Below are 226145 nucleotides of genomic sequence, written 5' to 3' on the forward strand. Positions count from 1 at the left end.
GTCGTTGCGGCGTTACCGGTCTCGCCTTGCGCGGGATGTTCGACCAGCATGACGATCGCAGTGCCGAGCAGCATCAACAGTTCGGTCGCATGCAGCCGCAGCGCCTGGGTTTCGCCGACCTGCGAGGCCATCACCATGCTGGCGAAGCTGATCACGCTGCCGATGGCAAGCGCCATCGCGAGCGCTTCGTCGCTGCTGCCGGTCTTGCGGATCGCGGCGCGGACGAGGAAGGCCAGAAACAGCATGAAGAACGCGACCACGGTGAGCTTGCCCAGGGCCAGCAGCCAGGCGACGCGGACGGTGGCAATCCCCGTCAATTGCAGATGATCGCTGATGAACAATGCGACCGCGATGTTCGGCCGCTCATAGAGCGCATGGATCGGCGACACCATGATTCGAAAGGCGACGATGGTCCACGTCGGAATGAAATAGGCGGCGAGCAGCGCGCCGTTGAATGAGCTGATCCGCCAGTTGGTCGACATCGCCGCTTCCCGCTTTTGTCCCGTGGGCTCCCAGGAGGGCCACGTCCTTGCCGGCGAGGTAACGCGCTTAAACTGCGGCGGGCAATTTAAACCCTTTGTTTACCTTAATTGGCGGGAGGGCCGTTGCCGGGGGTGCGTAGCCGAAAATAGGGACGACCACACGGGAGAGTCCCGCCTTGCGGCGGGACCTTGTTCTCGCTCGAGCGTGGGAACCGGACTACCGGCCACCCTTGCCCTGCTGACCGGGGTTCTGGCCCTGACGGTTCGGATCCTGCTGCTGTTGCCCGGGCTTCTGGCCGCCGCCCTGCTGCTGGCCGGGCTTCTGACCCGGGTTCTGGTTCTGCTGGCCCGGGTTCTGATTTTGGTTGGTCATCGGGATCTCCATTGTTGAACACAGTTGGAGTTAACCGGGGAACCCGCGGTTAGTTGCAAAGGCATTTGGGTTCCGGCGCGCTCGTTCCGTGGCGAGGCGTTGTTGCGACTGTGGCGGCCGGAACCGGCAGGTAAATCCAGCTCTGTACAAACCGTTCAAGCCGCACCCGGCGCTGTTGCCGCGCGGAGTTCCCGCTGTTAGAAAATGAAACCACGCGTCGTTCGGGCTGTCGGGGCCATCGCCGCGGAATAGTTGAAGCGGGCATTTTCCTCACGGCAACGGGGACCACTTTGCCGAAAAATGCTCCAAACCACGGCAGCGCATGGATTATTTCGCCCAGCAATTGATCAACGGCCTCGTTCTTGGCTCGATCTACGGCCTCATCGCCATCGGCTACACCATGGTCTACGGCATCGTCGGCATGATCAACTTTGCCCATGGCGACATCTTCATGATCGGCGGCTTCATCGCGCTGATCACATTCCTGATCCTGGTCTCGATCGGCCTGACCGTGGTTCCGGTGATCCTGCTGATCGTTCTCCTGGTATCGATGGCGATCACCGCGCTTTATGGCTGGACGGTGGAACGCATCGCCTATCGGCCGCTGCGGCACTCGTTCCGGCTGGCGCCGATGCTCTCGGCCATCGGAATGTCGTTCGTCCTGACCAATTACTCGCAGATCGCACAAGGCGCGAGGGTCAAACCGGTGCCGCCGATCATCACCGGTGGCTACACCCTGCTGGAGAAGAACGGCTTCGTGGTGCGGCTGTCCAATGTGCAGATCGTTGTCGTCATTACCACCATCGTTCTGCTGGCGATCTTTACCTGGCTGGTGGCGCGCACCCGCCTCGGGCGCGACATGCGCGCCTGCGAGCAGGACCAGACCATGGCGGCGCTGCTCGGGGTCGATGTCGACCGCACCATCTCCATGACCTTCGTCATCGGCGCCGCGCTCGCCGCCGTCGCCGGCATGATGTACCTGCTCTATTACGGGCTGGTGGATTTCTTCATGGGCTTCGTCGCCGGCATCAAGGCGTTCACCGCCGCCGTGCTCGGCGGTATCGGCTCGCTGCCGGGCGCAATGCTCGGCGGGCTTGCGATCGGCCTGATCGAAACGATGTGGTCGGCCTATTTCTCGGTAGAATACAAGGACGTCGCCGCCTTCTCGATCCTGATCGTGGTGCTGATCTTCATGCCGACCGGCCTGCTCGGCCGGCCCGAAGTTGAAAAAGTTTGACGGGCAAACGCGTGACAGCACCCGCGTTCGAATCGAGGCTTGCGCCGCGCGCGGTCGCCGCCTTCATCTTCAAGAAAGCCCTGATCAGCGCGCTGGTGGCGCTGGTGCTGTTCTCGCTGATGATCGGCATTCGTACCGAAGCGGGTCCTACCGGGCAATTGACCTACTGGACGCGGTTTCCGGACCTCGCAGCCATGGTCGCCGCCGTGTTCTTCGGCAGCATCGCGATGGAATTGCTGCGGCTGTGGTGGGGCCCGGTCGGCACTGTCGTGATCGTTCCGCCGAAGGTGCAGAGCGCGCTCGCCGTGGCGCGACGCGCCATCGCGCCGCTGCTCCTGATCTTCACCTTCCTGGTGCCGGTGATCTTCTATCAGCAGCGCTACATCCTCGATCTCGGCATTCTCGTGCTGACCTATGTGATGCTGGGTTGGGGACTGAACGTGGTGGTCGGGCTCGCCGGCCTGCTCGATCTCGGCTACGTCGCCTTCTATGCGGTCGGCGCCTATTCCTATGCGCTGCTGGCGACCAATTTCGGGCTGTCGTTCTGGATCTGCCTGCCGCTCGCGGGCATCCTCGCCGCTCTTTGGGGCGTGATGCTGGGCTTTCCGGTGCTGCGGCTGCGCGGCGACTATCTCGCCATCGTCACCCTGGCGTTCGGCGAAATCATCCGGCTCGTGATCATCAACTGGCAGAGCCTGACCGGCGGTCCGAACGGCGTCTCAGGAATTCCGCGGCCCAGTTTGTTCGGGATTCCACTCACCCCGGGCGACGACGGCCTTGCGGCGAAACTGGGCATCGAGTTCTCGCCCACCCATCGCATCGTGTTCCTGTTCTACCTGATCCTGGCGTTGGCGCTGTTGACCAACTGGGTGACGATAAGGCTGCGGCGCCTGCCGATCGGCCGCGCCTGGGAAGCGCTGCGCGAGGACGAGGTCGCCTGCCGCGCGCTCGGCATCAACATCACCACCACGAAACTGACGGCATTTGCGACCGGCGCCATGTTCGGCGGCTTCGCAGGCGCGTTCTTCGCGACCCGGCAGGGTTTCATCAGTCCGGAGTCCTTTACCTTCCAGGAATCGGCGTTGGTGCTGGCGATCGTCGTGCTCGGCGGCATGGGTTCACAGCTCGGCGTCGCGCTGGCCGCGCTGGCCATGATCGGCGGCTTCGAACTGTTCCGCGGCCTCGATCAATATCGCATGCTGGTGTTCGGCCTCGCCATGGTGCTGTTGATGATCTGGCGCCCGCGCGGGCTGATCGGCCACCGCGCCCCGACGGTTTATCTCGAGCACAACCAAGCCATCTCGTCCGACCTCGTCAAGGAGGGCCACGGATGAGTGGCGACTGCATTCTTTCGGTCGATCGTCTGGCCATGCGGTTCGGCGGCATCGTCGCTGTCAATGATCTGTCGTTCGCCGCCGAGCGGCGCAAGATCACCGCCCTGATCGGACCGAACGGCGCCGGCAAGACCACCGTGTTCAACTGCATCACCGGCTTCTACAAACCGTCCGGCGGCACGATGCGGCTGACCCATGACGACGGCCGCAACATCCAGCTCGAACGGCTGAACGATTTCCGCATTTCAAAACATGCCAAGGTCGCGCGCACCTTCCAGAATATCCGGCTGTTTCCGGGCATGACCGCGCTGGAAAACCTGATGGTAGCGCAGCACAACACGCTGATGCGGGCGTCGGGCCTGACATTCCTCGGGCTGATCGGCGTGCCGTCCTGGCGCACGGCGGAAAAGCGCGCGATCGATCTGGCCACGCTGTGGCTCGAGCGCATCGGGCTGCTCGAACGCGCCGACGATGCCGCCGGCAATCTGCCCTATGGCGATCAGCGCCGTCTCGAGATCGCGCGCGCGATGTGCACGGAGCCGGCGCTGCTGTGCCTCGACGAGCCCGCCGCCGGCCTGAACGCGCGCGAAAGCGCGGGTTTGAGTGAATTGCTGCTTTCGATCCGCGAGGAGCACGGCGCCTCCATCCTGTTGATCGAGCACGACATGAGTGTGGTGATGGAAATTTCCGACCACGTCGTGGTGATGGATTACGGCGTCAAGATCGCCGAAGGTACGCCCAGGGACGTCCGCGACGATCCCAAGGTGATAGCCGCCTATCTCGGCGCCGACGAAGAGGAAGCGATCGCCGTGATGGAGAGCGGAACGTGACCGCGCCCTCCGCCGCGCCCCTGCTCGCGATCCGCAACCTTCGCGCCGCCTACGGCAAGATCGAGGCGCTGAAGGGCGTCGATCTCGAGATCAAACCGGGCGAGATCGTCGCCCTGATCGGCGCCAACGGAGCCGGCAAGTCGACGCTGATGATGACGATTTTCGGCAGGCCGCGCGCCCGCTCCGGCAAGATCCTGTTCGACGGCCGCGACATCACCGAAGTGCCGACCCACGAGATCGCGCGGCTGCGCATCGCGCAAGCGCCGGAAGGGCGCCGGATTTTCCCGCGCATGAGCGTGGCGGAAAATCTGCAGATGGGCGCCGACGCCACCGAGTGCAGCGAGGTCGAGCGCGAAACCGGACTTGAGCGCGTGTTCGCGCTGTTTCCCCGGCTCAAGGAGCGCATGACCCAGCGCGGCGGGACCTTGTCCGGCGGCGAGCAGCAGATGCTGGCGATCGGACGCGCGCTGATGAGCCGCCCTCGCCTGTTGATGCTGGACGAGCCCTCGCTGGGGCTCGCCCCCCTGATCGCGCGCCAGATTTTCGACGCAATCCGCACCCTGAACCGACAGGACGGCCTCACCGTGCTGATCGTCGAGCAGAACGCCAATCACGCGCTGCGGCTGGCCCATCGCGGCTATGTCATGGTCAACGGCCTGATTACGCTGGAAGGAACCGGCGCCGAACTGTTGCAGCGCCCGGAAATCCGCGCCGCCTATCTGGAGGGCGGCCGGCGGGGGTAGGCCCCGGCGGCGAAGTGGCACACTGCCCGAAAATTGTCGATGACTTCGCCGTAAATTCAGCCGACAATGGATGCGGTTTTCGACCCCGGCTTGCCCGGTTTTTCCCGTAGCGATCTACCCGCGAGGACTCCCCCATGAAATCATTGAAACTGATCGGTCTGGCGTTCGGCGCTTCGTTGGCGCTGTCGACCGCGGCCTTTGCGCAGGACATCACCATCGCCGTGGCGGGCCCGATGACGGGCGGCGAATCCGCGTTCGGCCGCCAGATGAAGAACGGCGCCGACCAGGCGATAGCAGATTTCAACGCCGCCGGCGGTGTGCTCGGCAAGAAGCTGGCGCTGGATGTCGAGGACGACGCCTGCGATCCCAAGCAGGCGCGTTCGGTGGCTGAAAAGATCGCCAGTGCGAAGATCCCGTTCGTCGCCGGCCATTATTGCTCGTCGTCGTCGATCCCGGCGTCGGAAGCCTATGCCGACGGCAACGTGTTGCAGATTACGCCGGCCTCCACCAACCCGCTCTACACCGAGCGCAAGCTCTGGAACGTGGCGCGCGTCTGCGGCCGCGACGATCAGCAAGGCCTGGTCGCCGCCCAATACATCGCCAAGAACTACAAGGGCAAGAACATCGCCATCCTCAACGACAAGACCACCTACGGCAAGGGTCTCGCCGACGAGACCAAGAAGGCGCTCAACAAGGCCGGCATCACCGAAAAGTTGTACGAGTCCTACAACAAGGGCGACAAGGATTTTAATGCCATCGTGTCGCGCCTGAAGCTCGAAAAGATCGATCTGGTCTATGTCGGCGGCTATCATCAGGAATCCGGTCTGATCCTGCGCCAGATGCGCGATCAGGGCCTGCAGACGGTGCTGATGGCCGGCGATGCGCTAGCCGACAAGGAGTTCGCCTCGATCACCGGCCCCGCCGGTGCAGGCACGCTGTTCACCTTCGGTCCCGATCCGCGCAACAAGCCGACCGCCAAGGCCATCGTCGAGAAGTTCAAGGCCAAGAACATCGATCCCGAAGGCTACACGCTCTACACCTACGCCGCGATGCAGGTCTGGTCGCAGGCGGTGAAGAAGGCCGGCACAACCGATCCGAAGAAAGTCATGGACACAATCAAGGGCGGCGCCTGGGATACGGTGATCGGCAAGCTCGAGTTCGACGCCAAGGGCGACATCAAGCAGCTCGACTATGTCGTCTACAAATGGGACGACAAGGGCAACTATACCGAGATCAATCCGAAGGGCTCATAAGCCCTGACCATTTGAAGACCCCGACATCGAACGCCCCGGCTCGCCGGGGCGTTTTTTGGTACCCCCGAAAGCCGCCGCGGTCTTCCGGCCGCGACCCGGATTGTGTTTTCCTCGGCGATGGAAGGTGCCGGCCTAAATCCCGCACGAATTTGTGATGCTCACACTCGAACGCCGTCTGAGTGCACGAGTTTCTTGCTCAAAACAGCCGCGAGCGACCCGAATCCGATCGGTGATCCGTAGTCCTTGCTCTTGCTTTTGCCTCGGTGCCCAATTATTAGATCCGAAGGGGAACATGCAGTCTCCCCTTGAGACCACGGTCCAAGAACTGCGCGACGCTCGACTTGTCGAGGAGGTTTGCGCATGGACGACCGTAAACATTCCATTTCACCCGATACCCTTTATGCACGACTCGGCTCCGAAGCGGCGCCGATCATCGTCGATGTGCGGCGCGATGCGGATTTTACCACCGCCGCCACCCTTGTGGCCGACGCGTTTCATCGCTCTCCGGACAATGTAGAACTATGGCAAACCGATTTGCCCGATGGCCGCCAAGTCGTCACCTACTGCCTTCATGGACGCGAGGTTAGCCAGGGCGTCGCCGCTGCATTGCGCCTTATGGGGGTGGAGGCGAACTTCCTGGAAGGCGGCATTGCCAATTGGACTGAGCATGGACTGCCGACGCACCGCAACATCGGGGCAACTCCAGGGAAGTGGGTGACCCGCGAACACCCGAAGATCGATCGTATTGCCTGTCCCTGGCTGATTCGGCGCTTCATCGATCCCAATGCGGAATTCATCTATGTCCCGAAGGACCAGGTACTAGCTGTCGCTAAACAGTTGGGTGGGATCCCTTACGACATCGACGGCGTGGAATTCACGCATGAGGGCGAACGCTGCTCGTTCGATACCATCCAGCGCATCTACGACATCAGGGATCCTGCACTCGATCATCTCGCGACAATCGTCAGGGGCGCCGATACGTCGCGGCACGATCTGAGTCCTCAATGCGGCGGCCTGTTCGCCATTTCCCTTGGTCTGTCGGCGATTTTTCCGGACGACCACGAAATGCTGAAGCACGGCATGGTGATGTATGACGCGCTCTACACTTGGTGTCGCTCTCTGCAAGCCGAGACGCACAATTGGCCCGCTCGGGCGGTGGGCGCCTGAAGATGTCGTCGAGAGCTACCCGGCGGCGTTCGATCTGCAGCGGACAACATCACGCGATCCAACCAAATCAAGGTCGTGCCGCTGCAATGAGTCCGTAATGAAGCTGCCATAGGCCAAGTTCATCTATCGGGGCTTCCAATAAAAGGAGAAAGCCAATGACCATAACAACCGAACGCCGAACTTTCATTCAGGGAGCGGGACTCGTTGCCGCCGCCGCATCGACAGCGGCGCTGGCGGCAAGCCCTGCATTTGCCCAAAGCAACCAGCCAAGCGGAGCCAAGACGATGCCGTACCAAGCAAAGCCCATGTCACTCGACCCGAAGTCGATCAAGGGCATTTCGGAAAAGGTTCTCGTGAGCCATTATGAGAATAACTATGTTGGCGCCGTAAAGCGCCTCAACGCGATCGGCGTGCAGCTGGCCGAACTCGATTTTGCCAAAGCGCCGAATTTCATGGTCAACGGCCTGAAGCGTGAAGAACTGATCGCTGCGAACTCGATGATCCTGCACGAGATATATTTCGATGGGCTCGGCGGTGGCGCCGGCGCGAGCGGCCCGCTGGCGGAGGCAATCAGCCGCGATTTCGGCAGCTTCGACCGTTGGCGCACCGAATTTGTCGCGATGGGCAAGGCGGAAGGCGGCGGCTCCGGCTGGGTCATCCTTTCCTACTCGCCCCGCGACAAACGCCTCGTCAATCAATGGGCGGCGGACCACACCACGACACTCGCCGGCGGCCGGCCGGTGCTCGTGCTCGATATGTACGAGCACGCCTATCATATGGACTACGGTGCAGCCGCCGCACGCTATGTCGACATCTACATGGAGGCAATCCGCTGGGAGAACGCAGCGAAGCTGTACGATCAGTACAGCCGCGAAAGCTAGCGTCTGCCGCCTGTAAAGGCCGATCGACAGTTCGCGCGGACGTAAAGACAACAGGGAAATGAGAGGAATTCGTGCCATGAGAAGCTTGGCGATGGTGATGCTCGTGCTGATCGGCTCTTGTGGGTTCGATGCAGCAGCGCAGGCTCAAGCAAGTTGCAAAATGTGCAGCGACCAGCAACGCGCCTGCATGAAGAACTATGCTGGCCCAACGTGCAAGTCCGAGTACCAGATGTGCATGAAATCGTGTGGGAAGAAATCGTGAAGCCCCACCCGGCAAGATTGGACGCCGCCATCTGTGAATTGATGGCAATGAAGTTTGGCTGGTATCGTGTCGCAACGCTGGGACTGGGGAACGATCCACTTGAACGCTGAGACCGCGCTGACCCGCGAGCATCGTGCGGACGTGTTTCTTGACAGCATTATCGAGGGACCGTCAAACTGGTCGGTGCGACCCGTTGCGGAGTTTTTTTATGAAAAGGAATTTGGCCAATCCGAGACGATATCCGGTTTGATCGGGCTCATTTGGCGGGTTCGTGATAACCTGAGCTTCGACATCGGGCTGCGTCATGCTCTCAAGAACGGCCATCCGGTCAACGAAGTGCGCGCAGGACTGACGTTCGGCTTTCCTCTGGGGCAGTTCGGTGGTCGCTCCGCTCAATCCAGATAATCCTAATATTTGAGATTCGCCGCCGGTTGACCCGGACGCGGCGCTGCGGTCAGCTACGCCTCGCAGGAAAACATACGATGAAAAATCTCCTCACCGATATATCGGGCGTCCGCGTCGGCCATGCCGAGGATGCGGCACTGGCCTCCGGCGTCACCGCCGTGATTTTCGATTCCCCCGCGGTGGCGGCGATCGACGTGCGCGGCGGCGGGCCCGGCACCCGCGAGGGCGCGCTGCTCGACCTCGCCAACACCGTGGAACGGATCGACGCCATCGCGCTTTCCGGCGGTTCGGCGTTCGGGCTGGAGGCCGGCGGTGGGGTGCAGGCCTGGCTTGCCGAACAGGGCCGCGGCTTTGCGGTACGCGACGCGGTGATCCCGATCGTGCCCGGCGCGATCATGTTCGACCTTCTCAACGGCGGCGACAAGGCCTGGGGCCGCTTCCCGCCCTACCGCGATCTCGGCTATGCCGCGGCGGCCGCGGCGGCGGAGACTTTCGCGCTCGGCAGCGCCGGCGCCGGCCTCGGCGCGACGACCGCGAATTTCAAAGGCGGACTCGGCTCGGCGTCGGCGGCGACGCCGGGCGGCGTCCGGGTCGCCGCCCTCGCGGTGGTGAACGCGGTCGGCAGCGTCACCGTGGGGGATGGGCCATGGTTCTGGGCGGCGCCGTTTGAAATCGGCGGTGAATTGGGCGGCCGCGGATTGCCGCCGGCTTTCACGCCGGACATGCTGGCGATGCGCATCAAGGGCGGGGCGGCCGCAACCTCAGTGGAGAACACCACGCTCGCGGTGGTCGTCACCGACGCCATCCTGAGCAAACCCCAGGCCAAGCGGCTTGCGATGATCGCCCAGACCGGATTTGCCCGCGCGATCTATCCGGTGCACGCCCCGCTCGACGGCGACGTGCTGTTCGCTGCCGCAACGTGCGAAAAGCCGATCGATCCCCTTGCCGGCCTCACCGAACTCGGCATGGTCGCCGCCAATGTGGTCGCCCGGGCGATTGCGCGCGGCGTCCACGATGCGACCGCGCTGCCCTTCCTGGGCGCGCTGCCGGCGTGGCAGGACCGGTTCGGATAATCCCGCCACGTGCGGGTTGCCGGACCTGCTCAGACGTTCATGGAAAGCGACGCGGAGGCTCCGGACGAAATCGCCTGCGCCTCGCGCTGAATCATCTGCTCGATCATATTGTAGGAAGACGTCGCGCTGGAGGACGACGTCCCGCTGGAAGAGGTCGTCGATGCAGCCGGCGAGGTCATCGTCACCTTCGATCCGTCGGCATAGGTCACCGACGTCGTGGTCGAGCCGTCGCTGTTGGTCACCGCGGTGGAGGAAGCGCCGCTCAGCGCCTGCAGCAAGGCATCGGAGCTAGATCCGCCGGCGCTTGAGCCGGTGGTGCCGGAAGTCGATCCGGTGGAATCGCCGTTGCTGTCGGCGACATGGTGATGGTGGTGGCCGCCCTTGCCGCCTGCCCCCTGCAATGCTTTCTGCATCTCGTCGAGGCTGACCGACCCGTCGCCATTGGCGTCGAGCTTGTTGAAGACGTCGTCGGCCTGCGCGAGGTTGGTGCCGCCGGCGCCGAGCGCGCTTTCGAATTCCGTCTTGCTGATCTGGCCATCGCCGTTGGTATCGATCTGCGAGAACAGGTCCTGCAGCGCGCTGGAGGGATCGGTGGATGCCGATGTGGTGGATGCCGATGTGGTCGATGCCGTCGATGTGGATGCTGCCGTCGAGGACTGGCTTTGCGCCGCCAGCAGCGCGCTCATCGTCTCCGGCGAGATCTGGGTGAATGCACTGCCGCCGGTAACCGGGGGCGGACTTCCTGTCTGCGCCTGGCTGCTGGTGGTATCGAACGGAGTGGTCGAACTCTGGGTAAAGCCGGTGGTCTGCGGCGACGTCGACTTCGACGAGGTCAGCGATTGCAGCGCGTCGATTGCGGACGCAGCGGCGCCAAGGGCAAGCAGCATGACAGAACTCCGACAAATGCCGCGATCACGCGGCCTCTAGTTTCTCACAGCGTCAGGATCAGCAAACGCCGTGCCAGCTCGAAAAACCTAATAAAACAGGGGTTTTCCGCAGCAGACAGGGCCCTTTGCCCCCGGCAATTGATGCCGCCGCGGCAGAATTTTCCGCCCCCTCCCCTGCTGATTTGCCCGCATTGCCCGCAGGCCTGGCGCGTGTTACGCGGAAGCCCTCAGCATGTCCAAAAGCAATTTTCGGGAAAACGCACATGTCCGCCCAATTTGCGTCACGCCCCCTCGTCATCGCGCCGTCGATCCTGGCTTCGGATTTTTCCAGGCTTGGCGAAGAGGTCCGCGCCGTCGATGCGGCCGGCGCCGACTGGATCCACCTCGACGTCATGGACGGGCATTTCGTGCCCAACATTTCCTACGGCGCCGACGTCATCAAGGCGATGCGCCCGCACACCAAAAAAATCTTCGACGCGCACCTGATGATCTCGCCGGCCGATCCCTATCTGGAAGCCTTCGCCAAGGCCGGCTGCGATCACATCACGGTGCATGCGGAAGCAGGTCCCCATCTGCATCGCTCGCTGCAGGCGATCCGCGGCCTCGGCAAGAAGGCCGGCGTCTCGCTCAATCCGGGCACGCCGATCTCGGCGATCGAATATGTCATCGACATGATCGATCTGGTGCTGGTGATGTCGGTCAATCCCGGTTTCGGCGGCCAGGCTTTCATCCCCTCCGCGCTCGGCAAGATCAGGGATCTGCGCGCGATGACGGCGGGACGGCCGATCGATATCGAGGTCGATGGCGGCGTCGGTCCGGATGTCTCCGGCCAGCTGGCCGCCGCCGGCGCCAACGCCTTCGTCGCGGGCTCCGCGGTGTTCAAGGGCGGTACCATGGAGAGCTACAAGGCCAACATCTCGGCGATCCGAAACGCGGCGGCGGCCGCGCGTGGAGAAGCGATCTAGAATCCCGAGGGAAACAAAGATGCGGCGTTTATTTCAGACCGCGATCATCATCTTTTTCGCCTTGACGCTATCTTCCCTTGCGGATTCGTCTGCTCGCGTTCAGGATCCGGGAAAGTTTTGCGATGATCTGTTCGCAGATATTTCTCCGTTCAGATCAGCCGAGATAGCAGAAAAGGTAGCGGCGGCAATCGGAAAACCGGAGGCCGCCGAAGCTCTGACAAACGGGTTGAAACTTCTTGAGGGCAGAAAAATCGATTTCTCGAGAAAGGTCATCGACAAGGACTTCAGCAACGCCCTGCGTCAAATTGTTTACTATGCGTATGTGGAAAATATCGGCTTCGTTTATTTTCGAGTTAATTTCAAAATGACCAGCACCGGCTGGATATTGGCGAACTTTAATTTTAAGAGTGAAACTATCGAGCTGTTCCCCAAGGATTTCGTTGAACCCTGAGAGCGCACTGCACGGGACGCTCTCTAGAGCTTTGCTTCGTCGAATTTCGCGTTTACGCTCCCCTCCTCCTGCAGCAAGGCCAATCTCGGCGGCCGCACCACGGTCACCGTGCAGGCCGCCTCCGCCGCGACCTTGGCCGAGACGCTGCCGAGCAGCGTGCGCCGCAGCGAACTCTGACGCGCGCCGATCACGATATGATCGACGTTGTTGGCCTCGGCGAATTCCAGGATCGCCGCCGCGGGATCGACGGCTTCGAGCACGTGCACGGTCAGCCGGTTTTCATCGAGCTTCAATGGCTGTGCCCAATGCCGCAGCGCCACCAGCCGGTCGACATGCTTGTTGTTGCCCTCCTCGTCCAGCGTCCGGTCGATGGTGACGCGGCCGAGTTTCAGCACATTCATGCAGGCAAGGCGCGCCGAAGGCAGCGTCGCCAGGATTCGTTCGGCGGTGATACGCAGCGCCTCGTTGAGTTCGCGCGATCCCTCCGATATGTCGAGCGCGATCGCCACTATCGGCCCCGAAGCGAGCTGCGCGGCGACATCGGCTTTGCCGCGCGCCTGCGTCAGATTGCCATTGAAGCGACGGCGCCAGACGGTGGAGATGGGATCGCGGTTCAGCCGCTCCGCCCGCCCGGTCAGTTTGATCTGGTCGGGATGGGCGAGTTCGAAGGCAAGTTGCGAAGCCGTGGGGTAGCGCCAGACCGGATCGATCTCCAGACAACGCAGCACGATTTCCTGCAGCCAGGGCGGATAATCGGGCCGCAGTTTGCGCGGCGAATAGGGATCGCGCCACAGCCGCCGCCGCATGCCGCGCAGGGTTTCACTCTCGCCGAACGGCCGCACCCCGGTGGTGAAGAAGTACAAGAGTACACCCAGCGAAAACAGATCGCTGCGCGGATCGTCGCGCACTTCCAGCAGACGTTCAGGCGCCATATAGGGCGCGGTGCCGTAGGGAATGCGAAACTCCTCCTGCAGCAGATCCGGCAACTGGTTGTGATGCGACAGACCGTAATCGATCAGCACGGCTTCGCCGGAGGGGCGAAACATGATGCTGCTCGGCTTGATGTCGTGATGGATCACGTTCTGCCGGTGCAAATCGGCGAGCGCCGTTGCGATTTTCCCGGCGATGGCGCTGGCCTCCAGGTAACCCAGCGGTAATTCGCCGAGCCGTCTGTACAGCGTGGTGCCCGGGATGACCTCGATCACGACATAGGCCTGCCGGGCGAAATCGCCGGCGGCAAAACAGTGCGGCACGTGCGGCCCCGACAAACGCGGCAGGATCATCTGCTCCATTTCGAAACTGACGATGGCGGCGGGATCCTCGCCCTCGGACACCCTCGGGACCTTCATCAGCAGCGGGACTGCGATATCGGGGCGCGTCACCCTCCACAGCGTCGCCATGCCGCCGCTGTGGACGCACTCCCCGATGGTGAAGCCGTCGATGACGGCGCCGGGCTGCACCGAAAGCTTGGCCATCGCCTACCTCCCGACCGACAGGCGATCGGCCAGCCAGTGCGGCAGGCCGTTTTCGCGAATCCGCGTCGCGGCCGCCTCGATATCATATGGCACCCGGCAATAGGTGAGCTGCTGGCTATCGGTGTCGAACAGCGCGAACGCAGCGGCCGGATCGCCGTCGCGCGGCTGGCCCACCGAGCCGAGCACGGCGAGCCACTGCCGCCCGGCCAGGAGTTGCACCGAAACATCGGCGGTCGGGACGAAGCTCGTCATCTTCGCGGTGGAAGACATCGAATACAGCGCCGGCCGGTGGATGTGGCCGCAGAAGGTGACGTGCACTTCCGTCGCAATGATGCTGCGTGCGGCATCGGTCGCATTCTGGACGTAGCGCCATTTCGCGGGATTGCTGGCCTCGGAATGGACATAGAGCCGGTCTTCGTCCCACTGCTCGAAGGGCAATTCCGCCAGAAAATGCCGCTGCGCCGCCGAGAGCCTGCCGCGGGTCCACTCGATTGCGGCCTGAGCCTCGGCATTCATGGATTCCGACGGGATGCTGACGGCGTTGTCGTGGTTGCCGCGGACCGCGAGCGCGCCGTTTTCGACAAGGCCCATCACCGTCTCGACGGTCCATTCGGGATCGGCGCCATAGCCGACATAGTCGCCGAGGCAAATGAACTGCTCGGCGCCGCGCCCGCGCGCATAATCGAGGCACGCGGCAAACGCCTGCCGGTTGGCATGGATATCCGCAAAAACTGCCAGCAGCACGACTTCCTCCGCGCCGATCCTATTCCCGCGGGCCTGTGCCCGATTTGAGGAATATCAAACAACGGCAGGAGGCTGGCGCGCAATCGCGCGAAAGGGAAAGTTCGAGGCGGGCTTACGGAACCTGGCGGCCGGTGCGGGGAAGAGCCGGAAAGGACGATCAGCGCTTACGCGGCGCCTCGAGCCCCCTGAGCAGCAACGCCACCACCGCGTCGACCCGCGCCGCATGGTCCGGGTCGCTCCACTCGTCGGAATGGGCGGGATGATGGAATCGGCTGGTCGCGTCGAAAAGCGCGCGCGCCGTGGCCTTGGCATCGGTCACCTGGAACACGCCCTGTTTCACGCCATCATCGAGAATATGCGCGATCTGATCGACCAGGCGATCCTTGTGCGCCTTCACGACCTTGCACGCCTCCTGGGCCAGCGCCAGATAGGTCGCGAACATCTCGGGATCATCGCAGACCTTCTTGTACTTGATCCCGATCATGGTGCGCAGCCAGCGCTCCAGCCTGGCCGTCGCCGGTCCGGTACTTTCGGTGATCTCCTGGAGCGGCGCATTGGCCCGGTCGAGCCAGCGCTTCGCGACGGCCTCCCGCAGCGAAGCCTTGCTCGGGAAATGGCGGTAGACGCTGCCGTGGCTGACATCGAGCGCACGGGCAACGTCCACTACTGTAGCCTTCGCCAGACCGAAACGGCGCAGCACGTCCTCGGTGACCTCCAGAATTCGCTCAGGGGTCAGAACAACGTTCTCGTTCATGCGCGCACCGTCTGTTTTCGCAAAGCGATCTGGCGGATTGTCATTGATGTACCTTTAGCGGGCAAGCCTTTCGGCCTGCTCGGCAAGATGACGGGCCACGCGGGCGTTGAGCCAGCGCTGGATTTGGGCGGTAAGATGTAAAATTTCGATCGTCATGGCGGAGTCCTCTGCAAGTCCCCAAGTTACCGGCTTGGCCGGCGCACCCGGGTGACGCCCAAGCATTGGCGTCAAAGGCAATATAGGGCATCTCGCTGACAGATTACAATATCTGTTAGTCAATAATCCGTGATTGGAGGGATCCGGCCCTCCGGCCGGGTCCGGTCGCCGGTCCGTTCGGCCCCCCCCCGGACGGGCGTTTGTCTCACCGTTACCGCTCTGCTAAAGCGCGGCGTAATCCCTTTAGCCCCACGAGTCGTCGATGATTTCCCGCTACACCCGCCCGGAAATGGCCGCCATCTGGGAGGCGCAGACGCGCTTCAAGATCTGGTTCGAGATCGAGGCGCATGCCGCTGATGCGCTGGCCGAATTAGGCGTCATCCCGAAGGAAGCGGCCAAAACGGTATGGGCCAAGGCCCGCGACGTCATTTTCGACGTGGCCCGGATCGACGAGATCGAGCGCGAAACCAAGCACGACGTCATTGCCTTCCTGACCCATCTGGCGGAAATCGTCGGCCCCGAGGCGCGCTTCGTGCACCAGGGCATGACCTCCTCCGACGTGCTCGACACCTGCCTCAACGTGCAGCTGACCCGCGCCGCCGACCTCTTGATCGACGACGTCGACAAGGTGCTCAAGGCGCTCAAGAAGCGCGCCTTCGAGCACAAGATGACGCCGACCATCGGCCGCTCTCACGGCATCCATGCCGAGCCGGTGACCTTCGGACTGAAGCTCGCTTACGCCTACGCCGAATTCACCCGCGCCCGCGAGCGCCTGGTCGCCGCCCGCAAGGAAATCGCAACCTGCGCGATCTCGGGCGCCGTCGGCACCTTCGCGCAGATCGATCCGCGTGTCGAAGAACATGTCGCAAAAGCGATGGGGCTGGTGCCGGAGCCGATCTCCACACAGGTGATCCCGCGCGACCGCCATGCGATGTATTTCGCAACGCTCGGCGTTACCGCCTCTTCGGTCGAGCGGCTCGCTACCGAGATCCGGCATTTGCAGCGCACCGAGGTGCTGGAAGCGGAAGAATTCTTCTCCGAGGGCCAGAAGGGTTCCTCGGCGATGCCGCACAAGCGCAACCCGGTGCTGTCGGAAAACCTCACCGGCCTCTCCCGCATGGTCCGCGCCTATGTCACGCCGGCGATGGAGAACGTCGTGCTGTGGCACGAGCGCGACATCTCGCACTCCTCGGCCGAGCGCATGATCGCACCCGATGCCACGGTGACGCTGGATTTCGCGCTCAACCGCCTCGCCGGCCTGATCGACAAATTGCTGATCTATCCCGAGAACATGATGAAGAACCTCGACCGGCTCGGCGGCCTCATTCACTCACAGCGCCTTCTGATCGCTCTGACCCAGAAGGGCGCCAGCCGCGAGGACGCCTACAGACTGGTGCAGCGCAACGCGATGCCGGTATGGCGCGGCGAAGGCGACTTCCAGACGCTGCTGAAGAAGGACGCCGAGGTGAAGAAATATCTCTCGGACGCCGAGATCTCCGAACAATTCGATCTCGGCTATCACCTCAAGCACGTCGATACGATTTTCAAGCGCGTGTTCGGAGAAGCGTGAGGCGGCGGGCGGGTCGTGCACGCCTCGTGATGGCGCACGATAGCAACTGAATAGCAATCCGGGATCGGTTAGGGTCGCTTCCGTGAGAACACTTCCGACGATTCTCGTGTTCGATTCCGGCCTTGGCGGCCTCACGGTCTTGCGTGAAGTCGTCAAGAGCCGGCCCGACGCGCATTATGTCTACGTCGCCGACGACGCGTTCTTTCCCTATGGCCATCATGGCGAGGACGAGATCATCGCGCGCGTGGTGCCGCTGATCGGCGAGCTGATCGCCGCCCATGCGCCCGCTCTGGTGGTGATCGCCTGCAACACTGCCTCAACGCTGGTGATGTCGCACTTGCGCGAAAGCTACAGGGTGCCGTTCGTCGGCACGGTGCCGGCGATCAAGCCGGCCTGCGCCAAATCAACGACAAAACGCGTCTCGGTGCTCGGCACCAGGGGCACCGTCAAGCGCGAATACACGAGGGCGCTGATCCGCGATTTCGCGCAAGGCTGCGACGTGACGCTGGTGGGCTCGGGTGAACTCGCATCCCTCGCGGAGACCGCATTGAGCGGCATCGAGGTCAGCGACGCCGCGATCGCGGCGGAACTTGCGCCGTGTTTTGTCGGAGACCGCGAAAATCCGTCAGCCCGCACCGACACCGTGGTGCTGGCCTGCACCCATTATCCGCTGCTGATGGACCGCCTGGTGGCGCTCGCGCCATGGAAGGTCGACTGGATCGATCCGGCGCCCGCGATTGCCCGGCGTGTGGTGGATCTGCTCGGGCCCTCCGGCATCGAGGCCGATTTGGCCGGCGCCGAAATGATCTTCACGTCGGGCCGGCCGCATAGGCTGAGCCGCGCCTTGATGCCGTTTTTCGGCGGCCGCGTTCCGGCGTGACCGCGGTTGTCTTACTTATGGGGTGCAGTCGAGTGCCCTAGGGCGTGGACTCATTGGCGCGCAGCCAAATTGAGGGCCGTTGGGCCAACAAGTGCGGCCGAGCGCCGAACACGCTGTCCCTGCCTATCATCGCAACCTCGGTTGTTTCGCCATCGGCAAGCCGAACGACTAACGAGACAAATAGTCCGCTTTGGGAAAATTCCTCTCGGGGCCCAGACGACCGCTTTTGGCATTTTGCGACATGCCGACTGCATTCGGCGATGACCGCTTTCAGGGGTAACCCGGAGACATTTGCTCAGATTGAGTTCTTCCGCGTTTGGACCCAGATCGGACATGGGCGCCCCCCGCAGATATTTCACTCGTCCGCCGAAAATGCATAGCCGCGAAATGAAGGTGCATTACGGTATCCTTATTACGCGTGCAGCGCACCGTCAAAAACGGCCGTTATAGGAGGACGTCGTGATTAGAATTGCGAGTTTCCTATCATCAACAAGCGTTCTTCTGTGTCTCTCGCTTGTGCCAGACGTATCGGCCCAGCAAATCACGGGCACGCCAGGTTCGCCCAGCGCCACGACCACAATCGAGGGCAAGCAGCTTCCACCCGAGCCCCCCAAGTTTGGCGGTGTGATCAACGAGGATGCCAAGCAATCCACGCCTTATTGGCAACCGTCTGTGGTACCGCCCAAAGGCGCGCCGAACGTGTTGCTGATCATGACCGATGACCAGGGCTATGGCGTGTCCGGCACCTTCGGCGGTGTCATCCCGACCCCGAGCATGGATCGCATCGCCAACGCGGGATTGCGCTATACCCAGTTTCACTCTACGGCGCTTTGCTCGCCGACGCGGGCAGCGCTGATCACCGGCCGCAACCACCATTCGGTAGGGTTCGGCGTGATCGGCGAAATGTCCACCGGCTATCCGGGCTATGATTCCGTCATCGGCCCCGAGAGCGCGACGACCGGAACTATTCTCCGCGATAACGGATACGCCACGTCATGGTTTGGCAAGAACCATAACACTCCCACCTATCTGTACAGCGCGGCCGGACCATTCGACCAATGGCCGGTCGGCATGGGCTTCCAGTACTTCTATGGGTTCATGGGCGGCGAGACCGACCAGTGGACGCCCTACCTGTTTCGCAACACGAGCCAGGTATTTCCATGGGTCGGCAAGCCCGGGTACAACCTCATCACCGACATGGCGGACGATGCCATCAACTATATGAACGGATTAAACGCGGCGGCGCCCGACAAGCCGTTCTTCCTGTATTACGTACCCGGTGGCACTCATTCGCCGCATCAACCGAAGAAAGAATGGATCGATAAGTTCAAAGGCAAGTTCGACATGGGCTGGGAGAAGATGCGCGAGCAGATCTTCGCCAACCAGAAGCGGCTTGGGGTTATCCCGGCGAATACGGCGCTCACGCCTTGGCCGGATACCTTGCCGAAGTGGGACTCGCTTTCATTTTTGCAAAAGAAATTATACGCCCGGGAGGCGGAGGTGTTTGCCGCCTACGCAGCCTATACCGACAATGAGATCGGCCGCGTCATACAGGCGGTCGACGACATGGGTAAACTCGACAACACGCTGATCATCTACATCAGCGGTGACAACGGCACCAGCGCCGAAGGAACCCTTGAGGGCACTCCGAACCAGATGACTGCCTACAACGGCATTCTGAAACTCCCTGAGGCCGAGCTGATGCTGCATTACGAGAATTGGGGTTCCGACAAAACCTACCCGCACATGTCGGTGGCGTGGTCGTGGGCCTTCGATACCCCGTTCAAATGGACCAAGCAGGTGGCGTCGCACTTCGGCGGCACCCGGCAAGGCATGGTCATCTCATGGCCCGGCCACATCACGGACGCCGGCGGCATCCGCACCCAATTCCATCATATGATCGACATCGTACCGACCATCCTCGAAGCCGCAGGCATCCAGGCTCCGGCCATGGTCAATGGCATCGCGCAAAAGCCCATCGAAGGCGTGAGCATGGCCTATACATTCGACAAGGCGAATGCCAACGCGCCCTCGAAGCGTGACACCCAGTATTTCGAAATGTTCGCCAATCGCGGAATCTATCACGATGGCTGGTACGCGTGCACGACGCCGCCGGTGCCGCCTTGGCTCATGGGAACGGAAAAGCTTCCCGAGATCAACGACTACAAGTGGGAACTCTACAACATCGCTGACGACTACTCGCAAAATAACGACCTCGCCGCCAGCAATCCCGACAAGTTGCGCGAGTTGCAGGCGCTGTTCCTGACGGAGGCGGCGAAATACCAAGTCTTGCCGCTGGATAATTCGATCCTGCCCCGCTTGGTGACGCCGCGTCCGAGCGCGACCGCCGGGCGAACTGTCTTCACCTATTTTGGTGAGAACGCCGGCATCCCGCTCGGCAATGCACCGAGCATTCTGGACAAGGATTACACGATCACGGCCGAAGTGACGGTACCGACAGGGGGCGCCGAGGGGATGATCGTGACGCTGGGCGGCCGCTTTGGCGGATACGCTCTCTACCTGCTCAAAGGCAAGCCGGTGTTCGTCTATAACTTGCTCGATCTAGAACGATACCGCTGGGAAGGCGGCGTGGGAGGTCGCGACTTGTTTAGCGATGCCCTCAAGCCCGGCAAGCACACGATCGTATTCGACTTCAAATATAACGGCCCCGGCCCGGGCAAGGGTGGCACCGGTGTACTGACGGTTGATGGTAAGCTGGTGGCCGCAAAGACGATCCCCCACACAATTCCGATACTGATGACCATCGATGAAACGTTTGACATTGGGAGCGACACGCGCACGACGGTGGACGACAGTTACAAACTGCCTTTCCGCTTCACCGGCAAGATCGACAAGCTCACGTACAAACTTGGTCCTGAACAGATGACGAATGACGAACAAAAGCTCATTCGACACGCGCTCGAAAGAGCACGAGATTAAGGAAGGCAATGCCAGAACTGCATGTAGGGGGCGCCGAACGCGCTCCCGACCAGATCGCCATCGGCAAGCCGAACGACTAACGAGACAAGTAGTCCGCTTTGGGAAAATTCCTCTCCGGGCCCCCGACGACCGTTTCTGGCACTTTTACGACATGCCGACTGCATTCGGCGATGTCCGCGTTCAGGGGCAACCCGGAAGACATTTACTCAGATTGAGTTCTTCCGCGTTTGACCCCAAAGACGACATCGCATGCCTGCGGCCGTTCCTACGCGACTCGCTTGATGCCGGGCGGCTGCCAGGTGCCTTCACCCGCCGGCAGGATCGAGGGTGGTTCGGTCTTCGGCCAATAGAGCCGCAACACCAGATAGATCGGGCCGTCCGGCGCAGGCAGCCAGTTGGCCTCCTTGTCGGCGCCCGGAGATTTGTTCTGGATATAAAGGGCCAGCGACCCGTCCGCATTTGTTTTCATGGTCGGCAGCATCGGAGAGTTGATCAGGTAGCGATTGATCGGGTTTTCGATCAGCAACTGCGACTTGCCGTCGTACATGGTCAGCGACCAGAAGGCATTCACCGGCGGCAACTGCCCCGCTGGGAATGTCAGCGTGTAATTGTGTTGGCTGCCGTCGAGGGTCTGACCATCGCTGTCGGTGCGCCTGGCGGGATACATCGCCTCCGCTGCGTCGTTGCCGTATATGCCTCCCTTCGCGCCAGCAGCGCGTTTCAACCAGTCGCCGTTGAAAAAAGCACTATCGCCGAAAAGCGAGCTGACTCGCCAGCCATTGATCGCCTTGCCGGCATTGGCGACGGCCTCATCGACCTTCTTCTCACCTTCCTTCATGCCCAAGCCGACTTCGAGCTTTTGCTCCAGCGGCAGCTCCTTGAAGTTGAAGGTTTTGCCGGGTCCGACGCCGATACTGGCGAGTTGCGCGCGTATCTCCTTCTCGTTCTCCTGCGCGGGAGCAAATTGCAGTGCGAAGTCGAGGTAGTCGAAAAAGTTCGTCTTCGCGAGTTCCTTGTCGATTTTAGGAAAATCGATCTTTGCTGCGGCCGTCGTAGCCGGTTGGTTCAGATAGGCCGAAAGCGTCTGCACCTTGTAGCCGGCCTGGACCTTCTTGACGTTGTCGAGATCGTCGGAGCTGAAGAGTTGGGTGCGATATATCGCTATCGAGAACTGGGTGCTCGACCGGAACACCTTTTTAATTCCGGGCGGAGTTGCGCCCTTCCAGTCCGGGGCGACTACCATGTAGTCGCCGGCTTCGCTTCCCGTGGCACGGGTCCCGATATAGCCGTAGTTGTAGGTATTGCCGTCGCACAGCATGACCGAGTAGTAGCGCTTCGGGTCCACCGGCGGGACCGAAAGCACGAGCGGCTCCGCCCGCAAGTCCATCCATACGACTGAATAAGGCGTGTCGCTGTTCGGTGTGACAACGGCTGTGTCTTTGTAGGTGAATACATTGGCAGCGTTCGCGATCTGATTGAACGGCGCCTTGAACTGCCCGGAATTGCGATCCACCGCAAACTCGTACATGACGCCGTAGCCCATCACAATGGGCAGGCCATAGATGAAGCCCGCCTCGGCAATGTCTTTTGCCTTGAGGAAGCCTGGGCGGTCGGCGCTCGTCTGCGCGAGCACCGGGACGGACTTCGTCGTCGACGCGGTGATTGCGGCCAAGGCGGCGGAACGAAGAAGATCGCGTTTTGTCAACATTTCCGACATTCCTTCCACTTTAGAGTTTGTGCTCAAGCGCGTGGGCGCCGCTCGCAGACCGATTTGGCTTCGAAAAGTTTAGCGCCTTCCCCGATGGCTGACTATGCAAAATCGGCCACCCTAAGCCCGGCCGGATGTCCGTTGTTGGCGTGCGCCGTGAAAGGCGGTGCTTTCCAGTGGGTGCAACCCGGCAACCGCTCCAGCCGGAAGCAATCGGAGCAGGAAGACCGGAAGTGAGCGGCGCGCGGTCAGAGTGACGCGATTGGACGGCAAAGCGGACGCTCGAGTTCCCCGCCGTTTTTGCATAGTGACCAGCAAAATGTTGCTGTAGCCTAGAGTCCATTCGGTGCGGGCCGGTGCGTGGGCTAATGAGATTGCGAGCGAAATATCCGCACGGCAGAGACAGTCGCCGACGTCCATTCCGAGGGAACGTCTCATGAAAAGCGACCCGCACACAGAGTCTCATTGCTGGCGCGCTCATTGGCGCACCGATGGCGCTCGCCGGGACGGTCTTCGCCCGGCGATGGTCGAATCATTGTCGAACCCCAACGCCTAAGTTCCGCCTCCTGACGTTGTCGCAGTACTCAACGCGACGGCCAGCAAACAGGGTCTCTCAGGCCTCGCTTGGATCGCGATGATTGTGGAAAACGCGCTTCAGTTGCCATAACGTGGACCGTAGTACTCGCGTATCAAACTAGGGTTTGCCGCGCGACGACTTTTCGGTTCTTCATTGAGGGATGGCCCGACAATTTAGGTAGCGACAAGATGGACTCCTCATTTGGTGCGCTGGACGCTTTCGCTTTTTTCGTGTTCGCGGTCCTGATTCTTGTCGGAGTAATCATTGTCGTCAGCTTGGGCAAACTGCCAGGCCAACTGGCGCAAAAATGGCAGCATCCGCAAGCTGGCGCCATCAATGCAATGAGCTGGGTCGGGATCGCGACAGGTGGCTTGCTTTGGCCGATTGCGTTCATTTGGGCGTTTACCACGCCGTTTGGGAGCAAACCCGCAGCGACCAGAGACGACCGGCAGCCGGGTGGCGCTGAACCCGATGCCGCCTCAACAAGTGTGACTGCGTTGCGCAAACCTTCGGACAAGGAGACGCGCACGTGATCGCATTTCTGATCATCATCTATGTTGCCGTCGCGCTCGTGTTGTTCAAGGTACTGCACCTGAAGCCAACGGCCTATCTAATCGCGACGATGATCGTCGTCGGCGTTTTCATGATCGGCGGGGTAGTGGTGGTCTGGACGCAGTCGGCGCCCATCACGGACAAAATGGTGACGAGCCAATATGTCGTGCAGCTCGTCCCTTACGTAAAGGGACAGGTCAAGACGATTTACGCCCAAGCACTTCAACCAATGAAGAAAGGCGAATTGCTGCTGGAGATTGACCCGGCGCCGTATCAGTACACGGTGAGCCAGGTCGAGGCACAGTTGGCGGCCTCGAAGGCCAACGTCAAGCAGGCCGAAGCTGGCCTTGCGACCGCAAATGCCGCCGTACCGAATGCGCAGGCCAATCTGGCCAAGGCGAAGGCAGCGGACGAGCTGGCCAAAACCCAGGAGCAGATCGCCCTCAACATTCAACGCGCGGACAAGGCGGCGATCAGCGTGCTGAACGTGGCCAAGGCGACACAGGAACGCCAGGAGGCGGATGCCGCCGTTCAACAGGCCGAAGCTGGGCTCGCACAAGCGCAGGCTTCTGCGCAGCAGGCTGCCGCCGCAGTGCAAACAGCCCAGAGCAACGTCCCTGTCGTCGAAGCTCAATTGGAGGACGCGCAATTCAACCTCGCCCAGTGCAAGATGCTCGCGCCCAGCGACGGCTATGTGGTGAACTGGCAAGTGCAGGTCGGAACCATGCTGGGACCCGCGCCGCTTGCCGCAGCCGGAACTTTCGTCAATGTGTCTGATACCGCCGTCGCCGCGGTATTCCCGCAAAACTGGCTCTCGAATGTCGAACCTGGCAATGACGTGGAAATGGTCCTCAACCCATACCCCGGCCGCCTATTCCTGGGAAAAGTGGACTATGTGATTTCCGCATCAGGCGGCGGACAGTTTACGACCAGCGGTACCATCCCCAATGCCGCCAGGATCGGATCCGACGGGCTTTACGCCGTGCGTATCAATTTCAGCGACGATGCCGTCGCCCGGAAGCTTTCTCTCGGTTCGGGTGGATCAGCCGTAATCTACACGAACAAGGGCAAGGCCACGCACGTCATTTCGAAGGTCGCGATCCGGATGAAGAAGTGGCTGTTGTATGTCATGCCTTCGGTGGAAAAGCCGTCGTAGGGAGCAAGATCGGAATGACGCAACACACGAGTTAGGTCAAATTCGACGTACGCGGTGGGGGAACGAAGTTCGTGGTCAGGCAATATCAAACGCTGGTTGGCCGGCCGCGCCCTGTCTCTACTGCGTCCGGCGCAGCAATTTACTGGATATTTGTGGCGGCGCTTCTTGTGTCGGTGACGGCATGCACTATCGGGCCGGACTTCACGGCGCCTGTTGCCCCGCTCGCCGAGAAATTTCGTGACGTAGACAATCGCTCCGCCAGATCCGGTCCCCTTGAGTACCAGAATTGGTGGGAAGGCTTTCGGGATCCGACCCTCAATAAACTGATCCAGATTGCATATAATCAGAATCTGACCTTGCTGAGCGCGGGGACCCGCGTGCTGCAGGCGCGTGCGGTGCTGGGAATCGCTATTGGCATATCTTACCCCCAAGTACAGCAAGGAGCGGGCTCGGTTATCTACAACAGGACCAGCGCGGCCACACCACTGTCGGCACCGAATGCGACGCCCTCGTATTTCTGGACCGATGCCGTTGCTGCGCAAGCGGCCTGGGAGCTGGATTTCTGGGGCAAGTTTCGCCGAGGGGTCGAATCCGCCGATGGCGCTTATCTCGCGTCGATCGCGTCCTATGACAACGTGCTGGTGTCGCTGCTTGGCGACGTTACCGCGACTTACATCGGCATTCGCACGACAGAGCAGCTGATCGGTATTGCGCGCGACAATGTTCGCAGGCAGGAGCAGGCGCTCAGTATCGCGAACGCAAAATTCAAGGGCGGCGGCACCTCGGAGCTTGACGTCTTCCAGGCAACGAACGTCCTCGAACAGACCCGGGCGGCAATACCGCAACTCACAATACAGTTGCAGCAAGGAGAAAACGCGCTCTGCGTGCTGCTCGGCGTTCCCCCACAGTCGTTGGGAATGTTGCTTTCCCGTTCGGTGGGCCGGATACCTTCGCCGCCGCGAACCGTCGTTGTCGGTATCCCCGCGGATCTGCTGCGCCGCAGACCGGATGTTCGCGCCGCCGAGCTTGCTGCCCTGGCGCAAAGCGCACAGATCGGCGTCGCCCTGACGCAACTCTATCCGGCAATCAGCATCACCGGCGCTTTCGGCGGCTCGGCCAGCACCGCCAATGGCCACACCCTTGGCGACGTCGTCAGCTGGAAGGGGGTGACCTATGCCGCCGGTCCGTCATTCCAATGGAATCTCCTGAACTACGGGCAGATCACCAACAATGTTCGATTGCAGGATGCGAGGCTTCAACAACTATTGGTCGACTATCAGAACACCGTGCTGAGTGCCCAGCAGGAAGTAGACAACGGTCTGGTGACCTATCAGCAGTCGCGCAACCAGGCTGAATTTCTGCGTCGCAGCGTCGTGGCGGCAAATGGCGCCCTGAGAATTGCGCTGGAGCAGTACGAGCAAGGCGCGACGTCTTTTACCACCGTGCTGACCGCGGAGCAGAACCTCTTTCAGGCCCAGAACAGCCTGGCCGGTGCCTTGGCCAGCGTTCCGCTTGGCCTCACTGCGGTGTTTCGGGCACTTGGCGGCGGATGGCAGATACGGGTGGACGGTAACTTCGTGACCGCGGCAACAGTCGACCAGATGCGTGCGCGTACGGATTGGGGCATCCTGCTTCCGCCCACCAGCGCGCCGCAACCGCCAGCCCCAGGCCTTCCGGGCCCCGAGGATATAGGACCCACGGTTCGACCGCCCGAATGGTAAGTTCCGCGACTACCTGTCAACACGAAACAGTGGGGCTTCAGTAGTTAGCTTGGTTTCGTGAGTGCCAACGGCGTGATTGAATATGTCTCGCGATTTCCGTGTTTGGCACTTGGCGTCGTTTCGCTGCGGACGTCGCGTATTTTACGAAAGCGCTTCCGCCGCGTGCAATTTCGCGCCTTCCGATGCATTTGCCTGCTAGCATCGTACCGTCTGATCACTACGGAGGCGGCTCATGAAACGGCGTGATTTCATCGCCCTGGTCGGGACCTTAGTAATAGCGCCGCGTGTGGCCATCGCGCAGACGCCTGGCAAGGTCTATCGCCTCGCGCTCGTCAGCCCCGGCGGACTTTTGCCGGAATCTGCTCTTTACGCGAAGCTTTTGCTCGGCGGACTTGCGAAGCTTGGTTATGCGCCCGGACAAAATCTGGCCTTCGAGCGACCGCGTGGGGCGGTTGGGCAGCCCGTCCAGCTTCCGCATCTGATGGAGGAATTGAAGGCAGCCAAGGTCGATGTCATCGTAATCCTTGGCTATCCGACGGCCGTCGCGGCCAAAGCGGCCGGGATACCCACGGTCGTGGCGTTCGGCATCGGCGATCCGGTTGCGACCGGCCTCGTCGTCAACCTCGCGCAGCCGGAAGGCAATATCACCGGTATCTCGGACGTGGCGACGACACTCAGCACCAAACGGCTGGGTTTGCTCAAGGAGCTGTTGCCGAAACTTCATCGCGTCGCGATGCTGTGGAACAAGGACGACCTAGGGATGTCGCTGCGCTACGACGCATCGGCAAAGGCGGCCGCAGCGATGGGGGTCGATGTGGAGGCGGTGGGTGTGCGTGAACCTGACGATTTCAACGAAGCGTTCGCGGTGATGGATCGTGAGCCGCCGGACGCCATTCTGATGGTTTCCGACTCGCTCACCGTGCTCAACCGCAAGCGCGTGTTCGACTATGCCGCCGCACACCGGCTGCCGGCGATCTACGAGTACGACCCGCTGGTTCGCGAGGGCGGCTTGATGTCCTATGGGCCGGACTTGCGAGAATCTTTCGAACGCGCCGCCTCCATGGTGGATCGTCTCTTCAAGGGAGCGAAGCCCGCCGATCTTCCGTTCGAACAGCCGACGCGCTATTTGTTTGTGCTCAACCTCAAGACTGCGAAATCGATCAGTCTCGAAATTCCACCGACGGTGCTGGCGCTGGCCGACGAGGTGATCGAATGAGGCGAGCCACTTCCGTTCATGGCACCTTTGAGACATGCCGACCGGCCTTGAGAATGTCCGCTAATCGGGGAGTATCGGAAGTGGTCGGTCGACCGTCAAACCAACGCGATTGACCCCCATAACGGACATGTCCAGATTCGCTGGTGGCTCGACCCGGTCGCGATTGACCCAATGTATGGTCCGGCCGTTCGGTGCAAGAGGTTTCGTGGATCTGGCAAATGCGGTCTTGCATCAATGTATGTGGGACGCGAAATACGATCAAAGGCTCCAAACCGAAGGAGACCCTCAATGCGCGCGCTTCAAATCTCCGCCTATGGTGACCCGCTCAAGGTCTTGGAACTCGTTGATGTCCCCGAGCCGGGTGTGCCGGGAGCGGGCGAGGTCCTAATCGACGTCGAACTGGCGCCCCTGAATAAGCATGACCTCCTGTTCATACGCGGCTTCTTCGGGGGCCCGCCGACGCCAACTGTCGTTGGAAACGAGGGGTTCGGTCGGGTTGCAGCGGTAGGTCCTGGTGTTGCCAACGTTAAGGTCGGCGAGCACGTGCTAGCGCCAGTTTTCGGGCTGACCTGGAGGGAGCGCCTGATCGCTCCGGCCGAGGGGCTCTTCCCGCTACCTGACGGTGATCGGCTGCAGTTCGCGCAGCTCGGCAGCAACCCACCCACGGCAGCGCTGATCCTCAGCGAATATACGGACCTCAAGCCCGGCGATTGGGTCGTTCAAAATGGAGGAAATTCCGGCGTCGGCCGGTCTTTGATCGCGATTGCGAAGCTGCGTGGCATTCGAACGATCAGCCTCGTGCGGCGGCGCGAACTGATCGACGAACTCAAGGGTGCGGGATCAGACTTGGTGCTCGTGGACGAACCGGCCGCAGTCGAGGAGGCAGCGCGCGTTATCGGCAAAGGTTCGGTTCGGTTGGCGGTTGATACAGTGGGCGGTGATGCGACGGCAACGCTCATTCAGATGCTGTCGGACCGCGGTGTGCTCGTCACCTACTCAGCGGCAAGCGGCCAGCCGCTTGCGATCAACGCGCTTCTCCTCATTGGCAAGCACCTGACAGTCAAAGGCTTCTTCCTGGGCGACTTCGATCATATGTCGAAGATCCTCCCAGCGCAGATCGAAGCCGCGCCTCTCGTCGCCGCCGGGGCGCTGCGCGTTCCCGTCGCTGCGGTTTATCCGATGTCGAAAATCAAGGAAGCCGTCGCCCATCTGCTCAAGGGCGGCAAGATCCTGATCGACGTCGCCAGCGCATCCAATGGGTAGCATTACCCACGACCGCGCGAGCCTCGCGGTCGCGCGGCTATCTGGACGGACAAGGCTGTGTGCTCATAGACTCAGCCGGCGCATCGAAATTGATGCCCGCTTTGCCTAAAACGACGCGATTGCTGCAGGCAGAAAAATGACGCTATGGTCGGGAAGGATCACCCGCGCCGCTGCGATGAGACCTTGCTACGAGCTTGTCTTTGCTAAGTCTCATGAGTCCGAAATTGGCACTTTCGGTCATGCCGGGGTCCGTGCGCGGTGGAAGACCGGAAGTGGTGTTTCGGGGCTGTCAGGACCGCTTTTGACCCCAAAGCGGGCATCAGCCACAACGCCAGCATCGCGCGCTTGTATCTCGGCCTCCTATTCAGTTCCGCGGCAGAACAGGAGTCCTTGCAGCAGCTTGATAGTCCCCGCAATCGCAACGTCGTGTCGAACGTTGCTAAGGAGGAGGAAATGCGGTACCGGCAAACGTTGCGAGCGCTGACGTAGCAAGTTAGGCAAGAGCGCGCTATGACACAGTGCAGTGCCGCCGCACCGCGAAATAGCTCACCGGGGCATAAAGGGCATGGGAAAACGGAGCTTATGGCCCGTTATCGTGCAACCCCGCCCAACGGCGGCATGAGTGTTGTTGTGAAATGGCGCAGGCGCCGCCGCGCGGCACGCAGGTTGGCAGTCGTGCGGCTTTCAACAAACCACAGAACTTTAGCAACCTCGGCAAACGCCTTTGATCTTTCGATCGACATTCGCGTCCTCCTGATCGATGCTCTGCTGAGACGGAGATATCGATGCGGGAATATCGACCGCACGTGGCTGGCGATGGCCGAGCGGTGCCGACCAGGGTCTGGTTGTGGTTTCGTTTGACGCGTAAGCGCGCGGCACTTGGACCATCGCTTGTGCGAGTACGGGGGTTGCCATTGCCGCTGACAGAATTATAGCCAAACCAAGTAGTCTAAAATTGATCACCGACGCCTCCGTGCAGTATCTGCCGCGCTTGATTGCGCTTCTGATGGACAGACTCTCTTCGGGGCTGGGATATTCCCAAGTTGTGCGTTTTTGCTCGGAGGTCGATTTGATCGCCCTTGCGACTTGGCTGAGCAATCGCCGGCGTATGCGGGCGCCACACCGTGGTCAACGTTGGGCTTCTGGCGGGAATTCTAACGTCCGGGGCTGGCGCTGGATTCAGCCATGTCGGAATACCTTCGAACGGAATAGCGACTACAAATCAGTCTGACAGTTTCAGCATCGTGCTCGCTGCGGATCGCGGCCTCAAGCGCGACGCGGGCAAGGCTCTGGCTGACGAGGCGCTCACGCTTCGGTGATTGCGCGTGATGAAATAATTCCGAACGTTCACCGCACTTGGTCCTAGGAGCCGAGCTTGGCTTTTATCACCATGTGGAGAAAACCAATGACCAAATTGACCTTCGTGGCGGCTGCGCTGGTTGCGGCAGCCGCATACACTCAAGCCTCAGCCGCCCGCAACAATGTCGCGTCACGGCACGCCCAGGCCACCACGACGACCAGTACCGTCGTCAATTGTGTGCGGGCTCCGAACGTTGGCGCGTTCGCTTCAGCTCCTTATTCTTCACCGCCTTGCATGCCGGGCACAGCTAACTGACGGTGCGAACGGTCGGGTTGGCGGACTTTTTGGCCAGCTCGATCATCGTCGCCTGTACGGATCGAGGGATGACCGTAATGGCCGATACGCAAGGTGACGCCCTCGCCAACGCGAGCAGTAACGCGGCCCGAAAATCGAAACCTGCTCGTCTGGTCGCGTAACCGTGATCCCGTATTCGAAAATAAGCTGACGTGTTGCGGAATGCCGGGCGTCGAAGGCAAGTCTGGTTATCAGATAATCCCCATAACGGGTCAGCCAGGTAGGAGCAAGAAATGACTAGATTCAAAGTTCTTCACGCGTTCGCAATACTCTCAATTCTGATCGCTACAGAGGCCCAGGCGCACGGGATCGGCGGCCGCGAGGTCGCCGCCCCGCCCTGGAGCGCCGCATGCATGACCGATCAAGGCCCAAGCGTGTGCGGCGAACCCATGTGGATCTATGGCACCATTGGCGATCGCGCCGGAACTGCGTTGTCGCCTGAACCCAATGTGCCGCATAGAAATGAGGGATACAAACCGCACATTGATTGGCCGGCCAATATGATCCTCGGGTAACTCCCGATCACGCGTTGAAGTCGAAGCGTGTTACCCTGCGGACATTGCCGGGGAGATCCGCAAGCCGTTTTGGCAGGAAGTGAAGGGGAGTTGGCCGTGAGCAAGGAGATATTTAGCCCGGCGTCTCGGTCGCAACACGGAGATGATCATGTCGAAGCCGTCGAAGGAATTCATTAACCCGAAGACCCTGATAGCGCCGGCCGCGGCCGTGTATTCGCACATCGCCAAGGTCAATCGCGGAACGATCGTCTATATTTCCGGCCAGGTCTCGAGCGACGCGTCCGGCAAGATCATTGGCGAGGGCGATTTCGAGGCACAGGTTGAGCAGGTCTTCGCCAATCTCAAGATTGCAGTCGAAGCCGCCGGCGGCGTGATGGACGATATCGTCAAGCTGAATTACTTTCTCGCCGCCGAGGTCGATCAGGCCGACGTGCCGAAAATGCGCCCGATACGCGACCGCTATCTCAATGTTGACAAGCCGCCGGCCAGTACGTTTGTTGTCGTGAGCCGCCTGATGCGGCCGGGGTGGCTGATCGAGATCGAGGCGGTTGCTGCAATCGACGACTAATCGAACCGCTGGTCGGCGGCCGCGACCTTCGAGGGCGAGTTTTCCAATGTGACACGCTCATAAAGGGGCAAGGGTGTGGTCCGGTACTTTTGGTGACGTCGCCGAGCAGATCATATTGCGCTGCATGAGTCCGGAAGTGGCACTTAGCGTCGTTTCGCTGCGATGCGGAATTTGGTCTGCTATCCGCGGGGCTAAAGCAGACGTAAGCTGGTTACCCCGGAATTTCGCCTTTTGATCCTTATCGGAAGTCGGCCCTAGCCCGAGAGGGGTCCGCCGTGCTTTGGTATGTCGGGCTGAAGTGGGCGATCTAAGGGGCGTCATTTGACCAGTGAGCGGCTCGAACGGCGATTGGCGGCTGTATTGGCGGCTGATGTGGCCGGGTATAGCCGGCTCATGGGCATCGACGAGGAAGGTACGCTGGCTCGGCTGAAAGCGTTCAGAAAGACCCTTGTCGACCCCACAATCGCCGCCCATCGCGGACGCATCGTTAAGACCACGGGCGACGGCATGCTGGTCGAATTTGCCAGCGCCGTCGATGCCGTGCGAAGTGCAGTTGAAGTCCAGCGCGGTGTGGCAGAGCAGAATGCGACCGTGGCGAAGGATCAACGGATCGAATTCCGCATCGGCATTCACGTCGGTGATATCATTTTCGACGAAAATGATATTTTCGGCGAGGGCGTTAATATTGCTGCCCGCCTTGAAGGCATCGCCGAACCGGGCGGGGTCTGCGTTTCCAATGACGCCTACCGGCAAGTGCGCGGCAAGGTCGAAATTGTCTTTGATGACATGGGACCGCAGCTTCTCAAGAATATTGCTGAGCCTATGCAGTCGTGGCGGGTTAGGCTGAGTGGTCAGACCTCATCCGCAGTAAAGTCAGGTTCCGTCGTAAGCCATCCTCAGCCTCTCAGCCTTCCCGACAAACCGTCCATCGCGGTGTTGCCATTTCAGAACATGAGCGGCGATCCCGAGCAGGAATATTTTGCCGACGGGATGGTCGAGGACATCATCACCGCGCTCTCTCGTTTTAAGTCCCTGTTCGTAATCGCGCGCAATTCGAGCTTTTGCTACAAAGGTAAGACGGTCGATATCAAACAGGTCGGTCGCGAACTCGGAGTACGATACGTACTTGAGGGAAGCGTTCGAAAATCCGGCAATCGGGTCCGCATCACTGGCCAGCTTATCGATGCACCAACGGGGGGGCATTTATGGGCAGATCGTTTTGATGGAGGATTGAAAGATATTTTCGACCTTCAGGACCAAGTTACAACGCGGGTCGTTGGCATAATCGAGCCTACTGTTGAACAAGCCGAGGTGAGGCGAGCGACGAGAAAGTCGACCATTAATTTGGACGCCTATGATTATTTCATTCGAGGAATGGCACGCATCTACACGTCGACAAAAGAAGGTATCGAAGACGCAATCCAAGATTACTCAAAGGCCATCGAGATTGATCCTAATTTCGCCGCACCCTATGGCTGGTCAACGATAGCCTACACCAGACGTAAGCAGGGCTTATGGATGTCGGACCCCTCCGCCGAGATCAGTGAGGGAATTCGTCTCGCACGCAAAGCGATAGAGTTGGGAAGGGATGATGCGTTTGCACTCGGCGCGGGTGGTTTTGGGCTCGCATTCCTCGCCGGTGAGCTTGACGCTGCTTTAGCGTTAACGGACCGGGCGCTCGTTCTCAATCCCAACCTTGCAAACGGTTGGCACGCGAGTGGCTGGATTAGAAGTTACATCGGCGATCCGGACACGGCCATTGAGCACCTGGCTAAGGCGATGCGGCTTAGTCCATTAGATTTTCAAATGCCGCAGTTTTGGATGGCGACTGCATTGGCCACACGCTGTGCGGGCCGGTTTGAAGAGTCGGCATCATGGGCTGCGAAGGTTTTGCAGGAGGCTCCGGATTTTGTCGCGGGGCTCACAAATTACGCGGTAAGTAGCGCTCTCGCAGATCGAATTGAGGAGGCCCAAGCAGCCATGTCCCGGGCTCTTCGAATTGACCCGAAAATCCGTCTGTCGAGCATGCCGATCCTAACGGTCCTACGTAGAGCCGAAGACCGAAATAACTATTGTCAGGGAGCCCGATTGGCCGGGATGCCGGAATGAGTACTATTACCATTCCGAGTAAGGGATCGCGGCTATTCGATCCGTGTAAGCCGTATGAATGTAAACTTCTCGGGTACACAATCACGAAGTCTCGGCATTAGTGCCGCTAGATGGTCAGCACTAAGGTGCGCTTGAACGGCTGCTTGATCCGCCCAGCGTTCGACCAATATGTAGGTTTGCGGGGCGTCGGCCCGATACCACTCGTACCGCAAACACCCGCTGTCTCGGGAAAGCGTGTTTGCAGTCAGTTCCCTTGTAAGCACCTCGAACGCCTCTTCCATACCGGCATTCACGCGCTGTGTTGCTATGATGTCTATCATCCTCGCCCTCCGCTGTTTGAGCCGCATGATAGTATGCTAGGGCAACAATAAACAGCCGGTTGAGCGCAATTGATTTCCGGTATTGGCACAAAGCAGACGTGCGAAGGCCAGCCCGGATGTCCGCTTCCGGAGGGGCATATCGGACATCGAGTAGCAATCAAGCTCGATCTATGGGAACGCGCCCCAGTTGAAGCGACCGGAAGGCTGTCGATGGGTGCACGGTAATCCGAGCAACTGGCCGAACGCTTTACCTCGAAACAGGCGGCGCTTGCCTTGCTCCGTCGCGCAACTCCATCTGACACTCCTTCCATAGATGTACATATTCGGAGGAGGTTCAGCGTGCTCGATTGATGTGAGCATTTTCGCGGACCCGATGTTCGCTTGGCCGCCGCCGTCTGCTTCGTAATGCTATCCAGATGATGCCTTTAGGCTCATCTTGCGAAACGTGAACTGCGTCGCCTTGCGCAAGCACAATCTTGCGACCCGGCTGCGACAAAACAACCCGCCGGGCAAATCACTTAAAAACCTGTCCAGCCCTGCTGCGAAAAATATTCCGCTTTCGCCGTCGGGCAAATCAGTGATTTGAATCCGCGCGTCTCACCCGATGAGAGGGGCGGGTCGCGATCGTCACGAACGCGCGGTGGGATCGAGCGAGTGCGACTCTGGGTGATTTCTTTGGGGCCTTATCCATCGCTCGCACTTTTTGCTGTGCCAGTCATCATCCTTGAGCCGGCAAAGCCCTTGGCTGGGTATTTGTTGGGAACCGGTCATTTCTTCGCTGGCGCCGTCACCTTCATCACGGCTGAAGTTTTGAAGCTTACACTCGTCGAGCAGCTGTTTCAGCTTAACCGAGAGAAGCTCCTGTCGATTCCGGCCTTCGCTTGGGGATATCAATATTGGCGTCACATGATGGACGTGGTCGAATCGATGGAAGTTTGGAAGGCTTCACGAAGACTGGCGGCCGATGCCGCACGGATGTTTCGTGCCCGATGGATTCAATATAAGCGCGTCCATCGATCCTCCCGACTTCACTATCATCCGTAGCACGACTGGCAAGGTTCGGCGGACGTGCCGCGCGAGCCCTGCCACTTCCGATTTTGACCCATGTGAGACATTCAAGCGCGTGGACCTGTGCACAAGAGTGCTTACGCAAGTACCGCGTCGGTTGATGCCTCCCAAAAGTGTAGACTTTGACCCGCCCCTACCGAGCGGGTGCTGTGTCCATACCGCGCGGGGAACTATCCAAGCCGCATAACGTTTTGCTTAGAGTGGAGCTCCCTCATGAGTAACGAGCGGAATAGCCACCGTACCGCCGTCATACTTTTCGCCGTCGCGATGATAATCGCAATGCTCGCGGCATTTGTCACCACGCTTGAGCGAGTCGACACAAGGACGGCTAACAACGAGACCCCACCCGGTACGACGGGCCTCGCTAAGCCACGCCCGCCACTGGACCGCGCACCAGGCCAGCCGGTGTTAGGCAACTGAGCCGCCACATATCCTGCCGGCCGGTGAACCCCGGGGTAAAATCCCCCAAGGGGCACATCCGAGGAGCAACAACATGACCCCAGACATCCCCAAGGAACTTTCCACTAGGTTGATCGACCGGCGTCCCTTCGTGATCATGGGCAACACGATGCCGCCCCGAGATCCTGATGAAGACGAAGAGGACGAGGACGAAGAGGGAGACGACGAAGAGGAGGACCGCGCCGACGAATCGCCGGTCGTGCGCGAGCCGGACGAGGAGTAAGCAGGATGCTTCCAGACTAGGATTGGCATAGCCTGAGTTTCGGAGAGTGTGATCCGCAGCGGACGTCCGGCGCGCTAGCGTGTCCGGTGGCTTCCAAGGTCCCTTCGAAATGCCGGGAGCACCGGCCAGACAGTCGAATGGATGGCGGTTCGCGGCGGGAGCAACCTCTCCGCGTTCACTGGTGCAGGAGACGAGCATGACACTCATATGGCTTGGTGTGCTCCTTGTTTTCGGCGGCGTGCTCCAGATGACATATCAGCCGATCGGGCGAGGCCGACTAAGTGGTGGAAGGCGGCTTCGCCCCCGGCGACCCAGTTACACCTTGGAACCTGAAAGACCGGCTAGCGGCTTTGGGATCAAATCGAATTGGCCTGGACTTGCGATGTTCGCGCTTGGCGCTGCGTTCTTGCTGACCTGGGCTGCCATCTGAGTTTGAAGCTAACTTCGTTGACGCTCTCGGGCGTTGCAATGCTACAAGATCGTCAGCGGAACAGGTCGCTCGTGACGTCGACTTTTCACGGCTGGCTCGAATTGAATAGCGCCCATCCTTTTATAGGCGGGAAATTGGATGTTAGCGATCGATCACTACATGGCGCTCGCGGTCTTCGCGATTTCTCTCGATAATTGCGATCATCTCTGGGGCTTCCGATTCTCCTTCTTTGATCACGGCAGTTCTTTCCGTATCGTGAGGATTGTCCAGGCATCTTCTTACCGTGACGCCGTTGTCCACCCAACGAGCACTTACTGCAAGGCCAACTTCCTCTGAACTGGCTTCGGTAGCTCCCAATATAGTGGCAGCTACGATCAAGCTCAAAACGTAGCTCATGATCCGCTCCAACTTATTGCTGTTATTCTAACAGGATGCCTAGGCAGAGGTTCCGGCTTGTCTTCCAAGCGGTATGGCCCCTTGGTTTCTCCCAATTGAGGTTCGGCCTAGTATCCGAGGCAAGTTGGTTAGAGCGCCGTAAGATGCTGCGTTCGATCCGGGAGTTGGCCGGCGACACCCCGGTCGCGTCTTCTCTCCCCGCCGATCGCCAAGCAAGACGCCCAGCTTCTCCAGGCCCTGGTCGGTTAGATCGGGGAGAACGCTGAGATCAATATGGTTCTCTGCGAAATGCTCCGCGTATTCGGACATGCCGAGATTCTTGAGCCAGTCGACAATCTGCTGCACGGAACGCGCGTAATCTCTCCCCGATCTCTTGAACGATTACTCGGCTGTGTTTATGGATGGGGGAAACAATTGGAGCGCCGAGCCGATGCATTGAGGAACTTGCCGCGCGGAATATCGGGTCATTGGACCTCAAGTTCGGAAGCTTTTGTCCCGGCGGCTAAGGTCAAGCAGCGCTCTGGAACCATTTCAGAGAGTGCCGGTTAGTCTGTGGGGCCGATGGAGGAACCATCGCCATGAGGATCGAATATCTTGCTGCAATTGCGATAGCTGCCTTTGCCGCTGGTTCTGGACTAGCGGTCTATTCTGTCGGCTCGCTGCCGCCCGAAAAGCAGTCCACGCCTGCCCTCACCCAATTGGCAACCCTGCTAGCTGAGTCCGTGGATCCGTTTTTGCATCGGTCCGGTGGCTAACGGCCGGCGCATCTCAAAACGCATTGGCGACGCTGCCTGCTTCTGCCTATGCCACCACGTGGCGTGCTCCCGAGATTGGCACCAAACGGACCTCAGGCGGCGTCTGCAATTCAGTCGCTAACCGGGGTAAACCGGACATGATGCGGACAGCCCAATTCAGTCGAAATTGACCGATATCGGGCATTTGACGCCACGCGTTTGGAGCTGAGTTCGCTAACTAGCTGGGCTGCTGATCGACAGATTCGCAGAGATTGTTCGCCCATTTTTTAATGCGAAAAAGGAAGGCCGCAGATTTCTCTACGGCCTCTCTTTAATTGTCAGCGGTCGCGGGCTTACCAGCGCGGACCGGCTCCGAAGCCAATTCCTACGCCACCCGGCCCAACGCCGATGCCGACGCTCGGCCCGCTATTGTAGTAGCCGCCATCATAATATCCGCGCTGTTCGATGTAACGTTCGCGCGGCTCGTAGTTGTACGAGTCCTGAATGATAACGCGGCGCGAACCCCGATCCCGCCAGCAGCGTCCGTATTGGTCACAGACCATGCGGACGTTTTCGATGCCGTTGTCTGGCACAACCGCGATGCCATTTGCGAGCGGAGCCGCTGACGCAGCAGTGGCGAACAGTGCGGAAGCACCGAGTGCAAGCGAGATAATAGCTTTATTCATACTGAACTCCTGTGAGATTCTAAGGAACCAATGGTTGAAACGACCAATTGTTCCTCAAATTCGGCCCTCGATTAGTTCCCAGCGGATGGAACTGACTCCTCAGCGCCTCAATCAATATCCGATAAGAACGAACCTTTTAATCAGCCTGACGTTGGGGCTGGGCAACCCACACAATGGAGACGAGGGACATGAAGAAAACTTTGATAATTGCAGCCGCTGTGATGCTGATTGGATCATCGGGCCTCAGCTTTGCTGGTTCATCGGGCACTAAGGGTGCTTCGGGTTCAGCGCCGGGCACTCAGATGAACAATTCGGGTGCTTCGACTTCGCGGGGCGCTTCTGAGCTTTCGCCGGGCGACAGAATGAAGGACTCTCGAACGACGGGCATGTCCAGAGGCGCTGCCAAAGGTGCCTCGGAATTTACGCCGGGCGACAAAATGAACGACGCTCGCAAAAAGTAAACTGTAGAAAGTCAACGAAAATCACGAAAGCCCCGGACACAATGCCGGGGCTTTTCGCTTCTTGAGGTTTGCTTTTGGCACATTTGAGACATGCCGACGGTCGCTGAGAATGTCCGGAGTTGGGAGCGGACCGGAAGTGACAGGCTTCCGCTTTTCGCAAATTCCATGATCGGCGCGTGAACTCTGACCTTAGAGCTTTGACGCATTAGCGAACCGCCGAAAATCGCCTGTGACCTCAGCGCGAGAGAGCGCTGAGGTCGGCAGGTACCTGTCGGAGTTGCAGGTGCCGGCCATGCGTGGTGGGCAACGCATCGCCGAACTACATGGCAACTGCCGTGGTCTTAGTACGCATTGCTGTAGGTGTACGGGTAATAGCTACACCCATTTCCATACGAGTACCCATATCCATACGGGTAACAGTAGGCGTAGTCGTCATACGGGTAGCCGAATCCGAAGCGGCGGCGCCCGAAGTCGCGATCACGGAATCCACGACCACGAAATTCGCCGCGGCCACGAAATTCACCGCCATGGAATTCGCCGGCCATCCGGCCGCCACGGAATCCGCCACCGCGGAAGCCGCCGGCCATGCCGCCATGGAAGCCACCGCCGCCAAAGCCGCCGCCATGGAAACCGCCACCACCGAAGCCACCGCCAAAGCCGCCGCCATGGCCTCCGCCCATGCCACCTCCGCCACCGCCGTGGCCTCCGCCGCCTCCGCCGCCACCACCGCCGCCGCGAGCCAACGCCATCGTCGGCGCAGCCAGGCCAACAGATGCAACGGCCAATAACGCGATCGCTGTCTTACGCAACATGATCATCCTCCTTGAGGAACTATCGCTCCCAACCTCGACACTCATCGCAGGTGGCAATCGCTCGAGAGAGACGCTACTGGCTTCGACATCACTGTTGCTCAACTCCGCGCGAGCGCCTGATTAAATTCAAACTCAGAAAGTAAATTCAAATTCAGAAAGTAAATTCAAATTCAGAAAGCGCGTTGCGCGGTTCAAGCTATTCCACTGTTGCAGATGTAACTTGATCCTGGAATTGCGTAACAAAAAACTGCTACCAAGTGGCGCCACCGACGTGACTTCGATCTCGCGCTCATCCGTTCTGCCGCCGGAGTATTTGCAAGCATTGTCGAGCGAGCATGTGCAGGCGGTCATCGTGCTTGTAGACGGCATGTTCTTCCAGGAGAGGAAACGCGTCGCCCAACTCGCAGCGAGTCGGCTGCTGGCAGCCGTGTATGGCTTTCGCGAACACGTCGATGCTGGCGGTCTAATCAGCTATGGCGTCAATCTCGCTGATAATTTTCGTCGCGCGGCTACCTGCGTCGTGAAGATCCTCAAAGGTGCCAAGCCGGGTGACCTGGCGGTCGAATTTCCGAACAAACTTGAGTTGATCATCAATCTCAAGACTTCGAAGGCACTCGGGGGTCGACCTTTCACCGATACTGGCTTACGCGGACGGACGAGGTGATCAATACAGATTGCGGTTTGCTGCGGCGCAAGAGTCTGTTGTTGGCACGAAACGGACATGCCGACTGCATCGCGCGATGTCCGCTCTCAGGGGCAAAGCAGAAGACATTTGCTCGCATTGAGCTTTTCCGTTTTTGAACCCACAGAGGACATCGTTGATAACTCCCAGATCGACATAATTGGATGTGGTAGTAAGATCGCTATTGGCAAAAAACGCACGGCACAACAGATGCAAGAAATTTCGCTAGTTAGTTTCAGTGGGGTATTTGCTTTGCGGGACGGCGTCAGTGAAAAAGAGTTCTTGCCGAGATTGGACGCATTCCTCCAGCATTTCATAGATACGGGGTTTGCCACGAGCTATCGCGTCATGCGCCGCGAGGCACTAGACGGTTTTGGCAAAACGCTACCGGCCTTTACGTATCGCGGTGAACCTGTCTTTCCAGACTTGGAGCGGGAGCATGCCGCGTACGAATACGTCAAACAACATGGCGAGCAAGTAACCTCGCTGCATGTAGCGATGAACTCAATGGTCAAACCCGACGCAGATTTCTTTTTTAGAGACGCGCATCGCATAGCGCACGAATGTCTGCCTCTGGCACTTTTTGAGACATGCCGACGGACAGTGACGATGTCCGTTCCCGAGGGAAGACCGGAAGTGGTCTGCCGACGGCCAAAATGACGCGATTGACCCATCGCGTCATTTAGCTGCTGCGCAGCAACGCATCGCTTTATCCTCAACAATGGAAGTCGGCTGGGCGCTGGGTCACGTCGGTGACGTGCCCAAATGCAGAATGGGCCAACATAACACTGAGCTAACCCTACCAACTGATCTTCCCAATCGATACAGTGGCGGTGCGCCCGGCAACGAGAAGAAGGTCCGGCGGCACATTGTCGAGCTTGATGCGCACAGGAATGCGCTGCGCCAGGCGCACCCAGCTGAAGGTCGGATTGACGAACGCCAACAGGTCGCTGCTGGTGCTGCGGTTCTGGTCCTCGATGCCGTAAGCGATGCTCTCGACGTGCCCTGATAGCACGCGCGTATCGCCGATCAGTTTTACAGTCGCATCTTCGCCGATACGGATGCGCCGCAGCTTGGTTTCCTCGAAATAACCCTCGACGCGAAACGTGTCGGAATCGATCAGCGCAAAGACAGCTGCGCCGGCATTGACGTAGCGCCCGGGCAGGAGATCGAAATTGGTGACTATGCCGTTGACTGGCGCCACGACCGTCGAGCGCTCGAGATTGAGCCTCGCGACTTCAAGCGCCGCGTTCGCCGCGTCGAGTTGAGCTTGATCGACGTCGACCGCTTGCTGCCTCTGCTCGACCTGCTGGACGGTAATCGCGGCGCTGGTTAGACTCTTGCCGCGCTCGAGATCGCGCTTGGACTGGTCGAGCGTAGCCTGTCGGCTCGCGACATCAGCTTTCGCCTGATCGAGCGCATATTGAAAGCGCCGCTGATCGATACGGAACAGCTGCCGGCCTTTGCTCACCTTTTCGTTGTCGTGAACAAAGACGTCGCTGATCAGGCCGGAAACGTCGGCGGCGACCGCGACCACGTCGGCGCGCACACGGCCGTCGCGCGTCCACGGCTCGAGCATGTAATAGCTCCAGAGCTGCCAGGCGACGGCAATTGCTACCACCACTACAACGAGCGTGAGTAGCACGCGGCCGGCAGAGGCGAAAAAGTCTTTCATTGCACCATCACCCGAGATTTTACGTTCACGATCTTATGCCAGCGGCAGGATGCTTGCGCCCGCCGCCGTGACAACGCCAAACAGAATGACGTAGATCGCGAGATCAAACAGTGCGCGATGCCAGACCAAACGATAGAAACCACAGGCATCCAAGAGCCGCTTGATCACGACCTGAAACAAAAAAGCGATTGCGGCAAAGACCGCGAAAGCCGGAAAGTACACGCCATAGATATCGAACTCGCCAATCACGATACGCTCCCATCATGTAACGCTGGCGGCTTCGCTCTGCCCGGGTAGCGCTGTATCAGCCTGCTCAATTTGCCTCGGCCGATACGGCGGCGCATCAGGATAGAGCGACTGCCGCAGGCCGACAATCGCGGCGACGCAAGCATGCGTGGCTGCGGTGCAGGCCGTCACTTCGCTGATCGCAATGTCGATCTTTTGCAACAAATCGTCGCCAAGCTGCGCCACACGGCCACGCGCCAAGGCACGGAAATGCGCGGCCAGGCTCGGGAACATCGCCGCCAGAGCGTCTTGCGCTGGCTTCGACATGGTGGGCGCGATCGATTGCGTCTCGATTATATTGACGCCGAGCCGCAGATCTTCGAGCGCATCGGCGAATTCATGCTGCGGCCGCGGCTCGAGGCGCGGCTGCCGGTACAGCAACAGCGCGACGCGATCCAACATGCGGCTGGTCCATTGGTCGCGGGTCGGATGCGAGCGCCCAGCGGCAAGGTCGGCAAGGTTGCGATAAGTTGCCCGAATCAGGCGCCGCGCGCTGGCCTGCGTGCCGATAACGCGCAACAGCCGAGTCACGACCAGCGCCGCGACGCCGCCGAGCACAAAAGCGCTGTTGGAATTGACGATGGCCGCAAGATCGGCGGTATAGCTCGTCTGCAGGCTCAGTTCGACATTGAAACCCAAGGCGAGCGCCAGACCGATCGCTGCATAGGCCGGGATCGCCATCAATATGCCGGCCGGAATCAGCACAAAAGCCAGCACGGCGCAAAGCAAGACGAACCCGCCGATCGCCGGCAACACAAAGAATTGGTAGACGAATACAATCGGAATGCACAACGCCAAGAGGAGCGTAATGTTGCGAATGGTCGGCGTCGGATCGTCCAGAGAGGCAAATAAGGTGCAGGCCACGGCGGCAAAGGCAATGGCGCTGGCGCCTTCCGGCCATGCGGTCGCGATCCAAAAGAACGCACATATGCCCATAGCGACGGCGGCCGCCAGTGCTGATAACAGCGCGATGCCCGGATCCGTATGCATCGGTTTGGGCCCGATTTGCGCGGCGGCTGCGCGAATGTCGGCGCTCGGCGTCTGCCTCGGATCGGCCAGATGAGCAGCAAAGCTGAGACAAGCCTGCCAGCAGTCGATCAGCTCGATCAATCGCACGGTGAGATTGACCGTCACGAGATCCGCCCAGCTCGATTGCGGGCCGACAGTAGGCGTCGCCGCGACGCAGGCTTCCTTAAGTTCTGCCGCGCGCAGTCGGTCGCCCGGCGCTTTCGACTTCAGCCAATCGCAGACGCCGGCCAGCGCTCGCGTCAGCTTTGCGTCCAGCGGCCCAATACGCCGAAGCAGCGTCAGACGATCCTCGATGGCACTCACTAGCGGCAACAGGGCCACGATCTTGCGGTCGAAGGCGCGAATGGTGCTGATATCCGGTCGATGGGGCGAGGTGTCGAAGCGTAAGCTCGTGCCGAGCAAATAAAGCTCGCTGATATCGGCAGCGATCCGGCGCCGCTCCATCTCGGCTTCCGGAGTCGCTTTCTGGGTCAAGCCATCGGCAAGCCAACCGCGCGTATCCGCAATGGCACTTCTCAACTTTTGCTCAAAGGCGGAAAACGCGCTTTTGGGAAAGATGAGACTGTGAACGATGGCGGCGCAGACGACGCCGAGCGTGATCTCCTCGACGCGCGACACGGCGGTGTCGAACACCGTGCCAGGCGCAAGCACGCTTGGAAAGCCGATCAAGGCCGCGGTATAGCCCGACAGCACGAACATATACGACCGCGGCGTGCGGTCGAGCAGCGAAACGAAAACGCAGAGCGCCACCCAAAGTATGATCGCAAGCGTCGTCAGCTCGGGCGCGTCCACCAGATTGGGAACGATGGCGACCATGGCGGCGCCGCCGACGAACGTGCCGATGGCGCGATAAACGGCCTTGGCCCGCATCACGCCGGACAGCGGCTGGCTGGTCAGATAGACCGTGGTCATGGCCCAGCCCGGACTCTTCAAATCCAGGCTGAAGGCGATGAACATCGTGAGGATGGTCGCGATATAGCAGTTGACGGAGAATATGATCGGCCGAATGCCAATGTCCCTGATCATGTCATGTCCACTTCGTCGCGCCGACAGTTAATGAGCCGAACGCCAGCGGGACCGTGCCGCGTGCCGCGTCAGAAGCCGGGAACCATCAGAAAGGTCCATTCGTCGAGCGACTCCTGCATCACATATGAGAGATCTAAAAGGATGTTCCCTGACGCTCATCTACGAGACCCACGACCAGATGAGATTTCAAGCCGGAACTGAAGTGCACCGACGATCGACCTGGCTCCAATCCGCTCACGATGGTTTTCTCAAAACCGTACTTCACCCGTGAAGGCTGCAGTCAAGCCGATATCGTGAAGTAACGCCGATGCAGCAATGAGTTCAGCATCATGCTTAAGTTGCTCCGCCTGGGCAAGGGCTGCAGCGAACAGCCAAGAACCCAAGACGTGGTGCGGGAGGGTCAGTCGGGGAACCGCTCGCCGAACATCGGCAGACGGCTGACGGATTGGGCCTTGGTCGCCTCGTCCTGAGGCACGTCCCAGTGCTCGGCGAGCTTGCCGTCTTCGATGCGAACGATGTCTGCGGCGACCCAGGCGGCGGGTAGGCCATTGCCGGAGAAGGGCCCGTGCGCGGCCCTGAGCGCTGGAAGATGCGGTTCCTCCACCGCGCAATTGCTGCGATGCATGAGTCCGGAAGTAGCACTTAGCGTCGTTTCGCTGCGATGCGGAATTTGGCTGCTATCCGCGGCATATCGGACATCGAGTAGCAATCAAGCTCGATCTATGGGAACGCGCCCCAGTTGAAGCGACCGGAAGGCTGTCGATGGGTGCACGGTAATCCGAGCAACTGGCCGAACGCTTTACCTCGAAACAGGCGGCGCTTGCCTTGCTCCGTCGCGCAACTCCATCTGACACTCCTTCCATAGATGTACATATTCGGAGGAGGTTCAGCGTGCTCGATTGATGTGAGCATTTTCGCGGACCCGATGTTCGCTTGGCCGCCGCCGTCTGCTTCGTAATGCTATCCAGATGATGCCTTTAGGCTCATCTTGCGAAACGTGAACTGCGTCGCCTTGCGCAAGCACAATCTTGCGACCCGGCTGCGACAAAACAACCCGCCGGGCAAATCACTTAAAAACCTGTCCAGCCCTGCTGCGAAAAATATTCCGCTTTCGCCGTCGGGCAAATCAGTGATTTGAATCCGCGCGTCTCACCCGATGAGAGGGGCGGGTCGCGATCGTCACGAACGCGCGGTGGGATGCAGTGGACGCGAAAGCTTGCGCAAGACGAACGCGAGCCGACGCGGACGGCGAAGCCGTGTGGTCCTGACGCCCCGACGCTGGCGCCAAGTTCTTGAGAAGCAAGCTTCTCAGGGGCGACGGTGGCAAGAAAGCCCGGTCACCGAGGAGAGCACGAAATAAGCCGTAAACCGCTGCGCAGGGAAAGCCGGATTGCCTCCGCTGGACCTGTATGCTCGTGTGCGTTTTCTTGTTTCCATTTGCACACGGGACCGCGGGTGCAGCGCGCATCCGGCTTTCCCTGCGCCCTCTTGTTGTTTTCGGGGGGTGGCAATCGACGCAAAGCTCGGACGCATTGCGCCGCGAGATCGAGGATTTACGTCTGTAATGAGAGCGATTATTGCGAGGACAGATCGGTGCGCGTAGACATCCGGTACAAACCCAGTCAGGCCAACGGGTGCCAGCAACGCCGTCATATCCAGTCGAGCCACCCGTGCCGACCCAGCCGAACGGAGTTTTGCAATTGACCTCTGCAAGCCCCCCGCCCCTCAACCGCCTGCGTCAGCAATGGCGCGAGAAGCGCCCGACCTTTGGCGCGATCGCGACCATCCCCAGTATCCAGACCGTGCAGATCATGGCGCGTTCCGGGCTCGACTGGATCATCGTCGATCTCGAGCATGGCCCGATCGATCTTACGTCCGCGCATGCGATGATCACGGCGACATCGGGCACGCCCTGCGTCCCGCTGGCGCGGATCGCCGCCAACGAGCCGTGGCTGGCGAAGGCGCCGATGGATATCGGCGCGCTCGGCATCAATTTTCCGATGATCTGCAGCCGGCAGGACGCCGAAAAAGCCGTGCGCAGCGTGCGCTATCCGCCGCGCGGCGATCGGCTCTGGGGCCCGTTCCACGCGCCGTTCCGCTGGGGCGTCTCGATGGCCGATTATATGGCGACCGCCGACGACGACATGATCTGCATGGTCACCATCGAGCATGTCGAGGCGGTCAACCGCATCGACGAGATCATGGCGACCCCCGGCATCGACGTCGCCGTGATCGGACCCGGCGACCTCGCGACCTCCATCAACAAGCGCGGCCTCACCGACGACCCCGAGGTCCAGGCGCTGATGGCGCGCGCCGAAGCCGGCATCCTCAAAAGCGGCGTGCCGATCGGCGGCGTGGCGCGCAGCGCCGAGCAGGCCAACCGCATGATCGACCGCGGCTATCTGGCGCTGGCGCTCGGCTTCGACTGGTCGCTGTTCCAGCGCGGCATCGCCGCCAGCTTTGAGGGCATCAAGCGCTGATTCGGGTTCCGGCCACGCGGAGACATGACACGAATTCTGATCGTCAACCTATTGAAGTCACTGGAATTTATGCGCGAGCAAAACCAGACCGGTCGCCACCTCCGCGCCATAAACAAGAACCATCTGGCCTCAAACCGGTTGGTTCGTGCTAGAGGAGGCCTTGGCGGGCTGGTCGGCTCGCCGGCTTTTCGTTGCGGGAACCTGAGTGGATCGATGCGCGGAACGGTTCGAAAAATCTCAATTCCGCGCCGGCATATCATCGACCTGATGCGCGCCTCGATCGGTGTGCCCTTTATCTCGCTGACGCGGCCGCTGAACGTCCGTCCGCTGCTGGAAGCGCGCGCGCTTGCCGCGCAGCCGCCGGGCTGGGCCGCGATTTTCGTCAAGGCGTTTTCGCTGGTGGCGAGGGATCAGCCGGAGCTGCGCACGCTCTACGCCAAATGGCCGTGGCCGAGCTTTTACGAACTGCCGAAGAATATCGCGATGGTCGCCATCGCGCGGATCGAGGACGGTCAGGACTGCGTACTGACGCAAAAGGTCCCGTCCGCCGATGAAATGCCGTTGGCCGAGGTCGACGCAATGATCCGGCATGCCAGGGATGCGCCGATCGACGAGGTGCCGGCCTTTCGCAAGATCCTGCGGGTCACCCGGCTGCCCCTGCCCTTGCGCCGGCTGTTCTGGTCGGTCGGCCTCAATTTCGGCCGGCAGCGCGCCAACTGGTTCGGCAATTTCGCCGTGACCTCGGTCGCCGCCTACGGCGCCGGCGAACTGCACGCGCTAAGCCCGGGGCCCTATATCGTCAGCTATGGCGTGGTGGCGCCGGACCAGACCATCGACGTCGTGATCCGCTGGGACCACCGCATTGCCGACGCCGCCCTGGTCGCGAAGGTCCTGACCCGCCTGGAACAGGTGCTGAACACCGAAATCGCCGCCGAATTGCGGGCCAGCCGGCAGCAGGCCGAGCCAAAGGCGGTCCGCGCGGTCGCGACCTGAGGGTTCAAACCGCCATTCCGGGGCGATGCGAAGCATCGAGCCCGGAATCTCGAGATTCCGGGTTCGTCGCTGTCACGACGCCCCGGAATGACACCATAAAACCCAGCCCTTTACATTGACACAACAGCGGTTTCTGGCCTAGAACCCGCCTGCTCGCGGGCCGGTTTCGGCCCGCGATGCGTTTCGCGACCCGTGGTCGGCCCCTTCAAGCTTGAGGGGCGGACCTGTCGGCTCCGGGAAATTCCCGGCGCACAGGAGGGCGCGTCTCCTCAATATTCAAACTTTGCAAAGAGGACGCGATGACAAAGCGCAGTGAGGCGAAATACAAGATCGATCGCCGTATGGGCCAGAACATCTGGGGCCGCCCAAAGAGCCCCGTGAACCGCAGGGAATACGGCCCCGGCCAGCACGGCCAGCGCCGCAAGGGCAAACTCTCCGACTTCGGCGTGCAGCTGCGCGCCAAGCAGAAGCTGAAGGGTTATTACGCCAACATTTCCGAGCGCCAGTTCCACGGCATCTATGTCGAGGCCGGCCGGATGAAGGGCGACACCGGCGAGAACCTGATCGGCCTTTTGGAGCGCCGCCTCGACACCGTGGTCTATCGCGCCAAGTTCGTCGCTACCATGTTCGCCGCGCGCCAGTTCATCAATCACGGCCACATCAAGGTGAACGGCCGCCGCGTCAACATTTCGAGCTACAAGGTCAAGCCGGGCGATGTGGTCGAGATCAAGGAATCCTCCAGGCAGCTCACCCCGGTTCTGGAAGCAAGCCAGCTCGGCGAGCGCGACGTGCCCGATTTCCTCGAGGTCGATCACTCCAAGATGACGGCGAAGTTCACCCGCATCCCGGCGCTGTCCGACGTGCCGTTCGCGGTGCAGATGGAGCCGCATCTGATCGTCGAATTCTATTCGCGCTGATCGGCCGGCGGTCTTGATTTGCCTCGTCATGCCCGGCCTTGTGCCGGGCATTCACGTCTCTATGGTTGTCTCTGGCAAAGAAGGCTTGGATAGCCGGGCCAAGCCCGGCCATGGCCCGTGGCAGACGAAGAGATACCGATGACCTACACCCCTCCCCTGCGCGACCCCAAGGCGGCACCGGTCCGCATCAATCTGTTGTCGGATACGCAAACCCGCCCCACCCCCGCGATGCGCGAGGCGATTGCGCGCGCCGAGGTCGGCGACGAGCAGATCGGCGACGATCCGTCGGTCAATCTCTTGTGCGAGCGGGTCGCCGATCTGCTCGGCAAGGAGGCCGCGGTGTTCATGCCGTCGGGCACCATGTGCAACGTCGCGGCGACGCTGGTGCATTGCCGGCGCGGCGATGAGATCCTGGCGCATGAGACCGCCCACATCATCGCCCGCGAAGGCGGCGCGCATGCCGCGCTGGGCGGATTCCAGATCACGCCGCTGCAAGGCGCCGACGGACAATTTTCGCCCGACGCGTTTCGCGCGGCACTTCACCCGCGCAGCCGCTATCAGCCGCCGCAGACGGTGGTCAGCGTCGAACAGACCGCCAATATCGGCGGTGGAACGATCTGGAAAAAAGCAGCGCTCGACCAGGTCGTGCACATCGCCAGGGCCAACGGGCTTGCCACCCACATGGACGGCGCGCGGCTGCTCAATGCTTGTGTCGCCACCGGGATAGCCGCGCGCGACATGGCAGCGGGGTGGGATTCCGCCTGGATCGACTTTTCAAAAGGCCTGGGCGCGCCGGTCGGCGCGGCAATCGCCGGCAGCAGGGATTTCATCGACGAGGTCTGGCGCTGGAAGCAGCGGCTGGGCGGCTCGATGCGCCAGGCCGGAATCTGTGCCGCCGCCTGCACCTACGCCCTCGACCACCACGTCGATCGCCTCGCGGAGGACCACGCCAACGCACGCGCGCTGGCGCGGGGGCTTTCGCAGATCAGGGGAGTGGAGGTGCAGGAGCCCGAAACCAACCTCGTATTCTTCAAGCCCGATGGCGCCGGCGTCAGCGGCGATGACATGGTGAAGGCCCTGCGCGAGCGTGGCGTGCTGCTGGCGATGATGGACGGCCGGATCAGGGCCTGCACCCATCTCGACGTGGCGGCCGCCATGATCGAGGAGACGGTCGGACTGGTGCGGGAGATCGTGCGGGGGACGTAGAGGTTGCCGGGCCGCACTCAATCCTTCTCCAGCGCCTGATAGATCAGCGTCTTCAATGCAAGCTGGATACGACCGCGCTGCGACGGCGTCTGCACCATGAAGATCGCGAACATGTCGTCCTTCGGGTCGATGAAGAAGAACGTGCCGCCGACGCCGTCCCAGCGGTATTCGCCCAGCGGCCATGAGGTGTTCGGCGGTACCGATGTCCGCACCGCGAAGCCGAGGCCGAAACCGCTGGTCGCGCCGGGGTAATAGGCATAGTCGCGCCCGATTCCTGTTTCGGGCCCGATATGGTCCGACGCCATCAGCGCGACGGTCTCGGGCTTGAGGTAGCGCCGGCCCTCGAAGATGCCCCCATTGAGCAGCATCTGTGCGAAGCGCGCGTAGTCGCCGACTGTTCCGACCAGCCCTGATCCACCGGGCTCCGCTCTTCGCGGCTGGAGCGGATCGCGGAGCGCGGTGGTCGGACTGATCATGCGATCGTCCGGCATCGGCTCGGCGATGCGCGGTCGTTTTGCCTCGTCACTGACGTAGAATTCGGTCTCGCCCATTCCAAGCGGATCGAGCAGCCGTTCCTTCTCGAACTGGAACAAGGTTTTTCCCGACACCACCTCGATCACGCGTCCGAGCACGTCGGTCGAATGGCCGTAATCCCACTGCGTGCCCGGCTGCTCGGCCAACGGCAGCGCTGCAATTCGCTCCGCAAATTCGGCATTGGTCAGATCCCCACTGAAGAGGTCAGCCTCGGCATAAAACTTGCGCACGAGATTGCCGCCATTGAAGCCGTAAGTAAGACCCGATGTATGGCGCAGCAGATCCTCGATCGTGATCGGACGGCGGAGCGGCTCCTGCACCAGCGTCGGTCTGCCGTCGTCGCCGCGTTTCTCGACGCCGACTTTTGTTTCCGCAAAGGCCGGGATGAATTTCGAAACGGGATCGTCGAGTTTCAGCTTGCCGTCCTCGACCAGCATCATGGCGGCAACCGAGGTGATCGGCTTCGACATCGAATAGAGGCGAAAGATCGTATCCGCGCTCATCGGCAGTTTGGTCGCAACATCGCGGACGCCGAAATTCTCCGAATACACCGGCTTGCCGTGCTGCTGGATCAGAAGGATCGCGCCGGGGATTTTCCCGGTCGCGATCTCGTTGCGGATATAATCCGAGACGCGATCGAGGCCTTCGCGCGAAAAACTCCCCGCGATCGGCGCCGCGGATTCGGCAAGCACCGGAAGCGGCCAGCCGGTGGCAGCAGCAACCGCCAGCGCGGCAACAAGGCCGCCGACCGCGCGAGCGTCAGTTCTCCAGCGCTTCATAGATCAGCTGCTTGAGGGTGCGCTGGATGCGCTGCCGTTCGCTCGGCGTCTGCTCCAGCAGCACGAAGAACATATCCTGCTTGCGGTCGACCACGAAATAGCAGCCCGACGCGCCGTCCCATTTCAGTTCGCCGAGGTCACCCGGCGGTGGCGGCTTGGCGTTGCCGGGATCGGTACGCACCGCAAGACCAAGCCCGAAGCCGAAGCCGTCGCCGGGGAAATAGTAATAATCCCGCGCCACGCCGGAGCCCTTGCCGACCTGGTCCGTCGTCATCAGCTCGAAGGTCTTGGGACTGAGATAGGTCCTGCCCTCGAACTTGCCGCCATCGAGCAGCATCTGCACAAAGCGCGCATAGTCCGCCATGGTCGAGTACATGCCGCCGCTCGCCGATTCCCATTTCTTGACGACCCTCGGATCGTTGATGCGGCCGACCCGGAAATCGCTGTCGTTCGGCATCGGCTGTGCCATCAGTTTCTGCTTTTCCGGATCGGTAATGAAGAAGCCTGTATCCTTCATGCCGAGTGGATCGAGCAGCTTTTCCTTCTCGATCGCAAAGAGAGATTTCCCCGATGCAACCTCCATCACCCGTGCCAGGATGTCGGTAGAATGACCGTATTGCCATAGCGATCCCGGCTGGTCATGCAGCGGCAGCTTGGCTATCCGCTCGGCGAATTCGGCAAGGTCGAAATCGCCCGCATAGAGATTTGCGGCCGCGTAAGCCTTGCGTACCAGACTGTCGCCATAGAAGCCGTAGGTAATGCCGGAGGTATGACGCATTAGGTCGAGAACGGTCATCGGCCGGTTCGGCGGCACCAGTTCGAGCGTCTTGGTGCCGTCCTCGGCCTTCCTTTCCACACCAACTTTCGCGTTGGCGAAGGAGGGAATGTATTTCGAGACGGGATCGTCGAGCTTGATCGTGCCGTCCTCGACCAGCATCATCGACACAACTGCAGTGATCGCCTTGGTCATCGAAAACAGGCGGAAGATGGTCTGGTCAGTGATCGGCTGCTTGGAGACAACGTCCTGCACGCCGAAGGATTCATGATAGACCGGCTTGCGGTGCTGCTCGATCAGGACGATCGCACCGGGAATTTTGCCGGTCGCGATCTCGTTCCTGAAGAACTCGCCGACCTTGGCAAGCTTGTCCTGGTTGAAATGGGCGCCGGCGGGAATCTCGAAAGTGCCTTCGGCGCGGGCCGCCGGCATTGCCCCCAGCATCAGCGCACCGCATGCCAGCGCACGAAGTAATTGACGCAAATTCATCAGATCCCTCCCCGGAATTCGGCGGAATTGTAGCGGTCGCGCATCAGTCGGCACAAGGGCGGTCGGAGGCGGCCAGCGCCACTTCGTGCAGTCGGGCGCTCTCGCCGGAAAAGCAGCAGAAGATGACATGGCCGATCGCGGGCGCCGCCTGCAGCGCCTCGATCACGGCCGAGACCGCGATTCGCGCCGCGCGATCGGCGGGAAAACGGTAAATGCCAGTGGAGATGGCGGGAAAGGCAACCGATGCGAGGCCGTTGGACCGGCACAGTTCGATCGCACTGCGGTAACACGACGCCAGCGCCTGGTCTTCGCCCTCATTGCCGTCATGCCAGACCGGGCCGACCGCGTGAATCACATGCCGCGCCGGCAATCGGTAGCCCAAAGTGATCTTGGCGCCGCCGGTCTCGCAGCCATGGAGCGTGCGACACTCGGCGGCAAGCTCCGGCCCGGCCGCGCGATGGATCGCGCCGTCCACGCCGCCCCCGCCGAGCAGGGAAGAATTCGCGGCGTTGACGATGGCGTCAACGCGCAGTGTCGTGATGTCGGCGACGACCACTTCCAGCCGCGCCGAACCGATCTGGCGCCCCGCCAAATTCAGGCAGCGGGAGCGCTGACCGTAACGCCCTTGTCGGCGAACAGCTGCTGCAATTCGCCGGCCTGAAACATTTCGCGGATGATGTCGCAGCCGCCGACGAACTCGCCCTTGACGTAGAGCTGCGGAATGGTCGGCCAGTTGGAGTAGGTCTTGATGCCGTTGCGCAGATCCGCGGACTCCAGAACGTTCAGGCCCTTATAGCCGACCCCGACGTGATCGAGGATCTGCACCACCTGCCCGGAGAAACCGCACTGCGGAAACTGCGGCGTGCCCTTCATGAAAAGCACGACGTCGTTGGACTTCACTTCATTGTCAATAAATTGCTCGATGCTCATATTTGCTTCCTCTGGGGCTCTGCCCCCTGCAGCATGGCCTTTTCGGGCCGGCGTCAGCCGATCAATCCCGGTACTGCCATATATGTATCCCAAACCGTTGTGCATCCAAAGTAAAATGGCGAGGAGCTGCCATGCGGGGCCTTTTCCGGCCGGATATCCCAGGACTTTCCCCAAGGCCAGCCATTGCCTGATGACCCCCATATCATCGCCGGGGAGAGGCTTTTATCCCGGACGGGAGCCCCTATCTAGGACAGACTGATCTTGGGGAACCCGTCGGCCAGAGCAACGTTCTCTCCCCAACCGGAGATACCAGTGACGAAACCAGCATCCGCTGCGGCCGTTCCAGCCGCCCCCTGCCCGTCATTATTCTCCGAGTCCGGCAGCCTCGCCCAGGATTTGGTGGAAGCGTACCTTACGGTGCGAAACGAGACTGAGCGCCGGGCCGCCCCGCTGACCCCGGAAGATCAGCTGATTCAGTCGATGCCGGACGCCAGCCCGGCGAAATGGCACCGTGCCCATACCACCTGGTTCTTCGAGCAATTCCTGCTCGGCGAGTATGGCAAGGGCTACAAGCCGTTCCACCCCGATTACGCCTATCTGTTCAATTCCTATTATGTCAGCGCGGGCCCGCGCCACGCCCGGCACCAGCGTGGCCACCTCACCCGTCCCGGCGCGGACGAGATCACGGCCTACCGCCGGCATGTCGACGCCGCCGTGGTGAAATTCTTTCACGAGGCCAGCGAGGACGCGCTCGCCCCCCTGGTGCCTTTGGTCGAAGTCGGCCTCAATCACGAGCAGCAGCACCAGGAACTGATGTTGACCGACATCCTGCATGCGTTTGCGCAAAACCCGATTCCGCCGGCCTACGATGCGGCGTGGAAATTCCCGGCTTCGACCCGCGGCGGCGACGAATGGGTCAGCCTCAATGAGGGTATCCATACCGTCGGGCACCCTGACGACAGCTTTCATTTTGACAATGAAAAACCGGCGCACCGCGCGCTGGTCGGTCCGGTGAAACTCGCACGCAACCTCGTCACCAACGCCGAATGGCTCGCCTTCATGAAGGACGGCGGCTACGACACCGCGACGCTCTGGCTGATGGACGGTTTTGCCACCGTCAGCAATGAAGGCTGGCGCGCGCCCGGACATTGGCGCGAGATCGACGGCCAATGGCACGTCATGACATTGGCCGGATTGCAGCCGGTCGACGCTGCAGCGCCGGTCTGCCATGTCAGTTACTACGAGGCGGACGCGTTCGCGCGCTGGAGCGGCAAGCATTTGCCGACCGAGACGGAATGGGAAGTCGCCGCACGGGCCGGCCAGCTCAACGACGCCTTCGGTATCGTCTGGCAATGGACCCGCAGCGCCTATTCACCCTACCCGGGCTACCGGGCAATCGAGGGGGCGCTCGGCGAATACAACGGCAAGTTCATGGTCAATCAGCTGGTGCTGCGGGGCTCTTCGCTTGCAACCCCGGGCGGACACAGCCGTATCACCTACCGCAACTTCTTTTATCCGCATCATCGCTGGCAATTCACGGGACTACGCCTCGCCGACTACGCCACCTGATCATTTGAATTCAATCGCGCCGGAGCGCGCGTTCTGGAGAGTATCATGAATGTGCACGCCCCCGCTTTGGCCGAAGCGCAGCGCTTCGACCAGCAGACCTCGCCATTTGCCGACGATGTGCTGGACGGCCTGTCGCAACACCCGAAACGGTTGTCGCCGAAATATTTCTATGACGCCGCCGGCTCGGAACTGTTCGAACAGATCACGCTGTTGCCGGAATATTATCCGACCCGCACCGAGCTTTCGATCCTGCACGACCGCGGCGGCGCGATATCGGCGATCCTTCCCAAGGGCGCGGCGCTGGTCGAGTTCGGCGCCGGCGCGACGACAAAAGTGCGGCTGCTGCTGAACCAATGCGCGCTCGGCGCCTACGTGCCCGTAGACATCTCGGGCGATTTCCTCAAAGCACAGGCCGACGCCCTGCGGCAGGATCTTCCCGACCTCGCCATTCATCCGGTCGCGGCGGATTTTACCGCCCCGTTCGCCTTGCCCGAAGCGGTCGCCGGGATGCCGAAGGTCGGCTTTTTCCCGGGGTCGACGCTTGGCAATTTCGAGCCGCATGAAGCCTGCAGCTTCCTGCGGAGCGCCCGCGAGATTCTCGGGCACGGCGCGCAAATGGTAATCGGCGTCGATCTCGAAAAGGACGAGCGCGTGCTGTACGACGCCTATAACGACAAGGCCGGCGTCACCGCGCGCTTTAACCTCAATGTGCTGCATCGCATCAACCGCGAGCTTGGCGGCAATTTCGACCTCAGCGCCTTCACCCATCGCGCGATCTACAACCGCGACCGCCACCGCATCGAGATGCATCTGATCGGCCGCAAGGCGCAGACGGTGCGCGTGCTGGGGCGAAGCTTTTCGTTCCGTGCCGGCGAAAGCATCCACACCGAAAGCAGCTACAAATACAGCCTCGAGCGCTTCGCGGCGCTGGCGCGCGGCTCGGGCTGGACGCCGCGGGCCACCTGGACCGATGCCGCCGGCATGTTCTCTGTTCACGCGCTGGTGGCGTCGGACTGAGCGGCTTCAGACTTCGGCTCGGCGGCACCCGATCGCAGCGAGACCGACTCCCACACCGCGACCACGACCATGATCGCGGACGTTACTATCGACAGCATCAAAGGCGACAAGCTGCCTGCAAACCAGGCGAGGATCGCAAGTGCAATGATACCGGCGCCATGGGAAAGCTGCAGAAAGCCCCGAAAGGTATGCTTGAACAGGATGGTCCCGACCAGAAACAACAAGGGGCCACCGACCGCGCTCAGCACCGTCCTGGAATCGGAATGCTCCGCCGGGTGGGTCAGCACGAGATCGTCGGCGACCGCCGAGAGAATGATGCCGGCCACGATGGGCATATGCAGGTAGGTATAGGCGAGCCGCGCCAGCCGCCCGGGCTCGCTCGACTTTGAAATCTGCTCGGAGCCGGCTTCCGCGCCCTTGTGGAAATAGATCCACCACATCGCGATCGCGCCGATGAAGGCCGAGGCAAACGCACTGACGGTTGCGAGGGTCCAGCGCAGATCGGCAAAGGTCGCACCGGTAACGACGATGGATTCGCCGAGCGCGATGATGATGAAGCCGGCGCAGCGTTCGGCCATGTGGCCGCCCTCGACCACCCAGTCCGCCATCGCGGAGGCGCCGTATTTCGGAATCCAGAACCGCACCGCCGGCGAGATGTATTCGATTGTCAGCGCCACCGCCCAAAACACTAGCCGCGAATACCCTTCGGCAAAACCGCCCGCGATCCAGAACACCGCCGACACCGAAAGCCAGGCCGTGATCCGGACCGCATTCATCCGCGTCAGGGCTCGGCCAGGCGGCGTCGAGAGCCACAGAAAGACCGTCTTGCCGACTTGCATCGCGGCGTAGGCGATGGCGAACCAGAGGCCTCGCGATTCAAAGGCCTTTGGAATCGAGGTCGAGAGCACGAGCCCGCCGAGCATCAGCAGGAACAGCAGTATCCGGACCGGCGTCGTTTCGGGATTGAGCCAGTTGGTGATCCAGGAGGTGTAGACCCACACCCACCAGACGGCCAGGAACAGCATGGTTGTCTGCAAGGCGCCGAGCGGGGTGAAGCGGCCGAGCAAGGTGTGGGAGATCTGCGTGACCGCGAATACGAACACCAGATCAAAGAACAACTCGGCGTAGGTGACGCGGCTATGCTGGTTCGGCACGATCGGGCGAAACAGCGCGCCGCGTTCATTGTCCCCCGCCATGACGCCCCCTGTCCCCGCCGGGCTGAATCAACCCTCCGGAACGCCGGGGCCGCCAGGTACCCCGGTCTGCAGCGCCAGGGCATGCAGCACGCCGCCCATCTGGCCCTGCAGCGACCGGTAGACGATCTGGTGCTGCTGGACCCGGGACTTGCCGCGGAACGACTCCGAGATCACGGTCGCCGCATAATGGTCACCGTCACCGGCGAGATCCCGGATCGTCACCTCGGCGTCGGGAATTGCCGCCTTGATCATCGATTCGATATCGCGGGCATCCATCGGCATCCCAGTCAGTCTCCATTCCCTCGGTTCGAATCGCGGCCGCTGACGGTCGCTGGCGTACCGGAACTTAGCGCGGCCGCCCTTCTACGTCACGCTCCCATGCACTATATTCCCGATCCAATGATTGCAAAGCCGCCCGGATCGCCCCCCGATCACAACGGGCTGACCAAAAAAGGGCTGACCATGAAACTCCCCGGTCCCGACCACCCGATCACGATTACGGCAAACCCCAAGCGCGTCCGCATCTCCGCCGGCGGCGTGGTGATCGCCGACACCAGCCACGCCTTGACGCTGAAGGAAGCAAGCTACCCGGCGGTGCAATATGTGCCGCGCCAGGACGCCAATATGGAGCTATTGGCGCGTACCGAGCGGGTAACGCACTGCCCCTACAAGGGAGATGCGAGCTATTTCAGCATCAAGGCCGACGGCAAGACGCTGGAGAATGCGATCTGGACCTATGAGACGCCCTTCCCGGCGATGACCGAAATCGCCGGGCATCTGGCGTTCTATCCCGACAAGGTCAAGATCGAGGAAGTGGCGTAATTTTACGCCTGTCATTCCGTGGTGATGCGAAGCATCGAACCTTGGATGTGCAATTGCGCATCTGAGGTCTGGTGCTGGCGCACCATCCCGGAATGACCGAAGCTCTATTCCTCATCCAGGACTCTGCCATCGGGCGTGCATTCGTGCGATCCGTGGCTCCTCACAGTCTTGAGAGAGTGTGTGTCTTGAGAGAGTGTGTGTCTGTTAGCCCTCCTAAACCCTGAAGATCGTGAGCCCCAGGATCAAGAGCACCAGGAAGATCACGACGAAGACGTAAAACAGGAAGCGCGCGACATCTGCCGATGCCGCGGATATCCCGGTGAAGCCAAGGATGCCGGCGACAATCGATATCAGGAAAAAGATCAGCGCCCATTTCAGAATTGTCATGGCACATCCCTTCACCCTGCGCTCCACCGAAGCGGAGGGCGCCTCTTGAAATGCCTGATCTAACTTCGGACCATGAAACTGGTTCCCTTGGAGCAGCGGACGACGGGAGCCGTCCCGCCGGACTCAAGGCGTGATAATTGACCTTGCTGAATCGAGTTCCCGGCGGCAACATCGCCCGAAAAGGATACCCTGCCGGGGACGCGCTCATGACGACCCTCTCCCACTCAGCGGCCGTTGCGGACGCTCAGGCGGCGCCAACGGCCCGCACGCGCAACTTCGCGCTCGATCGCGCGCGCACCTTCCTGACGCTGGTGGTGCTGATCCACCATGCCGTCATTCCCTACACCTATTTCGGCCATACCGATCCCAAGTCCTGGATCGGTTTCGATGGCGTGGTGCTGGCCACCGACAGCTTCTTCATGGCGATGTTCTTTTTTCTGTCGGGGTTGTTCGTATGGCCGAGTCTCCGCCACAAGGCGCCACATGTCTTTGTTCGCGATCGCCTGCTTCGGCTCGGCCTGCCCTTCGCGATCTGCGCCCTCACGGTCATACCGGTCGCCTACTACGCCCTTTCGCTGCGTCTGGATCCCGAGATCAGTTTTTCAGATTTCTGGTGGAAGACCATCACGGTCGGCCCGTGGCCGAGCGGCCCGATCTGGTTCGTCTGGGTGTTGCTGGCCTTCGACCTGACCGCAAGCCTGTTGTACCGGCTCTCGCCCGGGCTGGTCGATCCGATCAACCGGCTGTCACTGCGCGCTCACGAGCGGCCGCTCGATTTCTTTTTGTTCATGCTGGCGGTCACCGCCGTCGTCTATATCCCGGCACGGGTCTATTACACGCCGAACCACTGGTTCGAATTCGGACCGTTCTCGGTGCAGTCGAGCCGCGTGCTGCTCTACGCCGCCTACTTCTTCATCGGAGCCGGCGTCGGCGCGGCGAATTTTGACCGCGGCCTGTTGGGCGCGGACGGGAGGCTGGCCAAGAGCGGCTGGGGCTGGGCAATCGCAACCCTGGTTCCCTATTGCCTGCTGTGGGGGCTGATCGCCATCAAGCGCGAAATACTGGGCAATCCCGGCACCTTGCCGCATTGGTACGAGGCGGTCTACAGCCTGTTCTTCGTGGCCTTTAGCGCCGCCATCCTGTTCGCGATCCTGGCTTATTTCCTGAGGTTCAAGCGATCGGGCTTCAGCATCCTCGATCCGATGCAGCCGGATGCCTACGGCATGTTCCTGGTGCACTACCCGATCGTGCTCTGGCTGCAATACTGGCTGTTCGATTTCGACCTGCCCGCAATCGTCAAGGCGGTGGTGGCGTTCGTGCTGACGGTCGTATTGAGCTGGGCGGCCACCGCGGCGTTGCGAAGAATCCCGGGCGTGACGCGGGTGCTCTAGCTAGCCGTCGTAGTTAAAACTGCTTTGGTTTCCCTGCCCGGTTGAGTACAGCGCAGTCGCATTCGGCCAATCTGCGAGATGCGCCGGTTTCCACCAGGAAAGTGAGGACGGTTCCGGGGTTTCGGTCTCAGGCGCTTCTTGCATGCGACAGGGAAACGTCGTCGCTCACGTCTGAACTGATATCCGCGTCCGTAAAGCGACGGAAGCTGCTGATCGCAGCCGGTCGTCCTAACAGATATCCCTGCACCTCGTCGCAAAGTTCCTCCCGCAGGAATTGTAATTCAGCATCGGTCTCGACGCCCTCGGCGAGCACGGGCAAGCCAAGGCCCCGGCCAAGCCCCAATACTGCCCGTACAATGGTTGCGGCCTGTCCGTTGGAATTAACCGACTTGATAAATGAGCCATCGATCTTGATCTTGTCGAACGGAAAAGCGCGCAAATTCGATAGCGAGGAATAGCCGGTGCCGAAATCGTCCATGGCGATGCGAATACCGAGCGCCTTGATTTGCCGCAATGTAGTCAGCGCCCGGTTGAAATCACGAACCAGCGCGGTCTCGGTGATCTCGATCTCCAAACGACGTGGCGGAAGGCCCGTTTCGAGCAGGATTTGGTGCAATTCTGCGACAAAACTGTCGTTGTAAAGTTGCGCTACCGAAACGTTGACGGCTATCATCAACGGTCGCGTCCATGTCGCGGCTTCGCGGCAAGCCGTCTTCAATACCCAATCCCCGATCTCCATGATCGCGCCGCTTTCCTCGGCAATCGGGATGAAAACGACGGGAGAAACATCACCGCGTGTCGGGTGCTTCCAGCGCAGGAGGGCTTCGAACCCGATAGTGGTCCCGCTCCGAATTTCCTTCTGGGGTTGGTACACCAGCCGCAACTCGTCGCGCGCTATCGCGTGTCGCAGATCATGTTCGAGCATCCGGCGTTCGCGAACTTCGGCCCCCATCTCTGCCTCGAAGAAACGATAGGTATTGCGGCCCTCGCTTTTGGCCCGATAAAGAGCCGTATCCGCGTGCGTGAGAAGTGACTGACTATCCGTCGCATCGTCAGGATAAAGGGCTATGCCGATGCTCGTCGAGATGCTGTTGGCTTCCGGCGTTTTGCTTGTCGCGCGCAGCGCCTCAAGGATACTTTCGGCAAGCCGGCCTGCGGCGCCCGGATTGGTTATTCCGGGCATCAGAACGGCGAATTCGTCGCCGCCCAGGCGCGCCATCATCTGACGCCCGCTGAGCAGTGCCTTAACGCGCGAAGCCACCGTCTGCAATACAACGTCGCCTGCGGCGTGGCCGAATAGATCGTTGACTTCCTTGAACCGGTCGAGGTCGAGGCACAGCACAGCGAAACTATTTCCATTGGTCAGGGCAAGTTCCTGGTCGAGCCTCGCGTTAAAATGACTGCGATTAGGAAGCGAGGTCAGTGCGTCGTGATGTGCGAGATAGCGTATGTGTTTCTCGGCCTCCTTTCGTGATTGCAGATCGCGAACAGCGACAACATGGTGAGGCCGTCCAGCAAAAATGATCGGCCGGAGGATCAACTCGACTGGCGTCATCAAGCCATCGAGATGGCGCAGTTCCGTTTCGACGGGTTCGCTGGATCCCGACAGCAGTTCAGCGCGAGCAACCGGGTTCGGAAAACAGCGCTCGAGCTTTGCCCCGACAAGGTTGGCAGCCGATAAGCCAGCCAGAGATGCAAAACTTGTGTTGATAGAGACGATCACCTCTCCGTCGCAGACCAGGAGCCCCTCGACGGATGCATTCGCGAGATCGCGCATCCGCTCGACTTCCAGTTCCGAGCGCCGATGATCGCGGATGTCGAGTACTACACCTGCAAACGCCAATCCGAGAATAGCGAGGCTCGCGATCGCAACTCCCGCCGCAAGCCATCCGGCTGGCAGCGCCGATGGCGAAACCTCGATGGCAGGATCGGGAATGATCGAAACGGCGCCCATCGCGGTGAAGTGGTGGCTGCAGATTGCGAGCGTCAGCAACAGGGCTCCGCCGATCCTCCATTTAAGCTTCTTGCCATGAAGACCGACAGGAAGGGCCACCGCGCCGATTACCGCACCCAGCGCGATCGATGCCGTAACGAGCACAGGGTCCCACAAGATGATGCCCGCGATTTCAAACGCAGCCATTCCTGTGTAGTGCATCGCCGCAATGCCGCCGGCAACGATGGCGCCGCCGACCCACGGCCCATGGCGCCAGTTCGGAGTGAGCGATACGGCGAGCCCGGCGCCGGTTAGCAGGATCGCCGCGATTAAGGACAAGACGGTTAATAGAATATTGTAACCACTGGGAATTCCTGGTGTGAACGCAAGCATGGCGATGAAGTGCGTCGCCCAAATACCGAAACCGGTGGATATGGCGGATACGGTTAGCCACACGTTTCGCATGTGACCGCGAAATTTGCGGGCGTGGCGAAGCAAATTGATCGCTGCAAATGAGGCCAGGACGCACACCAGCGCCGCGAGACCGACAAGCCTCAAATCGTGCGCGGTGGCAATGCAAGTATAAATCTTCAGCATTTGATAACCCGACAATGGCGGAAATACCGCGATTGCGGGCAACGGTACGGAAAACTCCGTAAGAACGGGTAAATGCAAGGATTCGAGCCAACAAGGCGGCTGGCGAAGGGACGTCTCAGCCCACGCTGCGGTTCATGTAGGCCGGAAACCAGCCCTCGAAGCCGGCTTTCAGCGATGCGATCGAGACCGGCGCTTCGCCTGGTATCGCGATCGTATCGCCGCCGGTGGTGCCGATCCGCACGCACGGCACTTCGCAGCCTTTCATCTTCGCCAGCACGAGGCCGGCGTCTTCCGCGCGCACCGTGACGATGTAGCGTGCCTGGTCCTCGCCGAACCACCAGGCATGCGGCACGATGGAGGCCGGCGCCGCCAACAGCTGCGCGCCGATGCCGCTTGCTATTCCCATCTCGGCCAGCGCGATCAGAAGTCCGCCGTCGGAGAGATCATGCACCGCGGTCGCGGTGCCGGCATGGATCATCCCGCGCACCACGTCGCCATTGCGCTTCTCGGCGGCCAGATCGACCGGCGGCGGCGCGCCCTCTTCGCGGCCGCAGACGTCACGCAGGTAAACCGATTGGCCGAGCCAGCCATGGGTTTCGCCGATCAGAAGGATCGCCTCACCCTCCGACTTGAAGGCCAGCGTCGCGGATTTGGTAAAATCGTCGAGCAGGCCGACGCCGCCGATCGAGGGCGTCGGCAGGATGCCGCGACCATTGGTCTCGTTGTAGAGCGAGACGTTGCCGGACACGACGGGGAAGTCGAGCGCGCGGCAGGCTTCCGAAATGCCCTTCAGGCAGCCGACGAACTGGCCCATGATTTCGGGACGTTCCGGATTGCCGAAATTGAGATTGTCGGTGATGGCGAGCGGCCGGCCGCCGACGGCGGTGATGTTGCGCCAGGCCTCCGCCACCGCCTGCATGCCGCCCTGATACGGATCGGCCTCGCAATAACGCGGGGTCACGTCGACCGTCAGCGCCAGCCCCTTCGGCCCCTCCTGCACCCGCACCACGGCGGCGTCGCCGCCCGGACGCTGCACGGTATTGCCGAGAATGACGTGGTCGTATTGCTCCCACACCCAGCGTTTCGAGCACAGTTCGGGCGTGGCGATCAGTTCTTCCAGCGCCGCCGAAACAGTCATTGGCGCCGCGACGTCGCGCGCGTGGATCACCGGTAGCGGCGGCGAGGCCACATGCGGCCGGTCGTAGAGCGGCGCTTCGTCGCCCAATTCCTTGATCGGCAGGTCGGCCATCACGTCGCCGCCATGCTTGACCACGAAGCGTTTGCTCGGCGTGGTGTAGCCGACGACCGCGAAATCCAGCCCCCATTTGCGGAAGATTGCTTCCGCCTCTTTTTCCTTCTCGGGTTTGAGCACCATGAGCATGCGCTCCTGGCTTTCCGAGAGCATCATCTCATAGGCGCTCATGCCGGTTTCGCGGGTCGGCACCGCGTCGAGATCGAGATCGACGCCGAGATCGCCTTTGGCGCCCATCTCGACCGCCGAACAGGTGAGGCCCGCCGCGCCCATGTCCTGGATCGCGATCACGCAATCGGCTTCCATGATTTCGAGGCAGGCCTCTAACAGCAGTTTTTCCGCGAAGGGATCCCCGACCTGCACGGTCGGGCGCTTCTCGGCCGAATCGTCGTCGAACTCCGCCGAGGCCATCGAGGCGCCGTGAATGCCGTCACGGCCGGTCTTGGAGCCGAGATAGACGATCGGCATGTTCACGCCGGAGGCGGCTGCGTAGAAAATCTTGGTGGTTTCGGCGAGGCCGACCGCCATCGCGTTGACCAGGATGTTGCCGTCATAGCGGGTGTGGAAACGCACCTGCCCGCCCACCGTGGGCACGCCGAACGAATTGCCGTAGCCGCCGACGCCGGCGACCACGCCGGAGACCAGATGCCTCGTCTTGGGATGTTCCGGCGCGCCGAAGGAGAGCGCGTTGAGGCAGGCGATCGGCCGCGCGCCCATCGTGAACACATCGCGCAAAATGCCGCCGACCCCGGTGGTCGCGCCCTGATAGGGCTCGATGTAGCTCGGATGGTTGTGACTCTCCATCTTGAACACCACCGCCTGGCCGTCGCCGATGTCGATGACCCCGGCATTCTCGCCCGGCCCCTGGATCACCCAGGGCGCCTTGGTCGGCAGCCCCTTGAGATGCAGCCGCGACGACTTGTACGAGCAGTGCTCGTTCCACATCGCCGAGAAAATCCCGAGTTCGGTGAAGCTCGGCACCCGGCCGATCAGCTTCAGGATGCGCTCATATTCATCCGGCTTCAGGCCGTGGCTGGCGACGAGTTCGGGGGTGATCTGCGGCTGGTTCATGAGGCCTTATTAGGGAGATCGGGAGGGGTGGAAAAGGCCTTTTATGGCGCAATTCCACCCTGTCCAGAGCTTTGCGGGCGCGCCATGCGGCCGTGAGGGTTTGCACATCGGGTGTGGATCGGATTTAAGACTTCAATTGCTGAAATAAAGGGGCCAATCGCTTGGACGACCTGACCAAAACCGCATTCCACCGCCGCCCCGATCTGCACGTCGAAACATCAGGCGAATTCGCCGGCTGGCGCACCTGGAGCCGGGACAATTTCGAGACCCATAACGGTCCGTTCTACCACCGCATGGAGGAAGACGGCCAAATCCGCTGCGCCTTCCGAGTCGAAAAGAAACATCTCAACGGCGCCAGCAACGTCCATGGCGGCGCCTTCATGTCGTTTGCGGATTACTGCCTGTTCGCGATCGCAGGCCCAGTGCTGCAGGGACCGGCGGTGACGGTCTCCTTCGGCTGCGAATTCCTCGACGCCGCGCGCGAGGGCGAGCTGGTCGAAGGCACAGGCGAAATCACCCGCGCGGGAAGTTCGATGATCTTTTTGCGCGGGATGCTGAAATCCGCTGAACGCCCGCTGTTCACGTTTTCCGGCACTATCAAGCGGGTGCAGCGGCGCTCGCTGCCGGTCCCGAGCAACGACGCCAGATAGGGCCTCGACCTCACTTCCGGGCCCCAAGGTGGCCGCTCCGCCCATCGCAGAGGCTGGAAACCGTCTCGTAGCTCCCATCGCCACCCTTCGTTGCAAATCCGGCCACGACCCATGTAGAGTTTCCAATCCGTTTCGGACTTGGAACTCGAGGGGGGTCCCATGCGCGTGCAACAACCCGTCCGTGATCGTAACATGTCGTTGTGGCAATCGGCGGTTCGGCAGACGCTCATCAACCGTGGCGATCTTTCGGATAGCGACAAGAACCAGGCCGAATACGGCGTGTCCCTGCACGCGCAATCCGAGCAAACCGGCAAGCCCCCTGTCGTAACAGCAGCGCTGCCGCAAGGCGCTGGCCAGTCGAAGGTGGGCCCGCCCGCCAAGATCGCCGAAGCTTCCAAGGGCACGTTTGATGCGCTTCAAGCGCATCAGAAAAACGACGCGGCTGCTCCCGGGCTGTTCTCGGAGCTGCATGATTTCGTGATGAAATACAGCAGCTGGGATATCCAAGGCTGGGTTCAGTGCGGCTGGTATTACATGAAGTATTACGTACTCGCGCACCTGCCCCCGAGCTACAACGACTGGCAGGCGCATGCGCCGGCGGACATCAATTTCGGCGTCATCGACTATCTTCTGCCGAAGAACAGCCGCGTCCTGATGATCGGCGATTGGGGCACGCATATGCCCGATAATGCCGCGCTGCTCCGCCAGGCGCTCAAGCAATTCAAGCCCGACGTCATCATTCATCTCGGCGACGTCTACTATTCCGGCACGGTGGAGGAGTGCACCGCGAATGTCCTGGATGTGCTGGACGCGATCATGGCTGATGTGAAGCCGGAAAAGCGGCCGGCGTTCTTCACCATTCCCGGAAACCACGATTATTACTCGGGAGGCGCTGGCTTCTATCGCACGATCGGCAAAGTCAATTCCGGCATTGCCGGCTGTACCCAGCAGGCCAGCTATTTCTGCCTGCGTACTGAAGACGATAGATGGCAATTCCTCGGCATGGACACCGGCTATGGCGATCGCAATCCGGTCGAACAACAGGCGCCGATACTTCAGGTCCATGAAGGCGCCTGGCATCGCGACAAGCTGGAAACATTCAAGGGAACGACAATTTTGCTGTCACACCACCAGCTCATCTCGGCGAAGGAAAAACTGAACGGCGGTCAGCGGCCCTATCTCAACGAGAATCTCTACGCGACGTTCAAACAATATTTCGATCGCATCGCGGCCTGGTACTGGGGACACGAACACAATTTTATTTTATTTCAAAACGACCTGGCGATTCAGAAGGGCGACCCGCCACTCAAGAAAGGTCGGCTAATCGGCTGCAGCGCCTATGAGGAAACGCAAAGTGCAAATCCCTATGCGATCAACAATCCACCCGCAAAATTCATCAAGAATATGCCGCTCCTGAAGCTGTCGGACTACAAAACCGGCTTGCAGAGCTTCTATAATCATGCCTTCGCGGTTCTCGAGGTCGCGCCTGAAAAGATCAAGGCGAGCTATTACGAATATCCGAGCTGGGGAGTGACTGGCGGGCCGTCCGAGGAACCGGGGATCGGCGCACCCTTGTATCAGGAAGAGTTGAAGCCGATGCGCTGATGTCAAGCGCCGCAGAAGCTGTTCGACGGCTTACGCCGCGCGTTCCAGATGCGCCACGAGGCCGGCGAACAGGCCGCGACCGTCGGTGCAGCCCATGATGTCTTCGACATGGTTTTCCGGATGCGGCATCATGCCGAGCACGTTGCCGGTGCTGTTGACGATGCCGGCAATCGAATGCGCGGCGCCGTTGATGTTGGCGGCGGCGTCGACCACGCCGTCGGGCGAGCAGTAGCGGTAGAGCACCCTGCCGTCGCCTTCGAGCTGCTTCAGCGTCTCTTCGTCGGCCTCGTAATTGCCCTCGCCATGGGCGATCGGCACCCGAATGACCTGGCCGGCATTGTAGCCGCGCGTGAACGGCGTATCCGAGCGTTCGACCCGCAGATGCACGTCATGGCAGATGAATTTCAGCCGCGCATTGCGCATGAGCACACCGGGCAACAGCCCCGCCTCGCACAGGATTTGAAATCCGTTGCAGACGCCGAGCACGAGACCACCATCGGCCGCGAACGCCCGCACCGCGTCCATCACCGGCGCGCGGGCGGCGATCGCCCCGCAGCGCAAATAATCGCCGTAGGAAAATCCGCCGGGCACCACCACGAGGTCGGTACCCCTGGGCAGCGCGGTCTCGGCATGCCAGACCATCGCCGCTTCGTGGCCCGAGGCGAGCTTGAGCGCGCGCGCCATGTCGCGCTCGCGATTGATTCCGGGAAAGACAAGAATGGCTGATTTCATAAGGTGGGTGTGTCGCTCAGTTCAAGACGCCGCTCGATCCGGTCCAACTTCCCCTCATGCCGAACCAGCGTCGCGTGGATGCCTGAAATTTCCTGGAAGACGCTCGTGATTTCCTGCCGAAGGCCGTTCTGAGACGTCCGCGATGCCTGCATCTCCTGCCTGAGCTCGTCGAGCTTGCCATCGACCTGCGCCAGCCGCGCCTGGACCGATTTCAGCACCTCAGACATAAGATCCGCCGTCGAGTCGGCCATCTTCGTCCGTCCTTAAGCTTTCACCTCAATAGCATAATTCTCGATCACTGTGTTCGCCAGCAGCTTGTCGGCGGCGGCTTTCAGCGCCGCCTCCGCCTTGGCCTTGTCGGAGCCCGAAAGCTCGATGTCGAACACCTTGCCCTGGCGGACGCTGGCGACGCCATCGACCCCGAGCGATTTCAGCGCGCCCTCGATGGCCTTGCCCTGCGGATCGAGAATGCCCGACTTCAGTGTAACGGTAACGCGCGCTTTCACGTCCTGCCTCAGCTCTTGACCAGCACCGGGCCGGAGCCCGCCGGCCGTTCGTTCTCCATCAGGATGCCCAACCGCTTTGCGACCTCGGTATAGGCCTCCAGGAGGCCCCCTAGATCCCTGCGGAAACGGTCCTTGTCGAGCTTCTCGTTCGACTTGATGTCCCACAGCCGGCAGGAATCGGGGGATATCTCGTCGGCGACGATGATTCGCATCATCTCGTTCTCGAACAGGCGCCCGCATTCCATCTTGAAATCGACCAGGCGAATGCCGATGCCCAAAAACAAACCAGTGAGGAAGTCGTTGACGCGAATCGCCAGCGCCATGATGTCGTCGATTTCCTGCGGCGTCGCCCAGCCGAAGGCGGTGATGTGCTCTTCCGACACCATGGGATCGTTGAGCTGATCGTTTTTGTAATAGAATTCGATGATCGAACGCGGAAGTTGGGTGCCTTCCTCGATCCCCAGGCGCTGCGACAGCGAGCCCGCCGCCACGTTCCGCACCACCACCTCCAGCGGCACGATCTCGACCTCGCGAATCAGCTGTTCGCGCATGTTGAGCCGGCGGATGAAATGGGTGGGCACCCCGATATCGTTGAGGTGCTGAAACAGGTACTCCGAAATCCGGTTGTTGAGGACGCCCTTGCCCTCGATCACCTGGTGTTTCTTGGCATTGAACGCGGTCGCATCGTCCTTGAAGTGCTGAATTAGTGTACCAGGCTCCGGACCTTCATAGAGGACCTTGGCCTTGCCTTCATAAATGCGGCGCCGACGGCTCATTGGGATGTACCGTGTGTTGTTGAAATCCATGAATTTGGGTGCTCCGGATGACCTAGGGATTGCGACCCACGACGGAGCTGCCGTGAAGGCCTGGGACAGGAAACAGAACGAGAACCGAGCCTGGAATCCAACCTATCTGATTGGTCTACCCAGCACAATCGATCCGGTCCTCCTCGAGCTGAGTTTTACCGTGCTGCCTGCGGCTTCGAGGCCGTTGTTTTAACCATTTCATCCCGTTATCTAAGCGCCCAGGCAGGCTGCCGCAACGAGGCGGTCATCACCATTTTCGGCTCTAGGGATCGGAACCCAGGAAATGACCACATTCGACAAGCGCGAGGAAGGTTTCGAGAGGAAGTTCGCCCTCGACGAGGAGCAGAAGTTCAAGGCCGAAGCCCGCCGCAACAAGCTCCTCGGCCTGTGGGTGGCGGAGAAGCTGGGCCTGTCAGGGGAAGCCGCCAATACCTATGCCAAGGACGTGATCGCCGCCGAGTTCCAGGAAGCCGGCGACGCCAACGTGGTCGGCAAGGTCATGAGCGACCTCAAAGCCAAGGGCATCACCATCGCCGAGCGCGAACTGCAGGCGAAGATGGAGCAACTGACCGCGCAGGCCGTCGCCGAGGTGAAGGCGGGGAAGTAAGGGGCGAATAGTGGGTGGCGAATGGCGAATAGGGAAAACTCCATTCGCCACTCGCGTCTTGGTCCTCACCCCTCCTTGAAGCCGTATTCCGGCACGTTGCCGCTGGCGCCGTAATATTTGTACGGCAGGAATTTGCCCGACATCGTGATCTTGACGCGGTCACCCTTCGGATTGGGCAAGCGCTCCATCACCATGTCGAAATCGATTGCCGACATGATGCCGTCGCCATATTCCTCCTCGATCAGCGCCTTCCAGGCAGGACCATTGACCATCACCAGTTCGTAGAAGCGGTAAATCAGGGGGTCGGTCGGCGGCATCGGCATGCCGCGCATCGGCACCTCGTTGAGCATCGCGGTCTCGGATTTTGACAGCCCGAACAGCTCGCCGGCGTTCGCGGCCTGCGGCTTGGTCAGCTTCATCTGGCCGAGGATGGCGCCGACGATCAGCACCTCCGAATAGCCGCCGATCTTTTCGCAGATATGCTTCCAGCTCCAGCCCTTCTCGCGCTTGATATCGAGCAGCTTTTCGGTGAGGTCGGATCGCTTCATGTGTGGTCTCCCTTGCATTCGTCGTGCCCGGGCTTGTCCCGGGCATCCCATGTCTTGATCGTCAGTCTAGGAAGACGTGGATGGCCGGGACCTGTCCACGCCAGAGGCTTCGACGGGCTTCGACTGCTTGTCCGCCGAAGCTTTCGCGTAGGCGGGCAGGCCCGGCCGTGACGTCTGTTTTGTTTCCTCGGAACCCGAGGCAATGACCAGTTCCGGCTTGCCGATCCGCACCATCGGCACATGGCGCGGATCGTGGCCGGGCATTTCGGTCGCAAAATTCCTGCTGCGGCTGACCAGGAAATCGACGATGTGGTTGCGTAGCGCGTAGTACAGCGGGTGCCGGTGCAGATCGCTGCGGCCGCGATCCTTCGGCAGCGGATTTTCCACGATTTCGGCCAGCACCGCGCCGGGGCCGTTGGTCATCAGGAAGATCCTGTCGGCGAGATAGATCGCCTCGTCGACGTCATGGGTGATCATGAACGCGGTCTGCCCGGTTTCGAGGCAAATGCGCCGGACCTCGTCCTGCAGCGTGCCGCGCGTCAACGCGTCCAGCGCCGAGAACGGCTCGTCCATCAGCATGATTTTCGGCGTGATCGAGAGCGCGCGCGCAATGCCGACGCGCTGTTTCATGCCGCCGGACAATTCCGACGGACGCTTGTGCTCGGCACCGGTGAGGCCCACGAGATCGATGAAGGTCTGCGCGTGCGCCTTGACCTTGGCGCGGTCCCAGTTGCGCCATTTCGAGGTCACGGCGTAGGCGACGTTGCCGAGCACGGTGCGCCACGGCAGCAGCGCATGGCTCTGGAAGATCACGGCGCGGTCGAGGCTCGTGCCCTCGATCGCCTGCCCGTCCACGATCACCGTGCCTTCGCTTGGCTGGTCGAGGCCGGCGAGAATGTTCAGCACCGTGGTCTTGCCGCAGCCCGAGTGGCCGATCACGCAGCCGAACTCGCCGCGCGGCATCGACAGCCAGAGATTTTCGAACACGGCGATCTCGCCACCAGCCGCGCCCGGATAGCGCTTTGCGATGCCCTCGATGGAGATGAATTTGTCGGTCATCCCATCACTCCGGGAACGTGACCATGCGTGTGAACCGCGCGAGGATCTGGTCCAGCAGCATGCCGACGAGGCCGATCAGGAAGATGGCGATGATGACGTTGGTGATCGAGAGGTTGTTCCACTCATTCCAGACGAAATAGCCGATGCCGGTGCCGCCTACCAGCATCTCGGCGGCGACGATCACGAGCCAGGCGATGCCGATCGAGATCCGCATGCCCGTCAGGATCGTCGGAGCTGCCGCCGGCAGGATCACGGTGAAAGCGCGCCTGATGGTGCCGACCTCGAGGGTACGGGCGACGTTGATCCATTCCTTGCGCACGGCGGCTACGCCGAACGCGGTGTTGAGCAGCATCGGCCATACCGAGCAGATGAAAATGACAAAGATCGCCGACAGGCCGGAATCCTTGATGGTGTAGAGCGCCAGCGGCATCCAGGCGAGCGGCGAGATCGGCTTCAGAATCTGGATAAACGGATCGAGCGCCTTGTTGATCAAGGGCGACATCCCGATCAGGAAGCCGAGCGGGATCGCGACCAGCACGGCGAGCAGATAGCCCACGCCCACGCGCGCGATGGAATAGCCGAGCTGGATGCCGAGGCCCTTGTCGTTCGGCCCGTTGTCGTAGAACGGCCGCTTGAGGTGCTCCCACAATTTGGCGCCGACATCGAGCGGGCCCGGCATCACCGACTTGCCTTGCGTCGCGGTCAGCCCCATCAGCCTGGCATATTCCGGGCTCATAACGGCGGTGGCGCCGGTGCCGCGCGTGGCAAGATGCCAGACGCCGATGAAGGCCAAAAACAGCGCGACCGAAACGATCGCCGCACGAAAGCGCAGCGAGGCGGTCATGAGATGCGGCCCCTCAGCGAGTCGTCCCGGCGAAAGCCGGGACCCATACGCCGTGAAGTTTCGTTCGGCAAAGTGGGAGAGACCTTCTTCATCAAACAATGCCGGTTGTCATGGGTCGCGGCTTTCGCCGGGACGACGGGTGTACATGTGGCGCCGCCTCACCCCTCACGATGCCTTCCTGATCTTGAAGCTGTTGACGTAGTCCTCGGGCTTCGCCGGGTCGAAGATCTTGCCCATTACCGAGAACGACTTGTAGGCCGTCGCCGGTGGCGCCAGCCCCATCTCCGCCATCACCTTGGCGGTGTCGGTGGCGAGATAGACCTGTTCGGCGACGCCCTTGTAATCGACATCGCCCTTGATCTGGCCCCAGCGCTTCATCTGCGTGAGCATCCAGACCGCGAAGGACTGCCAGGGGAATGGATCGAAGTCGACGCGCTTGGCGTCGGTCTTCACGCCGCCGAGACCGTCGGCATAGGTGCCGGTCAGCACCTGTTCCAGCACGGTGACCGGCGCGTTGATATAGTTCGCGGGCGCGATGGCTTCCGCGATCTCCTTGCGATGCTCGGCTTTCGAGGCGTAGGCGGTGGCGTCGACGATCGCCCTGGTCAGCGCGGCAAAGCTCTTCGGCGAGGTCGTGATGAATTCCCGGCTCGCGGCAAAGCTGCAGCAGGGATGGCCGTCCCAGATTTCCTTCGACAGCATGTGCATGAAGCCGACGCCGTCATAGATCGCGCGCTGGCAGATATTGTCGGGCGCGAGGAAACCATCGATGTTCTCGGCGCGAAGGTTGGCGACCATTTCCGGCGGCGGCACCGATCGCAGCTGCACATCGGTGTCGGGATCAAGGCCGTTTTCCGCGAGATAATAGCGCAGCAAGTAATTGTGCATCGAGTAGTCGAAGGGAATGGCGAACTTCATGCCCTTCCAGTCCTTCGGGTCGCGCTTGTCCTTGTGCTTGATCGCGAGCGTGATGCCCTGCCCGTTGATGTTCTCGATCGCAGGCACCGTGAACGGGACCGCATTCGCGCCGAGACCGAGCGAAATCGCCAGCGGCATCGGCGCCAGCATGTGCGCCGCGTCGTATTCTTTGTTCAGCGTCTTGTCGCGGATCACCGCCCAGCCGGCGGTCTTCACCACCTCGACGTTGAGGCCGTACTTGCTGTAGAAGCCGAGCGGTGCGGCCATGATGATCGGCGTCGCGCAGGTGATCGGAATGAAGCCGACTTTTAAGTCTTTCTTCTCCGGCGTGCCCGCGTCGGCAAAGGCCTCGGTCGCGGTCTTGATCGGGAAGAACTGCGAAATGGCAGCGAGTGCGGTCGAAGCACCGACTGATTTCAGGAACGCCCGGCGGGCGACATCCTGCGGAAACATCGCGCGCATCACCGCGGATGCCACCACGCCCTCGTAACGCTCTTCCTCCGAGGGCGCCGGCTCGCAGCGCATTTGCGGCGCCGCGCGGTCATGTTCTTCTGCAGAGCGATGCCGGCCGCAAGCGCAGCCCGCTCGCGACAGCCCGCGGTCGGCGTCAAAGGGATCGTCGAAGGTGGACATGCCCCAGTCCTTATATGTGCGCCGAAACAGGCTTCAGCGGATCACCGCCCGGCCGCACGAGCGCGGCCAGGCGGTGAAAAAACATGCACTTTCTATGCCGCTTTTTCGGTCAGCCTGACGTCCGTGGGCAGGCCTTCCTCGATCGGCAACGACGGATCGCGCGACCACTCGTTCCAGGATCCGAAATACATCCGCACATCCTTCACGCCGGCGTTCTTGAGGGCGAGGAAGGTGTTGGATGCCCGCGCGCCCTTGAAGCAATAGAGATAGACCGGGGTGTTCTCGGTAATGCCGACGGTGGCGCATTCCGCCAAAATCTCGTCCTTCGACTTGAAGCGCGGCCCTTCGCCGGTCGGCTTCATCATGCGGTACCATTCCAGCCAGACGGCGCCGGGGATGCGGCCCTTGCGCGGGCAGAAATCCTTGCCGTAGGGCGAAGAGCTTTCGCCGATCCACTCATCGACGTCGCGCACGTCGAGCAGCGCGATGCCGGGCTTTCCGACTGCCGCCAGCATGGTCTTGGCGTCGATCAGGATGTCGCCGGCTTCGGGGATGATCGCAAACGACGCCGGCGCCGGTTTCGGCACGTCGGTTGTGACCGGCAGGCCCGCGGCGGCCCAGGCATCGAAGCCGCCATGCAGCACCTTGACCTTGGGATAGCCGAGCATGGCCAGGAGATAATAGCCGCGGCAGGACTGGCCGAAGCCGGAATTCATCGACTGCTCGTAAATGACGGCGGTCTCGTTGCCCGACAGCCCGGCCTTGCCGAACGCGTCGGCGAATTTCGTCTTCAGCTCCTGCATGCCCTCCGGCGTCGAGGTGGCGAGATAGGTGAAGATCTCGTGCACATTGACCGCATTCGGGAGATGCCCGGCGGCATAGGCATCGGGATTTCGCGTGTCGATGATCACGCAGGGTTCTTTCGACTTGAGTTCGGCGAGTTCGCCGGCAGAAATCAGAACGTCCGTCATGTCAGGCCTCTCCTGTTGTGGTTGAAGGTTAGGGTGGATCCGGGGTCCGTCTAAAACTCACATATCTGCCAGCATCTTCCGAAGCTGCTTGGTCGCCGGCGTGACGATCGCGACGAAATAGGCCTCGCGCAGTCTTCTCTGCGCGCGATGGCTCATCAGATAGCCGCGCGCGCCGCAATGAAGCATCGCCGCGTGCGCGGCTGCGACGCTGGCATCTCCGGCCTGCAGGCGAAGCGCGACGACCGCGCGCCAATAGCCATCGTCCGCGTTGAAGGGATCGCGCGCCAGCTGCATGGTCTCGCCTTCGAGATCGGAAAGCACCTCGAGGAAGTCGGTCGGCTGTTGCGGCAGGAAGCGGTTGACGTGGCCAAGCGAGCCGCCGACTTCCTTCATGATCGCGATGCAATCTCGGATCAGGCCGATCGCCATGCCGGCCTGCAGCAGGATAAAACCGGCGCGGATCTTCTTCACGAACGAACCGGCGGCTTCCGCCAGGATCAGAGCGCGGGGAACGAACACATCGCGGAACTGCACGCCATAGGTGCCGGTGCCATCCATCGCCAGGAACGGCTTGCACGGCTGCAGCGTAATGCCGGGATCGGAACAATCGGCGAGAAACATCACGATCTCGCCGGGCTTGTCCTCGACCTCGAAAATGGTGCCGAAGAAATGGTCGGGACCGAGGTTCGATACCCAGGGCAGCGCGCCGCGCACGACGTAGCCGCCGTCGACCTTGCGGCCCCTGAGTTTCAGCTTCTCGATGCCGAAGAAGCTCTTCATTGGGTTGGAAAGCCCGGTGCCGCCGAGAGTTTTCCCCGCCACGACGTCGTCCGTGAACCGCGCGAGCGCCGGATTGTCGGAATTGAAAGCGTACCAGGCGAGCGTATCCTGGCACCACGCCATGAAGGCGGTGGCGCCGCAGACCTCGCCGATCGCCGCCATCGACTGGATGGCGCAGCGCAGATCGGCCGCGCCAATATTGTTCGGCCGGTGGCTGCCCCAGGCGCCGGCATCGCCGAAACGCCGCAGCAATTCGGCCGGATAAATCTTGCCGCTGTCGATGTCGGCCGCCAGCGGCGCAAGGTCCTTGCGCGCGACGGCAGCGACCGCATCGGCAACCGATGTCGACGAAACATGGCGATCTTCGTCGACCAATACACGCGATGCGGCCACTGGGTTCATCACACTCTCCGAACGATGCGTTTTTTGAGAAGCAACACTCGCGGGCGGTTACGCGCTGACCTCGAGATTGACCGGCCGCGTGAAGGTGTTGGCGACCGGCGACCACTTCTTGACGTGGGCCACCAGCGCGTCGATGTCGGCCTTCGGAACGCCCTCGCATTCCATGTCGACCTTGACGCGCACATCGGTGAAGCCGACCGGCTTCTCGCTGACGTCGCCGGTGCCCCACACCGCCGTGATGTTGAGGTCGCCTTCGAGCTCGAGTTCGAGCTTGTTGACAGTCCAGCCGCGATGCACGGCATTGGCGTGCAGTCCCACGGCGAGGCAGGAACCAAGCGCGGCGAGCGAGGCCTCCGACGGATTGGGCGCGGTGTCGTCACCCAGAAGCCCCGGCGGCTCGTCGACGATGTAGGGCGGAAGGTTGCGGATGTAGTTGGCGTGGCGGAACTTGCCCTCGGCCACGGTCTTGCATTTCAAGGTCTTGATGACCTTCGGATTGGCTTTGCCGTTCTCGATGAGCTTCTCGAGGCCTTGCCTGTCGATCGGGGCAAGGCAGCCTGTAAGCACTGTTTTTTGAGCGACCGCGGTCATCTATTTTCTCCCTAGGGCAGAGGATACCGAACGGTCTGTTTCCTGCACGAAGCGTGCCAGAGGCGCCGGACGAGAAAAGGCGAAATCTTCAAACCGGTTAGCGTGCCCTGCCTGGGAATCGGTCAGCCGCGGACTGCTCAAACGCGATGCAATTGCCGGTGCGATGCGATTATTTTGCGCGCAAATCCGGGGGACGATGGACGAACGAAGATGTCACTTGATGATTGCCGGGCAGTTCGATTAACTTGGCCCGCATGGGCAAATCATCCACGAAGAAGGGTATCGTCGCGGAGACCATCGCCGGCGGCGACGAGGAAACCGCACGCGGGCGTTTGCTCAGTGCAGCGACGCGGCTGTTCTGCAAGAACGGCATCAACGCCACCGGCATCGATGCCATCATCAACGAAGCCGGCACCGCGAAGACCACGCTCTACAAACTGTTCGGATCGAAAACCAATCTCGTGCATGCGGTGCTGGAGAGCGAAGGCAAGCAGTGGCGCGAGTGGTTCATCGCGTCCGTCGAGGCCGGCGGCGGCAGCGCGCAGGCAAAACTGACACGGATTTTCCCGGCGCTAAAGGAATGGTTCCGCGAGGAACGCTTCTACGGCTGCCCTTTCATCAACGCGGTCGGTGAACACGACAAGGACCTGAAGCAGTTCCGCGCCATAGCGATGAAGCACAAGAAGGTCGTGCTGGCCTATATCGAGAAACTCGCCGGCGAAATGGGCGCGGCGGAGCCGGAGATGCTGGCGCACCAACTTGGCATCCTGATCGACGGCGCCATCGTTGCCGCCATGGTCTCGCGCGATCCCGGCGTCGCCGACACCGCGGGACTCGTCGCCTGCTCGCTGTTCCCGCCGGCAAGGGTGAAGAAGCTGAAGCGCGCGGCGGGTGCGCCGGTGGAGTTGGTGGCGGTTTAACGCTGCCTGTTGAAACCGTCATTGCGAGGAGCGAAGCGACGAAGCAATCCAGCTTTGCTTGCTGCACTGCCGGTATGGATTGCTTCGCGGAGCCGGTCATCGGGCGGCGCTTTGCGCCGACCCGTTGGCTCGCAATGACGAGCTAACTACCGCCGCTCCAGCACACCCGTTTCCAGCTGGTCGAGCTGCGCGGCCAGATTGGCCTCGACATCTTCGACCTTCATGCTGATGACGCGGTAGCCTCGCGCCTCCAACCATTCCTGCCGCATGGCGCGGTCCCTGGCGATCACTTCAGTCTCATCGGGATTGATCAGCTCGATCGCGATCCGGTGCACGAACGAGACGAAATCGGGAATATGGCGGCCGACCGGGGTCTGGCGCTTGAACTCGCCGGCGAAACGGCGATCCCGGGTCAGCGCCTGCCACAAAATGCGCTCGGCGTCGGTCGGGTTTCGCCGCAACAGCCGCGCCAGCCCGCGCACGGTGCCGCTCTCGGAAGGTAGCGCCCCCTGCCCGTGTTCGGCGAGCAGCGCGCGCAGCCTCGTCGCCTGGTCGCCGTCGAGCACGCCGCCCTTGGCCGGACCCTTGCGCCCCTCCGCGATCGCCATCACCACGCCGTGCAAGGTGTGCATATCCTGCTTGGTCGGGTCCATGCGGGCGAAGATATTGCGCAGATTGACCAGCATGGTCTCGCGCTTCTCCGCCGGGCGCAGGAACTCGACCCGGTCGAGCTCGCGCACCAGATTGTCGAAGAAGGCCTGCATCTGGTGCTGCGAGGCGGGCTCGGAACGCTCCGGCATCGCAAACGGCAACGCGCCCGCGGTCGACAGCTTGAACCACTCATAGCCGATCAGCAGCACCGCCTGCGCCAGATTGAGCGAGGCAAAGCCGGGATTGACCGGAAAGGTGACGATCCGGTTGGCGAGCGCCACCTCCTCGTTCTGCAGGCCGTAACGCTCGCGGCCAAAGAGGATGCCGACCGTGCCGCCGCTCTTGAACTCCCCGGCCATTTCCAGTGCGGCGGCTTCCGGCGCCACCACCGGTTTGGCCTGGTCATGGGCACGGGCTGTGGTGGCGAACAGCAGCGTGCAATCGGCGACCGCCTGCTCCACCGTATCGAACAGCTCGACGCGTTCCAGGATATGGTCGGCGCCGGAAGCCGCTCGCTGCGCGCTGATGTTCGGCCAGCCGTCGCGCGGCTTGACGAGGCGCAGCCGCGTCAGCGCAAAATTGCCCATCGCGCGCGCGGTCATGCCGATGTTTTCGCCGAGCTGCGGCTCGACCAGAATCACAACGGGTCCTGTCAGCTCAACGCCTGTCTTGGTCTTGTCGGTGCCCGAACCGGACATCTCACTTCACTTTCTGATTCAAGTCTCAAGGGCAGCCTGAACCAGATTCGGAAGAACCGGATTCAACGCCTTCGGCTGCGGCCCGCATTCGATTGCTGAGCCGGCAGCGTTTCTCAAGCAATATAATTGGCTTAGCAAGGCTTTCTGATTTCGGTTGAAAGCTCGACCCGGCCGTTTGCGCGCGTCCGGCTTTCGGATACGGTATCAATCACAAATAAAATGAAGCTGCAAATTCAACCCCAAAGGGCCGCTCAACGGCTCGGGGATGTGGGAGGCTAACATGCGCCGCAGATGGTCCCTGGCGATCGCCGGGGTGATCTTGATTCTCGCTGGCGGGATGCTGGCCTGGCTGACGCAGACCTCAGGCGGCATCCGGATCGAGGATATCCGCTTTAAGGGCGCCAAGGGCAACACCATGAGCGCCCTGCTCTATATCCCGCCGAATGCGACTGCGCAGACCCCCGCCCCCGGCATCCTCGCGGTGCACGGCTACATCAATTCGCGCGAGACCCAGGACGGCTTTGCGATCGAATTCGCCCGACGGGGTTACGTGGTGCTGGCGCTGGACCAGACCGGCCACGGCTACGGCGACCCGCCGGCCTTCGCCAACGGCTTTGGCGGTCCCGATGGGCTGGCGCATCTGCGCAGCCTCGACTTCGTCGACAAGAATAATATCGGCCTCGAAGGCCACTCGATGGGCGGCTGGACGGTGCTTGCCGCCGCGGCCGCGATGCCGAACGACTACAAGTCGATGGTGCTGGAGGGCTCCTCGACGGGCAAGCCGTTCGCCGCCGACGGCACCGCCAGTTGGCCGCGCAACGTCGCTCTGGTGTTCGCGCAATACGAGGAATTTTCCAATCTGATGTGGGGCGTGGAGCGCGCCCGCGACGTCACTCAAAGCCCGAAACTCTGGGCGATGTTCGGCACCCAAGGTCCGGTCGAGCCCGGCAAAGTCTATGGCGACATCGCGCAAGGCACGGCAAGGGTGCTCTATACGCCGGCGATCACCCACCCCGCCGAACACATTTCGCATGAGGCGATCGGCTACAGCCTTGACTGGTTCGCCAAGACGCTGCAGGGCGGGACGCCGCGCCCAGTGGACGACCAGATCTGGTTCCGCAAGGAAATCGGCACGCTGATCGCACTGATCGGCTTTGTCGCGCTGCTGATCGGGGTGTTCGACGGCCTGCTCGAGGCGCCGATGTTTTCGCACCTGCGCCTGCCCGAGATCGCCGACGGTACTGAGCCGGCTCCGACGGCGCCCGACAGCCGGCGCTGGACCGCGGCGTTCATCCTGACCGCCTTCATCCCCGCGCTGACCTATTACCCGGCCTTCGCGCTAGCCGGCACCTTTGTCACGGCGTCGGCCTGGCTGCCCCAGGGCATCACCAACCAGATCATGGTCTGGGCCATCATCAATGCGCTGATCACGCTGGCGCTGATGCCGTTCGCGCCGAAGCGCGCCTCGCGAAGCGGTATCATCGGGCCGTCGATCCTGATCGCGCTCCTGACAATCATTGTCGGCTATGCCGCGCTGTGGCTGGCAGACCTCGCCTTCAAGATCGATTTCCGGTTCTGGATCGTCGCGCTGAAGCTGATGAGCGCCAGGCAGTTCCTGATATTCCTGATCTATCTGCTGCCGTTCACGGCGTTCTTCGTGATCGCCCTGCACGTGCTGCACCGGAACTTCTCAACCATCGCGGCTCCCCGGGCAGCCCTCTATTTCACCAACGTCCTGGCCCTGACGCTCGGCTTCATCGTGCTGCTCGGCCTGCAATACGGCACGCTGTGGCTATCCGGCAAACTGTTCAACCCGCTGCCCGATCCCGGCTTCGTGCCGCTTTCCACCATCGTCGCCATCCAGTTCGTGCCCCTGCTTGGAATCTGCGCCATTATCGCGACCTTCACCTGGCGGCGGACCGGCTCCAGCCTGCCCGGCGCCCTGATCTGTGGGCTGTTCGCGACCTGGTATGTGGTGGCGGGCACGGCCACACAGGCGGCGTTCTAAAGTGCTTTTTAGCGAAGTGGGAGGCGAAGTCGGAGCTGTGGGCTGAAACTGCATAACGCCTTGGCTTTCGCCTTCGCGTCGGCGGTGCTATAGCCCGCATATCTCACCCCCTCCGTCCTCCGCGCTAATTCCAAAAAGGCCCGATCTCCATGGCAAAAATCAAGGTGACCAACCCCGTCGTCGAACTCGATGGCGACGAGATGACCCGGATCATCTGGCAGTACATCAAGGACAAGCTGATTACCCCGTTCCTCGATATCAACCTGATGTATTTCGACCTCGGGATGGAATACCGCGACAAGACCAACGACCAGGTCACCGTGGACGCCGCCAACGCCATCAAGAAGGTCGGCGTCGGCGTCAAGTGCGCCACCATCACCCCCGACGAGGCCCGGGTGAAGGAGTTCGGCCTGAAGGAGATGTGGAAGTCGCCGAACGGCACCATCCGCAACATCCTCGGCGGCGTGGTGTTCCGCGAGCCCATCATCTGCAAGAACGTGCCGCGGTTGGTGCCGGGCTGGACCAAGCCGATCATCATCGGCCGCCACGCCTTCGGCGACCAGTACCGCGCCACCGATTTCAAGTTTCCCGGCAAGGGCACCCTGACGATGAAATTCGTCGGCGAGGACGGCAAGGTGATCGAGCGCGACGTCTACAAGTCCCCGAGCGCCGGCGTCGCTCTCGCTATGTACAATCTCGACGATTCCATCGCCGATTTCGCGCGCGCCTCGCTCAACATGGGCCTTGCGAAAAACTATTCGGTCTACCTGTCGACCAAGAACACCATCCTCAAGGTCTATGACGGCCGCTTCAAGGACATCTTCCAGGACGTCTTCGACAAGGAATTCAAGACCCAATTCGACGCCAAGAAGATCACCTACGAACATCGCCTGATCGACGACATGGTCGCCGCCGCGATGAAGTGGTCAGGCGGCTACGTCTGGGCCTGCAAGAACTACGACGGCGACGTGCAGTCCGATACGGTGGCGCAGGGCTACGGCTCGCTCGGCCTGATGACCTCGGTGCTGATGACGCCGGACGGCAAGACGGTGGAAGCCGAGGCCGCCCACGGCACGGTCACGCGGCATTACCGCGAGCATCAGAAGGGCAAGGAGACCTCGACCAACTCGATCGCCTCGATCTTCGCCTGGACCCGCGGCCTGTCGCACCGCGCCAAGCTCGACAACAATGCCGAGCTGGAGAAGTTCGCAGCAACGCTGGAGAAGGTCTGCGTCGAGACCGTCGAGGCCGGCTTCATGACCAAGGATCTCGCGCTCCTGGTCGGCGCCGAACAGCGCTGGCTCTCCACCACCGGTTTCCTCGACAAGGTCGCGGAAAACCTGACCAAGGCGATCGCGGCGTAGACGGTCGGAAATGCTGTAGGTTGTTCCTGGAGGCCAACGTGGAAAGTTCGATCAAGCCGCTCCTAGGGAAAGCCGCTGTCGCGATCCTGTTGTTCGCGGGCTCGCTCGTGAACGCAACAGCCGCCGAAACATCCATCCCCGGCGCCATCGCGGCGCCAGGCGAGACGATTTTGCTCACCGCGCATGCCGAAGGCGCGCAGGTGTATGAATGCAAAGCGGGCGTCGACGGCAAGCCAGCCTGGACGTTCCGCGAACCGATCGCCACGCTGCTGGTCGATGGCAAGACCATCGGCCGCCACTATGCCGGACCGAACTGGGAGCATAACGACGGCAGCGCCGTGGTCGGCAAGGTCACAGGCAGTGCTCCGGGTGCAGCGGCGAGCGATATCGCCTGGCTGAAGCTCGAGGTGGTTTCCCGCCGCGGCAACGGCGTTCTCACTCCGGCGACGACCGTGCAGCGGATCAATACCAGCGGCGGCAAGCTCGATGGCGCATGCGACCGGCCCGGCGCGTCCCGCAGCGCGCCCTACTCCGCGGACTATGTGTTCCTGCGCAAGGGGTGAGCTTGCCCATGCTCTTCATGGTGATCGAGCGTTTCAAGGACCGGGATCCGATCCCGGTCTACAAGCGCGTGCGCGATGCGGGCATCAAATTTCCCGAAGGGCTGAAATATGTCGGCAGCTGGATCGAGTCCAATTTCGATCGCTGTTTTCAGCTGATGGAATGCGACGACGCCCGGCTGCTGCAGGAATGGATCCTGAACTGCCAGGGGCTCGGCATGACCTTCGAGGTCGTGCCGGTGGTGCCGAGCACAGAGACGCGCGAAGTGGTCGCGCCGTTTCTGGATTCGAACTAGCCTCCTGCCTGGCACCATCCGCAGGAGACCGCGATGACCGATCCGATCGAAACCCGGCGCCGGTTCTATGCGGAGGAACTTCGCTTCACCACCCACATGAGCTCCGCCCGGGTGCAAGGAGCCTTCGCAACGGTGCCGCGCGAGCGGTTCGTCGGCGACGGACCGTGGCGGGTCAAGAGCCTCTGGAACTTGGCCGACTATTGGACCACGGAGGATGCCGATCCCCAAAACGTCTATCACGACATCCTCATCGCGCTCGACGAGACGCTCGGCCTCAACAATGGCCAGCCCAGCCTCTGGGCCTTTCTGTTCGACAGGCTCGGCGTCGCCGCCGGCGAGCAAGTGCTGCATCTCGGCAGCGGTACCGGCTACTACACCGCGATCCTCGCCGAACTGGTCGGGAACGAAGGCAGCGTCACCGCGATCGAAATCGAGCCGTCGATGGCAGAGCGGGCAAGGCCGGCATTGGCGCCGTGGCCGCAAATTATCCTCGTCCACGGTGACGGCGCCAGCGGTCCGTTTTCGCCGGTCGATCTAATCGTCGCCAGCGCGGGCGCGACCCATCCGCTGCCGATCTGGATCGATGCACTGAAACCCGGCGGGCGGCTGTTGTTTCCGATGACGGTCACGCGTGGGCCCGGCGGCATGCTGCTGGTGAGGCGTCACGACGGCGACGAATTCAGCGCGCAATTCCTATGCGCAGCGGCCTTCTACGAATTCGCTGGCGCGCGCGATACCGATGTCGCCAGCCGTCTCGACCAAGCGCTCACGCGCGATCGCGGCGCGGGCGTCAACTCACTGCGCCGCGAGCCTCACCCGGAAGATGAAGGCTGCTGGCTGCACGGCGACGGCTGGTGCCTCTCCCGCCGCGAAATCACCGCAGTGCCGAAGGCCTCGTGACGCTGCCTTTCGCGAATATCAACAACCGCGGCAGATGTTCTTCAGCTTGGCGGTGGTCCGGGCATCTTCCTCGAGGAACGGGTCCTTGTATGCAGCTCGCGTTGTGTCGTTTTCAACAACCGCGGGCTTTGCTATTTTTGGAGGAGAAGCCGCGTCGTAACAGGCGAGCCGCCCGCTGGTGTTTTCGATGCCCCGGCATTCGGGCCCCTTGGCGAGCGCGCTTTGCGTGAATGCGCAGAGCGCCAATAGTGCGACAGTCGTTTTCATCTGATTTCCTTTGCGGGCGACATTACCCGACGCCACTCCGCGATCGAACCAGACCAAGTCCGGGTCAATCCGTTCCGATACCGATCGCACAGTGCCCGAGCCGCGGTGCCGACGGGCTCGAACCCAGTCGCTCGCCGGATACTGACGCCAGCTATTCCGCCGCTACTTCTTTTTGCCGGGGCTGAATGATGGCTGCCATCCCGCGGTCTTCTGGCTGGGGGCTGCGGCAATGGTCTTGATCTTCTCTTTTTTGGGCTTCTTGGTTTCCCGATTGCCCTTTTGTTCGCCCTTGGCCATGGATATCTCCTCACGTTTGGTGATGATGCGGCAATTGAACAGTGAATTTCACATTGACGCGTAGCGCGCCGCGCTTTTGATCGCGCCGTCGACCTCGTCTGCCAGCTCGGCTTCCCCGATTTCGTGAAGATTGGAGGCCATCGTCGATGCCTGGTCCGCGCTCATGGAGAGCGGCTCGCCCGTTTCGTAGCTGAATTTGATGCGCCAAACTCCGCCAGGGTTGCGGTGCGGCTCGATCAGCAACACCGGAAGATTGGGCAGCCCATTCTCAAGAAGCAGTGCGGATAGCGTCAGCATCACTGCACCAATTGGCTTCATCCGGCACCCGAAAGAACGACTTGAAGAGGCGCCCGGCGTAACATGACCCGCATTTGGATACTGTGCGCCCTTTGTCCGCGAATAGCCATGCCCAGGAGAGTCCATCCCGGTCTATTTCCGGCTTGGCCAGCGCCGACCATCGACCGTCCTTCTTGCGACGGCGGGGCTTTAATTCTCACCCGGGCGTCCCCACATAGTGATCATGGCACAATGGCAGGCATCGATCACGCGGGCACCCCCGAAGACCAAGGCGGAGCTGCGCCAAATGCTGACCGAGGCGGTTCGAAACACCCAGGCTGAAGCAGCCAACGGTGCAAAAAATCCGCCGAAGGCCAAAAAGGCTCACGGCTAGCTCGCGTCAGGTTTGTGATTAGCCTAGACCACCTCCTGGGTCGGCGAGGATTTTGCTCTGAGCGTGATCTAAATCAACGCCCGTGCGGTCGCGCCTGTCTTAAAATTACCAACAATGGATTGGAAGCCGTTTGATGAGGCCTCCGACGAAAAAGCCAGTCCCCGTCGTTGACGAGCCTAGGCCCGAGAAAATCGCACGAGCCGACAGGCCTCCTGCCGAGGGATTCGTGGTGGTTGTCGACGGCCACTTCAAGTCGGAGTTCGACACGGCCGAGGCTGCCGAAGCAGCGGGCCGAACACTCAAGTCGACTCATCCGATCCTCCAGATCGGGATCTATGACGCCGCAACAAAAGTCCGCACCCTCTTGACCTGACAAGCAATCAAAGGTGGCACATGAATGATCTGTCCAACGGATTCGAACTGTTGCTAGGTCACGCAACATTTAAGCTGTGGCCGGACTTGCCCCGTGACATGCAGGAAAAGCTCTTTGAGGCTGCCGTTCCCGACAACCCGCTCTTGAGATACAACTTCGCTGTATTTCTTCACGACCATCATCCGCGAACCGCACATCCGCCCAGGCCGTCCAGCCGGCGCGAGATGTGATACGATTCACGCGATGAGCCATCGTCCACTGTGAATATCGAATTTCACGACACCCTCGTCGCGCATCTTCAATAACAGGGCCTGGCACACCTCCTCATTGGCGACATTGGCGCGCTTCATGATCTCGCGGACCTTGAGCGCGTTCTGGCGAAGTGAGCTCAGGATGTTCTCTCGATCATTCAGCATGATTATTCCCCCGCAAGCCAGGTAACCCGGATTTTACTCTTGAATGAGCCATTTAGGCCATCACGAGCTTAATCTCGCCGTCTTCGATGGTTCCGGCCGCAAGCGCGTCACGCGCCATCTTTTCGATAATCAGCCAGTTTGTAAGAAGGTACTTCTGTGCCTCTGCTTTCGTAGGCAGCCTGGTTTGCAGCACGCAGCGCTGCCGCATGTTTCCGTTCGCGATCTGAAAAGAGACCGCTTGCGGTCCCTCGCGAATCTCCTGTTCGGTCGGCTTGGCAATTTTTCGCATGGGCTGTTCCTTAGTGAAGCTTTGATAGAGCCAATGCTATTGGGACGAAGCAGCCAATAGCCCACTGATGCGCCTTTACTAAGACGCCTGGCGCGAAGCGGTATCAAGCATGAATCACAGGTGAGAGGCACTTTTGATCTCGCCTCACTTAAACCGGTCCGGCATTTTCGCGGCCCTGCTGCATTTTTATGGTCGAGATCGGCCATTTCCCAACGTGCCCCCTGATGGAGATTCGCAAACCGTGCAGCTCGTCCAGCCAAACGCTCTCGACCGTGCCGGCTTTGCCGTCGGTGAGAACGACGGCTTTTCCAACGAGCTCGGATTGCACGTCCGCGAACGCGGTGAGGATCGTAGACGCGCAGAGCTTCACGGTCGTCATGGTGTTCCCCAAATAACGTGGGCGAGCGAGTCGGCGGCGTCGTGTTGCATTCGAAAGGTGCAGAAGTCGTGGCGGGCACAGGGCAACCGAGTGTCGGAAGGACTCCATGCGGGATCTTGAAATCATCCGATCGGCTGGTCTGTCATCGGTGATCGAATCGAAACGCCACGCGCGATCCGTTGCGACGCGATCAGCCACAAAGCGAAGGTCGCGACTCGCCCGATCGTCCGGGACTGCCATGGGCAATCACTTGCGCCATCGAATAGCGCGATGCATTGAACCCAGCATTTGCCTTAAAAATTCGCGGCAACCAGGTCATACGAACCTCTGCTTCCGCGAACATACATCCTCGCGGCAGCGGCACAGATCAAGTCCCGGTTGCAATCGAACGCATTCAAAAATCCCGACTCATCCGTGCGCGCATCTGGTTGAATTCGCCTCAATGCATCTTCCGCTATGAAGAATGACGCCTCTATCGCGCTGTCGTATCCCCAGAATCGCACGGCCCGCCGCGTCTGGTCATACGAGCGACTGTGATTGGGGAAATCAATCACGCGAGCGGCGCTGATCAAGTCGTCGCTGGTTCACGACTGTGCGTATCGGGATTGGGATCAGCGAGCCCCCACTGCCGAATGCGCGTTGCAGCGCGCGCTCTGCCGCTGCGGCAAGCTGGCGAAGAAAGCTCAACAGATATTTGCTGGTCATTAGGTCAACCTCACTGACACGCTCTCGCGTGGGTCTTTTGATAACATAGGCGCTAATTTCAATTTTACGAGCCGCGTCTCGGTCCAGCCGCGCGATTAGCGATAAACTGATTTGAAAGAGCGATAAACTGATTTGAAAGCGGAACTGATCGGTTCCCGACACATTGCCTCCTCGCCGCGATCACGCGGCGCCAAGGAGATACTAAATGAAACGTCTATTGCTGATCGGCGTCGCTACCTGCGCACTCGCTGCAATGTCGACTCTGTCAGCTTCGGCGTTGCCCCGCGCCACGGCAGGCACGCTGGTTGGCGATGCCGATAATTCGGTTATTCTCGTTCATGGAGGTCATGGACATTGGCACGGCCACATGGGTCATGGCAGTCGCGGTCATCATTATGGTTGGGGAAGAGGCCACCATCACGGTTGGTGATAAGGACAGACCGGACCATACCGCTCAAGGCCGCCTTAGCTGGCGGCCTCTTTGCGCACACAATTAGAAACTTGCATCGATTTCGCTGAACCCGCCCCTGATCTTCCGCTATTGTTAAAGCAATCGGGATCAAATGAGCGATGAGATACTTACCTCAACGTCCGCAGCCAATTCTCAGAGCTACGCCGCGGACTGATTTTCCCAGCTCGCCTTCGAAACGCCCGTCATGATGGTCCTGGATCACCCGCTTCCCCCCGCAGTCGTTCTCGTCGTCGAAGACGAAATGCTGCTACGGATGCGCGCGGTCGATATGGTGGAGGACGCCGGTTTTACCCCGCTTGAGGCCGTGGATGCCGACGAAGCTGTCGCCATTCTGGAATCCAGGTCCGACATCGCGCTGCTGCTCACGGACATCCAGATGCCCGGCACCATGGACGGCCTGGGACTTGCGCGCTCCGTGCGCGAACGTTGGCCGCCGATCAAGATCATCCTGGTCTCAGGCCAGTTGAGGCTGGCGGACATCGAAATTCCCGCCGACAGCCGGTTTTTCGGCAAGCCGCTCGAAGCCGGGGAAATGATTGCCGAGATGCAGAGCATGATCGGTCGCGCTTGAAGCCGTCATTATCCCGCTGAACCGCCGATAATCACGACATTCTGCCGGAACCAAGCCTCAAATGGTCCGTGCGGAAGCCGACATAGGGTGATAGTGTCAACAATGTTTGAAATCGACGACCATCAGGACGACCGCCGTTTGAGTACCGAGGCGCCGCTCCCACCGGAGTTTCTCGCGGCCGAGAATGTCAGCCTTCGGCTGCTGCTGGCGCAAGCCGAAATCGATGCGAGGGGCCTGCTTGCCCAGGCCGGCATCGACGCCAGGGAGCGCGAAGCGGCGGACAGGCTTCAGAAGCTGATCCTCGAAGAACTGCACCACCGCATCAAGAATACGCTGGCGACCGTCAGCGCCATCGCCTCCCAAAGCTTGCGCGGCGTGCCGGGCGCCGAACATGCGCAGGACGCCATCGCAGGCCGTCTGCTGGCGCTGGGGCGGGCTCACGACCTTTTATTGCAGGCAAGATGGACCAGCGCGGACCTCGGGAAGATCGTTCGCGGCGCCACCGAAGCGTTCGACAATCCGGATATGCCTAAATTCACGATTGCTGGACCCGATGTCCGGATGACGTCGGGAGCTGTGATCGCGATTGCGATGACCCTCAACGAACTCTGCACCAACACCACGAAGTTCGGCGCATTGTCGGTGGCAGCCGGCCGCGTCGACATCGGCTGGACGCTCGATCCGAGGTCGCAGCGTCTGCAACTGACATGGGCCGAGCGGAACGGCCCCGCGGTTCGCGCTCCGGAAAAGCGCAGTTTCGGCACACGCTTGATCGAGACGCTCGGCCGACAGCTAAAGGGCGACGTCCATCTGAGGTATGAACCCGGTGGCTTCACCTACGTCCTCGATGTGCCCTTGGCATCGCTGACGGCGATGACGTCCGAACAGCCCTCAGCCTGATCTCCGAGCTGCGTGCGCCGTCGAGAGGCGGCGACGCCGCTCCCCTTCAAACCGGCAACTTTTCCATTGCCTGCGCGACAACCGACACGGCAGCCGCAATCGCCGCCCATGCCGCCCAAGGCGCCTGGCGGCGCAATTGCGGAATAAACTGCTCGACATTGTCGCGAAGATCGCTTCCTGCGGCAGCGTACAGCCCGACACATGCCGAAGTCAGTGCGGCACCGATGGCGATCCAGGAAGCAGCATCCGTCATGAATCAACGCTTGCTCGCCCAGGCTGGACGGGCGCCGGTCCAGGCCGGAAGCGCATCCCATTCCGCACACCGCATCCGACGCTCTTCATCGCCGACCCTGATAAAGACAAAGGGAGCATCATCCTGGCCGGTTTTTGAACCGACGAACATTGCGGGAACTCCGTAGGCGTCCCGAACGGTTGCCGTGTTTGCCATTCCAGCTCTACCTTCCTTCAAGCCCCCGGGACGCTCGCCGTCTCCGTGCCGACAGCTGGACTACCGCTGAATGCAGCTACCGCTGAATAATCGCGGCCGCCGCGATCAGCAGCACAAAGAAGATCGGCATCAATACCGGAGGTATGAGCCACTCACGGAGATCGAACTTGCTTACGTCGGACATGTGACCGCCTTCACTGGTCGAGGCGGGAGCGCAACGCTCTCAGTCACCGATAACAGCCAGGGGGCGCGCGGTGATATCAGGGATGTAGCAGCCGACTGGCCAAATAGCGAGGTTAATCGCCGACGGCGGAAGCGACCGGCGCCGCCCGGCCGCTTCACACGATCTCGTCGGTCCACACTTTGAAGCTGACGAGCGTGTTCGGCCCAAAGGTTTGGGTGAGCGGAACGTCCGCGGCATCACGGCCCTGGGCAATCAGGACGCGACCGATTCGCGGAATGTTGTTGCGGGCATCGAAGGTATACCAGTGGCCGCCGAGATAGGCCTCGAACCAGCCGGCGAAATCTCCCACGCCGTAGGGTGGCGGCATCCCGATGTCGCCGAGATAGCCGGTGCAATATCGCGCCGGAATGTTCATGCAGCGGCAGAACGCGATGGCAAGGTGCGCGTAGTCGCGGCAGACTCCCCTGCCTTCGTTGAACACTTCCCACGCCGTCATGGTCGGCCGCGCGTGCTCATAGCCGAACGTGATGTGATGGTGCACGAAGTCGCAAATCGCCTGCACCCGCGCCCAGCCCGGCGGGGTCTTCTCAAACAGCCGCCATGCGATGTCGGAGAGCCGGTCGGTCTCGCAATAGCGGCTGCCGAGGAGATAGACGATCGCCTCCGCCGGAAGATCCTCGACCGCGTGTTGCGCGGCCGAAGGCACGATCACATCGGGAAGACCGCTGTCGCGTACCGTGCCGTCGGCAGCAAGCCGCATGCGGCCCGCCGGCGCGACGAGCCGGCTGCACCAGTTGCCGAAGCCATCCCGATAGGGCGTGATGGGGACCGAAGGGCCGGTGGTGAGGTAATCGGGCACGATGACGTCGGATGCCCGCGTGAAATGCATGCCCAGCACGGCAATCAACGGCGTCGGCTGCGGAAAGTCGTAGATCATCTCGTAGCCGACACGAAGTTTCATGCGAACACCTGACCCCAACGGTTTGCACCATTCCAAAATCGCGCCACCGCCCCCGGGCCGCAACGACATCGCTCACGGGCAGTCATTTAACCGGCGATGAAATCTATGGTCGCGGACACTGGCCAGGTCGTGCGACCCTTCCAGCTAGATAACTTGCAAAATTGTTTCCGGCGCACTGCGCAAATGGCTACGAATGCGGCCGAATACAAGGTAAGTCGGCGGTTATTCGGCCGATAGCGCCGTTTTCGCGAGAAAGCGATAGCTAATCGGGCCAAAAGAGCGCACGGTGAATCCATGCACAACACCAACGTCGGCGCCGACCGGTCCGCGAAGGACGGCGGGCTATGACCACGCGCTCGCGGCGGGAAGTGATCACCTTCCAGCACCCCTTCCAGATCAAGGGCATCGATCGCGTCCTGCCTCCGGGGGCTTACGACGTCATCACCGATGAGCAGATGATCGAAGGACTGTCGTTCGCTTCGTTCCGCCGTGTCGCCACCATGATCATGGTGCCGGCAGCACCGCCGCGCGGGGCGGCAATGGAGATGATTTCCATCGGCTCGGTCGACCTGTCCGACGCGCAGCGCATCGACGCGTGCGCCCCATGACCGACGAGCCGCTCGATCTCGACAGACACCGCGGTATCGCCGCGCAAAGGGCGACCGACATTCGTCGTGTTCTGGCGGATGTCGAGAACAATGCAAGGAAGTTGCGCGATTCTCAGGCGGCCGTCGAAAGCCAGCTCCTGTCGGCGCCGGCAGCCTCCTGGCCGGAAGCCGCCGCCAAGGCGCGCTACGTCCTGAATTCATACGCCGCCGGGCTGGCGGCGCACGACACCCATCATCGCGACCTGGTCACGGCCGTACTTGCGGACTTTGACCGGCTCTCGAACGAGAGTTGAGCGAATTGTTGTTCGAAACCGAACTTCACCCCGCGTTCGATGCGAGATCGAACGCCTATCCGAAAGCACAATCCATGCAAAATCTTTCACCGCGCCACGTCAAGGCAGAAGAGGCGCTTTGGCTCCATGTCGCATCAGGCTGGTACAGCACGAAGGTAAGCGGCACGTTTGTTTCCGGTCCCCACGATACCGAGGCCGATTGCCTTCGCAAAATCGCGGAGATCGACCCGCCGCCGGTAAAGCGCGCAAAGGTATCCGCCGCCGCGTAACGATCGAAACAACGACGGCGCCGACGCGCCGTCGTTCAATACATCGCACGAAGGCAGGAACGTCCTGCAGGAGGCAGTTAAAATGGCACTGACACGCGGCAACTTTGTCGGTTATGAGTTCGACCGGATGGTGGTCAGGTTTTCGATGGTCGACGGTCAACGGGAGATCAACTGTGCCGTCAGCACCTCCGCCATGGACGACCTGGAAAAGCCGGAGCGGACCAAGGCCGAGCAACGCGAAGCACAATTCCTGAGGCTGCGCGACCGGATCGAGGAGCAGGCTGCTCGCAAGTTCCTGGCTCAGGAGTTCGAGGGCACGCCACCCGGCATCATCCTGCGCAGCATCGATTTCCGGGTCAGCGCGTAGATGGTCCAGGAATCCCCGGCCCCGCTGAGCTCCGAAGAATTCGCCTCGTTGTTGGAAGTCAGCAAGGGCGACGCCCAGCACGATATTCCCCAGCTGCATTGGGAACGCCTGGTTGCCATGGGTTATGCCTTGAGGCGACTAGGGGTGCTTGGGCTGACCGACGCCGGGCTTCGCCGGCTTGCGGCGGGTGACGATCAAGCCCGTTCCCCGACCCCGACACTTGCGCAATAGGCACCTGCCAGGGCGGACTATTCTTTCGCCGGCTGGTCGTCGTGCTTGGCCTGGGCGACTTCAGCCGCGGCCAGATCGCCCTTCGCGGCTTCCGCGGTATCCGCTATCAGCCGCACGAAGCGCGAACCGACCGAATAGGGCAAATGATCGTGCTCGAGCAGTTCGTAAAGGCGATCCCTCAAATCAGGATCGTTCAGCCGCCTTTTGCGCGGAAGGATCGCCACTGCCGGTGTCCCGCTTTCCGGAGTTCGCCGATCTCTCGGGTGCCCCCTGATGCGAACGGTGGAAGCGGGGGACGCTCTATATAGCCGCTGGGGCGGCAAGGTATTTGATGTCCCTCAAGGCTTTGCCCACCGAACGACCTAGGCGCCGGCCATCGCCTTTTCGATAGCCGAAAGCGCGGCATCAGCCTTGGCGCCGTCGGGACCGCCCGCCTGCGCCATGTCGGGCCGCCCGCCACCGCCCTTGCCGCCGAGCACCACCGAGGCAACGCGCGCCAGATCGACCGCGTTATAGCGCGAGGTGAGATCGGAGGTGACGCCGACGACCACGCCGGCCTTGCCGTCTCCGCTGACGCCGACGATCGCGACCACGCCGGAGCCGAGCTGCTTCTTGCCGTCGTCGGCAAGGCTCTTGAGATCCTTCATCTCGATGCCCTCGACCGCGCGTGCCAACAGCTTGACGTCGCCGACATGGCGCACGCCGTTGGCGGCCGCCGCCGCTCCGTCGGAGACCGAAGCGCCGCCGCCCATCGCCAGCTTCTTGCGTGCCTCCGACAGGTCGCGCTCCAGTCGCTTGCGCTCTTCCATCAGCGAAGCGATCCGCGCCGGCACCTCGTCGACCGTGGTGCGCAGTTCCATGGCCGCGGTCTTGGCGAGTGCCATGGTGTCGTTGGCGTGCTTGCGGGCATGACGTCCGGTCAGCGCTTCGATACGGCGAACGCCCGAGGCGACCGCGCTTTCGCTGGTCACCGAGATCAGCCCGATGTCGCCGGTCCGCCTGACATGCGTGCCGCCGCACAATTCCACCGACCAGCCGAACGAGTTGGCGCCGTGTTCGCGGGCGGTTTTGCCCATCGACACCACGCGGACCTCGTCGCCATATTTCTCGCCGAACAGGGCCCGGGCGCCGGCCTCGCGGGCGTCGTCCACCGCCATCAGGCGCGTGGTGACCTCGTCATTCTCCAGCACCACATCGTTGGCGATATCCTCGATCCGGGAGAGCTCCTCCGGCGTGATCGGCTTCGGATGCACGAAGTCGAAGCGCAGGCGGTCCGGCGCCACCAGCGAGCCGCGCTGGGCGATGTGGTCGCCGAGCACCTGCCGCAAAGCCTCGTGCAGCAGATGCGTCGCCGAATGATTGGCGCGGATCGATGAGCGCCTCAAGTGATCGACATCGAGCTGCAGCGCGGTGCCGGGCTTCAAGGTGCCCTGCTCCACGGTGCCCAGATGCACGAAGAGATCGCCGGCCTTTTTCTGGGTCTCGGTGACGCGGATTCGCACGCCCTCTCCGGTCATCACGCCGGTGTCGCCGACCTGGCCGCCGGATTCGGCATAGAACGGCGTCTGGTTCAGGACGATCGCGCCGGCCTCGCCCGCCTTGAGGCTCTCGACCTCCTTGCCGTCTTTCACCAGCGCACCGACCACGCCCTCCGCGGTCTCGGTCTCGTAGCCCAAAAACTCGGTCGCGCCGAGCTTTTCGCGCAACGGAAACCAGACGTTCTCGGTGGCGGTATCGCCGGAGCCCGCCCAGGCCGCGCGCGCCTTTTCGCGCTGCCGGTCCATCGCGTCGGTGAAGGACGCGATATCGACGCCGATGCCGCGTGACTTCAGCGCGTCTTGCGTCAGATCGAGCGGAAAGCCGTAGGTGTCGTACAGCGTGAACGCGGTATCGCCGTCGAACATGTCGCCCTTCTTCAGGCCACTGCTCTTCTCGTCGAGGATCGACAGGCCCCGCTCCAACGTCTTGCGGAAGCGGGTCTCTTCCAGCCGCAGGGTTTCCTCGATCAGGTTTTCCGCGCGCACCAATTCGGGATAGGCCTGGCCCATCTCGCGCACCAGCGCCCACACCAGCCGGTGCATCAGCGGATCGCGCGCGCCGAGCAACTGCGCATGGCGCATCGCGCGCCGCATGATCCGGCGCAGCACATAGCCGCGGCCCTCGTTCGACGGCAATACGCCGTCGGCGATCAGGAAGGACGAGGCGCGCAGATGATCGGCAATCACGCGCAGCGAGGCCTTCTGCGGCCCTTGCGGATCGGCGCCGGTCAATTCGGAGATGGCGCGGATCAGGGCTACGAACAGGTCGATGTCGTAATTGTCATGCTTGCCCTGCAAGACCGCGGCGACGCGCTCCAGCCCCGCGCCGGTATCGATCGACGGCTTCGGCAAGGGATTGCGCACCCCGCCCTCGAGCTGTTCGAACTGCATGAACACGAGATTCCAGATCTCAATGAAGCGGTCGCCATCCTGCTCGGCCGAGCCCGGCGGGCCGCCCCAGATCTTGTCGCCATGGTCGTAGAAGATCTCCGAACACGGACCGCACGGACCGGTGTCGCCCATCTGCCAGAAATTGTCTGAACCGGCGATACGGATGATGCGCGACTCCGGCAGGCCTGCGATCTTCTTCCAGAGACCGAACGCCTCGTCGTCATCGATATAGACCGTTGCGGTCAGTTTATCCTTCGGCAGGCCGAATTCCTTGGTCACCAGATTCCAGGCGAGCTCGATGGCGCGGTCCTTGAAATAATCGCCGAACGAGAAATTGCCGAGCATCTCGAAAAAGGTGTGATGCCGGGCGGTATAGCCGACATTGTCGAGGTCGTTGTGTTTGCCGCCGGCGCGGACGCATTTCTGCGAGGTGGTGGCGCGCTGATAGGGCCGCTTTTCCACGCCGGTGAAGACGTTCTTGAACTGCACCATGCCGGCATTGGTGAACATCAGCGTCGGGTCGTTGCGCGGCACCAGCGGCGACGACGGCACGATCTCGTGGCCGTTATCGGCAAAGAATTTCAGAAAAGTCGACCTGATCTCGTTAACGCCGCTCATGTTGGTCCAATCGCAAAAACAACAGGGATTCGCCCGCAAAAGGCATGTGTCCCGCGACCCGCTTTTAGACAAGGGGGCTCATTGTGTCCAGAAAGTGTGCAGGAGATCAGGGGCTTGCCGCACAGCCGTTGATAGATGCTGCGACTGCGTTGACAGCCTTGGTGCTGGCGTGTTTTCTTCCTACCTGTACAAGACGTCACGTCGGGAGAGATCGGCTTAAGCGCCGGCGCCGAAGGAGCAACCGCCCCGGAAACTCTCAGGCAAACGGACCCTCGTGACTGGCTAGCATCTGGAAAGAGACACCTAAGGGCTTCGGTCCTGACGTGTCCGCCGACGGGATAATACTCTCAGGCACAGCGACAGATGGGGCTTCGACAGGTTTTCCGAGGGATTTTCCTTGGGAACCGCGAGGGCCCAGTGATGCTTGCGCGCGACGACAAATCTCCGTTGAAAACCACCCCTTTACACGCCCTGCACGTATCCAGCGGCGGCAAAATGGTGCCGTTCGCCGGTTACGACATGCCGGTGCAATTCGCATCAGGCGTGCTCCGGGAGCACCTGCATACCCGCGAGGCCGCAGGCCTGTTCGACGTCTCGCATATGGGCCAGATCGCGCTACGGCCGAAATCCGGCAAGCTGGAAGATGCGGCGCTAGCGCTGGAACGGCTGGTGCCGCAGGACATGCTCAGCGTTGCACCGGGACGACAGCGCTACGCCCAGTTCACCAATGACGCGGGCGGGATTCTCGACGACCTGATGGTCGCGAATTTCGGCAAGCTTTTGTTTCTGGTGGTCAACGCCGCCTGCAAGGCCGAGGACGAGGCCCATCTGCGGGCCGGCCTGTCGGATATCTGCGTGATCGAGCCGCTTCGCGGCCGCGCGCTGCTGGCGCTGCAGGGATCGAAGGCCGAATCGGTGCTGGCAAAACTTTGCGCGGAGGCGCCCGCGATGCGCTTCATGGATGCCGGTCCGCACCGTGTCGACGGCATCGACTGCTTCGTCTCGCGCTCCGGCTATACCGGAGAGGACGGTTTCGAGATTTCGGTTCCGGCCGAACAGGCGGAGCGGCTGGCGAAAACCCTGCTGGCGAACGGCGACGTGCTGCCGATTGGGCTCGGGGCCCGCGACAGCCTGCGGCTGGAGGCCGGGCTTTGCCTCTACGGCCACGACATCGACACCTCCACGACGCCGGTCGAGGGCGCGCTGGAATGGTCCATTCAAAAGAGCCGCCGCAAGGGCGGCGCGCGGGCCGGCGGATTTCCCGGCGCGGACCGGATTTTCGGCCAGTTCGAACAGGGCGCGCCACGCCGCCGCGTCGGGCTGCGGCCCGAGGGCCGCGCCCCCGTGCGGGAGGGCGCGCCGCTGTTTGCCGATGCCAGTTCGAGCGAACAGATCGGCGCGGTCACCTCGGGCGGATTTGGGCCGAGCCTGAACGCGCCGGTGGCGATGGGCTATCTGCCGACGCCGCGCGCCACGCTCGGCACCACCGTGTTCGCCGAATTGCGCGGCCAGCGCCTGCCGCTGCGGGTCGCGGCCATGCCCTTCGTTGCCAATACCTACAAACGCTAAGGAATCATCATGACCACGCTCTACACCTCCGATCACGAATGGCTCCGCATCGAGGGCGACGTCGCCACCATCGGCGTCACCGATTACGCCCAGTCGCAGCTCGGCGATGTCGTGTTCGTCGAACTGCCGAAGGTCGGCCGCAACCTGAAGAAGGCGGAAGCCGCCGCGGTGGTCGAATCCGTCAAGGCCGCCTCCGACGTCTACGCGCCAATTTCAGGCGAAGTGCTCGAAGTCAACGAGGCGCTCGCCAACGAGCCTGCGCTGGTGAATTCCGACGCCGCCGGCAAGGCGTGGTTTTTCAAGATCAAGATCGCAGACAAGAGCGAACTCGGCGGCCTGATGGATGAGGCCGCCTACAAGGCACATACGGCGTGAGATGATGAAGCCGACGAAAACAGCCGTCATGCCCTGCGAAGGCGGGGCATCCAGTAGCCACCGGCACCGACGATTGAACCGAGGAGCCACGGCGTACTGGATCGTCCGCGTTCGCGGACGATGACACCGAGTGTGAACATTCCAGCGAGGAACCCATGACCGCGCACCGCAAACCCGTTGACGAAGCCGCCACCAATTTCGTCCGCCGCCATATCGGCCCCTCGCCCCGCGACATGTCGGCGATGCTGGAAACGGTGGGCGCAGCGAGCCTCTCCGCGCTGATGGCGGAGACCCTGCCCGCCTCGATCCGCCAGCAGGCGCCGCTCGATCTCGGCACAGCCTTGAGCGAAACCGAAGCGCTCGCCCATACGCGCGAGCTGGCGTCGCAGAATGCGCTCTTCACTTCGCTGATCGGCCAAGGGTATTCCGGCACCATCCTGCCGGCGGTGATCCAGCGCAACATCCTGGAAAACCCCGCCTGGTACACGGCCTATACGCCGTATCAGCCGGAGATCAGCCAGGGCCGGCTGGAAGCCCTGTTCAACTTCCAGACCATGATCTCTGACCTCACCGGGCTCGACGTCGCCAACGCCTCGCTGCTGGATGAGGCGACCGCCGCGGCCGAAGCCATGGCGCTGGCCGAACGCGCCGCGCAGGCCAGGACAAAATCCTTTTTCGTCGATGCCGAGGTGCATCCGCAGACGCTGGCCGTGCTGCGCACCCGCGCCGAACCGCTCGGCTGGAACCTGATCGTCGGCGATCCCATGACCGATCTGGCCAGCGCGAACGTATTCGGCGCCCTGCTGCAATACCCGGGCACATCGGGCGCGGTGCGCGACTTCAGGCCCGCCATCGCGGCGCTGCACGCCAGGGGCGCGCTTGCGGTTGTCGCCGCCGATCTTCTGGCGCTGACGCTGCTGGCCTCGCCCGGCGACCTCGGTGCCGACATCGCCATCGGGTCGGCGCAGCGTTTTGGCGTGCCGATGGGCTATGGCGGGCCGCACGCCGCCTATATGGCGGTGCGCGATGCCCTGAAGCGCTCGCTGCCGGGGCGCATCGTCGGCCTGTCGATCGATTCGCGTGGAGAGCCCGCCTATCGCCTTGCGCTGCAGACCCGCGAGCAGCATATCCGCCGGGAAAAGGCGACCTCCAACATCTGCACCGCGCAGGTGCTTTTGGCCGTGATCGCGTCGATTTATGCGGTCTATCATGGCCCGGAGGGACTGACCCATATCGCGCGCACCATCCATCGCCGCACCGCCGTGCTGGCCGCCGGCTTGCGCAAGCTCGGCTTTGCGCCAGCGTCTGAGGCATTCTTCGATACACTGACGGTGGAAGCCGGCGGCAAGCAGGGCGAGATCATCACCCGCGCGCTGGCCGAGAAGATCAATCTGCGGATCGGCCAAGGGAAGCTACAGGGCAAGCTCGCCATCGCGCTCGACGAAACCACGACGCCCGAGATCGTCGAGGCGGTTTGGCGGGCGTTCGGCGGCAGACTGACCTACGCTGACATCGAGGCCGGCGCCCGCGATGCCCTGCCCGCCGAGTTGAAGCGCACAGCCACATTCCTGACCCATCCGGTGTTCCACGCCCACCGCTCCGAGACCGAACTGTTGCGCTACATGCGCAAGCTCAGCGACCGGGATCTTGCGCTCGACCGCGCCATGATCCCGCTCGGCTCCTGCACCATGAAGCTCAACGCCACCAGCGAGATGATCCCGCTGACCTGGCCCGAATTCGGCGCGCTCCACCCGTTTGCGCCGCGCGGCCAGGCAGAAGGCTATCACGTGCTGTTCGCCCGGCTGGAACAATGGCTGTGCGACATCACAGGCTATGACGCGATCTCGCTGCAGCCTAATTCCGGCGCGCAAGGCGAATATGCCGGGTTATTGGCGATCCGCGGCTATCACGCCGCCCGCGGCGAGCCGCGCCGCAAGGTGTGCCTGATTCCCTCCTCCGCGCACGGCACCAATCCGGCGTCGGCCCACATGGCCGGCATGAAGGTCGTGGTGGTGGCCTGCGACAGCAGAGGCGATGTCGATGTGACCGATCTGCGCGCCAAGGCCGACGCGCACGCGCTAGATCTCGCTGCCGTCATGATCACCTACCCCTCGACCCACGGCGTGTTCGAGGAGCACATCCGCGAGATCTGCGACATCGTCCACGGCCATGGCGGTCAGGTCTATCTCGACGGTGCCAATATGAACGCGCAGGTAGGACTGTCGCGGCCCGGCGATTACGGCGCCGATGTCAGCCATCTCAACCTCCACAAGACCTTCTGTATCCCACATGGCGGTGGCGGTCCCGGCATGGGCCCGATCGGCGTCAAGGCGCACCTTGCGCCATTCCTGCCCGGCCATCCCGCGGCCAATGGCAAAACGCCTGCCGCGATCGGGCCGGTATCGGCTGCGCCGTTCGGCTCGGCGTCGATCCTGACCATCTCCTACATCTACATTCTCATGATGGGCGGCGAAGGCCTTACGCGCGCTACGGAAATGGCGATCCTCAACGCCAACTACATCGCCACCAGGCTCGATCCGCATTTCCCGGTGCTGTACCGCAATGCCAAAGGGCGCGTCGCCCACGAATGCATCATCGACCCCAGAGCGCTGAAGACCTCGAGCGGCGTCACCGTCGACGACATCGCAAAAAGGCTGATCGATTACGGCTTCCACGCCCCGACCATGAGTTTTCCGGTGCCGGGCACGCTGATGATCGAGCCGACCGAATCGGAATCGAAGGCGGAACTGGATCGCTTTTGCGACGCCATGATCGCGATCCGGCGCGAGATCGCCGAGATCGAGAATGGCCGCTGGAAGGTCGAGGCCTCGCCGCTGCGCCATGCCCCCCACACCGTGCACGATATCGCCGACGATTCCTGGGCGCGTGCCTATAGCCGCGCCGAGGGCTGCTTCCCCGCCGGCACCTCGCGGTCGGACAAATACTGGTCACCGGTCGGACGGGTCGACAATGTCTATGGTGACCGCAACCTGGTGTGCTCGTGCCCGCCGATCGAGGACTACGCGCAGGCGGCGGAGTGAGACCTGCGTGTCCTGGACGGAGCGGCCTTGCCGAGCTTCGGCTGAGGCAGAACCTGCGCATCCATCAAAGAGGCGAACGAGACGGATGGCTTGTGGGCTCAGCCCGAAACGACGACAAAGATGGCCGCGATGGCTGAGGCGCAACGAGGGCCGGATTCCAGCGCCACAGACAATCATTGGTCAACCTGGTGCCGCCCCACCAGTGATCGATCGGATTGTAGTGGCTGAAATCCTCCTTGTGCGCGACAATCGCCCTGCCGAATTCGGTTAGCGACAACCGGCTTCGCCTGTACGCCGCGTCGCGGTCACGGTAGTTCTCCCTCCTGATCGTGCGCAGTTCGTCGTCAAGGCCCGCCACGGCTGGCGTCGGGCCGTGGGCCAGTCTCTCGAGCAGGAAACCGATTTCCCAGTCGCTGAAGACGCGCCGCTGGCCGAGCCCTCGAAGGTGAAACAGCGCATTTGTCAGCGAGTAGCCCCTTGCAATCAGCTCCAGCAGCCGCATTTCCGTCGCGCCAAGCCCGGTCAGCGCGGAGGGCAGCTCTTCGAGCAGGTTATACCAGCCTTCGGAAGGTCTGACTCTTTTTTGAAAAGCTGGCGCCGGCGTGATTCATTTATGACCGACTGGATTGATTCGGGAGGTCGGCGATGGGCGCGGCGGTCGGTCTACGGGAGGATTTCGAGGCGGATGAGCTGCGTCGGCTCGCGGCGAAGGTGAAGGATGCCGCGCAGGCGCGACGGCTGCTGGCGCTGGCGGCGATTTGCGACGGGATGAACCGCACCGAGGCGGCCCGGATCGGCGGCATGGACCGGCAGACGCTGCGGGACTGGGCGCACCGCTTCAACCAGTACGGGCCTGACGGTCTGATCGACATCAAGCCGACCGGGCGGCCGTCGAAGCTCTCCGACGAGCAGAAAGATGCATTGAAGCAGCTCGTCGAGACCGGCCCCGACCCGGAGAAGGATGGGGTCGTACGCTGGCGCTGCGTCGACCTGAAGCGTGTTCTCGGACAGCGTTTCGGTGTCGATCTGTCGGAGGTGAGCCTGGGGCGCGCGCTCAAGAAGCTCGGCTTCTCGCACATCAGCGCCCGGCCGCGCCATCCCGTGCAGGATCCGGAGACGATCGCGGCATTTAAAAAAACTTTCCTACGCAGGTCGCGGCGATCGTGACCAAACTCGCCCCGGAAACGCCGATTGAGGTCTGGTTCCAGGACGAGATGCGGGTCGGCCAGAAGAACAGCCTCGTCTACCAATGGGCCAAGAAGGGATCACGGCCGCGGCAGCCCAAGGATCAGCGCTACGAGAACGCCTATGTGTTCGGCGCCGTCTGTGCGAGCCGCGACACCGGCGTCGCCCTCATCATGCCGCAAGCCGACACCGAGGCCATGCAGGCGCATCTCGACGCCATCGGCAAGGCCGTCGCGCCCGGCGCGCATGCGCTGCTGATCCTCGACAAGGCCGGATGGCACACGACGCGCAAACTAAAGCCACCTGCCAATGTCACCCTCGTGCCGCTGCCACCCGCCTGTCCGGAGCTCAACGCAGCCAAGAACATCTGGCAGTATCTGCGACAGACCTATCTCGCCAACCGTGTGTTCGCGTCCTACACCGATATCCTCGACGCCTGCCAAAACGCCTGGCGAAAACTTCTCGCCGAAACCGGGCGCATCACCTCGATCGCGGCCCGCGACTGGGCCATCATCGGTCAGCCCTTCTGAAGGCTGGTATTAAGCCAGGCCGGCCTCAACAAGGGCAAAGCGCTCAAATCCCTCGCCAGCAGGTCGAAGCAGGCTTCGGGCGTCGCGGCCCGATACGCCTGCCAGGCCATGGCGGCCGTCTCGAGCTCATCCCTGGTGACGTTGACGGCCGGCACCAACCACCTGTCAAGCTCCTCGGGCGAAGCCCGGATCAGGTTGTAGTCAAGAAGGCGCAATTTCAGCCTGGCCACGAGCTCGGGATGAGAACAGAAAAAGTCCAGCAGCCAAACCAGTTGCAATTGGTCGTTCGGGCGCGGATCGAACCACAGCTCGACCGTCTCGTATGATTCGCAAAACTCGACCAAGGCGAGGTCTTTGCGCCCTTTGTTGGCTTGACGCCACCGGCCGGCATAGTCCGACCAGTGGGTCCCCGGGCCGTGTTTCTCCGAACGCGCGGCGACGTAGCTTGCAAGCTCGTCCGGAGACGGCAACGCTCCCCAAACAAAGCGAAAGGAGAAAGGGACCGCGAGGTCGGAGCGCTCCGAACGCATGAAAGTTACGCCGTGCTCGCCAGTCAGGATCAGACGCTTCATAGGCTCTCCGGCTCTATGCACAAAACAAAAACGGGCGCCGGATGGGTCGGGCAACCCAACATGCTCAATCCATTCTACAGACCGCGAGCTGCAGGTTCGCTCAAGGCGCGATCAAAGCGCGGTTCGTCGGATCCCAACGCCACAGGCGATCGTTGGTCAGTTTTGTGCCGCCCCACCAGCGATCGATCGGGTTGTGCCGGCTGAAATCGTCGGTCCCCGCCAGAACGGCCTCGCCGAATTCGGTGAGTTTCAGTTTGCTCCGCATATATCGCTCGCGCCGGTCACGGTTGCGATGCATAGCCTCGTTGAATGGCCCATCGTCGAGACCGGCGACGGCGGGTGCGGGACAGCGGGCGAGCCCGTCCAGCAAGGATCCAACTTCCCAGAACTCGAACACGCGCCGCTCGTTGCGCTTCAAGTGGCCGGGAAAGACGTCTAGCGGACCGGCATCGCCCTCCGCGATGAGTTCGAGCATCCGCATTTCCGTGGCACCAAGCCCGGTCGCGCGCTGCGGCAGCTCTTCGAGCAATTCCACAACGCACGCCCGCAGCTGCGGCAAGATGCTCAAGTCCTTGTTCAGCAGATCGAACCAAGCCTGGGGCGTCGGCGCGCGGTAAGCCCGCCAGGCGAAACCTGCGATTTCGAAATGATCGTTCGTGACGGCGATTGCGGCGGGTTTCCACCTGGCGAGCTGTCTCGGAGAATTTTCTCCAATGCGGGTCTCTGCCTGGACCAAGGTAAGCCTAGAAGCAATTTTCTCGTGACGACGCAAATAGCCGAGCAGCCAAATCAATGTCAGTTGCGCACTGGGCACCGGATCGATCCACAACTCGATGCTCTCGCACCGTTCGCAGAAGTCGATCAATCCTATTTCGTTGCGATCGATTTTTCCGAGGTACTTTCGATAGACGTTCCACAACCAGTGATCGGCAGCCTCATGCCGCGCCAGCAACATTACGAGTTCCGCCTCAGACGGCAATGGTCCCCAGACGAAGCGAGGCTCGAACGGAATTACGATCTCGGCGCGACGGGCCCCCTTGAGGCCGCCCGCACCGGACGCATCAGTGGTGAGGATCAAACGCGTCATGTTTCGTCACCGGCCATACACAAAACAAAAACAGGCACTGGGGACGTCAGCAACTCAACGTCCTCAGCGCCTGCCGATGCCGGGCCTTATGTCGTCAGACAGATCATGATCCGGTGCATCGGATCATGATCTCATCCGTCTATTGGCCCACGATCCCTCGGAAGAAGATTCCCGTTTCTTCCGCAACCACGCGGGCCCAAGACCCGAAGCAAGACCCGAAGAGAGGCCCGAGTCTCACTCCTCCGCCGGCTCCTCGCCGTCGGTATCGCGCTCGGGGGAGCCTGCCAGAATCTGTTCTGCGATCAGGCCGGAGTTCTGGCGAATCGCCGCCTCGATCTTGGCGGTCATGTCGGGATTGGCCTTGAGGAAGGCTTTCGAGTTCTCGCGGCCCTGGCCCAGCCTCTGGCTGTCATAGGAGAACCAGGCGCCGGACTTCTCGACGATGCCGGCCTTGACGCCGAGATCGAGGATTTCGCCCATCTTGGAGACGCCCTCGCCGTACATGATGTCGAATTCGACCTGCTTGAACGGCGGCGCCAGCTTGTTCTTCACCACCTTGACGCGGGTCTGGTTGCCGACCACCTCGTCGCGCTCCTTGATCGCGCCGATGCGGCGGATGTCGAGCCGGACGGAGGCGTAGAATTTCAGCGCGTTGCCGCCGGTGGTGGTTTCCGGCGAGCCGTACATCACCCCGATCTTCATCCGGATCTGGTTGATGAAGATCACCATGGTGTTGGACTTGTTGATGGAGGCAGTGAGCTTGCGCAGCGCCTGGCTCATCAAACGAGCCTGCAGGCCGGGCAGCGCGTCGCCCATCTCGCCCTCGAGTTCGGCCTTCGGCACCAGGGCCGCCACCGAATCGATCACCAGCACGTCGACCGCACCGGAGCGCACCAGCGTGTCGCAAATTTCCAGCGCCTGCTCGCCCGTGTCGGGCTGCGAGATCAGGAGTTCGTCGATATTGACGCCGAGCTTCCGGGCATAGACCGGGTCGAGCGCGTGTTCGGCATCGATGAAAGCGCAGATACCGCCCTTCTTCTGGGCCTCGGCGACGGTGTGCAGCGCCAGCGTGGTTTTACCCGACGATTCCGGCCCGTAGATCTCGACCACGCGTCCCTTCGGCAGGCCGCCAACGCCGAGCGCGATATCGAGCCCGAGCGAGCCCGAGGAAATGGTCTCGATGTCCATCGAACGGTCGTTCTTGCCCAGCTTCATCACCGAGCCCTTCCCGAACTGGCGCTCGATCTGGGAAAGCGCGGCGGACAGGGCCTTGGTCTTGTCCATGGAGGATCCTTCGACGATACGCAGGGCAGTGGCAGACATTGGTCGTGCTCCTTATGGCGGGGATTCGCTAGCGGGACAAACGGGTAAACGGGCGACGGTGATCGTAGGAACAGCGTACCCTATTTGTTCCATGTTCGCAATATGTTCTTTTTTCGAAACGGATACTGGCCTGTTTCCATGTGCAGTGGCCTAAGTTGAAAATATCACTGGCCTATTTTGAATATGTCGGGCGTACGACAGTTGGTTAACACACCCCTAAAATGTTCTCCGTAGTACTACGGAGATTTGTCCGGCCGTCCTGCGCAGTACGCTTTCGCGCCCATGGACAGGGACCGATGCCAGGTCACCGCGCCTATTTCATCGGATCGGATGACCGCATTGCGGGCTTCGAACCATTCGAAGCCGCCGACGATCAGGCCGCGATCGGGTTAGCCGAGGGTATCGAGGAGCCCCGCGAAATCGAACTTTAATGAAGCGCCGCTTCCTAATGAGGTTCCGGCCCGAGCCGGAGCAAGACATCCTGCTGGCGACCACTTTCATGCATGGCGCCCCCGACAATGGTTTCGGCCCGACTGCATCGAACTTATATGTCCTCTTCAAAACAACTGGAACGTCCCGATTTCCCGCAGCGGAAATCCGGTGGCGCGGTCCCCCCGCTTATGGCCTAATTTACCGATGTGGACCCGATGTAAAGTGTGCGACGCCTGCCAGACCGCTCCCGCGACGGTCGAGACCGAAGCGGGATTCTTCCTTTGCGATGATTGCGATGCGGTCGTGGACGTCGCGTTCCAGGAATTTGAACTTCCGTCTACTCGCCCATGAGCGATTGAAAATAAGCGCACCGTGGTCAAAAGAAACGGCTGCAGCGCAGGGGAAGTTGGGGCCGATGACCTCGGGGCATTCATATGCCAGGGCGGCCCGGCACGATTCTCCGAACTGGCCAGCCCCTCCAACAATTCGAGGCCAATCGTCCCAATCCGTCTTGCGCGGCGGCGACGCCGCATTTCGGGAAGATGCGGGGATCTGCACCGATCTCGCCAAGGAGACCACCCGCCGCCGTACAGTGACGGATACGGAACGGCGCCGCGGCCGGTCGCGGATTGCAGGGCGATTATCGCGTTGAATGCCGGAGCCTCGCTCGACACCGGTTCGCCGGTTTCGCTGGAGGAACTTCCCGAAAACGAGCAATATTGAACAGGCGCAACTTTCTGTCTGCGCTTAATTTGGCGTTTCGACTCGCGGCGGCGGGAGATTTCCAATGGTGCACAAAGGCATCGAATACGTGGTTGTCCCAACGGCAATCCCGGGGATCTGGAAATGGCAATTCCGGATCGGCGATCTGATCAAGACCGGCAGGACTGAAACCAGGATCAACCTGCTGGCAATGCGCCGCGTTCAACTGCGCATCGACCGCGAGCTGAAGAAATCCGAGCGGAAGCCAGCCCAGTAGCTCTACGGGTATCCCCGGTCTAGATTTGAGAATCGATTTACAACTACACGGTGAGGTCGCACGAGCCTTCCGCCAACCGATGCGCCGCTGTTTCGGATCCGGCTAGTGGCGGACCGCCGGCCATCCCGTTCGTGCTGGTCTATCTCGCTCGCCCGCTCGGCGAAGTCGCATGATTCCGGTCTTGAACTGACTCAATTCTGATCCGCTGCCGGTATTGATCTGACTCAGGGCGACTTCTGCCGACCGCCCTAGAATTCAACGCGTCATTGCCGAACTGACCACGGGGGAAGCTGCGACGTTGACATCGAGCCCCGGACTTTAGTCGGTTCGGGGCTCTTTCATGTGGCCGCCCCGTTGCGGCCACTTTCCTTTCGATGTTAGTGGCGAAAGGTCCCGGCACACCCAACCAGAGTCCAGGAATGACGGTTCACGCGCCAAAGCTTTTGACGCCGGAAGAGTTCGCCTCGCTGATCGAGGTCGCGGTCACGTCGCCGAATCCCACGATACCGGCGCCTCATCTGACCAAGCTGATCGCCCTCGGCTATGTGGTGGAGACCGCCAAGGGGACCGTCGTCACCGGCGACGGCCTGATCCGGATCACGGAAAGCGAGTGAGCGCCGGCGCGGCACCCACTCGAAACGAGCGGAGGATACCGTACTTAATCCCGTAAAATCCCGGAATTGATCTATCCTGGCTTTGGGAATCCACTCACTGACAGAACTCATGGGTTTATCCCGGGCCCGGAGCGGCCTTCGCATCGGTGCTGTGCCATGCCGCTCTATTTCTTTCGCATCGAGAACGGCCTCTATTCGGGGACGTCCGATCACGGCGCCGAACTTGCCGATCGCAATGCCGCCTGGGCGGAGCTGACCTCCGTTTGCGGCGACGTGGCCGGCAGCATTTCCCGCAAACTCCGGCAGAACTCCGAGTGGCAGATGGAGCTTCTGGACGAGTCAAAAAAGCCGCTGTTTCGCATCCGCATCGTCGCGGAATCGCTGGACTAACCTGTGGCGGGAAGCCGGCTTGCATATCCCGGCCGTCGCGGCTTTGACGGAGATCAAGAGGGAATACGCCGCAAGCCGCTATTAATTACCGATCTATGGGTGATGTCATCTTCAAATGTCCTAATACCGGCCTGAACGTGCAGCACTGGCTCGACGATGCCGAGCCGGAGAACCCGTCTTCGGCCTACGAAACCGTGGTCTGCCAGGCGTGTAACCGGCTTCATTTTATCAATCGCTTGAGCGGCCGCCTGCTCGGCCAGACTAGCTCGCCGCTTACGCCGCTGGGGCCCCTTCGTCGACATCGGCTGAAACACGCAGGCCACAATTTCGAACGCCTCGGGGGGCCAGTTTCATCGCCCGTGATTCGTAATTTTAGGGACAGCCGTCATGGCGTCTGATGACGCGAACGTTCCGTCGGAGACCGCGGAGCAGCATGATGTCTTGCGTCATTGCGAGAAATGCAGCGCCATCATGAAGCAGCTCGGCGAACTCCCCGCCCTGTCGATCCGGACCGCCATCAGGGTTTTCCGCTGTTACGCCTGCGATCACGTGGCCGCCGACCGCATTTGAACGTGCTGGACGCTTGAATGTGCTGGACGCGTTTCGCGACGCGAAAGTAGCCATGATGCGAAAATGCTGAACAGTTCTAATGTGTTGCAAAAAACTCCTCACCCAATAGGTTCCCTCGACGGAACATCAATCCGCGGTGGGCAACCGCCGCATGGTGAATTCGATGTCGCCGTCCGGCAATTCGCGCCAGCTTTCGACGGAGCTCATATAGGCCGCCTTGGGATAGCGGTTGAGGAAATCGCGCGCCTTGGTGCGCGCCTTGTCGCGGGGCAAGGTGAAGGTCTCGCGCAGATAGCCGTCGTCCGGCTTCCGCCTTCCGGCCATCCGGTCAGCCAGATCCCGCGGGCGAAAGGCCATGTCGCAACTCCGGTACACATAACGACACCCTCAATATAGCGCGCTGCGGAACCAATCCGAGTCCCCGGGAGCCGGGCCCCAAAGAATTGAGTCGTGTACCGAACATAAGATCGATAGACTGAGGGAGATTGCCGGCATAGAGCCTCGGATACCGGCGACTGAGAGCCCTGAGGGCGCGTGAGTCGAATGTCTCGGTCCCTCCAGCTTCGAGAACAAGCCGAGCGTTGCCGCCGCTTGGCCCGCGATTCCACTGATGACGGCGTGCGCGGACAGTCTTCTCACGCTCCCCGAGGAATACATCGCCTCGGGCCGCCGCGCTGGAAAACGTGCTGAGCCCGATCCAGAATGCCGGTTCGGACAATCGAGACATCTGACGGCGCGAACCAATCGCGTTCGATCTTTGCCTCACAACGGGATATAGTCGGTCATGCCGCAACGACGCACCAACCGGCTGCTCTCGCTCTTGTCGGATGACGATTACGAACATCTACGGCCGCATCTGTCTCTGATCGCTCTCGACTACAGAAAGATTCTGTACGAGGCGGCCCGCCCGATCGAGCATGTGTATTTCCCCGTCGACGGCGTCGCGTCGCTGGTGATCACCACGGCCGAAGGCGCCAGCGCCGAGGTCGGCACGATCGGCAGCGAGGGACTCGTGGGCCTGCCGATTTGCCTCGGCGAGCGCGAGGCGCCCTCCTCGGTCTACGTCCAGGTGCCGGGGACGGCGCTGGAGATGGACACCGACGCCTTCCGCCGCGCTCTTGAGGGTAGCCCGGCACTAAGTCTGACCATGCTGCGCTACGCCCACGCCTTCTTCAACCAGGTCGCGCAGTCGGCGGCCTGCGCCCATCTTCACCGGGTCGAGCAGCGCTGCTGCCGCTGGCTGTTGATGACGCGCGACCGTATGCCGTCGGGCGAATTCCTGCTCACCCATGAATTCCTGGGGATGATGCTGGGTGTGCGGCGAACCACGGTCACCGAGGTGATGGGAGGCTTGCAGAAGGCCGGGCTGGTCCGCTACCGTCGTGGTCACGTCAGCATCCTCGATCCCGATGCGCTGCGATCGCGCGCCTGCGAATGCTACGACATCTCGCGGCTGGAATTCGACCGGCTGCTCGGCGATACCCCGCTCGCGCCGCGAACGGACAAGAAGCACCGGCTGATCAGCGAGGTCGGATAAAAATCGGCCGGCGCTCCCGACCGTCCGATTTCCGACACAGAATTTCGGTGCCGCAATAGGTCCCATCCCCAGAATATTGGGGCGAACGGCCCGCCAGTGACGGGCCTATGACGGCTACCGGACCGACAACGCCCCTTGGCGATCCCTATAAACAAGCTTTCCGCGGTGCGCCTCTCGGAAGCGCCCACCTCCATCCCCTGCGGTAAATCGGCCCGACCGATCGGGCGGGATATCGCAGTGGCCGTAAACCTTCCTAACGCCGGTCTTCCCTTGGACAACAAGCTTCTGATCTCCCTTCCGCGCGGCGATTTCGACCGGCTGCTTCCGCATCTTTCGACCCACACCCTTGAGCAGGGCATCGTATTGATGGAAGCCGGTGACGAGGTCGACCAGATCTACTTTCCGCATTACGGCATGCTGTCGCTGCTCGCCGTGCTGCGCGACGGCAAGGCGATCGAGACCGCGACCGTCGGCCGTGAGGGCGTGGTCGGCGCGATGGCGGGGCTTGGCCTCTACAAATCGCTGGTGCGCGTCGTCGTGCAGATGCCGATGGCCTGCACCAAAATCGCCGCGACCCATTTCCGAACCGTGGCCACCGTCAGCGATTCCGTACGCAATCTCGCCATCCGCTACAACGAGGTACTGCTGTCTCAGGCCCGCGTCACCGCCGCCTGCAATGCGCTGCATTCGATCGAGGCGCGGTTCTGCCGCTGGCTGCTGCAATCCGCGGATCGGGCGGCGAGCGACACCATTCCGCTGACGCAGGAGTTTCTCGCGGAGATGCTGGGCGTGAGGCGCACCTCGGTGACCGAAGTCGCAAGCAAGATACAGGGCATTGGCGCGATCACCTATTCGCGCGGCGTGATCAAGATCCTGGACCGGGCCGTGCTGATGCGGATGTCCTGCGAGTGCTACGAAACGCTGGTAGATCAGTCGGCCACGCTGGCCTGATAACCGGACGGGCCGAGGCGGTTCCGCTAGATCAGCGGGTATCCGCCTTGGTTTGCGTGCTTCCGGTCTTGGTCTTCTTCGCCGGCGCCGGTGTCTTCGGCGTGTCTGTACTGCGCACATTACCCCAGGGATCGTTCGATGCCTTGGCGTCCGGGATTTTCTTCAGCGAATCCCTATAGGCCTTCTGCTGTTCGGCCTCCTGCTCCTTTTCCTCCGGAGTCATGGATTTTACCTCCGGCATCAAGTTGACATTGGGCATTTGGGCGTAGGCCGGTCCTGTCAACAGCGCGAAGACTGCCGCTATGCGGAAAACCTTCATGGAATGCTCCCTGGATTTTCCCGGTCATATACCATTGCGCCAACGGCTACGCCAAGGACCGCTGCCCGCGCGCTAGAAATGATCCGACTTGCAGGATTTCGGCGATTGCATCCAGTCGTCCCAAATTGGCCCGCATTTGGTGCAGCCGTTGAGAGCGAGACCCATGGCGACCACGCCTAAAATCAGCGCCAATCGCCTGAACATGGCCGACCTGTTCCCCATGGAGCTCATCATACGGCCTCGGGCCAGGCATTATCAAGCCATGGTGCATTCCCTTCCAAGTGTTCCCTTCCGCGAAATGCCCTCTAGAATGCGCTCAATAGCTGGGGGAACCATCGTTCATGCAGACCGACCAACAAACAACGGGATTCGATATCGAGGAGGCCCGGCGCACCCTTGGCGACGTGTTCGCACCCTGGGTGCAGGATCTCGGGCTGTCGATCAGCGCTATCGAATGCGCGCCGCCGCCGGGAGCGACCTCCGACTGGCAGCCGGGCGCGATCCTGCGCATGGCGTTTGCGGAGCGGCTGTGCCGGCACGGCGGCATCGTCTGCGGCCAGGCGCTGATGGCGCTTGCCGACACCGCGATGGTGATCGCCATTCTCGCGGCCAACCGCGGCTACCGGCCGATGACGACCGTCGATCAGACCACGCATTTCATGCGTGCGGTGACGCGGTCGGACGTGCTGGCGGACGCGCGGGTGGTTCGGCTCGGCCGCACCATGAGCTTCGGCCGCGTGACGCTGTCCAGCGCCATCGACAACAAGCCGGTGGCGATCGTCTCGAGCGCCTTTGCGATGCTGTGATGGCGCCTTCAGGCGCGTCGGAAGAGCCTTCGACATTGTCAGCGGCACTTCTGCAGCGTGCCCCGAATCCGGAACCTCGCGCTCGCCCGGCCCGAGGCCTTATCGTAAACGAAACCTGAACACGGAACCGAATACAGCGGATATTCGATTCAATTGCCCGTAATTTCTCCTCGCTAATTTGAAGCATCAACCGAACCAGGGAATTCGGACCCGCGGACGATGATCGAGAAAAGGGCAGCCCCCAGACACCGAGTGCTCAAGCGCGGCTCTCTCGCCTTCAGCGACGGTGGCGGGCTGGACTGCACCGTGCGCAACATCTCCCAGACCGGCGCGCGAATAGATATCGCGAGTCCGGTCGGCGTGCCCGAGGTATTCACCCTGGTCATCGAGGTCGATCACTTCATGCGCCGCTGCCACGCCGTCTGGAGCAATGAACGGCACATCGGCGTCGCGTTCGACTAGCTCGTCGTCGAGAGAAGCGCTGCGGGCCGTCGCCCGATGCGTGCCGCAAAGGCCGGGTCAACTCACGAAACTGTGGATTTGACCTGCCAGAACCTGAGCAGGCGGTTCGCGTCTTCAGCCGTCAGTTTGACAAATCGCCCTTTGGCAATGGCCAGCTCACGCGGCGCCATTGAGCCGGTGGCAAAGCGGCTCTCCAGCACGGCATGGACCGTCTCCCAGCGAAGCCCGGCTGCCTTGCAGGGAACGAGGACACCGTCATCGCGGAGGCTTTGCATCAGCGGCCGGACCACCTCGATGGTCGACCGCGACAACTCGGCGAGCGCAGCAACAGTCTCTCCATATTTTCGCTGCCTGGCGAAGCCAAACAACGCCGCTTCATTGAGTTCGCCCTTGGCGCTCAACGACAGCACCAGGCGCTTGGCCGCGGGAAGGTCGTGAGCCCCCGACATTTCGCGATCGACACCCGCCGAGACGGAGGCAATCGCATCTCGAATTTCCTCAAACAGATGGGGCGGCGCGCGCGACAATAGCCGCGATCGAACCGCCTCCGTCGCGTGCCTCAATAGTTCGCGACGAAGCTCCGACGGCAAATCGACCCGGATGCCGGTTTCGACGGCAAGTTCGGGATCGGACTCGGCCTGCGCGATCGCGACGGCAAAGCCGGCCGCGGAGACGCGCGCGCCGGGATTTTTGATGATCCTGCGGCTGACGCTCGGGTACCGGCGTGCCAACAATGCGTCGGTGACGATTTCCTTCAACCACCAGCGGCTGGAAATGGCCAGCAGGTGCGCCTCGCTTTTCGTTCCTGCGATTTCGACCAGGTCTTCGTCGCTCAAACGCGCGGACTCCGCCAGAACGGGAGCAGCGACACTTATCTCGTCGTTTCTTGCAAGGCGACGGATCACATTGCGCGGCGCCTGGGCAACCGGTGCCAGCTGAGCGCTCATTTCGGCGAGGGCTATGCGGGCGCTGATATCCGCGATCGCCCGAATCTCGATGGTCTTGATGAGGCGCTCGAGCACCTCGTCGAAAAGGTCGATCTGCTCGCTATTGAGACTGCCTGCGGACAACAGGAAAAGGTCAGTCACGCGCTTGACCGTGTCCAGGCGCTTTTCCGCGGAGCCGATTTTTATGGCGGCTTCGACTTCATCGACAATCGACAAACTTACATTCGGCATCGCTCATCCTGAGCGTTCTGGAGCACTGTTCTAAGCTCGTTAATGGTTTCTATAGGCAATACCTAAATGGTCCGTAAAATTGGAAATTAGAGCGTCTTCAAGCGAGGCGGAGACCGATTCGCGCTAAGAAAACGCGTCAAATCAGGAATAGAGCCCGCTTTCGATTCTATCGAAGCGGGATCTAGCGCAGGATCAAGTCACCCCGGACACGCCGCGTCGGGTCAATTTTACCCTGCGCCGCCAGCGCCATAGCGCCGCCGCCGTCAGCAGGCAGGCGAGCCCAAAGACGAGCGCCTTGCCCCAGAACCGCCCGCCGGGCCGGTCGATGGTGCGCGACCACAGCGAGGGAGCCTCGCCTGCCCGCGCCAGGCGAAACGCCACCAAGCTGTCGCCGATCGAGGTACCGGCCTCGGAATGGCCGCCGGCGGCGATGACGACGTATTGTTCGCCCTTCCACAGATAGGTCATGGGATTGGCGACGCCCGGCACCGGCAGCCGGCCCTGCCAGAGTTCTTGGCCGGATTTGGCGTCGAAGGCGCGCAGATAAGCGTCCATCGCGCCGGTGAAGAGAAGCCCGCCCGCGGTGATAGCCACACCATTGACCAGTGGCGTACCCCAGTTGAACGCCAGCCCCAGCAGCGCGCGATCCTCCGTGGTGCCGACGGTCGAGCGCCAGAGGACCTTGCCCGCCTTCAGGTCGACCGCGACCACCGCACCCCATGGCGGCTTGGTGCAAAGCAACCCCAATCGCGACATCGCAACCTCGCGCGTCAGCGCAAACGGCGCGCCGCGCTGCGGTGCGAATTCACGGCCCGGCACAGCTTTGACGGCTTCGGCCGCTGGTTGCGGAATCAGCTTGATGACATGGACGGCGTAGGTGGTATTGGCATAGAGGATCTGGTTGACCGGATCGAACGCCGCGCCGCCCCAATTGACGCCGCCGCCGGTAAACGGAAACTCCAGCGTGCCTTGCGTCGAGGGCGGCGTGTAGAGGCCCTCGTTGCGCAAGCCATCGAGCTTTTCCTCGCAGGACGAGCGCCCGATACCCGGAAATGGCTTGAACACGTCGTCGGTTGAAAAGCGTTGCGGCATCAGCGCCGGCACATGGCTGGGAAATGGCTGCGTCGGCGACAGCTGCTCGCCGTCCGCGCCGGCCTGGGGCACGGCGCGTTCCTCGACCGGCCATACCGGCTTGCCGGTGTCGCGGTCGAGCACGAACACAAATCCCTGCTTGGTCGGCTGGATCACGACATCGCGCATCCCCTCCCCGGTGTCGATGCGCGCCAGCGTCGGCTGCGCCGGGAGGTCGTAATCCCAGACATCGTGATGGGTGGTCTGGAAAGACCACACCAGTTCGCCGGTCTCGGCGCGCAGCGCGACCACGGAGTCCGAATGCTCGTTGTTGCCCGGCCGTTTGCCACCCCAGAAATCCGGGCTCGGTGACGATGTCGGCAGGAACACCAGCCCGCGCGCTTCATCCGAGGACATCGGCGCCCAGACATTAGCGTGTCCCGCGGTGATGCCGTCGTGAACCAGGGGGTCCCAAGCCCAGCGCGGATGCCCGGTGCGGGCATCGAAGGCCCGCACTGTGCCGAGCGGCGCATCGACGCGGACATTATCCGAGATCGAGGAGCCGACGACGACGACGCCGCGGCTCACTACCGGCGCGGAGGTGATCTGGAATTCGCCCGGCCAGACCAATGGCTTTCCGATATCGAGCGTGACCTCGCCATTGGTGCCGAATTCGGCGCAGGGAATCCCGGTCCTGGCGTCGAGCGCAATGACGCGAAAATCATTGGTGCCCATGAAAATCCGGCTGCGGCAGGCGGCGCCTTCGGCCGCCTGGTCGTCAACCCAGTGCGTGACGCCACGGCAGACATAGCGATTGCCCGGGCGCTGGGCGGTGCTGACCTTGGGATCGTAGCGCCACTTTTGCGCACCGGTCCCGGGATCGAGCGCGATGACCTCGTTGAACGGCGTACAGAAGATCAGACTATTCTCGACCAATATCGGGGTGGCCTCGAATTTCGTGCGTGCCATCAGCGCCGGGTCGCGGGCCTCCAGATCGCCGGTGCGAAATTCGAAGGCACGAACCAGATTGCCGACATTGGCCGGCGTGATCTGGTCCAGCCCCGAGAATCGCGTTCCGCCGCGATCGCCGCCCCAATGTTCCCAGGCAAACGCCGGTGCCGCGGCCGGCAGCGTGACGGCAAGCAACAGTGCCGGGATTCCGAACGCCCGGCGAAGCGCCAATGTGAAAGAGTTCCTTGTCATGCGGAGTCCCCTTGATCAAGGCGCTCATCCAACTGGTCGCTCAAAGCGCCGTCCAGCCGGCGCGGGATGGATGGTTTGGCCGGCGTGACGAACCGCGCCGCTCCGGGACAGGTGGCGGAATTTTGTCGACCGGCGGCGGGCGCAGAGCAATGCGGTTTCGAGGCGGCCGAGGCCCGGATCGGCGGTCGATCGGGAATCCCGTTCAGCCGGCGTCAGTATCCACCCCGCCGGCCGATGCCGACGCTGCCACGTTCAAAGCCGCCTCCGCCTTAGCCGCCGAGGCCGATGCCGATCGACGGTCCGGGTCCCGGCCCATAATAAACGGGCGGCGGACGGCGAACGATCACGACATCCTCGTCATCGGCGTCCCGCAGACGCCGTGGCGGCTGCGGGCTGGCGCGCTTTGGCGTATCCGGCTCGCCGCGCTTCTTGGGCGGCAGGTCGACCTTCTTCAACGGCAAGGACGGCACGCCGCCGCAGGGACATGTCGGAGCGGCCAGCGAGGCATTGGTCAGCGGGCTGGAGCCGGCCGCCGGTGCGCCGCCAGACGCGGCGTTCAGAGAAGTGGTGGTGACGGCGGCCATGCTGGCCGCGAAATCGGGACGGTTGCGCAGCCGTTGTTCCAGCTTGCGGGCGGTGGCGGTGAGATCGCTGTCGGGATATTCGGCAAGAAACGCCCGGTAGGCCGCCGCGGTGTTAACGATCACCGCATTGTTCCACGCCACCATCCGGCGATAGCGATCGAGCCATTGCCGCGCCTGCGGCCCGAACGGCGGCTGTGCATATAGCCCGACAAACGCCTCATAGGCTTCCCCGGTGCCGTCGGCCAGGATCATCTCATTGGCGGTCTCGACCGGCTTGCCCTGCAATTGGCGCCGCCATTCGTCGACGCTGCGTTTTGTCGCGGCCGGCTTCGCCCCGGCATTCGTAGAACCGAAAAAGGCAAACTCGTCGGTCAGCGACGAGGAGTCCCAGGGCGTCTGCCGTCCCTCCGTCGCCTTGTTCACGGATACCCTGACACGCTTGAACGTGTCTTCGATCGAAAGGCCGGGCTCCTTGGCCGCCTGCAGCAGCGCTGTCGTATAGGGGCTGTCGGCGCCGTTGCCGTCCTCGGCCTCCGCGCCGGGCGATTTCGAAAACGACATGAACGTGCCGGGCGCGCCGGTCCTGGCGTCGACGATCGCAAGCCCCCGGCCGGCGGTCGCGCTGATATTCGGGAACGGGTTGTTGCGGCAGGCATCGAGCAGCAGGATGCGCATCTTGCTCGGCACCGATGTCAGCGTGTTCAGGATGTCGTTCAACCGCACCGCCTGCAGCGGGATGTCGGCTTCGCGCTTCGGGTCGACGTCAACGGGCACGAGGAAATTCTCGCCGTCGATCTGCAGGCCATGACCGGCATAGAACACCAGCGCAACGGCGTCGGGACCCTTCGCCGCCACCTTGGCCGCGAACTCGCCGACCGTTTGGCGCATCTCGTTCTGCGACAGATCGGCCGCGCTGGTCACGTCGAACCCGGCGTCGCCGAGCAATTGCGCCATCGCCTTGGCGTCGTTGGCCGGATTGGGCAGCGCCGTCACCGCGCGGTAAGCCGACTGGCCGATGACGAGCGCGACACGGTTTTCGGCAAATGCCGCGTGCGAGCACAATAGAATCCCCGCCGCCAGCAGCGTCTTGTGAAGGGCATGACGAAACACGGCAGATACCTCGATCCGGGCTGACCAATAGGTCGAGCCCGCTGAAGGGGAGGTTCAAGCGTTCACATGAAGGAACTTGCTATTTCGTCTTCTTGGCCGGCTCCGCCGGCCGCGCGACGCCCCAGGGATCGTATTTTTCCTTGGGCTCCGGAATTCTTTGCAGCGCCGCCTTGTAGGCCGCGTCGTCAATCTTCGATTTCTTCTGATCCGTCTTCTTGTCGTCGTCGCCGCCGCGAGGCCGCTTGCCGCCCATCTGGGCGTGCGCGGGCATGGCGACCAACGCAAATATTACCGTCGCTATCGTGAAAATCCTCATGACCGCCGTCTCCCTGCCGCACCCAACCTACCTGAAGCAGGATCATGGCAACAAGGGTTCGGCGTCGCGGCACAGGACGGCCGGCGCCGCGGCTGGACTTCAGGATTTGTTGATGGCCCAAGGGCTCGCGAACGGACGTCGGCAGCGCCTAATATTGCAGGGTGTGGGACGAAGTTGGGTAAATGGGGCGGATCGTCGTTCATCTGGCGTTGATGGCGGGCGCAGCGCTTGTGCTGGCGGGCTGCGGCCTGGCCGACAGCCATGCCGTGCTGCCGGAGTTCCTGCGCACCAGGGCCATCGAACAGCCCCCGCCCGAGCCGCCACCCGACGTCCGGCAGCTGGTTCGAAAGAACCTGGAATCCGTGTTCGTCGCCGCGTCAAATCCGCAAAAGGTGCGGGTCTCGCCACCGCTGCACGAGGCTGGCGGGCCGGGCTGGACGGCATGCGTCACCGCCGAGCTCACCTCGGTGATGGGCCGGCCCTTGGGTTCGGAGACCTATCGCATCACCATCAACGACGGGGCGATCACGGACCGCCGGCGTGACGACAATTGCGCCTCGGAAAGCTTTGAGCCGATCTGAGAGCGGACTTCAGGCCGCAACGGTCAGCTGCTTCTCGAGCTGCTCGAACGCGGATATCGCGTCCGCCGCATACATCAGCGAGGGACAGACGGCCATGCCGATGACTTCCTCCACTTCCAGGCGGGTGGCACCGAGCTTGACCAGGGCCTCGGTGTGGAAACCAATGCAGCCGTCGCAACGGGTGGCGATGCCGATCGCGAGCGCAATCAGTTCCTTGGTCTTCCTGTCCAGCGCACCCTCGCGCGTCGCGGCCTGTGCCAAGGCCGAGAAGGCCTTCATGGTGTCGGGGATGTCCTGGCGCAGTTTCCGCAAATCGCCGGAAATGCGTTTGGTGATGTCGGAATAGTTCTTTTCCATGGGAGGAGGCTTCCCTTCTTGTTTTTGGCGATGCGGCTCTAGGTCGAATCCGCCGGTGTAGCGATGCGCGATAGCGCGGGGCGACCGGCAAGCCATCGCGCGAAGAGCATGCCAGCCAACATTGCAGCGACGAAAATAACCGCTGCAGGTGAACCGAAGCCGAGCGCCGTCAGCGCGGGACCCGGACAAAAACCCGCCAAGCCCCAGCCCACCCCGAAGATGGCGGGACCTGCGATGATCCGCAGATCCAGTTCCCGTCCGGCCGGTAGATGAAATCTCTCGCCGAGAAGCGGGCGAGGTCGCCGCAGCACCCATGCAAAACCAGCAAACGTCACGGCGACCGCCCCGGCCAACACAAAGCCGAGGCTGGGATCCCAGCTTCTCGAACCGATCCCCGCGAGATCGAGAAAGTTGAGAACCTTTGCCGGATCGGACATGCCCGAGATCAGCAGTCCGAGTCCGAAGATCAGGCCGATTGCAAATTGAAAGACGACGCCCATGACGCTCAACCCAGATGTCGCGCGACAAACACGGTCGCGATTCCCGTCGTCATGAATGTCAGGGTGGCGACAATCGAGCGCACCGAGAGCCGCGACAGCCCGCACACCCCGTGACCACTTGTACAGCCATTGCCCCATACCGAGCCGAAGCCAACCAGGAATCCGGCGAGCACGAGGATGCCTCCGCTGGCCTCGATCGTCTGAACGGGCAGTCTGCCGGTCGCGGCAAGTACGACAACCGGGGCGGCAATCAGCCCGGCGACAAAGGCAAGCCGGCCGGTGAATTCGCTGTCCTGGTAAGGCGGAAACAGACGGACGGCGATACCGCTAACTCCGGCGATCCGCCCGGTCAGCGCCATCAGCATCACGGCGGACAGGCCAATAAGGGCGCCTCCGACGAGGGAAGCGATTGGCGTGAAGGTGGTGGTGATCATCCAGCAGATTCCATTCCTGGCGCTACATCCTCATCCGGGAAAATACAGCTTGCCTCGAACCCAGGCCAGCGGCGCCGCTTTGAACCAGCACCATTCATACCACCGAGGTCACGGCAACGATTTGACCGGCATCAATTGTTTAGTACATTCGAATATACTAATATATAAATGACCCAGCGCAAGACCCCGGCAATCTCGTCTGCCTTTAGGTAACCGAAATTGCCGGGATGACGCCCTCATCCGTCGTTTGAGCCATCGCAAGGGTGGCTCTGGCGAGGGGTTATTGATCAACAGTCGCTCCCTTCGCACCTGCCGAGCGGGGCTCGCAGCAAGCGTGGGGCTGCAGGGGATGTCATGGACGATACCACCATCGTGGGCCCAGGATCAGACCCGCGAACTTCACCTGTCGGTGCAGGCAGCAAGCGCTGACTTGCCCGAGCGTCCGGCCAATATCGAGATCAGGGCCACCGATCTTGCTACCGGCCAAACCGCAGGCGCCGGGGATCATTTCGTTCCGCCGAACCGCTGACCCCATCCAATGGCGCCGGCTGGCTCCGCAGCTATTCCGGCTGCCCGATTCTCTATTGGCAAAGCGAAAATTGCGTTATACGCCCACTATGTCTGCCTTGCGGACATAGTAGGTTCCAAAGATCGGTTACTAAGTCGGGGATTTTGGCCGGAATTTTCAGCTAGCCGATGATCCATTTGATGTTACACGGTGCCTGTTCAATCCTATGTCCTGTCGATCGAGCCTGACGATGCGCCTTTACCGGTTTGCCTTCACCGCCGCCATTGTTCTCCTTGCAACCCCGTCGGTCGCCGAGCCGGCCGGGACCGTGATGGCCGTCGCGAACAACAGCAAGCCGCAGGAACCGGACACCGATATCTTTGCGTTGATGACCGGGAGGTGCAGCACCCTCAAAATCGCCGGTCGCGCGTTCGCCTGCAAGACCGTTGGCTTCTTCCATAACGAGGAAGGCCGGACGAATTTTACGGTCGCGGTCGACGATCCGGCCGACAACAGTCACGTGATCTCGTTCTCGGGTGAAAACGGTCGGCGTAATGAGGACAATCTCTACGATCTGCCGATCGACCGGATGCTGCTGAGCTCCAAGGAGCGGCCGAAGGCCGACGGCCTGCCGGTGCCGTCAGCGGAAGCTGCGACCGGCACGTGCCGGCAGGTCGGAAACTTCGCGCTGCTACAGGTTTCCAGCATCTCCTGCAGTGCGACGGACCGGAACGGCAAGACGTATGAGTTGCAGTTCGAATCAGACGGCTCGCCGATGATCATGCGCAGGGTCAGGCAATATTCGCTAGCCGCGAAAAAACCGCGCGCCAGACAGAGCGAGCAAATCGAATGCCGCTACAGGGCCGCGGTTGCGCGGGTTCTGCCCAGAGACCAGACCGACTACATTCTGCAATGCCTGGCGCAGCTTGGCGAGAAGTCCCCCGCCTCCGCACACCCCTGAGCAATCGCCCTCGGGCGGCGCTCAGCGCGTCCGAACGGTAAACGCCGGGTTAACATTACCGATCAAATTGCCCGCCGGTGCCAACGGTCCTTTCCAAGCTTTGCGCTAGATTTCCCAGACAACGCGGTGGAAGGGCGGCGCTATTTGCGCGCCGCGCTCTCGCAAACGGGAAAACAGGGACGTGGTCGAGATTGCTGACAGAGCCCCAGTCGGCCGCGCGTCGGTGAGCGATGCCGGAGCCTTGCGTCCGCTGGCGTCTATCCCGTTGGGCCAATGGCGCGCATTGGCCGAACGCGCGCTCGAGCCGAACGGCTATTACCTTCCGTCCTGGGAACTCGCGGTGGACGCCCTTGCTAGCGGCCGCACCGGCGCCTCCGCACTCGTCGCGCAAAGCAGCGCCACGCCAGACGGCGCGAATCGGCTGATCGGCCTGATGCCGGTTGTCTCAATGGCACGCGCCTACAAAATCCCGCTGCCCGCGCTGGTCAGCGCCCATCCCTACGGCACCCTGTGCACGCCGCCACTCGACCACGACATGGCGCAAGAGGCCGCGACGGACTTGCTCCAGGCCGCGCAACAGAGCGGCGCCCATGCGCTGATCCTGCGCGAAATATCGCTCGATGGCGCGACCATGAAAACCCTTCGCGAGGTCATGCTGCAGGACGGCCTGCATCCGCGCGTGCTGCAATCGCAACTCCGCGCCAGCCTTGACGCCGCCCAAGAGCCCGAGGAATTGCTGCGCGAGGCGCTGGGGCATAAGAAGCTGAAGGAACTGCGCCGCCAGCGCCATCGGTTGGCCGAGCACGGCGTCGTCCGATTCGACGTCGCTCGCACGCGCGAGCAAGTCGCCGCCGCGCTCGAGATTTTTCTGAGACTGGAAGCCAGCGGCTGGAAGGGAAAACGCGGCACCGCGCTGATCCAGGATGACGGCGACGCCGGTTTTATCCGGCGCGCCACGCCGGCGCTCGCCGAGACCGGCCAGTGCGAGATCGTGACGCTCTATGCCGGCGACGCGCCGGTCGCAGCCGGAATCGTGCTCCGGCATCAGGACCGCGCCTTCTTCTTCAAGCTTGGCATCGACGAGCGCTTTGCGAAATTGTCACCGGGCGTGCAGCTGACGCTGGAGCTGACCCGGCATCTTTGCGCCGATCCCGCCATCGCGACGGCCGACTCCACGGCGAGCGCGGATCACCCCATGATCAATCCAATCTGGCGCGGCCGTTTTGCCATCGGCGACGTGCTGATTCCGCTGCGAAAGCATGATCCCGTGGTGCCGATGATTTATGGCGCGATGATGCTGCGCAGCGGGGTCCGCGAGCTGGCGAAGCGCGCGGTTCGTGTGATCCGTAGTCGTCACTGAAATTCCAATTTGTCATGGCCGGGCTTGACCCGGCCATCCACGTCTTTCTTGCCGTGACGCTATTAGGACGTGGACGCCCGGGAAAAGCCCGGGCACGACGAATCTTTGGCCATGGGCGTCGTGCTTCCTGCTGACCGCCTCGCCTACTCCGCCGCCTGCGCGTTCACTTCCGCCGAGACCTGGCGGATGGCGCGGGCGAGCTGTTCGGCGGGCTGCGCGCCGGAGACGGCGTATTTCTGCGCGAAAACGAACGTCGGCACGCCCGAGATGCCCTTGTCGGAAGCGTCCTTGGCCTGCGCCGAGATCAGCGCCACGTCTTCGTCGGTCGCAAGGCGCCGGCGGACGTCGTCGGCGTCAAGGCCGCAATCGGCCGCCGCCTGCACCAGCACGTCAATATCGGTGAGATCGCCACCGTCCCTAAAATACAATTCCATCAGCCGCTGTTTCATCGCAGCAGATTTGCCTTGGGCGTCGGCCCAGTGAATCAACCGATGGCAGTCGATGGTGTTGGGCTGGCGTTTGACCAGTTCCGGCCGGTAGGTAAGGCCCTCTTCATTCGCGGCGGCGACAACGCGACCGGCGATGTTCTTGTAGGCCTCGGGCGAGCCGAATTTGGCGGTGAGATATTCGTCGCGGCTGATGCCCTCGCGCGGCACCCAGGAATTGAGGAAGAACGGCCGCCAGTTGATCTCGACCGGAACATCCGGCGTCAGCGCCAGCGCGTTCTCGATGCGGCGCTTGCCGATATAGCACCACGGACACACCACGTCGGAAACGATGTCGATCTGGAGCGGTTTCAGGGTGCTCACGGGCAGGTCCTCCGTCGAGAAACCCAAGAGATAAGCCGCAATCCGCGCTCCGACAAGTGAGCTATTTGAGGCCGGCCGCCGTGTTCCGCATCCGCTCGGCGGTCAGATCGTCGGCGGGAAAGAACGTCTCGATCGCGAGTTCCGACAGCGTGATGTCGACTGGCGTGCCGAAAATCATGGTGGTGGAAATGAAGCTCAAGACCTCGCCGTCGAGTCGCATCTTGAAGGGGATCGCGACATGGTCCGACGACAGCGGCGCTGATCGCGCCGGGATCGGATAGGCCTTCAGCTCCTGGTAGAGTTTTAGCAGCTCAGGATCAGCGGTGGCCTCGCACTGGCGATGCAACCGCTCCAAAAGATGGCTACACCATTCGGCGAGGTTGATGGTGCGCGCCGCCAGCGCCTCCGGGTGAAAGGCCAGCCGCAGGATGTTGAAGGGCTGGCCGAGCAGCCGCTGCGGGATGCCCTCCAGCAGCGGCATCACCATGCGGTTGGCGGACACCAGATTCCAGTGCCGGTCATAGGCCAGCGCCGGATTTGGCTCATGCGCTTTCAGCACCAGATCGATCGCCGCCCGCGCCGATTTCAGCGCGGGATCGTCGAGCGAACGCTGCGGAAACGCCGGCGCATATCCGGCCGCGACCAGAAGGACGTTGCGTTCGCGAAGGGGCACGTCGAGCCTTTCTGCGAGTTTGAGCACCATGTCGCGCGACGGCGCGGCGCGGCCGGTTTCCACGAAGCTCAGATGGCGCGCGGAAATCTCGGCGTCGCCGGCGAGATCGAGCTGGCTGAGATGGCGGCGCTGACGCCATTCGCGCAGGTGATCGCCGATATGGACGGGTTTTGTGCGATCGGCTCGCGCCGTGGCGGTGTGTGCGCTCATGGTACAAAATCTACCACGCGAATTTCACGCGTTCCATTACCTCCGACGTAATCGAATTGCGCGCCCGACCGGGTCATCTTCGTGATCACAGGAGATGCCCCATGAATACGCTTTCCCGATTCAGCACCTTCTTATCCGCCGCTAGCGTGATCCCGTGGCTGCTCAATCTGGCCACCCGGCTGCTGGCGCGCGGCCTCAACATGCCGGAACCGCTGGTACATACCACCGGTGTGCTCGTGCTCGCGCAGGTGCAAACCTTCGAAAACAACGTCGGCAAGACTCTGTGTCCGATCCGCCTGCTACGTCAGCTCCAGGGCTGGCTGCGCCGGTCGGCACGCTGATCCCCCTCACCGTTCAACCCCGCAAAAGGAGAATTGCCATGATCCATCCATCCCTGTTCCTGCGCCGCGCCATCGTGGCTGACGCCATCTTCAGCGGCGCATCGGCCATACTGTTGACGCTCGGCGCCGGCGAGCTTGCGCCCTGGCTCCGCCTGCCCGAGGCGCTGCTGCGCGAGACCGGGCTGTTCCTGATCGCGTATGCCGCGCTGGTCGGCTGGCTCGGCATGCGCCGGGCGATGCCGAAGCCGCTGGTGGTCGTCGTGATCGCGGGCAACGCGGCGTGGACGCTTGCCAGCATCGCGCTGTTGGTCTCAGGATGGGTCAATCCCAATCTGCTTGGAGAAATCCTGGTCGCAATGCAGGCGATCGCGGTCGGCGCTTTCGCGGAACTGCAATATATCGGCTTGCGCAAGAGCGGCGGCGCCATAGCAGCCTGAACCGAGATTGCGTCAACTGGAAGAACGGCTGCCGCAGTGGCCCCAAGGCCTCGCGGCGGCCGGTCCGTTTTCAATCAACTCCACATCACGGCGGCAATCATCCCCACCAGGCACAGCACAAGTCCGGCGATCAGCATCGGCACGAGACTGCTGCCCGAGAACGGATTAGCTGGCTCCTGGGCAAGGGCGGTATCGTTGACGACCCGGTTTGCGATTGGTGTCTGGCTTGTCATCGGATGTCTCCTGCCGCTTTACGGCGGAACCTTTCGCCGCTTCCGAGCAGGACGCCCTGCGCGCCCGCGATGCCGAGCTCAAGGCTGGCGGCAATTCGCCGCGCAAGTTCGAGGAAATGTGCGGCAGCTTCCGGGGGGCAGACCTCCCGGGCGGTGATCTCGAACAAGCCAAGCCAGCGGTCGAAATGATCGGCATCGACCGGCATCGGCAGATGCCTGGCCATCGGCGTTCCCTGATAGCGGCCCGACATCAGCGCCACCGACGACCAGAAGGCGCACATCTGCTCCACATGCGGCTCCCAATCCTCGATTCGTGCTTCAAAGATCGGCGCCAGTACCGCATCGGCGCGGACTTTGGCATAGAACTCACGAACCAGGCGCTCGATCAGAGGCTCGGTAATGCCGGTCCTGGCGACAATCTCGGCCGTGATCCCCTCGCGCCGTTCTGCTGCCGTCACGACGGTCTCCTAAATAGGTATTTCAAATACCTATTTAGACCGCTATAGATTCCTTGCAAGGCTTTTCTTTTGGAGATCCGATGCGCCTGACCTCCTTTACGGATTTTGCGTTGCGCGCCCTGATGCGTCTGGCCGGAGAGCCGACGCGTTCGTTCGCGACCAACGAGATCGCCGCCGAGTTCGGCATCTCCCGAAATCATCTTGCAAAAGTGGTGCGGGATCTGGCCGACGGCGGTTTCATCAGCACGCAGCGCGGTGCCGGCGGCGGGTTCAGTCTGGCCAGAGCGCCGCAGTCGATCACGCTGGGCGAAGTCGTGCGTGTTCTGGAAGCGCGCCACGCGCTGGTCGAGTGCTTTCGCGGCGACGGCGGCAATTGTGTGCTCGCGCCGCGTTGTCGCCTGAAGGCCCGCCTTGCCGCCGCCCGTGAGGCCTTTATGCGAGAACTCGACGCCACCACGCTTGCGGAATGCGCCTATCCCGCACGATCCAGCAAGAACCCGGCGCCAAATATCGCATGAGAGTCGCCATGAAACCGGTTGAATTCGAGAACGGCACCGTCGAGATCGATGCATTCGTGATTGCCGAGGGTCTTGGCATCGCGCTGCCGCTGCTCAGGCAACAGATGCGCGCAGGCAAGATCACAAGCCTGTCCGAGCGCGGGATTGATGACGACGGCGGCCGCCATCGCCTGACCTTCTTCTCCGAACACCGGCGATTTCGCGTGGTGATCGACGAATCCGGCGCGATCATTCAACGCTCGACGCTCAACTTTGGAGATGCACCGATTCCGAAATCCGTCCGGAAGCCCGGCGGCTAGATCCACGGCTGTTTCGAGAGCGGCGGCGTTGCGGCTGTCGAAACGCCGTTGCGAGCGCAAGCGAAGTATCCGAGACTGTCATTCCGGGGCGATGCGAAGCATCGAACTACGATGTGCAATTGCACATCGGAGAATCTCGAGATTCCGGGTTTGGTGCTAACTAACTAACGCACCATTCCGGAATGACGGAGAATGGATTGCTTCGTCGCGGAGCCTGTCGTCGGGCGCGCATTCGCGCGACCTGTTGGCTTCAGTGACGAGGCCTGGCCGCGGGAACTGTTGCGTCATGTCGGCGAAAGTCAGCGGCACCGAAGGCTATGCCGAAGAGGCCGAGGCGCTTTTCAAGCAGTATGAAAGCATCCCCGCGGCCGATGCGCACCGGGCGGTGCTGCGTCTGATCCCGGCGATGCCGGGCCATGTGCTCGACATCGGTTCGGGCACCGGGCGCGATGCCGCTTGGTTCGCCAGCCGGGGACATTCCGTCGTCGCCGTCGAGCCGACCGACGCGATGCGCTTGCCGGCGATGGCGCTGCATCCGTCGCCACGGATCGATTGGCTCGACGACAGCCTGCCGGATCTCGCCGCTCTGCGGGCCCGGGGCGAGACCTTCGACCTCGTCATGCTGACCGCCGTCTGGATGCATCTCGACGAGGCGCAGCGCCGGCAGGCGATGCCGAAGCTTGCCGCGCTAATGCGGCCGGGCGGCACGATGATCATGAAGATCCGGCACGGGCCGGTGCCGCCGGGACGGCGAATGTTCGAGGTCAGCGCAGAGGAGACGATCGCGCTGGCGGGAAACGAGGGCCTGCGTCCGGTGTTGAACGTGCGCAGCGAATCCAGCCAGGAAAAAAATCGCGCCGCCGGGGTCAGCTGGATCAATCTGGGGTTCGTGAAAGGGAAGGAACGCTCCTAGGCCGGGACAACGCCTATTGAGTTTCTCGTCATTGCGACGACTGGGGGAGCCCGGCGCTCAAGCCGAAGCTTGGCCTTCCGCGCTGGGCTTGGCCTCGGCCCGCGCAAAAATCCCCGATTTTCCTGACGGCATTTTGTCCGCGGCCGCTTTCCCGGCGTGACCGTTCATCAGCTTGCCGTTGGCATGCTTCGCCTTGCCATTCAGCTTTTGCTTCGGCTCTTTCCTTGCCAGCTTTTGCGCGGCCTTGGCGGCTTCCTTTTCGGCTTTCTTCAACGCCTTCCGCTCGGCCTTGGCCTTCAGCCGCAGCCGTTCGGCGCGCGCCTCGGCGCGCTTCTTCTTGCGCTTTTTCTCGCAAGCCGCGCATTTGCAGCCGATTGGCTTCAGATAGGCCTTGAAGTAGTCGGTGCCGTAATCGTAGTTGATCTCTTCGCCCGGCTCGATGTTCTTGATGGCGCGGATCACCACCTTGCGCTTGCGGGGGCTGACGTCGGATTCCGCGTTCGGCTTGCAGGCGTGGTTGATGTAGCGGGCGATGTTCTTGCGTACCGAGCCGTCGATGGTCCAGCGGTTGTTGAGCTCGAACAGATATTTGTTCTCGATCGCGTCGTCCTTCTTCTTTCGGGAATCCAGCAGCGGCCCGAAATAGCGGACGATCTTGGCACCCTTCTTGATCGGTTTGGTGGCGAAGAGGCCAAGCCCGGTGCGGGAACGGCCGACGCGATACGGTTTTTTCGGCGAAATGGCAGGCATGTTCGATAAGACAACTGCACGCTAGTGAGAGAGGGATAGCGAAGCCGCTGTTCTAGGATGATTCCGCACCAATGTCAGGCCTTTCGCGCCATTTGCCTGAACCTTCCCCAGCTTGCGCACGTCGAACGCTGGGTTCCCTGCTGGAGGCAGCCTTATGAAGCGTATTTTTCACGTTCGGATCGCCAGCCGCAGGGATCTCACGTCAGCAATTGCCCTGGCGCTGTCGATCTGTGCCGGCTCCGGCCTGGTTTCCAACGTCGGCGCCCAAACAATCGGCAGCAGTTACACATCCACCGCCCCCAAAGATTGCCGCGTCTCCGGCGCCCATAATGGCGTCGACGATTCCGCGACACGATTCTGTCCGGGCAAGGCCGGTCTTGGCGTGCTGGTGAACGAGGATGACTTGCGTGAAACCGTCTCGGTCGGTCGCAGCCACGCCGCGGCCGCCAGGGAGCCAGCCGCGCAGGCCTGGTTCGGTCCGTTCAACTCGAGCCATGCGACGGTCGAATGGCGCGCGCTGGACGGCAAGCCGTTCGCGATCATCCAGCGCTGGCACCTCGGCGACAACAGCGATGAGGGCAAGAACGGCCGGCCGATCGCAAAACCAATACTGGTGGTGACGCGGCTGCCGCCGGGACCGGTGTGTCATGTCGCCTATGTCGACGTGAAGGCCAATCCCGATGCCAATGAACTCGCCCGCAAGGCCGCCGAAGGCATTGCGCGTGGCTTCGACTGTGGCAAGGACGCGATAAAAATCGTCGGCACAAGCGGCCGGGCGGTGGAGCTGACGATCCGGCGCTGATCAGGCCACCGGTGCCTACCCGATCGCGCGCTTGAGCATGGCGTCCAGCAGCATGCCGGCGTCGGTGCCTTTTGGCAGCCGGTCGAGGATATCGGTCAGTCTTCCGTCGAGCAGGAGCATGGTAAAACCGTGGACCAGCGACCAGGCGCGCGCGATGTCGGCCGCCTGCTCCAACGACAGCGCCTCTTTGGAGATCTGCTCCTGGCGCTTGGCGCCGATGGCGCCGGCAAGCCCTGCGAACGACGCCTCGGCGGCTTCGTGCAGCGACGGCCGTGACATATCGAGACGCTCGGTGCGGAACATCAGCCCGTACATGCCGGGATGCGCCTGCGCGTAGGCGACGTAGGCCCTGGCCCGCGCCGCTGCCTTCTCCAGCGGAGCGGCGGCCGAGGCGCCGGCGGCCGCCATCGCCGTGTTGAACCGGCGAAAGCCGATCGCGGCGAGTTCGCTGACGAGGCCCGTGAGGTCGCCGAAATGATGGGTCGGTGCTGCATGCGAGACTCCAGCCTCGCGCGCCACCGCGCGCAGCGTCAGGCCGGCGAGCCCGTCGCGCTCGAGCACCCGTTCTGCCGCTTCGAGCAGCCCATCGCGCAGCGCACCGTGATGATAGGGCGAGCTTTCCTTCGAGGCGGCGGGTTTGGGCCCGCCACGCTTTCGAGGAACGCGCGCCGCCGCAGTTTCGTTCGCGGCACGGCCAACGCGCACGCGCCCTACATTCGGTTTTCTTGCCATTTCTGATCTATAGATCACGATTTTGACACTGTAAAGATTTGGCTTGACGAGCAGATGCCATATCTTTACGACGTAAAGATAACGTAAAAGGAGCGACCGATGCTCGAGGCAGCAGCGACCAGGACGGCCCGGACCAATCTGGCGCCGATACCGATGGAATGCGACGCGCCGTTTCTCAAAGTCGTCGGCGAATTGCCACGCGAGCTCAACGGCACGCTCTACCGCAACGGCCCCAACCCGCAATTCGACGTTCCCGGCGCGCACTGGTTCGTCGGCGACGGCATGCTGCACGCCTTCCATCTCGAAAATGGCCGCGCCAGCTATCGCAACCGCTGGGTCCGCACCCCGAAATGGCAGGCCGAGCACGATTCCGGCCGCGCCCTGTTCGGCGGCTTCGGCCGCAGGCTGCCCGATACGCCGGCCTCGGTGACCCAGGACGGCGGCGTCGCCAACACCAACATCATCTCCCATGCCGGTCGCCTGCTGGCGCTGGAGGAAGCCCATCTGCCGACCGAGATTGAGCCCGGCACGCTTGGCACCCGCGGCTATTGCAACTATGGCGGCGGTATCGCCGGCCCGTTTACCGCGCATCCCAAGATCGATCCGGTCACCGGCGAGATGGTGTTCTTCGGCTACAACGCCGCGGGGCCGCTGACCCCTGCCCTCTCCTTCGGATCGGTCAATGCATCGGGCGTGGTGACGCGCTTCGAACGCTTCGAGGCGCCCTATGCCAGCATGGTGCATGATTTCATCGTCACCGAAAATCACATGCTGTTTCCGGTCCTGCCTATCACCGGCAGCATGACGCGGGCGATGGCGGGCCAGCCGCCTTATGCCTGGGAGCCCGACAAGGGCGCCTTTGTCGGCGTCATGAAGCGCCACGGCTCAGCGAAAGACATCGTCTGGTTCCGCGCCGAGAGCTGCTACGTCTTCCATGTCATGAATGCCTGGGAAGAAGGCAGCCGCATTGTCGCCGACGTCATGCAGTTCGAGGAGGCGCCGCTGTTCCCCCACCCCGACGGCAGGCCGACCGACCCTGACAAGTCGCGCGCGCGGCTGTGCCGCTGGAGTTTCGATCTCTCGGGCAATACCGACCGCTTCACCCAGACCTATCTCGACGATCTGACCGGTGAATTCCCGCGCATCGATGGGCGCCGCACTGGTCTTGCCAGCCAGCACGGCTGGTACGCCTGCGCCAATCCGGATCTTCCCATGTTCGGCGCCCTGTCGGGCATCGTGCATGTCGACGGCAAAGGCAGGCGGCTCGGCAAGTACCTGTTGCCGGCCGGCGACACCATCTCCGAACCGGTATTCGTCGCCCGCGGCGAGGATGCCGCCGAGGGCGATGGCTGGCTGTTGGCGGCGGTCTGGCGCGCAACCGAGAACCGCAGCGACCTTGCGGTCTTCAACGCCACAGATGTTGAGGCGGGTCCCCTCGCGCTGGTGCAGCTCGGCCACCGGGTGCCCGACGGCTTTCACGGCAATTGGGTCGGAGCGGTCTAAGCCCGTCGAGGCTGGTGGCGTCCCAAATCCAGCGTCATTCCAGGGCGAGGCGAAGCCTCGGACCCGGAATCCAGAAGTGGTGACGTGCAACGATTCCGGGTTCGCGCTACGCGCGCCCCGGAATGACATCCAAGCCATTGAAAATACATGGATATTAATAATTCGCTCACATTATTTTGACACTGTAAAGATTTGTCTTGACCTACGCCCCTTTCGTCTTTAAAGCATCTTGACGCTGTAAAGATTGGCCAAGCGAGGCTGTCATGGTTATCTTCCTCATCCTTGCCCCCTACGGCGCGTTCGCGACGTTGATGCTGTTCGCTTCTGCCGCCGCCAGCCTGTTTGTATCGGCCGCGATCTGCCTGGCGGTGATCGGCTACGACGTCTTCAGGGGCCGCCCGATCAAGATGCTGGGCGCGGGTTCGGCGATCCTGTTCGCCGCGCTGGGTTGCTACGTCACGCTGCTCGATTCCGGCATGGCCCCGTCCGCGGTGAAACTGACGGTCGATGTCGGCGTGCTGGCGATCTCGCTGATGTCGCTCGTGATCCGTCGGCCGTTCACGCTGCAATATGCCCGCGAAGCGGTCGATGCCGAGACGGCTCAATTACCTGGGTTCCTGAAGGCCAACTACGTCATCACCTGGGCCTGGACTGCCTGTTTCGTGCTGATGGTGCTGGCCAATGTGCTCCTGATCTATCTGCCGGGCCTGCCGCTGTGGGCCGGAATCGCGATTGCCTTCGCCGCCCGCAACACCGCAGTCTATTTCACGAAATGGTATCCAGGTTATCATCGGGCGAAATTCTCGGCGCCGGCTGCTTCGCTAGACGTTGTCTAAATCGTCGTTAGGAAAGAAGCGAAGCCATCCAAAGCTTGGTATACTGGTTTGACAAGCGCGCATTCGCGCAACACGTTGGCGCTTCGCGATGACGGGAAATACCAGGGAAACCTAGATGAAGGACGTATTCGTCAGGCTCGGCACCGACTTCCTCTCCGCCATCGTGTTCCTGGTGCTGTATTTGTCGACCGGCAATGTGGTGCTGGCGGCGTCGGTGGCGATCGCCGGCGCCGTGGCGCAGGTGATCTACGCGCGCGTCAAGGAAAAGCCGCTCAGCTTCATGACCTATGCCAGCCTTGGGCTGGTGATCGTGCTCGGCCTCGCGACGATTTTGACCAACGATCCCCGCTTCGTGCTGGCCAAACCCTCGATCGCGCATTTCGCGATCGCGGCGATCATGCTCAAGCGCGGCTGGATGCTGCGCTATATGCCTCCGATCGTGTCGGAGACCATTCCGGAATATGTCGCGGCGGCAGGTTACGCCTGGGCGGCACTGATGCTGGTGCTCGGGCTCGGCACCATCGCGGTCGCCTGGACCGGCGATCTCAAACTGTGGGCGTTCTATGTCTCGGTGGTACTGGTCGGGGTCAAACTCCTGGCGTTCGCCGTGCAATATGTCGTGTTTCGCGTGATCACCATAAACCGGATTCGCGCCGCCAGCGCCTGACCCAAAAGCGCAATCGAGCGAAGGGGATACCGGTTCGGCTTGAGAAAACGCGATAGGACAAAAGATCGCGGTTCCCACCATTGGGCACGGGCGGCAAGATGCGTTATACCGCCGCCCGAGCCAACCCTGATCCCAGAACCATTCCGGTTTTGCGAACAAACAGCCTTGAGGAGACCTAGAGATGGCCGTGGACGGAAGCTGGAATATCGTCATGAGCACCCCGATGGGCGAGCGCAACGCGACGCTGACCGTCACGAGCGCCGGCGGCGCACTGACGGGTACCCAGGGCGCCGAAGGCCAATCGGGCGAGATTTTCGACGGCACGGTGGCCGGCGACGACGTCGCCTGGAAGATCTCCATCACCAACCCGATGCCGCTGACGCTGGCCTTCACCGGCAAGGTCGCCGGCGACAGCATGTCCGGCGAAATGGGCATCGGCCCGATGGGCAGCTTCCCGTTCACGGGGACGAGGGCGTAAACACGGGACAGTGTCGTCCCGGCGGAAGCCGGGATCCATACGCCGCGACTTTCTTTTCAACCTTGATCAGCGGTGGTTATGGGTCCCGGCGTTCGCCGGGACGACAACTGTCAGGCACTCCCTCACCCCAAATTCAATTCCTTGAAGAAGTCGTTGCCCTTGTCGTCGATGATGATGAAGGCCGGGAAATCCTCGACCTCGATGCGCCAGATCGCTTCCATGCCGAGCTCGGGATATTCCACCACCTCGACCTTCTTGATGCAGTGCTCGGCAAGGTTCGCCGCAGCACCTCCGATCGAGCCGAGATAGAAGCCGCCGTGCTTCTTGCAGGCCTCGCGCACCGCGACCGCGCGGTTGCCCTTCGCCACCATCACCATCGAGCCGCCCGCAGCCTGGAACTGGTCGACGAAGGAGTCCATCCGTCCCGCAGTGGTCGGGCCGAACGCGCCGGAGGCGTAGCCTTCCGGCGTCTTGGCGGGACCGGCGTAATAGACCGGATGGTTCTTGAAATAATCCGGCAGCGGTTCGCCCTTCTCCAGCCGCTCGCGCAGTTTGGCATGCGCGGAATCGCGCGCCACGATCATGGTGCCGGTCAGCGACAGCCGGGTTTTTATCGGGTGTTTTGAAAGCGTTGCGAGAATATCCTTCATCGGCTGGTTAAGGTCGATCTTCACCACCTCGCCGCCTAGCGCGTGCTCGACCACCGGCAGATATTGCGCCGGATTATGCTCGAGCTCCTCGAGATAGACGCCGTCTTTCGTGATCTTGCCGAGCACCTGGCGGTCGGCCGAGCAGGACACGCCAAGCCCGATCGGCAGCGAGGCGCCGTGGCGCGGCAAGCGGATGACCCGCACATCGTGACAGAAATACTTGCCGCCGAACTGCGCACCGACGCCGAGCGACTGCGTCATTTTCAGGATCTCCTGCTCCATCTCAAGATCGCGGAAGGCGTTGCCGTCGGCCGAGCCGTGGGTCGGCAGTGCGTCGAGATACCGGGCGGAAGCCAGCTTGACGGTTTTCATGCAGAGTTCGGCGGACGTGCCGCCGATCACGATCGCGAGGTGATAAGGCGGGCACGCGGCGGTGCCAAGCGTGAGCACTTTCTCCTTCAGGAACGCCAGCATGCGATCCCTCGTCAAAACCGACGGCGTCGCCTGGAACAGAAAGCTCTTGTTGGCGCTTCCGCCGCCCTTGGCCATGAACATGAACTTGTAGGCCAAATCTGAATCTAAAGAGCCGCCCTCGGCATAGATCTCGCACTGCGCCGGCATGTTGTTGGCGGTGTTTTTCTCCTCATACATCGACAGCGGCGCCACCTGGGAATAGCGCAGGTTGCGGCGCAAGTAAGCGTCGCGCGCGCCTTCCGAGAGTGCGGCCTCGTCGTCGCCGTCGGTGATGATTCGAGACCCCTTCTTGCCCATGATGATGGCGGTGCCGGTATCCTGGCACATCGGCAGCACCCCGCCGGCGGCGATGTTGGCGTTCTTGAGGAAATCAAAGGCGACGAACTTGTCGTTGTCGCTGGCCTCGGGATCGTCGAGGATCGCGCGCAGCTGCTTCAGGTGCCCCGGGCGCAGATAGTGATTGATCTCGCCGAACGCCGCCTCGGACAGTGCCCGTAGCGCCTCGCGCGACACCACCAGCATGTCCTTGCCCAGGACCTTCTCGACCCGCACGCCCTCGGTTGTGATCTTCTTGTACGGCGCGGTGTCAGCGCCGAGCGGAAACAGCGGGGTGTGCTTGTAGGGCGGAACGGGTTTTGGGTCGGGAAAGGCGGTGGGAGCGTTCATGGGGAGGCTCACGAGGCTGGAAGCCGGACGCGTCCATGGGAGACAGCGCCGACGGTTAAAGCGGTTCTAAGCATTTTTCAGATAAAGGGAAGGTCCCGGGTGCACGCCCATGCGTGGCCTCTCACCCCTTCCCTTCCTGCTTCTCTGCATAGGCATCCACCAACGCGCGGATCATGCGCTGGTATGGCACGCGGCGCTGGCGGGCGGCGCGCTTGAAAAATGCCACCGAACGCTGCGACAGGCTCAGCGTCACCTTCACATTGTCCTCGCGCGGGACCAGCCGGTCCGGAGACGGCAAGAAGTCTTCGACGATCCTGACTCGGCCGATCTCGCCTTTGCTGTATTTAACCGTTGGCTTTTTCATAGATCGCCTTTCCTTTCCGCCAGTAGCCCGCCCCGAAAATCCTGATCTTCCGGTTTCGCCATGTGAGCGCACCGTCATGACAGCACCTTCGACCCGGCCGAAACAGAAATAACGCTACTCGCTGCCGCCGTGACTTAGATCTTCAGCGATGACGCGCAACGGATCTAGAAACGCCAACTGGGCAAGTTCAAAGCCGATACCATGCTTGGCCCGATTGCCCCTGTCTTTGGTGGCGTCCCATTCGAAGTCGGACATAGGCCTGAACAATTGTCTGGTATGTTAAATCTACCATACTTTTGTATGGCTGAAAAGACTTCGGCTCTCACGGCTTTTGGGGCGTCGCGGATGACAGCAAGCCGGCTTCCTACTGCTCCCCCAGCGGGCTTGATGACCGTCCAGACGATGGCGGTGAGACTTGCGCTACCGGCTCGCGGACGCTTCAATGGTGCAAAGGGGCAATCACATGACACTGAGACGACAATTTTCGGGATCGACTTTCTTCGCCGCGCCGCTTGTCGCAATCGGGCTGACCATATCAATCGCCCCGCCCGCGCGGGCCGATCACTGCGACGATCTTGCCAACCAGCTCAAGAACCAGATCGACGGGCTCAAGGTCGGCATCACCGCCGCCAACATCATCTATCTGTCGCATCCGCAGGCCAAGGAGCTCTCGCTCGGCTGTACCGGACGCAACTACAAGAACGAGCTGTACGCCAAGCAGGACGGCCACAAGCCGAAGCCGCCCTTTCTCGACCTCGTCGGAAGTGCCACGGCCATCATTTTTACCCTGCCGAAGGACGACGCCCTGACCGGCGCCACGCGCTGCATGAAGCGGATGGGATTGCTGCGCGGTGACACCATCAAGATGCGCTACCGCCGGCTGAACTTCGAGTGCAACCGCACCAGGACCGAGGCATCGATCACGGTCACCCGCGATACCGATGAATGAGAAAGCGCGGGCGCAGGTTGCCCGATCGCGACGATTTTAGGAAATACCGATCTTTTCCAGGGATATTTCAGCCTCCCGTTCACCATGTGCCGGGAAGGGACCCGATGCGCGGGATTTTGGGGATTGGATTCATAAAGCATTCGCCTGCTCGCCGTCACTGTCTGGCGTGAACGAGCTTCAGGGAAATCAATCATGAGCATTTCGAGCATTTCGAGCAGCCCGCCGCCCGTCCAGATAAAGGCTCCCGAGGCCAGCGAACCCAAGGGACCGGGCGTGAAGGTCGACGGCGACGGCGACGACGCCAGCGCGTCGCAGCAGACGGTGCAGGCGCCGCTTCCGCCGGGACAGGGAACGCGAGTCGACCAGATCGCCTGAGGCGATAGACAACTAAAACTCGTCATACGCGGGCAGAAGCGCGAAGCGCGTCTTCGCGCTAGACAACCTGCGTATCCATCCAGCTTCGCAAGCGGGCTTTTTTTGAGGAAGCTCGATTGGCGGTTCAAGTCCGGCAATGACGGTTGGTGTGTGAGCGCCAAACCTTCGCCTGAAAACGGCGTGATCATCGTGAACCCGCGGACACGCGGAACACGTCCATGATCGCAAAACTATTGCTTCAGAACCTGATCTGGACCGTCGCGATGGGCGCGCTGTTGTTCGTGCCCGCGGGCACGCTGCACTGGCCGGCGGCGTGGCTGTTCCTTGGCACGATCGGAATTCTCGGCGTCGCCGGCCGCCTGTGGCGCAACACGATCCGGCGCTGCTCAATGAGCGCATGCGCCCGATCATGCAGGACGCCCAGCCGGCCGCCGACAAGAAATTCATCCTGGTGTTCGGCTTTGCGGCGCTGATCTGGTTCCTCGCGATCGGGCTCGATATGCGCGCACACGGGGTGAGAATCCCGAGCGAGGTGCAGGCGCTGGGATTTTTGATGCTGCTGTTCTCCTCCGGCTTCATCCTGTGGGTGATGTGCGAGAACTCGTTCGCGGCTCCCGTGATCAAACCGCAGACCGAACGCGGCCACCGCGTGATCTCAAGTGGTCCCTACGCTTTTGTCCGGCATCCCATGTACAGCGGCACCGTGTTGTTTTTCGTCGGCGCGCCGCTGCTGCTGCTGGGCTCGTGGTGGGGCATCGCGCTATCGCCTCTGTTCGCCGTGCTGTTCGCCTTGCGCATCGCCATCGAGGAACGCGCGCTGCGCGCGGGCCTGCCCGGCTATGCCGATTATGCAGCGCGGGTGCGCTACCGGCTGGTACCCGGACTTTGGTGAGGGTTATACTGCGGCCTATCGAAACAGCGGACACGCAAACGATGCCCAGTTCCATCACCTATACCGGCGGCTGCCATTGCGGTCTGGTGCGTTTCGAATGCACCACCGACCTTGCCATGGTCACCGCGTGCAACTGCTCGATCTGCACCAAGAAGGGCCTACATTTCGCGTTCCTGGCGCCGGAAAAATTTCAGCTGCGCGCCGGCGAGGACAACGTGAAGGAATACCTCTTCAACAAGCACGCGATCCGGCATCAGTTCTGCCAGGATTGCGGCGTCGAGGTGTTCGCCCGCGGCAAGAAGCCCGACGGCAGCGAGGTGGTGGCGCTCAACGTCAGCTGCATCGATGGCGTTGAGCTCGCAAAGCTCGCGATGACGCCGATCGACGGGAGAAACCGCTAGGGATCGTCTCTTTCTCGGCATTGGCGGTGTGCTCCCTCGCCCCGCTCTTCGCGGGGTGAGGTAAAGATTCCGTCGCGCACTGCCTACAGATCCAGTTCTTTGTAATGCCGGAAAATGCCGTCCTCGTTGAAGGCGATACGACGGTCGCTGCCGAGATAGGCCTTGATGTTGGGCCTCGCGGCGACGCGGTCGTGCAGGCCGATCAGGCCGGGAATATTGCGCTCGAACGTCTTCATGCGCTTGGGGAAGGCATAGCGCAGCCCCTCCACGATCTGGAACAGCGAGAGATCGACGTAAGTCGGCCGGCGGCCGGTCAAATAGGAGCCGCCATTGTTCTTCAACAGATTCTCGAAATACCCCAGATATTTCGGCACCCGTTCGTTCCAGAACTCCTCGCTGCGTTTTTTCGCCGGTCCCCGCTGGTCCTCGTAGTACAGCGACGGCCCGAGCGGATGATGGGTGTCGTGGATCTCCAGCACGAGATCGGCAACCGTGAGCTGCAGCTGGTGCACCCATAGCTTTCCCTCCTCCGGCTTCGGCGCCAACCCAAGGCGCGGGCCGAGATAGAGCAGGATGTTGGCGGTCTGCCCAACCACGAGCTTGCCGGCTTTCAGAAACGGCGGCGCGAAGGGCGGCGTGCCCTTGCCCACCTCCATCATCCGCATCATCGCGGCCATGCCGCGCTCGCTGCGCGCCACATCGGCGTAATCGGCGCCGGCCTCTTCCAGAGCGAGACGGACATATTCGCCGCGGCCCTGGATGCCTGGCCAGTAATAGAGTTCGTAGCGCATGAAGCCCCCTCGTCGGTTTTGCAGCTTTAAGGAGAGATTAAAGCATTGGTTCGCGGCGTCGATATAGAGAGCTCCATCGCCGCATGCCGGCTCCGCTTACCGAATGTCGGTGATGCGGGAAACATTCCGCGCAGCCGGGCGGCGCTGGACGAACCGACGGCCTCTTGAATCCTCGTCGCTTGATCGGGTTCGGTCCATGTCCGCTTCCCGTCCTACGCAGGGGTTCGCTGAAGGCCGCGCAACGGCCCATCCCGGCTCATGGTTTCGCCAACATACTGACACGTTCGGTGGCTTTCTCTCCGTGCGGCAGGGGATTTCGCAAACTCTCGGAGTCCTCCACGATGCGGAAAACCGTTTGTACTGTAACGTTGTTATTGCTTGCTTCTCCTCAAGCCCAAGCCCATCCCCACCATCATCATCGTCACCAATTTCTGAACGCCATGGCGTCGTTCAACGGTGACGTTCAAATGGACGAAAGAATCGTCAGTTCGCGCCCTTCCGGTTGCCCGCACGCGTTCTGTGGGTGCGAGGCGTCCCTATTCCGTTTTGGCCGAATCATTCCGCAACTCAATCTCGCTTCGAACTGGCGCCGTTTCCCACATGGCGCCCCGGCGCCGGGCATGGCGGCGGTCCGATCAGGCCACGTCATGATCTTGCAGAGCCAGGTCGCGCGCGACATCTGGTACGTACATGACGGCAATTCCGGCGGTCACGTGACCCGCGAACATCCGCGTTCGATTGCCGGTTACACCATCGTCGATCCGGGCTCGGCATCGTTCGCACTGCGCTGATGAAGCGCAGGCCGCGGGCCTATTTTGTCCCGGTGATCCCCCGCTCGAACGACAAAGGCGCCGCGGCATGAACCGCGGCGCCCTTGCATCATCATCGCTTGACCGGCGATCAGGTCTGCTGGATCGCCGAGAGTTCCCAATTGCCGCCGCGCTCGCGCAGGAAGGTCCACACTTCGGTGACTTCCGAAGGCTGCTCGCTGCCCTCAACCAGCCGGCCGCTGGCGCGATCGACGGTCTTGTCAATCAGCGAGAACCGCATCGCCACGCTGGCGAAATCGGTGTCGCCCTCGCGCCAGGCTTCGGCAAGGTCGCCCTGCAGCAGCTTGGTGCCGGAGACCTTGTTGACGACGTTGCGCGCGCGGTTCGCCTCGAGGTCTTTGGTGAAATACGACACCATCTCGGGCGTCGCCATCGTGTGCAGCTTCGCGACATCCTCGTTCGACCACGCCGCCTGGATATCGCCCAGCAACCGCTCGAACGCTTCGTAGTCGGCGGGCAAGATTTCGAGCGGCGCGCTGCCCGATCCCATGCCAAACCCGGTGGCTGCAGCGCGGAAGCCCGTCGGCGCACCGGGCGCCGCAGCGGGACCGGCATAGGCGGCAGCCGTTTCATGGCGGCGCTGCCACCATGACATCGCCAGCCGGACCACGATGAAGATCAGGCCGATCTGCAGGATCAGGCCGAAGATCGAGGACAATCCGCCCAGACCGCCGAACATGCCGCCGCCGAACAACATGCCGAGCAGGCCGGCGCCAAGGAAGCCAGCGGCGAGGCCGCCGAGCAGGCCGCGGCCGGGCCGGTTGAAGAAGCCGCCGCCGGCAGACGCCGGCGCGCCGATCCCGGGGCTGCCGGGCTGGGTAAAGGTGCGGTTGAACGGTTGGGCGCCGCCGGGCGCCGTCGAGGTGCTGGGCGGCGGCGCGAAGGTCCGCGTTCCCCGCGAACCCGAGCCGAAGCCGCCGCCGACGCGCGCGTCGGCCGGCGAGACGGCGGCCACGACGGGCAGCGCCAGCGCTAAGGTGACGGCAATCGCCTGAACGATGCCGCGGGCGCGTTGCGTGAATTTCATGTCTGTTTCCCTAATTCCCCGGCAGGGGGAAGCGCCCCTAACATGGGCAGTGCTGCCTAAAAGTGAAGCCATGATGGGCAAACCCGGCTGCGGCCCTCGGTCGCGGGGATGCGTCAATTGGGCAGATTTTCGGGGCGTTTGGGGCCGCCTACGCGCGTAGTGGCAGCGTCATTCCGGGGCGATGCGAAAAGCATCGAACTACGATGTGCAATTGCACATCGGAGAATCTCGAGATTCCGGGTCTGGTGCTTCGCACCATCCCGGAATGACGGCTGAGTTTTCGATGGATGCAATCACGAAGGTGCCATCGTCTCCTTCACCGCAGCCACGAGCTGGCTCAGCGTAAACGGCTTCGGCAGGAACGCAAATTGCTGGTTCTCCGGCAGGCTCTTCTCGAAGGCGTCTTCCGCGTAGCCCGACACGAAGATGATCTTGAGATCCGGATTGCGGCCGCGCATCGCCTTGAGCAAGGTCGGGCCGTCCATCTCCGGCATCACCACGTCGGAAACGACGAGATCGACCGCACCGTCCTTTTCTTCCAGCGCCTCCAGCGCCTCGATACCGTTCGAGGCCTCGATCACGCTGTAGCCGCGCGAGCGCAGGCCGCGCGCGTTCAGCGAGCGCAGGCCCTCCTCGTCCTCGACCAGCAGGATGGTGCCCTGCCCGGTCAGATCGGTGCGCGGCTTCGTCTCCGCCGACGTTTCCTTGGGCGCGCCACTCGTCGCGTGCACTTCGGGCGCAATCTCCGGCTCGGCAAGATGCCGCGGCAGGAAGATATGGAACGAGGTGCCCTTGCCGGCTTCGGAATCCACATAGACGAAGCCGCCGGTCTGCTTGACGATGCCGTACACCGTCGACAGGCCGAGCCCGGTGCCCTTGCCGACTTCCTTGGTCGAGAAAAACGGCTCGAAAATCTTGTCGACGATATCGGCGGGAATGCCGGTGCCGGTATCCGATATGTCGATCCGCACATAATCCGCCGGCGGCATGCCCTTATAGGCGAGTTGCGCGGACTCTTCGGCCGCGAGGTTGGCGGTCCGCACCGTCAGCTTGCCGCCTTCGGGCATGGCGTCGCGGGCGTTGACCGCGAGATTGACGATCACCTGCTCGAATTGCGACAGATCCACCTTGATCGGCCACAGGTCGCGGCCGTGCACCACCTCTAGCTTGACCTTTTCGCCGATCAGCCGCTTCAGCAGGTTTTCGATATCCGACAGCGACTCGCCGAGATCGAGCACCTGCGGCCGCAATGTCTGCTTGCGCGAGAAAGCCAGCAGATGCCGCACCAGTGCCGCGGCGCGGTTAGCATTCTGCTTGATCTGCATGATGTCCTGGAACGACGGATCGGTCGGCTTGTGCGCGTTCAGCAGGAAGTCGGTCGCCATCATGATGGCCGAGAGCACGTTGTTGAAATCGTGCGCGATGCCGCCGGCGAGCTGGCCGACCATTTCCATCTTCTGCGACTGGTTGATCTGGTTCTCCAGCGCGCGCCGCTCGGTGGTCTCGAGCAGGTAGACGATCGCGGCCTCGGTGTCGCGCTCGTCTTCCTCGACCGAGGTAACGAAGAACTGGCCCCAGCGCTCCTTGGCCCCTTCGAGCATCACCTCGACGGGTGCAATATCGCCCTGCCCTTCGGCGGCCTGATTGATCGCCGCGATCACCAGATGGCGGTCGCGCTCGCTCACCGCGCGGAAGATCGACTTGCCGGCCGCGCTCTCCGGGTTCAGGCTTTGCGCCAGCTTGGCATAGCGGGCATTGGCGCGCACCACGGCGCCGCTGCGGTCGACAGTCGCGATCGCCATCGGGGTGTGGTCGAAGAATCGCATGAAGCGGACTTCGGCGGCGCGCTGCGGATCGGCGCGCTCGTCGCGCGCGCGGCTGATCACGAGCGTGCGCGAGGCGCCGGGCACGCCGTCAGCGCCGAAGGCCAGCTTGTGGTAGAGCCGCACCGGCATGGTCTTGCCGCCGCGCATCCGCAGATCGATGTCGAAAACTTCGGTTTTGACTTCGCCGGGCATCGGCGGAATCGAGGTCAACAGCGCCGCCCCGTCGCCGGACACGATGTCGCTCAGCTTCAGACCGCCCGAGCCGATCTCGGCGAGGTCGTGATCCAGCCAGTTCGCCAGCGTGGCGTTGACATAGACGATGTCGCCGACGGGACTAACCGAGAAGAAGCCGCACGGCGCATGATCGAGATATTCGATCGCGTGCTGCAGCTCCTGGAATACGTCCTCCTGCCGCTCGCGGTCGCGGGTGATGTCGGCGATCGACCAGACCGCGTATTTCGCCTCGCGCGTGTTTCCGCCGAGCGGCCGGACCCGCATCCGCAGCCAGCGGCCGTTGGCGCCGTCGGTGCCCGCGATGCGGACCTCTTCCTGCTGTCGCTTGCCTTCGCGCGCCGCCTTGAGTAGGCGAAACACCGCCTCCGACACGTCGGGATTGCCGATGAATACCCGTTCCACCGGGCGCACGTCGAGCGGGGTTGCGGCGCCCGTCAGCGCGAGATAGGCGGCGTTGGAATAGACGATGTGGCCGCGCGGATCAGTGACGGCGAGGCCGTCATAGGCCTGGTCGGCGATACTGCCCTTGACCGGATCGTCGGCGGCGCGATCGGAGAACCGGATGATGCCGGCGGCGAACGCGAACAAATTGAACAGCCCGACCATGGCGAGCAGCGCCAGAAGGCCCAGGATGTAGGGCTGCGCCTGCGTCCGGCCGAGCGTCATCAGCGCTATCGCCACCGCGACGATACCGCCGGCCACCAGCAGCACCAGCACGATCGAGCCGCGCCGCCCGGGCTCGTGGACGGCCATCGGCTCGCGTGGCGAATCAGTGTCAAAATCGGCGGTCATAGCGGGCGATGCAGCCTGTCGACATGGATGTGGCGCACCTTCAACGTACGCTTAACTCCCTGAGTGCCTGAATCGGACCCGCCAACGCAAGTCCGCAGGCCCGCAATTTCGTTCAAAGCGGGGCATTTCCGGCCCCTTCCACAATTCTCCGCCCGGCCAGGTTCACGCCCGCCGGTTGAAAACCCCGCGCTTGAGCCCCATCACATAGCCGATGATCTCGGCCACCGCGTGATAATGTTCCACCGGGATTTCGTCGTCGATCTCCACCGTCGCATACAACGCCCGCGCCAGCGGCACGTTCTCGACGATCGGGATATCGTGTTTGCCTGCGACTTCCCTGATCTTGAGCGCGATGGTGTCGATGCCCTTGGCGACGCAGACTGGCGCCGACATGCCGCGTTCGTAACTGAGCGCCACCGCGTAGTGGGTCGGGTTGGTGATGATCACGGAGGCCTTGGGAACCGCGGCCATCATGCGCTTCTTCATGCGCTGCTGGCGCAGCTGCCTGATGCGGCCCTTGACGTGGGGATCGCCTTCGGACTGCTTGAACTCCTGCTTCATCTCCTGCAGCGACATCTTCTGCCGCTCGAACCACTGCCGGTACTGGAACAGATAATCCGCGATCGCGACCGCCGCGAGCATCGCCACCACCGCACCCATCAGATGCACGGTCAGGCTGGTGGTCGCACTGAGAATCATGCCCGGGTCGAAGTGCATGAACGACTCCAGACGATGACGCTCCGGCCACAGGATCGCCGTCATGACCGCGCCGAGCGCGATCAGCTTGAAGAGCCCCTTGGCGAAATTCGCCGCCGCCTGCTTGCCGAAAATCCGCTTCAGACCCGACGCAGGCGAGACCTTGCTGAATTTGGGCTTCAGGGACTCGGCCGACCACACCAGCCGATGCTGCACCATATTGCCGGCGATCGCCGCCAGCGCCAGCAGCAGGAACGGCACACCGAGTGCCGCCATCAGCACATAGCCGAGCGACTGCGTCAGCACCAGAAGGCTCGCACCGTCGGTATGGATCATCCAGGATTTGGCGATCAGGTTGCGCAGCGGCATCAGGATGCCGCCGCCGATCGATCCGGAAAACGTCTGCAGCACCAGCGTACCGCCGGCGATCACGAACCAGGTGTTGATTTCCTGGCTTTTGGCGACGTCGCCGCGTTCGTGGGCGTCGTCCAGCCGTTTTTGCGTAGGGTCTTCTGTTTTATCGGAACTGTCGTTCTCGTCGGCCATTTCTTGCCACTTTCACTTGAGCGGGATCAGCTCATGCATGACGCCGATGAAGTAATCGAGGAAGGTTCCCATCAGCGCCGTGAGAACGAGCGCGAAGATCAGGAAACCGAACAGGATCGCGAGCGGCACGCCGACGAAATAGACCTGCATCTGCGGCATCAGCCGCGCCAGGACGCCAAGCCCGATATTGAACACGAGGCCGAACACCAGAAATGGCGCCGAAAGCTGCATGCCGATCTTGAAGGCGGCGGCGAAGGCGCGGGTGGCCAGCGCCGCGACGTCGCCGCTCGGCATGACCTCGCCGGGCGAAAAGATCGTATAGCTGTCGTTGAGGGCCGCAATCACGAGGTGATGGCTGTCGGTCGCAAACAGCAGCGTAATGCCGAGCAGCGTGAGGAAGTTGCCGATCAAGAGGCCCTGCTGGCCCTGGGTCGGATCGACCGCGGTGACGAAGCCGAGGCCCATCTGCTGGGCGATCACGCTTCCTGCGACCTGCAGCGCCGAGAGCGTCACCCGGGCGGTAGCCCCCAGAACGATGCCGATGATGATCTCGTACACCATCAATACCAGCAGCGACGAGATCGACTGCATGTCGATATGATAGGCCGCGCGGTGCAGCGGCAGGATGATCAGCGTCAATAACAGTGCGATCGCGAGCTTGATGCGAACCGGAATGTTGGTTTCGCCGAGCCCCGGCAACAGCATCACCATGGCACCGATGCGGGCGAACACCAGCATGAAGGCGGCGGCAAGCGCGGGCAACAATGAGACATCGATGCGCATTGGTCACGCATACTGCATCAACCGCCTATGATTCGCGATGATATACGCATCATGTGGCTGTGCAGCGCATCCGCCATGAACGGCAAGGCGAGCAATAACGTCACGAAGATCGCGAGAATCTTCGGCACGAACACCAGCGTCTGTTCCTGGATCTGGGTCAGCGCCTGGAACAGCGACACCACCACGCCGACCACGAGGCCGACCACCATCAAGGGCGACGACACCACCACGATGGTCCAGATCGCGTCGCGCGCCACGTCAAGGGTTTCAGCACCGGTCATTTCGAATTCCCTTTTTCTCGTCTCACGGTGAGGAGCGCGCTCTTCGCGCGCGTCTCGAACCATGAAGCCCGTGTGGTTTTCCATCCTTCGAGACGCCGGCTCCTCAGGATGAGGACCGATCAGATCGGCATCTTCATGATGTCTTCGTAGGACGCGATCACACGGTCGCGCACCGACACCAGGGTCGAGACCGCGACGTCGGTTTCCGCCACCGCCGTCACCACGTCCATCACGTTGGCCTTGCCCTGCGCCATCGACACCGTTTGGGCGTCGGATTTCTTGCCGGCGTCGAGCACGCTGCCGATCGCGTCCTTGAGCAGCGCGCCGAACGAGGGGCCGCCGCTCTCGGAGCCCTTGCCGGCGCCGCCGGTATCGAGAATGCGGGCGAGATTGGCGTAGGCATTGGCAGCGACTGTGGGTGAAGCCATGGTTCAAGCTTTCCTGTTCAGGCCTTGAGGATGTCGAGCGTGCGCTGAATCATCCGGCGCGTGGCGCTGATGATGTTGAGGTTCGCTTCATAGGATCGTTGCGCGTCGCGCATATCGGTCATTTCGATCAGCGGATTGACGTTGGGGAATTTGACGTTGCCGGCGGCGTCCGCGGCCGGATTGCCGGGGTCGTGCTTGACGCGAAACGCCGACGGATCGGGCCTGATCTTGCCGAGCGTCACGGTATTGGCATCCAGCGTGCGGTCGAGCGCAGAGGAAAATGTCGGGACCTTGCGGCGATAGGGGTCGCCGCCGGCGCTCTGCGCCGTGGAATCCGCGTTGGCGATGTTTTCCGAAATCACCCGCATCCGCCCGGCCTGCGCGCGCAGGCCCGAGGTCGCGATGCCCATCGAGCGGGCGAAATCGTTCATATCGTTGGCCATGATCTGTTACCTCGGCTCTTGTCAGCGCCTAGCCCTTGCCAATCGCGGTCTTCAGGAGATGCAGGCTCTTGCCATAGAGCGAGGTCACCGCCGCGTAGTCCATCTGGTTGGCGGAAACCTTGAGCATTTCGTCTTCCAGATTGACCGCATTGCCGGCGGGCCTGGTCTGGAAACCCGCCCGCTTGTTCTGATCGAAGGTCGGGTCGTTGCCCGACTGGGCGATATGCGAGGTCGTGGTGCGCATCATCGCCAGCGTCCCCATCGATCCCGCAGGCGCGCCGCTCTTGTCGAATTTCGGCTCGACCAGATCGCGCGGCTTGAAATTCGGCGTGTCGGAGTTGGAAACGTTCTCGGACAGCACCCGCTGGCGCTCCTGGTGCCACTGCATCTTGGTACGCAACGCCGAGAGGACCGGAAGATCGTTGATGGACATCGGCTACCGCTCCACTTTCCCTGCCGGGCACCATGGCCTCGGGTAGGCAGAATTTGCCGCGTGTATAGTTAACAGCCGGTTAATTTGCGGGAGCCGGTGGACGGCCCGGGCTCGAGCCGCCGATTCGCGCAACGGGCATCAATTATGCGCATTTTCGCCACGAAAGCTGCGTTAACCAACCAAATCGATCCAATCCGAAACCCAAGAAGTCATTTTGGCCCAGCCGATTCATGGGTTATTAAGATGTGGGACGCGGCAGCTTTTGCCGCAGGATGTTAAGAATTAGGGCCGGGTTCAGGCTTTTTTTCGCCGTCTGTTGCATCGATTCGGATCTGCGTGCGACGGACGGGAGACAAGAAATCGCTATTTGCCGGGGACACACATGCAGGCACTGACATTCTTCTTCGCGTTCGTGGCCGTGCTGGCACTGATCGGGGTCGCCGCCTGGCTGGTTCGCCGATTCGCCGGCAGCCGCCTCGGCACCAATACCAATCGCGGGCGGATGCCGCGGCTGGCCGTGATCGACGCCGCCGCCGTGGACGGCCGCCGGCGCCTGGTGCTGGTGCGCCGCGACAATGTCGAACATCTGCTGATGATCGGCGGCCCGACCGATATCGTCGTGGAACCCAATATCGTGCGCGCGATGCCTGGACGCGAGCAGTTGCCGCAACGGGCCGGCGTCGCCGCCGAGCCGCCGTCCCGGGTTGCGCCGCTGCCCGACGCCGCCTGGGCCGACAGCATTGGGCCGGGCTTCGAACAGGCCGAGCCGCAAATGCCCGAACCGCCGCCGCGGCCGGTCCGCCCCTCGTTCGCCGACGAAATCCGCCGTCCGGCGCTGGCCGAACGGCGCGGCGAGCCCACGCGTGGAGAACCCATGCGCGGCGAGCCTTCGCGCAGCGAGCCTTTGCGCAACGAATCTGGGCGTAACGAGCCGATGCGCGGCGATCCCCTGGCCGGTTTCGCCCCGGAGCCGCTCGGTAATCCGCTTGGCGGCCGTCCCGAATCTCGCCCCGAGCCACGCGTCGAACCGATGCCGATGCCCTCGCGCGCGACACCGCGCAGCGAATCGATGATGCCCCGCCCGCCGCGCCCGAGCGAGATGCCGAAGGCACCGCCTCCGCTTCGCGCCGCTGAACGGCCGGCCGCGCCACCTCCCCCACCTCCCCCTCCTGTCCCGCCGGCCCCTGCAATGTCCGCGGCCGACCAAAATCTTGCCGAGATGGCGCAACGGCTGGAGGCCGCACTTCGCCGGCCCGCCGGCGAAGCCGCTGAGCCGAGGGTCGGCGCGCCGCCGGTTGCGCCCGAACCGCCGCCCGCCCGCGCCGCCACCCGCAGCGAGCCCCCGGCGGCCCCGCCGGTTGCCTCGCCCTCGCCGAAGAGCGGCTTTGAAAATCTCGAAGACGAGATGGCGTCCTTGCTGGGCCGTCCAAAGTCCCCTTCGTGAGATCGGCGACCTTCCCGCGTAGAGTTTTATTTTTCCTAGTCCTGATCACCGCCGGTTCGCTGGCGGCGCCTGCGTTCGCGCAGGACATCAGCATCAATCTCGGCCAGGGCAATGGCGGCGTCACCGAGCGGGCGATCCAGCTGATCGCGCTATTGACGGTGCTCTCGATCGCGCCGTCGATCCTGATCATGATGACGTCGTTCACCCGCATCGTGGTCGTGCTGTCGCTGTTGCGCACCGCCTTGGGCACCGCGACCGCGCCGCCAAACTCCGTCATCATCGCGCTGGCGATGTTCCTGACCGCGTTCGTGATGGGGCCGGTGCTGCAGAAATCCTATGACGACGGCATCAAGCCGCTGGTCGCCAACCAGATCAGCGTCGAGGAAGCGTTGCAGCGGGCCGCGGTGCCGTTGCGCGGCTTCATGCAGAAGAACGTGCGCGAGAAAGACCTGAAACTGTTCATGGACCTGTCGGGCGAACCGCCGCCGGCCACGCCCGAGGACATGTCGCTGCGGATCCTGGTGCCGGCCTTCATGATCTCCGAGCTGAAACGCGCCTTCGAGATCGGCTTCCTGCTGTTCCTCCCCTTTCTGATCATCGACCTCGTGGTCGCTTCGGTCCTGATGTCGATGGGCATGATGATGCTGCCACCGGTCGTGGTGTCGTTGCCGTTCAAGTTGATCTTCTTCGTGCTGGTCGACGGCTGGTCGCTGGTGGCGGGCAGCCTGGTGCAAAGCTACGGCGGCTAGCTCGCCGATCCAGCGCCGGCTGCGTCGATTTCTATCCACCATTGACTTCCCTCAAGGCCACGCAAACCGAAAGGCATTACCGTACTTAGCGCGCCTTGCCTTGCTCGCAACGATAGAGACGGCCGATGGATGCGAACATCAGAGAGAAAATTCTGACGATCCTGGACAAACACCGCATCATGACGGTCGCAACGCTGCGGCCCGACGGTTGGCCGCAGGCAACGACCGTCGGCTATGTGAACGAAGGCCTGACGCTGTATTTTCTCTGCGGCCTTGACAGCCAGAAGGCAATCTGGCGCTGGACAATCGGCTGTCGCTGACGATCGACCACGACACCCCGAACCTAATGGCCATCACTGGCCTTTCGATGGCGGCGCGCGCCCATGCGGTGGAGGATCGGGCCGAAGCAGAAAAGGTCTTGCGCATGCTGCCGCTGAAATACCCCGAGGCGCCGCCTTTGCCGATGAAGATGCCGAACCCGGATGAAATCCGCCTGTCCGCGTCACCCCGACGGTCATTTCCCTGCTCGACTACTCGAAGGGATTCGGACACACGGATCTCCTCACCTGCTGATCGCATGATCCCGGCGCCCTGCGGCTATCCGGGCCATGTCCCCCGCCTCCCGGCGCAGCGTCGGCAGGCGGCGCCGGATGGGATGCCCAATCGCAGGCCGGCCCTGCGATCAATCAGCTGTTCCGTAGCGCCCCGCGCGTCCTTATGATGGGCGCTAGCGCAACCCCGGGGACCGCATCCATGCCGCAGCCATTCGACCGCGCCGCAGAAGATCTCGGCAATTCGGTCCATCTCGAGCACGTCAACGTCCAGGTCCCCGACCAGCGCCTGGCGACGCTATTCTATGTCGCCGGACTCGGCCTTACCCGCGACCCCTATCTGATGGTGTCCGACACCAATATGTGGGTCAACGTCGGCAGGAGCCAGTTTCATTTGCCGAGCGGCAAGGCGCAGGTGCTGCGCGGCCATACCGGGATCGTCATCGCCGGCCGCGAGGCCCTGCTCGACCGGCTCGCATCGGTCGCCGGGAAACTGGATGGCACCACCTTCGCGTTCAGCGAGCACAATGACCACGTCGAGGCCATCTGTCCCTGGGGCAATCGCATACGCTGCTACGAACCGGATGCCGCGCGCTTCGGGCGCATCACGCTCGGCATCCCCTATGTCGAGTTCGAGGTACCGCCCGGGACCGTGAAAGGCATCTGCGCCTTTTATCCGCAGATCATGGGGATACCCGCCGAATACAAAAACGGCGACGGCGCCCTGGCGCGCGTGAAGATGGCGAAGGACCAGTTTCTGCAGTTCCGCGAAACCGATCGGCCATTGCCGGAATACGATGGCCACCATGTGCAGATGTACATCACGAACTTCTCCGGTCCTTACCGCGTGTTGTCGGAACGCGGCCTGGTCTCCCAGGAAGACAACCAGTACCAATACCGATTTCGCGACATCGTCGATCCCGCCGATGGCAGGCACCTGTTCACGGTCGAGCACGAGGTGCGCAGCGCCACCCATCCGATGTATCTGCGGCCGCTGATCAACCGCAATCCGGCGCAGAGCAACCGCACTTACGCCGATGGCCACGACCAATGGCTCTGGGCGATGGGGCCGGACCAGTTCGACGGACGCTAGCTCTTTCTTTCCGGCCGGATCGATCGTCGCGCGCTGTCGGGAGAAAAACCGCAACCGCCGGACGGACGCAACACGCTGATTGCGCTTCACGCGCTGCGCCGGCTTCATGCCGGCAGCGCAAAGCGGCGTCACCCGGGCGGGGACGCCAATTTGTCGCGGATGGCATCTTTCGAACCGTTCGCGGTGTCTGACCATAATTCCGTCAACTCACCAATTTCAGAATGATTGAGGCCGCCGGACAAACTGAGTCGGCGCATCTGCCAAAAACCCGCTTCGAACCATTCTGGAAACCATTGCTACCAAGAAACAAGGCAACGAGCACCGGGTTCGGCGATTGTGGGAGCGTTTCATTTGACGATCCAAATTCAACTTGATGGAGTACCGACTTGAAAAATCACATCGCCTTCCTGTTATGCGGTGCCACCGGCCTTTTGACCTTCAATGGCGCCGGCGCGGCGCCTTCCCCATCCGCCTCCGCCCCGGTTCAGTCCTATGCCGACCTCCTGGAGCCGATTCCGAATGCCCTGACGGCGCTCATCACGGATGACCTGACCAAGGCACACCAGCCGAAACCGCTGTTGCAGCTCGCTCAATATCACCATCACCACCATCATCATCACCATTCGTTCTACCACCACCACCACCACCACCACCACCACCATCACCATCACCACGGCTATTTCGGCGGCGGGATCGTGGTCGCACCTCCCGCGTACGGCTATGGACCCGACTGCTATCTCCAGCGACGCGTCGTGATCACGCCCTACGGCGAACGCATCGTGCGCAATGTCCGGGTTTGCGATTGAGCAAGAGCACCGGTTCACCGCCGTCAGCGGGATGAACCGAACAAAAAGGCGAAGGAGACATTTTTGGTCTCCTTCGTCCTGACTGCGCTACCTGGCCGCGGCAGGTTTGGCCCGCGTTTGAGCGCTGCGGCTTGCATTTGCTTGCGTTCGCGATTTCATTGAGCGAACATCAGCCATTCAATCCGCGGCCTTGTCATTTGGACCAGCAACACCCGAGAACCTGTGGCGACTGCACGGCGTGCTGCGACGGCTGGCTGCAGATCGAAGTGCGTGGACACCATATCCGGCCGGGCAAGCCGTGTCCGTTCAGTGTCGCAAACCAGTGCTCGATCTACAGCGAACGCCCCCAAAAACCCTGCCGCGAATTCATTTGCGGATGGTTGGTCGCTTCAAGCCCGTTGCCGGAATGGATACGTCCGGACAAATCCGGCGTGATCATGCTCGCGGCGAATTTTTTCTGGCGCGGCATGCCGGTCGACGTGTTGGTCGCAGCCGAAGCTGGCCCGAAGAAGAAAGCGCTGGACTGGCTCATGAAGTTCAGCGCTGAAAAGAAGCGCCTGCTAATCTACCAGGTGAAAGACGAGTGGTTCGCCTTTGGGCCGCCGGCCTTTCAGGCCGAGATTACCGAACGCATTGCGCGCGGCGAGAAACCCTGGGCGGGCTGAACGCGGCTTCGCGAGTGCGACGGGAATTTTGCACTGCACAACCAGGGCTTGTTCGGGCGTGGATGGGCTGGTGACCGCCCTATCAAATGCAGCGTTTTGGGATACCCAATGCAAGATACGCGGCGCGAGCAACGCCCGAGAAATTTCCATGATTCCCATAGATTGTTGCAGCACAACAATAAAAATGTACCATTTTTACTACAGGTTACAAATCTTCAACAAAACGGTCTGCGAAGCCTTCCTATTGGCATTTGGTATACATTACGCTGCATCGCCTTCAAGTAGAAATGGGCGCAAAGCGGTGGGGAATTGCCATGAGGAATAAACTTCTTTCGGGGACGGCTTGCGCCGCGCTCTGTCTGGTCTCGTTCAGCGGCGCGGCGCGATCGGCGACCCTCGATGACGTAATGGCGCGGCTCGACAAGATCGAAAAAGAAAATGCCGAATTGCGTTCGAAGGTGCGCAGTCTCTCCGCAAAACCGGCTGCCGTATCGGTAGCCGCGGCACCGGCTGTTACCGATCCGAGCAAGTTCAAGGGTAATCCCGTTCTGCACGGCAGCGTCGCGACTTCGCCGGCACCGGTGCCGCCACCCGGCCCGATGATTGCCGGCATTCCGGTAAAAGCGGGCCCGTTGACGCCGTTGATCGACAACACGACCGTCACGCTCTACGGATCGATCGATCTGTCCGGGGACATTTTCAATCCATCGGTGTTCGATCAGGGGACCAAACTCGGTGTCGCGAGCAACATCTCGAGTTTCGGCGTCCGGGTGAGGCATAACCTCGCGCCCTACGGCTGGGAAGGCATGGCGGTCGTCGCGCAATTGGAATCTCAGGTCGATTTCGCGTCCGCCCCGACCGAGCGCGCCGCACTTGGAACGCGCGACAGCTATCTGGGGCTGGAGGGCCCGTGGGGCGCCATCAAGGCCGGCAAGAGCGATACGCCCTACAAGAAGTCCACCGCTGCGATGGACCCGTTCACGCGAACGCTCGGCGACTACAATTCGATCATGGGCAACACGGGCGGAGACAACCGCGCCGAGTTCGATTGGCGGATGAACCACGCGGTCTGGTACGAATCGCCGATCTACAACGGCTTCCAGTTCAGCGCGCTGGCTTCCCCCGGTCAGAATTACGCCAAGGACAACAGCGACTATTCGTACGGCGACGCGTTTCAATGTAACGGCGCGTCGAGCCGCGGCAGCGGCAGCAACTTCCCCGGCACCGGGGGCGCCGTGGCCGGCAATATCGGCGGCAACGGTTGTACCGACGGTTCTTACGGCAATGCCTATAGCGCGGCTTTGACCTACAAGAACGGCCCGTTTAATGCGATCGCCGCCTATGAGCTCCATGAAGGGGTCAATCGTCACGGCGACGACGGACTCGAACCTGGTCTGATCGCTCCGGTCTTCCTGGCCGACGGTTCTCAGGTCCTCACCGGCGTTCACAATGAATGGGCCGCGAAAGTCGGCGGCGGCTACCACTTCAACGACGGCCTCGGCGATCTCCAGCTGAACGCCTTCTACGAGTGGATTAGACGCGAAGTAACTGCGATCGAGCAGCCCTTCAATGAACGCTCCCGCGACGCCGTGTTTGCAAGCGCCACCCAGATGATTGGCAAGTGGGCAATCAGCGGGTCCTATGCCCACGCCTTCAGTAGTCCGGGCAACCCCGCGATGTTGAGCGTCAATGATCCCGTGCTTGCGTCGGCCGCGACCTTGCAAGGAAACCTGTTCGCAAATGACGCCAGCCAGTATGCGATCGGCGCCCGTTACTACTTCAACAATTGGGCCAGCTGGTACGTCGTTGCCTCTCAGCTCAACCAGGGTCCGGGAGCGCATTACTGTCTCGGCGCCAGCGGTCATGGCTATCAGGTCTGCTCTCGCGACGCGGCCAACGACACAATCGGCGGCGCGACGATCAGAGCTGCTACCACGGGCATGACGTTTAACTTCTGAGCATCTGCGGATATGGGATGAAGGGGGACTTTGACGAGTCCCCCTTTCTCTCGTCTCCCGGGACTTTTGCTTGGAGCCCGCGAATCTAGATCACGCCCTGGTCCGATAAAATGCTACGAAAAAACTGGTTCTATCGGCGCTCCGCCGCGCTAGAATTGGGTGAACTCGCAGGCGATACAGGGAGGGCCGACCCGTGGATATGCAACCCCCGCCGGCCTTTGTGCAGCTTGTGCAGGCCGAAGTCCCCGATGCGCCGGTCGATCCGGCGCCCGTCGAGGTCAACGTATTCAAATACATCCCGGAATCGGCGACCGCGGTGACGATGATCGTGACGCTGACGCCGCCGACCGGCCAGGCCGTGATCTATGCAGCCGGCCACGAGAATGACGGCACTGTATTCAAGGGGCCGCGTTCGATCGACGAAGTCAAGCTTTCCGGTCCAACGATCTACGTGAAGCTTTACGGAGCAACGAGCTTCGATATCCAGTACATCAATTACAGGCAGCGCGAGTGAACGCTGCGCTGTTCGGCTGAAGACGAACGACGCTGTGGGACATCCTACACCCGAGCAGCTGTTAAAAAATGCCGTCGCGGCACAACGCAGTGGCGCGCTCGCGGATGCGAAGCGGCTTTATGCCGCCGTGTTGAAAATCGATCCCGTCAACGCCGCCGCGTTTGGCAACCTTGCCATCATTGCGGCCCAGCAGGGCGACCTCGCAGCCGCCGAGCGGCTCATGCGCCGGGAAATCGAGCTGAGGCCCAATTATGCGGCGAGCTACAACAATCTCGGCTCGCTGCTGCAGCAGCAGGCCAGGCCGGCAGACGCCATTGTCGCTCACCGGCAGGCGATAAAACTCAATCCGAATTATGCCGAGGCGCATTTTGCGCTCGGCAACGCGCTCGGGCAGCTGGGCAGGCTCGACGAAGCGATGGAGGCCTATCGATCCGCCATCAAGGCGAAGCGCGATTATCCAGAAGCCCACAACAACATTGGCGTGCTTCTGCAGATGCAAGGCAGGCTCGAGCAGGCAGCGTCGGCGTATCGCGAGGCGACCACGCTGAGGCCGGCCTATGCGGAAGCCCAGTTCAACTTCGGCACGGCGCTGCATCGGATGCATGACCTGGAAGCCGCCGAAGCGGCGTATCGGCGGGCGGTCTCGCTCGATCCCGCGATTGCCGTGATCCACAACAATCTGGGAACCGTCCTGAAGGATCAGGGCCGGCCCGATGCGGCACTGGCGACGTTTGATGATGCCATCAGGCTGAATCCGAACTATGCGGAGGCGTTCTACAATCGAGCGATGGTGCTGCTGCAGCAGGCGCGAGCGGAGGAAGCGCTGGCGGCCTATGGCCAGGCCATCGCGCTTCGAAAGGATTATCCCGATGCGATCAACAATGCCGGTATCGTGCTTCAGGAACTAGGACGCGCCGGTGAGGCGATCGAGCTTTACCGCCGGCTCCTCGAACAAACGCCGGCGCACGCCGATGCCTGCAACAACATGGGGACCGCGCTGCTGACGGAAGGACGCGCCGACGAAGCGCGGACGGCGTTCGAGCAGGCGCTGACCCACAAGCCCGATTTCCCCGAGGCATTTTACAACCTCGGAAATGCCTACCGGGAACGCGGCGATCTCAAAGGCGCGATCGCGGCCTATCGAAACGCCCTGCATCTCCGGCCCGATTACGCGGATGCGTTCAGCCAGCTCGTGTATCACCGTGCGCAGGCCTGCGACTGGGACAATTCTGAAGCGGAGCAGGAAGCGCTCGTCGAAATGACGCGGCGGGGAGTTCGTGTTCCGCCTTTCTCTCTGTTTTCGACGCCTGCATCCGCATCCGATCAACTGCTCTGCGCCCGGCAATGGATCCGCCCGGTCAGGCCGCCGCCGAATTACGCCTTTGACCATCATCCTGTCGCCGGGCGGGGACGCATTCGTCTCGGCTACCTGTCCGGGGATTTTCATCAGCACGCGACAGCACAGTTGATGGCGGAATTGTTCGAGCAGCACGATCGCGAGCGATTCGAAGTGCTGGCTTATTCCTATGGGCCTGACGACAATAGCGCGATGCGCGCGCGGCTTGCTTCCGCGTTCGATCGTCTTGTCGACATTCGCGCGCTGTCGCATCACGATGCGGCGCGAACCATTCACGCGGACAGGGTCGATATCCTGATCGATCTCAAGGGCTATACCCATCATGCGCGGCCCGCGATATCAGCCTATCGCCCGGCGCCGGTGCAGGTGAGTTATCTCGGATATCCGGCTACCATGGGGGCGGATTTCATCGACTACATCATCGTCGATCCGTTTGTCGTCCCGCAAGACCAGCAACCATTCTTCTCAGAGAGACTGGTTCATCTTCCAGGCTGCTACCAGGTCAACGACAGAGAGCGGAAGATGGCGGGCGCGGCCGGGTCGCGACAGGATTGGGGATTGCCCGCCGCTGCGCTGGTGTTCTGCAGCTTCAATAATAGTTACAAGATATCGCCGGCGATTTTCGATATCTGGATGCGCCTGCTCCGCTCCGTGCCCGGTAGCGTTCTGTGGCTGCTCGAGACCAACGATCTGGTCAAAGACAATTTGCGCCTCGAAGCCGGCAAGCGCGGTGTCGAAGCCGGACAGCTGATATTTGCTCCCATCGTTTCGCCGGCAGAGCATCTCGGACGTCACCGGCATGCCGATCTGTTTCTCGACACCCTGCCCTGCAATGCGCATACCACGGCTAGCGACGCGCTGTGGGCCGGGCTGCCGGTCCTCACCTGCAGCGGTGACACGTTTGCGGGCCGTGTGGCGGGCAGCCTGCTCATGGCGACCGGCCTAGCGGAACTGGTCACGGGATCGGTCGAAGACTATGAGGGGACGGCTCTGGCCCTGGCGCGCGATCCGCAACGCTTGCGCGCGTTGCGGAACAGATTGGAGAACAATCGTGGCGCGAGCGCCCTCTTCGATCTGCCAAAATCGACCGCAAATATTGAAGCGGCCTACGCGCGGATGTGGCAAACTTGGAGTTCCGGACAGGAGCCGGCCGCTTTTTCGATCGAAAGCGCTTGAGAGGATAGAGACCATGCTGATGCGTATCATCGTTGCCTTCGCGTCCGTTCTGGCATTCGGCACCGGCAGTGGATTTGCCGACGCCTATAAGGCACGCGGGCACCACCACCGCCACGCGGGTGTCGTCCGGGCGGCGCCGCCGGCCGTTGCGCCGGCGCCATATGACGGCCCAACGCTCGTATTGCATCCTGCCTCAAACATCGCGTGTGATACGCCCTATCGTTCGACGCGGGCACTGCCGTGCGATCAGCCGGTCTGGGTCTACGGTAGCCCATGCGAGGTGGATCTGAGTCTCGGACGCTCCCGGTCGTGCGACTGGCGTTAGACGGCAGCGGTCGTTTTCGAGATACCGCCATGAATGCCGGGGGCCATTCCGAGCAGCAGCTTGCAGCCGCGATGGCTCATCATCGTGCCGGCCGCCTGGCCGAGGCCGAACGGCTGTACCGGCTTGCCTGTGACGATGATCCGAAGAATGCGCGCGCCTTTCACTTGTTGGGAGTGGTTGCCCATCAGCTAGGGCGCCCCGATGCGGCATCGCTCGTCGGCCGGGCAGTGACACTCGATCCGCGCTTCGCCGAGGCCCACAACGACAGAGGCGCGATCCTCGCGGCCAATAGATCGTTTACCGACGCAGTCGCCTGCTTCGAGCGGGCCGTGAGCCTCAATCCCGGATATCATGAGGCTCGCAACAATCTCGCGCGGGGATTGCGATCGCTTGGCCGCTTCGGTGAAGCGCTGGTACAGTTCGAACAGATACTAAAGTACGCGCCGGATTCTCCGGTTGCGCATTTCAATCTGGCATCGGTGTTCGAATTGGCCGGCCGAAAGTCGGATGCCGAAAGTCATTACTGCAGCGCCATTTCACTACGACCCGATTTTGTTGATGCGCATATCCATCTTGCCTTGCTGCTCTTGGATTTGGATCGGCTGCCCGAAGCGCTGGTTCATGCGGAACGCGCGGTCGCACTGCGTCCGGACAGTGCCGGCGCGCGCAATAATCTTGGCAATATTCTCAGGACCATGGGCCTGCGCGATGCGGCGATTGCGCAATACGAGGCGGCGCTCGGGACCGATCCGAGCTCTTTCATGGCGCATTACAATTGTGGCGTAGCGCTGCGCGGTGAGGCACGAATTGCAGAAGCAAGACGGCATTTCGCGCAAGCCCTGGCGCTCAAGCCAAACTTTCTCGAAGCCGAATTGGCCCTGTGCATGGCGGAGCTTCCGGCACTCTACAATGATGAACCCGAGATCGCCGAGCGGCGCGACGCCTATGCAGGCCGGCTCGCCGGGCTCTGCGCGGACACCGCGAGTGCCGAAGCACCTGCAGCACTGGCGGAGACGATCGGCTCGCACCAGCCGTTTTATCTGCCCTATCAGGGCCGTAACGATCGAGAGCTTCAGGTCTTGTACGGCTCGATGGTTTGCGGCGTGATGGCTGCGCGATACGATGCGCCCGTTATGCCTGCCGCGCCAGGTCCGGGGGAGCCGATCCGCCTTGGTATCGTCAGCGGGTTCTTCAGACAACACTCGAATTGGAAGATCCCGATCAAGGGATGGCTTAGCGAACTGGACCGAACGCGATTCCATGTGTCCGGCTATTACACCAGCGGAGAGCGGGATGATCAGACCGAGATGGCCGCGACATTGTGCAGACGTTTCGTGCAGGGCCCGCTGTCGCTCGATGCATGGCGGCGCACGATCCTGGACGATGCGCCCGATATCCTGATCTTTCCTGAAATTGGAATGGACAAGGTATCGGCCCAGCTGGCGGCGCAGCGCCTCGCGGCGGTTCAATGCGCTTCCTGGGGGCATCCGGTCACCAGCGGTTTTCCGACGATCGATTATTTCATCAGCAGCGATCTCATGGAGCCGGCAGGAGCCGCGGCTCAATATTCCGAGCGGTTGATCCGGCTTCCGAATCTCTCGATCTACTACGAACCATCGGACGTTCCGGCTCGCGGCGTTGACCGGACACAGCTGGGTTTGCGCGCAGATTCCGTGGCTTTTTGGTGCTGTCAGTCCTTGCCCAAATACCTGCCGCAGTTTGACCAGGTCTTTGCGCGCATTGCCGCCAAGGTTCCCGGCTGCCAGTTCACGTTTATCGAATTCGCGGGCGGCCGGGGTGTCACGGAGATGTTTCGCGGGCGCCTTGATCGCGCGTTCCTGGCCCTAGGCCTGAAGGCGGCCGATCACTGCGTTTTTCTGCCACGTCTGGCCCCGGACCATTTTGTTGCTGCGATCGGTCAATGCGACGTAGTGCTGGACAGCATTGGATGGTCGGGTTGCAACTCCATTCTGGAGAGCCTGGTTCACAATGTTCCCATCGTCACCCTGCCCGGTGACACGATGCGCGCCCGGCATGCCGCCGCTATCCTGGAAAGGATGGGGATGCGCGAGACGACGGCGCGGACCGTCGACGACTACGTCTCGATCGCAGTGTCGCTCGGCCGTGATGCGGCAAAACGGGCTGAGTTTTCCACCCGAATCGCAAACAAGAAGCAACTCGTTTACCGCGATCGCGTCTGCATCGCCGCCCTCGAGGCATTTCTGGACAAAGCCGCCCGCCCTGGCCAAGAAGTCTGAAAATCAGAATAACCTGCATGCCGCAGGTCCGACACCCATTCGGACCTTGCTGAGCCGACTTGCCCCTGATGACAAGGATCGGTATCCAAGTTAACGAATTGTGGCCCGGGTGTAAGATCGCCTGCAGCACCAGGGGCATTGGACTGAGCCTACGGGAGCCAGCAAAGGGGTCGGTCCGTTCGGACGAGAGCAATGGCCAGCAAGCGAACGTCGCGCCCCCCTCTTCCGTCCCGGTCAGAGCTGCGAGAGCAGGTAGCTGAACTCGCTGCGCAGCAAGCGGCCATGTCGGAGGTGCTTCGCGCGATCGCCAGCTCGCCGCACGACCTTCAACCCGTCTTTGAGACCATCCTCGACAGCGCCACGCGGCTCTGCCGAGTTGATTCGGCGGCCCTGCGTCTCTCCGAAGAAGGGGGCGCACGCCGCGTCGCACAGAGACTTACGCCGGGCGCGGCCGCCCAGTGGACAGGACCACCACCTCTCGCGCGACCAGGCACCTTTCTGGGTGGGCTCGCTATCAGAAAAACGCCCCTCCACATTCCCGATATAACGCAACATGAAAGTTATGTCGGGGGCGATCCCACCGTAGTGGCCGCCGTCGATTTGGGAGGAATGCGGACACAACTTTCCGTACCGCTGTTGAAGGACGATCACGTCATCGGATATATCGGCCTTGCACGGCGGCGGCTGCAGCCCTTCACGGACAGGGAAATCGAGCTTGTCACCGATTTCGCCAGGCAGGCGACAATCGCGCTGGACATTACGCGTCGCGAGCGGGAGCTTCGCGAGGTCCAGGGGGAGCTCGCACGCGCCAATCGCGTTGCCATTCTTGGACAACTCACCGCCTCTATTGCCCATGAGCTCAGGCAGCCCTTGACCGGCCTCGCCGTGAACGCGAACGCCGGCCTGAACTGGCTCGCGCTGCAACCGCCCGACCTCGGGAAGGCAAAACGCACTTTCGAGAGCATTGTCGAGGATAGCCGTCGCGCAGGCGACATCATAAATAGCCTGATGGACCTCACGAAGAAGGAGGCGCCGCGGAAGGAGCTTTTGGACATCAATGACGCGATCGTGGAGGTCGCTGCGCTGATCCACAGCAAAGCCCTCAAGAGCGGCGTTTCGATACACAAGCAGCTCGCACCGCGTTTGCCCCGTCTTCAGGGCGACCGAGTGCAATTGCAGCAGGTGGTTCTGAACTTGATCGCCAACGCCATTCAGGCGATGAGCGGCCTCTCGGAGGGCAAGCGAGAGCTGCAGATCAGCACCGAGAGAACGGAGAACGGCGTGGGGGTTGCCTGCCGGGATACCGGTCCAGGGTTGACGCCGGAAACGCTGGACCGTCTGTTCGAGCCATTCTACACGACGAGATCTGACGGTATGGGCATGGGACTGTCGATCTGCCGTTCCATCGTCCAAGCACATGGCGGGCGACTATGGGCGACCGCCTGCAAGCCGAAAGGCGCTCTATTTCAGTTCACGATCCCTGCCGACCAAGACGATGGCGGATTTGAATCCACGATGAGCTAAAGAGCAGACGCGCAGGCAGCAAGGTGCACCGCTCTGGACGGCGCTCAAGGCGCGCGCTATTTCGCCGCGTCAGCCCGCGTCAAACCGATGATCCGCGGCAGCGAGCCGGTGTGGACCGGTTCGGCGCCCTCCACGCCCGGCGGCAGCGGCGCGCGCGCGGTCGCGTCCGGGAAGCGCGTCTTCATCTCGCGCAGGAAGCCGTCGAGCGTGTCGACCTTCGCGGCCATCTTGGCGATCTCCGCGAATTCGGCGCTGTTGGCGCCGGCCGGTTTGCTCGCGGTATCGAAGGCGGCCCGGTCGGCATCGCCGTTCATCAACGGCACATATTTTTCGCGGAATCGCGCCAGCCCGATGGCATCCTCGGCCAGCGCATATCCGACCACCGCGCGGATCACGTCGCCCTTCTCGGCGGGGCTCAAGGGTCTGAAGTCGCGCCAGCGGTCGCTGTAGTAGAGTTCGATCTGTTCGGAGGCCTCGCGCCAGCGTCGCGCCGCCCAGTAGATATCGGAGCGCAGCCGGATTGCCTCGCGGCCGGAAATGTTGGAAATGATGTCGAGCGCGAGGTCGTGGCGTCCGACGTCGCTCTGTGCGCGCGCTTCCAGTAGCAGCCGCTGCTGACGCAATTCGCCCGACAGATCGGCAATGCGCGTGGAACGAAGTGCGGTGATCGCGCGATCCGGCTTGCGGTTAGTCAAATAGACCATGGCGAGCCGCGCCGCGACCTGGGCGCGCGCCGCGCCCTCCAGCCGCTTGTCGACCTGATACTGCAGCAGTTCGCTGGCCTGATCGAGCAAATCGACCGCGACCAGCCGGTCCGCGAGCTTTCGGATCATCTCGTCGCCGCGTCGCCCGATCGGCGTCAGATCGCGATTTTCATAGAACATGCCGAGCGCGTCGACCGGCGGAAGATCGTCGCCCTTCGGACTGAGAAACAGCTGCGCGAACAGCGCCGACGCAATGTCCTGGCTCTGCCGCGAGGCTTCCGAATTGGACTGCAGCCTGGTCGCGGTCTTGGCCGCCTGGAAGGCTTCGCCGTAGCGCCCGGTTTCGGCGTAGATGCGCTCCAGCAGCAGCAGCGTCTTCACCTCGATGCCGTCGCCCCGCCACATTGCCTGCAGCGTTTCGAGTTCGCGCAAGGCGTCGAGCTGGCTGATTTCGTCACGTCTCTGCTTGAGCGCGATCTCGCGCAGCTTGGCCTCGGCCGCAGCGGCGCGGTCCGGCGATTCGACGGCAGCCCTGTACTGATCCAGCGCATCCTTGTCGTGTCCGAGTCCTTCGGCGAGCCAGCCGCGCAGCACCGCGGTCGCGGGTTTCGCCTCGGGCGCAACGCCGATGACATCCAGCTCGCTGCTGCGCTTCGATGCCCCCGGAAAGTCCTTGACCTCGAGCGCCGCGCGCATCGAATCGGTGAGAACGATGCGCTGCAACTCGGTCGGCAGCGAGGGGATCACCACTTCGGAATTCTTGAATTTCTCCCGCGCGTCCGTCCACTTCTCCTGGCGCGCATAGGCCAGCGCCTTCCACAATTGCGAATCGTAATTGCCGCCGACCACTGGGTTGTTGAGGTCCTTTAGCGCCCTATCCGGACGCCCGATCAGGCTGTTGGCGACCGAACGCATGACCAGCGCATTGGGGTCCTCGAGACCCGCCTTGGCGCCGGAAAGGGCGAGATCGAGCACGCCCTTGGCTTCGTGATACCACGCCCGCGACATGTAGAAGCGGGCGAGATCGAGGTTCGCCGCAATGCGCCGGTCGGCCTCGGCGGCCCCGGCCGCGGTGATCAGTTCGTCCTCGCGCGCGATGAAATTCCCCTCCTGGCCCTTGCGCCACTCGATCGGGTCGAAAACCGGACGCGCGGCCGACGTCGCGCGCTGCGCGCCGACCTCGGCCGACGAGAGCGTCAGGCCGCCGGGCCGGCCGAGCAGAACCTTGTCCGATATGATTTGGGCGGTGACGTCGTCGGAGTTCGGACGAAGCGCGACACCGTGGATGGATTCGAGCAGCGACAGTTCGACGAAATCCTGCCGCTTGATGAAGCCGCGAACCGGTGCCCCTGCCGTCACTACGATGATTGTGTCGCCGGCGTCCGGATCGGTGAGCCTGTGCAGCCGGCCGGCCTTGGCAAGCGGCACCGTGACATTGGCGAGCGAAGGATCGGCGATGTTGCGGACCGCCACCAAAGGCTGGCTGGGCGTCCGCAGCACGTCGGAAAAATTGAGCGTCCAATTCGCGCTGCCCGGCTCGTCATCGCTCGTCAGCGAGGGCAGTTGCGGGCGGTTCAAACGAATGCGGATCGCCTGCCCGTTCTCCAGCGCAAATATGCCGACATCCGATATGATCGATCCGCCCTTGTTGCGGATCGGCTCGACATCGATCGGTTTTGCGGAATCGAACACCAGCCAGACCGCGTCGGCGCGGCGAAACAGGGCCGCCGGCGTCGGCGCGGCGAACGAAAAGGTCAGGCTCAGGCCTTCGCTGGTTCGCATTGCCACCACACCGGTCGTGCCCTCGCCGGCCTTGCCCGCCGCAGCAGGCTTGGTCTCGGCCGCGGGCTCCACGGCGGCGGCTGGCATCTTTTGCCGCGGCGGCTCGGCCAGCGCGGGCGGGGCTTCCTGCGCAGCCTCTTGCCTCGGCGCTTCGGACTTTGCCGCCTCGGACATCGGCGGCTCGGACGCTGGCGCTTCGGATTTTGACATCTCGGATTTGGGCGGCTCTGCGACCGGCGATGGTGCCAGCGCTGGCTCGGACCTGACCTCGATATTGGCCTCCTTGGCGATCGCCTCCGAGGTCGGCGGCACGATGGCAGCCGGCCGTCGTGGCGGCGCCGGCGGCTCGGAGAGCTTCGCCATCGGCACGGCCGGCACCGCCTCGGCGCGAGCCGGCGCGGCATGGCCGGGTGCTGCGGCCTCACGGCCCGCCGGCGCGTGCGAGGCATCCGCCGCGGGCGAAGGCAGCGCCGCCGGCTTCTGCGGCGCCTGGAAGGCAACGTCGATCACGTAGTTCTTCTCTTCGCGGAAGGAGTGGACATCGACATCGCCGATCAGCGTCATTTCCACCGCGGTCGCCTCGCCGTCGACCTTCTGATTGATCGAGGCGATGTTCGGCGGCGCTGCCTCCTTGGCATCCGCCAGATCGAAAGTCAGCGACGCATTGAACTGCAGCGTCAGCTTCTGATCGTTCAATACCGAGGAGACGCCGACGCCATCCGGCATCTCGAACACGAATCGCACGAAGGTCGGCTGCACCGAGGTACGCACGCGAACCGGCGGACGCTTCTTGGCCTCCGCCTCGGCGCGCTGCAGGCGAAGCGCGCGCTCGGCGGCGCGGGCGCGCTCGGCGAGCTCGCGGACCACCTCCTGCGGCAGGCTGGGCGGCGGACCGTCCCAGGAATCGGGCAAGAGATCGACGAATACCCGCTCGCCGGCGGTCATGGTATTGACGGTCACCCGGCGCGCCAGCGACAGCCGGATCGCCGAACCATCGGGATCGCGCCGTGCGGAATTGACGTAATCGGGCGCATATTCAGGCAACCGGTCGACCGCAATATCCACCGGCTGGACGAAACGAATGACCAGGATCGAGCCGGCGGTGGTCACATCGGAAGGAACATCTTTGGCGAGTTTCAGGATCAGCCTGGCGTAGCCCCCGGAAGTGGAAAACGTCGCCTCGCCCTTGACCGCATCGGCGGCGCGGCAGGCGCCGGAAAAGCTCACGCCGACCAGGACCAGCACCGTCGCGAGCCACGAAACGCGGCGGAGGCGACACTGCGCCGCCCGAGCGCCGGCGCGGGCTTGCGACCAAACTCCAGCGGCAGCCTTTCGCGCCATTCCAAAGGGTACTTTCAGCTTCAAGGATCGCTCGCGACAGGGCGCCCTCCCCCCACGCGGTCGAATCCTAGAATTGGCGAATTAAGGTCCTGTTAAATATCCCGCTAATTGGGCTTTTGCGGCAGCATCTTGCCTTCGATTTTGGGAAGATCGGCGGCGGAAGCGGAAGTCGATTTATCCGATCCGGCGCGGCGGGCCATTTCGACGGTCAGCCGCTCGGCCGCCTCCGTCGACATGAGGCCGAGAATATCGGACATCTTGCGCGGCGCGATCTGGGTTGCGATTTCGATCAGCACCGGCATTTCGAGGTGGTCGAACACCTTGGCGGCGTCCTTCGGCTTCATGCCCTCGTACATGGTGATGATGCCCTTGAAGCGGGCGTTATCGGCTTCGGCCTTCTGCTGGGTCGCGGTGGTGATGCGCGATTCCGTCGCCTTCAACTCCTCGGTCTGCGCCTCGATGCGTTTCTCGGCGGCCTTGAGCAGGCTTTCGCGAATGTCGATTTCGCGCGCCCTCGTCTCGAGCTCCTGGCGCCGCGCCTGCAGCCGCTCCAGGATCGCGCGCTCCGACGGCGACACCGACGGGGCTTGCTCGGGATAGACCACGGTGCCCTCAGCGGGCTTCACTTCCGGCGGGGCGGGCTTGGCGGCCTCGTCCTTCGGCTTCTCGTGCGTCGAACCGGTGATGTCGTCGGGGTCGGCCTTGTTATTGCCGCCCGGGAAGTTGAGGTTTTTCTGCGCCCAGGACAATTTACCCGACAATTTTTCCGACAACTTGCCCGGTTGCTGCGGCTGATAATCGAACACGTAGCCGCCATCGATCACGAGGCCGGCGATCTTGAGCACCGCAAGCCCTGCGATCGCGATCAGCACGACCGGAATCACGCGAATGTCACGAAGCGATTTCATGCGGCGAGGCCACCAGGCCTTCTGCGGTCGGAAAACGCCTGGGCCGCCGCCGCCACTGCCTTGGCGCTCGAGACCCTGGGCGGCGACGCCACGGGCGGCGGCTCCGCGTCGGTCGCGGGCCGTGCGGCGACCGCGATCTTGGAGAGCCGGCGGAATATATTGTCGCCTTCCGCGAGCTGGTTTTTCAGCTGCTGCGACATCCGCTCGGCGGAAGTCAGCTGGCTGCCGAGATGCTCGTTGACGTCACGCACGGTGTGCTTGAGGCCGCCGATCGCGCGCTCGGCGATTTCGGTTGCGGTGATCAGTTCGGCGATCGTCGCCTTCAGCGAATGTTCATCCGCCTTCAGCCGCTTCAACCTTGAGTTCAAAACCATGCAGTAACCGATTGTCAATATTAGCAACATCGCCACAAGGCTCTCGATCGCTACTCCGAGTAAATGACTCATTGGGCCTCCAATGCCTTGTTTTGCTCATCGGCCTTCTCGAACATCGCGAAGGTGGTATTGGGCTTGCGCAATTGCTTGGTGACGCGAATGGCGACGCGATCGCCGACACGCCCCATCCTCCCCTCGGTCAGGATGACCTTGCCGCAGCGCACCTCGACCAGCGCGTCGGCGCGCATTTCGAGCGGCAAGGTGTCGCCGACCTTCAGCTTCATCAGCTGCTTGAGCGGAATCTCGGCCTCGTAGAGCACGGCATCGACCGAAATCTCGGCTTGCCCGACCTCGGTTGCGAAGTGACCTTCCCAGATCGGATCACGGCCGAATTTCTCGCCCATGAACATCTGCAGCAGCACCGGGCGGATCGGCTCGATGGTCGCGTAAGGCAGCAGCAATTCGATATTGCCGCCGCGGTCCTCCATGTCGATGTGCAGCCGCACCAGGATGGCGGCGTTGGCGGGCCGGCTGATCGCTGCGAAGCGCGGATTGGTCTCCAGCCGGTCGATGGTGAAGGTCACCGGCGACAGCGGCCGGAACGCCTGCTCGGCGTCGGACAGCACCACTTCGACCAGCCGCTTGACGAGGTTGGTCTCGATCGTGGTGTAGGGCCGGCCTTCGATGCGCAGCGAGGTCTGGCCGCGGCGGCCGCCGAGCAGCACGTCGATCATCGAATAGATCAGGCTGGAATCCACGGTGGCGAGGCCGAAATTCTCCCATTCCTCGGCCTTGAACACCGAAAGCACTGCCGGCAGCGGAATCGAATTCATGTAGTCGCCGAACCGTACCGAGGTGATGCGGTCGAGTGAGACCTCGACGTTGTCAGAGGTGAAATTGCGCAACGAGGTGGTCATCAGCCGCACCAGGCGGTCGAAGACGATTTCGAGCATCGGCAGACGCTCGTAGGACACCATCGCCGAATCGATGATGGCACGGATGCCGGAGTGGTCGTCGAGATTGACCTCGCCGGCGGTGAAACCGAGCAGGTTGTCGATTTCCTCCTGGGAAAGAACCCGCTCGCCGCCGTTCTTGCCGCCGCCGAAATCGCGGCTGCCATCCTCGACCATGGCGGCCCATTGCAGCGCCATGGTTTCGGAGAGTTCATTGGCCGCAGCCGCCTCCGCGGCCTCGGCGGGATCCTCCGAATCGAGCGAGGCTTCCCACTGGGCTGCAATTGCATCCTGGTCGACTGGATCGTTGCCCGCCATGTTGCTAAGCTCGTCTCGTCATTGAATGATGACTTCCTTGAACAGCACGGCGTTGATCTGGTTCGGTGCGAGCGCGACGTTGACCCGCTTGGTCAGTTCTTCCTTCAGCCGGAACAGCCCCGCCGAACCGTTGAGATCGCCCGGACGCAACTCGCGCAAATAGCTCTGGAAGATGTCGGTGACGCGCGGCATCGACGGCTTGATCGCCTCGACCTGCTTCTCTTCCTTGACCTCGAGCACGAGCTTGACCTTGAGATATTGCACGCGCTCACCGGGAGCGCCGGCCAGATTGACCATCATGTCCGGCACCTCGACGAAGGACGGCGGCTTCGGCGGCGGCGCTTCGGCGTGCACTTCCTCCGCGCCGTGCCGGAAGAAGAGGAAATAGGTCGCAGCACCCCCGCCGAGAACGGCGAACAGACCGACGACCATGATGATCAGCTTGAGTTTGCCTTTGGGCGCGGATGCGACTTCTCCGCCTTCCGCTGCGCCTTCAGCCTGTTCGCCCTCTGCCATCGCCCGCCCGGTCCGCTCTCAGGGAAAATGAACTCGATGCCGCGAGGCTGGCCGTGACGCGATACAAATGCCCCCAGCGCACACGCGCTCTCTTGATGGTGACGCTAAGGTAACAATGGTTAATGGAACCTTTCTTTTGCCGGCGAGGTGGGAAAAAGTTGCCGGGCAAACATGGTCAACAAGACCTTTCTGCCGCCCGCGATGACCCCCGGCCAAACACCTATCCCCTTATGAAACAATGACTTTCCGGTTTGGCACGGCTTTCGCTCTACTGAATGGCGAACCGCGGCTTGGGAGAGCCTCTGGTTCGGAAGGATCGGCAGGAAAGCTTGGGAGAGCCGGACTGCGGATCGTCAGAGGGGAGAACCACCGATGGAGAATACGCTTCTCGTCGGACTATCGCGGCAGATGGTGCTGGAACGGCAGATGGATGTCGTCGCCAACAACGTCGCGAACGTCAACACCAACGGCTTCAAGGCCGACAACTCGCTGTTTCAGGAATACCTGAAGTCCGGCGCGCATGAAGACAATTTCGTGGGAAGCGACCGCGCCGTCTCCTACGTGCTGGACCGCGGCACCTACAAGGACATGTCGGCTGGCCCGACTGAAGAGACCAAGAATCCGCTCGATGTCGCAATCGACGGCGGCGGCTTCCTGGTGGTGCAGACCGCGGGCGGCGAACGCTACACCCGCGACGGCGGCCTCAACATCAACAATCAGGGCCAGCTCGTGACGGCGGCCGGCGATCCCGTGCTCGGCGGCTCCGGCCCGATCGTATTTCAGCCGACCGACCACGACGTCTCGATCGCTTCCGACGGCAACATCACCGTGGTCGAAGGCCTCAACCACATCGACTCGGTGCGCGGCAAGCTCCGGATGGTCAGTTTTGCGGATGCGCAGAAGCTCCTGAAAGAGGGCTCCAACCTTTATTCGGCGGATAACGGCGCCACCGCGCAGCCGGACTCCACCTCGAGGCTGCGCCAGGGGTTCATCGAAAAGTCCAACGTCAACTCGGTCACGGAAATGAGCCGCATGATCGAGGTGACGCGCACCTACACCCAGATCGCGACCCTGCTGCAGCAGCAGAGCGATTTGCACAAGACCGCCATCCAGCAACTTGCCGACGTTCCGGCGTAGAGGCTCATTCAGTTGAATGAGCCTCGTCCGCAATTTTAACTAAGCATGATCTGTTCCGAAAACCGGCAACCACTTTTCGGAATCATGCTTGAAGGAAACTGACCCATGCGCGCTTTATATACCGCGGCGACCGGGATGGCGGCCCAGGAACTGAACGTCCAGGTCATCTCCAACAACATCGCCAACTTGCGCACTACCGGCTTCAAGAAGCAGCGCGCGGCGTTCCAGGACCTGATCTATGACCACGTGCGCCGGGTCGGCGCGCAGGCGTCCGACCAGGGCACCATCCTGCCCGTCGGCGTCGACATCGGCGGCGGCGTCAAGACCGTCGGCACGCCGCGGCAGATGACGCAAGGCACCCTGTCGCAGACCGGCAACGATCTCGACATCGCGATCCGCGGCGAAGGCTTCTTCAAGATCCAGATGCCGGACGGCACCTACACCTATACCCGCGACGGCACGTTCCAGATGGACGCCACCGGCCGCGTCGTCAACGCGCAGGGCAATCCGGTGCAGCCGACCATCACCATCCCGCAGAATTCGACCGGCATCACCATCAACACGCAGGGCCAGCTCTCGGTGACCTTGCCGGGGTCGACGACGCCGACCACGGTCGGGCAGATCGGCCTGACGCGCTTCATCAACAAGGCCGGCCTCCAGCCGATCGGCGACAACTCGTTCACGGACACCCCGGCCTCGGGCGCGCCGCAGGACGGCCTCGCCAGCGCCGACGGTTATGGCGACATGCAGCAGGGCAATCTCGAACAGGCCAATGTCGAGGTCGTCAGCGAGATTTCCGACCTGATCGCGGCCCAGCGCGCCTACGAGATGAACGCCAAGGTCATCAGCGCCGCCGACCAGATGCTGCAATCCGCCTCCGCGCTGTTCCGCTAGGGGTCATGATGATGAAACTTCGCTCCCTCTTCCTTGCCGCCGCCCTGCTAGCAAGTGCTGCCACCGCGGCATCGGCGCAGGATGGCGACGACGTGATCGCCGCCCCCGCACTGCGCGCCAATGTCACTGTCTCCGGCGAGGTGGTGCGGATCGGCGACGTCATCGACAATGCCGGAAACGCCGCGCAGATCGCGATCTATCGCGCGCCGGATCTCGGCACCACCGGCACGCTGCCGACCGCGCAGGTGCTCACCGCGCTGCGCGCGCACCGGGTGATCGGCGTCGATACCAGGAATTTACAGCAGATCACGGTGACACGGCTCGCCCGCACCATCGACGCCGGCGATATCGAACGGCAGGTGGCGCAGGCGCTGGAGCGCCACAACGGGCTCGGCGAAGCCGCCAATCTCAGCCTGACCTTCGATCGCGACGTCGAGGATATGAAGCTCGACGCGTCGAACACCGGCGCGATGCAGCCCTCGGCGCTGCGCTACGATTCCCGCAGCGGCCGTTTCGACATCACCTTCGACATCGCCAACAGCAACGTTTCGACGCCGACCCGGCTGCGCTTCACCGGCAGCGTGATCGAGACCATGGAAGCCGCCGTGCTGGCCCGCAATATCGACCGCAACGAGGTGATCAAATCCTCCGACGTCGTGGTCGAGCGGCGGCCGAAAGCGGAAGTCGGCACCGATGCCGCCAGTCGCGACCGCGCGGTCGGCATGCAGGCGCGCCGCCAGCTTCGCGCCGGCCAGGCGCTCAGGGTCGCCGACCTCACCAAGCCCGATCTGGTGCAGCGCGACCAGACCGTCGTCCTGATCTATGAGGCCTCCGGCCTCTATCTCACGATCCGCGGCAAGGCGCTGGAAGGCGGCACCGAAGGCGACGTCGTCAGCGTGCTCAATTTGCAATCCAAGCGCACGGTGACAGGCACCGTGATTGGCCGCGGCCAGGTCGCGATATCGATCGCGATGCCGCGCGCGCCGGAGACCGCCGACGCCACCCCCTCGCCTTCGCCGGATCAAACCTCGTCGATCCCTTCAGACAAAGCCGCTTCCCCTGTCGCCCTCGCCAACACCACTTCGCCCGCCGCTCCAAAAACCGAGTAATGTTCATGTCCAGGTCCCGTCGTAACCGTATCCTTCTGACCAGCACGTCGCTGGTGATCCTTGTCGTCGCGAGCGGATGCTCGTCGATCGACCGGCTGTCGCAGATCGGCGAACAGCCCAAGCTCGCGTCGATAGAAAATCCGACCGCGCAGCCCGGCTACAAGCCGGTGCAGATGCCGATGCCGAAACCGGAGACGGTGTCGTACAACGCCAACTCGCTGTGGCGGAACGGCTCCAGGGCCTTCTTCAAGGACCAGCGCGCCGCGCGCATCGGCGACCTCCTGACGGTGACGGTGAACATCACCGACAAGGCCAACATCGCCAACGAGACCCAGCGCAGCCGCACCAACAAGGAAGATTCGGGGATCACCGACTTCATCGGCGCCCAGACAATTACGCAAGCGCACAAGATCCTGCCCGGCCGCATCCTGACCGCGGACTCCACGGCCTCCAGCGACGGCAAGGGTTCGGTCAACCGCCAGGAAGCGTTGCAGACCAACGTCGCTGCCGTGGTCACGCAGGTGCTGCCCAACGGCAACCTCGTGGTCGAGGGCAAACAGGAGATCCGCGTCAATTTCGAAATCCGCGAACTGATCGTCGCCGGCATCGTGCGGCCGGAGGATATCCAGAGCGACAACACCATCGATTCCTCGAAGATCGCGCAGGCCCGCATCGCCTATGGCGGCCGCGGCCAGATCATGGACGTGCAGCAGCCGCGTTACGGCCAGCAGGTGATGGACGTGCTGCTGCCGTTCTAGGGCATGACCCCAGAAGGTGGAAACCGGTTTTTGGATAAGGTCATGCCCAACTAAAGAGTTAAACAAGCTCCCACATCACATCGCGAACCTAGGCGCGATGCGATGTACTACGCGGCCTCCGTCAGCTCCCCTGCCGGAGGCCGCGATCGTTTCTGGATGCAACATGTAGGGTGGGAAGGCGCATTTGCGCCGTGCCCACCGGGCAGGTTCGTTGTGCGCAAGTTGGTGGGCACGCTTCGCTTTGCCCACCCTACCTTCTACCGTGAGCCTCACAGGCACAGCTGGCAAAGCCGATTCCAGGCACTACATCAGGAGACGACGTCAGCCCCGCCAACTTTTTTCCCCCACCGCTTGTGAAAAAATCCGTGCTCATCTTTCTTCTCCTGATCATCGCTCCCGTCAGCGTGTCCGCGGCCAACTACCTTCTCGGCGACGCCAGGGGAAACTGGCAGACGGCCGACAGGTCGAGCGCGGGACTGCTTCCGAAACCGTCAGCGCATCCCGACGCGCTGATTCGGGTCTATGCCGCGCGCACGGTACGCTGGCGCGGAATCTTCGCCGTTCACACCTGGATTGTTCTCAAGGAGCGCGGCGCGCCACGCTACAGCCGTTACGACTACACCGCCTGGGGCGACCCGATCCGCGTCGATGGTTTTGCCCCGGACGGACGATGGTTCGGCGCTGTGCCCGAATCCGTCGTCGCCGTCGACGGCGGGGAAGCAGAAAAACTCATTCCAAAAATTCGTTCGGTGATCGAGAACTACAGGTTTCGCGCCTATGGCGATTACAGCGCGTGGCCGGGTCCGAATTCGAATACGTTCGTTCAGGCCATCCTGGACGCCGTACCCGAACTCAACGCGGTGCTGCCGCCGACCGCGATCGGAAAGGATTATCCCTATGACGGCGCGTGGTTTGGCCTCACGCCGTCGCGAACCGGCGCCTTCGTCTCGCTCGGCGGTTATCTCGGCCTGACCATCGGCTGGATCGAGGGGTTAGAGCTGAATTTCTTCGGCGGCGTCCTCGGCTTCGACATACGCCGCCCCGCGCTGAAGTTGCCGGGAATTGGCCGGCTCGGTGTTCCGCTGACATAGCGCCTCGTAGGGAGGCAGCAGAGGTGACGTCACCCCGCCTACCGCTGCGGTCCGGACAGCGAGATGTCGCGTTCGGCGCGGAACACGTTGCTGTAGAGGTTCGCGATCCACTGGCGGCCGCTCGAGGTCTTGTTGAGATAGCGGATTTCGGTCTGGATGTGCGGCGCCACGCTGTCCCAGTAGAATTGCGGGTAGCGATTGACGATGTCGGCGGGTGAATCATAGCCTAGCTGGCGGTTGACGCCGACTTCCTCGAACTCGTGGTAAAGGGCGTTGGATTTTCTGAGGTAGTTGGGATCGCCGAGCTGGCCGATGAAATCCGCGGCCCGGACGATCGAGGCCTCTTTACCGTATTCCTGGCCGGCGGCGGCAGGAAACCGGGTTCCTTCGATAGCATCGGCAATGCGCTTGTGGTCGAGCGGAGCCATGCCTTCGATCCGCCGCATCACGTAAAGCTTCGAGCGGTCGACATGATGAGCCATCAGGCCCGCGTCCGATGACCCGCGCGGCAGAGTTATCTTGCGGCCGGTCGCATCGATCACATAGCCGTCCGCGTCGTCGTCGTCGAACAGGCCGCGCACATAGCCGATGTCATGGGTAAGGCAGGCAAGGATGACATGTGCATAGTCGTCCGCGGTAAACTGTTCATGCAGCGCGCGGCCGCGGAGGATATCGTGTCCCGCCAGGGTGACCAGCAGTGTGTGCTCGATATTGTGGTAGAGCGCGTCGCTGTTGCCGATGCATTCGAGCGCGATGCGAGCGGCGTTCGGGACCATCTCCACCAGCGGCGTCTGGGTGCCGAACCGGCGACGCATATAGGAGCGGAGAAACTTATCCAGCGCATTCGCAGCCAGTTCAGGTAAAGTCATCATCGATGCCGCCCCCGCCGCCTGATCCTTTTCTTGCGTCAACTCCCGACTTCCCGTTTAAGCGAACCGGCCGGCATCATAACGCATCTCCGGACCGCTCACCACACGCCGAATGGTGCACCAGGGAGGAAAGCGGAAGTATATTGCGGCGCAGTTGCTCCGCGTCCGCTCGCTGAAAGGCGATATCGTGTTAGCGGAATACCGATTCCGGCGCGCACCAGGGCGGGCGTGCCTCCGGAGGCCTGATGACCCGTTTCGAACATCGGCGAAGGACAGCAAACGCGGCGCTTCGCCCCGTTTTCGCCTCGCTCGCCTACAATCGCAACCATTCTCCCAGGATTGAAATAGCGCCGTAGCGCGGCCCGTTCACGCTGAGCGCCTGTCAGCAACGGGAGTCCACCCCATGAAGATGAGTCCGATAAATACCTTGATGCACCAGGCGCAAACCCGGCCAAAAAGTACGGCGTTCGTGTTTCACGACGAGATCTGGACCTACGAACGGCTTGCGACCGAGGCCGGTCGCCTTGCGCGCGGGCTTTCGGCGCGCGGTGTCGCGCCGGGGGATCGCGTCGCCCTTCATATGATGAACAGGCCCGAAATGCTCGTCGCCTACTATGCCTGTTTCAAATTGGGGGCGATCGCAGCGCCATTGCGAACCGCGTTCAAATTTGCCGAACTCGCGCCCCTGCTGCAGCGGCTGAAACCCGCGCTCTACATCGGCGAGATCGGCCTCTACGACAATGTCGCGCCGGTCGACGCTTCGATCCTCGCGCCGGACAGGCGCTTCGTCGTCGATGGATCGTTCGAAGACCAAGGCGTCCAGCCCTGGGAAACGCTGTTGGAGACGATCAATCACGAGAATTTGTCGTTCGCGCCCGCTTCCTACAAGCCGGCGGTGCTCATCAACACGTCAGGCTCGACGGGCGAGCCCAAATTCGTCGTTCATACGCCGGAAACGCTGGCTGAATCCGCCGACCTGCTCATCAAGCATTGGGGATTGTCGGACGACGATGTCGTGGTCATGCCTCTGCCCATGGCGCATATGAGTGGGCTGATCATCTTCCTCGCCAATATCGCGCTCGGTACACCCTTCACCTTGCTGGAGGGATTCGACCCCGACGCCGTCCTCGACAGCATCGAACGCGATCGTGGCACCTGGTATCTTGGTTTCCCGTCCCAATACGCGGCGCTGCTCGAATCCCAGCGCGCCCGTCCCCGCGACCTGGCTTCCTTGCGGATCTGCCTGACCGGAGCAGATACCTGCCCGGTCGATCTGCAGCGCCGCGCTCCTTCGATCGTTGGCGCGCCGCTCTACAATCTCTGGGCCGCGACGGAAGCGGTGGGATCCCTGACCTTTGGCCTGCGGCATGGACCGGTGGCCCGCATTGTGAAGGGCGCGCAGATCAAGTTGATCGACGAGAATGGCGCCGAGGTCGCCGACGGCGAAATCGGCGAACTGCTGGTCCGGGGGGCCAACGTCTTCGCCGGTTACTGGAACGACCCCGAAGCGACCGAGAAAAGCCTGAGGGGCGGCTGGTATCGTACCGGCGATCTGATGCGGCGCGGCGAGGGAGACGAGATCTGGTTCGTAGCCCGCAAGAAGGACATCATCATTCGCGGCGGCACCAACATCTCGCCTGCCGAAGTGGAGCAGGCGCTGGTCGCCTGCCACCCGGCGGTCGAGCAAGCCGCGGTGGTGGGCATTCCGGATGCCGTGCTTGGCCAGCGCGTGTTCGGTTTCGTGACGCTGGCCGACGGGACCAGGGACACCGTCGTTTCCAAAATCCTTCGCAACGTCGCGACGCGGCTTGCATCCTATAAAGTCCCGGAGGGTCTCGAAGTCATCGACGAATTGCCCCGCAACGCCCTGAGCAAGGTCGATCGCAACATGTTGAAGACGATGGCGCTCGACATCAGCAAGACCGGCCAGATCGGAGCAGCGCCTTCGCGGATGCAACAGCCCGACGAGCGCGCGACCCGGCGCGTCGCCGGGAATAGATAGGCCCGGCTCGACAAACCGCGGGTCGCACACAGGGGAAGAAAACCGCCTCCGAGTGCTGGGAAGAAAACAAACGTTCTAACGTTCTAAAGTATGGAGGCGGGTTCTAAGTATTGCCTACTCAAAACTGGGCGGTAGTCCGTAAGTCTACCGTCCAAGGTCGCGTCCAACACGGATCGTTGGGTTAGCGAAGCTCTTCTTCGCCTCGGGTGCCGCGATTTGCTGCACCTGGCATCTAGCGGCTTCAAGTTACCAGTATCCGCGCGTACTTGTATCCGCGCGCGCTTGGAAATTTCAATGATTGACGAGTGCTGCGGCTTCCGGCCCTTTGGCAGGGGCGGGTTTATTGGACCGCACGAACAGAAAATGGGATGCCACGGATATTTGTGCGTCCGCGCTGCCGTCTTGGCCGATGAGGATTAGTCCCGCTCCGCCATTAGCTACAGTTAGAATGACGGGCTCGCCGTTCCACGTCCTGATTGGCTCCATTCCGATGATAAGAAATTCACCGATGGGCTGGTCAAAATATTGAAGCCTTAGTTGCGGACCGATCTCTGCTGCCGCAAGTCCAAAACCCAACTGTTTAGCGCGTGCGTAAATATCCGCCAGCGATGCAGTATCGGTCGGAAAGCCGAGTTCGCTTGCCGACACCGTAAAAAGCTCCACGCTTGTTTTCGTAGTGCTGAGGGTAAAGCTCGGTCGAGCGAGAATTTCCCCAGCCGAGTTTCCGATGCCGCAACCTACTGCATCCAACGCGCTATTTAGGGCAAACAAATCTGCAAACGTTCCCACCGTGATCGTCTTCCACACCGGAACATCGATGGCGGATCTGATCAGAATTTGCGGCATAGTGGCTGAGGGCGTTTTCTTGAGCCTCAGTTGGTTTTGCAGGACATCTCGCGCCGTGCATTGACTTCTAGCTTCGCTCGCGAATAGGAGGATGCACGCGGTGCAGAGCGTCGCAACGATGAGCATACCGCTACGGTGGCATTGTGGCCAACGATACGGCACGGTATGGCAACCGATTTCCTTGCAAGCAGTTCGGCCCATAATGGCCTCTCTTGCGCAGCGACGTCGCGTGTTGAAATTCAATCAGACTATTAACTGAGTACAATCGGCCCGCGCGGTTCGCCGAGGCAACCTCCGCTCCCGAACCCGACAGGAGTAAGTCCCGCAAACGTCGCAAAAGGTTCAACAACGAGGCCGGGACGACGAACTTAATAAAGGTCAGCGTGGCTGGCCTGGTGTCGGCGGCCGCTTCTCGTCGCAATGATGCGTGGCTTTTCTTTTTCGGATTGCGCTACGCTCGATCCGGCCGAAGAGTTACCGACGCGACGCGACGGGCAAATCAGTAGATGCTACGGGCCCTGAATTCAGAGATGTGAAGCGGCTCACATTCGAATATCGCGATTTGAGCTATTAGGTGCTGACCCGTTTGAGCAAGGCTTCAATTGGCTTGTCCCAACCCGGCAGTGTGATAAGCTGCTATTGGCGAGTTCAAATTTCTACGGATAGTAGTTGTCCGTCCCTAGCACTGCTGTTTGCGGTGTGTGGAGACCCAGGTCATGGGTGAAATTCGCAAATTGAAATCGAGCAGAGGTGGCGATCCCCCGCGAGAGTCAACGCCGCGCCGTCTTGCTGCGATTGTCGCCGGCGATATCGCTGGCTACAGCCGCCTCATGCAGATCGATGAAGAAGGAACGCATCTTCGCGTTAAGCGGATCGAGCGTGACCTCATAGAGCCCAGCATTGTGGGGCATCACGGAAGGCTCGTCAAAACCACTGGTGACGGATTTATTGCGATTTTCGACAGTCCTGTCGAAGCTGTGCGGTGCGGTATCGTCATCCAGCAAAACATGGTTGGACGCAACGCATCGATGCCGAAGCATCATTGGATTGAATATCGGATTGGTGTCAATCTTGGCGACGTTATCGTCGAAGCAGACGACGTTTTCGGCGATGGCGTCAATATCGCCACGCGCCTCGAGGGTATTGCCGATCCTGGCCAGGTTTACATCTCGGGCGGCATTTACGAGCAGATAAAGCACAAGCTGGTTTGCGGATATGAGTCGCTCGGAGATCGAAAAGTAAAGAACATCACGGATCCGGTAAGAGTCTACCGTGTGCTTCCGGATCCGGCCGCTTTCAACAGGACCCGAAAACGACGCGAGAATATTCTGATTTTTTTGCTGAGCCTCGTTCTGCTGTCCATCGCAAGCAGCGCGCTTTGGTATTTGCTTCGGCAACCGTATGGAAAAGCGCGGGATCAGGCATCAACCCAGGTTTCGCCGTCGCCGGTACCCCTTGCGAAACCATCAGCGCCGCTACCTCAGCCTTCGCCTTCGGCAGCCCCCGCCACTCAGGAAGCAACGCCCCAAACTCAGCCGGCTCCTTCGATGGCTCCAGCTGCGAAGCAAGCGACGTCGCAACCCCTGATCGCGTCTCCAGCCGCGCCTGCAACACGGCCGACATCGGCGGTCCGAGAGCCCGAAATGAACATGCTTCGAGGCGGTAGCTTCCTCATGGGCAGCAATGACGATGTCACGGAGAAGCCGACCCACCAGGTCACGATCAAGCCGTTTGCGATCAGTCGGTATCCGATTTCCGTGCGCGAATGGAACGAATGCGCTGCCGCGAAGGCATGTGCGTTCGTGGCAACCGGCAAAGATGACGCGCCCGTCACGAACGTGAGTTGGAGCGATGCCAAGCAATTTGCTGCCTGGCTCGCGGGCGCAACGCGGAAGGCATATCGGCTCCCAAGCGAAGCCGAATGGGAATATGCCGCCCGCGGGGGCACGCAAACCAGGTACTGGTGGGGCGACCAGGTTCAATCCGGCATGGCCAACTGCAAGAACTGCAATGACATTGCAACCGCCGAGCAACCAATCAAGGTCGGAAGTTTTACGCCAAATCCGTTTGGGCTGTATGACATGGGTGGTGGCGTCGATCAGTGGGTAGAGGATTGTTGGCACAAGCATTATCAGGGCGCCCCGTCGGACGGGTCACCGTGGGTCGAGAGCGACTGCACTTCGCATGTCATTCGGTCTGGGTCCTGGAAGAATGACGCGCGCTATGCGCGGCCGGCGAACCGCGATAGTTACGACACCAACGTTCGATATCCGACACACGGGTTGCGGATCGCTCTATCTCCTTAAAAGCCTCGGAGGAGCGCGTCCCATGAAGATCGTCCGGCTTATCGTGCTATCGGCAGCGCTGGCGGCTGTGTCGTGCGTTGCCCACGCTCAAGGAAAGTCTGCGCCAAAGGACGCGGTTCTGTATTTCGTTTGGCCGCAGGACGGCACAACGATTAGAGGTGGCTTCTGGTGTCGTTTCGGTCTGCGGAACATGGGTGTCACCCACGCGGGCGACGATTTTCAGAACAGCGGCCATCATCATTTGCTGGTTGATGTGAATGAACCACTCGATCCAAACGAGCCGATCCCTCAAGACAAGACCCATCTTCATTTCGGAGCGGGTCAAACCGAGACACGTATCGAGCTGCCACCCGGCAAACACACTCTCCAACTGGTATTAGGCGATGCCAAGCATTATCCGTTCAACCCGCCGCTCGTCTCAGATAAAATTACGATCAGGATCAAGTAGGATTGGTTTGGTTGCGGTTCATATTTTTTGGATTCGAACCGACCTGCAATGGAGATTGCGGAAAGTCTGATTGAGGCAGAACTTGAGAACTGAAGCCGCATGAGTGCGCGGCAGCAGATACGCGCGTCCGTCAGATCGCTGCTGCGGGATCTGCCCGACGGGCAAATCAGTGACTTGCCTGTCCAGCCCTCTTTGCAAAAATATTCTGATTTTCCGAAGACCCAAATCACCTTTATAACCCTCGCCGTCCTATCCCACAGAGGGGCGGCTCGAGATCGTCACGGACGCGGGACAGGATGCGGTGGACGCATTGGCGCTTTTGACGAACAGCGCCGGATGCGGACGGTGAAGTCGTGTGGTCCTGATGCCCCGACGCTGGCATCAAGTGGGCGGAGCAATCCGCCGATGACGGTGACAAAAAAGCCCGGTCACCGGGGAGAGTACGAAATAAGCCGTAAAACCATTGCGCGGGGAATGTCGGGCGTTTTCCGGTGTGACCGTGGTGACTAACGCGCGTGCTTTCTACACTACACGCGCGGCTGCGGGCGCATCGGGCGCCCGGCATTCCCTGCGCCCTCCGATGGGAGAGGGCGGAACCAGCAGGCCAAAACTCGCGCGAAACATGCAGCGAGATCGCGAAGGCGTATTTAGTCGTCATTGCGAGCCAACGGGTCGCGCGAATGCGCGCCCGATGACAGGCTCCGCGAAGCAATCCATCTTGCCTCGCAAGAAAGAGTGGATTGCTTCGTCGCTTCGCTTCGTTCGCAATGACGTTTAGGCAACCACGCAACGCGTAAACCGCACTCACGCGAAGTTCGCGCCCACCTTCCCCAGCCCGACCAGCTCCATGATCACCTCATCGCCGGCGTTGAGCCACGCCGTTTTCACGAGGCTCCCGGTCAGCACGATCTCGCCCGCGCGCAGACCCTTGGCCCCGGCGGCGAGATGGTTGGCGAGCCACGCGAGCGCGTGATGGGGATGGCCGAGCACGTCGGCGCCGGTGCCCTGCCCGACCGCCTTGCCGTTGATGAGCGCGCGCCCGATCACCTTGAGCAGGTCGGGCGCGGAAGATCGCGGCACGGGCTGGCCGAGCACGCAGCCGGCGGCGAAGAAGTCATCCGCGACCAGCGTGGGCGCGCCCATCGTCTCCCAATTGACGTAGCGGTCGTCGACGATCTCGATCGCGGGATAGTAGGCATCGACCGCCTCCGCGACCCACTCGGCCGTGAACGGCTCTTCCGTCGCCGCAAGGTCGCGCGCGAGCCGCACCGCGATTTCGCATTCGACGCCGACGCGGATGAAATCTTTTGTGTTCAGCGAAACGCCGCTGTCGTGAACGCCTTTTGCAAAGACGCCGCCGCCGCAAGGGTGCGGGATGTCGAGATATTGCTGCATCACCGCGCTGGTACAGCCGATCTTGTAGCCGATGCGGGCGCCGACATCGGATGCCAGAAGATCGTGAACCGCGTCCTGAATCAGGTAGCCGTCCGCTTCGGTATCCGGCGCTATCCCGGCGGCCAGGCGCTCAAGCGGCGTGCGGCTGCGGCGGGCGGCGGCGATGGTTTCCGCAGCGGCGCGAATGTCGGTCATCGGCGGCCTCCGTTAAATCAGTCCGCCCCAAACAACAAAAAGACCGCACGCGGCGGCCGGTCCCTATTCGTCGCGATAGACCTTCTCGCGTTTCTCGTGGCGCTCCTGCGCCTCCACCGAGAGGGTCGCGATCGGACGCGCCTCCAGCCGCTTCAGCGAGATCGGCTCGCCGGTCTCCTCGCAATAGCCGTAGGTGTTGTCCTCGATGCGCTGCAGCGCCGCGTCGATCTTGGAGATCAGCTTGCGCTGGCGGTCGCGGGCACGCAGTTCGATCGCGCGATCGGTTTCCGAGGAAGCGCGGTCGGCGAGATCGGGGTGATTGACGTTTTCTTCCTGCAGGGTCTGCAAGGTGATTCGCGATTCCCTGAGGATTTCGTCCTTCCACGCCAAAAGCTTCGCGCGAAAATAATCGCGCTGCCGGTCGTTCATGAAAGGCTCTTTTTCGGAGGGTCGATAGTTCTTCAACTTTTCCAAGGAAGCCAGCCCATCTGTACGTTTTATCGCCGCGGCGCTGCGGCGCTGGTCGGCCCGAAAAGTGTCGGTCCGCGCGCGCCTTATATAGCGGCGTCATGTGACAGACAATATCGGCCACCACTGCCAAACTGTGCGCTGCGGGGTTTCCCCGGCAGGAACCTGTGAGCAACCTTAAAGCCCCCCGGATACCGCCCGGGCTCAGTACTGCCCGGCCTTGGCCAATTCGACCTCGACCCGCAGCTCGATCTCGGACAGCACGGCGTCCAGGCCGGGGTCGCCGGAGGAGGATTTGAGGTTGGCGGCGGCATCCCGCAGCCGGCTGACCGTCGAGGCGTCGAAATTGCCGGACAGAAGCCCGATCTTGAGGTCGTCCAGCACGTCGAGCGCGCCCTTGCCGCGCTGCACCGAACGCTTGCGGCGCTCGGTCGGGTCTTCCTCGATGCCCTGCAGCGCCAGGAGCGCGTCGATATTCGCCGCCGCCCGGGGTGCGGAGGCGGCGCGGGTCTCCTCCGGGGCTGCCGCCGCGTCCGGCAAGGAAAAGCCGCTCGAGGAGGTTCGCTTGGTATTTGCGGCCGGAGATCCGATTGTGGTGCCGTTCGGTCCGTAGATGCGCATGGTCTTAGGCTTCCTGCGTGGCCCGGATCGGTGCAGCCAAATCCGGGGTCAGCGTCTCGTCTATACCGGGCAGATCGCTTCGCTCAGCCGGGCTACCAAGTTCCCAGGAGTTTCGTCCGTTTATGGTTAACGGGACGTAAACAGCCCGGCAAAATCTGCCGCCGGCGGCCAGTTCTGCCACCGCGGCACCTCATAATTAACTCTGGCATAAAAAAATTCTCACATGACATCAATTACTTGATTGGAAAAAATGGCGTGGCACCGATCTCGCATAGCTGACGCCGGATCGGCCGTCATGGGAGTGGCGCCCGGGTCCGGTTCAAGGACCTCAGCGGGGAGCAGAGGATGGCTAGCGTCCGTTCGGCAACAGTTTTCGGGGTGGCCAGTGTCGCGCTTTTGGCGCTGGCGCTGTCCGTGCTGCCGGCTTCCGCGACCTCGCGGATCAAGGATCTCGCCAATATCGAGGGCGTGCGGCAGAACCAGCTGATCGGCTACGGCCTCGTCGTCGGCCTCAATGGAACCGGCGATACCCTGAACAACATCCCCTTCACCAAGCAATCGCTGCAGGCGATGCTGGAACGGATGGGCGTCAACATCCGCGGCGCCACCATCCGTACCGGCAATGTCGCCGCCGTCATGGTCACCGGCAATTTGCCGGCGTTCGGCACCCAGGGCACGCGGATGGACGTCACCGTCTCCGCGCTCGGCGATTCCAAGAACCTGCAGGGCGGCACCCTGCTCGTCACCCCCCTGCTCGGCGCCGACGGCAACGTCTATGCGGTGGCGCAGGGCTCGGTCGCGGTCGCCGGTTTTCAGGCCGAAGGGGCTGCCGCCAGCGTGGTCCGCGGCGTGCCGACCGTCGGCCGCATCGCCAACGGGGCCATCATCGAGCGCGAGATCGAGTTCGCGCTCAATCGCCTGCCCAACGTGCGGCTGGCGCTGCGCAATGCCGATTTCACCACCGCCAAGCGCATCGCCGCCGCGATCAACGACTACCTCGGCGTCAAGACCGCCGAGCCGATCGATCCCTCGACCGTGCAGCTCTCGGTTCCAACGGAATTCAAGGGCAACGTCGTCGCCTTCCTGACCGAGATCGAGCAGTTGCAGGTCGAGCCCGACCTCGCCGCCAAGATCGTGATCGACGAACGCTCCGGCGTCATCGTGATGGGCCGCGATGTCCGCGTCGCCACCGTCGCGGTCGCCCAGGGCAACCTCACCGTCTCGATCTCCGAAAGCCCGCAGGTGAGCCAGCCCAATCCGCAATCGCGCGGACGAACCGTGGTGACGCCCAATTCCAGCGTCAAGGTTTCCGAAGACGGCAAGAAGTTCGCGCTGGTGAAAGACAGCGTGTCGCTGCAGCAACTCGTCGACGGCCTCAACGGTTTGGGCATCGGCCCGCGCGACCTCATCAGCATCCTGCAGGCGATCAAGGCCGCCGGCGCGATCCAGGCCGACATCGAGGTGATGTGATGCAGGCCAACCTCATCAACGGCAGCGCGGGCAGCATGCCCAGCAAGGCCGTCATGCCGATGTTCAACGGCCGGCCCGATCCCGCATTCGCCGAGGCGCTGAAGAAGGTATCGCCGCAGGCGCAGGCCAAGGCCAAGGCTACCGCGACCGATTTCGAGGCGATGTTTCTCAACTCGATGTTTTCGCAGATGACGAGCGGCATCAAGGGCGAAGGCCCGTTCGGCGATACGCCGGGCACCGGCGTGTGGCGCTCGATGCTGACCGAGCAATATTCGAAATCCTTCGCCAAGGCCGGCGGCGTCGGCATTTCCAAGGACGTCTATCACACGCTGATCATGCAGCAAGCAGGTCGCGCCAGCTAGCCTCTCAAGGGAAAATGGACATGAATCAGAATCCTCAGCGGCGAGTGGCAACCACTCCGGCTCCATCGGCCTCCACACCGGGCGATGCGCGCAAGCTCGCCGATAACATGATGGATGTGATGAGCGCCCTGCTCGGCGTCATCGAGCGCGAAACCGAACTGGTGCGGGCCGGCATGCTGCGCGAGGCGATGGCGTTGGAGCCACAGAAGACCGATCTGTCCCGCCGCTACGTCAACGCTGTCGGGCAGTTGAAGGCCAGCCAGAAATACCTGTCGCAGACCGCGCCCGAGCTTCTGACCACGCTGCATCGTTATCACGACACGTTTCGCGCCATGCTGCAGATCAATCTCACGGTACTGGCAACCGCGCATGCGGTGTCGGAGAGCATCATTCGCGGCGTCAACACCGAGATGCAGCAGCGCAATATTCCCAACACCTATACGGCCGCCGGACGGCGTGCGACCCCCGGCCCGCGCCACATGACGCCGATCGCGGTCAGCCGCTCGATGTGACCGCGCAGTGCTGGCGTTTTTTACTTCGCGCGAACCGGCTTTCCCTGCGCCCGAAAAGCGCCTTCCGGAAAATACCGACAATTTCCATTAATTTCGCGCGCCCGCGTCAGCAAGTCGTTCAGCGAATTCTCTAACAAAGCGTTGAGAGATATCAGGCCATAGTTGCCTGTGATGGAGGGTTGGGATTTGACTCGAGGGAGGCCAGGAGGCTGCCATGAGTACGGATTTCAGCATCAGGCCGGTGGGGTCGCCGGCTGGTACACCTGTTATACAGCCGCCGAGCGAAGCGGCCAATAGCGCGGTCGCGACCGAATTGCCCGCAAGCCAAAGCGTCACGGCGGTGGACGCCAGCGTAGCCGTGCGCAACGATACAGAGGCGTCGAGCGATTACGTCTCGCATCAGGCCTTCATCGATCAGGCCGCGGCCTCGATCGTCTATCAGGTGGTGGATAGCCGCACGCAAGCGGTGGTCGCGCAATATCCCGACGAGGCCGTGCTGCGCCGCCGGGCGTATTTCCACACCCTCGACCTGACCAAGGGCGAGCCGACCCGTATTCTCGCCACCGACCGCAAGGCCTGAAGTTTCGAGTCCGGATTAACTGCTCAGGGTGGCGACCGCGGTGTCGAGATAGGTCGAGCCGGTGGCGGGATCGGTGAGGACGTTTTTCACCGTCGCAGTAGCCGCCCTGGTGCTCGTTGCAAGCTTGGTGAGCGTGAGCTTGGTATCGCCGATCCGAAACGAGTTGTCCTTGATCAGAGCGGTCCCGAATTTGACCGTCCCGGCACTTTGATACTTCACCTGCGCACGGAAGCCAGAAACGCTCAAGACCTGAATCGTGAACGTCTTCTTGTCGGCGTACGTTCCCGACCAGGTGCCCTGATAGAGCTTTGGATCGACCGCGACATACTTGGTCTTGCTCGGAACGGTGGTCGCCGCTCCGACCGCCTTGTAAGCGGCCGACAGAATGCTCGCGATATCGCTCATGATCGCGCTCCGTTAGACCGAAAAAGCCGTCAGACCCGGCCGGACAGACCCGCGGCGAGATTGCAGTTGATTTCGATCAGCGATTTCAGCTTCGCCGGATCCGGGTTCATCTGCATTTCGATGGTCTGCTTCATCACGAACACGCCGATATTGGCGATGTTCTGGCGGATTTCCAGCGGCTGCGGATTGTCGTTGGTCTCGGCCGCGCTCATGAAAATCGTCCACAGCCGGCGATTGAAGAGCAGCGCGTTGTACATGTTCTTGTCGGGACCGGTCCAGTTGGCCTGGACTTCCTGCAACTGCCTCGCCGCCTTCAGGAGTGCCTGCGCCTCGATTTCCCGGGGAGGTGCTGTCGTTTGCGACGTGCGGGCATAGGCTTGAGCGGCATGAGACATCCATCACCTTTGGTACGGCTTTACGCTGCGGGACAAATTCGAAACTGCCCAAGTTTTGTACGTCGGCTGCCTTTAAAATATGGTTAGCGTCCGTTTCCAAATTTGTCGGAAACCGGGCAAATCGCGCTTTGCCGGGTCCCGGGCGCCGCGTGGTCAAATCAAGAAAACGGCGGAGGGTTTCCCCCGCCGTTTCGGTATCTGCCGTTATGGCCCGGATCAGCGCAGCAGCTGCAGCACGCTCTGTTGCGACTGGTTGGCCAGCGCCAGCGCGGACACCGCGATCGACTGGCGGGTCGACAGCGCCTGACTGTTGGCTGCTTCCTCGTTGGTGTCGGCCAACGTCAGGTTGGCCGAGCCGGTCTGCAGCACGTTGATCAGGTTCTTGGAGAAGTCCTGGCGAATCTGCACGATCGACAGGTTGGAACCCAGCGAAGATGCTTCGGAGCGCAGCGAGGTGCTGGCGGCATTCAGCGAAGTGAGAACGTTGTTGGCCGAATTACTGTCCAGGAAATCAGTGCCCGCGGTGAGGGTCGCCAAACCTAGGCCGGCGAGATTGTAGGTGACGCCGTTGATGTTCAAAGTCGACTTTCCGGTCTCGTTGAACGTCAGTTTCAAGGTGTCGCCGTTTAACAGGTTGATGCCGTTGAACGAAGCGTCCTGCGACGTGGTGTTGATCTGATTGAGGACGTTGTTGTACTGCGCGACCAGGCCGGCGCGTGTTGCCTGCGAGTCCGGATCGGCGACCGGCGCGGGTGGGACCAGCCCGTTGAACGCCGCACCGGCGCCTGTGGCAGTGCCGGTGATCGCGCCGATCTTCGAGGAAGCCGCATCGTTTGTGGTCACGATGTTGATGACGCCGCTCGGGCTGATGCCGGCCTGCAGATTGTTGGCCGCCAGCACCGCATTGAGCTGGTTGAGCGTCGAGATTTGTCCGGAACCGGTGCCGAAGATGATGCTGGTTCCGTTGCCGTTGGCGGGCGGCGTGGGGCCGATGATGAGCGTCTGACCGCTGAGCGCGGGAGGGGTAATAGCCGTTTGGCCGGCCGTAAGACCGAGCTTCCCCAGCGTGGTCGCATTGCCGCCGATAAGCAGATTCGTCGTGGTGCCGGTGCTTAGGGTGAGCGCGCCGGCCGTGAGTGTCGAGGGGGTGCCTGTACCGGTGATGGTGTCAATGGCCGAAAGCAAGTCGCCCACCGTCGCGGTGCTCAGGTCGAGCGACGCGCCGGTCGCGGTGATCGAATTGCCGTTGGTGCTGCTAAACGAGATCGTGCTGCCGTTGATCGTGAAGCTGTCCGTGGCGGCTGAAACGGCGGGAGTCAACGCGCTCAGCTTCGTGGTCTTCGCGGCCGCGCCCGTAATGGCCGTGCCGGTGACGGTGTTGTTGGTTCCCGTGCCAAGCAGATTGGTTGGTGTTGCGCCGGGGATCGGCGCACTCGAAACATTGGACCTCGGCGTATAGCCGACGGTCGTCTGCAGCACCTGGCTGGCGATCGACTTGGCGCTGTCGACCAGCTTTTGCAGCGAGGTGATGCCGGTGTTGGCGGCCTGCAGGACCTGAACGCCATTGCCGATGCTGTCGAGCAGGTTGTTGATGTCGCTGGCGCGGTTGTCGAGGCCCTGCGCGGTGAAGAAGTTGGTCGGATTGTCGAGCGCCGTGTTGACCTTCTTGCCACTGGCGAGACGGCCTTGGGTGGTGGCGAGGAGATCTGCGGTGGACTGCAGCGAGAGCAGGTTCTGGCGAACCGCTGCCGTGAGAACAATGCCGGACATGTAGCAACCCTTCCGTAATTCTACCCCCGTAGTTCTACTGAGAATTCCTTTAAATTAGAGTTAACGGCGACTTAAGTTGTTCGGTTAACGCTTTGTTAACAGCAGACGTACTCACCACCCGCGAAAGCCGCGCCTCGCCGGGTCGCCAAACGAAAAAGCGGCGGGGTTTCCCCCGCCGCCTTCTTATTTTGCAGTATTGCCAGTAATCAGCGCAGGAGCTGCAGCACGCTCTGTTGCGACTGGTTGGCCAGCGACAGCGCGGACACCGCGATCGACTGGCGGGTCGACAGCGCCTGGCTGTTGGCCGCTTCCTCGTTGGTATCGGCCAGCGTCAGGTTGGACGAGCCGGTCTGCAGCACGTTGATCAGGTTCTTGTTGAAGTCCTGGCGGATCTGCACGACCGACAGGTTCGAACCCAGCGTGGATGCTTCGGACCGCAGCGTGGTGCTGGCAGAGTTCAGCGCGGTCAACGCCTTGTTGGCCGAACTGTTGTCCAGGAAGTCGGTGCCCTGGGTCAGGTTCGAAAGACCAAGGCCGCCGAGGTTGAAGGTGACGCCGGTGATGCTCAGCGTCGACTTTCCGGTTTCGTTGAACGTCAGCTTCAGGGTATCGCCGTTCAACAGGTTGACGCCGTTGAACGAAGCGTCCTGGGCCGTGGTGTTGATCTGGTTCACCACGTTGTTGTACTGCGCGACCAGGCTGTTCCGGGTCGCCTGCGAGTTCGGATCGACAACCGGCGCAGCAGGGGCTACTGCACTCGTGAACGCAGTGGCCGTGCCGCCGATGGTGCCGATCGTCGACGAAGCCGCATCGTTGGTGGTCACGATGTTGATCCTGCCGGTGGTGTCGATGCTGGCCTGCAGGTTGTTCGCCGCCAGCGCAGCATTGAGCCCGTTGAGCGTCGAGACCTGCCCGGCACCGGTACCGAAGCTGATATTGGTCGCAGTGCCGCCGCCGGTGGCAGCGATCGTGAGCGTCTCATTGGTCAGCGCGGGGTTCGTTCCGGTGTTGGTTCCGACAGCGACTCCGGTCGTGCCGGTCGCACCGCCAGCTATGACCTCGGCGGTGGTTGTGACGCTGGAGGTCACACCCGTTGTGCCCGAAGTGAACACCAACTTGCCGGCGGAAACCGAAGCGATGGTGGACCCGAACTGGTAGTTGGTGATGCTGGCAACATCAGATGCGCTCAGGCTGTTAGCGTTGAGTGCACTACCGGTTGCCGCGTTGTACGCCGTAACATTTGCCGAGTTGAGCGTGATGGTCTTGGCCGCAGCACCATCGACCGCGACCGTGAAGGTCGAGGAGCCCGCACCCAAATTGAGGGTCGTGAAGGCACCGGCGGTAACCGAACCAGCAGTGCCCGGGCCCAGCAGATTGGTCGCGGTCGCGCCGGTGATCGCGGTGGACGTAAAATTGGACTTGGTCGAATAGCCAACGGGGGTCTGCAGCACCTGGTTGGCGATCGACTTGGCGGTATCGACCAGGCTCTGCAGCGAGGTGATGCCGGTATTGGCGGCCTGCAGGATCTGCACGCCGTTGCCGATGCTGTCGAGCAGGTTGCTGATGTCGCCGGCGCGGTTGTCGAGGCCAGCCGCGGTGAAGTAGTTGGTGGGGTTGTCGAGGGCAGAGTTGACCTTCTTGCCACTGGCGAGACGGCCCTGGGTGGTGGAGAGAAGATCCGCGGTCGACTGGAGGGAGAGGAGGTTCTGGCGAACCGAAGCCGAAAGAACAATACCTGACATTTTTCATACCTTTCTGGTGTGAAATACGAGTGCGTACGTTGCCCATCTTTTCTGATCGGCGACCGGGGCACGGTGAAACCAAGCCTCTAACAAAAAATGAATTGGTACCGGACTACGGCTCACCCGAGCGCGCCGGCGGCCCCTTAATCCGTAGTTCTACGGTCACGCACTCGAAAAATAGAATTGAAAATGCTGGATATTTTCTCGCCGATGGGCGCGTTTACCGGGCGTTAACCACAATAGGAAAGGATTGCGGCTGCATCGGCAAAAGAGCCGCGCCCATCTGGCGTCACTCGCATCGGCTTGTACCGATGGATCGCGTCAGAAGCGGCAACGGAGACCAGCCATGGCTTTGAAAGTCGAACTCAAACCGCACGAACGCATCATCATCGGCGCCTGCGTGATCACCAACACCGATCAGCGCGCGCGGCTATTGATCGACGGCGACAACATTCCGATCCTGCGCGAGAAGGACATCCTGACGCCGGAGACCGCCGACACGCCGGCCAAGCTCGTCTATCTGGCGGTGCAGCTGATGTATATTTCGCCGGATCCGCAGGTCAATCACGGCACCTATTTCAACCTGGTGCGCGACATCGTTACCGCGGCGCCCAGCGCGTGGCCGATCATCGAGGAAATCAACACGGACATCTTGAGCGGCGAATTATATCATGCGTTGAAAGCGGCCAGGAAACTCGTCGCCTACGAGAAGACGCTGCTGGACCTCAATCGCAGTCACAACGCCGAAGCGGAACGGCACTCCGCCTGAGCACCGCTACATCGCCAGCGGCGGCGACTGCTCGACCTGCAGCACGCGGTCGTCACGCGAAGACGATCGCTGCGCTCCAAACTCCAGTACCGCCGAGATCAGCGCGTCGATGTCGCCGACATCGGTGCGATGATTGACGATCGCCGCGCGGATCGCGAGCTCGCCGCCGAGCAGCGTGGTGGACGGCACCGCGACGCCCGACTCCTGGATGTCGATGACGATGTCGCCGTTCACCTCGTTGGCTTCCGGCGCGCGATAGCGAAAGCACACGATATTGAGCTGCACCGGCGCCATCAGCTCCAGCTGCGGCTCGGCCAGGATCCGCGCTTCCAGATATCGGGCAAGCGCGCAGGTGCGCGCGATCACCGCGCCCAGCTTCTCGGTGCCGTAGGCCTTCAGCGTGAACCAGGTCTTGAGCGCCCTGAACCCCCGCGACAGATCGGGACCGAGATCGCAGGGCCAGGGCGAGTTCGCGGCGAGCCCGCGGATTTCCCGGCGCAGATACGCCGCCGGCGCGGCAAAGGCGTCGCGGTGCCGAACGCCATCGCGGACGAGCAGGAAGCCGGCGTCATAGGGAACCTGTCCCCATTTGTGAAAATCGAGCGCGATCGAATCGGCGCCTTCGATTCCCGCCAGCCGCGGCGCCAACTCCGGCGAGAGAATTCCGAGCGCGCCAAAGGCGCCGTCGACGTGAAACCAGAGTCCCTCTTCGCGGCACAGCGCGCTCAATGCGGCGAGATCGTCGATGGCGCCGATATCCACCGTGCCGGCGGAGCCGACGACGAGGAACGGTTTGAGACCGGCCCAGCGGTCCAGCGCGATCTTCGCGCGTAGTGCTTCGACGTCGATGCGGTGATATCGATCGACCTGGACGCAATGTAACGCATCGCTGCCGAAGCCGGCGATATCCATCGCCTTGCTGATGCAGCCATGCGACGCCGTCGAAGCGTAAGCCGTCAACACTGCGCCGTCGCCGCCGAGGCCGTGGTGGCGCACCGATCGTCCGAGCGCGGCCGTGCGCGCCACCAGCACGGCCATCAGATTGGCCATCGACGTGCCGGTGACGAAAATTCCGCTGGCGCTGTCGGGGAAACCGAACATCTGGCGCGTCCATTCGACGATCTGGCGCTCGACCTCGATCGGCATGTGATCGCGACCGCCGAGATTGGCATTGAGTCCGGCCGCCAGCATTTCCGCCAGCATGCCGACCGCGCTGCCGCCGCCATGCACCCATCCCATGAAGCCCGGATGAACATTGCCGGTCGCATAGGGAACGATGAAGTCGGTGAACTCCCGATAGACTTCGCCGAGATCGGAAGCAGCCCGCGGAAGTGCGGTGTGAAACCGCGCGCGAACTCCGTCCGGTATCGGTTGCCAGACCGGGCGTTCCCTGATGTCGGCGACGTAGTCGATCATGTCATCGAGCATGCGATGACCGAGCGCGCGGATGTCGTCCCAATCCTTCGGGTCGAGCGTCTCGCTCGGGGTAGGTTTCGGATCGAGCGTCCCGCTCGATTTGGATTGCGGCGGCGCCTCGCGCAACAATTCGGTCACGCCGCGCGCTCCCGTCCCTCCCGCGCGCGATGCATCAGCATCGCCGCGAATGCCTCGAAGATCTTGCGCATTTGCGGAGGCTTGTAGGGAAACAGTTCGGGCGAATCCATGTTGTGCACGACCGCGGTGTTGTCCGCCTCGAAGATCAAGAGATCCCCGAACTTGTTCTCCGCGCAGTCGATCGTGAAATAGTCGAGGCCGATTCGTTCGGCCATGCCGGCGAGCGCAGTGGCATGGCGGCGGGCGAAGCCGAAGTCGAAGGTGCGCATGAATGTCTCTTCCTCGAGACGCTTGGACGCGCTGTCGGACATTCCGGCGTTGAGATACCAGATGTCCCAGCGGTCGGCGATCGCCATGTGGCAGGCGTAAGGCTTGCCAGCGACGAATACGACGCGATACTTGCGAAACAGCCCGTCTTCATTGGCGTAGTCGACGAAGCGAGAAACGAAGAATTCCTGCTCGGTGCGCTCGGCGAGATATCGGCCGATCGCGGCACGATCGTCGATCTTGGCGAGCCCGACGCCGGCATGCGAACCGCGCGGCCGGACGATGAGGGGAAACGCAAGCTCGGCCGCGATGTACGCGGGCGAAAGATTTTCCTGAGCCACATCCGCCAATTGCGCCGACGTCGCGCATATCGTCGCCGGAATGTCCAGCCCCACGACGCCTTGCAGCAGACGATGCAATTTGTCACGATCGAGGTGACAGACAAGACGCGGAGCATTCAGCATCGGCCGCGGCCAGCGCGGCGCCATCTCATCGATGATGCGAAGCGCCTCGTGGCATTCGTCGCTGTCGGAAGCGATCACGATCGCAACGTCATGATCGGGCAGTGGCAAGTCGATGCCCGGCATGACGTAGAGCGTCTTCAGCTCGATGCCGGATTCTTCCAGCAGGAACTCGATCGGCGTATTGCCGCCCATGTCGATTGCGGCCGCGAGCGCGAGCACGCGCAGTCTCGGCGGCTCGGCCGAGCATGGCGAGCGAAACAATTGATGGAAGCCGAGCACTTCCGCCTGAATGGACAGGCCTGTCGCTTTTTCGCCGAGCAGTTGCGCAATCAGCGAGAGATCGAGCCCCTCGCCCGGACCGGCCGTTCCGCCGACCACTTTCGCAATCAATTCGTCGCGCAACGGACGCAGATCGACACCGTTGAACGCCATCGCGGTCAGTTTGGCAAATCCGATTCGATCCGCGCAGAACGGCTCGGCTTTGGCTTGATCAGAATCGGGCAGCATATGAAAACTCCGGACATGACGTGCAAAGGGGATGACCGCGCCACGGCGGCGGACGCAGCACGGCGCTCAGTGCCGGCGCGGATTCAAGCGGCATTCGCGGCTCTCGCCGGCGCGCTTGCGGCCGCGGCAAATTGCGAGGAGACATCGCCCTGAAACACCGACGGGCCGACATGATCGAGGCGGCTTTCGAGATCGGCCCAGATTTCGCCACCGATATCGGTCCAGCGTTTGCAGAAGGCGAAATCCTCGCTGAGATAGGTGCCGGTGGCGTGGTCGATCATGCAATCGAACAGCGCAAAGCGATTGGGACTTCCGGCGAGCGCATCGAGCGAATGTTCGCGGAAGAACTGCAGCGCTGCGTAGTCGGGATGCTGGCACATTTTTTCCAGCACTCGGCGCTGGATCATCAGGAAGCCGGTTCCCGCGTAGCGCACACGCGTAAATCCGCTGACGGCGACGACATGGTCGGGATCGTCGATCTCCAGCACGTAGTCGAGCTCGCCCCCCGGAGTTGCCGGTCGGTCGGACTGCAGCATCCGCCTCGCCTTGTTCCAGTTGACCCGCTTGATGGGATAGACACCGGCCACGACATCCGCTCCCGATTCGATCAACCGAAAAACCTGGTCGGGCGTGAAACCGATGTCCGCATCCACAAACAAAAGATGGGTCGCGGTGGGGTCGTCGAGAAAAAGCGTGACCAGGTTCGCTCGCGCCCTCGTAATCAGCGCGTCGCCGTCGCGCAGCGTGACCGAGAGGTCGAGATTGGACTTGGCACGAACCGCCCGCTGCAGCTGGAAGATGGAGCCGGCATAGATGCTGGAGACCTGCCCGCCGAAGCAGGGCGTCGCCACCACGAGGTGAATTTGGTCGGTCATGATCGGCTCCGAAACGGCAAGGCGGCAGCCCTGATTGTCACCAAACAGTAAATAGACGTGGTTAACGAATACCTAACGCGCCGGGCCGCAATTCCACGGTCAGGCCGGCGACAGCGCGCCCCGGGATGGTTCGGCCGACGGCAGAACGCCCAGATGTGCCAGCAACCACTCGATCTTCGAGACGACCGCGCCGACGCGACCCAGTTCACGCCGCACATTGGCGGCCGCGGTTTCCCCGTCCGGCGACCACGCCTCGGTGACGAGACGTGCGCCCGCGCAGATACGCAGCGCGGCGACGGGATGCGCGGTGGCTTCCCCCAACGCGACGGGTTGGCCGACCAGGCAGGGCTGCGCGGCGATCTGCTGCTCGCGGCCGCTCTCGTTCACGGCAATGGCGTCGCCTGCATTCCGGGAGAGCGCCCGATGGATCTTCCTGCAATCGGCGAGCGATAGCGCGCGGCCTTCGTGCCGGATCACAAACGGAAAGATCGTCGGCTGAGCCAGTTCCTCATCGTCAACGCCGCCGTCTTGCGGCGTCGCTTGCAGCGTCTCTTGGGGCGGCAGCAGGTGAAGCGATCGCGACGACGCGATGATCTGCTTCACCCCCTGCCCGAATGTCGTCAGAGCCAAGCTGCGAAATTCGTCCGGCACGCTGTAGTATGACCGGATTTCCGCGAGCGCGGCTTCCCAGCGAAGCCACTGGCCGAAATTTGCCCTGACCGGAAAGCGCGCGCGCAGCGCCGGCCAACTGCTCGGCCAGTCGCCACGGCTGCTATATTCATAGAGTCCCGGCGCAATCCGCGGGACTGCATCGAGAACCCCGGAGAAGCCCGCGGGCACCAGCAGCGCGCCGCTGAAGGCAGGCCCGGTGAAGAACTTCGAGCCCGTGACAATCACGATGCAACCGCGGTCGAGATATTTTCGCAGCCGCGGCCGGCCAAGGCGCATTTGGCAGGCATCGACAACGATTTGCACCCGGTCGGGCCAGCGGCGCCTGATTTCGTCGAGGCATTGTTCGCTCGGCGCCCGCCAGCCGAGCTTGGACGAATCCATGATTTGAAGAAGCACGCCGCTTCCATCGGCAAGCGATTTTTCGACCGCGCTGAGAACCCGTGAATCGCTGTCGGCTTGCGGGCGGCAATGGCCGGTCGCGTCGAACAATGGGAGCGCAACGCTGGTCACGGAATGAGCGAGCCCGGCGACAGGCTCTCCCTTTCGAACCCGGCTTCCGCTCGCCGTCGCGGTGCTGAAATGACGCCCTCGCGCGGTATCGCCGGTTCCGCTTCCGGTTTGATCGGCAGCCACAATGACCGTCGTCAACGCCGGACCGAGCACCGCCCGCGTCAGGAACAGCGCCTGAAGCTGCGAGTCGGTGCCTGACGGGGAAAAGACGACCTCGACGCCGGACCGGGACAGCCCGAAATGATCCTTCAATTCACCGCGCATCGCTTCGATACGTGCGTCGAGCGCTTGCTCGATCCCGACGGCAATCGCGGACCGCATCAGCGATTCCCGCGCATCGCTCGCGCGCGCGTAAGCCCGCTCGGAAATCGATGTCGCGGTGCTCGAAGCAAAGCTCAGCGTGCCCGGGCAAGGCAGAGGCCGGCAGCCATATTGGTTCAACCCGCTCGCGGGATCGATGCTCAGTCGCGGATCGCCGCCGCCGCCAAGCAGACGGTCCAGCGGCAGGAACATTTCGGCCATGGCGGAAGATGATCGGGAGCGGCCGGAGGCCGGCTCCCAGGTCGCATGACGTCGAACGCCGCCGTCTGACATGACTTGCCCCATACCGCGATTGGTCCGCTGCCGCCGCAGCGGCGGAATTCACCCGCCAGCAGCGCCCGCGGACTAGCCGACCGGAAGATACTTCGTCAGCGTCAGCTGAGAGAGCATCGACGTCGTCTGGTAGGACGCCTGCAGGCTGGTCTGAAGCGCCAGGATCTCGCTGGCTACCTGATCGGTAGAGACGGTTTCCGCCTGGTCGATGATGTTCTGCAGCATCGCCTTGGATTGCGTCTGCCGCGCGCCGGCGTCTTTCATGGTCGCCTGCGCGGTGGCCAGATCGGCCTGAATATCCTGAATGGTCTGCTGCCCCGTCTGCGGCTCGAGATTCTGCGTCACCCGCTGACTGAGTGCCTGGACCTGCAAGGCGCCGTTCGGATTCGTCGGCGAGGTCGTGACCGCGGCGAAAACCGCGAGATTTTGCAGCTGCGTCCGAATGGCCTGCTCGTTGGCGCGAATGCCGAATTGCACCGTCACCGACTGATCGATGCGCGAGGTCGCCGTTGCGCGGGCCGATCCGGGACCGGACTCGCCGGTGTACCAGGTGACGGTATTCGCGGGCGTGCCCGCGACCTGCGACGTCGCAGTACCAAGTGGGGAGCCGGCGACCCGCAGCGGCGGCAGTGCCGCGTTCGCGGCGCCGAGGCCCAGCGCCCCGAACGCGGCCGCGTTCGAACTCGTGACGGCCAGGCTCGTGCCGGTGCTGCTCTTCAGCGTAATCGCGCCGCCGCTGACGGTCGACGCGGCCGTGGTGCCGGTGAGCGCATCGATTTTCGAAAGCAGCGTCTGGACGTTATCGGTGACGTTGATCTGCTGGTTGCCGCTCGCGCCGGAGGCGAGGAAGGTAATGGTGGTGCCGTTGACGGTGATGGTATCGCCAAGCGCGAAACTGGCGCCAAGCGAGTTCGTGCCCGCAGCACCGGACAACGTCGTCGTGCCGCTGATGGGCACAGGGCTCGCAGCCTTGTTATCGACGATGCTTCCTGCGACCTGCAGCGGCGGCAACGTCACCGACGGAGGCGTGCTGAAGCCAAGCGCCGCGAACGCGGCCGCATTCGTAGTCGTGACGTTCAGGCTCGAGCCGGCGTTGCTGCGCAACGCGATCGCGCCGCCATTGACGGTCGACGGGATCGTGGTTCCGGTGATCGAATCGATTTTCGAGAGCAGCGTCTGGACACTGTCGGTGAGATTGAGCTGGTTACCGGTCGCGCCGGAGGCGACAAAGGTGATGGGCGTGCCGTTGACGGTGATGCTGTCGGCGAGCCCGAAGCTGGCGGCCAGCGAGTCCGTGCCTGCAGCACCGGACAACAGCGTCGCGCCGGTGATCGGCGCAGGGGTCGACGCCTGGTTGTTGACCGCGCTTCCCGCGACCGCAATCGGCGGCTGGGTCGCGATGGCGCCGAAGCCGAGCGCCGCGAACGCGGCGGAGTTTGAAGCCGACAGAGTGAGGCCCGTGCCGCTGTCGTTGTGCAGCGCGATCACCCCGTCGGTGACGGTCGACGGGGTCGAGGTGCCGGTAATCGAATCGATCTTGGTCAGCATTGTCTGGACGCTGTCGGTGACATTGAGCTGATTGCCGGTCGCGCCGGAGGCGACAAAGGTGATGGGCGTGCCGTTGACGGTGATGCTGTCGCCCGGCGCGAAACTGGTGGCCAGCGAGTCCGTGCCCGCGGCGCCGGACAACAGCGTCGCGCCGCTGATCGGCGCGGGAGGCGTAGCCTTGTTGGTGACCCCGCCTCCTGACACCGTTGCGGCCGAGCTGAAGAAATCGTTGCCGGCCGCGATCGCCGACGCCGCCACCAGCGATGTATTGGCAAGCGTGCCGATCGCCGTGGTCAGCGCAGCCTTCAGGTTGGCGGCGGTCGCGGCCGGGGTCGCGCCGATGGCGAAACTGCCGGTCGGCAGCGGCGTCGCGCTCGAGGCCGTGAGCTGAAAAGATTCCGTGGTGCCGTCCGGCATATTGAACGAAAATTTGACCTGGTCGCCATTGTTGGGATTGGTGGCGAGGTTGATCGAAACGCCTGACGGCGATCCCGATGGACCGGTCAACGTGGCGCCGGTCAACGTGGATGAGGCCGCGCTCAGCTTCATGCCGAACGGCGAGCCGGCGGCATCCTCGACCACCTGCACCGAATTCGTGCTCGGAGAAGCCACGATCAGGCGCCCGAGACCGCTGGTGCCGAGATCGGCCTGCTGGCGCTCGGAGATCACCTGCTTCAGGCCGGCCTGGGTGGTGGTTCCGTTGAGGATGGTATCGACCGGAGCTACCGCCGGCGTATTGATGGCGGAGCCCGAGAACAGATAACGGTCGCCCGCCTGCAGGTTGAGAATGCCCAGCATCGAGGACAGCTGCGAGTACGCCGTCTGCTGGGCGATGGTCTGGCCGGCGCTGCTCAGCGTCTGCATCGTACTATTCGCCGCATTGACCATCGTAGTTCCGATGTCGACCAGCGACTGCAGTCCCGTGTTGGCGATGCCGATGTCGGTGTTGATGTTCGACATGGTATCGGTGAACGCGGAGATATTCGAAAGCTGCGAGCGCGCGGCGATCGCGAACCCCTCGTTGACGCCCATCCCCGCATAGGTGGTCGACTTTTCGCCGGTCGTGAGCTGCGACTGCAGCGCCGTCATCTGATTCTTGAGAGAAAGCACCGACTGGTTGAGGACAGAAGAAGTGCCGTAGGTGATGCCATTGATTGCCATATCGACCGCCTTACACCTGGACCTGCATCAGACTCGTCATCATGGTCTGAACCACGGACATCACGTGAGCATTGGCTGCATAGGTATTCTGGATGGAAATCAGATTGGACATCTCGGTGTCGATATTGACGCCGGAGGTCGAGTTCATCTTCTGCTGCAGCGCGCTGACGACGACATCCTGTCCCTGCTGGAGCTGGGTCGCCGACGTCGACGCGTTGGCCTGCTGGCTCAGGAACTGCTGCATGAAACCGCTCAGCGTTCCCTTGAAGGGCGTCGCCGCCGTGCCGAGCCCGGTCTGCGGCGAGTAGGTGTAGGTGCCGGTCGTCAGTTGCGAATAGAGATAGTCGGGACGCGACGTATCGCCGGCATTGGTCAAGGGCGAGGTATTGTAAACCGTGAACTTCGAGGGATCGGCGACCAGCGCGGCATTGACCGTGATACGCCCGGCGAGGCCCGTCTGCTGCGCGCCGGCCCCCGTGAACACACCCGTGTAGAGCGAATTTCCGTCGGTAAACAGCGGAAACTGCAGGTTGCCGTTCGCAAGCGACGAGGCGGTTTTCGTGACCGACGCCGCGTTGACGGTCGCCGAATTGGCCAGGGTATTGGTCACCGTCAGGGTTGAACCGGACAGGTTGAACTGAAGATTGCTGCCGGCGAGCGCCGCATTCAATTGCGCTGATGTCATGGTGGAGAAATCGAACCCGATCTGCTTTGGATTCGCATTGGGCGCGTTTTGCAGCGGAAGCGCGGCCGGATCGGTTACGTTGACGATCGAAACCTGGTGCTGAGTCTTGGTTGCGGCGTCGGTGTAGGTCAGGCTGATCGAGTTGCCCGGCAACGTGTTCGACAGATCCAGACTGAAGCCCGCGGGCGGGCCGGCCACCGCGGTGCCGGCGGTGGTCTTGTCCGACAGCGCGCTCGACATCGACGCCGCGAGCTGATCGACCTGTGCCTGCGCCTGGACCAGCGTCTTGTCGCGCAGCGTGACATCGGCGGCGATCTGGCCGGAACTGATCGAGTTGGTGGCGATCATGTCGACCTTGGCGCCGTTCGCCAGCGTGCAGGTAATGGTTCCGACCGACGACAGCGCCGGATTGCTGTTCCATTGCGAATTGGCGCTCAGGGTGCCCTGCGAATTGAAACTGAGCTGGGACGCCTGGGCTCCAACCAGTTCGACGCCGTTGGAGGTGTAGACCGAGGTCTGGTTGTTGCCGGTGGTGGAGACCTTGATATCCATCAGCTGCGACAGCTTGTTGATGGCCTGGTCGCGCTGGTCCATCAGCGTCGCGGCGGTCGGGTCGGTCGGTTTCAATCCCTGAAGCTGGGTGTTGAGGTTCGCGATCTGGGTCATCGCCGCGTTGGCCTGCCCCACCGAGATGTTGAGGTCCTGCTCGGCATTGGTCCGCAGCGTTTGAATGCCTTGCGTCGTGGAGTTGAGCTGCTGCGCCATGGTCTGGGCCGCCGTCACGGCGGAGATCTGCGACGAGGAGCTCCCCGAGGTCGTCGACAGCGCCTGCAGCGCCGTCGTAAAATTCGAATAAGCGGTTTCGAGCGACCCGGCGGATCCGGGCGCTCCATAGATGGATTGCAACTGGGTCAGAACGCTCGCCATCTGGTCGGCATAGGCACCGCCGGCGGTCTCGGTCCGCAATTGCGACTGTATGAACTGGTTGAGCTGGCGGTTGACGCCGGTGACGAGGACGCTGGCCCCGGTGTCACCGGTTGCCACCTCAACCTGATTGATGCTCTGGCTGACGTAACCCGGCGTCTGCGCGTTGGCGATGTTCGATGACGTGATCGAAAGCGCCGCCTGGTTGGCACGCAAACCAGACATCGCGGTAGCGAGAGCTGAACCCAAACTCATGTTAGCCGCCTCAGGTCAAAACTGCGCCGACCTCTTGCGCATACAATCAACGCAGCACGTTCAGGAGATCCTGGACCATGCTGTTGGCTGTGGTGATCACCTTGGTGTTCGCGGAATAGGCTTGCTGGGTCACGATCAGCTTGGTGAATTCGGACGCGATGTCGGTGTTCGACCCTTCCAGCGATGAACCGCTGATGGTGCCCGAGGCGCCCAGAATCGCCGGCCCGGATTGCTCGGTGACCGCATAGGCGCCGCCGTCCAGTGCCTTCAGGTAGTTGGTGCCGTTGAAGTGCGACAGCGAGACCGAAGCGAGATCGAGATTTTGCCCGTTGGAGAACGTGCCGACGACGATGCCGTTGTTGTTGATGGCGACCGACTGAAGCTGGCCGGCGGCGTAGCCGTTCTGTGTCACCGCGTTGATCGTCGCGGTGCCGCCGGTGCTAGCATATTGGGTCAGGGCGCCGGACGGGATGCTGAACGCCAGGTTTCCAAGCGATTGGTTGCCGACGGTGACGTTGGGAATCGTGATGGAGGGCGTGGCGGGACTGGTCAGGGCACCCGCCGCTCCGAACGTGAAGTTGGTTCCGGCATTGACCCAGGCCACCTGCGTGCCCGTCGCATTCGGATCCGCCTGGTAGAACAGGCTCCAGGTGTTGGTGTGAGTACCTCCGAGCGCTGCACTATCCGTCTTTGCCCATCTCAACTGCAGGTTGACAGCGGTTCCCGTCGAATCATAAGCCGTCAGAGCGCCGCCACTGATCGACTCGTTCAAGAATGTCTGCTGGTCGTTGGCGATGACCGTTCCCGTTCCTGCCGTCAGCGGCGGCGTGAGCGACTGCGTTACGGTCCCCGAAAAACCCAGGGCCGAGAACGCGGTCGAATTGCTGCTGGCAACCGAGAGATTGCCCGCCGTACCAGTGTGCAGCGTGATCGCCCCGCCGGTGATGGTCGACGCGGCCGTGGTGCCGGTGATTGCATCGATCTTCCCGAGCAAGGTCCCGACCGTGTCACTGATATCGACGTTGATCGGAGTGACGCCGGCGGCTGTCGTGCCGGCGGTTGAGCCGGTGTTCACAAAATGGATCACCGTGCCGTTGACCGTCATGGTGTCACCACCCGCAAATGGCGACGCCAGGCCGTTAACGGCGCCTGACAGCACGGTCGAGGTGGTGATCGGACCCGCGGGGCCTACCTGGTTCGCAGCGGTCCCGGTAATCGTATTGTCGCCGGCAGGCGTTGCCGGCGTGCTGGTCGGCATCGGATTGACACTGAAATCGTGTGGATTGAGGCCGCCGAGGGCATTGATCGTGCCGGCTGTCGACGTGGCGCTGGTGGCCGTGGTCGGCGTCGACGGCAGGTTGGCGGCATAGTTGATTGAGGTTGTGGTCTGCGCCGGAATGAAATTATTCTGGAATTGGAGAACCTTGGGAACGTTTCCAAGCGGATTGCCGGTCTTCGGATCGACCGCAACGCCCATCAGAAAATATCCGGCGCCGTTGACCAGATTGCCGTTGGCATTGACCTGGAAATCGCCGCGCCGGGTATAGTCGGTGACGCCGGAGAATTGGGGCACGTTGTCGACGGTGCCGGTGGACTTCTGCACGTTGAAGAAGCCGTCGCCGTTGATCGCCATATTGGTGCCGACGGTCGTCGTCGACACGGTGCCCTGGGTGGTGATCGTGGCTTGCGCAAAGGCGGTCACGCCGCCCGCCACCTGCCTGCTGGGTGTCGTCGCGTCCGGAATCAAATCCTCGAAGCTGGTATCGATTCCCTTGTAGCCCGTGGTCGAGGCGTTCGCGATATTTCCGGAGATATTCTGCAGCGCGAAGGATTGCGACTGCAGGCCACCAACCGCGGTATTGAGAGCATCGAAGATACCCATAACATCGTCTCCAATTTCGATCCCGGCGGCCAGCCGATCGGCAAAATCATGGCCACACTCGAAGGAGACTGTCGCAAGCGCTATGCCAGTATCGGAAACCTAATTATTTCAATCCTTTAAATGACAATGCCCCGGTCCAGGGACCGGGGCAGATTTGCCGGGCGGGCAACAATTGCCGGGCGAAAGCGTCAGGTTGCCGAGGGTGCGGCCGGATGAAACACCAGCGCAAAACCGTCCATACAGTAGCGCAGGCCGGTCGGCTTCGGCCCGTCGTCGAAGACGTGGCCGAGATGGCCGCCGCAGCGGCGGCAATGGATCTCGGTCCGCAGCATTCCGAAGGTGCGGTCCTCGGTCTTGCCGACGGCATTTTCCAGCGGCTGATAGAAGCTCGGCCAGCCCGTGCCGCTCTCGAATTTCGTCTCCGAGGAGAACAGCGGCAGGTCGCAGCCGGCGCAGGCGAAGATGCCCTTGCGATGTTCCTTGAGCAGCGGGCTCGAGCCCGGCCGCTCGGTGCCTTCCTGGCGCAGGATCTCGTATTGCTGCGGCGTCAGCTGCGCGCGCCATTCCGCATCGGTCTTCTCGACCTCGAATTTCTCCGCGGCCTGGGCCGGGGAAGCCCGCAGCCAGCGGAAGGCAGCAAGGCTGAGCAGACTGGCGACGGACGCGAGCAGGATTCGGCGATCGATCATGGGAGGTCTCCGTGCGGGGCGAGATGCCGGATGGTTCGCTCACAAATACGGGGCACACGAGTGGAAGTTACACCGATTGGGGCATAAATTTCTCACTTTCTTGCGAGGGCCCTCACCCGCCGCCAGCTCCGCCCTCGCCTTCGCGGTTTACCGGTGTTGGCCGTTGCGGACCCTGCGGACGCGGGCGGCCCGGCGGCGGGCGGCGCTGAGGCGGGCGGGTCCCGGCCTGGCGGTTGGCTTCCGCCAGCCGCGCTTCGCTGATGCGCTCCCTGGCGCGCGCCCGCTCCCGATAACGGGCCAATGCCCCGGCGGCCGCCGAGCTGCCGCGTTCCCACATGCCGATGGCATATCCGGCGACCCGGCCGGTGGCGCCGCCGGCCCAGACCAGTTCGAACGGCGAAAACAGCCGCCAGCGCTCGTCGCCCCACAATATGCTGCGGGCGATCAACTGGCCGGCCATCGCCGTCGTGTTCAGGCCCTGGCGGCCGAAACCGCTGGCGACCCACAATCCCTTCCGCAACTGGCCGATCTGCGGCATGCCGTGCACGGTCTGCCCGATCGCGCCGCTCCACACCTCCGTAATCTCTACCCCTCCGAGCTGGGGGAAAATCGTGCGGATCCTGCGCGCAATCGCCGGCGCAAAACGCAGGGGGTTCGCCGCCCAAGTGGTTTCCGGACTGGCCCACATCAGCCGGTCGCCCTCGACCACGCGGAAATGATCGATGCCGTCGCTGTCGGTCACCGATCCCTGAAACGCGATCGTCTCGGCAAGCCTCTCGCCCAGCGGCGCGGTCAGCGCCGCATAGCGCCAGACCGGCAGCAGGGTGTCCGACAGCCGCCGCAGCGGCGCGCCCAAATGGATATTGCCCGCGAGCACGATATGCGAAGCGCGCAACCGCGCCGACGGCGTGACGATGCGCTTGCGGATGCCGGATGCGTCGATGCTGACGACCGGGGTATCCTCGAAGATCCGCGCGCCCGCCCGCCGCGCCAGCGCGGCAAGGCCGTGGACGTATTTGCGGCCATCGATCTGAAACGCCTTCGGATAATAGACGCCGTGGAAATAATGATCGGTCTTGAGCTCGGCGCGCACGCGATCGACCTGCCAGCCCTCCACTTCCGTTTCGAAATCCTCGCCGAGCATTTGCAGGCGGGCGATCAGCTCATCGCCGATCTCGACATTGGAGACTTCCAGCGCGCCTTCGCTGAGCGCGATGCCCGGAATCAATTCTTCGGTCGCATTGGCCCGCACATAGTCGGCGCCTTGCCGCGACAGCGCCCAGAGTTCGCGGGTGTCTTCGAAGCCGATGCGCGCGATTAGATCGCCGATCGGAAGACCGTAGCCCGGCATCACGGTACCAAGCTGATGGCCGGAGGCGTTCCAGCCGACATGCCGGCCTTCGAGCACGGCGACACTGGCGCCCAGCCTTGCCGCCTCCAGCGCCACCGTCAATCCGGCAAGGCCGGCGCCGACCACCGCGATGTCGACATCGAGGTCGAACGACAGCCGCAAGCGCTCCATCGGCGCTGCGGCATCGATCCTGCTTGCAGAAGTCTCGTTCATATCGTTTTCTTACGGACCGATCGGGCGCTTGTCACCTTGTCTCGCGGAGCAGCTGGTAGATTAATCCCGCGGACTTGAAACGAATCGAGATTGCGCCATGCGCCGTTTGATGCTGCTGCGTCACGCCAAGACCGAACACGACGCGCCATCGGGGCGCGATCAGGACCGCCGGCTGGACCATCGCGGCCATGGTGACGCGACCGAAATCGGCCGCTGGATCGCCCGGCATCCGCCGTTTCCCGATACGGTGCTGGTTTCGCACGCAATCCGGGCGCATCAGACCTGGGAAGTCGCCTGGGAGGCGATGAAGGATCTCGTTCCGAAGCCGGTGGTCGAGCTGATGCCGGAACTTTACGGCGCCGACGCCGCCGAACTGTTGCAGATCATCCGACATGCATCGGAAGCCGATCCGCGGCGGCTGTTGCTGGTCGGTCACAATCCCGGCATGCACGAGCTGGCGCTGGCGCTGACCGGCGGCGGCGACGCCGCCGGCCGCAAGGCGCTTGCCGACAACCTGCCGACATCGGGCCTTGCGATCCTCGACTTCGCGATCGACGATTGGGAGGACGTGGCATTCCGCCGCGGCAAGCTGGTGTCGTTCGTCAGCCCCAAACTGTTGAAACACGCTTCGGACGAATAGAGCGTTTTCAAGCGGAGTGGAGACCGGTTGGCGTCAGGAAAACGCGTCAAATCGCGAATCTGGAGCTCCGTCTCGATTCTATCGAAACGGAAAGGGCTCTAGCGGAGCGAACACGCCCCGCGTCGCCAAGCTGTCAAACTATGCTAGGCTGTGGCGGACAGGGAGGCGTGAGATGTTCAAATCCATTCTGGTCCCGATCGATCTCGCCGACACCGATCTGGCGAAGCCCGCGATGGCGACCGCGGCGACGCTGTCGCAGACCTGGAGCGGCACGGTGCGCCTCCTCAACGTATTGCCGATGACACCGGTGATGCTGGCGGAATATGTGCCCGCCGATTTCGACGCCCAGCAACGCCAGACCTCCGAAGAGGCGCTCACCATCGTGGCGCGCGAGTCCGGCATCGAGCCGCAGCGGATCTCCAGCGTGGTGCGGCAGGGCGGCATCTATCACGAGATTCTCGAGGAGGCCGCCGCCATGCATGCCGACCTGATCGTGATGACCTCGCACCGGCCGGCGATGCGCACCTATTTCCTCGGCTCCAACGCCGGCCATGTCGTGCGTTACGCCAAATGCTCGGTGCTGGTGGTGCGGCACTAGGAGATGGTCCCGACCGGCGCGGAACGGCAGCCGGCTTTTCGGAAAAGATGATGCCGAACAAAAACATAGACAACGATTCTGACCTGCCGATTCTGATTCAGAATCACGATTAGGATGAACGACTTGACGCTTCGGAGAACCCGCGTGAAGGACTGGTGGCGGAAATGGAGCTACGAAATCCCGCTGGCGTTCGGCGACGCGCTTTGGGAGGTGCTGGTCGTGCAGTTCGCCGCCTTCCTCAGCGGGCTGACGCTGCGCCGCGTGCTGGAATTCATTGCCATTGCCATGCTTGCGATGGCCTTCGCGCAGACCTTTCCGATCGATCTGGCGATCCTGTTCGCCGGCGACACGCTGATGTATCTGGAGATACTTGTCGTTATCCGGCTCGCGGCTGGATGGGGATATCTCGCGCATGCGCTGCGGCTGGCCGCGCAAATCGCCCGGCTTGCGATGCACGCGGTGCTGGCCGCCGTCCATCAGCCGGTGTCGCGTATCAACCGGCTGCGCGAGCGGCGCACCCGCGCCCGCTCCGCGGGGCGGCGCATCCCCGATCGGTCCGACGATGGGTGGGATTTTGGTGCGAGGTGGGACCGTCTGGCCACGGCATGACGGCCCGAAGCTTCAGGTCGCGACGCTATCACCTGTCATCGAGCCTCCCCATCTGCGGATTGAGGGCACCGCCGACCGCCGCTTCGATATTGGAGCGGGTGAGCCCGATGTCGCGCAATTCACGATCGTCCAGTTGCGCCAGGATCTTGATCGCGGCGCGCCGCGCCCAATAGGCAGCGAGGGCATCCGCGCAATGTCCGATCAAGCGAACGATCCCGCGCAAGCTGTCGCCAGCTCCAGACTTTGCTGCGTCCAGGGACGTCATGCTTTGGGAAGACATGGTCATTTCGGTTCTCCGACCGGCTATCCATCCGGCAAAAGGGCGCACCAGGCGCCGACGCTGGCCGACAGCGACGGCACCTCGGCGGTGGTAAGATTGCCCTGACATCTCAGGGCAACAACGGGGGTTGATGTCCAAGGATTAATCTGAAATTGTATCGGAGCAAGTAAAACATTGCTCTCGGTGCAATATTGTCGAAGTTCGAATATGTGACATTGGCCGACGCCGTCGCGGCCGAAATCGCCAGCGGCGCGTTGAAGCCGGGAGATCGCCTGCCGCCGCAGCGAAGCTTCGCCTACGAGCGCAAGATCGCCACTTCGACCGCGAGCCGCGTCTACGCCGAACTGTTGCGGCGCGGCTTGGTCGTCGGGGAAGTTGGGCGGGGCACCTTCATTTCCGGAGAAGCGCGGCACGCAACAGCCGCACCCGGCGAGCCGCGCGGCGCCCGCATCGATCTTGAGTTCAACTATCCGCTGCTGCCGACGCAATCCGCATTGATGGCGAAGAGTCTGGAGGGTCTGAACAGGACAGACATGCTCGAAGTCGCGTTGAGACCTTCAACCAGCTCCGGAACGCAAGCCGCGCGCGCCATTGCCGCCGATTTTCTAACCCGTGAGGGTTGGTCGCCAAAGGCAGAGCAATTGGTGTTCACCGCCAACGGCCGCCAATGTATCGCCGCCGCACTTGCCGCGGTCGTGCCGCCCGGTGGCCGGTGCGGCGTTGAGGCGCTGACCTACCCCTTCATCAAAGGCATCGCGGCCCGGCTCGGCGTGACATTGGTTCCGTTGGCGATGGATGATGCCGGCGTCCGGCCGGACGCCGTGCAGAAGGCCGACCGCGAGGGTCATCTCTCGGCGCTGTACATTCAGCCCGTCATTCAAAACCCCCTCGGCATCACCATGCCGTCATCGCGCCGTACCGACCTGCTGCGAGTGGTCGACAAACTCGGCCTCGTCGTGATAGAGGATGCCGTTTACGGCTTTCTCGATGACGGACCGCCGCTCGCTGCACTGGCGCCGGAATCGTGCATTGTGCTCGACAGCCTCTCCAAGAAAGTCGCCCCCGGGTTGTCGCTTGGCTTTATCGTTCCCCCGCTCCGCCTGCGCGAAAGTGTCATGGCGTCGGTACGTTCCGGCGGATGGACCGCATCGGGATATGCGTTCGCCGCCGGGCAACGCCTGATGGGCGACGGGACCGCTGCCGAACTTTCGAGACTCAAGCGGATCGATGCCCAGCAGCGCCAGAAAATCGCGGCCGCCTGCCTTTCCGGTTTCGACATCCAGGCCAACAGCAAATCGTATCATCTTTGGCTGACATTACCTCCGCAGTGGCGATCTCAAGCATTTGCCGCCGCCGCAGCCCGGCGGGATATCGCGCTGACGCCGTCATCGACCTTCGCGGCGACTCCAGGGCATGCGCCGAACGCGATACGGCTGGCCTTGGCGGCGCCCGCGATGGATCAGCTCGAAAAAGGGCTGCAAACGCTGGCGGGCATGTTGAACGCCAAGGAGGAGGACTTCGATTCCACCGAGTAGACGGCCGGCCGTGACGGCAACCGCGCTCGCGCGGCTCAGGTTTCCGGCCACTCCGCGATAAAACCCTTGGCCTTGTAGGGCTCGATCTTGTCCCATTCGGCGAGAACCCGGGCCCGGAAAACCGGATCGGTATGCCAGTGTTCGCGCGGCGTATCGAAACTGTCGACGGTGACCAGCATCTTCTCGACCTCCGGCCAGTGCCGGTGCAGCGTCATCGGATAACGCCGCGCGGTCCAGCTATTGCCGAGGCAGATCACGCTGCGAAGATTTTTCAGCCCAAGCACGGCTTCGATGATCGGCAGCGAAAACACGACGTTTTCGCCGGTGTTGGTGGAGCGATGTTCTTCGAGGATGCGCTCCGGCGGAATTCCGCGCGCCACCATCGCGGCCTTGATGATTTCGCATTCGGAAAGCCCGGAGCCCGGCGTCACGCCGCCGCTGACGATCGACCAGCGAAACAAGCCCTCGCGCCAGAGTCTGAAGGCTTCATCGACACGCCGCCCGACATCCTCGCGGGTGCCGAACACAAACAGGAGATCGGCGGGCTTTAGGGGCGTGCGGATCAAATGCCTGGCGGTGATATCCGCGATCTCGCCCGCGTCAGGCAACCGGTTGCTTGCCTCCTCCACCTTCCGCCTCCGGGCCGCATCCGAACCGACCCCACAACGATGGCGGGCTTCAGCGATCCCGCGAAGTCACATTTCATTGCGGTCGATTGCGGCTTGCGAGATTACGGCAGCAGTGCCTCGGGCAAATGATCGAACGCATAGGCCCGCGGCCGGTTGCGCCGGACGAAGCCGCCGATCTGCCAGGTGAACAACGCGGCAAAGCCGATCAGGAACAGGCCGCCCGCCCATTCGCCGGTAGCGACGGCGCGAAGGAGAAGCCCCGCGATCGCGATCGCAACCAGCACCAGCAGCATGATGCCGGCGGCATAGGTTTTCGGCCCGATGCCGCCGATCAGCGTGGCCCCGCTTCCGGCCTCTCGCATCCGGGCGTGCAATGACTCGATGAAGGCGCGATAGTCGCGGTCCTGCGGCGCCATCAGGGCGACGGTCTGCCAGCTTGTCGAGAGGACGACGATCCGCTGACCGCTCGTGGATTCGATATCGGCGCGAAAGCGGCGTGACTGCATCGACACTGGCCGATACGATAGCCGGATTGCCGCGATTTCCAGATAGGGCCAGACCCCGGACCTGCTGCCAGCCTGCCAAGACAACCCGGCTTCGGTGAGTTCGAAGCGATGCGCAGCGCCGATCAGCGATGCCTTGTAGGCGTAGCTGATAACTGGCGCTGATGAAGCCGATGTCGTTGCGTTGTGCGGCTGCGGCTGTGACAATCCGATAATCCCGTTCATCGCCGGCGCATGATCCGCTAAAGGATAAGCGGTTTGACATAAGATCATGCGCGCTTTGAATAATTCAGGGCGTCGGCTTGCGCGCAATGCCGATTTTACCTTACAAGCGAAGCATGGCCGAGACGACCTATTTTCCGCGCCGCCTGATCCTGGGCGGCGCCATGATTTCGGGAGTGCTGCTCGCGCTCGCGGTACACATGCTGGGGGCGCGTTACGGCCTCGACCTCGGCGGCCTGTGGCGGTCCGACACCACCGACTTCATGCCGGCGGGTGCCGCCATCGCCTGGTGGCTGATCGCCACCGTCGGCTTCTCCGGCGGGTATCTCACCGCGACGCTGATGGACAGCGCCGTGTCGGGAGACATCCCACCGCGGATGCGCCAGTTCCTGATCGCCGTCGCCGTGCTGGTGCTGGCGGGTGCGGGCCAGGTGGCCGCCTCGCCCAGCTCTGTCCCAACCATTTCGGGCGTGCTCACCGGCCTCGCCGCGCTGGGCCTCGGCGCCGTGATGGCGTTTTGCGGCGCGCATTTTGCGCTGCGCCGGGCGTGACCTCTCGCCCGAGAACAGGCAAGGCCGGAGACGTCGGATCTCGGCGGGCTGATCGGGCGCGGTCCATCGGCATCGAGATTCCAGACGGTCTCGTCACGCGCGCCGACAGGTAATCGAGCAATCGACATTGCAACGCAAAACGCCGCGCGGCCATCCCCGCGCGACGTTTTGTCTCAATCGTTGCCTTTCGCCGAAAATCAGCTCGCGGCGCGCAGGTTGACCTTGCTGTCGGCAAGCGCGGTCAGCTTCTTGTCGGTCGCCTTTTCCTCGTCGAGCGTCTTCTGCAGGACGCCGGCGCAATCGTTGCCGCCGAGCCGCTTTGCCCACGCGATCAGGCTGCCGTAGCGCGTGATCTCGTAATGCTCGGCGGCTTGCGCTGCATTGATCAGCGCCGCGTCCAGGACCGCCTTGTCCGCGATTTCACCCGCCACCTCGTCGGCTTCCTCGATGATGCCGTCGATCGCTGGGCAGTCGACCGCCTTCACGTCGGCGTCATGCATCTGGAACACTTGCTCAAGTCGCTGCACATGGGTCTTGGTCTCGTCGAGATGGGTCAGAAAGCCCTGCTTGAGCAGCTTGTCGGTGGCCTTTTCGGCCATTTTCGGCAGCGCCTTCACCAGCTGCTCTTCGGCATAATAGATGTCCTGCAGCTGGTGCAGGAACAGATCGTTCAAGGTTTTGATGTCTTTGGTAAAGAGTCCCATGGCTCGTCCCTTTTGTTCGGGGGAGCACAGGTGCTCGGCCCGTTGGCCCATCATTTGCCGACGAGACGCCGATATGTTCGATGGCTGGTACGATCGCTAACCGGCTATCCACGCGGTTGTTCCTGGGAACGGGCAAAAACCGACGATGGATCACGGGAACGCGGCGAAGATGGAACAGAAAGGTCATCCGAGGCCAGGACATGAATCGGACTCGAATCTGCCGCGTTAAGGCTTATGTGGGGTGTATGACAGCCATACCGGTCGGAGGCTGACGCCGGCCTTGTCAAGGACTGCACAACGCAACCTTTTTGGCCTATGGGTCTTTTCTACGCAGAGCGAGTGGCCGCCGCCGGTCCCTCAATCGCTTCGATGGGCCTTTTACCTGTTGCCGCCCTGCCGGGAGGATGAATGCACGGACTGCTGACCACGCTCGGGCGTGGCTTCAAGAGATGGATCGGCTGGAAGCGGCTCGGAATCGCGGCGAGCCTCCTCATTATCGCCTTTGCGATCACGACGCTGGTCCGCACCTTGAGAGGCGTCGATACCAGCGTGATCCTGACGGCGCTGACCGACCTGCCGCCGCACCACATCGCGCTCGCGGCGCTGTGCGTGGTCGGCGCGTTCTGTACCCTGACCTTCTATGATTTCTTCGCGCTGCGGACCATCGGCAAGAAACACGTGCCCTACCGCATCGCGGCGCTGTCGAGCTTCACCAGCTATACGATCGGCCACAATATCGGCGCCACCGTGTTTACCGGCGGCGCGATCCGCTTCCGGATCTATTCGGACTACGGCCTGACCGCCATCGACGTCGCCAAGATCTGCTTTCTTTCCGGCCTCACCTTCTGGCTCGGCAACCTGGTCGTGCTCGGCTTCGGCATGGCGTTGCACCCCTGGGCGGCGTCGGCGATGGATCTGCTGCCGCCGGCGATGAACCGGCTGATCGCGATCGGCTGCCTTGCCGGCATCGCGGCCTATTTCATCTGGCTCACGATGGGCAAGCATCGCCGCGAACTCGGCCAGAACGGCTGGAAGGTGGTATTGCCCTCGGCGCGGCTGACGCTGCTGCAGGTGCTGATCGGGGTGGTCGATCTCGGCTTCTGCGCGATGGCGATGTACCTGTTGATGCCGCCGCAGCCCGGCATCGATTTTGTTTCGCTGGCCGTGGTGTTCATTCTGGCGACGCTGCTCGGCTTCGCCAGCCATGCGCCCGGCAGCCTCGGCGTATTCGATGCCGCGATGCTGGTGGCGCTGCCCGAATTCGGCAAGGAACAATTGCTGGCCACGCTGCTGGTCTTCCGCATCCTGTACTTCCTGATCCCGTTCGGAATCTCGATCAGCATCATGGGAACGCGCGAACTCTGGCTCAACGTGGTGCGGCCCTGGCAGGAACGCCGCAGGCTGAACGACGCGTGCTCAAACAATGCCGGCGCGGTGCCGCTGAAGAGCCGGCCATCGCTGCAGCCCGAGCCGGTGAAGAACCGGCCGCCGCCGCCGGTGAAAAGCCGTCAGTCGCAGGGCTAGCGGCAAGCGCGTCTGGACTCCTAGGGTTTTGGAGCCATCTCTCTTACTTCCGCCCCAACAGTAACGTCAAACGGCGCCATGATTCGAATTTGCCTTCGTTCGATAGTCGCCGGCGCGCTGCTTGTCGGCGTGTCGGCGGCGCTGCCGTCGCCAAGGGCGGCGGCCCAGCCCGCGCCGAGCGCTCCGATGCCGATCGCCCAGGCGACGACAACGGTCGCGCCGGATGGCACCATGCAAATCGCCTGGGAGGTCCGCAACCGCTTCCGGCTGTTCCGCGAAGAGCGCGACTTCCTGCTCCATACCGAGAGCGCGCGCGGCCGCAGCGTTCTCGCCTCGGAACAGGCGCTGGAACTGCAGAGCGACGGCCGCGGCTGGGCGCGCAATACGGTGAACCGCCTCTGCATCGATCTGCAGGGCCGGGTCAGCGAGCCCTGCACCCGCGACAACGTTAGGGAAAGCTACCTGACGCCGATCGATCATCCGGTCACGGTCCGGCTGGCCGGCGAGGTTCCGGTCGGCGCCACCTGCGCCTGGTCGTTCGACGACGGTGATGGTCCGCAAGCCTCCACCTTCGACTGCGCCGAACCCATCAATCTGCGGGTGCGCTATGGCCGCGCCACGGTTGCGACCGTGGATGTCTCCGCAGGACCCGCCGCGCCGCAGCGGATTTCGACCGAGATCATGGTGCGGGATCTTCTCATCGCCGGTATCGGCGACAGCATCGCCTCCGGCGAGGGCAATCCCGACCGGGCGATCGCCCTCTCCGACGAAGGTTTCTGCTTTCGCAACTATCTGAGCGGCGCGAGCGCGCAGTATTACCGGCCGAGCCGCGCCGGGTTCAAGGGCGGACGGGCCTGCGAAGCGCCGGACTCACTGCAGAACTGGCAGCGCAACAGCGCGCTGTGGCTCAATTCCGCCTGTCACCGCTCGCTCTACAGCTATCAGACCCGCACCGCGCTCGCGCTCGCCGTGCAATATCCGCACATCGCGGTGACCTATCTGCCGCTCGCCTGCACCGGCGCCACCATCCCCGACGGGCTGCTCGGCGCGCAACGCGCGCGCGAATGCCTGCCGACGAAAACCGGCAACAACTGCCAGGGCACGGTCAACGGGCAATTGAGCGAATTGCGCGCCGCGCTGGCGGCCGCGAAAAAACGGCAGCCCGACCGCAAGCTCGACCTGATCCTGCTGTCGATCGGCGCCAACGACATCAATTTTTCCGGACTGGTCGCCGACGTGATCGTGGATACGCCGACCGAGCGCGTGCTGTTCAGGCACAGCGGCGTGATGGGAACGGTGGACGATTCGCGCGCGGCGCTGACGCGCGATCTGCCGCAGAGTTTTGTCAGGCTGCGCGAGGCGCTGAAATCGCTGACCGGCGGCGACCTGTCGCATGTGGTCTACGTATCCTATGCCAATCCGGCGCTGGCGGACGGCGGTGCGCCCTGTCCCGGCGGACGCGCCGGCTTCGATATCCATCCTTCGTTCAACGCCGAGCCGCAGCGGCTGGCCGCGGTGTCGCGCTATGTGCAGGACGAATTCCTGCCGCAGTTGAAGGCGCTCGCGACCTGCCAGTCGGGCGTGCTGTGCCGCGACCCCGCCTCCGACCGCATGACCTTCGTCGATGCCCATCAGGCGGCGTTCGCCGATCACGGATTCTGCGCGCGCGCCCAGAGCGATCCCGAATTCGACCGGACCTGTTTTTCGGCCACCGGCGACAGTTTCGATCCGGACCTCGTCAACGCGGCGAACCAGCCGATGCTGTGCGGCCGCGGCGCCTCCGAATACCGCGCCTATCTCCCCCGCGCGCGCTGGATCCGCGACGCCAACGACAGTTACTTCGCGGCCATGACCTATCCGCAGGGGTTGCCGTCCTCCAGCCAGCCCAGCGACATCCATGACGCGACCTGGGGCGTTCTTTCGGCGGTCTATGGCGGCGCGGTGCACCCCTCGGCCGAAGGCCATGCCGCGATGGCGGACGCGGCGCTGCCCGCGGTGACCTCGGTGCTGCAACTGGACAACGCGGTGCCGGAAGTCACGGCCGAACCGGCGCCGCCAATCGCGCCGCAGTCGCGCTGATCAAGCCTGCGCAGGCTGTGCCGCCGTTTACTTCTTCTTCGCGGCAACGGACGGCTTGACGGTGGCGACCGGTGGCTTGGGCACGGCGGCCTGAGCGGCCGCCTGCGCCGGCAAATATTTTGCAACCACCGCAGGATCGAGCTGCGACATCGAGCTATCCGGCAAGCGCTGCCAGGTCTCGTCCTTGCCGAACAGCGAGATGCCGAGATAACCGCGCATCGTCAGCGTCTGCCCGTCGGGGCTGACGCTCATCTTGGCATGATAGATCTTGCCGTCGCGCGGATCGAGAACGTTGCCGTTCTCGTACTTCAATCCGTCGCGCTTCATGTCCCTGATGAAGGAAATGCCGAGCATCGGCGCGTCCTTGCGGTCGTCGGTGCATTTCGCGCAAATCGAATTGTTGTTCGGATCTTCGCCCGGCAGCGGAAACGTCTTGGCGATCACGCCTTCGAAAATGCCATCGTGATCGAGCACCAGGAACCACGCCACCGGCTTGCCGTCCTCGACCTTCTGCCACAGCCCCGCGGCGGACGGTTCGACAGCCCATGCCGCCGGCACGATGGCAAGCAACAGCGCCAAACCAGCCATGAACGGAAGTGCCAGTCGAAGTCTGGATATTGCAGTCCGCATCGTCACCACCTGGTCAATCCATCAAACAATGGCGGCAGACTAAGGCCATTTCGCGGATGGTGCCAGTGGCGCCGGAGGATCCCTCGGGCTGCGGACGGCCGGAACACCGCCGTAAAACCGACGCATCGGGTCGGTGTCCCGCCCCGGCACAGCGCATCGCGACGGGAACCGACGCATCGGCGAATGCGTCAGTTGACCCCGAGCTTCTTCTGCAGGCTCGAGGACGACGTCGTGTACTGGAACACCAGCCGCTTGTCCGGATAGACATAACGGTGCGCCTTCTGGGCCATCAGCGCGCCCTCGTGGAAGCCGCACAGGATCAGCTTCAGCTTGCCGGGATAGGTGTTGATGTCGCCGATCGCAAAGACGCCGGGCACGCTGGTCTCGAACGCCGAGGTCTCGACCGGCACCAGATTGTGCTCCAGTTCGATGCCCCAGTTCGCGACCGGCCCGAGCTTCATGGTCAGCCCGAAGAACGGCAGCATGGTATCGCAGGTGATCTGCGAGAGGCTGTTGTCGTTGCCCTTGACGGTGGCGCCCTTGAGCATGCCGCCCTCGCCTTCGAGCACAGTGACCTGGCCGATCTTCAGATCGAGCTTGCCGGCCGCCACCAGCGCGCGCATCTGCTCGACGCTGTGCGGTGCCGCGCGAAAATCATCGCGCCGGTGCAACAGCGTCACGCGCTTGGCGATCGGGTGCAGGTTGAGCGTCCAGTCCAGCGCGGAGTCGCCGCCGCCGACGATCAACAGATCCTTGTCGCGGAACTGCTCCATCTTGCGCACGGAATAGAACACCGAGGTGCCTTCATAGGCCTCGATCCCCGGCACCGGCGGCCGCTTCGGCTGGAACGAGCCGCCGCCGGCGGAGATCACGACCACCTTGCACTCGAACACCTTGCCGGCATCGGTGGTGAGGCGAAAACCGGGATCGCCGATCTTCTCGACCTTCTCCACCATCTCGTTGAGATGGAAGGTCGGCTTGAACGGCTTGATCTGCTCCATCAGCGCCTCCGTCAGGCCGTGGCCGGTGACGAAGGGGATGCCCGGGATGTCGTAGATCGGCTTTTCCGGATAGAGCTCGGCGCACTGGCCGCCGACCTTGTCGAGAATGTCGACAAGATGCGTCTTCATATCGAGCAGGCCCAGTTCGAACACGGCGAACAGTCCGCACGGACCCGCGCCAATAATCAGCACATCGGTTTTGATTGCTTCGCTCATATCGCTTCTTTTCGGTTGAACTTTGCCGGCAGGCCTTTCGGCTGCGCCTGTCTAGCCAACGCAGGGCAGCGAGGAAAGCCATAATATGGCTCCGGGGACCGCGGCAACCCCTTGCCGCGGCTCGACAACTGCGCTGTAAAAGCACGACATTTCGGAGATCGTCCCCCGTGAACGCACCTGCCCGTCTCGATTCGACCCCCCACCTGGAAGATTTCCCTTACCGGCTGAGCGACAACGTGCGCTTTGCCGATCTCGACCCCAACCAGCACGTCAACAACGCGGTCTATGCCTCCTATTTCGAGACCGGCCGGGTCACCCTGATGAAGGACCGCAGTTACGGGCTGATGCCGGAGGGCCTGGCCTGGATCATGGTGCGGCTGGACATCCATTTCCGCGCCGAACTGCGCTGGCCCGGCGTGATCGAGATGGGTCTCGGCGTGACAAAGTTCGGCCGGACCTCCGTCAGCTTCGATCAGGTGGTGTTTTCGGAAGGCAAATGCGTCGCTTCGGCGCAGGCAGTGACGGTCTTGATCGACGAGAAGACGCGCAAGCCGACGCCGCTCACCAAAGAGATCGTCCGGAGTTTTCAGCCCTGGCTGCGCCGCGGCGTGGAGGTGGTGCCGCCGAAATTCTGAAGCGTGTTCGTGCCGGGCGGGCATGGGCGGCAGGAAAACCGTCAACACAGAAGCGCTAGCTAGGCCTGCCGCTCCGGGGTGGAGACCACGAGCCCGTCGAGTTCGTCGCTCACCTTGATCTGGCACGACAGCCGAGAATTCGGCCGGACGTCGAAGCCGAAATCAAGCATGTCCTCTTCCATCGGCGAGGGAGGTCCGACCTTCTCGCGCCAGGCCTCGTCGACATAGACATGGCAGGTTGCGCAGGCGCAGGCCCCGCCGCATTCGGCTTCGATGCCGGGAATCGCGTTGCGGATTGCCGCTTCCATCACGGTCGCGCCGTTCTCGACATCAATGGTGCGGGTTTCGCCGCTATGGTCGACAAAGTGAATCTTGGCCATGTTTGCTCGTGCTGCCGGATAAAGAGGGTCCGGGCAGTCCTATAACGGGTCGATCCGCCCGGCGCTAGCGGTCGGGGCGAAAACCTGCGGTGCGATTTACCGCTGTATGGCTCAAGGATCAGGAGCGGCGCAGGATCGCGTCGACGGCGAGGCGCGCCTGCGCCACGGCGTCGTCGAGCTCGGCCAGCGCCTCCGACCGATCGCCGCCGCTCTTGATCAGCGTTTCCAGTCGGGCAGCGGCCTCTGCGACGCCGAACGCGCCGATCGCGCAGGCCGAACCTTTCAGCGTATGCGCCAGCGCCGCGGCGTCCGCGGGCAGGCCCGCGAGCGCGCCGGCCAGATGGACCGCCTGCGCCGAGAACATCGCCAGCACCTCGCGCTCGAGGCCGGCATCGCCGAGCGTCATACGCTGCAGATGTGCGATATCGATCGGACCGTCATCGGGGACGAGCGGCGGCGATGGCATCCAGGCAATCCGTTCCACATGAAGCGGCATGGCAATAACCCAACTCTCCCGCCCGGCCGATTCGGCGGCGGGGTTTTGGCCAGCCAATCATGGAAATGGTTAATGGAACCTTTCGCCCACCCGCCGCAGGTTGGCCTTGTTTTTGGCGAAGAGTTGCCTCAATTGCCGAACAGGAGCGAGAAATTTGTGGACGCGTAAGACTTTACCGGATTCTGCTGTTAACGATGATTAAGATTGTATTAATGGCGGCCATTTCTTTCACGCCTCCCAGCCCATAGGATGTTTGGCAGAGGAAGCGGACAAGCCGGCCCGGTGGGCTCGCGTTCTCGCGACCGGCGCAGAAAAGAATATGACACCGGCCCGAAGCTTGGCGTGGGGACGATCGCGCAAGAATTTCCGGGGTGTGTAAGTAGTAACACGAGGGCTCAGACTGAACATGGCGAACAATCCCAAAAAGGTCAAAGACCCTACCGAAGTCGCGCTTTCTGCCATTCAGGAAGCCCTCAACATCGGCGAAACTTCCGGGGACGACAACGCGCGGGGATCCGTCCGCAGCGACAACGCGCCGGCGAATTCGTCGTCGACGTCGCCTTTCGACGAAGGCACTTTCGACGTCCGTCCCAGCACCGACCGCCCGGTATTCGAGCCGATCGAGGAGCCGCGCGCGCCGCGCCGCGCCGCCAATGACGATCGCGCAACCATCGGACAGATTCTCCAGGCGCTGCAGAAGGGCCGTCCCGCCCGCAGCGTCTACACGCTCGCCACCGCGTCTGCCGCCGTCTGGATCATCGGCTGCGCGCTTTTGACCGTCAGCTTCCTGCCCTCGCTGCAGGCGGCGATGGGCCAGAGCGGCGGCGTGCTGGTGCTGGGCGGTCTTGCGGGACTGTTCTTGGCGCCGGTCCTGTTGTTTTATTTCCTCGCCAGCCTGGCCTGGCGCGGCCAGGAAATGCGCATGATCGCGCAGTCGATGGCGCAGGTTGCAATCCGCTTTTCGGAGCCCGAGGGCGCCACCAGCGATTCCATGATCACTGTCGGTCAGGCGATCCGCCGCGAAGTCGCAGCGATGGGCGACGGCGTCGAACGTGCTATCGCGCGCGCCGGCGAGCTCGAAACCCTGGTCGCCAACGAGGTCGCGGCGCTCGAGCGCGCCTACAGCGACAACGAGGTGCGCATCCGCGCCTTGCTGCAGGACATCGCCCATCAGCGCGACAATCTGGTCGGCCAGGCCGAGCAGGTTCGCAGCGCCATCTCCGGCGTGCAGATCGACCTGCGCCACGACATCGCGCTGATCTCGGATGCGATCGCCTCCCGCGTCGACGAAGTGGCCAAGAGCATCACCGGCGCGCTGGAAGAGCGCGGCGCCCACATCACCACCGCGCTCAGCAACGCCGGCGACAACATGATCCTCGCGCTCGGCGAGCGCGGCGGCGACCTGCTCGACCGTCTCGAGGAAGCCAGCGCCGAGACCACGCGCGCGGTGCTCGACGCCTCCGAGCGCCTCACCACCAGCCTCAACTTCAAGACCGGCCACGTCCATGACGAGTTCGTCGATCTGGCCGACCGTGTCCACGAAATGCTGAACGAGCGCGTCGACCGCATCACGAGCGAATTCGAGCAGCGTTCCTCCACCATCGTCGACGGCATTTCCGACCGCACCGAACAGGTTCACGACTCGCTGAAGAATTCCAGCGACTCGCTGCTGCTCGAGCTCGAACTGCGCAGCGGCGACCTGGTGAGCAAGATCGACGAAGCCAGCAACCGGCTCGCGACCCAGATCCTCACCTCGGGCGACAAGGCCAGCGAAGCGCTCGACGTCACCGTCAACACGCTGGTGGCCAAGGTCGTCAGCCAGACCGAGACCGCGCACGACACCCTCTCCCTGCAGATCAGCGCGTTCGAAGAACTGGTGAAGAACCAGGGCGGCGAACTGGCCGAAAAATTCGCCCGCGACTCGGGCACGCTCGGCGCGCTCCTTACCCGCCACATCTCGGAATTCGACCGCACCGTCAAAACCTTCGGCGGCGAGATCGTCGACCGCATGGGTCAGCGCACCGAGGATATCGCCGAAACCCTGAAGACCTATGTCGACACCTTCGATACCCGCCTGACCTCGAACGGCGGCGAGATCACCGCTTCACTGGACCAGCGCCTGATGCAGTTCGAGACCACGCTCGGGACCAGCGTGGCCAATCTGGATTCCTCGCTCGACAGCAGGATCAAATCCTTCGACGAGACCGTCGACGGCCGCCTCAAATCGCTGGAACTGACCTTCGATACGCGGGCAAAATCGGTGACCGAGACCATCGACGACCGGCTCGGCACGCTGGCCTCGTCGCTGACCGACGGCGCCGCGCAGGCGATCCACTCGATCGACTCGCGCCTGACCCAGCTCACCTCCTCGCTCACGGACGGCACCGCGCAGGCGATCGAGTCGATCGACTCGCGCCTGACCAACCTCGCCACTTCGCTGACATCGGGCTCGGCGCAGGTGGTCGAGGCCGTCGACCAGCGTATCGCCGAGGTGACCGCCACGATCGATGGCCGCAGCGCCCACCTGACCGACACCATCACGGCGCGGTTCCTGGAAATCCACCAGGGCATCGAATCGCGGGTCGGCGCCGTTGCCACCGATATCGACATGCGCGTCGCGCAGTTCGAGGACCTCCTGGGCTCGCGCATCGAAGCCGTGGCCGGCCGCATCGAGAGCAGCGGACGTCAGGCCAGCGACGGCCTGATGGCGCGCGCCGAGGAGCTGTCGGTCGGGATCAGGTCTCATGTCGAGGATGCGGAGCGTTCGCTCACCAACCTCGTGGTCAACACCAGCGAGACCATCCAGACCGGCGCCCGCGCCGCGCAGCAGTCGCTGCTCACGGTTTCGTCCGACGTCGGCGCCCAGCTGAAGTTGACCTCGGCGGAAGTCGAACGCGCCATCATCGCCGTCGGCACCGGCGCGGCGAATTCCATCGTGACCAGCGCCCGCGATGCGCAGACGACCCTGGTGGCGGCCTCCTCGGATGCCGCCGGCCAGATCAAGTCGCTGTCCGCCGACGTCGAGCGCACGCTTTCGGCGGCCGGCGGCGCCACCGCCGCCGCAATCCTGTCGGGTGCGCGCGAAGTGCAGACGACCCTGGTCACCGCCTCCACCGATGCCGCCAACCAGGTCAAGTCGCTGTCCGGCGACGTCGAGCGCACGCTCTCGGCCGCGGGCAATGCGGCCGCCGCATCGATCCTCAGCAGCGCACGCGAAGTCCAGGGCACGCTGGTCACGGCATCGTCGGAGGCCGCCAACCACGCCAAGACCCTGTCTGCCGACATCGAACGCTCGCTGTCGATCGCCGGAACCTCTACCGCCGAAGCGATCGTCGCCGGCGCCCGCGAGGCTCAAACCACCCTGCTTGCCGCTTCGGCGGACGCGGCGAGCCAGGTCAAGTCGCTGACCTCGGACGTGCAGCGCTCGCTGTCGATCGCAGGGTCCTCCACCGCGGAGACCATCACCTCGGGCGCGCGCGAGGCCCAGAGCACGCTGGTGACCGCCTCGGCGGATGCCGCCAATCACGTCAAGTCGCTGGCGACCGATGTCGAACGCACGCTGACCGCGGTCGGAGCGGACACCGCCGCTTCGATCCTGAGCAGCGCGCGCGAGGCGCAAAGCTCGCTGCACGCAACGTCGGCCGACGCCGCCGGCCAGATCAAGGCGATCGCCACGGAGATCGAGCGGTCGCTGTCCGCGGTCACCGCGAATACCACGGACAATATCCAGACCAGTGCGCTCAGTGCGCAGAGCACGCTCGTGGCCACCTCGAACGAAGTCTCCTCCAAGGTCAAGTCGACCTCGGCGGACGTCGAACGTTCGGTTCTGGCCGCCAGCAGCGCGTTCGGCTCGACCATGACCGGCAAGACCGACGAAATCGTCAACTACGTCCAGCAGCAGACTGACCGGCTGGCGCAGATGATCGACGGCAAGCGCGGCACGCTGGTCGAGGCGATCGGCGCCAGGACCAACCAGCTCACGGTCGATATCGACCGCGTCACCTCGGACGCGCTGAAATCGATCGAGACCCGCGGCCTGACCTTCTCGCAATCGATGCTGGGCCACGGCTCCGACGTCGCGCGGACCATCACCTCTGCTGGCGAACTCGCCACCAACGCCGTCAGCAAGTCGTTGAAGGAGCTGGAACAGTCCTCGCGCACCGCAATCGACCAGTCGCGCCAGGTCTCGATCGCGGCCGTCACCGAGATGCAGGAAACCAGCAAGATCCTGCGCACCGACACGGTGGCGCTGTTCGAACGCCTGCGCGAAGGCAACATTCTGTTGCAGGAAGTGCTGACCGGCGCCCACGACAACCTCAACTCGCTGGAGCGGGCCCTGGTTACCCGTGTCGCCGACTTCGTCTCCGCCATGAACGACGTGACCTCGCGCAACGGCCTCGCGACCCAGACGCTGGAAGACCAGCTGAACATCTTCAACGTCAAGACCCAGAATGCTCTGGAGGGTCTCGGCTCGCTGTCCAGCCAGTTCGAACATCACGGCCAGGCGCTGGTCGAGGCGGCGGCCGTGGTCGAGCAGAGCAACCGCAACACCACCGCCTCCCTCACCGAACGCAAGACGACGCTGGAATCGCTGGTTACCACCATCGACCTGCGCACCGCCGATCTCGATCAGCGGCTGTCGCGCTTCACCGGCCTGCTGGATGAATCGCTGGCGGCCGCCGAGGAGCGCGCGCGCGACATCGCCCGCGTGGTGGCGGAAACCGCCGGCGCCGGTTCTGCCGCGATCAGCGACCAGTTCGAGGCGGTGCGCTCCAACGCCGAGGAAGAGCGCCGGCTGACCACGCAGACCATGACTGCGATCTACCAGCAGAGCACGCAGGAAGCGGATGCGATGTTCGCGCAGTCTGCCGAGAAGTTCTCCGCCATGGTGGCGAGCATGAAGCAGATGGCCGCCGAAATGCATCACGAGCTCGAATCCACCCGCAGCGAACTTCGCCGCGGCGTGCTGGAAATGCCGCAGGAGGCCGCCGAGAGCACCTCTCAGATGCGAAAGGTGATCGTCGACCAGATCGAGGCCTTGGCGGAACTGAACCGGATCGTGGCCCATCACGGCCGTGGTCTCGACGTCGTCAGCCAAAGCCGCACGACGGCGCCGCGCGAGGAAGAGCCGCTGCTGCAGGCGGCTGCCGGCGTTGGCCGCGGCGCGGCCCCGCGGATGCGCGACGCCGGCAGCGCCTCGACCCTGCCCCCGCCCGACCTCGGCATGCCCGCCTCGCGCCGCACCGAGGCGCCGCCGGTCTCTCCGGCAAGCGCCGACCAGGGCCGTGACGGATGGCTGTCCGACCTGTTGAGCCGCACCGATGCGGGTGGCGGCAACCAGCCGCTGCAGCCGCGCGGACGCCAGCCGCAGCAGGGTTCGGGCGGCAATCCGCTGGAGTCGCTGTCGCTCGACATCGGCCGCCTGATGGACCGCAACCTCGCCGCCGAGATGTGGGACCGCTACCAGCGCGGCGAGAGCAAGGCCTTCACCAAGCGGCTCTACACCCCGGCCGGCCAGAAGGCGTTCGACGAAGTCGCCCGCAAGTACCGCGCCGACCGCAACTTCAAGCAGACGGTCGACCGCTACATCGCCGAGTTCGAGCGCCTGCTCGACGAGGTCGCCCGCGACGAACGCGGCCCCGCCGTGCTGCGCAGCCACCTCACCTCGGAGACCGGCCTCGTCTACACCCTGCTCGCCCACGCGGCGGGACGGTTGGGATAAGGTTTTGAACTGATCGCGGAATGAAAAACGGGGGCAGCGATGCCTCCGTTTTTGTTTTTGGACGGGCCACAAATGATACCAAGATCGAATCTATTTCAGGATCTTGGCGCTCGACGGTCCGCCTTCACCTTGACCGGCTCGCATCTGAGCTTTCCCTGATAAACGCCAGAAGCTCCTGGACAGTGACGGTGGCTAGGATGAAAGAAGAAGCTGAACTCGAGTATCAGGAACTGAAGGATTTTCTTTCATTCTATGCCGAGCGATATCTCAAGACTGACGGTTTGCCATCCGACAAAGCGCCCGTAGCCAGCCTTGAAGCGTTAGAGAAGAAGAGCTTGAAGAAAGCCTTCGATGGGATGCGTCAGGCGATCAATGATTGCGTGGAAATGTCATGGCGCTTCGATCCTGCTGAGGTGAAGAGAATAGATTCGCAACTTCGAAGTGCCGGCATCGTTACTCTCTCCGAATTGCGGAGGCGCTATTCGAAGGGCTATGCAAAGATCATGAAGCGAGGCCGGATTAAGGACGAACCCGAGTACTATCTAATTTGCAACGTGCTGCACGATCCGACCGAGAAGACACCTGAAGAGCGCAAATCGCTTGAAGAGCTGATTTCCGACTATGAAGCCCGTAGCTCGTGTAGGATGGGTTGAGCACTTGCGAAACCCATCGCCTTGCTGCGTGTGGGCCCAAAGCGAAGCATGGGTGGATTCGCGCCAAGCTTCTCGAGGCTCGCGGATACCTCCTCGAAGCAAGCCAACCCTACTTCTTGAACTTGACTTGGCCGGACTTGCCCTCGGCGGTCTTGATGGTCAACGTGATCGTCGCGCCAGAAGGGACCGGTTTCTTGGCCTCGCCCTGCAGCTTGTTCTCGCCGGACGGCGTCAGCGTCAGCGGCTCGCGATCGGCGCCGCTGACAATCAGGACTGCAGCCGCATAGCCCTTGGTCGAAACCGGCTTGGCCTTAAACGCCTCAAAGACGTTGATCGTGACCGTATTGCCTGATGTCAGAAGTTCGGCATCGATGCCGGCGACGTCCAGCATCAGGCCTCCGTTCGGCCCTTTTTCGTATTCCTCGGCAAAAGCCGGCGAAGCCATCCAGAGAGCCGCGAGGATTGCCGTTACGAATTTCATGATCGTTCTCCCTGGTTAGCGTCGGCGACGGCAGCGACGTTGGACCGGGTCTCACGCCTGAACAGGACATAGAGGGCAGGCAAGACGAGCAATGTGAGAACGGTCGATGAAATGACCCCACCGATCACGACGGTCGCCAGTGGCCTCTGAACTTCCGCGCCAGCGCCGGTGGCGATCGCCATCGGGACAAAGCCGAGGGAAGCGACGAGCGCGGTCATCAGGACCGGCCGCAGCCGCGTCAGCGCGCCTTCCCGGACCGCATCGACGAGGGAACGGCCTTCCCTGCGGAGCTTTTCGATGAACGTGATGATGACGAGGCCATTGAGCACCGCCACCCCGGACAGCGCGATGAACCCGATACCGGCGCTGATGGAGAGCGGAATGCCTCTCAGGAGAAGCGCGGCAACTCCTCCGGTCAGGGCGAGCGGCACGCCGCTGAACACCAGCAGCGCATCAGGCATTGACCCCAGGCTGATGAAGAGCAGCAGAAAGATTAGGAAGAGCACGAGCGGCACGACGACCATCAGCCGCTGCGTCGCCGAGACCAGTTGCTCGAACTGGCCGCCCCACCCGATCCAATAGCCGGCCGGCAGTTTCACCTTTTCCATGACCTGGTTTTGGGCATCGGCGATGAACGAACTGAGATCGCGGCCCCTCACATTCGCGCTCACCACAATCCGCCGTTTGCCGTCCTCACGGCTGATCAGATTGGGACCGGCCGCCAGATCGATCTGGGCGAGCTCAGACAGAGGTACATAACGGATTTGGGCAAGAGGCGAATTGCCCCACAGAGCGGGCGTTGCCTTGGTTTGATTTTCGATCGGCGGCAGCGGGATCGGCAGCGATCTGATCGCCTGAATGTCCGAACGCAGATGCTCCGGAAGCCGGACGACGATATCGAAGCGGCGGTCGCCTTCAAACACCCGGCCCGCGCTCTTGCCGCCCACCGCGATTTCGACGAGGTTTTGAATATCACTCACGTTGATCCCGTAGCGCGACAGGGCTTGACGGTTCAGTTGGACGGTGAGCACGGGTAATCCCGAGGCCTGTTCTGTTTTCACATCTGCGGCTCCTGGCACTTTCTGCAGGATGGCCTGTACCCGCGCCGCGGACTGGATGAGTTCATTCAGATCATCGCCGAATACCTTGACGCCAACATCGCTGCGGATACCAGCTACCGTTTCGTTCATGCGTTGCTGGATCGGTTGCGAGAACCCATAGGCGTTTCCGGGGACATCCTCAGCTGCCTCCTGGATGTCCGAAACTACGGCGGCCTTAGGCTTGTCGGGATCGGGCCACTCCTTCCGAGGCTTCAGTATTACATAGCCATCCGACCCCGACGGCGGCATCGGGTCAGTGGCAACTTCCGCCGTACCCGTGCGCGCGAAAGCCTCTTTAACCTCCAGAATCTTGCCGAGACGCTTCTCGACCATGGCCTGCATTTCCACCGACTGCGTCAGGCTGGTTCCGGGAATCCGGATCGCCTCAAATGAGACATCGCCTTCATCGAGGCTGGGTATGAATTCAGCCCCCATGCGGGAGGCGGCGATAGCGCAGACGGCAACCAGCAGGGCTGCGATCACCGCGACGCCGAGCCTGTTGCGGATCGAGGCGGCGAGCAGCGGCGCATAGATACGGCGCGCGCCCCGCATCAAGAAATTCTCGCGTTCGGATACGTTG

General features: G+C 62.3%; 232 protein-coding genes, 2 pseudogenes and 1 riboswitch (2 of these 235 only partly in view). Of the genes and pseudogenes, 120 read left to right on the forward strand and 114 right to left on the reverse strand.

Going from position 1 to position 226145, the window contains the following annotated elements:
• Both B5525_RS39065 and B5525_RS45705 read right to left on the reverse strand, forming a co-directional pair.
• Positions 1-482: the 5' portion of a hypothetical protein gene (locus tag B5525_RS39065; protein WP_079571471.1), read on the reverse strand. Its footprint begins 46 nt before the window's first position; 482 of the gene's 528 nt are visible here — the first part of the coding sequence; it begins with the start codon at positions 480-482; the stop codon falls past the left edge of the window.
• Positions 483-699: 217 nt separating this feature from the next.
• Entirely contained in the window at positions 700-855 is a 156-nt protein-coding gene (locus B5525_RS45705; protein WP_172900063.1) for a hypothetical protein, read from the reverse strand.
• A 322-nt stretch (positions 856-1177) separates the two neighbouring features.
• Here B5525_RS45705 and B5525_RS39070 point away from each other — a divergent pair, with 322 nt between their 5' ends.
• From B5525_RS39070 to B5525_RS39115, 9 genes are all read left to right on the forward strand, one after another.
• Positions 1178-2092, forward strand: coding sequence for an ABC transporter permease subunit (locus tag B5525_RS39070; RefSeq protein WP_079571473.1), 915 nt, complete (start codon positions 1178-1180; stop codon positions 2090-2092).
• Between the two features lie 11 nt (positions 2093-2103).
• Positions 2104-3426, forward strand: coding sequence for a high-affinity branched-chain amino acid ABC transporter permease LivM (livM, locus tag B5525_RS39075; RefSeq protein ID WP_079574388.1), 1323 nt, complete (start codon positions 2104-2106; stop codon positions 3424-3426).
• A complete protein-coding gene (locus B5525_RS39080) occupies positions 3423-4256 on the forward strand; it encodes an ABC transporter ATP-binding protein (RefSeq protein WP_079571475.1) in 834 nt (277 codons plus the stop codon). The genes livM and B5525_RS39080 overlap by 4 nt, the downstream gene beginning before the upstream one ends.
• Positions 4253-4999 carry an ABC transporter ATP-binding protein gene (locus B5525_RS39085; RefSeq protein WP_079571476.1) on the forward strand — a complete coding sequence of 249 codons (747 nt, stop codon included), beginning with the start codon at positions 4253-4255 and terminating at the stop codon, positions 4997-4999. The genes B5525_RS39080 and B5525_RS39085 overlap by 4 nt, the downstream gene beginning before the upstream one ends.
• A gap of 134 nt (positions 5000-5133) precedes the next feature.
• Positions 5134-6252 (forward strand): branched-chain amino acid ABC transporter substrate-binding protein, encoded by a 1119-nt coding sequence (locus B5525_RS39090; RefSeq protein WP_079571478.1) that lies wholly within the window; start codon positions 5134-5136, stop codon positions 6250-6252.
• Positions 6253-6612: 360 nt separating this feature from the next.
• The gene (locus B5525_RS39095; protein WP_079571479.1) at positions 6613-7419 is read left to right on the forward strand and encodes a chromate resistance protein ChrB domain-containing protein; all 807 of its coding nucleotides are present in this window, start codon (positions 6613-6615) and stop codon (positions 7417-7419) included.
• Between the two features lie 284 nt (positions 7420-7703).
• Positions 7704-8300 (forward strand): superoxide dismutase, encoded by a 597-nt coding sequence (locus tag B5525_RS39100; protein ID WP_079571480.1) that lies wholly within the window; start codon positions 7704-7706, stop codon positions 8298-8300.
• 361 nt (positions 8301-8661) lie between these two features.
• The gene (locus tag B5525_RS39110) at positions 8662-8967 is read left to right on the forward strand and encodes a hypothetical protein (RefSeq protein ID WP_244567734.1); all 306 of its coding nucleotides are present in this window, start codon (positions 8662-8664) and stop codon (positions 8965-8967) included.
• Positions 8968-9044: 77 nt separating this feature from the next.
• Positions 9045-10040, forward strand: a complete 996-nt coding sequence (locus B5525_RS39115) for a P1 family peptidase (protein WP_079571483.1) — start codon at positions 9045-9047, stop codon at positions 10038-10040.
• Positions 10041-10069: 29 nt separating this feature from the next.
• On the opposite strand, the gene B5525_RS39120 is transcribed toward B5525_RS39115, so the two are convergent.
• A complete protein-coding gene (locus B5525_RS39120) occupies positions 10070-10927 on the reverse strand; it encodes an EF-hand domain-containing protein (RefSeq protein ID WP_079571485.1) in 858 nt (285 codons plus the stop codon).
• A gap of 263 nt (positions 10928-11190) precedes the next feature.
• Between B5525_RS39120 and rpe the strand changes: the two genes are divergently transcribed.
• Both rpe and B5525_RS39130 read left to right on the forward strand, forming a co-directional pair.
• Positions 11191-11892: a ribulose-phosphate 3-epimerase gene (rpe, locus tag B5525_RS39125; RefSeq protein WP_079571487.1), complete on the forward strand. Its 702-nt coding sequence runs from the start codon at positions 11191-11193 to the stop codon at positions 11890-11892.
• Between the two features lie 19 nt (positions 11893-11911).
• Positions 11912-12343 carry a hypothetical protein gene (locus B5525_RS39130; protein ID WP_079571488.1) on the forward strand — a complete coding sequence of 144 codons (432 nt, stop codon included), beginning with the start codon at positions 11912-11914 and terminating at the stop codon, positions 12341-12343.
• A 23-nt stretch (positions 12344-12366) separates the two neighbouring features.
• On the opposite strand, the gene B5525_RS39135 is transcribed toward B5525_RS39130, so the two are convergent.
• The 3 genes from B5525_RS39135 to B5525_RS39145 all read right to left on the reverse strand — a co-directional run bounded on the left by B5525_RS39135 (position 12367) and on the right by B5525_RS39145 (position 15316).
• Positions 12367-13818, reverse strand: a complete 1452-nt coding sequence (locus B5525_RS39135) for a serine/threonine protein kinase (RefSeq protein WP_079571489.1) — start codon at positions 13816-13818, stop codon at positions 12367-12369.
• Between the two features lie 3 nt (positions 13819-13821).
• Positions 13822-14562 carry a metallophosphoesterase family protein gene (locus B5525_RS39140; RefSeq protein ID WP_079571490.1) on the reverse strand — a complete coding sequence of 247 codons (741 nt, stop codon included), beginning with the start codon at positions 14560-14562 and terminating at the stop codon, positions 13822-13824.
• 157 nt (positions 14563-14719) lie between these two features.
• On the reverse strand, positions 14720-15316 hold the full coding sequence (locus B5525_RS39145; RefSeq protein ID WP_079571492.1) for a TetR family transcriptional regulator: 597 nt from the start codon (positions 15314-15316) through the stop codon (positions 14720-14722).
• Between the two features lie 418 nt (positions 15317-15734).
• Here B5525_RS39145 and purB point away from each other — a divergent pair, with 418 nt between their 5' ends.
• The 3 genes from purB (at position 15735) to B5525_RS39160 (ending at position 20862) form a co-directional block, all read left to right on the forward strand.
• Entirely contained in the window at positions 15735-17042 is a 1308-nt protein-coding gene (gene purB / locus B5525_RS39150) for an adenylosuccinate lyase (protein WP_079571493.1), read from the forward strand.
• Positions 17043-17124: 82 nt separating this feature from the next.
• Positions 17125-17922 carry a glutamate racemase gene (gene murI / locus B5525_RS39155; protein WP_079571495.1) on the forward strand — a complete coding sequence of 266 codons (798 nt, stop codon included), beginning with the start codon at positions 17125-17127 and terminating at the stop codon, positions 17920-17922.
• A 468-nt stretch (positions 17923-18390) separates the two neighbouring features.
• Positions 18391-20862 carry an arylsulfatase gene (locus B5525_RS39160; RefSeq protein WP_079574390.1) on the forward strand — a complete coding sequence of 824 codons (2472 nt, stop codon included), beginning with the start codon at positions 18391-18393 and terminating at the stop codon, positions 20860-20862.
• A 265-nt stretch (positions 20863-21127) separates the two neighbouring features.
• On the opposite strand, the gene B5525_RS39165 is transcribed toward B5525_RS39160, so the two are convergent.
• Positions 21128-22570 (reverse strand): DUF1254 domain-containing protein, encoded by a 1443-nt coding sequence (locus tag B5525_RS39165; RefSeq protein WP_079571496.1) that lies wholly within the window; start codon positions 22568-22570, stop codon positions 21128-21130.
• 765 nt (positions 22571-23335) lie between these two features.
• Here B5525_RS39165 and B5525_RS39170 point away from each other — a divergent pair.
• The 5 genes from B5525_RS39170 (at position 23336) to B5525_RS39190 (ending at position 29055) form a co-directional block, all read left to right on the forward strand.
• Positions 23336-23680 carry a DUF3302 domain-containing protein gene (locus tag B5525_RS39170; protein ID WP_079571498.1) on the forward strand — a complete coding sequence of 115 codons (345 nt, stop codon included), beginning with the start codon at positions 23336-23338 and terminating at the stop codon, positions 23678-23680.
• Positions 23677-24855 carry an HlyD family secretion protein gene (locus tag B5525_RS39175; RefSeq protein ID WP_079571500.1) on the forward strand — a complete coding sequence of 393 codons (1179 nt, stop codon included), beginning with the start codon at positions 23677-23679 and terminating at the stop codon, positions 24853-24855. Before B5525_RS39170 ends, B5525_RS39175 begins: the two co-directional genes overlap by 4 nt.
• A gap of 71 nt (positions 24856-24926) precedes the next feature.
• Positions 24927-26576, forward strand: coding sequence for an efflux transporter outer membrane subunit (locus B5525_RS39180; RefSeq protein WP_079571501.1), 1650 nt, complete (start codon positions 24927-24929; stop codon positions 26574-26576).
• A 232-nt stretch (positions 26577-26808) separates the two neighbouring features.
• The gene (locus tag B5525_RS39185) at positions 26809-27792 is read left to right on the forward strand and encodes an ABC transporter substrate-binding protein (protein ID WP_079571503.1); all 984 of its coding nucleotides are present in this window, start codon (positions 26809-26811) and stop codon (positions 27790-27792) included.
• A gap of 288 nt (positions 27793-28080) precedes the next feature.
• A complete protein-coding gene (locus B5525_RS39190) occupies positions 28081-29055 on the forward strand; it encodes a zinc-dependent alcohol dehydrogenase family protein (protein ID WP_079571504.1) in 975 nt (324 codons plus the stop codon).
• A 590-nt stretch (positions 29056-29645) separates the two neighbouring features.
• Here B5525_RS39190 and B5525_RS45085 read toward each other — a convergent pair.
• Complete coding sequence (locus B5525_RS45085) at positions 29646-29798, reverse strand: hypothetical protein (RefSeq protein ID WP_154073715.1); 153 nt, start codon at positions 29796-29798, stop codon at positions 29646-29648.
• A gap of 1574 nt (positions 29799-31372) precedes the next feature.
• Between B5525_RS45085 and B5525_RS39220 the strand changes: the two genes are divergently transcribed.
• Entirely contained in the window at positions 31373-31792 is a 420-nt protein-coding gene (locus B5525_RS39220) for a RidA family protein (protein WP_079574393.1), read from the forward strand.
• 321 nt (positions 31793-32113) lie between these two features.
• Complete coding sequence (locus tag B5525_RS39225) at positions 32114-33901, forward strand: adenylate/guanylate cyclase domain-containing protein (protein WP_244567735.1); 1788 nt, start codon at positions 32114-32116, stop codon at positions 33899-33901.
• A gap of 32 nt (positions 33902-33933) precedes the next feature.
• On the opposite strand, the gene B5525_RS48105 is transcribed toward B5525_RS39225, so the two are convergent.
• The gene (locus tag B5525_RS48105; RefSeq protein WP_079571513.1) at positions 33934-34248 is read right to left on the reverse strand and encodes a putative quinol monooxygenase; all 315 of its coding nucleotides are present in this window, start codon (positions 34246-34248) and stop codon (positions 33934-33936) included.
• Between the two features lie 627 nt (positions 34249-34875).
• Here B5525_RS48105 and B5525_RS39235 point away from each other — a divergent pair.
• Together B5525_RS39235 and B5525_RS39245 are read left to right on the forward strand one after the other, a co-directional pair.
• Complete coding sequence (locus B5525_RS39235; protein WP_197687883.1) at positions 34876-35265, forward strand: hypothetical protein; 390 nt, start codon at positions 34876-34878, stop codon at positions 35263-35265.
• Between the two features lie 517 nt (positions 35266-35782).
• On the forward strand, positions 35783-35971 hold the full coding sequence (locus tag B5525_RS39245) for a hypothetical protein (RefSeq protein ID WP_079571517.1): 189 nt from the start codon (positions 35783-35785) through the stop codon (positions 35969-35971).
• 571 nt (positions 35972-36542) lie between these two features.
• On the opposite strand, the gene B5525_RS45090 is transcribed toward B5525_RS39245, so the two are convergent.
• Together B5525_RS45090 and B5525_RS48110 are read right to left on the reverse strand one after the other, a co-directional pair.
• On the reverse strand, positions 36543-36797 hold the full coding sequence (locus B5525_RS45090; protein ID WP_154073716.1) for a hypothetical protein: 255 nt from the start codon (positions 36795-36797) through the stop codon (positions 36543-36545).
• Positions 36798-36836: 39 nt separating this feature from the next.
• Positions 36837-37106 carry an SAM domain-containing protein gene (locus B5525_RS48110; RefSeq protein ID WP_425305345.1) on the reverse strand — a complete coding sequence of 90 codons (270 nt, stop codon included), beginning with the start codon at positions 37104-37106 and terminating at the stop codon, positions 36837-36839.
• 269 nt (positions 37107-37375) lie between these two features.
• On the opposite strand from B5525_RS48110, the gene B5525_RS45095 reads away from it, so the two are divergent.
• Complete coding sequence (locus B5525_RS45095) at positions 37376-37552, forward strand: hypothetical protein (protein ID WP_154073717.1); 177 nt, start codon at positions 37376-37378, stop codon at positions 37550-37552.
• 332 nt (positions 37553-37884) lie between these two features.
• On the opposite strand, the gene B5525_RS39265 is transcribed toward B5525_RS45095, so the two are convergent.
• Positions 37885-38217: a hypothetical protein gene (locus B5525_RS39265; RefSeq protein WP_079571522.1), complete on the reverse strand. Its 333-nt coding sequence runs from the start codon at positions 38215-38217 to the stop codon at positions 37885-37887.
• 188 nt (positions 38218-38405) lie between these two features.
• Here B5525_RS39265 and B5525_RS45100 point away from each other — a divergent pair, with 188 nt between their 5' ends.
• The 4 genes from B5525_RS45100 to B5525_RS39285 all read left to right on the forward strand — a co-directional run bounded on the left by B5525_RS45100 (position 38406) and on the right by B5525_RS39285 (position 40832).
• Positions 38406-38678: a hypothetical protein gene (locus B5525_RS45100; RefSeq protein WP_154073718.1), complete on the forward strand. Its 273-nt coding sequence runs from the start codon at positions 38406-38408 to the stop codon at positions 38676-38678.
• A gap of 296 nt (positions 38679-38974) precedes the next feature.
• A complete protein-coding gene (locus B5525_RS45980) occupies positions 38975-39466 on the forward strand; it encodes a hypothetical protein (protein WP_197687884.1) in 492 nt (163 codons plus the stop codon).
• Between the two features lie 244 nt (positions 39467-39710).
• Positions 39711-40154: an ABC transporter substrate binding protein gene (locus B5525_RS39280; protein ID WP_079571526.1), complete on the forward strand. Its 444-nt coding sequence runs from the start codon at positions 39711-39713 to the stop codon at positions 40152-40154.
• 57 nt (positions 40155-40211) lie between these two features.
• Complete coding sequence (locus tag B5525_RS39285; protein ID WP_154073720.1) at positions 40212-40832, forward strand: DUF6614 family protein; 621 nt, start codon at positions 40212-40214, stop codon at positions 40830-40832.
• A gap of 139 nt (positions 40833-40971) precedes the next feature.
• Here the strand turns inward: B5525_RS39285 and B5525_RS39290 are convergent, their stop codons facing one another.
• The 4 genes from B5525_RS39290 to B5525_RS39305 all read right to left on the reverse strand — a co-directional run bounded on the left by B5525_RS39290 (position 40972) and on the right by B5525_RS39305 (position 44812).
• A complete protein-coding gene (locus tag B5525_RS39290; RefSeq protein ID WP_079571530.1) occupies positions 40972-41847 on the reverse strand; it encodes an efflux RND transporter periplasmic adaptor subunit in 876 nt (291 codons plus the stop codon).
• 33 nt (positions 41848-41880) lie between these two features.
• On the reverse strand, positions 41881-42096 hold the full coding sequence (locus tag B5525_RS39295; RefSeq protein ID WP_079571532.1) for a DUF1656 domain-containing protein: 216 nt from the start codon (positions 42094-42096) through the stop codon (positions 41881-41883).
• A gap of 12 nt (positions 42097-42108) precedes the next feature.
• Positions 42109-44187 (reverse strand): FUSC family protein, encoded by a 2079-nt coding sequence (locus B5525_RS39300; RefSeq protein WP_079571533.1) that lies wholly within the window; start codon positions 44185-44187, stop codon positions 42109-42111.
• Positions 44188-44587: 400 nt separating this feature from the next.
• The gene (locus B5525_RS39305) at positions 44588-44812 is read right to left on the reverse strand and encodes a hypothetical protein (RefSeq protein ID WP_079571535.1); all 225 of its coding nucleotides are present in this window, start codon (positions 44810-44812) and stop codon (positions 44588-44590) included.
• Between the two features lie 1075 nt (positions 44813-45887).
• On the opposite strand from B5525_RS39305, the gene B5525_RS39310 reads away from it, so the two are divergent.
• From B5525_RS39310 to B5525_RS39325, 4 genes are all read left to right on the forward strand, one after another.
• On the forward strand, positions 45888-46667 hold the full coding sequence (locus B5525_RS39310) for an HpcH/HpaI aldolase family protein (RefSeq protein WP_079571536.1): 780 nt from the start codon (positions 45888-45890) through the stop codon (positions 46665-46667).
• A 213-nt stretch (positions 46668-46880) separates the two neighbouring features.
• The gene (locus tag B5525_RS39315; RefSeq protein WP_079571538.1) at positions 46881-47660 is read left to right on the forward strand and encodes an acyltransferase; all 780 of its coding nucleotides are present in this window, start codon (positions 46881-46883) and stop codon (positions 47658-47660) included.
• A gap of 299 nt (positions 47661-47959) precedes the next feature.
• Complete coding sequence (rpsD, locus tag B5525_RS39320) at positions 47960-48577, forward strand: 30S ribosomal protein S4 (protein WP_079571539.1); 618 nt, start codon at positions 47960-47962, stop codon at positions 48575-48577.
• Positions 48578-48715: 138 nt separating this feature from the next.
• Positions 48716-49783 carry a threonine aldolase family protein gene (locus B5525_RS39325; protein WP_079571541.1) on the forward strand — a complete coding sequence of 356 codons (1068 nt, stop codon included), beginning with the start codon at positions 48716-48718 and terminating at the stop codon, positions 49781-49783.
• A gap of 17 nt (positions 49784-49800) precedes the next feature.
• On the opposite strand, the gene B5525_RS39330 is transcribed toward B5525_RS39325, so the two are convergent.
• The 4 genes from B5525_RS39330 to grxD are packed head-to-tail and all read right to left on the reverse strand — an operon-like array spanning position 49801 to position 53290.
• The gene (locus tag B5525_RS39330) at positions 49801-51096 is read right to left on the reverse strand and encodes a serine hydrolase domain-containing protein (protein WP_079571542.1); all 1296 of its coding nucleotides are present in this window, start codon (positions 51094-51096) and stop codon (positions 49801-49803) included.
• The gene (locus tag B5525_RS39335; protein WP_079571544.1) at positions 51077-52360 is read right to left on the reverse strand and encodes a serine hydrolase domain-containing protein; all 1284 of its coding nucleotides are present in this window, start codon (positions 52358-52360) and stop codon (positions 51077-51079) included. The genes B5525_RS39330 and B5525_RS39335 overlap by 20 nt, the downstream gene beginning before the upstream one ends.
• A 43-nt stretch (positions 52361-52403) precedes the next feature.
• Positions 52404-52952 carry an O-acetyl-ADP-ribose deacetylase gene (locus B5525_RS39340; RefSeq protein ID WP_154073721.1) on the reverse strand — a complete coding sequence of 183 codons (549 nt, stop codon included), beginning with the start codon at positions 52950-52952 and terminating at the stop codon, positions 52404-52406.
• Between the two features lie 2 nt (positions 52953-52954).
• Positions 52955-53290, reverse strand: coding sequence for a Grx4 family monothiol glutaredoxin (grxD, locus tag B5525_RS39345; protein ID WP_079571547.1), 336 nt, complete (start codon positions 53288-53290; stop codon positions 52955-52957).
• A 312-nt stretch (positions 53291-53602) separates the two neighbouring features.
• Between grxD and egtB the strand changes: the two genes are divergently transcribed.
• The gene (gene egtB, locus B5525_RS39350; RefSeq protein WP_079571548.1) at positions 53603-54859 is read left to right on the forward strand and encodes an ergothioneine biosynthesis protein EgtB; all 1257 of its coding nucleotides are present in this window, start codon (positions 53603-53605) and stop codon (positions 54857-54859) included.
• A gap of 45 nt (positions 54860-54904) precedes the next feature.
• Positions 54905-55876 carry an L-histidine N(alpha)-methyltransferase gene (gene egtD / locus B5525_RS39355; protein ID WP_079571550.1) on the forward strand — a complete coding sequence of 324 codons (972 nt, stop codon included), beginning with the start codon at positions 54905-54907 and terminating at the stop codon, positions 55874-55876.
• On the opposite strand, the gene B5525_RS39360 is transcribed toward egtD, so the two are convergent.
• Together B5525_RS39360 and B5525_RS39365 are read right to left on the reverse strand one after the other, a co-directional pair.
• Complete coding sequence (locus tag B5525_RS39360) at positions 55852-57072, reverse strand: low temperature requirement protein A (RefSeq protein ID WP_079571551.1); 1221 nt, start codon at positions 57070-57072, stop codon at positions 55852-55854. The two genes, egtD and B5525_RS39360, sit on opposite strands and share 25 nt — an antisense overlap.
• A 27-nt stretch (positions 57073-57099) precedes the next feature.
• Positions 57100-57354 carry a BolA family protein gene (locus tag B5525_RS39365; protein ID WP_079571553.1) on the reverse strand — a complete coding sequence of 85 codons (255 nt, stop codon included), beginning with the start codon at positions 57352-57354 and terminating at the stop codon, positions 57100-57102.
• Positions 57355-57534: 180 nt separating this feature from the next.
• Here B5525_RS39365 and B5525_RS39370 point away from each other — a divergent pair, with 180 nt between their 5' ends.
• On the forward strand, positions 57535-57894 hold the full coding sequence (locus B5525_RS39370) for a DUF427 domain-containing protein (protein ID WP_079574399.1): 360 nt from the start codon (positions 57535-57537) through the stop codon (positions 57892-57894).
• Positions 57895-58107: 213 nt separating this feature from the next.
• Here the strand turns inward: B5525_RS39370 and B5525_RS39375 are convergent, their stop codons facing one another.
• Positions 58108-58281: a DUF1328 domain-containing protein gene (locus tag B5525_RS39375; RefSeq protein ID WP_079571554.1), complete on the reverse strand. Its 174-nt coding sequence runs from the start codon at positions 58279-58281 to the stop codon at positions 58108-58110.
• A gap of 206 nt (positions 58282-58487) precedes the next feature.
• On the opposite strand from B5525_RS39375, the gene B5525_RS39380 reads away from it, so the two are divergent.
• Positions 58488-59672: an acyltransferase family protein gene (locus B5525_RS39380; RefSeq protein ID WP_079571556.1), complete on the forward strand. Its 1185-nt coding sequence runs from the start codon at positions 58488-58490 to the stop codon at positions 59670-59672.
• 127 nt (positions 59673-59799) lie between these two features.
• On the opposite strand, the gene B5525_RS39385 is transcribed toward B5525_RS39380, so the two are convergent.
• Both B5525_RS39385 and purL read right to left on the reverse strand, forming a co-directional pair.
• Entirely contained in the window at positions 59800-62202 is a 2403-nt protein-coding gene (locus B5525_RS39385; RefSeq protein ID WP_079571557.1) for a bifunctional diguanylate cyclase/phosphodiesterase, read from the reverse strand.
• 115 nt (positions 62203-62317) lie between these two features.
• Entirely contained in the window at positions 62318-64525 is a 2208-nt protein-coding gene (purL, locus tag B5525_RS39390; protein ID WP_079571559.1) for a phosphoribosylformylglycinamidine synthase subunit PurL, read from the reverse strand.
• A gap of 161 nt (positions 64526-64686) precedes the next feature.
• Between purL and B5525_RS39395 the strand changes: the two genes are divergently transcribed.
• Positions 64687-65175, forward strand: a complete 489-nt coding sequence (locus tag B5525_RS39395; protein ID WP_079571560.1) for a PaaI family thioesterase — start codon at positions 64687-64689, stop codon at positions 65173-65175.
• A gap of 192 nt (positions 65176-65367) precedes the next feature.
• Positions 65368-66780, forward strand: coding sequence for a metallophosphoesterase family protein (locus B5525_RS39400; RefSeq protein WP_172900065.1), 1413 nt, complete (start codon positions 65368-65370; stop codon positions 66778-66780).
• Positions 66781-66810: 30 nt separating this feature from the next.
• Here B5525_RS39400 and purQ read toward each other — a convergent pair whose 3' ends face one another.
• From purQ to purC, 4 genes are read right to left on the reverse strand one after another with little or no spacing between them, the layout of a single operon-like run.
• Positions 66811-67512, reverse strand: coding sequence for a phosphoribosylformylglycinamidine synthase subunit PurQ (purQ, locus tag B5525_RS39405; RefSeq protein ID WP_079571564.1), 702 nt, complete (start codon positions 67510-67512; stop codon positions 66811-66813).
• Positions 67509-67763, reverse strand: coding sequence for a hypothetical protein (locus B5525_RS39410; protein WP_079571565.1), 255 nt, complete (start codon positions 67761-67763; stop codon positions 67509-67511). The genes purQ and B5525_RS39410 overlap by 4 nt, the downstream gene beginning before the upstream one ends.
• Before the next feature lie 12 nt (positions 67764-67775).
• A complete protein-coding gene (purS, locus tag B5525_RS39415) occupies positions 67776-68018 on the reverse strand; it encodes a phosphoribosylformylglycinamidine synthase subunit PurS (protein WP_079571567.1) in 243 nt (80 codons plus the stop codon).
• Positions 68019-68026: 8 nt separating this feature from the next.
• Entirely contained in the window at positions 68027-68794 is a 768-nt protein-coding gene (gene purC, locus B5525_RS39420; RefSeq protein WP_008974302.1) for a phosphoribosylaminoimidazolesuccinocarboxamide synthase, read from the reverse strand.
• A 313-nt stretch (positions 68795-69107) separates the two neighbouring features.
• Here purC and B5525_RS39430 point away from each other — a divergent pair, with 313 nt between their 5' ends.
• Entirely contained in the window at positions 69108-69431 is a 324-nt protein-coding gene (locus B5525_RS39430; RefSeq protein WP_079571570.1) for a DUF1476 domain-containing protein, read from the forward strand.
• Between the two features lie 65 nt (positions 69432-69496).
• Here the strand turns inward: B5525_RS39430 and cynS are convergent, their stop codons facing one another.
• The 7 genes and pseudogenes from cynS to B5525_RS39465 form a co-directional block, all read right to left on the reverse strand.
• Positions 69497-69979 carry a cyanase gene (gene cynS / locus B5525_RS39435; protein WP_079571572.1) on the reverse strand — a complete coding sequence of 161 codons (483 nt, stop codon included), beginning with the start codon at positions 69977-69979 and terminating at the stop codon, positions 69497-69499.
• 195 nt (positions 69980-70174) lie between these two features.
• A pseudogene (locus B5525_RS39440) lies at positions 70175-71038 on the reverse strand (ABC transporter ATP-binding protein); the annotation flags it as partial.
• A gap of 4 nt (positions 71039-71042) precedes the next feature.
• The gene (ntrB, locus tag B5525_RS39445; protein WP_079571575.1) at positions 71043-71882 is read right to left on the reverse strand and encodes a nitrate ABC transporter permease; all 840 of its coding nucleotides are present in this window, start codon (positions 71880-71882) and stop codon (positions 71043-71045) included.
• 165 nt (positions 71883-72047) lie between these two features.
• A complete protein-coding gene (locus tag B5525_RS39450; RefSeq protein WP_079571577.1) occupies positions 72048-73433 on the reverse strand; it encodes a CmpA/NrtA family ABC transporter substrate-binding protein in 1386 nt (461 codons plus the stop codon).
• A 92-nt stretch (positions 73434-73525) separates the two neighbouring features.
• A complete protein-coding gene (locus B5525_RS39455) occupies positions 73526-74404 on the reverse strand; it encodes a sulfurtransferase (RefSeq protein WP_079571578.1) in 879 nt (292 codons plus the stop codon).
• Positions 74405-74461: 57 nt separating this feature from the next.
• Positions 74462-75586, reverse strand: coding sequence for an acyl-CoA dehydrogenase family protein (locus tag B5525_RS39460; protein WP_079571580.1), 1125 nt, complete (start codon positions 75584-75586; stop codon positions 74462-74464).
• Positions 75587-75634: 48 nt separating this feature from the next.
• On the reverse strand, positions 75635-76177 hold the full coding sequence (locus tag B5525_RS39465) for an OsmC family protein (protein ID WP_079571581.1): 543 nt from the start codon (positions 76175-76177) through the stop codon (positions 75635-75637).
• Between the two features lie 254 nt (positions 76178-76431).
• Here B5525_RS39465 and B5525_RS39470 point away from each other — a divergent pair, with 254 nt between their 5' ends.
• Positions 76432-77097, forward strand: coding sequence for a TetR/AcrR family transcriptional regulator (locus B5525_RS39470; RefSeq protein ID WP_079571583.1), 666 nt, complete (start codon positions 76432-76434; stop codon positions 77095-77097).
• A gap of 146 nt (positions 77098-77243) precedes the next feature.
• Here B5525_RS39470 and B5525_RS39475 read toward each other — a convergent pair whose 3' ends face one another.
• Positions 77244-78446: a TrmJ/YjtD family RNA methyltransferase gene (locus B5525_RS39475; protein WP_079571585.1), complete on the reverse strand. Its 1203-nt coding sequence runs from the start codon at positions 78444-78446 to the stop codon at positions 77244-77246.
• A gap of 280 nt (positions 78447-78726) precedes the next feature.
• Here B5525_RS39475 and B5525_RS39480 point away from each other — a divergent pair, with 280 nt between their 5' ends.
• The 5 genes from B5525_RS39480 (at position 78727) to B5525_RS39500 (ending at position 83574) form a co-directional block, all read left to right on the forward strand.
• Positions 78727-80454 (forward strand): alpha/beta hydrolase family protein, encoded by a 1728-nt coding sequence (locus B5525_RS39480; protein WP_079574400.1) that lies wholly within the window; start codon positions 78727-78729, stop codon positions 80452-80454.
• A gap of 149 nt (positions 80455-80603) precedes the next feature.
• Positions 80604-81818: an NADP-dependent isocitrate dehydrogenase gene (locus tag B5525_RS39485; RefSeq protein WP_079571587.1), complete on the forward strand. Its 1215-nt coding sequence runs from the start codon at positions 80604-80606 to the stop codon at positions 81816-81818.
• 38 nt (positions 81819-81856) lie between these two features.
• A complete protein-coding gene (locus B5525_RS39490; RefSeq protein WP_425305239.1) occupies positions 81857-82381 on the forward strand; it encodes a DUF3455 domain-containing protein in 525 nt (174 codons plus the stop codon).
• Positions 82382-82389: 8 nt separating this feature from the next.
• Positions 82390-82674 (forward strand): DUF3303 domain-containing protein, encoded by a 285-nt coding sequence (locus B5525_RS39495; protein ID WP_079571588.1) that lies wholly within the window; start codon positions 82390-82392, stop codon positions 82672-82674.
• Positions 82675-82707: 33 nt separating this feature from the next.
• Positions 82708-83574: a protein-L-isoaspartate O-methyltransferase family protein gene (locus tag B5525_RS39500; RefSeq protein WP_079571590.1), complete on the forward strand. Its 867-nt coding sequence runs from the start codon at positions 82708-82710 to the stop codon at positions 83572-83574.
• Positions 83575-83592: 18 nt separating this feature from the next.
• Here the strand turns inward: B5525_RS39500 and B5525_RS39505 are convergent, their stop codons facing one another.
• From B5525_RS39505 to B5525_RS39510, 3 genes are all read right to left on the reverse strand, one after another.
• Positions 83593-83898, reverse strand: a complete 306-nt coding sequence (locus B5525_RS39505; RefSeq protein ID WP_244567736.1) for a hypothetical protein — start codon at positions 83896-83898, stop codon at positions 83593-83595.
• Between the two features lie 105 nt (positions 83899-84003).
• Positions 84004-84138 carry a hypothetical protein gene (locus tag B5525_RS47400; protein WP_276328821.1) on the reverse strand — a complete coding sequence of 45 codons (135 nt, stop codon included), beginning with the start codon at positions 84136-84138 and terminating at the stop codon, positions 84004-84006.
• Positions 84139-84186: 48 nt separating this feature from the next.
• A complete protein-coding gene (locus tag B5525_RS39510) occupies positions 84187-84435 on the reverse strand; it encodes a hypothetical protein (protein ID WP_079571593.1) in 249 nt (82 codons plus the stop codon).
• Between the two features lie 506 nt (positions 84436-84941).
• On the opposite strand from B5525_RS39510, the gene B5525_RS39515 reads away from it, so the two are divergent.
• Complete coding sequence (locus B5525_RS39515; protein ID WP_079571594.1) at positions 84942-85181, forward strand: hypothetical protein; 240 nt, start codon at positions 84942-84944, stop codon at positions 85179-85181.
• A 236-nt stretch (positions 85182-85417) separates the two neighbouring features.
• Here the strand turns inward: B5525_RS39515 and B5525_RS39525 are convergent, their stop codons facing one another.
• From B5525_RS39525 to B5525_RS45110, 5 genes are all read right to left on the reverse strand, one after another.
• Positions 85418-85597, reverse strand: a complete 180-nt coding sequence (locus tag B5525_RS39525; RefSeq protein WP_079571597.1) for a hypothetical protein — start codon at positions 85595-85597, stop codon at positions 85418-85420.
• Between the two features lie 52 nt (positions 85598-85649).
• A complete protein-coding gene (locus B5525_RS39530) occupies positions 85650-85886 on the reverse strand; it encodes a hypothetical protein (protein ID WP_079571599.1) in 237 nt (78 codons plus the stop codon).
• Positions 85887-86034: 148 nt separating this feature from the next.
• A complete protein-coding gene (locus B5525_RS39535; RefSeq protein WP_079571600.1) occupies positions 86035-86265 on the reverse strand; it encodes a PRC-barrel domain-containing protein in 231 nt (76 codons plus the stop codon).
• 293 nt (positions 86266-86558) lie between these two features.
• Positions 86559-86819: a DUF1488 domain-containing protein gene (locus B5525_RS39540; protein WP_079574403.1), complete on the reverse strand. Its 261-nt coding sequence runs from the start codon at positions 86817-86819 to the stop codon at positions 86559-86561.
• The gene (locus tag B5525_RS45110) at positions 86812-87132 is read right to left on the reverse strand and encodes a hypothetical protein (RefSeq protein WP_154073722.1); all 321 of its coding nucleotides are present in this window, start codon (positions 87130-87132) and stop codon (positions 86812-86814) included. Before B5525_RS45110 ends, B5525_RS39540 begins: the two co-directional genes overlap by 8 nt.
• Before the next feature lie 494 nt (positions 87133-87626).
• Here B5525_RS45110 and B5525_RS39550 point away from each other — a divergent pair, with 494 nt between their 5' ends.
• On the forward strand, positions 87627-88013 hold the full coding sequence (locus B5525_RS39550; RefSeq protein ID WP_425305240.1) for a response regulator: 387 nt from the start codon (positions 87627-87629) through the stop codon (positions 88011-88013).
• Between the two features lie 102 nt (positions 88014-88115).
• Positions 88116-88913 carry a sensor histidine kinase gene (locus B5525_RS39555; protein ID WP_079571603.1) on the forward strand — a complete coding sequence of 266 codons (798 nt, stop codon included), beginning with the start codon at positions 88116-88118 and terminating at the stop codon, positions 88911-88913.
• A gap of 46 nt (positions 88914-88959) precedes the next feature.
• Here the strand turns inward: B5525_RS39555 and B5525_RS39560 are convergent, their stop codons facing one another.
• Positions 88960-89166, reverse strand: coding sequence for a hypothetical protein (locus tag B5525_RS39560; RefSeq protein ID WP_079571605.1), 207 nt, complete (start codon positions 89164-89166; stop codon positions 88960-88962).
• A 533-nt stretch (positions 89167-89699) separates the two neighbouring features.
• Positions 89700-90506 (reverse strand): transglutaminase-like domain-containing protein, encoded by an 807-nt coding sequence (locus B5525_RS39570; RefSeq protein ID WP_079571608.1) that lies wholly within the window; start codon positions 90504-90506, stop codon positions 89700-89702.
• A 344-nt stretch (positions 90507-90850) separates the two neighbouring features.
• On the opposite strand from B5525_RS39570, the gene B5525_RS39575 reads away from it, so the two are divergent.
• The 5 genes from B5525_RS39575 to B5525_RS39595 all read left to right on the forward strand — a co-directional run bounded on the left by B5525_RS39575 (position 90851) and on the right by B5525_RS39595 (position 92274).
• On the forward strand, positions 90851-91114 hold the full coding sequence (locus B5525_RS39575; protein ID WP_079571609.1) for a hypothetical protein: 264 nt from the start codon (positions 90851-90853) through the stop codon (positions 91112-91114).
• Positions 91111-91407: a hypothetical protein gene (locus B5525_RS39580; protein ID WP_079571611.1), complete on the forward strand. Its 297-nt coding sequence runs from the start codon at positions 91111-91113 to the stop codon at positions 91405-91407. Before B5525_RS39575 ends, B5525_RS39580 begins: the two co-directional genes overlap by 4 nt.
• Before the next feature lie 74 nt (positions 91408-91481).
• Positions 91482-91676, forward strand: a complete 195-nt coding sequence (locus B5525_RS39585; protein WP_079574407.1) for a hypothetical protein — start codon at positions 91482-91484, stop codon at positions 91674-91676.
• Between the two features lie 82 nt (positions 91677-91758).
• Entirely contained in the window at positions 91759-92043 is a 285-nt protein-coding gene (locus B5525_RS39590; protein ID WP_079571613.1) for a DUF1488 family protein, read from the forward strand.
• Positions 92044-92274: a hypothetical protein gene (locus B5525_RS39595; RefSeq protein WP_079571615.1), complete on the forward strand. Its 231-nt coding sequence runs from the start codon at positions 92044-92046 to the stop codon at positions 92272-92274. It abuts the gene before it with no gap.
• 17 nt (positions 92275-92291) lie between these two features.
• Here B5525_RS39595 and B5525_RS39600 read toward each other — a convergent pair whose 3' ends face one another.
• Positions 92292-92498 carry a hypothetical protein gene (locus B5525_RS39600; RefSeq protein WP_079571616.1) on the reverse strand — a complete coding sequence of 69 codons (207 nt, stop codon included), beginning with the start codon at positions 92496-92498 and terminating at the stop codon, positions 92292-92294.
• Between the two features lie 138 nt (positions 92499-92636).
• Positions 92637-95321 (reverse strand): alanine--tRNA ligase, encoded by a 2685-nt coding sequence (gene alaS, locus B5525_RS39605; protein ID WP_079571618.1) that lies wholly within the window; start codon positions 95319-95321, stop codon positions 92637-92639.
• Positions 95322-95513: 192 nt separating this feature from the next.
• A riboswitch (glycine riboswitch) is annotated at positions 95514-95603 on the forward strand.
• Positions 95604-95741: 138 nt separating this feature from the next.
• Here alaS and gcvT point away from each other — a divergent pair.
• The 3 genes from gcvT (at position 95742) to gcvP (ending at position 100306) form a co-directional block, all read left to right on the forward strand.
• The gene (gene gcvT / locus B5525_RS39610; RefSeq protein ID WP_079571620.1) at positions 95742-96890 is read left to right on the forward strand and encodes a glycine cleavage system aminomethyltransferase GcvT; all 1149 of its coding nucleotides are present in this window, start codon (positions 95742-95744) and stop codon (positions 96888-96890) included.
• Between the two features lie 9 nt (positions 96891-96899).
• Positions 96900-97265, forward strand: coding sequence for a glycine cleavage system protein GcvH (gcvH, locus tag B5525_RS39615; protein WP_079571621.1), 366 nt, complete (start codon positions 96900-96902; stop codon positions 97263-97265).
• Positions 97266-97420: 155 nt separating this feature from the next.
• Positions 97421-100306: an aminomethyl-transferring glycine dehydrogenase gene (gene gcvP / locus B5525_RS39620; protein WP_079571623.1), complete on the forward strand. Its 2886-nt coding sequence runs from the start codon at positions 97421-97423 to the stop codon at positions 100304-100306.
• A 64-nt stretch (positions 100307-100370) separates the two neighbouring features.
• Here the strand turns inward: gcvP and B5525_RS39625 are convergent, their stop codons facing one another.
• Entirely contained in the window at positions 100371-100808 is a 438-nt protein-coding gene (locus B5525_RS39625; protein WP_079571624.1) for a hypothetical protein, read from the reverse strand.
• A gap of 143 nt (positions 100809-100951) precedes the next feature.
• Here B5525_RS39625 and B5525_RS39630 point away from each other — a divergent pair.
• Positions 100952-102021 (forward strand): IS630 family transposase gene (locus B5525_RS39630; RefSeq protein WP_154073723.1). Its coding sequence is split into 2 segments (ribosomal slippage): positions 100952-101438 and positions 101438-102021, totalling 1071 coding nucleotides; the frame shifts between segments, so codons are not numbered across the junction.
• Here B5525_RS39630 and B5525_RS39635 read toward each other — a convergent pair.
• The 3 genes from B5525_RS39635 to recA all read right to left on the reverse strand — a co-directional run bounded on the left by B5525_RS39635 (position 102009) and on the right by recA (position 105003).
• Positions 102009-102593 (reverse strand): hypothetical protein, encoded by a 585-nt coding sequence (locus B5525_RS39635; RefSeq protein ID WP_079571626.1) that lies wholly within the window; start codon positions 102591-102593, stop codon positions 102009-102011. The two genes, B5525_RS39630 and B5525_RS39635, sit on opposite strands and share 13 nt — an antisense overlap.
• 100 nt (positions 102594-102693) lie before the next feature.
• A complete protein-coding gene (locus B5525_RS39640) occupies positions 102694-103680 on the reverse strand; it encodes a hypothetical protein (RefSeq protein WP_079571628.1) in 987 nt (328 codons plus the stop codon).
• A 234-nt stretch (positions 103681-103914) separates the two neighbouring features.
• A complete protein-coding gene (gene recA / locus B5525_RS39645) occupies positions 103915-105003 on the reverse strand; it encodes a recombinase RecA (RefSeq protein WP_079571629.1) in 1089 nt (362 codons plus the stop codon).
• 296 nt (positions 105004-105299) lie between these two features.
• Between recA and B5525_RS47405 the strand changes: the two genes are divergently transcribed.
• The 5 genes from B5525_RS47405 (at position 105300) to B5525_RS39670 (ending at position 107988) form a co-directional block, all read left to right on the forward strand.
• Entirely contained in the window at positions 105300-105434 is a 135-nt protein-coding gene (locus B5525_RS47405) for a hypothetical protein (protein ID WP_276328822.1), read from the forward strand.
• A 788-nt stretch (positions 105435-106222) separates the two neighbouring features.
• Positions 106223-106414 carry a hypothetical protein gene (locus B5525_RS39650; RefSeq protein ID WP_079571631.1) on the forward strand — a complete coding sequence of 64 codons (192 nt, stop codon included), beginning with the start codon at positions 106223-106225 and terminating at the stop codon, positions 106412-106414.
• Between the two features lie 419 nt (positions 106415-106833).
• Positions 106834-107028 (forward strand): hypothetical protein, encoded by a 195-nt coding sequence (locus tag B5525_RS39655; RefSeq protein WP_079571633.1) that lies wholly within the window; start codon positions 106834-106836, stop codon positions 107026-107028.
• Positions 107029-107184: 156 nt separating this feature from the next.
• Positions 107185-107418, forward strand: coding sequence for a DUF6894 family protein (locus B5525_RS39660; protein WP_079571634.1), 234 nt, complete (start codon positions 107185-107187; stop codon positions 107416-107418).
• Positions 107419-107805: 387 nt separating this feature from the next.
• The gene (locus B5525_RS39670) at positions 107806-107988 is read left to right on the forward strand and encodes a hypothetical protein (RefSeq protein WP_079571638.1); all 183 of its coding nucleotides are present in this window, start codon (positions 107806-107808) and stop codon (positions 107986-107988) included.
• 126 nt (positions 107989-108114) lie between these two features.
• Here B5525_RS39670 and B5525_RS39675 read toward each other — a convergent pair whose 3' ends face one another.
• Complete coding sequence (locus tag B5525_RS39675; RefSeq protein ID WP_079571639.1) at positions 108115-108345, reverse strand: hypothetical protein; 231 nt, start codon at positions 108343-108345, stop codon at positions 108115-108117.
• 427 nt (positions 108346-108772) lie between these two features.
• Here B5525_RS39675 and B5525_RS39680 point away from each other — a divergent pair, with 427 nt between their 5' ends.
• Together B5525_RS39680 and B5525_RS39685 are read left to right on the forward strand one after the other, a co-directional pair.
• A complete protein-coding gene (locus tag B5525_RS39680) occupies positions 108773-109525 on the forward strand; it encodes a Crp/Fnr family transcriptional regulator (RefSeq protein WP_079571641.1) in 753 nt (250 codons plus the stop codon).
• A 237-nt stretch (positions 109526-109762) separates the two neighbouring features.
• Positions 109763-110476 carry a Crp/Fnr family transcriptional regulator gene (locus B5525_RS39685; protein ID WP_154073724.1) on the forward strand — a complete coding sequence of 238 codons (714 nt, stop codon included), beginning with the start codon at positions 109763-109765 and terminating at the stop codon, positions 110474-110476.
• Between the two features lie 31 nt (positions 110477-110507).
• Here B5525_RS39685 and B5525_RS39690 read toward each other — a convergent pair whose 3' ends face one another.
• The gene (locus B5525_RS39690) at positions 110508-110795 is read right to left on the reverse strand and encodes a hypothetical protein (RefSeq protein ID WP_079571644.1); all 288 of its coding nucleotides are present in this window, start codon (positions 110793-110795) and stop codon (positions 110508-110510) included.
• A 341-nt stretch (positions 110796-111136) separates the two neighbouring features.
• Here B5525_RS39690 and B5525_RS39700 point away from each other — a divergent pair, with 341 nt between their 5' ends.
• The gene (locus B5525_RS39700) at positions 111137-111601 is read left to right on the forward strand and encodes a PaaI family thioesterase (RefSeq protein WP_079571646.1); all 465 of its coding nucleotides are present in this window, start codon (positions 111137-111139) and stop codon (positions 111599-111601) included.
• A gap of 219 nt (positions 111602-111820) precedes the next feature.
• Complete coding sequence (locus B5525_RS39705) at positions 111821-112063, forward strand: PilZ domain-containing protein (protein WP_079571647.1); 243 nt, start codon at positions 111821-111823, stop codon at positions 112061-112063.
• Between the two features lie 62 nt (positions 112064-112125).
• On the opposite strand, the gene B5525_RS39710 is transcribed toward B5525_RS39705, so the two are convergent.
• The 4 genes from B5525_RS39710 to B5525_RS39725 all read right to left on the reverse strand — a co-directional run bounded on the left by B5525_RS39710 (position 112126) and on the right by B5525_RS39725 (position 117525).
• Positions 112126-113241 (reverse strand): DUF2336 domain-containing protein, encoded by a 1116-nt coding sequence (locus B5525_RS39710; RefSeq protein WP_079571649.1) that lies wholly within the window; start codon positions 113239-113241, stop codon positions 112126-112128.
• Positions 113242-113433: 192 nt separating this feature from the next.
• Positions 113434-115515 (reverse strand): pyrroloquinoline quinone-dependent dehydrogenase, encoded by a 2082-nt coding sequence (locus tag B5525_RS39715; protein WP_079571650.1) that lies wholly within the window; start codon positions 115513-115515, stop codon positions 113434-113436.
• 269 nt (positions 115516-115784) lie between these two features.
• Positions 115785-117209, reverse strand: coding sequence for a caspase family protein (locus B5525_RS39720; protein WP_079571652.1), 1425 nt, complete (start codon positions 117207-117209; stop codon positions 115785-115787).
• 79 nt (positions 117210-117288) lie between these two features.
• Positions 117289-117525 carry a hypothetical protein gene (locus B5525_RS39725; RefSeq protein WP_079571653.1) on the reverse strand — a complete coding sequence of 79 codons (237 nt, stop codon included), beginning with the start codon at positions 117523-117525 and terminating at the stop codon, positions 117289-117291.
• A 182-nt stretch (positions 117526-117707) separates the two neighbouring features.
• On the opposite strand from B5525_RS39725, the gene B5525_RS39730 reads away from it, so the two are divergent.
• On the forward strand, positions 117708-118106 hold the full coding sequence (locus tag B5525_RS39730; protein ID WP_079571654.1) for a hypothetical protein: 399 nt from the start codon (positions 117708-117710) through the stop codon (positions 118104-118106).
• A 9-nt stretch (positions 118107-118115) separates the two neighbouring features.
• On the opposite strand, the gene B5525_RS39735 is transcribed toward B5525_RS39730, so the two are convergent.
• The 3 genes from B5525_RS39735 to B5525_RS39745 are packed head-to-tail and all read right to left on the reverse strand — an operon-like array spanning position 118116 to position 119397.
• Positions 118116-118463, reverse strand: a complete 348-nt coding sequence (locus B5525_RS39735) for a carboxymuconolactone decarboxylase family protein (RefSeq protein ID WP_079571656.1) — start codon at positions 118461-118463, stop codon at positions 118116-118118.
• A 38-nt stretch (positions 118464-118501) separates the two neighbouring features.
• Positions 118502-118963: a DUF6691 family protein gene (locus tag B5525_RS39740; protein WP_079571658.1), complete on the reverse strand. Its 462-nt coding sequence runs from the start codon at positions 118961-118963 to the stop codon at positions 118502-118504.
• Between the two features lie 5 nt (positions 118964-118968).
• Positions 118969-119397 carry a YeeE/YedE family protein gene (locus B5525_RS39745; protein WP_079571660.1) on the reverse strand — a complete coding sequence of 143 codons (429 nt, stop codon included), beginning with the start codon at positions 119395-119397 and terminating at the stop codon, positions 118969-118971.
• 349 nt (positions 119398-119746) lie between these two features.
• Between B5525_RS39745 and B5525_RS45115 the strand changes: the two genes are divergently transcribed.
• The 3 genes from B5525_RS45115 (at position 119747) to B5525_RS39755 (ending at position 122226) form a co-directional block, all read left to right on the forward strand.
• Positions 119747-119926, forward strand: a complete 180-nt coding sequence (locus tag B5525_RS45115) for a hypothetical protein (RefSeq protein WP_154073725.1) — start codon at positions 119747-119749, stop codon at positions 119924-119926.
• A gap of 229 nt (positions 119927-120155) precedes the next feature.
• Entirely contained in the window at positions 120156-120866 is a 711-nt protein-coding gene (locus tag B5525_RS39750; RefSeq protein WP_079571662.1) for a hypothetical protein, read from the forward strand.
• A 181-nt stretch (positions 120867-121047) separates the two neighbouring features.
• The gene (locus tag B5525_RS39755) at positions 121048-122226 is read left to right on the forward strand and encodes a GNAT family N-acetyltransferase (protein WP_079571663.1); all 1179 of its coding nucleotides are present in this window, start codon (positions 121048-121050) and stop codon (positions 122224-122226) included.
• Positions 122227-122369: 143 nt separating this feature from the next.
• Here B5525_RS39755 and B5525_RS39760 read toward each other — a convergent pair whose 3' ends face one another.
• Positions 122370-123035 (reverse strand): DsbA family oxidoreductase, encoded by a 666-nt coding sequence (locus B5525_RS39760; protein ID WP_079574411.1) that lies wholly within the window; start codon positions 123033-123035, stop codon positions 122370-122372.
• A gap of 61 nt (positions 123036-123096) precedes the next feature.
• Positions 123097-123918 (reverse strand): helix-turn-helix domain-containing protein, encoded by an 822-nt coding sequence (locus B5525_RS39765; protein WP_079571665.1) that lies wholly within the window; start codon positions 123916-123918, stop codon positions 123097-123099.
• A gap of 101 nt (positions 123919-124019) precedes the next feature.
• Here B5525_RS39765 and B5525_RS39770 point away from each other — a divergent pair, with 101 nt between their 5' ends.
• Together B5525_RS39770 and B5525_RS39775 are read left to right on the forward strand one after the other, a co-directional pair.
• The gene (locus B5525_RS39770; RefSeq protein ID WP_079571667.1) at positions 124020-124259 is read left to right on the forward strand and encodes a hypothetical protein; all 240 of its coding nucleotides are present in this window, start codon (positions 124020-124022) and stop codon (positions 124257-124259) included.
• A 38-nt stretch (positions 124260-124297) separates the two neighbouring features.
• Positions 124298-124696 (forward strand): hypothetical protein, encoded by a 399-nt coding sequence (locus tag B5525_RS39775; protein ID WP_079571668.1) that lies wholly within the window; start codon positions 124298-124300, stop codon positions 124694-124696.
• Positions 124697-124770: 74 nt separating this feature from the next.
• On the opposite strand, the gene B5525_RS45715 is transcribed toward B5525_RS39775, so the two are convergent.
• Together B5525_RS45715 and B5525_RS39780 are read right to left on the reverse strand one after the other, a co-directional pair.
• Positions 124771-124929, reverse strand: a complete 159-nt coding sequence (locus B5525_RS45715; RefSeq protein WP_172900066.1) for a hypothetical protein — start codon at positions 124927-124929, stop codon at positions 124771-124773.
• A complete protein-coding gene (locus B5525_RS39780; protein ID WP_079571670.1) occupies positions 124926-125387 on the reverse strand; it encodes a group III truncated hemoglobin in 462 nt (153 codons plus the stop codon). The genes B5525_RS45715 and B5525_RS39780 overlap by 4 nt, the downstream gene beginning before the upstream one ends.
• An 80-nt stretch (positions 125388-125467) precedes the next feature.
• Between B5525_RS39780 and B5525_RS39785 the strand changes: the two genes are divergently transcribed.
• From B5525_RS39785 to B5525_RS39795, 3 genes are all read left to right on the forward strand, one after another.
• Positions 125468-125905, forward strand: a complete 438-nt coding sequence (locus B5525_RS39785; protein WP_079571672.1) for an RrF2 family transcriptional regulator — start codon at positions 125468-125470, stop codon at positions 125903-125905.
• Between the two features lie 8 nt (positions 125906-125913).
• A complete protein-coding gene (locus B5525_RS39790; RefSeq protein WP_079571674.1) occupies positions 125914-126204 on the forward strand; it encodes a DUF6522 family protein in 291 nt (96 codons plus the stop codon).
• 286 nt (positions 126205-126490) lie between these two features.
• Positions 126491-127117 carry a class I SAM-dependent methyltransferase gene (locus tag B5525_RS39795; RefSeq protein ID WP_079571676.1) on the forward strand — a complete coding sequence of 209 codons (627 nt, stop codon included), beginning with the start codon at positions 126491-126493 and terminating at the stop codon, positions 127115-127117.
• 57 nt (positions 127118-127174) lie between these two features.
• Here the strand turns inward: B5525_RS39795 and B5525_RS39800 are convergent, their stop codons facing one another.
• Positions 127175-127867: an SET domain-containing protein gene (locus B5525_RS39800; RefSeq protein ID WP_079571677.1), complete on the reverse strand. Its 693-nt coding sequence runs from the start codon at positions 127865-127867 to the stop codon at positions 127175-127177.
• A gap of 154 nt (positions 127868-128021) precedes the next feature.
• On the opposite strand from B5525_RS39800, the gene B5525_RS39805 reads away from it, so the two are divergent.
• The gene (locus B5525_RS39805; protein ID WP_244567737.1) at positions 128022-128669 is read left to right on the forward strand and encodes a hypothetical protein; all 648 of its coding nucleotides are present in this window, start codon (positions 128022-128024) and stop codon (positions 128667-128669) included.
• Between the two features lie 15 nt (positions 128670-128684).
• Here the strand turns inward: B5525_RS39805 and B5525_RS39810 are convergent, their stop codons facing one another.
• Entirely contained in the window at positions 128685-129401 is a 717-nt protein-coding gene (locus B5525_RS39810; RefSeq protein WP_079571679.1) for a TetR/AcrR family transcriptional regulator, read from the reverse strand.
• Between the two features lie 99 nt (positions 129402-129500).
• On the opposite strand from B5525_RS39810, the gene B5525_RS39815 reads away from it, so the two are divergent.
• The 4 genes from B5525_RS39815 (at position 129501) to B5525_RS39830 (ending at position 132885) form a co-directional block, all read left to right on the forward strand.
• Positions 129501-130904 carry a carotenoid oxygenase family protein gene (locus tag B5525_RS39815; protein WP_079571680.1) on the forward strand — a complete coding sequence of 468 codons (1404 nt, stop codon included), beginning with the start codon at positions 129501-129503 and terminating at the stop codon, positions 130902-130904.
• 263 nt (positions 130905-131167) lie between these two features.
• A complete protein-coding gene (locus B5525_RS39820; protein WP_079571682.1) occupies positions 131168-131740 on the forward strand; it encodes a hypothetical protein in 573 nt (190 codons plus the stop codon).
• A gap of 115 nt (positions 131741-131855) precedes the next feature.
• On the forward strand, positions 131856-132407 hold the full coding sequence (locus tag B5525_RS39825) for an inner membrane-spanning protein YciB (protein ID WP_079571684.1): 552 nt from the start codon (positions 131856-131858) through the stop codon (positions 132405-132407).
• A 181-nt stretch (positions 132408-132588) separates the two neighbouring features.
• Entirely contained in the window at positions 132589-132885 is a 297-nt protein-coding gene (locus B5525_RS39830; protein WP_079571688.1) for a hypothetical protein, read from the forward strand.
• A 122-nt stretch (positions 132886-133007) separates the two neighbouring features.
• On the opposite strand, the gene B5525_RS39835 is transcribed toward B5525_RS39830, so the two are convergent.
• The 3 genes from B5525_RS39835 to B5525_RS45985 all read right to left on the reverse strand — a co-directional run bounded on the left by B5525_RS39835 (position 133008) and on the right by B5525_RS45985 (position 135294).
• Positions 133008-134675 carry a fumarate hydratase gene (locus B5525_RS39835; protein ID WP_079571690.1) on the reverse strand — a complete coding sequence of 556 codons (1668 nt, stop codon included), beginning with the start codon at positions 134673-134675 and terminating at the stop codon, positions 133008-133010.
• A 121-nt stretch (positions 134676-134796) separates the two neighbouring features.
• Positions 134797-135039, reverse strand: a complete 243-nt coding sequence (locus B5525_RS39840) for a hypothetical protein (protein ID WP_079571692.1) — start codon at positions 135037-135039, stop codon at positions 134797-134799.
• A 114-nt stretch (positions 135040-135153) separates the two neighbouring features.
• Entirely contained in the window at positions 135154-135294 is a 141-nt protein-coding gene (locus B5525_RS45985) for a BrnT family toxin (RefSeq protein ID WP_197687885.1), read from the reverse strand.
• 208 nt (positions 135295-135502) lie between these two features.
• Here B5525_RS45985 and B5525_RS39850 point away from each other — a divergent pair, with 208 nt between their 5' ends.
• The 4 genes from B5525_RS39850 (at position 135503) to B5525_RS39865 (ending at position 137656) form a co-directional block, all read left to right on the forward strand.
• Complete coding sequence (locus B5525_RS39850) at positions 135503-135988, forward strand: hypothetical protein (protein WP_079571693.1); 486 nt, start codon at positions 135503-135505, stop codon at positions 135986-135988.
• Positions 135989-136180: 192 nt separating this feature from the next.
• Complete coding sequence (locus B5525_RS39855; RefSeq protein ID WP_079571695.1) at positions 136181-136363, forward strand: hypothetical protein; 183 nt, start codon at positions 136181-136183, stop codon at positions 136361-136363.
• Positions 136364-136724: 361 nt separating this feature from the next.
• On the forward strand, positions 136725-137255 hold the full coding sequence (locus B5525_RS39860; RefSeq protein ID WP_338075251.1) for an isoprenylcysteine carboxylmethyltransferase family protein: 531 nt from the start codon (positions 136725-136727) through the stop codon (positions 137253-137255).
• Between the two features lie 41 nt (positions 137256-137296).
• Positions 137297-137656 (forward strand): GFA family protein, encoded by a 360-nt coding sequence (locus B5525_RS39865; RefSeq protein ID WP_079571696.1) that lies wholly within the window; start codon positions 137297-137299, stop codon positions 137654-137656.
• Between the two features lie 83 nt (positions 137657-137739).
• On the opposite strand, the gene B5525_RS39870 is transcribed toward B5525_RS39865, so the two are convergent.
• On the reverse strand, positions 137740-138447 hold the full coding sequence (locus B5525_RS39870; protein WP_079571698.1) for a glutathione S-transferase: 708 nt from the start codon (positions 138445-138447) through the stop codon (positions 137740-137742).
• A 341-nt stretch (positions 138448-138788) separates the two neighbouring features.
• On the opposite strand from B5525_RS39870, the gene B5525_RS39875 reads away from it, so the two are divergent.
• Complete coding sequence (locus tag B5525_RS39875) at positions 138789-139238, forward strand: hypothetical protein (RefSeq protein WP_244567738.1); 450 nt, start codon at positions 138789-138791, stop codon at positions 139236-139238.
• A 109-nt stretch (positions 139239-139347) separates the two neighbouring features.
• Here the strand turns inward: B5525_RS39875 and B5525_RS39880 are convergent, their stop codons facing one another.
• From B5525_RS39880 to flgB, 8 genes are all read right to left on the reverse strand, one after another.
• Positions 139348-140304, reverse strand: a complete 957-nt coding sequence (locus B5525_RS39880; protein ID WP_079571701.1) for a Tim44 domain-containing protein — start codon at positions 140302-140304, stop codon at positions 139348-139350.
• A 293-nt stretch (positions 140305-140597) separates the two neighbouring features.
• A complete protein-coding gene (gene cckA, locus B5525_RS39885; protein ID WP_079571702.1) occupies positions 140598-143156 on the reverse strand; it encodes a cell cycle histidine kinase CckA in 2559 nt (852 codons plus the stop codon).
• 162 nt (positions 143157-143318) lie between these two features.
• Entirely contained in the window at positions 143319-144398 is a 1080-nt protein-coding gene (flhB, locus tag B5525_RS39890; protein WP_079571704.1) for a flagellar biosynthesis protein FlhB, read from the reverse strand.
• A gap of 12 nt (positions 144399-144410) precedes the next feature.
• Positions 144411-145181 (reverse strand): flagellar biosynthetic protein FliR, encoded by a 771-nt coding sequence (gene fliR / locus B5525_RS39895; protein WP_079571705.1) that lies wholly within the window; start codon positions 145179-145181, stop codon positions 144411-144413.
• Between the two features lie 17 nt (positions 145182-145198).
• Positions 145199-145462: a flagellar biosynthesis protein FliQ gene (gene fliQ / locus B5525_RS39900; protein ID WP_079571707.1), complete on the reverse strand. Its 264-nt coding sequence runs from the start codon at positions 145460-145462 to the stop codon at positions 145199-145201.
• A 119-nt stretch (positions 145463-145581) separates the two neighbouring features.
• Entirely contained in the window at positions 145582-145890 is a 309-nt protein-coding gene (fliE, locus tag B5525_RS39905) for a flagellar hook-basal body complex protein FliE (RefSeq protein ID WP_079571708.1), read from the reverse strand.
• Between the two features lie 17 nt (positions 145891-145907).
• Positions 145908-146333: a flagellar basal body rod protein FlgC gene (gene flgC, locus B5525_RS39910; RefSeq protein ID WP_079571710.1), complete on the reverse strand. Its 426-nt coding sequence runs from the start codon at positions 146331-146333 to the stop codon at positions 145908-145910.
• A 28-nt stretch (positions 146334-146361) separates the two neighbouring features.
• Entirely contained in the window at positions 146362-146766 is a 405-nt protein-coding gene (flgB, locus tag B5525_RS39915) for a flagellar basal body rod protein FlgB (RefSeq protein ID WP_079571712.1), read from the reverse strand.
• Positions 146767-147148: 382 nt separating this feature from the next.
• Between flgB and B5525_RS39920 the strand changes: the two genes are divergently transcribed.
• From B5525_RS39920 to B5525_RS39960, 9 genes are all read left to right on the forward strand, one after another.
• Positions 147149-148210: a flagellar biosynthetic protein FliO gene (locus tag B5525_RS39920; protein ID WP_079571713.1), complete on the forward strand. Its 1062-nt coding sequence runs from the start codon at positions 147149-147151 to the stop codon at positions 148208-148210.
• On the forward strand, positions 148207-148959 hold the full coding sequence (gene fliP, locus B5525_RS39925; RefSeq protein ID WP_079571715.1) for a flagellar type III secretion system pore protein FliP: 753 nt from the start codon (positions 148207-148209) through the stop codon (positions 148957-148959). Before B5525_RS39920 ends, fliP begins: the two co-directional genes overlap by 4 nt.
• Before the next feature lie 125 nt (positions 148960-149084).
• Positions 149085-149279, forward strand: a complete 195-nt coding sequence (locus B5525_RS46985; RefSeq protein ID WP_244567739.1) for a pyridoxamine 5'-phosphate oxidase family protein — start codon at positions 149085-149087, stop codon at positions 149277-149279.
• A gap of 433 nt (positions 149280-149712) precedes the next feature.
• Positions 149713-150603, forward strand: a complete 891-nt coding sequence (locus B5525_RS39935) for a hypothetical protein (protein ID WP_079571716.1) — start codon at positions 149713-149715, stop codon at positions 150601-150603.
• A gap of 386 nt (positions 150604-150989) precedes the next feature.
• Positions 150990-151409, forward strand: coding sequence for a hypothetical protein (locus tag B5525_RS47660; RefSeq protein WP_197687886.1), 420 nt, complete (start codon positions 150990-150992; stop codon positions 151407-151409).
• A gap of 137 nt (positions 151410-151546) precedes the next feature.
• Positions 151547-152074, forward strand: a complete 528-nt coding sequence (locus B5525_RS45720; RefSeq protein WP_172900067.1) for a hypothetical protein — start codon at positions 151547-151549, stop codon at positions 152072-152074.
• Between the two features lie 314 nt (positions 152075-152388).
• Positions 152389-154032, forward strand: a complete 1644-nt coding sequence (locus tag B5525_RS39950; RefSeq protein WP_172900068.1) for a porin — start codon at positions 152389-152391, stop codon at positions 154030-154032.
• Between the two features lie 193 nt (positions 154033-154225).
• On the forward strand, positions 154226-154546 hold the full coding sequence (locus tag B5525_RS39955) for a hypothetical protein (protein WP_154073727.1): 321 nt from the start codon (positions 154226-154228) through the stop codon (positions 154544-154546).
• 34 nt (positions 154547-154580) lie between these two features.
• Entirely contained in the window at positions 154581-157079 is a 2499-nt protein-coding gene (locus tag B5525_RS39960) for a tetratricopeptide repeat protein (protein WP_079571723.1), read from the forward strand.
• 321 nt (positions 157080-157400) lie between these two features.
• Here the strand turns inward: B5525_RS39960 and B5525_RS45725 are convergent, their stop codons facing one another.
• A complete protein-coding gene (locus B5525_RS45725; RefSeq protein WP_172900069.1) occupies positions 157401-157589 on the reverse strand; it encodes a hypothetical protein in 189 nt (62 codons plus the stop codon).
• Here B5525_RS45725 and B5525_RS48115 point away from each other — a divergent pair.
• The 3 genes and pseudogenes from B5525_RS48115 to B5525_RS39970 form a co-directional block, all read left to right on the forward strand.
• Positions 157578-157877: pseudogene (locus B5525_RS48115) on the forward strand (tetratricopeptide repeat protein); the annotation flags it as partial. The gene B5525_RS45725 and the pseudogene B5525_RS48115 overlap by 12 nt on opposite strands.
• 15 nt (positions 157878-157892) lie before the next feature.
• Positions 157893-159662 carry a tetratricopeptide repeat protein gene (locus tag B5525_RS39965; protein WP_172900070.1) on the forward strand — a complete coding sequence of 590 codons (1770 nt, stop codon included), beginning with the start codon at positions 157893-157895 and terminating at the stop codon, positions 159660-159662.
• 282 nt (positions 159663-159944) lie between these two features.
• A complete protein-coding gene (locus B5525_RS39970) occupies positions 159945-161186 on the forward strand; it encodes a sensor histidine kinase (protein ID WP_244567740.1) in 1242 nt (413 codons plus the stop codon).
• A gap of 56 nt (positions 161187-161242) precedes the next feature.
• On the opposite strand, the gene B5525_RS39975 is transcribed toward B5525_RS39970, so the two are convergent.
• The 5 genes from B5525_RS39975 to fliL form a co-directional block, all read right to left on the reverse strand.
• Complete coding sequence (locus B5525_RS39975; protein ID WP_079571728.1) at positions 161243-165013, reverse strand: hypothetical protein; 3771 nt, start codon at positions 165011-165013, stop codon at positions 161243-161245.
• A gap of 104 nt (positions 165014-165117) precedes the next feature.
• On the reverse strand, positions 165118-165921 hold the full coding sequence (locus B5525_RS39980) for a MotE family protein (protein ID WP_079571729.1): 804 nt from the start codon (positions 165919-165921) through the stop codon (positions 165118-165120).
• A complete protein-coding gene (locus tag B5525_RS39985; protein WP_079571731.1) occupies positions 165918-166367 on the reverse strand; it encodes a DUF6468 domain-containing protein in 450 nt (149 codons plus the stop codon). The genes B5525_RS39980 and B5525_RS39985 overlap by 4 nt, the downstream gene beginning before the upstream one ends.
• Positions 166364-167566: a flagellar motor switch protein FliM gene (gene fliM / locus B5525_RS39990; RefSeq protein WP_079571733.1), complete on the reverse strand. Its 1203-nt coding sequence runs from the start codon at positions 167564-167566 to the stop codon at positions 166364-166366. Before fliM ends, B5525_RS39985 begins: the two co-directional genes overlap by 4 nt.
• Before the next feature lie 18 nt (positions 167567-167584).
• Positions 167585-168082: a flagellar basal body-associated protein FliL gene (gene fliL, locus B5525_RS39995; protein WP_079571734.1), complete on the reverse strand. Its 498-nt coding sequence runs from the start codon at positions 168080-168082 to the stop codon at positions 167585-167587.
• 372 nt (positions 168083-168454) lie between these two features.
• On the opposite strand from fliL, the gene flgF reads away from it, so the two are divergent.
• From flgF to B5525_RS40020, 5 genes are all read left to right on the forward strand, one after another.
• The gene (flgF, locus tag B5525_RS40000) at positions 168455-169219 is read left to right on the forward strand and encodes a flagellar basal-body rod protein FlgF (RefSeq protein ID WP_079571736.1); all 765 of its coding nucleotides are present in this window, start codon (positions 168455-168457) and stop codon (positions 169217-169219) included.
• Between the two features lie 105 nt (positions 169220-169324).
• On the forward strand, positions 169325-170113 hold the full coding sequence (flgG, locus tag B5525_RS40005; RefSeq protein ID WP_079571738.1) for a flagellar basal-body rod protein FlgG: 789 nt from the start codon (positions 169325-169327) through the stop codon (positions 170111-170113).
• Positions 170114-170118: 5 nt separating this feature from the next.
• Positions 170119-171222 (forward strand): flagellar basal body P-ring formation chaperone FlgA, encoded by a 1104-nt coding sequence (gene flgA / locus B5525_RS40010; RefSeq protein WP_079571739.1) that lies wholly within the window; start codon positions 170119-170121, stop codon positions 171220-171222.
• 5 nt (positions 171223-171227) lie between these two features.
• Entirely contained in the window at positions 171228-171980 is a 753-nt protein-coding gene (gene flgH / locus B5525_RS40015) for a flagellar basal body L-ring protein FlgH (RefSeq protein WP_079574415.1), read from the forward strand.
• Between the two features lie 365 nt (positions 171981-172345).
• Positions 172346-173071: a DUF3750 domain-containing protein gene (locus B5525_RS40020; protein WP_079574416.1), complete on the forward strand. Its 726-nt coding sequence runs from the start codon at positions 172346-172348 to the stop codon at positions 173069-173071.
• 38 nt (positions 173072-173109) lie between these two features.
• Here B5525_RS40020 and B5525_RS40025 read toward each other — a convergent pair whose 3' ends face one another.
• Entirely contained in the window at positions 173110-173943 is an 834-nt protein-coding gene (locus B5525_RS40025) for a metal-dependent phosphohydrolase (RefSeq protein WP_079574418.1), read from the reverse strand.
• Between the two features lie 400 nt (positions 173944-174343).
• On the opposite strand from B5525_RS40025, the gene B5525_RS40030 reads away from it, so the two are divergent.
• On the forward strand, positions 174344-175942 hold the full coding sequence (locus B5525_RS40030; protein ID WP_079571741.1) for a class I adenylate-forming enzyme family protein: 1599 nt from the start codon (positions 174344-174346) through the stop codon (positions 175940-175942).
• Positions 175943-176233: 291 nt separating this feature from the next.
• Here B5525_RS40030 and B5525_RS40035 read toward each other — a convergent pair whose 3' ends face one another.
• Positions 176234-176989, reverse strand: coding sequence for a hypothetical protein (locus B5525_RS40035; RefSeq protein WP_079571743.1), 756 nt, complete (start codon positions 176987-176989; stop codon positions 176234-176236).
• 515 nt (positions 176990-177504) lie between these two features.
• On the opposite strand from B5525_RS40035, the gene B5525_RS40040 reads away from it, so the two are divergent.
• Both B5525_RS40040 and B5525_RS40045 read left to right on the forward strand, forming a co-directional pair.
• Complete coding sequence (locus B5525_RS40040) at positions 177505-179094, forward strand: SUMF1/EgtB/PvdO family nonheme iron enzyme (RefSeq protein WP_079571744.1); 1590 nt, start codon at positions 177505-177507, stop codon at positions 179092-179094.
• Positions 179095-179116: 22 nt separating this feature from the next.
• Positions 179117-179542 (forward strand): DUF4399 domain-containing protein, encoded by a 426-nt coding sequence (locus B5525_RS40045; RefSeq protein ID WP_079571746.1) that lies wholly within the window; start codon positions 179117-179119, stop codon positions 179540-179542.
• 804 nt (positions 179543-180346) lie between these two features.
• On the opposite strand, the gene B5525_RS40050 is transcribed toward B5525_RS40045, so the two are convergent.
• From B5525_RS40050 to B5525_RS40060, 3 genes are all read right to left on the reverse strand, one after another.
• Positions 180347-181132: a 2-keto-4-pentenoate hydratase gene (locus tag B5525_RS40050; RefSeq protein WP_079571748.1), complete on the reverse strand. Its 786-nt coding sequence runs from the start codon at positions 181130-181132 to the stop codon at positions 180347-180349.
• A gap of 63 nt (positions 181133-181195) precedes the next feature.
• Positions 181196-181606, reverse strand: coding sequence for an RNA polymerase-binding protein DksA (dksA, locus tag B5525_RS40055; RefSeq protein ID WP_029586682.1), 411 nt, complete (start codon positions 181604-181606; stop codon positions 181196-181198).
• A 198-nt stretch (positions 181607-181804) separates the two neighbouring features.
• A complete protein-coding gene (locus B5525_RS40060) occupies positions 181805-182221 on the reverse strand; it encodes a flagellar assembly protein FliX (RefSeq protein ID WP_079571749.1) in 417 nt (138 codons plus the stop codon).
• Positions 182222-182566: 345 nt separating this feature from the next.
• Here B5525_RS40060 and B5525_RS40065 point away from each other — a divergent pair, with 345 nt between their 5' ends.
• The 4 genes from B5525_RS40065 to B5525_RS40080 all read left to right on the forward strand — a co-directional run bounded on the left by B5525_RS40065 (position 182567) and on the right by B5525_RS40080 (position 185145).
• Positions 182567-183691 carry a flagellar basal body P-ring protein FlgI gene (locus B5525_RS40065; RefSeq protein ID WP_079571751.1) on the forward strand — a complete coding sequence of 375 codons (1125 nt, stop codon included), beginning with the start codon at positions 182567-182569 and terminating at the stop codon, positions 183689-183691.
• On the forward strand, positions 183691-184053 hold the full coding sequence (gene flgJ, locus B5525_RS40070; protein WP_079571752.1) for a flagellar assembly peptidoglycan hydrolase FlgJ: 363 nt from the start codon (positions 183691-183693) through the stop codon (positions 184051-184053). Before B5525_RS40065 ends, flgJ begins: the two co-directional genes overlap by 1 nt.
• Positions 184054-184073: 20 nt before the next feature.
• Positions 184074-184565: a hypothetical protein gene (locus B5525_RS40075; protein WP_079571754.1), complete on the forward strand. Its 492-nt coding sequence runs from the start codon at positions 184074-184076 to the stop codon at positions 184563-184565.
• Between the two features lie 214 nt (positions 184566-184779).
• The gene (locus B5525_RS40080) at positions 184780-185145 is read left to right on the forward strand and encodes a hypothetical protein (RefSeq protein ID WP_079571755.1); all 366 of its coding nucleotides are present in this window, start codon (positions 184780-184782) and stop codon (positions 185143-185145) included.
• 15 nt (positions 185146-185160) lie between these two features.
• Here B5525_RS40080 and B5525_RS40085 read toward each other — a convergent pair whose 3' ends face one another.
• From B5525_RS40085 to B5525_RS40100, 4 genes are all read right to left on the reverse strand, one after another.
• Positions 185161-185550, reverse strand: a complete 390-nt coding sequence (locus B5525_RS40085; protein ID WP_079571757.1) for a hypothetical protein — start codon at positions 185548-185550, stop codon at positions 185161-185163.
• 29 nt (positions 185551-185579) lie between these two features.
• The gene (gene flaF / locus B5525_RS40090; protein ID WP_079571758.1) at positions 185580-185945 is read right to left on the reverse strand and encodes a flagellar biosynthesis regulator FlaF; all 366 of its coding nucleotides are present in this window, start codon (positions 185943-185945) and stop codon (positions 185580-185582) included.
• Positions 185946-186161: 216 nt separating this feature from the next.
• Complete coding sequence (locus B5525_RS40095; RefSeq protein WP_079571760.1) at positions 186162-187715, reverse strand: flagellin; 1554 nt, start codon at positions 187713-187715, stop codon at positions 186162-186164.
• A 206-nt stretch (positions 187716-187921) separates the two neighbouring features.
• The gene (locus B5525_RS40100) at positions 187922-189457 is read right to left on the reverse strand and encodes a flagellin (protein WP_079571761.1); all 1536 of its coding nucleotides are present in this window, start codon (positions 189455-189457) and stop codon (positions 187922-187924) included.
• A gap of 346 nt (positions 189458-189803) precedes the next feature.
• Here B5525_RS40100 and flbT point away from each other — a divergent pair, with 346 nt between their 5' ends.
• Positions 189804-190226, forward strand: a complete 423-nt coding sequence (gene flbT, locus B5525_RS40105; protein ID WP_079571763.1) for a flagellar biosynthesis repressor FlbT — start codon at positions 189804-189806, stop codon at positions 190224-190226.
• 6 nt (positions 190227-190232) lie between these two features.
• Here the strand turns inward: flbT and B5525_RS40110 are convergent, their stop codons facing one another.
• From B5525_RS40110 to B5525_RS40150, 9 genes are all read right to left on the reverse strand, one after another.
• Positions 190233-191771 (reverse strand): pyridoxal phosphate-dependent decarboxylase family protein, encoded by a 1539-nt coding sequence (locus B5525_RS40110; protein WP_244568125.1) that lies wholly within the window; start codon positions 191769-191771, stop codon positions 190233-190235.
• Positions 191772-191776: 5 nt separating this feature from the next.
• Complete coding sequence (locus tag B5525_RS40115; RefSeq protein ID WP_079571765.1) at positions 191777-193018, reverse strand: ATP-grasp domain-containing protein; 1242 nt, start codon at positions 193016-193018, stop codon at positions 191777-191779.
• Between the two features lie 83 nt (positions 193019-193101).
• Complete coding sequence (locus B5525_RS40120) at positions 193102-193893, reverse strand: hypothetical protein (RefSeq protein WP_079571766.1); 792 nt, start codon at positions 193891-193893, stop codon at positions 193102-193104.
• Between the two features lie 99 nt (positions 193894-193992).
• Positions 193993-195669, reverse strand: a complete 1677-nt coding sequence (locus tag B5525_RS40125) for a hypothetical protein (RefSeq protein WP_244567741.1) — start codon at positions 195667-195669, stop codon at positions 193993-193995.
• Positions 195670-195741: 72 nt separating this feature from the next.
• Complete coding sequence (locus B5525_RS40130) at positions 195742-198378, reverse strand: hypothetical protein (protein ID WP_079571770.1); 2637 nt, start codon at positions 198376-198378, stop codon at positions 195742-195744.
• Positions 198379-198388: 10 nt separating this feature from the next.
• On the reverse strand, positions 198389-200242 hold the full coding sequence (gene flgK / locus B5525_RS40135) for a flagellar hook-associated protein FlgK (RefSeq protein WP_079571771.1): 1854 nt from the start codon (positions 200240-200242) through the stop codon (positions 198389-198391).
• A 46-nt stretch (positions 200243-200288) separates the two neighbouring features.
• Positions 200289-202124, reverse strand: a complete 1836-nt coding sequence (locus B5525_RS40140; RefSeq protein ID WP_079571773.1) for a flagellar hook-basal body complex protein — start codon at positions 202122-202124, stop codon at positions 200289-200291.
• 188 nt (positions 202125-202312) lie between these two features.
• Positions 202313-202813 carry a peptide-methionine (R)-S-oxide reductase MsrB gene (msrB, locus tag B5525_RS40145; RefSeq protein WP_079571775.1) on the reverse strand — a complete coding sequence of 167 codons (501 nt, stop codon included), beginning with the start codon at positions 202811-202813 and terminating at the stop codon, positions 202313-202315.
• A 112-nt stretch (positions 202814-202925) separates the two neighbouring features.
• The gene (locus B5525_RS40150; RefSeq protein WP_079571777.1) at positions 202926-204377 is read right to left on the reverse strand and encodes an NAD(P)/FAD-dependent oxidoreductase; all 1452 of its coding nucleotides are present in this window, start codon (positions 204375-204377) and stop codon (positions 202926-202928) included.
• 97 nt (positions 204378-204474) lie between these two features.
• On the opposite strand from B5525_RS40150, the gene B5525_RS40155 reads away from it, so the two are divergent.
• From B5525_RS40155 to B5525_RS40165, 3 genes are all read left to right on the forward strand, one after another.
• Positions 204475-205017, forward strand: a complete 543-nt coding sequence (locus B5525_RS40155; RefSeq protein ID WP_079571778.1) for a SixA phosphatase family protein — start codon at positions 204475-204477, stop codon at positions 205015-205017.
• A 172-nt stretch (positions 205018-205189) separates the two neighbouring features.
• The gene (locus B5525_RS40160) at positions 205190-205615 is read left to right on the forward strand and encodes a universal stress protein (protein ID WP_079571780.1); all 426 of its coding nucleotides are present in this window, start codon (positions 205190-205192) and stop codon (positions 205613-205615) included.
• A gap of 123 nt (positions 205616-205738) precedes the next feature.
• The gene (locus tag B5525_RS40165) at positions 205739-206224 is read left to right on the forward strand and encodes a hypothetical protein (RefSeq protein WP_154073729.1); all 486 of its coding nucleotides are present in this window, start codon (positions 205739-205741) and stop codon (positions 206222-206224) included.
• Positions 206225-206252: 28 nt separating this feature from the next.
• Here the strand turns inward: B5525_RS40165 and B5525_RS40170 are convergent, their stop codons facing one another.
• Complete coding sequence (locus B5525_RS40170; protein WP_244567742.1) at positions 206253-206510, reverse strand: DUF1127 domain-containing protein; 258 nt, start codon at positions 206508-206510, stop codon at positions 206253-206255.
• Between the two features lie 185 nt (positions 206511-206695).
• Between B5525_RS40170 and B5525_RS40175 the strand changes: the two genes are divergently transcribed.
• Positions 206696-208039, forward strand: a complete 1344-nt coding sequence (locus B5525_RS40175) for a PLP-dependent aminotransferase family protein (RefSeq protein ID WP_079571786.1) — start codon at positions 206696-206698, stop codon at positions 208037-208039.
• Positions 208040-208074: 35 nt separating this feature from the next.
• Here the strand turns inward: B5525_RS40175 and B5525_RS40180 are convergent, their stop codons facing one another.
• Together B5525_RS40180 and B5525_RS40185 are read right to left on the reverse strand one after the other, a co-directional pair.
• Positions 208075-208668 carry a YdcF family protein gene (locus tag B5525_RS40180; RefSeq protein ID WP_079571787.1) on the reverse strand — a complete coding sequence of 198 codons (594 nt, stop codon included), beginning with the start codon at positions 208666-208668 and terminating at the stop codon, positions 208075-208077.
• A gap of 101 nt (positions 208669-208769) precedes the next feature.
• A complete protein-coding gene (locus B5525_RS40185; RefSeq protein WP_244567743.1) occupies positions 208770-209396 on the reverse strand; it encodes a hypothetical protein in 627 nt (208 codons plus the stop codon).
• A gap of 113 nt (positions 209397-209509) precedes the next feature.
• Between B5525_RS40185 and B5525_RS40190 the strand changes: the two genes are divergently transcribed.
• Entirely contained in the window at positions 209510-209944 is a 435-nt protein-coding gene (locus tag B5525_RS40190; protein ID WP_079571789.1) for a hypothetical protein, read from the forward strand.
• Positions 209945-210141: 197 nt separating this feature from the next.
• Here B5525_RS40190 and B5525_RS40195 read toward each other — a convergent pair whose 3' ends face one another.
• Positions 210142-210648, reverse strand: a complete 507-nt coding sequence (locus B5525_RS40195) for a ferritin-like domain-containing protein (RefSeq protein WP_079571790.1) — start codon at positions 210646-210648, stop codon at positions 210142-210144.
• A 408-nt stretch (positions 210649-211056) separates the two neighbouring features.
• Here B5525_RS40195 and B5525_RS40200 point away from each other — a divergent pair, with 408 nt between their 5' ends.
• Both B5525_RS40200 and B5525_RS40205 read left to right on the forward strand, forming a co-directional pair.
• On the forward strand, positions 211057-212172 hold the full coding sequence (locus B5525_RS40200) for a lysylphosphatidylglycerol synthase transmembrane domain-containing protein (RefSeq protein WP_079571792.1): 1116 nt from the start codon (positions 211057-211059) through the stop codon (positions 212170-212172).
• A gap of 78 nt (positions 212173-212250) precedes the next feature.
• Complete coding sequence (locus B5525_RS40205; protein ID WP_079571793.1) at positions 212251-214251, forward strand: hypothetical protein; 2001 nt, start codon at positions 212251-212253, stop codon at positions 214249-214251.
• Positions 214252-214278: 27 nt separating this feature from the next.
• Here B5525_RS40205 and B5525_RS40210 read toward each other — a convergent pair whose 3' ends face one another.
• Positions 214279-214881 carry a DUF2147 domain-containing protein gene (locus B5525_RS40210; protein ID WP_079571795.1) on the reverse strand — a complete coding sequence of 201 codons (603 nt, stop codon included), beginning with the start codon at positions 214879-214881 and terminating at the stop codon, positions 214279-214281.
• A 188-nt stretch (positions 214882-215069) separates the two neighbouring features.
• On the reverse strand, positions 215070-216098 hold the full coding sequence (locus B5525_RS40215; protein WP_079571796.1) for an NAD(P)/FAD-dependent oxidoreductase: 1029 nt from the start codon (positions 216096-216098) through the stop codon (positions 215070-215072).
• 167 nt (positions 216099-216265) lie between these two features.
• On the opposite strand from B5525_RS40215, the gene B5525_RS40220 reads away from it, so the two are divergent.
• Positions 216266-216733: an acyl-CoA thioesterase gene (locus tag B5525_RS40220; protein ID WP_079571798.1), complete on the forward strand. Its 468-nt coding sequence runs from the start codon at positions 216266-216268 to the stop codon at positions 216731-216733.
• 59 nt (positions 216734-216792) lie between these two features.
• Here the strand turns inward: B5525_RS40220 and B5525_RS40225 are convergent, their stop codons facing one another.
• Positions 216793-217113, reverse strand: a complete 321-nt coding sequence (locus B5525_RS40225; protein ID WP_079571799.1) for a 2Fe-2S iron-sulfur cluster-binding protein — start codon at positions 217111-217113, stop codon at positions 216793-216795.
• A 118-nt stretch (positions 217114-217231) separates the two neighbouring features.
• Positions 217232-217609, reverse strand: a complete 378-nt coding sequence (locus B5525_RS40230; RefSeq protein WP_079571801.1) for an Hpt domain-containing protein — start codon at positions 217607-217609, stop codon at positions 217232-217234.
• 406 nt (positions 217610-218015) lie between these two features.
• Here B5525_RS40230 and B5525_RS40235 point away from each other — a divergent pair, with 406 nt between their 5' ends.
• On the forward strand, positions 218016-223331 hold the full coding sequence (locus tag B5525_RS40235; protein ID WP_079571802.1) for a hypothetical protein: 5316 nt from the start codon (positions 218016-218018) through the stop codon (positions 223329-223331).
• A gap of 20 nt (positions 223332-223351) precedes the next feature.
• Positions 223352-223984: a hypothetical protein gene (locus B5525_RS40240; RefSeq protein ID WP_079571804.1), complete on the forward strand. Its 633-nt coding sequence runs from the start codon at positions 223352-223354 to the stop codon at positions 223982-223984.
• Between the two features lie 109 nt (positions 223985-224093).
• On the opposite strand, the gene B5525_RS40245 is transcribed toward B5525_RS40240, so the two are convergent.
• Together B5525_RS40245 and B5525_RS40250 are read right to left on the reverse strand one after the other, a co-directional pair.
• A complete protein-coding gene (locus tag B5525_RS40245; RefSeq protein WP_079571806.1) occupies positions 224094-224465 on the reverse strand; it encodes a hypothetical protein in 372 nt (123 codons plus the stop codon).
• A protein-coding gene (locus B5525_RS40250) for an efflux RND transporter permease subunit (protein ID WP_079571807.1) crosses the window boundary here: on the reverse strand, positions 224462-226145 show its 3' portion. Its footprint extends 1526 nt past the window's final position; the window shows 1684 of its 3210 coding nt (coding positions 1527-3210); its start codon lies beyond the right edge, outside the window; it ends in the stop codon at positions 224462-224464. Before B5525_RS40250 ends, B5525_RS40245 begins: the two co-directional genes overlap by 4 nt.

It is taken from the genome of Bradyrhizobium erythrophlei, assembly GCF_900129505.1.
In the GTDB taxonomy this organism is placed as follows: Bacteria; Pseudomonadota; Alphaproteobacteria; order Rhizobiales; family Xanthobacteraceae; genus Bradyrhizobium; species Bradyrhizobium erythrophlei_D.

Bases quoted from the DNA above. Each gene is read 5' to 3' on its own strand.
- B5525_RS45705 (WP_172900063.1), bottom strand. From the start codon at position 855: ATGACCAACCAAAATCAGAACCCGGGCCAGCAGAACCAGAACCCGGGT.
- B5525_RS39070 (WP_079571473.1), top strand. From the start codon at position 1,178: ATGGATTATTTCGCCCAGCAATTGATCAACGGCCTCGTTCTTGGCTCG.
- B5525_RS39080 (WP_079571475.1), top strand. From the start codon at position 3,423: ATGAGTGGCGACTGCATTCTTTCGGTCGATCGTCTGGCCATGCGGTTC.
- B5525_RS39090 (WP_079571478.1), top strand. From the start codon at position 5,134: ATGAAATCATTGAAACTGATCGGTCTGGCGTTCGGCGCTTCGTTGGCG.
- B5525_RS39095 (WP_079571479.1), top strand. From the start codon at position 6,613: ATGGACGACCGTAAACATTCCATTTCACCCGATACCCTTTATGCACGA.
- B5525_RS39100 (WP_079571480.1), top strand. From the start codon at position 7,704: ATGCCGTACCAAGCAAAGCCCATGTCACTCGACCCGAAGTCGATCAAG.
- B5525_RS39115 (WP_079571483.1), top strand. From the start codon at position 9,045: ATGAAAAATCTCCTCACCGATATATCGGGCGTCCGCGTCGGCCATGCC.
- B5525_RS39120 (WP_079571485.1), bottom strand. From the start codon at position 10,927: ATGCTGCTTGCCCTTGGCGCCGCTGCGTCCGCAATCGACGCGCTGCAA.
- rpe (WP_079571487.1), top strand. From the start codon at position 11,191: ATGTCCGCCCAATTTGCGTCACGCCCCCTCGTCATCGCGCCGTCGATC.
- B5525_RS39130 (WP_079571488.1), top strand. From the start codon at position 11,912: ATGCGGCGTTTATTTCAGACCGCGATCATCATCTTTTTCGCCTTGACG.
- B5525_RS39135 (WP_079571489.1), bottom strand. From the start codon at position 13,818: ATGGCCAAGCTTTCGGTGCAGCCCGGCGCCGTCATCGACGGCTTCACC.
- B5525_RS39145 (WP_079571492.1), bottom strand. From the start codon at position 15,316: ATGAACGAGAACGTTGTTCTGACCCCTGAGCGAATTCTGGAGGTCACC.
- purB (WP_079571493.1), top strand. From the start codon at position 15,735: ATGATTTCCCGCTACACCCGCCCGGAAATGGCCGCCATCTGGGAGGCG.
- B5525_RS39165 (WP_079571496.1), bottom strand. From the start codon at position 22,570: ATGTTGACAAAACGCGATCTTCTTCGTTCCGCCGCCTTGGCCGCAATC.
- B5525_RS39170 (WP_079571498.1), top strand. From the start codon at position 23,336: ATGGACTCCTCATTTGGTGCGCTGGACGCTTTCGCTTTTTTCGTGTTC.
- B5525_RS39185 (WP_079571503.1), top strand. From the start codon at position 26,809: ATGAAACGGCGTGATTTCATCGCCCTGGTCGGGACCTTAGTAATAGCG.
- B5525_RS39190 (WP_079571504.1), top strand. From the start codon at position 28,081: ATGCGCGCGCTTCAAATCTCCGCCTATGGTGACCCGCTCAAGGTCTTG.
- B5525_RS45085 (WP_154073715.1), bottom strand. From the start codon at position 29,798: ATGTCGATCGAAAGATCAAAGGCGTTTGCCGAGGTTGCTAAAGTTCTG.
- B5525_RS39220 (WP_079574393.1), top strand. From the start codon at position 31,373: ATGTCGAAGCCGTCGAAGGAATTCATTAACCCGAAGACCCTGATAGCG.
- B5525_RS48105 (WP_079571513.1), bottom strand. From the start codon at position 34,248: ATGCGGCTCAAACAGCGGAGGGCGAGGATGATAGACATCATAGCAACA.
- B5525_RS39245 (WP_079571517.1), top strand. From the start codon at position 35,783: ATGACCCCAGACATCCCCAAGGAACTTTCCACTAGGTTGATCGACCGG.
- B5525_RS45090 (WP_154073716.1), bottom strand. From the start codon at position 36,797: ATGAGCTACGTTTTGAGCTTGATCGTAGCTGCCACTATATTGGGAGCT.
- B5525_RS48110 (WP_425305345.1), bottom strand. From the start codon at position 37,106: ATGTCCGAATACGCGGAGCATTTCGCAGAGAACCATATTGATCTCAGC.
- B5525_RS45095 (WP_154073717.1), top strand. From the start codon at position 37,376: ATGAGGATCGAATATCTTGCTGCAATTGCGATAGCTGCCTTTGCCGCT.
- B5525_RS39265 (WP_079571522.1), bottom strand. From the start codon at position 38,217: ATGAATAAAGCTATTATCTCGCTTGCACTCGGTGCTTCCGCACTGTTC.
- B5525_RS45100 (WP_154073718.1), top strand. From the start codon at position 38,406: ATGAAGAAAACTTTGATAATTGCAGCCGCTGTGATGCTGATTGGATCA.
- B5525_RS39285 (WP_154073720.1), top strand. From the start codon at position 40,212: ATGCCGACTGCATCGCGCGATGTCCGCTCTCAGGGGCAAAGCAGAAGA.
- B5525_RS39290 (WP_079571530.1), bottom strand. From the start codon at position 41,847: ATGAAAGACTTTTTCGCCTCTGCCGGCCGCGTGCTACTCACGCTCGTT.
- B5525_RS39300 (WP_079571533.1), bottom strand. From the start codon at position 44,187: ATGATCAGGGACATTGGCATTCGGCCGATCATATTCTCCGTCAACTGC.
- B5525_RS39305 (WP_079571535.1), bottom strand. From the start codon at position 44,812: ATGCATCGCAGCAATTGCGCGGTGGAGGAACCGCATCTTCCAGCGCTC.
- B5525_RS39315 (WP_079571538.1), top strand. From the start codon at position 46,881: ATGCGCGGAACGGTTCGAAAAATCTCAATTCCGCGCCGGCATATCATC.
- rpsD (WP_079571539.1), top strand. From the start codon at position 47,960: ATGACAAAGCGCAGTGAGGCGAAATACAAGATCGATCGCCGTATGGGC.
- B5525_RS39325 (WP_079571541.1), top strand. From the start codon at position 48,716: ATGACCTACACCCCTCCCCTGCGCGACCCCAAGGCGGCACCGGTCCGC.
- B5525_RS39330 (WP_079571542.1), bottom strand. From the start codon at position 51,096: ATGAAGCGCTGGAGAACTGACGCTCGCGCGGTCGGCGGCCTTGTTGCC.
- B5525_RS39335 (WP_079571544.1), bottom strand. From the start codon at position 52,360: ATGAATTTGCGTCAATTACTTCGTGCGCTGGCATGCGGTGCGCTGATG.
- grxD (WP_079571547.1), bottom strand. From the start codon at position 53,290: ATGAGCATCGAGCAATTTATTGACAATGAAGTGAAGTCCAACGACGTC.
- egtD (WP_079571550.1), top strand. From the start codon at position 54,905: ATGAATGTGCACGCCCCCGCTTTGGCCGAAGCGCAGCGCTTCGACCAG.
- B5525_RS39360 (WP_079571551.1), bottom strand. From the start codon at position 57,072: ATGGCGGGGGACAATGAACGCGGCGCGCTGTTTCGCCCGATCGTGCCG.
- B5525_RS39365 (WP_079571553.1), bottom strand. From the start codon at position 57,354: ATGCCGATGGATGCCCGCGATATCGAATCGATGATCAAGGCGGCAATT.
- B5525_RS39370 (WP_079574399.1), top strand. From the start codon at position 57,535: ATGAAACTCCCCGGTCCCGACCACCCGATCACGATTACGGCAAACCCC.
- B5525_RS39375 (WP_079571554.1), bottom strand. From the start codon at position 58,281: ATGACAATTCTGAAATGGGCGCTGATCTTTTTCCTGATATCGATTGTC.
- B5525_RS39380 (WP_079571556.1), top strand. From the start codon at position 58,488: ATGACGACCCTCTCCCACTCAGCGGCCGTTGCGGACGCTCAGGCGGCG.
- B5525_RS39385 (WP_079571557.1), bottom strand. From the start codon at position 62,202: ATGCTGAAGATTTATACTTGCATTGCCACCGCGCACGATTTGAGGCTT.
- purL (WP_079571559.1), bottom strand. From the start codon at position 64,525: ATGAACCAGCCGCAGATCACCCCCGAACTCGTCGCCAGCCACGGCCTG.
- B5525_RS39400 (WP_172900065.1), top strand. From the start codon at position 65,368: ATGTCGTTGTGGCAATCGGCGGTTCGGCAGACGCTCATCAACCGTGGC.
- purQ (WP_079571564.1), bottom strand. From the start codon at position 67,512: ATGAAATCAGCCATTCTTGTCTTTCCCGGAATCAATCGCGAGCGCGAC.
- B5525_RS39410 (WP_079571565.1), bottom strand. From the start codon at position 67,763: ATGGCCGACTCGACGGCGGATCTTATGTCTGAGGTGCTGAAATCGGTC.
- purC (WP_008974302.1), bottom strand. From the start codon at position 68,794: ATGAGCCGTCGGCGCCGCATTTATGAAGGCAAGGCCAAGGTCCTCTAT.
- B5525_RS39430 (WP_079571570.1), top strand. From the start codon at position 69,108: ATGACCACATTCGACAAGCGCGAGGAAGGTTTCGAGAGGAAGTTCGCC.
- cynS (WP_079571572.1), bottom strand. From the start codon at position 69,979: ATGAAGCGATCCGACCTCACCGAAAAGCTGCTCGATATCAAGCGCGAG.
- ntrB (WP_079571575.1), bottom strand. From the start codon at position 71,882: ATGACCGCCTCGCTGCGCTTTCGTGCGGCGATCGTTTCGGTCGCGCTG.
- B5525_RS39450 (WP_079571577.1), bottom strand. From the start codon at position 73,433: ATGTCCACCTTCGACGATCCCTTTGACGCCGACCGCGGGCTGTCGCGA.
- B5525_RS39455 (WP_079571578.1), bottom strand. From the start codon at position 74,404: ATGACGGACGTTCTGATTTCTGCCGGCGAACTCGCCGAACTCAAGTCG.
- B5525_RS39460 (WP_079571580.1), bottom strand. From the start codon at position 75,586: ATGAACCCAGTGGCCGCATCGCGTGTATTGGTCGACGAAGATCGCCAT.
- B5525_RS39465 (WP_079571581.1), bottom strand. From the start codon at position 76,177: ATGACCGCGGTCGCTCAAAAAACAGTGCTTACAGGCTGCCTTGCCCCG.
- B5525_RS39470 (WP_079571583.1), top strand. From the start codon at position 76,432: ATGGGCAAATCATCCACGAAGAAGGGTATCGTCGCGGAGACCATCGCC.
- B5525_RS39475 (WP_079571585.1), bottom strand. From the start codon at position 78,446: ATGTCCGGTTCGGGCACCGACAAGACCAAGACAGGCGTTGAGCTGACA.
- B5525_RS39480 (WP_079574400.1), top strand. From the start codon at position 78,727: ATGCGCCGCAGATGGTCCCTGGCGATCGCCGGGGTGATCTTGATTCTC.
- B5525_RS39485 (WP_079571587.1), top strand. From the start codon at position 80,604: ATGGCAAAAATCAAGGTGACCAACCCCGTCGTCGAACTCGATGGCGAC.
- B5525_RS39495 (WP_079571588.1), top strand. From the start codon at position 82,390: ATGCTCTTCATGGTGATCGAGCGTTTCAAGGACCGGGATCCGATCCCG.
- B5525_RS39500 (WP_079571590.1), top strand. From the start codon at position 82,708: ATGACCGATCCGATCGAAACCCGGCGCCGGTTCTATGCGGAGGAACTT.
- B5525_RS47400 (WP_276328821.1), bottom strand. From the start codon at position 84,138: ATGGCCAAGGGCGAACAAAAGGGCAATCGGGAAACCAAGAAGCCCAAA.
- B5525_RS39510 (WP_079571593.1), bottom strand. From the start codon at position 84,435: ATGCTGACGCTATCCGCACTGCTTCTTGAGAATGGGCTGCCCAATCTT.
- B5525_RS39515 (WP_079571594.1), top strand. From the start codon at position 84,942: ATGAGGCCTCCGACGAAAAAGCCAGTCCCCGTCGTTGACGAGCCTAGG.
- B5525_RS39525 (WP_079571597.1), bottom strand. From the start codon at position 85,597: ATGCTGAATGATCGAGAGAACATCCTGAGCTCACTTCGCCAGAACGCG.
- B5525_RS39530 (WP_079571599.1), bottom strand. From the start codon at position 85,886: ATGCGAAAAATTGCCAAGCCGACCGAACAGGAGATTCGCGAGGGACCG.
- B5525_RS39535 (WP_079571600.1), bottom strand. From the start codon at position 86,265: ATGACGACCGTGAAGCTCTGCGCGTCTACGATCCTCACCGCGTTCGCG.
- B5525_RS39550 (WP_425305240.1), top strand. From the start codon at position 87,627: ATGATGGTCCTGGATCACCCGCTTCCCCCCGCAGTCGTTCTCGTCGTC.
- B5525_RS39555 (WP_079571603.1), top strand. From the start codon at position 88,116: ATGTTTGAAATCGACGACCATCAGGACGACCGCCGTTTGAGTACCGAG.
- B5525_RS39560 (WP_079571605.1), bottom strand. From the start codon at position 89,166: ATGACGGATGCTGCTTCCTGGATCGCCATCGGTGCCGCACTGACTTCG.
- B5525_RS39570 (WP_079571608.1), bottom strand. From the start codon at position 90,506: ATGAAACTTCGTGTCGGCTACGAGATGATCTACGACTTTCCGCAGCCG.
- B5525_RS39575 (WP_079571609.1), top strand. From the start codon at position 90,851: ATGACCACGCGCTCGCGGCGGGAAGTGATCACCTTCCAGCACCCCTTC.
- B5525_RS39580 (WP_079571611.1), top strand. From the start codon at position 91,111: ATGACCGACGAGCCGCTCGATCTCGACAGACACCGCGGTATCGCCGCG.
- B5525_RS39585 (WP_079574407.1), top strand. From the start codon at position 91,482: ATGCAAAATCTTTCACCGCGCCACGTCAAGGCAGAAGAGGCGCTTTGG.
- B5525_RS39590 (WP_079571613.1), top strand. From the start codon at position 91,759: ATGGCACTGACACGCGGCAACTTTGTCGGTTATGAGTTCGACCGGATG.
- B5525_RS39595 (WP_079571615.1), top strand. From the start codon at position 92,044: ATGGTCCAGGAATCCCCGGCCCCGCTGAGCTCCGAAGAATTCGCCTCG.
- alaS (WP_079571618.1), bottom strand. From the start codon at position 95,321: ATGAGCGGCGTTAACGAGATCAGGTCGACTTTTCTGAAATTCTTTGCC.
- gcvT (WP_079571620.1), top strand. From the start codon at position 95,742: ATGCTTGCGCGCGACGACAAATCTCCGTTGAAAACCACCCCTTTACAC.
- gcvH (WP_079571621.1), top strand. From the start codon at position 96,900: ATGACCACGCTCTACACCTCCGATCACGAATGGCTCCGCATCGAGGGC.
- gcvP (WP_079571623.1), top strand. From the start codon at position 97,421: ATGACCGCGCACCGCAAACCCGTTGACGAAGCCGCCACCAATTTCGTC.
- B5525_RS39625 (WP_079571624.1), bottom strand. From the start codon at position 100,808: ATGCGGCTGCTGGAGCTGATTGCAAGGGGCTACTCGCTGACAAATGCG.
- B5525_RS39635 (WP_079571626.1), bottom strand. From the start codon at position 102,593: ATGAAGCGTCTGATCCTGACTGGCGAGCACGGCGTAACTTTCATGCGT.
- B5525_RS39640 (WP_079571628.1), bottom strand. From the start codon at position 103,680: ATGACGCGTTTGATCCTCACCACTGATGCGTCCGGTGCGGGCGGCCTC.
- recA (WP_079571629.1), bottom strand. From the start codon at position 105,003: ATGTCTGCCACTGCCCTGCGTATCGTCGAAGGATCCTCCATGGACAAG.
- B5525_RS47405 (WP_276328822.1), top strand. From the start codon at position 105,300: ATGCCAGGTCACCGCGCCTATTTCATCGGATCGGATGACCGCATTGCG.
- B5525_RS39650 (WP_079571631.1), top strand. From the start codon at position 106,223: ATGGTGCACAAAGGCATCGAATACGTGGTTGTCCCAACGGCAATCCCG.
- B5525_RS39655 (WP_079571633.1), top strand. From the start codon at position 106,834: ATGACGGTTCACGCGCCAAAGCTTTTGACGCCGGAAGAGTTCGCCTCG.
- B5525_RS39660 (WP_079571634.1), top strand. From the start codon at position 107,185: ATGCCGCTCTATTTCTTTCGCATCGAGAACGGCCTCTATTCGGGGACG.
- B5525_RS39670 (WP_079571638.1), top strand. From the start codon at position 107,806: ATGGCGTCTGATGACGCGAACGTTCCGTCGGAGACCGCGGAGCAGCAT.
- B5525_RS39675 (WP_079571639.1), bottom strand. From the start codon at position 108,345: ATGGCCTTTCGCCCGCGGGATCTGGCTGACCGGATGGCCGGAAGGCGG.
- B5525_RS39680 (WP_079571641.1), top strand. From the start codon at position 108,773: ATGCCGCAACGACGCACCAACCGGCTGCTCTCGCTCTTGTCGGATGAC.
- B5525_RS39690 (WP_079571644.1), bottom strand. From the start codon at position 110,795: ATGAAGGTTTTCCGCATAGCGGCAGTCTTCGCGCTGTTGACAGGACCG.
- B5525_RS39700 (WP_079571646.1), top strand. From the start codon at position 111,137: ATGCAGACCGACCAACAAACAACGGGATTCGATATCGAGGAGGCCCGG.
- B5525_RS39705 (WP_079571647.1), top strand. From the start codon at position 111,821: ATGATCGAGAAAAGGGCAGCCCCCAGACACCGAGTGCTCAAGCGCGGC.
- B5525_RS39710 (WP_079571649.1), bottom strand. From the start codon at position 113,241: ATGCCGAATGTAAGTTTGTCGATTGTCGATGAAGTCGAAGCCGCCATA.
- B5525_RS39715 (WP_079571650.1), bottom strand. From the start codon at position 115,515: ATGACAAGGAACTCTTTCACATTGGCGCTTCGCCGGGCGTTCGGAATC.
- B5525_RS39725 (WP_079571653.1), bottom strand. From the start codon at position 117,525: ATGAGGATTTTCACGATAGCGACGGTAATATTTGCGTTGGTCGCCATG.
- B5525_RS39730 (WP_079571654.1), top strand. From the start codon at position 117,708: ATGGGGCGGATCGTCGTTCATCTGGCGTTGATGGCGGGCGCAGCGCTT.
- B5525_RS39735 (WP_079571656.1), bottom strand. From the start codon at position 118,463: ATGGAAAAGAACTATTCCGACATCACCAAACGCATTTCCGGCGATTTG.
- B5525_RS39740 (WP_079571658.1), bottom strand. From the start codon at position 118,963: ATGGGCGTCGTCTTTCAATTTGCAATCGGCCTGATCTTCGGACTCGGA.
- B5525_RS39745 (WP_079571660.1), bottom strand. From the start codon at position 119,397: ATGATCACCACCACCTTCACGCCAATCGCTTCCCTCGTCGGAGGCGCC.
- B5525_RS45115 (WP_154073725.1), top strand. From the start codon at position 119,747: ATGTCATGGACGATACCACCATCGTGGGCCCAGGATCAGACCCGCGAA.
- B5525_RS39750 (WP_079571662.1), top strand. From the start codon at position 120,156: ATGCGCCTTTACCGGTTTGCCTTCACCGCCGCCATTGTTCTCCTTGCA.
- B5525_RS39765 (WP_079571665.1), bottom strand. From the start codon at position 123,918: ATGAGCGCACACACCGCCACGGCGCGAGCCGATCGCACAAAACCCGTC.
- B5525_RS39770 (WP_079571667.1), top strand. From the start codon at position 124,020: ATGAATACGCTTTCCCGATTCAGCACCTTCTTATCCGCCGCTAGCGTG.
- B5525_RS39775 (WP_079571668.1), top strand. From the start codon at position 124,298: ATGATCCATCCATCCCTGTTCCTGCGCCGCGCCATCGTGGCTGACGCC.
- B5525_RS45715 (WP_172900066.1), bottom strand. From the start codon at position 124,929: ATGACAAGCCAGACACCAATCGCAAACCGGGTCGTCAACGATACCGCC.
- B5525_RS39785 (WP_079571672.1), top strand. From the start codon at position 125,468: ATGCGCCTGACCTCCTTTACGGATTTTGCGTTGCGCGCCCTGATGCGT.
- B5525_RS39790 (WP_079571674.1), top strand. From the start codon at position 125,914: ATGAAACCGGTTGAATTCGAGAACGGCACCGTCGAGATCGATGCATTC.
- B5525_RS39795 (WP_079571676.1), top strand. From the start codon at position 126,491: ATGTCGGCGAAAGTCAGCGGCACCGAAGGCTATGCCGAAGAGGCCGAG.
- B5525_RS39800 (WP_079571677.1), bottom strand. From the start codon at position 127,867: ATGCCTGCCATTTCGCCGAAAAAACCGTATCGCGTCGGCCGTTCCCGC.
- B5525_RS39805 (WP_244567737.1), top strand. From the start codon at position 128,022: ATGAAGCGTATTTTTCACGTTCGGATCGCCAGCCGCAGGGATCTCACG.
- B5525_RS39810 (WP_079571679.1), bottom strand. From the start codon at position 129,401: ATGGCAAGAAAACCGAATGTAGGGCGCGTGCGCGTTGGCCGTGCCGCG.
- B5525_RS39815 (WP_079571680.1), top strand. From the start codon at position 129,501: ATGCTCGAGGCAGCAGCGACCAGGACGGCCCGGACCAATCTGGCGCCG.
- B5525_RS39820 (WP_079571682.1), top strand. From the start codon at position 131,168: ATGGTTATCTTCCTCATCCTTGCCCCCTACGGCGCGTTCGCGACGTTG.
- B5525_RS39825 (WP_079571684.1), top strand. From the start codon at position 131,856: ATGAAGGACGTATTCGTCAGGCTCGGCACCGACTTCCTCTCCGCCATC.
- B5525_RS39830 (WP_079571688.1), top strand. From the start codon at position 132,589: ATGGCCGTGGACGGAAGCTGGAATATCGTCATGAGCACCCCGATGGGC.
- B5525_RS39835 (WP_079571690.1), bottom strand. From the start codon at position 134,675: ATGAACGCTCCCACCGCCTTTCCCGACCCAAAACCCGTTCCGCCCTAC.
- B5525_RS39840 (WP_079571692.1), bottom strand. From the start codon at position 135,039: ATGAAAAAGCCAACGGTTAAATACAGCAAAGGCGAGATCGGCCGAGTC.
- B5525_RS45985 (WP_197687885.1), bottom strand. From the start codon at position 135,294: ATGTCCGACTTCGAATGGGACGCCACCAAAGACAGGGGCAATCGGGCC.
- B5525_RS39850 (WP_079571693.1), top strand. From the start codon at position 135,503: ATGACACTGAGACGACAATTTTCGGGATCGACTTTCTTCGCCGCGCCG.
- B5525_RS39855 (WP_079571695.1), top strand. From the start codon at position 136,181: ATGAGCATTTCGAGCATTTCGAGCAGCCCGCCGCCCGTCCAGATAAAG.
- B5525_RS39865 (WP_079571696.1), top strand. From the start codon at position 137,297: ATGCCCAGTTCCATCACCTATACCGGCGGCTGCCATTGCGGTCTGGTG.
- B5525_RS39870 (WP_079571698.1), bottom strand. From the start codon at position 138,447: ATGCGCTACGAACTCTATTACTGGCCAGGCATCCAGGGCCGCGGCGAA.
- B5525_RS39875 (WP_244567738.1), top strand. From the start codon at position 138,789: ATGCGGAAAACCGTTTGTACTGTAACGTTGTTATTGCTTGCTTCTCCT.
- B5525_RS39880 (WP_079571701.1), bottom strand. From the start codon at position 140,304: ATGAAATTCACGCAACGCGCCCGCGGCATCGTTCAGGCGATTGCCGTC.
- cckA (WP_079571702.1), bottom strand. From the start codon at position 143,156: ATGACCGCCGATTTTGACACTGATTCGCCACGCGAGCCGATGGCCGTC.
- flhB (WP_079571704.1), bottom strand. From the start codon at position 144,398: ATGGCCGACGAGAACGACAGTTCCGATAAAACAGAAGACCCTACGCAA.
- fliR (WP_079571705.1), bottom strand. From the start codon at position 145,181: ATGCGCATCGATGTCTCATTGTTGCCCGCGCTTGCCGCCGCCTTCATG.
- fliQ (WP_079571707.1), bottom strand. From the start codon at position 145,462: ATGACCGGTGCTGAAACCCTTGACGTGGCGCGCGACGCGATCTGGACC.
- fliE (WP_079571708.1), bottom strand. From the start codon at position 145,890: ATGGCTTCACCCACAGTCGCTGCCAATGCCTACGCCAATCTCGCCCGC.
- flgC (WP_079571710.1), bottom strand. From the start codon at position 146,333: ATGGCCAACGATATGAACGATTTCGCCCGCTCGATGGGCATCGCGACC.
- flgB (WP_079571712.1), bottom strand. From the start codon at position 146,766: ATGTCCATCAACGATCTTCCGGTCCTCTCGGCGTTGCGTACCAAGATG.
- B5525_RS39920 (WP_079571713.1), top strand. From the start codon at position 147,149: ATGCAGGCACTGACATTCTTCTTCGCGTTCGTGGCCGTGCTGGCACTG.
- B5525_RS46985 (WP_244567739.1), top strand. From the start codon at position 149,085: ATGGATGCGAACATCAGAGAGAAAATTCTGACGATCCTGGACAAACAC.
- B5525_RS39935 (WP_079571716.1), top strand. From the start codon at position 149,713: ATGCCGCAGCCATTCGACCGCGCCGCAGAAGATCTCGGCAATTCGGTC.
- B5525_RS39950 (WP_172900068.1), top strand. From the start codon at position 152,389: ATGAGGAATAAACTTCTTTCGGGGACGGCTTGCGCCGCGCTCTGTCTG.
- B5525_RS45725 (WP_172900069.1), bottom strand. From the start codon at position 157,589: ATGGGCAACCACTCCCAACAAGTGAAAGGCGCGCGCATTCTTCGGATC.
- B5525_RS39970 (WP_244567740.1), top strand. From the start codon at position 159,945: ATGTCGGAGGTGCTTCGCGCGATCGCCAGCTCGCCGCACGACCTTCAA.
- B5525_RS39975 (WP_079571728.1), bottom strand. From the start codon at position 165,013: ATGGCGCGAAAGGCTGCCGCTGGAGTTTGGTCGCAAGCCCGCGCCGGC.
- B5525_RS39980 (WP_079571729.1), bottom strand. From the start codon at position 165,921: ATGAAATCGCTTCGTGACATTCGCGTGATTCCGGTCGTGCTGATCGCG.
- B5525_RS39985 (WP_079571731.1), bottom strand. From the start codon at position 166,367: ATGAGTCATTTACTCGGAGTAGCGATCGAGAGCCTTGTGGCGATGTTG.
- fliM (WP_079571733.1), bottom strand. From the start codon at position 167,566: ATGGCGGGCAACGATCCAGTCGACCAGGATGCAATTGCAGCCCAGTGG.
- fliL (WP_079571734.1), bottom strand. From the start codon at position 168,082: ATGGCAGAGGGCGAACAGGCTGAAGGCGCAGCGGAAGGCGGAGAAGTC.
- flgF (WP_079571736.1), top strand. From the start codon at position 168,455: ATGGAGAATACGCTTCTCGTCGGACTATCGCGGCAGATGGTGCTGGAA.
- flgG (WP_079571738.1), top strand. From the start codon at position 169,325: ATGCGCGCTTTATATACCGCGGCGACCGGGATGGCGGCCCAGGAACTG.
- flgA (WP_079571739.1), top strand. From the start codon at position 170,119: ATGATGATGAAACTTCGCTCCCTCTTCCTTGCCGCCGCCCTGCTAGCA.
- flgH (WP_079574415.1), top strand. From the start codon at position 171,228: ATGTCCAGGTCCCGTCGTAACCGTATCCTTCTGACCAGCACGTCGCTG.
- B5525_RS40025 (WP_079574418.1), bottom strand. From the start codon at position 173,943: ATGATGACTTTACCTGAACTGGCTGCGAATGCGCTGGATAAGTTTCTC.
- B5525_RS40030 (WP_079571741.1), top strand. From the start codon at position 174,344: ATGAAGATGAGTCCGATAAATACCTTGATGCACCAGGCGCAAACCCGG.
- B5525_RS40035 (WP_079571743.1), bottom strand. From the start codon at position 176,989: ATGGGCCGAACTGCTTGCAAGGAAATCGGTTGCCATACCGTGCCGTAT.
- B5525_RS40040 (WP_079571744.1), top strand. From the start codon at position 177,505: ATGGGTGAAATTCGCAAATTGAAATCGAGCAGAGGTGGCGATCCCCCG.
- B5525_RS40045 (WP_079571746.1), top strand. From the start codon at position 179,117: ATGAAGATCGTCCGGCTTATCGTGCTATCGGCAGCGCTGGCGGCTGTG.
- B5525_RS40050 (WP_079571748.1), bottom strand. From the start codon at position 181,132: ATGACCGACATTCGCGCCGCTGCGGAAACCATCGCCGCCGCCCGCCGC.
- B5525_RS40060 (WP_079571749.1), bottom strand. From the start codon at position 182,221: ATGCGCATCTACGGACCGAACGGCACCACAATCGGATCTCCGGCCGCA.
- B5525_RS40065 (WP_079571751.1), top strand. From the start codon at position 182,567: ATGGCTAGCGTCCGTTCGGCAACAGTTTTCGGGGTGGCCAGTGTCGCG.
- flgJ (WP_079571752.1), top strand. From the start codon at position 183,691: ATGCAGGCCAACCTCATCAACGGCAGCGCGGGCAGCATGCCCAGCAAG.
- B5525_RS40075 (WP_079571754.1), top strand. From the start codon at position 184,074: ATGAATCAGAATCCTCAGCGGCGAGTGGCAACCACTCCGGCTCCATCG.
- B5525_RS40080 (WP_079571755.1), top strand. From the start codon at position 184,780: ATGAGTACGGATTTCAGCATCAGGCCGGTGGGGTCGCCGGCTGGTACA.
- B5525_RS40085 (WP_079571757.1), bottom strand. From the start codon at position 185,550: ATGAGCGATATCGCGAGCATTCTGTCGGCCGCTTACAAGGCGGTCGGA.
- flaF (WP_079571758.1), bottom strand. From the start codon at position 185,945: ATGTCTCATGCCGCTCAAGCCTATGCCCGCACGTCGCAAACGACAGCA.
- B5525_RS40095 (WP_079571760.1), bottom strand. From the start codon at position 187,715: ATGTCCGGCATTGTTCTCACGGCAGCGGTTCGCCAGAACCTGCTCTCG.
- B5525_RS40100 (WP_079571761.1), bottom strand. From the start codon at position 189,457: ATGTCAGGTATTGTTCTTTCGGCTTCGGTTCGCCAGAACCTCCTCTCC.
- flbT (WP_079571763.1), top strand. From the start codon at position 189,804: ATGGCTTTGAAAGTCGAACTCAAACCGCACGAACGCATCATCATCGGC.
- B5525_RS40115 (WP_079571765.1), bottom strand. From the start codon at position 193,018: ATGCTGCCCGATTCTGATCAAGCCAAAGCCGAGCCGTTCTGCGCGGAT.
- B5525_RS40120 (WP_079571766.1), bottom strand. From the start codon at position 193,893: ATGACCGACCAAATTCACCTCGTGGTGGCGACGCCCTGCTTCGGCGGG.
- B5525_RS40125 (WP_244567741.1), bottom strand. From the start codon at position 195,669: ATGTCAGACGGCGGCGTTCGACGTCATGCGACCTGGGAGCCGGCCTCC.
- B5525_RS40130 (WP_079571770.1), bottom strand. From the start codon at position 198,378: ATGGCAATCAATGGCATCACCTACGGCACTTCTTCTGTCCTCAACCAG.
- flgK (WP_079571771.1), bottom strand. From the start codon at position 200,242: ATGAGTTTGGGTTCAGCTCTCGCTACCGCGATGTCTGGTTTGCGTGCC.
- B5525_RS40140 (WP_079571773.1), bottom strand. From the start codon at position 202,124: ATGGGTATCTTCGATGCTCTCAATACCGCGGTTGGTGGCCTGCAGTCG.
- msrB (WP_079571775.1), bottom strand. From the start codon at position 202,813: ATGATCGATCGCCGAATCCTGCTCGCGTCCGTCGCCAGTCTGCTCAGC.
- B5525_RS40150 (WP_079571777.1), bottom strand. From the start codon at position 204,377: ATGAACGAGACTTCTGCAAGCAGGATCGATGCCGCAGCGCCGATGGAG.
- B5525_RS40155 (WP_079571778.1), top strand. From the start codon at position 204,475: ATGCGCCGTTTGATGCTGCTGCGTCACGCCAAGACCGAACACGACGCG.
- B5525_RS40160 (WP_079571780.1), top strand. From the start codon at position 205,190: ATGTTCAAATCCATTCTGGTCCCGATCGATCTCGCCGACACCGATCTG.
- B5525_RS40170 (WP_244567742.1), bottom strand. From the start codon at position 206,510: ATGACCATGTCTTCCCAAAGCATGACGTCCCTGGACGCAGCAAAGTCT.
- B5525_RS40185 (WP_244567743.1), bottom strand. From the start codon at position 209,396: ATGAACGGGATTATCGGATTGTCACAGCCGCAGCCGCACAACGCAACG.
- B5525_RS40190 (WP_079571789.1), top strand. From the start codon at position 209,510: ATGGCCGAGACGACCTATTTTCCGCGCCGCCTGATCCTGGGCGGCGCC.
- B5525_RS40195 (WP_079571790.1), bottom strand. From the start codon at position 210,648: ATGGGACTCTTTACCAAAGACATCAAAACCTTGAACGATCTGTTCCTG.
- B5525_RS40200 (WP_079571792.1), top strand. From the start codon at position 211,057: ATGCACGGACTGCTGACCACGCTCGGGCGTGGCTTCAAGAGATGGATC.
- B5525_RS40205 (WP_079571793.1), top strand. From the start codon at position 212,251: ATGATTCGAATTTGCCTTCGTTCGATAGTCGCCGGCGCGCTGCTTGTC.
- B5525_RS40210 (WP_079571795.1), bottom strand. From the start codon at position 214,881: ATGCGGACTGCAATATCCAGACTTCGACTGGCACTTCCGTTCATGGCT.
- B5525_RS40215 (WP_079571796.1), bottom strand. From the start codon at position 216,098: ATGAGCGAAGCAATCAAAACCGATGTGCTGATTATTGGCGCGGGTCCG.
- B5525_RS40225 (WP_079571799.1), bottom strand. From the start codon at position 217,113: ATGGCCAAGATTCACTTTGTCGACCATAGCGGCGAAACCCGCACCATT.
- B5525_RS40230 (WP_079571801.1), bottom strand. From the start codon at position 217,609: ATGCCGCTTCATGTGGAACGGATTGCCTGGATGCCATCGCCGCCGCTC.
- B5525_RS40235 (WP_079571802.1), top strand. From the start codon at position 218,016: ATGGCGAACAATCCCAAAAAGGTCAAAGACCCTACCGAAGTCGCGCTT.
- B5525_RS40240 (WP_079571804.1), top strand. From the start codon at position 223,352: ATGAAAAACGGGGGCAGCGATGCCTCCGTTTTTGTTTTTGGACGGGCC.
- B5525_RS40245 (WP_079571806.1), bottom strand. From the start codon at position 224,465: ATGAAATTCGTAACGGCAATCCTCGCGGCTCTCTGGATGGCTTCGCCG.